Source organism: Tsuneonella flava, from assembly GCF_002870965.1.
Lineage (GTDB): Bacteria > Pseudomonadota > Alphaproteobacteria > Sphingomonadales > Sphingomonadaceae > Tsuneonella > Tsuneonella flava.
On sequence record NZ_PHSO01000004.1, the window covers coordinates 56,012 to 286,697 of the forward strand.

Here is a 230,686-nt window from a genome sequence, read left to right on the forward strand (position 1 = left end):
CTCGGTGCGATTGAGGGCTTTCTTCACGAAGAAGCACGAGAAGGGCGGCGTTGCCTTTTGATCGTCGACGAAGCGCAGAACCTCAGCATAGAAGCGCTGGAGGAGCTGCGAATGCTCTCGAATTTTCAGCTTGGTTCGCATCCATTGCTGCAAACGCTCCTGTTAGGACAGCCGGAATTCCGGGAGGTGTTGGCTGCACACCCTGCTCTGGAGCAATTGCGTCAACGTGTCATTGCCGCCCACCATCTCGATGCGATGAGTGCCGAAGAGGTTCAGCCTTATGTCGAGCATCGTCTCGAATGCGTTGGATGGAATGGTAACCCTGCCTTCGATCAACGCGTCTTTAAGGAGGTGTACCAGGCGACCGCTGGGATTCCGCGCCGAATCAATCAGGTCATGACGCGACTGATGCTGTTGGGCGCTGTTGAACAGCGAACGCGGATCGATTCCGCTATGCTCACCGCCGTATTGACCGAAATGCGGAACGATGCGACCTTTCTCTCGAATGCGTCAAATCCTGCAGGGAAAGAAAAGGCTAAGTCGCCATCTGGCCCAGTTAAGCATGCCACAACGCATGACGATAACGAGGTCGATCATATGTCTGATTTGCGAGACCGACAAATCGAAGAACTCCAGTATGCAGTACTCGAACTCGCTGAAGCGAAGGACAAATATTTGCAGCTTTCCAGCGATCTCGCTGATCGTCTGGCAAATCTCGAATTACGCATAGACGAACAGGATCAAGCCGTTCGTCAGGTGCTGACTTTGTTGATCGAATGGTTCGAAGACGGGGCAGAACGCAAGGCGGCCTGACATGTCGGGATCAACGGCACTTATCAACATGGCGAGCGGGCGCCTTATAAATGGCCTCTCTGTCGATGTGGAGGATTGGTATCAGGTCGGTGCTTTCGAGAAGGTGATTGAACGCGACACGTGGGACAAGCTGCCGGATCGGGTATCGGACAACGTTATTCGCATTCTGGATATGTTTGCCGAAGCCGATGTAAAAGCAACTTTTTTTACCCTTGGTTGGGTTGCTTCAAGGCACGGCCCCCTGATGCGCCGTATCACTGATGCCGGGCATGAAATGGCTAGTCATGGATGGGATCACGCGCGGGTACACGGAATGGATCGGAGAGCGTTTGCTGAAGATTTGCACCGCGCGAGAACGACGCTGGAAGATGCGACAGGTGAAGGGGTTGTAGGTTATCGTGCGCCCAGCTTTTCGATCGATCAGCGCACTCCCTGGGCATATGAGGTTTTAGCCGAACAGGGTTATGCTTACAGCTCGTCCGTCGCTCCTGTAGTTCACGATCACTATGGCTGGCCCGAGGCACCTCGTTTCGCGTTCAGGCCTTTGGCTCAGAGCTCCCTGGTGGAAATCCCGGTAACTACCGCCATTCTTGGCGGTCGCAGGGTGGCGGCCGGAGGGGGAGGGTTCTTCCGTGTGCTGCCTTATGCATTTTCCAGATGGGCAATCAGGCAAGTCAATCAACACGAAAAACGCCCGGCGGTGTTCTACTTTCATCCGTGGGAGATAGACCCGGATCAGCCACGGGTTTCCAATGCTCCGATGCGCTCTCGATTACGGCATTACACCAATCTGCATAGAATGGCGTCCAAATTAGAGGGATTAGTCCGCGATTTTGACTGGTGCCGTATGGATCAGATCGCGCATCGCGAAGCTGGTCGCGCGCAGCAGGTGGCGTCATGAATGCACCGTTTCCAATTGCCCACGAAACAATCGGGTTGGCCGATCTGAGTGACACAGATACGATCAGCCGTATTGATCGCTTTGTCATGGAAACTGGCGGCAGCCCGTTTCATAGGCCGCTGTGGCTGCGAGCGGTGGAACGTGGGACGGGCCAGTGCGCTATGGGGCTGTTGGCCGAGTACTGCGGCAACATAGTGGGTTGGTTGCCGCTGACCGAAGTGCATTCGCCGCTTTTCCCACGTGCGCTGGTGTCGAGTGGCTTTGGTGTTTCGGGTGGGCCGCTGGCTACGCGAACAGATGTCGCACACCGGCTGTGCGAAGCTGCGGCGGAGTTGGCTGTGCGAAGGTCATGTGCGTCGGTCGAATTGCGCGGCGGCGCGATTCCTTCGGGCTGGCATATCCGCATGGATAGCCACGCAAACTTTTGTGCCCCTCTCGCGCATGACGATGATGCTCAGCTACTCGCCATTCCGCGCAAGCAGAGGGCCGAGATTCGCAAGGGTTTGCAACAGAACCTGACGGTCAGTTTTGGCCGTGACGAATGGCATCGCGCAGCGCATTACGCTGTCTATGCGGAGAGTGTCCGCAATCTGGGAACGCCGGTGTTTCCGCGCTCATTGTTCGATGCTGTGCTCGACGCGTTCGGAGACGATGCAGACATACTTGTAGTGAGCCAGGACGGTGTGTCTCAGAGCGCAGTTCTGACCCTCTATCACAATGGCGTGGCAATGCCGTATTGGGGCGGTGGTATCTGGGATGCCCGCCGGACGCGTTCGAACGAGGTGATGTATTATCGGTTGATGTGTCACGCGCGCGAGCGTGGTTGCACACAGTTTGACTTTGGTCGCTCCAAGGTCGGAAGTGGCGCATTTGCCTATAAGAAGAACTGGGGCTTTGAAGCGGAACCTCTCGCGTATGGGTCGTGGACAGCGAATGGGGCAACGGCACGTGATGTCGATCCGACGAGCGCCGCCTATTCATCCAAAATCGCGCTTTGGAAGAAGCTGCCGCTGGCGGTGTCAAACCGGCTTGGTCCGATCATTGCCCGTGGACTGGCGTGATGGGCGAGGTACTTTTTCTGGCTCACCGGATTCCCTTCCCGGCGGACAGGGGCGATAAAATTCGCTCCCACCAGATACTTAAGGCGCTTGCAGAGATCGGGCCGGTTCATGTTGGCACTCTCGGCGAGACGGAGGCGGACTTTGCCGCCGAGCCGCAGCTGGCGCGGTATGCCGCCAGTTATTGCCTGGCCCGCCGTTCGCTCAATCTGCCTCTGGCCGGGATGAAGGCGCTGGTGCGTGGGTTGCCGGTCAGCCTGACGGCGTTTGACAACTCTGAATTGCGGGCGTGGGTGGCGCATGCACTTGCGACCCGACCTATCGATTGTATCTTCGTGTTTTCGGGACAGATGGGACAGTATATTCCGGCGGATTACTCCGGCCGGGTTGTGATCGATTTGTGCGACGTCGATAGCGCGAAGTTCGAAGCATACGCGCACGATGGTCGCGGTCCGCGCGCGTGGATCGATGCACGGGAAAGCAAGCTGCTGGCCGAGGAAGAGCGCAGGCTCGCGCAGCGCGCCGATGCAACTTTGCTGATCACCGATGCAGAAGCGGGCTTGTTTCGCGCACGGATAGGCGATGTCGAAGCGAATGTGATGACGGTGTCGAATGGCATCGATACCGAGCTGTTTGATCCGAAAATCTCGCAGCCTCATCCGGCGCTGACAAACGCCAATGGTCCGCATATCGTCTTCACCGGGCAGATGGACTATCCGCCCAATGTTGCGGCCGCGCTCCGCACGATTGACTGCTTGCTGCCCGGCATCCGTCGGCGGTTTCCGTCTGCGATGTTTCACGTCGTCGGGCGTGCGCCTGTTGCGGCATTAATGCAGCGCGATGGGCAGCCGGGCGTGCGTGTATGGGGCGAAGTGCCCGATGTGCGACCATTTCTGGCGGGTGCAGATCTGGTGATCGCACCATTGAGCATTGCGCGCGGGGTGCAGAATAAAGTGCTGGAAGCAATGGCAATGGCACGGCCTGTTCTGGTTACCCCGGAAGCGGCCATCGGCATCGATGCGATCGATGGCGAACATATCGCTATAGAACCGAACGACGGGCGATTGATCGACCGGGCCTGTATGCTTCTGACCGATGGCCCCGCGGCACTGAAGATGGCCACCGCTGCCCGGAATTTCGTGGTGGAGCACAAGGGGTGGGACGCGGCTATGGCACCGCTCGCAGCCCTCACTGGGCGAAGCGTTATAAGTGAAGCGCGCGATGCAGCGTGATGCATCGCTTCACCGATCGCCAGTAAGCGGGATTGCCGATCGGATTGCACCCGAATGGCGGGCGCCGTTGCTGAATCTGGCGATTGTGTGGGCTGTCCTGTTCGCTCTGACAGTGCGCGATTGGGTTGCGATGGCGCACCAGTGGTGGGATATCTCCACCTATAACCACATCCTGTTTGTGCCGCCGATCATCGCGTGGGTCGTTTGGCAACGGTGGGAGGAACTGGCCAAGATCGCACCGCAGGCGTGGTGGCCGGGGCTGATGGCGCTGTTCGGGGCGCTTACCCTTTGGATGCTTGGCACAGTGGCAGGGATCAACATTGCCAGTCAGCTTGGTGCCGTTGGCGCTTTGGCGGCCAGTGCGATTGTGGTGCTGGGGCCTAAGGTGTCTGCGGGCCTGATTTTTCCGCTGGCTTACATGGTGTTTCTCGTTCCCATCGGTGACGAACTGATCCCAGTGCTCCAGATGGTTACGGCCAAACTGGTGATTGGCCTGATTCATCTGAGCGGGATGGAGGCGCATATCGAAGGCGTGTTCATCGATACACCTGCAGGCCTGTTTGAAGTGGCTGAGGCGTGCTCCGGGGTTATGTTCCTTGCCGCGATGGTCGCGCTGGCGACGCTGGTTGCCAATGTTTGCTTCGTATCGTGGAAACGACGGGCGGTATTTCTGTGTACAGCGATACTTTTGCCGATTGTCGCGAATGGTGTTCGCGCATGGGGTACGATTGTTATCGCGCAATGGCAGGGAATCGAATTTGCCGCCGGGTTCGATCATATTTTTTATGGCTGGATATTCTTTGCCATCGTGGTGGCAGCACTGCTTGGCTGCGCCTGGCGCTGGTTCGACCGTTCGCCCGATGATCCAGGGATCGATGCGGATGCGATAAAGGCATCTTCACTACTTGGTAAGCTCGAACGTTTCAGCTTCCGCCAAGGCTTTGTGTCGCTGTCTGTTGTTGCACTGTCGCTGATGTTTGGGGGCTGGGCATTCGCGGCCGATCATGTGGAGGCAAGCCTGCCTCCGACACTCGCCGCGCCCCATGTTCCGGGCTGGCATATCGTTGCGGGGGAAGTGTCGAACTGGACTCCGCTCGCGACTGAAGCGGACCGCAAACTACTGCTTCATTATCATGATGACAACGGCCATGCAGTAGATGTGAGTATTGCGGTTTACGCAGGGCAAGGCCCGGATCGCGATGCGGCGGCTGCGGGGCAGGGCGCCTTGCCGATGGGCAGTGACTGGCGCTGGCTGGAACCGGGCGTTCCCGGCAACAGCTGGTCAGCTGACTGGCTGTATAATCATGGAATTCGCCGCTTAACCCAGACCAGCTACCAGATTGGCGGGGTAACAACGGGCAGCGCCACCAGGTTCAAACTGGCAGCGATGCGGGACCGGGTATTGATGCGTGGGCGACCTGCCATCGCGATGATCCTTTCGTCGGAAGAACCCGGCGCGGACGCAGCGCTATCGCGGTTCCGCGCGGCCATGGGCGATCCAGCGCTGACGATGGACCGCGCAGCCGGGCTGCGGTAAGCGCGCCGCATGTGCGGAATTGCGGGAATTTTTCATTGTGGCACGCCCAAGCCAGTCGACCCTGCGCGGGTCGAGCGGATGTGCGACGCTCTTGTCCATCGCGGCCCGGATGGCGGCGGTGTCTGGACAGCACCGGGCGTCGGGCTTGGCCACCGTCGGCTGTCGATCATCGATATTGCGGGATCGCCGCAACCGATGCAATCGGCCGACGGACGGGCGATGATCGTCTTCAATGGCGAGATATATAATTTCCGTGAATTGCGGCGGGAACTGGAACTGGGCGGCGCGCAGTTTCGCACCGATGGCGATACCGAAGTCATTCTGGCCGCTTACCGCAAGTGGGGTGTGGATTGCCTTTCCCGTCTGAACGGAATGTTCGCGTTCGCGCTCTACGATCTGGATCGGCACACGCTGTTTCTTGCGCGGGACCGGTTTGGGGTGAAACCGTTGTTCACTGCGATGTTGAGCGACGGAAGTCTGGCGTTCGCGTCGGAACTGAAAGGGTTGCTGGCGCATCCCCTGTTGCGCCGCAAAGTCGATCCGCTGGCGATAGAGGACTATCTGGCGTGGGGCTATGTCCCCGATCACCGCTCCATCCTCGATGGGGTGGAGAAGCTGCCCGCCGGCCACTTCCGTTTGTTGCGCCACGATAGCGTTGCTGCGGCACCGGTACGGTGGTGGGATATCTCGTTTGCGGAACGGGCGCGGGGCAAGCCCGCCGATCTCGAAGCCGAATTGCTGTTCCATTTGCGCGAAGCGGTATCGAGCCGGATGGTGGCCGATGTGCCGCTTGGCGCGTTCCTTTCAGGTGGAGTGGACAGTTCCAGCGTGGTCGCTCTGATGGCAGAGGCCAGCTCCAGCCCGGTGCAGACATGTTCGATCGGGTTCGATGTCGCCGCGCTGGACGAAACATCTTACGCGCGTGAAGTGGCGCGGAAATTCGGCACCGACCATCGAGAACGGATCGTCGATCCAAATGATTTTGCCGAGATCGGCCGCCTTGCCGATATGTTCGACGAACCGTTTGCCGATGCATCCGCCTTGCCAACATGGCGCGTGTGCCAGCTGGCGCGGGAATCCGTGACTGTCGCACTGTCGGGCGATGGCGCGGACGAGGCGTTTGCAGGCTACCGACGGCAGGTATTCCATGCCGCGGAAGAACGTGCCCGCTCGGTAATGCCCGCCAGCTTGCGCGCGCCTTTATTCGGAGCGCTTGGCCGCATGTGGCCAAAAGCCGACTGGGCGCCGCGTCCTTTGCGCGCGAAGACCACTTTTCAGTCTTTGGCAGAAAGCGGAGAAGAGGGGTACGCGCGGGCCCTATCGATCATGGCGCCTGAATTGCGCGGCACACTTTATTCGCCTGAATTCCGCAAAATACTGGGCGATTATCGGGCGGAACAGCCGCTGTTGGCCATGATGCGGGGCGCGCCGGCGCGTAGTGGACTGGATCGGGCGCAATATGCGGATCTCAAGTTCTGGTTGCCGGGCGATATTTTGACCAAAGTCGATCGGACCAGCATGGCCGTCAGCCTGGAAGCGCGCGAGCCGCTGCTAGATCATCGGCTCGTCGAATTTGCGGCCCGGTTGCCGCATCATCTGAGGATCAGGCGCGGGCAGGGCAAATGGCTGCTCAAACACGCGATGGAGCGATATTTGCCCAATGACGTGCTTTATCGACCCAAGCAGGGTTTTGTAACGCCCGTATCGCAATGGCTGCGCGGGCCGCTGGCGACAGAGGCGCGCGCGATAGGCTCTCGCACAACGATTGCTGGCACCGGTTGGTTCGATGGGGAGCGGATTGGCAAGCTGGCGGACGACCATATTGCCGGGCGCAGCGATCACGGGCGGCTGTTATGGCAGCTCCTGATGCTGGATAAAACGCTTGGAAAATTGGGGGTTTGCTGTTGATAACCTGTGGAAAATACTAGCTGTATTTAGCGGCATACGATCCATTGGCAGGCTGACAGTATACATCAGAGCAGAACCTGTTTTCCAGCTAATTAACCATAAAATATAGTTAATTTATCGTTTGCCATATATCTTAATCATCGCCTACACTCTGCCCGATCGCACGAAGGACACTTCAGCGAAAGGGGGCGCTCATGGATCGTTACAATGATGACCTGGGAGAGAGCGAAAACCCGATTTCGGTACATGGCCCTGCTTTGCCATTGCCGGATGACGATGAGGCACTGGTTGCGCGGAGCACTATCCACGCTGCCATTCCGGAAGGGTTGTTCCGTCTCAACGAACTGGAATGCCTTTACGAAGACGATAGCGAAACGTTGTGGACCTTTATGGCGCCGCGCGGACGGCCCAGCTTTACACCGCCGATGCTCGGCGATTTTGAAAACTGGCAGAAATATATCGGTCAGGGCTTCGGGCCGGGACGTGTTCCGCTCAAATTCCTGGTGCTGGGCAGCCGTTCTCCGGGCGTCTTCTGCTTCGGTGGCGATCTCGCGCTGTTCCAACGCTTGATTCAGGATGAAGATCGCGATGGCCTGGTCCGTTACGGACATCGGTGCTGTGCGATCCTTTACCGAAATCTGCACGCGCTGGAGAAACCGACGCTTACCATCGGTCTTGTAGAAGGGGCTGCATTGGGTGGTGGGTTCGAGGCGCTGTTAAGCTTTGACTATCTGATAGCAGACCGCGATGCGACATTCGGCTTGCCAGAGGTGCTGTTCGGGCTGTTCCCTGGAATGGGCGCTCATGCATTGCTTTCACGCAAGCTGGGTACTGCGATGGCCGAACGTATCATCCAGTCGAACGATACATATACGGCTCAACAGATGTATGATCTGGGTATCGTCCACCATCTTGCCGAACCGGGCGAGGGGCTGGCTGTCTGCCGGGAATTCATCAAGCGTGCGACCCGACGCCATGCCGGCCTTGTAGCCGAACGCAAAGCTATGCGGACAGCCGCTCCGCTCACGCTGGATGAGCTAAACCGGATTACGGAGCTGTGGGCCGATGCGGCGCTGCAACTGCGCGATCAGGATTTGAAGGTGATGAATCGTCTCGCCAATGCACAGCGTAAGCTGGCGCGGGCGGCCTGATCAAAATTAGAGAAATGGCCCGGTATCGGTTGCGACCGGTATCGGGCAGTTTCAGTGCGCGCCGTGCCCATTCGCCAGATAGTCGGCGCTTTGCATTTCTTCCAAACGACTGACTGTACGGGCGAATTCAAAGCTGCCATCGCCGGTGGGATATAAAGCGCCGGGCTCGGCGTTGGCGGTGGCAAACAGGATCACGTTGTTTTCATAAAGTGCGTCGACAAGCTTGGTAAAGCGGAGCGCTTCGTTACGGTTTTCCGGTCCCAGAATGGGGATGCCGACAACAATCACCGTATGATATGCCTGAGCAATCGCCAAATAGTCCGCAGCCCCCCGGTTCTCGCCGCACAGCCGCTTGAAGCTGAACACCGCAACGCCCTTAAGGCTCTTGGGGACATGCATTGTCCGCCCGCCGCCAAGATCGAGCTCAGCGCTCGGCACATGTGCAGCATCTTCCGGCTTGTAATCGGTCAACCGATAGAACGCCTCGCGCACTTGCGCGGTGGAGTTTTCGCCAAGGGGCGTGTGCCATGTTTCAATTCCGCCCAGCCGGTCGAGCCGATAATCGACCGGACCGTCGAGGGTGACAACGTCCATTTCAGCTTCGACGAGGTCGATGAAGGGAAGAAACAGCGACCGGTTCAAGCCGTCCTTATACAGATCGCGGGGAGGACGATTGCTAGTGGTAACGACAGTCACCCCTTCATCGCGGATCAGCGCGGTGAAGAGCCGGCTCATGATCGCTGCATCGGCGGTGTTGGTCACCACCATTTCGTCAAATGCCAGACAGCGGATGCCCTGTGCCAGTCTCGCCGCCACAGGAGCGATCGGATCACCGCTTTCTTTCGCGCGTTCTTCGCGGATCAGGCGGTCCACTTCCAGCATAAAGGCATGAAAGTGAACACGCCTTTTGGCCGAAATACCCAGCGTTTCGACGAACAGGTCCATGAGCATGGATTTTCCGCGCCCGACACCGCCCCAGATATAAAGGCCGCGCGGGCGTTCCGCCGTCGATTTTCCGAACAGCTTGCTTAAAAAACCGGAGCTTCTTGCGTTGCTGGCGGCTTCCAGCGAATGCTGGAGGGCATCCAGCGCCAGAGCGGCAGCGCGTTGATCCGGGTCCGGCCGCAGCTCATCGGCGGCCACAAGCGCTTCATAGCGCGCGAGCATACCACTCATCGACTGATCACTTCTCGCTGGCTTTGCGCACAATTCCGGTAAATCCGGCCACAAGATTATCGCCCTGAACCACTTCGCCCCGGGCAAACAACAGCCGCCGCGTTTCACGGAGAATTTCCACCACGGCATCCAGCGGGCGGTCTGGCTGGCCTGCACCAATGAACTGGGTCGACAGTTCCAATGTTACAGAACCACCCGCATCGCCTGAACTGAGAGTGCGAAGTGCAGCGAACATGGAAATATCGATCAGTCCAAGAGTGACGGCGCCATGTATCATTCCAAGCAGATTCTGATGCTTGCGCGCCGGAAACATCCGCAACCGACACTTGCCGCTTTCCGTACGGACGAGCATTTCGCCCATCACTTGCGCGTTGAACAGTGTATCGTCACGCAACCGCCAGCTATGCCACCCGGGGTGTTCCGGGTGTGGTTCATAGATGAAATTCGGGCTTGCGCCGTCCACGATCAGATTTGCCGTTCGGCCTGCATCTTCTTGATTTCTGCGATTGCACGAGCAGGGCTGAGGCCCTTCGGGCAAACGTTCGAACAGTTCATGATCGTGTGGCAGCGATAGAGACGGAAGGGATCCTCCAGCGCGTCAAGCCGCTCGCCGGTCATTTCATCACGGCTATCGGCCAGCCAACGATATGCTTGCAGCAAGATAGCCGGGCCAAGGAACTTGTCGGAATTCCACCAGTAACTGGGGCACGAGGTAGAACAACAGGCGCACAGAATGCACTCGTACAGACCATCCAGCTTGTCGCGCTGTTCCGGGCTTTGCAGGCGCTCTTTGCCGCTCGGCGTTGGGCTGACAGTTTGCAGCCAGGGCCGGATCGATGCGTATTGCGCGTAGAAATGGGTGAAGTCGGGAACGAGATCCTTCACCACTTCCATGCTGGGCAATGGAGTAATGCGAATTTCGCCCTTGAGGTCTTCCATTGCGGTAGTGCACGCGAGGCCGTTGCGACCATTGAGGTTCATCGCGCACGACCCGCAAATCCCTTCGCGGCACGACCGACGGAACGTGAGAGTCGGATCGATCTCGTTCTTGATCTTGATCAGCGCGTCGAGGACCATCGGTCCGCAGTTGTCAAGGTCGACTTCGAATGTGTCGTAGCGCGGATTTTCGCCGCTGTCGGGATCATAGCGATAGATTTTGAACTTCTTGATCCGGCTCACGCCATCGGCAGTGTGGCGCTGTCCCTTGCTGGTGATCTTGGAATTCTTGGGGAGAGTGAAGGTCGCCATCGCTTCCGATCCTGTTTGAGCTTTGCGCCGCCTCTCTAGCGCGTTGAGCGCCGAGAGCAAGCGTAGGCGCAAATTCAGCGGCGCGAATGCCTTCACTCCGATGCGACAGTAACGGCGGTGCTTTTGGGCGGAATGAGGGAGAAAGGAGTTATGCGAGCGGGGCTGCTACATGAAAAGTGCAATATTCCCCGGACGATAACTTGCCCGGGGCACCGACGGTCACGATGGCTGCGCTAAGCCCGGCGGCGCCATTGGCGCATGGCGATGCCCCACAATGTTGATCGGGTGGGGGCAATCAACGGTGTGATGCTACCGAAACGGCAATCAATTTCGGCGCGATCGACCCGAGTCCAAGGCGCGATGGCTTTCCTGCAGCGGCATTGAACGAATAAGCCCCGGTCTTCACGAACGAAAACCGGGGCTTATTTCTTGATATTTCAAGCGGCTGCTATTCTCCGAAGGTACGCTGCCACCATCCCCGGCGCGGTTTGGCATCTGGTTCGTTGGCTTCTGCGGGCGCAGACCCGGCAGGTTCTGACGCAACCGGTTGCTCTGGCACAGATTCCTGTTCCTGCGTTTCCTCAGGAGCGGTCTTCGCAGCGGCAGGCGCTTTCCTTCTTCTGGGAGCGCGAGCAGGTTTTTTGACCGTCGGCGCTTCTTCTTCGGCGGGCGCTGCCTCCGCCGGTTGCGCCTCGCCTATCTCGGTTGCCGCCTTTGGCTCTGCCTTCTTACGGCGGGTGCGTTTGGGCTTCTCTTCAGCAGATGGTGCCACTGTTTCCGCGGCGGCCTCTGCTTCGATATCTGCCTTCTTGCGACGAGTGCGGCGCTTCGGCTTCTCGTGGGGAGCGTCTTCACTCGCGGTCGCTGCTGCTTCTGCTTCTGCAGCTGGTTCGCTGGCATCGGCCTTCTCGGATTCGGGCTCTGCCTTTTTCCGGCGGGTCCGTCGCTTTGGTTTTGGCGCAGGATCGGCCTCGGCTTCACCGACGACAGCGATGTCGTCTGTGAGTTGTTCGCCGATTTGCTCGGCCACGTCGTCCGCACTGGATTCGGGGATGACTTCCTCAGCGGTATCTTCGCTGTCGTTGCCACCCTCTTCGCCAACTTCGTCCCGATTGAGCCCGCGACGACGACGCCCGCCACGGCGACGGCGCTTCTTGGGCTTGTCACCGTCGTCAGAAGCGGTCTCGTCAGCGCGATCTTCATCGTCCGAAGTATCGTTCTCGCCGTCAGAGGCATCTTCATCGTCGCGATTGTTTACGTCGCCATTGTCGCGCTTGCGGCCCCGGCCGCCACGGCGCCGACGACGCTTCTTGCGCGGACGATCATCATCGCTGTCGCGGTCATCGTCATCACTGTCCATCTCGCTATCGTCGAGATCATCTTCGTCGTCGCTGTCGTCGACGATGGGATCGAAGCGAGGTGCGGAAGTCGGACGTGGGCCAGCACTGGCGACACGCATTTTTGCACCTTCGTCCTCACCTTCGGGCAACACCTCAACCGACACGCCATAACGCGCTTCGATCTCAGCGAGGTCTGCGCGCTTCGCGTTGAGCAGGTACACCGCTGCTTCGGTCGACGCATACAGGCTGATAATCGTCCCTTTGCCGCGCGCGGCTTCATCTTCGATCAGGCGGAGAGCGGAAAGGCCTGCGCTCGATGCTGTACGCACCAGGCCCGTGCCATCGCAATGCGGGCATTCGCGCGTTGTGGCTTCCAGTACACCGGTACGCAGACGCTGGCGGCTCATTTCCATCAGGCCAAAGCCTGAAATGCGCCCCACCTGAATACGGGCACGATCGTTCTTGAGCGCATCCTTCATCGCGCGTTCGACCTTGCGGATATTTCCGCTGCGCTCCATGTCGATGAAGTCGATCACGACAAGGCCAGCCATGTCACGCAGGCGTAACTGGCGGGCGATTTCCTTAGCCGCTTCAAGGTTGGTCGATAGCGCAGTCGCTTCGATCCCATGCTCTTTGGTCGAACGACCGGAGTTGATGTCAATCGACACCAAGGCTTCGGTCGGATTGATGACGAGGTAGCCGCCGCTCTTCAATTGTACTTCGGGATCGTACATCGCCCGAAGCTGGTCCTCCGCACCATAACGCTGAAACAGCGGCACCGGGTCTGAATAAGCCTTCACCCGACGCGCGTGGCTGGGCATGAGCAGCTTCATGAATTCCTTGGCTGAGCGGTAGCCTTCTTCACCTTCGACCACGACCTCTTCGATCTCGCGGTTATAGATGTCACGGATGGCACGCTTGATCAGGTCGGAATCCGAATGGATCATCGCCGGAGCCGAAGATCCGAGGGTGCGTTCGCGAATCTCATCCCACAGGCGGGCGAGATAATCGAAATCGCGCTTGATCTCGGTCTTCGTGCGACTGAGCCCCGCAGTACGCACGATCAAGCCCATCGAGCGCGGCAAAGAGAGATCGGAAACGATTGTCTTCAAGCGCTTGCGATCGGCAGCCGAACTAATTTTCCGGCTAATACCGCCGCCGTGACTGGAATTCGGCATCAGTACGCAATAGCGGCCGGCGAGGCTGAGGTAGGTCGTAAGCGCGGCACCTTTGTTGCCACGCTCTTCTTTCACGACCTGAACGAGCAGAACCTGGCGGCGCTGAATGACGTCCTGAATTTTGTAGCGACGACGCAGCGCAAGGCGCTTGGCACGAACCTCGTCGACCTCCTTTGCCCGGCTTCGGTTGCCACCGCGCGACTGTCGGCGGCCACGGCTTCGCCCACGGCGGCCACGCGACCGATCTTCGCTATCGTCGTCATCCTCGTCAGAATCGTCATCCGATTCGCTATCGTCATCGCCTTGAAGCTGGCCTTCTTCGATGGTGGCGACGTCGTCTTTTTCGGACGTGTCGATTTCCTCGACACCATCTTCAGCGATTTCTTCGACTAACGCTTCGCCGGTTTCATCGTCGGCGTCATATTCACCGCCGGGGGTATGGCCATCTTCCTCTTCCTGAGCGCGCAGGGCGGCCTCTTCCTCCGCCGCGGCAGCTTCTTCAGCCAACAACGCCTCCCGATCTTCCTTCGGGATCTGATAATAATCAGGGTGGATTTCGCTGAACGCGAGGAAACCGTGCCGGTTGCCGCCGAAATCGACGAAGGCGGCCTGCAGAGAAGGCTCTACACGGGTAACTTTGGCGAGATAAATATTGCCCTTGATCTGCTTGTGATCTGAGGACTCGAAATCGAACTCCTCAATCCGGTTGCCTTTGAGCACCGCCACCCGGGTTTCTTCCGAGTGGCGCGCATCGATAAGCATGCGCGTTGCCATTATGAATTCTCCGTGCGCGACCGGGCGGGGCCAGGCATTTGAGCCGGGCGCGGCCAAAGGTGCGCGCTATTGCTAGATTGCCGCCGGGGACCGTGCGCCCGGCGGCGGATACGAACCGAACCGAGCTTTGAAAAAAGCCAGATCGGAATGACGTGTCTGCAACACATGACTTGCACACATCGTGCGAGGCCCGGCCGACAAGCGCCGCGATGGCGCCGTGGGGCGTCATCGGCGATTGCAGGGAGGGGGTGGCCATGAGTTGCGTCAACCTGTTTATGAAACCGGGCGGCGCCCGACTGAAAGGCCCGGATCGCCTGTCGCAAGTGCTTGCATCGAAACATACGATGCCGCTTCGCCATGGTCAGGAACCCGATCGCGAATATTGCTAGCATTGAGAGATTAACGGAGCAACCATATTGCGCTTCATCAATCGTTGGCCCTACCTAGCGCGCAATGTCCTTGCGCGCGCAGCTATGGTTGATCTTTCTTGCACCCGTCGTTTTGATGGGCGCTTTGTTTGCACTCGGTTGGACATTGCCCGTGCCTGCGCTGGGGCGCGGCTATGTCATCAGAATCACATTGCCTCCCGCTGGGGAGCCGGCTGATCTGCCGCAGGTTCTTGGCCCAAAAGACAAATCCCGCCCCCTTATCGTAATCGACGCGGGGCATGGCGGGCATGATCCGGGGGCAAGTGGCAACGGGATTGAGGAAAAAAATCTAACTCTCGGACTTGCGAAGGCCTTGCGGGACGAGATTGTAAAGGAGGGGGGCATTCGTGTCGCTTTGACCAGAAGTGACGATCGATACCTGGTGCTTGCCGAGCGGTTTGGCATCGCGCGGGCGCTGGGTGCCGATCTGTTTCTCTCCATTCATGCAGATAGCGCGGGCGATGCCGATGGCGTTTCAGGCGCGAGTATTTACACCTTGTCAAACACGGCGTCGAGCGAAGCGGCATCACGCTTTGCAGATCGTGAAAATAGCGCAGACGTCGTTAACGGTGTTGCGCTGGATGGCCGAAGCGACACGATCAATGCCATCCTGGTGCAATTGTCCCAGCGCAAAACGCAGGAAGACAGCAATGTATTTGCCAGCCTTATCCTCAGAGAAGGAAGGGATAGGTTGAAATTTCATTCGCAACCGCTTCGTTCGGCGGAACTCGCGGTCTTAAGAGCTCCCGATTTGCCGTCAGTGCTGTATGAAGCTGGTTTCGTGACAAACCCGCAAGAGGCACAGGCATTGACTTCTCTACGCGGTCGGGAGGCTTTTGCCAAAGTTATGGCGAGAGCTGTGCGCATCTATTTTGCGCGCCAGTCGGGGGATGGGTGAGCTTTGGTTCTGGCGCAGCCAGAAACGCATGCTAATAAGCCCCGCTCATGGTCGACACATCGCCCCTCGAACACATTCGTTATCGAATCCGGCGCGACGCGCGTGGTGTCGCTGCATGGTTTATGCGAAACTGGCGCGAGCGGTGGTTTTTCCGTTGGCTGATAATCGCAATCGGCGTGGGTGTGCTTTCATTCGTCGCGTTATGGATCGTGTTAACGCGGGATCTGCCTGACGCGGAAACTCTGCTCGAATACGAACCGCCACTACCGACCGTCGTGCGCGGGATCGATGGCCAGATAGTTCATTCTTACGCGCGCGAGCATCGTGTCCAGCTTCAGTATCAGGATTTTCCGCCCAAACTGATTGAGGCATTTCTGGCTGCGGAGGATAAAACTTTCTTCACGCACGGCGGGGTGGATATTACTGGCACGTTGGGTGCGGTGATTGACTATGCCGCGAAATATGGATCGGGCGAGCGTGCGGTGGGTGGCTCGACGATTACCCAGCAGGTCGCGAAAAACATTCTGTTGGGAGACGAGTATTCGGTTACGCGCAAGCTGAAGGAAATGATCCTCGCTCGCCGAATCGAGAGTGCTCTGACCAAGCAGCAAATCCTGTCGCTTTATCTCAATGAAATTCCTTTGGGCCGCCGCAGCTTCGGCGTTCAGGCGGCAGCACGCGCATACTTTAACAAAGACGTCGGTCAACTCGATCTCAATGAAATGGCATTTCTCGCCATTCTGCCAAAGGCGCCCGAACGTTACGGGCGAAAGAAATACGAGGATATGGCAATTGCCCGCCGTAATTTCGTGCTCAAGCAGATGGTGGCAAACGGCTTCATTACACAGCAGCAAGCGAGCGCAGCCGAAGCCAAGCCTCTGGGGCTTCAGGCCTCTCGCACCAGCCTTAACTCAGTCGACGCAGGTTATTTTCTGGAAGAAGTGCGGCGGCAGTTGATCGGGAAGTTCGGGGAAACTGCGGAAGACGGTAAGAATAGCGTCTATGCTGGCGGCCTGTGGGTGCGCACCTCGCTCGATCCTGAATTACAAAAGGCGGCTCGCGATGCGCTTCGAAACGGGATCTTCCGTTATAACTCAGGTCGCGGATGGAAAGAGCCATTTGCCACAATCGATTTGTCGAAGGGTGACTGGCAATCGCAGCTGGCATCTTCGCCGCTTGGCATCTCTTACAAAGATTGGCGGATCGGCGTCGTTACGGAGCGCACTGGATCGCGGGGCGCGATCGGCTTTTCCGACGGCAGTACCGGTCCTCTTTCCGGTATGCCCAACGGGCTGAAGGCGGGCGATGTTATTGCAGTCGCTCCCTCTGGCAACGGCTTTGTGGTTCGTACTGTGCCTGAAGTGTCAGGCGGGTTTGTCGCGGCTCAGCCGCATACCGGACGTGTGCTTGCCATGCAGGGCGGGTTCGATTCCCGAATTTCCAATTTCAATCGTGCCACTCAGGCGCTTCGCCAGCCGGGTTCGACCATCAAGCCGTTTGTCTATGCCACCGGCCTCGATAACGGGATGACGCCGGCCACACAGGTGCCGGACCAGACGTTCTGCTTCTATCAGGGTGCTGCCCTAGGTGAAAAATGCTTCCGCAACTTCGGTGGCGGCGGCGGCGGTATTCATACGATGCGCTGGGGGCTGGAGCAAAGCCGTAACCTGATGACTGTGCATATCGCGATGGATGCAGGGATGCCCAATGTAGTCGGCACTATCAAACGCATGGGTATCGGGGATTATAAACCCTATCCCGCCTTTGCGCTGGGGGCAGGGGATACGACTGTGCTGAAAATGGTCAACGCTTACACGGCGCTAGCCAATTTCGGTCGACAGCATAATCCCACAGTCATCGATTTTGTGCAGGATCGGCGGGGTAAGGTGATCTGGCGCGCTGACCGGCGCGACTGCACCGGATGCAATATGCCGCAATGGGATGGGAAGCCGATGCCGCGCATCGCCGATGGCGGCAAACAAGTGCTTGATCCCCGCACGGCTTATCAGGTTATCCATATGCTGGAAGGGGTTGTGCAGCGCGGCACTGCGGTCCGCTTGCGCGCGCTCGATCTTCCGCTGTTTGGCAAGACGGGGACGACCTCAGGCCCCACCAACGCCTGGTTCGTGGGTGGTAGCCCGGATATCATCGCGGGCATGTATCTCGGCTTCGATAAGCCGCGTAACATGGGGGGCTGGGTTCAGGGCGGCAACACTGCTGCGCCAATGATGATCGATTTCGTCAAGGCGACACGTGAACGATGGACGGACGAACCCTTTATCGCTCCGGCCGGTATCCGCATGGTCCGCATCGACCGTCAGAGTGGTAAGCGCGTGTTCGATGGATGGCCGACGGACGATCCGAAAGCTTCGATCATCTGGGAAGCGTTTAAGCCCAATACCGAACCGCCCCGTGCTACACGACAGGATGAGATTGCGGCCAAGCGTAACCAGATCCTTGAACTGATCCGCAAGGGGCGTCAGGCGCAAAGTAACGCAGCCTCCAATGCGCGGAAAGACGAGAATAAAAATCAGGGCAGTTTCGTGGAGGAGCAGGGCGGCCTGTATTGATGTGTCGATAGTCTGCTGTCGCGAAACGCCGAACGTTCCGAGAAAGGATCGCTGAGAATGAAAAGGTATGTCTGCGCCGCGATCGCGGCGATCGTATTTGGCACTGTCCCGGCGGCGGCTGAACTGCCGGTCGGCGCCAAAGCACCTATGTTTGCCACAAAGGGGGCACTGGCCGGAAAGGAGTTCGGGTTCAACCTGCGCGCCGCCCTCGCCAAAGGGCCAGTGGTGCTCTACTTCTATCCGAAAGCCTTCACACAGGGGTGCACGCTTGAGGCACACGCTTTTGCCGAGGCGACACCTGAATTTGCGAAATTGGGGGCAACTGTCGTTGGTATCTCAAACGATGATATTACGACACTCAAAAAATTCTCCACCGAAGCATGTCGTGACAAGTTTGCCGTTGCGTCAGCCACGCCCGCGATTGTCGATGCTTATGACGTGCGGCTTGTGCGTGATGGCAAAGACACCGGGCTAACCGACCGTACAAGCTACGTTATCGATCAGTCGGGCAAGATCGTGATGGTCCATTCCGATCTGAGTTATAAGGATCATGTGTCGCTGACGCTGGCAGCTGTTAAAAAGCTTGCCCATAAGGGCCACTAGCCATTGCCGACAGGCGGTGTGTGACTTGCACACTGCTCTTTCCTCTGCCGCCCGGAAGGTTTAGTCGGGCGGCAATTCGTGTTTGGAGAACCACAATATGCGTGCCGAGGGGCAGGCCTACATCGATCGTATAGAAGCTGCGCTGGCGCTTGTGCGTCAATCACTCGATTGGGAGCGTGCGTTGCGGCGCCTCGATGAGTTGAACGCACGCGTTCAAGATCCGACACTGTGGGACAATCCCAAAGAGGCTCAGGCAATTGGCCGCGAGCAGAAGCAGCTTGAAACTGCCATTGGAACGGTGAACGAAATTTCACGGGAAATGGCCGATGCGATCGAATTCGTCGAAATGGGCGAAGTGGAAGGCGAAGACGATGTCGTAGCAGAAGGGCTTGCCAGCCTTGAACGGCTCGCCAATCGTGCCGATGCCGATAAAGTTCAGGCGCTCCTGTCAGGCGAGGCCGATGGCAATGATACGTATTTGGAAATCCACGCGGGCGCGGGCGGTACGGAAAGCCAGGATTGGGCAGAGATGCTGTTGCGTATGTATGCTCGCTGGGCAGAGCGCAAAGGTTTCAAGGTCGAAACAGTAGAATATCAGGCGGGCGAAACAGCGGGCATCAAGTCTGCCACGCTCCTGTTGAAAGGCGAAAACGCCTATGGCTATGCCAAAACTGAGAGCGGGGTCCATCGCCTCGTTCGGATTAGTCCTTACGATAGTTCGGCGCGGCGGCATACGTCATTCAGTTCCGTATGGGTTTATCCGGTGATCGACGACGATATCGATATCGATATCAACCCCGCAGACCTGAAGATCGATACCTATCGCGCAAGTGGCGCCGGTGGGCAGCACGTCAACACTACCGATTCCGCCGTCCGTATCACGCACCAGCCCAGTGGCATTGTCGTGGCCAGTCAGGTGGATCGCAGTCAGCACAAAAACCGCGATATCGCGATGAACATGCTGAAGGCGCGTTTGTTCGAAGAAGAAATGCGGAAGCGCGAAGAAGCGGCCAGCGCGGAGCACCAGAGCAAAAGCGATATCGGCTGGGGACACCAAATCCGCAGCTATGTTCTGCAACCATATCAACAGGTAAAAGATTTACGGACCGGAGTAGTGTCAACATCGCCCGACGATGTGCTGGATGGGGCTATTGACCCTTTTATCTCGGCTGCACTGGCTCAACGGGTAACTGGCGAAGTGGTAGAGGTGGCAGACGACGAATGATCGTCACACGTAGAATTGCTGCTTGTTTATTGGCAGTTGTCAGCTTGGTGACTGGCTGTGAACGCGCGGATACCGATGCCGACCGAGCTGTAACTGCGCGCGATTTTCCACGAGCAAATCGCCCTGTGTCTGGAATGGCGGGCAGCCCTTTCACGACCGAAAATCAACGTGACAGCGTTGGTGAAGCGCAGCGTGTCATGGATCTGGCGGAAATAAGGCCAGGTATGACGGTGGCCGATATCGGCGCAGGGGAAGGGTATTATACCGTTCGTTTAGCAGAGAAGGTCGGCGCCAAGGGTCGTGTTCTCGCTGAAGATATCGATAAAGCTGCATTGGAGAGATTGGGACAGCGCATTGAACGGGACAGGCTGGACAATGTTTCGGTCAAACTGGGAACCCCGGATGATCCTCGTCTGCCGGACCGCAGTTTCGACCGCATTTTTATGGTGCACATGTTTCATGAAGTGGAAGAACCATATGCATTTCTCTGGCGGCTCTGGCCTGCATTGAAGCCTGAAGGGCTTGTCGTCGTGGTCGATATTGACCGCCCTAGCGGCCAGCACGGCATTGATCCCCTGTTGCTAAGCTGTGAGTTTGAGCGCGTTGGATTTAAACTGGATTCTTTCAAAGATGCACCAGAGCTTGCGGGGTACTATGCACAGTTCAAGCGAACGGCTAATAGGCCGCAACCACATGAAATAAAGGCTTGTAACATGGACCGCGGTGCGGGCTCGCAAGCTGAAAAAAACGTTAAATGAAAGAAGTCTCGTAATGTCATTCAAGGGGTTGAAGCCTATCCTTTACGGCGGTCGCGAAGTGTGGCCGTTGATCGAAGGGGGTAAGGGGGTTGCAGCGACGAACCATGCCAGTTCTGGCGCGTGGGCCGCTGCAGGTGGGATTGGCACGGTTAGTGCGGTCAACGCCGATAGTTACGACGCTGAAGGTAAGATCGTGCCGCAAGTGTACGATGCGCTGACGCGCAAGGAACGGCACCAGCAGCTGATCCAGTACGCGATCGATGGTGCGGTCGAGCAGGTGAAGCGCGCGCACGAGATCGCCGGGGGCAAAGGCGCGATCAATATCAACGTCCTGTGGGAAATGGGCGGCGCGCAGGAAGTCCTCGAAGGCGTTCTGGAGCGGACCCGGGGCATGGTCACTGGCGTCACTTGCGGTGCAGGTATGCCCTATAAGCTGGCTGAAATCGCAGAGCGCTTCGATGTGCACTATCTGCCGATTATCTCCTCGGCGCGTGCGTTTCGTGCCCTGTGGAAGCGTAGCTATCATAAAGTGGCGGACCTGATGGCCGCTGTGGTTTACGAAGATCCGTGGCTTGCTGGCGGTCACAACGGACTGTCGAACGCCGAAGATCCAACCAAGCCCGAAGATCCTTACCCGCGTGTCGCTGCATTGCGCGAGACGATGCGAAAGGAAGGCGTAAGCGACAATGTGCCTATAGTCATGGCAGGCGGAGTCTGGTTCCTGAGGGAATGGAACGACTGGATTGATAACCCGGAACTTGGCCCGATCGCGTTCCAGTTCGGCACGCGGCCATTGTTGACGGAGGAAAGTCCGATTCCGCAAGGATGGAAAGATCTTCTGCGGGAGATCGAGCCGGGTGACGTGCTGTTGCACAAATTCAGCCCGACAGGCTTTTACTCATCGGCTGTTAAGAACCCGTTCCTGTATGACCTGATGCATCGCTCCGAACGCCAAATTCCCTATTCAAGGGTTGAGGCAGGTGTGCACACGGTTCAGCTCGACGTGGGGGTAAAGGGCAAAAACTTCTGGGTCGCACCGAAAGACCGCGAACGTGCACGGGGCTGGGTTGCGGAAGGATATACCGAAGCGCTGAAGACCCCGGATGACACAGTTGTTTTCGTGACGCCGGAAAGTCGCGCGCAGATCCGTGAAGATCAGGCGGCCTGTATGGGATGCCTGTCTCACTGCGGTTTTTCGTCATGGAAGGACCATGATGACTATACCACTGGACGTCTTGCCGATCCCCGCAGTTTCTGCATCCAAAAAACGTTGCAGGATATCGCACATGGTGGACCAGTGGACGAAAACCTGATGTTCGCCGGTCATGCGGCGTATCGTTTTAAGCAGGATCCGTTCTACTCCAACAACTTCACTCCTACGGTGAAGCAATTGGTGGATCGTATTCTGACAGGGGACTGATCTGGGTCGCCCCGTGCCACATTCAAATGAGTTGTCTTACGATTGATCTGGGAAGAGAGGCAGGGTGGCCTGCTTTGCCATATGTTGCGCCTTACGTCCGGCAGTCGTGCTGTCTGAAATAAGACGTTGGATCTCACTCTGACCTGGCGGAAACTCGACTTGGCCTACGGCAGTCAGGTGAGCTACACTAACCCTTCGAGCACCTGATCGGGGGGGCGGTGGCCATCGGCCCAGAACTGGATATTTGCGATAACCTTCTCGCCGGAGGCCTCTCGGCCTTCTCGGGTTGCGCTGCCGATATGGGGCAGGGTCATCACGTTAGGGTGGTCAATTAGCCGACGATCCACTTGCGGTTCGTCGGGATAGACGTCGAGACCCGCGCCAACCAACGAGCCGGCGTCGAGCGCTGCGATCAGTGCATCCTGATCTACGAGATCGCCTCGCGCCGTGTTGATCAGGCACGCTGTCGACTTCATCAGAGAAATGCGTCTCGCATCGATAAGATGGCGTGAATCTTTGGTGGATGGGCAGTGTAGCGTCAGAATGTCGCTACGCGCAATTAGGTCGTCGAGGTCTTCGACATAAGTCGCGCCGTGCATGTTCTCTACGGCTTGCGGAAGACGATGGCGATTATGGTACAGGATATTGAGACCGAAGGCACGAGCGCGATGCGCCACTGCCTGTCCGATGCGCCCCATACCCACGATGCCCAGCGATTTGCCGCCGATCTGCCATCCCAGCAAAGCCGATGGTGCCCAACCTGTCCATTCGGAACGGCGCACCAGCGCGATGCCTTCGCGGACCCGTCTTGGGACGCCAATGATCAGCATTACGGCGAGATCGGCCGTGTCGTCGGTAAACACACCAGGCGTATTGGTAACAATGATCCGCGCTGCTCGCGCAGCGGCGAGGTCGATATGATCGACTCCGGCGCCGAAGCTGGCAATGAGGCCCAAGTTCGGTCCTGCTTGTCGAATCAGGTTGGCGTCGATCCGGTCGGTAACGGTGGGAACGATAACGTCCGATTCCTGCATCGCGATCGCGAGTTCTTCGCGAGACAATGGCCGGTCGTCATGATTGAATTGTGCATCGAATAGCTCCGACATGCGTGCTTCGATCATCGGCATCAGTTGCCGGGTTACGACGACCTTCGGCTTGCCGGTGCGCGGTATTGGTGTTGACTCGCTCATTGCCTTGCAGCGCTACGTTGTGGAGGGCGGGATGGTCAAGCGAAGGTGAACTGCCTGAGCTTGATAGTTACGACCGGATGGCAGTAATAGGCGATGATGCGTCTGACTTCGATTGTATTCCGGGCGATTGCCGCGCTCGCATGTTCCACCGTGCTCCTGCCCGTTCATGCACAGGCGCAGGACAGGGAGGTCCCATATTGGGCCTCGATCAGAGCCCAGGTTCTGAATCTGCGTGCAGGGCCAGGGCGGGCGTATCCGGTCAGATGGACTTACAAGCGTGCTGGCTTGCCTTTGAAGGTCGTGCGAGTGCACGAAGGCTGGCGATATGTTCGCGATCCTGATGGGGACGAAGGCTGGGTTATCGCGAGTCTCCTGTCCCCTGATCGCGCTGCGATAGTGATCGGGGAAGGGCTGGCCGATATGCGTGAATCGAACGATGGGCGATCACGGCTTATGTGGCGGGCAGAGCCAGGAGTCAGCGGCAAATTAGGGAAGTGTGACGGTGGCTGGTGCCAGTTCGATGTTTCCGGACGAAAAGCCTGGATAAAGAAAAATCGACTGTGGGGAGCAGAGTGACGATCAGTGTTGTCTCGTCATGAAGGACCGGTGCAGCTTTGCCTGACGACATAGCTGCACCGACTCTACATTCAGTCGTTTAGACGATTTCGACTGCAATCGCGGTTGCTTCGCCACCACCGATGCACAGGCTGGCCACACCGCGCTTGAGTCCCTTCTGTTTGAGCGCATTCAACAATGTTACGAGAATGCGGGTTCCGCTTGCGCCGATCGGGTGACCGAGAGCGGTGGCACCGCCATGAACGTTGATTTTTTCATGCGGAATGCCGAGGTCGTGCATCGCGAACATCGCGACACAGGCAAATGCTTCGTTCACTTCGAACAGGTCGACTTCGTCGATAGACCAACCTGCTTTTTCCAGCACTTTGTTGACCGCACCGACAGGTGCGACTGTGAAATCCTTTGGTTCCTGAGCATGCGCCGCCATTGCGACTACCTTGGCGACCGGAGACAGGCCTTTGGATTTCGCAACGCTGTCGCGGGTTAGTACGACAGCAGCGGCGCCATCGCTGATCGAGCTGGATGTGGCCGCGGTGATTGTGCCATCCTTGGCGAATGCAGGACGCAACTGACGAATTTTGTCAGGATTGCCCTTCGGCGGCTGTTCGTCGGTATCGACAGTGACTTCACCCTTACGAGTGCTGAAAGTAACCGGGACGATCTCATCAACGAATGCGCCTGAAGTGATTGCTTCATTTGCACGACGAAGCGATTCAACAGCGTAATCGTCCTGACTGTCGCGGGTTAGCTGATATTCATCCGCAGTTTCCTGCGCGAAGGTGCCCATCGCGCGACCGACATCATACGCATCCTCAAGGCCATCGAGGAACATATGGTCATATGCAACGTCATGGCCGATACGGGCGCCCGAACGGTGTTTTTTGAGAAGGTATGGGGCATTGGTCATGCTTTCCATCCCACCGGCGACCGCCATGTCCATTGTCCCGGCGGCAAGTGCTTCGCTTGCCATAATGACGGTTTGCATTCCGCTGCCACACACTTTGTTGACTGTGGTTGCCTGAACTGACTTGGGCAGACCCGCTTTCAAAGCGGCCTGACGTGCAGGCGCCTGTCCAAGACCTGCCGGAAGAACGCAGCCCATATAGATTCGCTCGATATCGCCGCCTGCAACGCCCGCGCGCTCAACAGCGGCTTTCACGGCAGTTGCACCAAGATCGGTTGCAGCAACATCTGCTAGAGCGCCCTGCATTCCACCCATCGGGGTGCGCGCATAAGAAACGACGACAACGGGGTCGTTTGCGGAGAATGTGGCCATCTGACGAACCTTTCAATCTTCTGAAATGACTTGTGTTCGAGTGCGATCTAGTGCTGCACTGCGGCAAACGCAATCAAGCGAACGGCTATGCTTGCCAAGGGACGCTTTATGCCCGACATCAGTGGCAAAGAAAAATGCATACCTGCTTTAGGAGAGTGACGATGGCCGACGATCGCAAAACCGAACTCGAAGCAATGCTGTTGCAGCAGCGGGCGGCATTTACGTCTGCGCGACCTGAACCACTGTCTGCCCGTAAAGATCGGATACAGCGTGCAATCGCCTTGCTTAAGGAAAATGGTGACGCACTGTGCAGGGCGATGAGTGTCGATTTTGGCAATCGCAGCCCAATGCAATCGATGATTACCGATATCGCGGGGACTGTCGGCTTCGGCAAATATTGTCTTAAAAATCTGACCAGATGGTCTCAACCGGAAAAGCGCAAGGTGCAATTCCCACTAGGGCTGTTGGGGGCGAAGGCGGAGGTTCGCTATGAGCCAAAAGGCGTGATCGGCATTCTTGCGCCTTGGAATTTTCCGGTAAACCTTTCATTCAATCCACTGATGCAGGCGTTCGCTGCTGGCAATCGGGCAATGATCAAGCCGAGCGAGTTCACTGAGCGAACCTCCGCTTTGATGGAGGAATTGGTCGCCAAGTATTTCGACCCTTCGGAATGCATAGTGGTGACTGGCGGGCCAGAAGTGGCCCATGCGTTTTCATCGCTCACCTTCGATCATCTGGTGTTTACCGGTTCAACCGCGACAGGGCGCAAGGTCATGGAGGCAGCGGCGCGTAATCTTGTGCCGGTGACTCTGGAATTGGGCGGTAAATCGCCTGTATTCCTTGGCCGTAACGCGGATATCGCTAAAGCGGGAGAGCGGATCGCGCTTGGGAAAATGATGAATGCGGGGCAGATCTGTCTTGCACCGGATTATATGTATGTGCCGGAAGAAATGGAGGAGGGCGCAGTGGCTGCCGTCCAGCTCGGTGTGCACACTATGTACCCGACGTTGCGCGACAATGAAGACTATGCCTCGGTTGTCAGCGATCGCCATTTCGAACGTCTTCAGGGACTGGTCGCGGATGCGAAGGACAAGGGTGCTGAGGTAATCGAAGTTAACCCCGCTAACGAGGACTTTTCCGCGACGAATACGCGCAAAATGCCACTCACCATTCTGCGTAATGTGACAGATGACATGAAAGCGATGCAGGAGGAAATCTTCGGCCCGGTGCTTCCCGTGAAAACCTACAAGCACGTCGATGAGGCAATCGATTACGTCAATTCACATGATCGCCCGCTGGGGCTGTATTATTTCGGTGACGATGAGGCAGAGCGTGAAAAGGTGCTCACCCGCACGATTTCCGGCGGAGTGACGGTAAACGATGTGATTTTCCATGTTTCGATGGATGATCTGCCGTTTGGCGGGGTGGGGCCCTCGGGAATCGGTTCGTATCATGGTGTCGAAGGTTTCCGCGAGTTCAGCCACGCCCGCAGTATTTATACCCAGCCCAAGCTGGACATTGCAAAGTTGGGCGGATTCAAGCCTCCATATGGGGCTGCGACCGCGAAAGCGGTCAAGGGAATGATGAAATAAGGCCCGAATGCGGGGATTTTTGCATCCCCGGACCCTTGCACCAATCGGGAGCGGGGCCTAGAGGCGGGCACATTCAAAGGCCCCCAAAGGGAATCATCCGTGGTCGATCTCAGCCAGTATCTCCCAATCCTGATTTTCCTCGCCATTGCTCTCGGACTCTCGGCTTTGTTCGTGTTTCTGCCGATGGGCATTGCCCGGTTGACGGGTGCACATAACCCGACTTCCGACAAGTTGAGCGAATATGAATGCGGTTTTCCTGCGTTCGAAGATCCGCGCAGTCAGTTCGACGTGCGCTTTTATCTCGTCGCGATCCTGTTCATCATTTTTGATTTGGAAGCAGCGTTCCTGTTTCCATGGGCTGTCAGTCTCGACATGACGGGATGGCCGGGCTGGATCACGATGATGGTGTTTTTGGGTGAACTGGCCATTGGCCTTGCTTATGCGTGGAAGAAGGGAGCACTGGAATGGGAGTAGATCGGAGCCTTCCTGCCGCCGCGCAGCCGGGTGAATTTCGTACCCCGGATCAGGATTACTTCCACGCTTTGCAAACTGAGGTGAATGACAAGGGCTTCCTCGTCACCAGCACTGAAGAGCTGTTTCAATGGGCGCGCACAGGCAGTTTGTGGTGGATGACTTTCGGCCTCGCTTGTTGCGCTGTTGAAATGATTCATGTGAATATGCCGCGTTACGATATGGAGCGGTTCGGTGCCGCACCGCGTGCAAGCCCGCGTCAGAGCGACGTGATGATTGTTGCTGGAACGCTGTGTAACAAAATGGCGCCCGCGCTTCGCAAGGTTTACGATCAAATGTCGGAACCGAAGTATGTCATCAGCATGGGGAGCTGCGCTAACGGTGGTGGATATTATCACTACAGCTATTCGGTCGTGCGTGGATGCGATCGGATCGTACCGGTCGATATCTACGTGCCCGGGTGCCCGCCGACTGCTGAAGCGCTGCTCTATGGTGTGATGCAGTTGCAGCGGAAAATTCGCCGCTCCGGTACGATCGAACGGTAAGGCTGGCGCTGATTATGACTCAGGTCCTTCATTCCGCTCCCCGGTTTGCTTCGAGCCAAGGTGTCAAAGACACGCTGACCGCTGCGTTGGGCGATATGCTCGTCACTGCGAAAGAGCAGCACGGCGAAGTAGTTCTCACTGTCGTGCGAGATCGTGTGGAAGACGCGTTGCGCCTGCTTCGTGACGAACACGAATACCAGCAACTGATGGAAATGGCCGGGGTCGATTTTCCTGACCGCGTTGAGCGGTTTGAAGTCGTCTACATGTTGCTCTCGGTGACGAAGAACCATCGCGTGATGGTCAAAGTTTCGGCCAGCGAAGCTACGCCCGTTCCCACCGTCACCACGCTCTGGCCGAACGCCGGGTGGCTCGAACGTGAAGTGTTCGATATGTATGGTGTTGTATTTGCGGGCAATCCCGACTTGCGGCGCATTTTGACCGATTATGGCTTCGAAGGGCATCCCTTCCGAAAGGATTTCCCGCTCACCGGCTACGTCGAACTTCGCTATTCTGAAGACGAGAAGCGCGTTGTGTATGAGCCTGTCGAACTCGCACAGGATTTGCGCCAGTTCGATTTTATGAGTCCGTGGGAAGGCGCGAATTACGTGCTTCCGGGTGATGAGAAAGCGGAGGCTGAGGCTCCGGGCGCTCCAACCCCGAAGTCCACGGAAAAACCGTCTGAGACGGGGGCCGGCAAGGCGACGAACAAAAAGGCCGCAGAAAGCGAGTCTGCTCCGGCACCGGCTAAGGACAAAAGTGCAGAAGAAGCTGGCGCGCCGAAGCCTGCAGAAGATCGGCCGGCGCGCAAGCCAAGGGCGGCATCGGCGCAAGACACGAAGCCAGCAACCCAGTCGAAGAAAGCTGCAGCAAAGAAGCCCGTCGCAAAGAAGCCCGTCGCAAAGAAGTCTGGTGCAGGCAAGTCTGCTGCACCTAAACCGGCGGGCGACAAATGAAGCGAGCCGCTATCTGTCTTTGTCTGGCGGCCCTCGCAGCCGGCGGTTGCTCCAAGAGCAACGATGCCTCATCGGGTGAAAGCGCCGATGATTATGCTGCCCGTGCCGGTGTATCCTCGCCCGGTGCAAACGATGTAGGCACGTCATCCGTCGCAGAAGTCAACGCGCAGCCTGTTTTGGCGAGCGAAGGCAGTACCAGACTCATGCCGCTTGCCAGCGATGCCCCAATGGCTTTGGGCAAGGTCGCTGGCGGGTGCAGCTTTATCTATCAGGGGCGTTCCTTGCTGGTAGCGGGCAGCGAAAAAGATGTCGGCGACAAAGGCAAAGGTGTGCTGGTGATCGATGGACGTCAGGTCATGTTGCCCGGTGTCGAAGCTGGCGGTCTGCAAATGATCGAATCCGGCCCGACACTGGCTGGCGATGGGTTTACGGTTTCCGTCCTGCGCGGCGAAGGCGAGCCTTCCCGTGCGAATGGGAAGAACGAATGGGGCGCTGACCTTCTGGTGAAGGGCCCAACGGGCGAGACAACATTCTCGCAGGGAAAATGGAGCTGCACAGCATGAGCGGCCTTCAACTCGAACAGTCACCCACAACAGGTGACGAGGTCATCAGTAACTATACGATCAACTTCGGCCCGCAGCACCCTGCGGCGCACGGGGTTCTCCGTATGGTGATGGAACTCGACGGTGAGATTATTGAGCGGATCGATCCGCATGTTGGTCTGCTGCACCGTGGCACTGAAAAGCTCATCGAGCACAAGACCTATCTGCAGGCATTGCCGTATTTTGATCGGCTCGATTACTGCTCGCCGCTGGGGATGGAGCACAGCTACGTGCTCGCGATTGAGAAGTTGCTCAATCTGGAAGTGCCCCTGCGCGGACAATATCTGCGCGTGTTGTTTGCGGAGCTGACGCGCATCTGCAACCACATGCTCAACATCGGCAGCCACGTGATGGATGTCGGCGCGATGACGCCGAACCTCTGGGTGTTCGAAATTCGCGAGGATTGCCTCAATTTCTTCGAGCGCGCCAGCGGGGCACGTATGCACAGTGCGTGGTTTCGTCCGGGTGGCGTCCATCAGGATGTTCCGCTCAAACTGCTGACCGATATCGGTGACTGGCTCGACAATCGGCTTCCGCGTTTGTTTGAAGACGCGATGAGTCTGGTGATGGACAACCGCATATTCAAACAGCGGAATGTCGATATCGCGGTGGTCAGCAAGGAAGATGCGTTGGCGTGGGGTTTCTCTGGCCCTATGATCCGTGCGGCAGGCATCCCCTGGGATATTCGCAAGAGCCAGCCTTATGATGTTTACGACCGAATGGATTTTGAGATTCCGGTCGGTACCAATTCTGATTGCTACGACCGGTTCATGGTCCGTGTAGAAGAAGTGCGTCAGTCGGCTCGCATTATGCGTCAGTGCCTTGCTGAAATGCCGGAAGGCCCGGTGAGCAGCACCGATCGCAAAGTCGTGCCGCCGAAGCGCGGTGAGATGAAGGCTTCAATGGAAAGCCTGATCCATCATTTCAAGCTGTATACCGAAGGCTTCCACGTACCTGCGGGCGAAGTCTATGTCGCTACCGAAAGTCCCAAAGGCGAATTTGGCGTCTATCTGGTCAGCGATGGCAGCAACAAACCTTATCGTTGCAAGATTCGGCCGACTGCTTTCAGCCATCTTCAGGCGATGGATTTCATGAGCAAGGGCCATATGCTGCCGGACGCGACCGCTATTCTTGGCGCGATCGATGTGGTGTTCGGGGAGTGTGATCGGTGAGCAAGGAAGTGAGCGCATATGTCTCAGGACTGTGTCTTTGCGTTGTCCTCTTAATCATGGATTCCACTGGGGTCCTTGAACTGGGCAGCTTCGTCATTGGTCTGGCGTTGATGGTTGCTGTGTTTGCTATCCTGACATTTTCCTCCAATTTGAAAAACAGGAAGGCCAAAAATGGCTGACCGCGCACTCGCACCCGACACCCCCGAACTGCGCGCCGCATGGGGTGATTTCGCATTCGCACCTGCATGGGAAGAGAAGGCCAAGGCCGCTATTGCCCGTTATCCTGCAGGACGTCAGAAGAGTGCAGTTATGGCGCTGCTCGACTATGCCCAGCGGCAGGTGGGAGAAGCAACCAACACGCAAGGCTGGTTGCCAATCCCGGTGATCGAATATGTGGCGACCTATCTCGACATGCCGGTGATCCGGGTGCTCGAAGTTGCGACGTTCTACACCATGTACAACCTCGCGCCGGTGGGGCGTTTTCATGTGCAGGTGTGCGGCACCACGCCTTGTATGCTACGTGGATCCGACGATATATTCGCCGTCTGCGCTAAGCGTGGAATGAAGCGCGGGCACACTACCGATGACGGTATGTGGACGCTCACCGAGGTCGAGTGCATGGGCAGCTGTGCCACCGCGCCGATGGTTCAGATCAACGATGGTAACTACGAAGATCTCACCCCGGAACGGTTTGAAGCTGTACTCGATAAGCTTTCGGCAGGTGAACTACCCAAGGAAGGTACGCAGGAGCCGGGGCGTCATACCAGCGAGCCAAGCGGCGGTCCGACGACTTTGACCGCTATGGTCGGTGAAAACCACGACTACCGAGGGGAATGGTGATGCCCAAGCCGGTAGCCAAAGGCTTGCCGATCATCGGCATTATATTTCTGACGCTGGCTGTCGTGAAATTTTTGCAGGGCGAGGCATGGGTCGTGTGGGCGATCCTTGGTTTCTTGCTTGGGGGATTCGGAATTTTCGGGGCGAAGGCTTCGGAAAGGCAAGAGCCATGAGCATCGCCACAATCGTTATCGCTCTTATACTTATCGTCATCGCCTGGAAGGTGCTGATGGGGGTAGTCAAGTTTGGCGCCATTGCGGTAATCCTATTGGTTGCCGTCTATTTCCTTGCCAATGGAGGGCTCGGCTGATGCTCGCCGATAAGGATCGCATTTTTACCAATCTTTACGGCTTCCAGTCGTGGCACCTCGATGCTGCGCGAGCACGTGGTGATTGGGACAACACCAAAGATATTCTCGCCAAGGGGCAGGATGCCATTATCGATGAGATTAAGGCATCAGGGCTCCGTGGTCGGGGCGGCGCCGGATTTCCGACCGGTATGAAGTGGTCGTTCATGCCGAAAGAAAGCAAGGATGGACGTCCCAGCTTTCTCGTCATCAACGCCGATGAATCGGAACCTGGCTCTTGCAAGGATCGCGAAATCATTCGCCACGATCCGCACAAGTTGATCGAAGGCGCTCTTGTTGCTGGTTACGCGATGCGTGCACGCGCCGCATATATTTACATTCGCGGTGAGTACATTCGCGAAGCGGAAGTGCTATTTGCTGCCGTTCAAGAGGCATATGATGCCGGCTTGCTGGGCAAGAACGCTGCGGGTTCCGGTTACGATTTTGACGTATTCGTACACCGCGGAGCGGGCGCGTATATCTGCGGCGAAGAAACCGCGATGATTGAAAGCCTTGAAGGCAAGAAAGGGCAGCCTCGCCTAAAGCCTCCATTCCCGGCGGGGGCAGGGCTATATGGTTGTCCGACTACTGTGAACAATGTTGAATCGATTGCGGTTGCGCCGACAATTATGCGCCGTGGTGCATCTTGGTTCTCCGGTTTCGGGCGGGAAAACAACAAGGGCACCAAGCTTTTTCAGATCAGTGGGCACGTGGAAAAGCCATGCGTCGTTGAAGAGGCGATGAGCATTCCGTTCAGCGAGCTGATTGAAAAGCATTGTGGCGGTATTCGTGGGGGCAAGGATAATCTGCTGGCTGTGATCCCTGGCGGCTCATCGGTTCCATTGGTTCCCGCAGATCAAATCTGGGATGCGCCGATGGATTTCGATGGCTTGAAAGAAGTGGGTTCGGGCTTAGGGACCGCGGCGGTTATTGTGATGGACAAGTCCACCGATATCGTTCGTGCGATCAGTCGCTTGAGTCACTTTTACAAGCACGAGAGCTGTGGCCAGTGCACACCGTGCCGCGAAGGTACAGGGTGGATGTGGCGCGTGATGAAACGGCTCGAAACGGGCGACGCGGCGGTTGAAGAAATTGACATGCTACAGCAGGTCACCAAGCAGGTGGAAGGGCATACGATCTGTGCACTTGGCGACGCGGCAGCGTGGCCAATCCAGGGTCTGATACGCCACTTCCGCCCGGAAATTGAGCGCCGCATCGCGGCTGCTGGCAACATGGCAGAGGCAGCTGAATAATGCCAAAAGTCACCGTAGACGGACAGGAAATCGAGGTGCCCGATGGGGCAACCGTACTGCAGGCATGTGAGCTTGCCGGTAAGGAGATTCCGCGTTTCTGCTATCACGAACGTCTCAGCATTGCGGGCAATTGCCGCATGTGTCTGGTCGAAGTGAAGCCTGGCCCTCCCAAGCCGCAGGCATCTTGCGCCTTGCCTGCAACAGAAGGTCAGGAAATTCGCACCGATAGCGAAATGGTCAAAAAGGCGCGCGAAGGTGTGATGGAGTTCCTCCTCATCAACCACCCGCTCGATTGCCCGATTTGCGATCAGGGCGGGGAATGCGATCTTCAGGATCAGTCCGTGGCTTACGGTCGCGGCGGTTCTCGCTATCATGAAAACAAGCGGGCCGTGACTGAGAAGTACATGGGGCCGCTCATCAAGACGGTTATGACCCGGTGCATCCATTGCACACGGTGCGTTCGTTTCAGTGAGGAAATCGCAGGGGTCGATGAGATCGGTGCGCTTTATCGCGGCGAAAGCATGCAGATCACGACTTATCTTGAGCATGCGGCGAAGCACGAGATGAGCGCGAACGTCATCGATCTTTGTCCCGTTGGTGCATTGACTTCACGGCCCTATGCGTTCGAGGCACGCCCCTGGGAGTTGAAAAAGACGTTGAGCATCGATGTGAGCGATGCGATCGGCGCAAATATCCGGCTTGATAGTCGCGGTCGTGAAGTCCTGCGCGCATTACCGCGTATCAACGACGATGTGAACGAAGAGTGGATTTCGGATAAAGCCCGCTATCAGGTCGACGGCCTTACGCGGCGGCGTCTTGATAAGGTGTGGATCCGCAAAAACGGCAAACTGCAAGCCGCAAGTTGGGAAGAAGCGTTTAAGAAGGTCGCCGCTGTCAAGCCTGGCAATAGCATTGCAGCCATCGCAGGCGATTTGCTCGACTGCGAAACGATGTATGCTGCCAAAGCTTTGCTGAAGGCGATGGGGTCCGATCTTCTTGAAGGACGTCAGACGGGAATGGACTACGATGTGTCCAGCCTTGCTGCAGTCAATTTCAATTCAACTCTTGCGGGGATCGAAACGGCTGACGCAATCCTGATTGTCGGCAGTCATGTTCGGTGGGAGGCGCCACTAGTCAATGTGCGACTTAGGAAGGCTGTTAAGCGTGGCGCCAAAGTATTCATCGTCGGGCCGGAATGGGAAACAACCTTCCCCGCGACATTTCTAGGTAACGATCTATCGGTGCTTTCTCAGTTGCCGCCGGAAGTGCTGGACGCATTTGCCGAAGCGCAAAGCCCAGCGGTTATCCTTGGTGGCGCGGCTCTGGCGAAGGGGGCGCTTTCTGCAGGACTTTCGCTTGTCGAAAGACTGGGCCTGGTCAAAGAAAATTGGAACGGTTTCAACGTTCTCCATTTCTCCGCGTCGCGCATGGGCGGGCTGATGCTTGGCTATGCTCAGAAAGGTGGGATGGCCGATATCGTTGGTGCCACTCCCAAAGTCGTGCTGGCGCTTGGTGCAGATGAGGTTGACTACACGCAATTTGCGGATTCGCTTAAGGTGTACATTGGTCACCACGGCGACAAGGGGGCACACGCAGCAGATGTGATCCTTCCGGCCGCCTCGTATGCTGAAAAAGACGGTACGTACGTCAACACCGAAGGTCGCGTTCAATTTGCGGAAAAGGCTGTGTTCGCGCCAGGAGATGCGCGGGAAGACTGGACGATCCTGCGTGCACTCGCCGATGCGTTTGGTGTCTCGGTCGGGTTCGACAGCTTTACTCAGCTGCAATCGGCGATGATTGCGGAAGTGCCTGCTCTAGGGCAGGAAGGTCTGGCTAATTATGGCGTTTTGCCAAAGGCTAAGGCGACCAAGCTTTCGGGCACAATCGATGCCTATCCGATCAGGGATTTCTACCTCACAAACCCGGTCGCCCGGGCAAGCACGGTAATGCAGAAATGCAGCGCTGAGCTGCTTCATGGTAGTGAACTGGCGGAGGCTGCGGAATGACCGAATTCTTTATGAACCTCGGCATGAACTACGAATGGGCGTGGTTCGTCGCTACGATTTGCGGGATATTGCTGATCGCGCTGCCGCTGATGCTGGGCGTGGCAATGATTATCTATGCCGACCGCAAGATCTGGGCGGCGATGGCACTGCGCCGAGGTCCAAACGTGGTTGGGCCGTTCGGTCTGCTGCAATCATTTGCCGATGGGCTGAAGGTGTTTCTGCAGGAAACAATTATTCCCAGCGCCGCCAACAAAGGCTTGTTCCTGATTGCTCCGATTATAACATTTACGGTCGCCTTATTGGCGTGGGCGGTTATTCCTTTCAATTCCGGCGCCATACTCGCTGATATCAATGTAGGGCTGTTGTATGTTCTGGCGATCAGTTCGCTGGGCGTATACGGGGTCGTCATCGCGGGCTGGGCCTCAAACTCAAAATACCCCTTCTTCTCCGCCATGCGGGCTGCAGCACAAATGATTTCGTATGAAGTCTCAATCGGATTTATCCTGATCTGTGTGGTGCTCTGGGCAGGGTCGTTCAACATGAACGAGATCGTGCAGGCGCAAAAAGGGACGGTGCTTGGGTTTATTAATGGATTTGTCGCGAATCCGCTGCTTTTCCCGATGTGGGTACTATTCCTGATTTCAGGTATGGCGGAAACGGCCCGCGCTCCTTTTGATTTGACCGAGGCGGAAAGCGAACTGGTTGCCGGTTATCAGACGGAATACAGCTCGATGGCGTTCGCGCTCTATTGGCTGGGCGAGTATGCCAACGTTTTGCTGATGTGCACGTTGAATGCGGTGCTCTTCTGGGGTGGGTATCTGCCCCCGGTCGACTGGGCACCGCTCTACGTTGTGCCGGGATTTGTCTGGCTGCTCGTCAAAATTCTGTTTTTCTTCTTTATATTCAGTTGGGTAAAGGCAACTGTGCCGCGCTATCGGTATGATCAACTCATGCGCCTTGGCTGGAAGGTATTTCTGCCGATGAGTTTGTTGTGGGTCGTGCTCGTATCTGGCTGGTTGATGCTTACTCGTTATGGAGGCGCTGTATGAGCGTCGCTCACCTCATAAAGTCTTTCACTCTTTGGGAGTTCGTGAAGGCGCATTGGTTGACTTTGAAGTACTTCTTCAAGCCCAAGGTGACGATCAACTATCCCTTTGAAAAGAACCCTTTGTCGCCGCGTTTCCGTGGGGAACACGCGCTGCGCCGTTATCCCAATGGGGAGGAGCGGTGCATCGCCTGCAAACTGTGTGAAGCCACTTGTCCGGCGCAGGCCATTACGATTGAGAGCGAACCGCGGGAAGACGGCAGTCGTCGCGCCACGCGTTACGATATCGATATGACCAAATGCATCTACTGTGGGTTCTGTCAGGAAGCCTGTCCGGTTGATGCGATCGTCGAAGGGCCGAACTTCGAATACGCCACGGAAACGCGTGAAGAACTGCTATACGACAAGGCGAAACTACTGGCTAACGGGGACAAGTGGGAGCGGGCGATCTCCGCGAACCTTGAAGCCGATGCGCCGTATCGATAGAGGGCGCGGCAATCCATGATTCAGGTTTTCTCCTTTTATCTGTTCGCGGCACTGACGATCCTGTCGGCGGTGTTTGTCATTATGTCCCGCAATCCCGTGCATTCGGTTTTGTGGTTGATAATGGCGTTCTTCAATGCTGCTGGTCTGATGGTGCTGGTGGGCGCTGAATTCATCGCGATGCTTCTGGTCATCGTCTATGTCGGAGCAGTCGCAGTACTGTTCCTGTTTGTAGTCATGATGCTCGATATCGATTTTGCGGAATTGCGGGCAGGATTTGTCAAAAACTTCCCTCTTGGCTTGGCTATCGCGCTGGTCCTTTTAGCCGAACTTGTATTTGGCATCGGTGCTTACAGTGCAGGTGCGCTTGAGATGGGGCATGCGGCAGCCGCCGCCTCACCGCAGATTGATGGTGCCAGTAACATCGAGAGTATCGGTGCGGTACTTTACGGTAAGTATCTTTTTCTGTTCGAAAGTGCAGGAATCATTCTTCTCGTAGCGATGGTTGGCGCAATTGTGCTGACCCATCGTGAGCGTAAGGATACGCGGGGCCAAAACATCGGCAGACAAATTCGGCGTCGCCCGCAAGATGCGACCGTCAATGTTCGCCCCGAGGTGGGCAAGGGGGTTCAGCTGTGATCGGCGTCACGCATTATGTCATCGTGGGCACGATCTTGTTCGTGCTTGGCGTTCTGGGGATATTTCTCAATCGGAAAAACGTGATTGTTATTCTGATGGCGATTGAGCTGATCTTGCTCGCGGTGAATATCAACCTCGTTGCCTTCAGTGCATTTCTGAACGACTTGACCGGGCAGATTTTTGCTATGTTCGTGCTGACCGTTGCGGCTGGTGAAGCGGCGATCGGTTTGGCAATTCTCGTCATCTATTTCCGTGGCCGCGGCACGATCGCTGTCGACGATGTCAACCGGATGAAGGGATAGCACCTTGCACCCGATCCTTCTTATCGTATTCCTGCCGTTATTGGCGGCAGTTATCGGCGGGCTTGGTAACAAGGCGCTGGGCAACCTCGCGGTCAAGTCGCTGACCACCGCTCTTCTGTTCGTGTCGTGTGGTTTGAGTTGGCCGATCTTTATTGGCTTTTTGACAGGTGCGGAAACTGCCTCGGTCATTCCGGTGCTGCAGTGGGTTCACTCTGGCAGCATGACGTTCGATTGGGCATTGCGCGTTGACACACTGACTGCGGTCATGTTGGTCGTCGTCACCACTGTGTCGGCGCTCGTGCACCTCTATTCATGGGGGTACATGGCAGACGAGCCGGATCAACCACGGTTCTTCGCTTACCTTAGCCTGTTCACCTTTGCGATGCTCATGCTCGTGACCGCAGACAACCTTGTCCAGATGTTCTTCGGATGGGAAGGGGTAGGCCTTGCCAGCTACCTTTTGATTGGGTTTTGGTTTCGCAAACCAAGCGCGAGCGCGGCGGCAATCAAAGCGTTTGTAGTCAACCGCGTCGGCGACTTCGGCTTCATGCTCGGCATTTTCGGCACCTATCTGGTGTTTCAGACGGTTTCGATTCCCGAGATTCTGGCGGCCGCTCCGGGCATGGCTGGCAGTACCATTGGCTTCCTTGGGTATCGTGTCGATACTATGGATCTATTGTGTATCCTGCTGTTCATCGGAGCGATGGGTAAATCCGCGCAGCTTGGCTTGCACACCTGGTTGCCTGACGCGATGGAAGGGCCGACCCCCGTGTCCGCGCTCATTCACGCGGCGACGATGGTCACGGCAGGTGTATTCATGGTGTGCCGCCTTTCGCCCATGTTCGAGGCGGCACCTGCTGCACTGATGTTCATGACATTCGTCGGCGCGGCGACATGTTTCTTTGCTGCAACGATTGGCACCACGCAGTGGGATATCAAGCGCGTGATCGCCTATTCGACGTGTTCGCAGCTTGGATACATGTTCTTTGCTGCAGGTGTTGGCGCTTACAATGTGGCAATGTTCCACTTGTTCACGCATGCCTTCTTCAAGGCGCTCCTGTTCCTTTGTGCAGGCAGCGTGATTCACGCCATGCATCACGAACAGGATATGCGTTATTACGGCGGTCTGCGGAAACATATCCCAATCACATTCTGGGCAATGCTTGCCGGCACTCTGGCGATCACCGGGGTCGGTGTAGCGGGTGTGTTCGGTTTCGCTGGTTTCTATTCGAAGGACGCCATTCTCGAGGCCGCGTTTGCGCGCGGCACCAACCTTGGCAATCTGGCATTCTGGATGGGAACGATCGCGGCGTTGCTGACGAGTTTCTATTCGTGGCGTCTGGTTTTCCTGACGTTTTATGGAAAACCGCGTTGGATCGAGAGCGAACACATCCAGCATTCGGTTCACAAAACGCCAGAACAAGCTGGAGAGGACACCACTGGCGGATATCATCCGCATGAAAGCCCTCTGCCAATGCTCGTCCCTCTTCTCGCACTAAGTGTGGGGGCAGTATTCGCTGGTTTCGTGTTCGCCCCCGCGTTTGTTGAAAGCGCCGAATTCTGGCAAGGCTCGGTGTTCTTCAATGAAGGTCTGATGCACGCCATGCATGGTATTCCGGCATGGGCCAAATGGTCTGCTACTGTCGCAATGCTGATCGGGCTGGCGATCGCATTCCAGGGCTATATTCGCGATAAGGAGCTGCCTGGCCGCATTGCCGGGCAACTCGGACCGGTCTATCGCTTTGTGTATAACAAGTGGTACTTCGATGAACTGTATCATTTCCTGTTTGTGAAACCGGCATTCTGGCTGGGGAACAAATTCTGGAAGTGGGGAGACATCGGTATAATCGACCGCTTCGGGCCTAATGGTGCGGCCTGGCTGGTTTCTCAGGGGACAGCTGCCGCCAAGAAAGTGCAATCCGGATATCTCTATAGTTATGCGCTCGTCATGCTTATCGGCGTCGTGGTCGCGATCTCTTGGGTAATGGTGCGATGAACGGCTTTCCGATCCTTTCGTTAATGCTTCTTGTGCCCCTTCTGGGCGCGGTGGCGTGCTTTATGCTTGAGGCCAAAGCGGCGCGATCGGTCGCCCTGCTTGCCACTCTCGTGGACCTTGCTCTCGGTGTAGTCCTTTGGACAGGCTTTGAAACGGGTGGTGCCCAGTGGCAGTTTCAGGAAAGCCATGCTGTTTTTGCCGGCTTTTCCTATGCACTCGGCATTGATGGAATTGCGTTGATGCTGATCGCGTTGACGGTATTTCTGATGCCGATCTGCATTCTGGCAAGCTGGGATTCTGTGCAGAAACGCGTTGGCGAATACATGGCGGCGTTCCTGTTCATGGAAACGCTGATGATCGGCGTGTTTGCTGCACAGGATCTCCTGCTGTTCTATATCTTCTTTGAAGCGGGCCTGATCCCGATGTATCTGATCATCGGCATATGGGGCGGTGATAACCGGATATACGCCAGCTATAAGTTCTTCCTTTATACGCTCCTTGGCTCGGTCCTGATGTTGATTGCGATGTTGTGGATGATCCACGACGCGGGAACGACTTATATTCCGACTCTGATGCAATATGATTTTCCGGCGCAGGCGCAAACGTGGCTGTGGCTAGCGTTCTTTGCCAGTTTCGCGGTTAAGATGCCGATGTGGCCGGTTCACACTTGGCTGCCGGACGCACACGTTCAGGCGCCGACTGCGGGCTCAGTTATTCTGGCCGGCGTTTTGCTGAAGATGGGTGGCTACGGCTTTATTCGCTTCAGCTTGCCGATGTTTCCGGATGCGAGTGCACAATTGGCATGGCTCGTTCTTGGATTGAGCATGGTGGCGGTCGTATATACTTCGTTGGTTGCTCTGGTGCAGTCTGACATGAAGAAGCTAATTGCTTATTCTTCGGTTGCTCACATGGCGATCGTCACCATTGGCCTGTTTGCTTTCAACGTGCAGGGGCTTGAAGGTTCGATGATGGTCATGTTGAGCCACGGGCTCGTGTCTGGTGCATTATTCCTTTGCGTCGGTGTTATTTACGATCGTTTACACACGCGTGAGATTGATCGCTACGGTGGCCTCGCAATTAATATGCCGAAATACGCATTGTTCTTCATGTTGTTCACAATGGGCAGTATCGGTCTTCCTGGAACCAGTGGGTTTGTCGGTGAATTTCTTAGTTTAGCTGGAACATATCAGATTTCGACTACAGTGACTCTGGTCTGCACAACCGGCATTATCCTTGGCGCTGCTTACATGTTGTATCTTTATCGACGGGTTGTGTTCGGCGAACAAAAGAATTCCGACGCCGCCGCAATGCCTGATCTTAACGTGCGCGAATGGCTTATGCTTGGTCCGATTGCGGCGGCTGTGCTGTGGATGGGCGTTTATCCCGAGAGCTTTCTGGCTCCGATGAGAGCCGACATTGCAGCTTTGGACGCGCGACTAGCAAGTGCGAAGCCTAAGGGCGACTCACAGCCGACTGCGCCAACCGAAGCCACCCGTCGTACCCATGCCGCAAATGCAATGGAGCACCACGGTGATGCGGAAGAAGGCCCGACAAATGAAGCACTCGAGGGAGGCCACTGATGGACTTTTCGGCATCCCTGTCACTTGTTGCACCTGAAATCGTACTGTCGCTCGGCGGCTTGTTGCTCCTGCTGTGTGCGGCATGGATGGGAGACAGAGCGAGCCGTGCAATATCGATAGCGTCAGTGATCATCATTGGTGCTGCTGCAGCACTGACCATTCCTGTCTTATGTGGCGGAGCAATGGGGGCAGGAACGCTTGCCTTCGGCGGCCAAATGCGCGTCGATGCATTTGCGGCATTTGCAAAATTGCTCATCTACATTTCGGGTGCAACCTGTCTGATGGTGGCACCGCGCTTCTTCGACCGTTGGGGAGCGATGCGCGCGGAATATCCCGTACTGGTGCTGTTTGCGGTGCTTGGCATGGGCATCATGGTATCTGCTGGCGATCTGTTGACGCTGTATATCGGTCTGGAAATGAACAGTCTTGCCGCTTATGTGCTTGCTGCATTTCTGCGGACTGACGGTCGTTCCGCTGAAGCGGGGCTTAAGTACTTTGTGCTTGGCGCATTGGCGAGCGGCATTCTGCTGTATGGAATGAGCCTGACTTACGGCTTTACGGGATCGACTAGTTTCGATGTTATCCGTGTGGCGCTTGCAGGCGATATTTCAACCGGAGCACTGATTGGCCTAGTCTTCGTTCTGGCTGGGCTTGCGTTTAAGATTTCAGCAGTTCCGTTCCATATGTGGACGCCTGATGTATACGAAGGTTCGCCCACTCCGGTAACGATGTTCTTTGCAACGGCCCCTAAAGTGGCTGCAATGGCGCTGACAATGCGCGTGGCGCTCGATGCGTTCGGTCTCCAGGTAGACGCATGGCGGCAAATTGTTGTGTTTGTCTCCCTAGCTTCGATCGTAATCGGTGCCCTGGGTGCAATCGGACAAGATAATATCAAGCGGTTGCTTGCATTCTCGTCAATCAACAACGTCGGCTTTATTCTCGTAGGCCTGGCGGCAGCGACCCCGGAAGGCGCCAGCGCGATGTTGGTTTATCTCGCGATTTATGTTGCCATGTCAGTCGGCAGTTTTGTGGCAGTTCTGATGTTGCGTGACGCGAACGGCGATTACGTGGAATCGATCTCCGACCTTGCGGGGCTTTCTCGTACTAAGCCGCTGATCGCGTGGTGCCTTTTGCTCATCATGCTGAGCCTTGCCGGCATACCGCCTCTGTTCGGTTTCTGGGGCAAATTGGTAGTGTTTCAGGCGGCAGTGAACGCCGGAATGATCGCGATTGCCGCAGTCGCTATCGCCGCATCGGTCATAGGGGCGTTCTACTACCTTAAAGTCGGTAAAGTTATGTTTTTTGATGAACCGGTAGATAAGGTGACAGGAGACAATGACTGGGCACATTGGGCTCTGCTGATCGTGTCGACAGCATTTATTTCTCCGCTCGGTTATCTACTCACGGGATGGCTTAGTGAATTGGCCGACAAGGCCGCTACAGCATTGTTCCTCGTCGCTTGATCCGCACGGTAGCAGAGACCGGATCGACCAATGCCGACCTCGTCTCGCAGTTAAATGCAGGCGATTACGTCGCCGAAGGCGATTGGCTGGTGGCGGATAGGCAAGTCGCTGGCCACGGGCGGCAGGGGCGTGCGTGGTTTGATGGGGCGGGGAACTTCATGGGCTCTACCATAGTGCGGGTCTGCCCATCGGATCCGCCCTCTCCGACCCTTGCGCCACTGGCGGGGCTGGCCTTGTACGAGGTGGTCACGCCATTTCTCGCTGAACCTGCAACGCTTTCGCTCAAGTGGCCCAATGACCTGCTTCTCAAAGGTGCCAAGCTGGCGGGTATACTGCTGGAAGGCACTTCTCACGCGGTCGTCATTGGGATAGGCGTCAACCTTGCTAAGGCTCCGGAAGTGACTGGGCGCGAAACCATCGCTTTGTCGCATATCGGCCCTGCACCTGATCGCGACAGCTTCGCGACTGCATTGGCATCGTCTTTTGCTCGGGAATTGGAACGATGGCGTAGTTTCGGCACGGAACCGATGTTTCGCCGTTGGAAGGCTGTCGCGCACCAGATCGGAACTGTTCTAACCGTGCATGAGCCGGGAGGCGGCGTCATTTCCGGTCGCTACCAAGGGTTGAAGCCCGACGGATCGTTGTGTCTAGCGTTGGACAGCGGAGAAATTCGTGTCATCCATGCGGGCGACGTTACAATCTGATAGGATCGCCTAATGCTGCTTGCTGCTGATGTCGGTAACACCAATGTTGTATTCGCCCTGATTGATGGTCATGAAATCAAGGCGCGTTGGAGGATCGCCACCGATCCCCGGCGAACAGGTGATGAGTATGCGGTTTGGCTTCTTCAACTTCTGAAGATTGAGGGTGTGGCGCGGAAATCGATCGATCAGTTTATAATTGGTTCGGTCGTGCCGAGAGCGATTCATAATCTCACTGTCTTTGCAGAAAAGTATTTTGGTAAGACGCCGCTGATTGCAGGTGAAGGCAATGCACAATGGGGATTGGCGATTGATGTCGACGAACCGCGATCTCTCGGCGCGGATCGAGCACTGAATACAATCGCAGCCCACGCCAAATATGATGGCGATTTAATCGTAGTCGACTTTGGGACTGCCACGACATTTGATGCTGTCGATTTCAACGGCGCATATAAAGGAGGCATCATTGCCCCTGGCATCAATCTTTCGCTCGATGCGCTCGTCGGGAATACGGCAAAACTTCCTCGCATTGCGATCGAAGCGCCAGCGAACGAGAGCGTGATTGGCACCAATACTGAAGATCAGATGCTGATCGGTGTTTTCTGGGGATACGTTGCAATGATGGAGGGGCTGATTGCGCGAATGAAAACGGAGATTGGTCGTCCAGCCAAAGTCGTCGCTACGGGAGGGCTCGCGATACTTTTCGATCAGCATACTGAGATTTTTGATGCCGTCGATCCGGATCTGACACTGGAAGGCCTTGCCATTTTGGCAGAGCGAGCAAGCGCGTGAATAAAAATTTCACTCCTGAAGACGAACTACTGTTTCTCGCTCTTGGTGGATCGGGTGAGATAGGGATGAATGTCAATCTCTATGGTTATCAGGGGCGGTGGCTGATGGTCGACCTTGGGATGACCTTCAGTGGGCAGGAATATCCTGGTGTCGATCTCGTATTCGCTGACCTGTCATTTATTGAAGATCGTGCCGATCGCCTTGACGGTATTGTCCTCACTCATGCACATGAAGATCATATCGGGGCGGTGCCATACTTTGCCGCCGATCTGGGGGTCCCGCTCTATGCAACGCCTTTTACTGGCGAATTGGTACGGAGGAAGCTTCAGGAAGCTGGGCTGGAAGACGATGTCGAGCTGATTATCGTCGAAGGCACCGATAAATTTGAGGTAGGCCCGTTCGCGATATCCTATGTTCCGCTCGCTCATTCGATCGCCGAAGGCAATGGGCTTCTGATCGATACGCCTTTTGGACGCGTGTTCCATACTGGCGACTGGAAGCTCGATGAAGAGCCGATTATCGGCGAACCGACTACCGAAGAAGAACTATGCGAAATTGGCGATGCGGGAGTGCTCGCCCTCGTTTGCGATTCAACCAATGTTTTCAACCCGGTTGAAAGCGGGTCTGAAGGCGCGGTTTACAAGGGTTTGCATGAGGAAGTCGCGCGTTGGCATGGCAGGCGAGTAGTCGTTACCACATTTGCCAGCAACGTGGCCCGTCTCCACACTTTGGGCGAAGTCGCGCGGGCAACCGGACGCCAGCTATGCGTGGCGGGGCGCTCGCTCGACCGAATTATCGAAGTTGCGCAAGATAACGGTTATCTGGAAGAATTGCCGCCGTTGGTCGATTTCGACACAGCAATGGGCTTGCCTCGAGGAGAAGTGCTGGTGGTTGCAACCGGGGGGCAAGGCGAACCGCGCGCGGCACTTGCCCGCATGGCAGATGAAAACCATCCTATCGAGTTGGTGAAGGGCGATGTAGTGCTGTTCTCAAGTCGCCAGATTCCAGGGAATGAAATAGCTATTGGGCGCGTGCAAAACCAACTTGCGCAGCGTGGAATTGTCATGGTGACCGATCGGCAGAGCGACATCCACGTATCTGGCCACCCTGGTCGACCGGAACTGGAAGCGCTCTACACATGGTTGCGACCCGAGATTCTTGTCCCGGTTCACGGCGAGGCACGCCATATGGCAGAGCAAGCCCGCTTGGGTTCCAGCAGAGGTATTCCGCATACAATTTTCCAAATGAATGGCGACATCGTCCGTATTGCGCCAGGCAAACCAGGCAAGCTGGCCGAGGTTGAAAGCGGTCGTCTCGTACTCGATGGTGACATCATTGTTCCGGCAGACGGCGAAGCAATCACCATGCGTCGCCGCCTTGCGCGTGAAGGAGTTGTTGTCGTGGCGCTGGATGCGCAGGGGAGGGCAACCATTGAAGGGATCGGACTTCCTCTCGATGAAGATTACGACGCCTTTGTATCTGAAACGAAAGAGGATATAGCGACCGCGCTAGGCAAGCTGAAAGGTGCGGCACGACGAGATCGCAGCGAAGTTTATGAGGCAGTTCGTTTGGCTACCCGTCGTGCAGCGACCCGTTGGAGCGGCAAACGCCCGCAAGTTCGGGTCTTGTTACCGGAGAATTGAGATATGGCATGGACTTCTGTTCTTGCGATCTACCTGCTGTTCTGGGTGATGGCTGCTTTTCTCCTGCTCCCTTTCGGAGTTCGCACACACGATGAAATGGGTGTTCAGAAAGTTCCGGGCCAGGCCGATAGCGCGCCAGCAAACTTTCGCCCGAAACGTCTAGTGGTGCGAGCGACCGTTTTGGCGGCGGCGCTGACTGCGCTCTATGTTGCGAACTACGTCAATGGCTGGGTCACGCTCGATAGTTTGAGCTTCATCCCAACCCCGGAGGTCAACGAAAACCCGTGATATGGTCTTAGGTGCGGAGGCGTTCGATTGCCTGTGCCAGCGCCACATAGAGCTTGCCCATATCGGAACTGAGTAAGGTGACACCGATAGCGTGACCATCGCGCGTAGAGAGCATCGACCGCAGCATTGCCTCAAAATCGTGGATGTAACGGTTGACGTGTTCGCGGAAATCTTCGTCGGCTTCGTAAATACCCACCAGTTCGCGGGCTTCGGAATTGTCGAGTAGACGAACGGCCCGGCGGGTGAATATGCCGCGATCCCCTTTGAGATAGCTTGCCCAGGCGCTATCCGTGACATCAGCCGACAACGCCTTGGCAATATCGATAGAATGAGAATTGAGGCTTTCAGTGATCAGAGCAACGCGGCGCGAAAAATCATTATCCACCTGCTCCTCTGCGCGCTGCCGGGCGAGGGCGACACGATTTTCCAGATTGCCTGCCAGTTCGTTGATCCGCGCCAGTTGATCGCGCAATTGGATAGCCGCTTCGCGGCTAGCGTTATTAACCCGGTCAGTAGCCGTTTCAACAGAGGCAAGTGCAGCAGTGGTCCGCTGTCGCACTGTTCGCTCGATGTGCTCGGCAGCATCGGCACCCACCTTTTCCGCGATTTCCTGAATACGAACGGTGTTTCCGGCATCGATCGAATCGACGGCTTTCCGCGCTGAATGTTCAAGTACTGCAATCGCATCGCGTAACCGGCCTTGTGCATCGGCAGAGAGGGCGGAACTATCTTCAGAAAGAGTAGACAGACGATCATGCAATGTGTCTAGCTGGGACAGGTGCGCCTGATGGGTTTCCTGAATACGAGAATGGAATTCCTCGATATCCGTCATCGCGCCTGCGCTTTCAGACTGCGCTGCCAAGACGTATTCGGACAATTCACGCCCTTTGTCGCTTGCCCCCGCGAGAATCAAGCCAAGTGTTTCTCCGCGTAAAACGACTTGATTGACATTCTCGCTGGCCGCTTCGATTGCTTCGGGCAATTCGCTGCGGCTGCGTTCAATGCTGGCCTGCAGCAGTTCGAGCAGGCGCACACTCGCTTCGGTCAGTTCGCTAACGGTTCGGTCAGTTTCTGTCAGTGCAACCCGGCTACCCGACAGGCGTTCTTCAAACGTAGCGAGCACCGATGACAGCGTCGTTTCTGCTTCGCGTCCCTGCATAGCCGCGCGTTCCATTTTGCCGACGAGATTATCGATATGACGGGATACATCGGCACTCTGTTCGGCGATCAAACTCACATGTTCGAGGTGTTTCTCAGCTCGTTCAGCAATGCTGGCATCAAATGATGCCAATTGTGCACCGACTTCTTTGATCCGCGATTCTGTGTTCCGGTCTGCAGCGGAGCTAAGGGTATTCAGCTCCTGCATAAACTCGGAATGGGCCGCTCCGAGTTGTTCCATAATTGCGGCAGTGTTGCGACGAACCTCATCAAGACGTTCATTGGCGCCACGGGTAGCAACGCGATCGATTTCTTCAATTTCGGCGGCCGTTTCAACCATCTGATCTTGCAAAACCGCAATCCGGCTTTCCCAGCGGTTGAGCGCCGCTTCTTCGGCATCGGTCAGGCTGCGGCCCACCGAAGATGCGCCGTCGCGAATAGCGGTAATGCGTGCTTGCAATGATTGGAGGAGTTCGGCCTCCCGCTCTTCCAATCCGTCGCTTGCCTGGGCAACTTCGTCGCGTAAACGATCTGCCCGCATCCTCATCGCCGCCAGAACCTGAACCTCGCGCGCATCCAGATCGGTGCGGAAATCCTCGATCCTGTCGCGCAAAGCGACAAAGCGGGCCGACGTTGCTTCCTCGATTTGCAGGGATTGGGTACCCAGAACATTCAGCGTCTCGTCAATCCGGATGCGAAGCGCTTCTACTTGTTGGCTGCTGGCAGTTCCAAACTCATTCAGTCGTTCGAAGCCACTGATTAGCTCCCCAAGCTGATCCTGAGCGGATCGGCCGACCGCACCAATCTGGTTGGTCATGTCACGAGTGGAATTGGCCACGACCGGCAAGTCATCTCGCAGGCGATCCATATTCTCGGTCGCCTTGCGACTGACTGTTTCTATTGCATCGAGTTGAGCGCCGTTATCGCGGATCAATGACTGGAGATGTTCCGCATTTGCGCTGATCCTAGCGGTTGCCACGCGTCCGAGAGTTTCCAGTTCGCGCATTTCGGCGGCAAGAAATTCTCGTGCTAGGCTTAGTTCACGATTGATCGTGCTCAACCGAGTCTCGAGCGTAATTGACTGAGCCGCCAGATCTCGCCCGACATCGACAAAACGTGACATTTCGCGGCGGCTCGTCCGCATAACCAACAGCCATAGAGCAACAACCAGCAGCACCGGCACGCTCCATTGCACGATCATTTGAGATGCAAAAGTTGGATCGATGGAAGGACTTAGTCCTCCGCGATGGGCCCAGAGAAAGAACCCTGTCCATACGAGGATTACACAAATTGCCAGCGATGGAGCCAGCCATGTCGATTTGCGGCGTTGCGCTCCATCCTCGACCCAATCGGCATCGTCAGCACCGAAATCCTCTTCAGCCCAGTCATCCTGAGGTGAAAGGGCGTCTTCTCGTTCGGCATTGGCCTGCGTTTCAACGGGCGCATCAGCGCCGCCATCTTGGCCAACGGCCCGAATGTGCTTTCCCCCGGTCATCTATCAAACCTATCACGAAACGGGTCGCAATAAACCCTCCTTTAACTACGTATCGGGTAGCTTCTATACCCTATGGCCTACGAACACGGTGATTTTGACAGGACCCTTGCTGCCGCAGCAGGGGAGGATCTGGCTCTTTATGCCGAGCTCCGTTTGGCTTTTATCGAGAGTCTGAACGGGCACCTTGATCTACTCAAACGCGCGCGTTGTGACGGTAACTGGGCAATGGCTGCGCTGCGTTTAAAAGGCCTCGCGGCAAGCTTTCATTCGTCTGCACTTATTGAGCTTGCCGAGGATGCCCTGACCAGTGCCCCTGGGGAGCCAACAATTGTGCGAAAAATCGAACGTTACCGCGACGAATTCTCATGATGGATGATGTGCCGCTTGGCACTTCAGTTCGCATTCCCTAGATCGTTTTCTCCTGTATGGAGGAGATTGAGGCGTGCGCGTCGCATTGCTGTCGGCATTGGGCGAAAGATATGGTGAGCCGGGAATAGGGCTACAGCCTTTCGCTGGCCGCAGTGTGCTGGCATTACAAGTTGACGCCGCGCTGGCACTGGGCTGTGAGCGGATTGTTTGCCTTGCTGAGAGCGCAACCCCGGAAATTGCCGAGCTTCAGAGACAGGCCGAAAGTGCGAATGCGCGCTTCAATGCAATCACAGCTCATCGCACGCTTTCTGGTATGGTTAGTGCCAATGACGAAGTGCTTGTTTTGGCACCGGGGTTACTGGTCGACGGTAACTGGTTGGTGGACCGTTTCTCTCAAAGGCCGGGTTTGGCGGTACTGCCGATCGAAATCGGTCTTGAGCATGGTTTTGAACGAATAGATCGTGATCGCGCATGGGGAGGTGCCCTACTTGTACGAGGGGATGCCGTAGAAGCATTAACTGCACTGCCTCCGGATGGGGATGCGGTGGCAGGCTTGTTACGGATTGCCCTTCAGCGCGGTGTGCGTGCCATTCCTGTTCCGGAATCTTCACTGGATGACGGTCGTTGGTCACTGGTGCGAAGTGAGAACCATGCGCGACGATTGGAGGCTCTATGGCTTGGGCGTCATGTTCCGTCGCCCGGTTTTAGCGAGCCCGGCGACGTAGGTGGTTACGTGATTGCCCGGTTTCTTTCGGGCAAATCACGTTCGCAATCATGGCCAGTTATTCTCGGCATGACGGCAATTCTGCTGGCTATTGGCGGCGGTGTGGCTGGCTGGTCAGGCCGAGTAGCGGGTGGCTTAATCGCTCTCATGGCATCTGCTGCGCTGGGAAATATCGCGTATCACTTATATCGCTTCATTAGGGCCGGAAAACCAGACGGGTGGATCCGTGCGCTCCCCGGCATTCGCAATTCGATTCTCGATATCGCGCTCGTCGCGCTGTCATTTGGAAAGCAGGATGAAGGGCAATGGTACGGAGTATATGTGGCGCTAGTGTTGGTTGTGGCCATGCGCTTGTCTGAAGAAGCGACAGCACCGATGTGGTCACGTCCGTTTGCTGATCGGTCTCTCGTAATCTCTCTGGCTCTTATCGCTATCCTTTCCGGATTTCCTGTTATTGGCATAGGAATTATCGCGCTCGTTGTGCTTTTCTTGCGTCTCGTCAAACCCTTCACTCGAAGCTAACGTCGGTTTAACCAACATCGGCTAGGGCTGAGCGATGACCGAATCTGGCACGTCACAGTCGCAGGCGATCCCTGTTGAATCGATCCTCCGCCAAGAGCTTGCGGTGGGAGATGCGTTGCTTGGTTCCATTGAACCCATTCTTGGCTATCTTCTGACAAACCACGATCAGGCATTATTTAGCGATGAGATCGTCAGTCGCGTTCGGGGCATGTCTGTCGATCTGGCACAGCAAATGTTGTCGGTTCTGGCTGAAGCAATGGATTCTTCTGAAATGCACGCTTTCTCTGATGAGGCTATCGACACTTTGTCGGAAGCTCTGATCGAAGACCGCGACATTACATGTCATTGTCATGCCCTTGCAGTCGAAGCGCAACTTACGAGCCGACTTGAAAGACAGCATGGAATAGATCCGGTGTTGAGTCCGTTGCTTCAGGCACTCATCGCATCGGACGATGCCCAGGTGGCGTCCCTGGCAATGTCAGTTTTGACTTCTCACGCACGTTTTATTCAGCGCCAACGGCGCATGGAACTTGTGCTATCCGATCTGCCTGCGGACCTGTTCCATCGGGCCGTTGAAAAGTTCAGTCAGTTTGCCGAAAGTGTTTCAGTGGAGTCGGCAGCCGTGGCGATAGGGCGACTGCGACAAAACTATGATGAACGCGCTTGTCGTCCCGCTCTTCTCGAACGTCTCGTAAATGAGACGGGAAATGGGGTGCGTGCCGCTTTATTTGTGAGCCATGCGGGTGTTGCGATATTCCTGTCAGCACTGGCATCGATGGCGAAGCAGCCGCGAGACACAGTGATCCTCTCAACCAATGAACAACAATCTGCTCGCCTGACATTGGCTCTGTTGGCGGCGGGTCTGAAGCACACTGAGGTCGAGCAGCAATTGATGTACTTTAATCCGGAAGTCACGCTGCCAGAGGATTTTTCAATGCTGAGGGCAGACCGTGCAGCATCTTTGCTTGCCGAATCTGATTGTGCAGTAAGGGGCTGACCGATGCCTGCGTCGAATGGGATAATCGCCAACGCGCGGAGTGACCGGGAGGACTGGTTAATCGAGGCGGACGAGCCCCTCGCAGGGCTGCAAATTCGGTGTGGTGGCGAACTGCCCGGAAAGATTGCAATTCCCGAATTGCTGGAGAACGTCCGTAAAGCGCGCTCCTTGGGGTTACGGTTGGCGCGTACCATTCATGCGTTCGACGGCAACGAGATCGTTCGTGCATGGGTTGAGATCGCACCTGATCCCGCCCCGGATCAAGGTGGTTGCGCGATTAGTGTTGGCACCTGGCATACAGCTGATTTAGCCAGCGAAAGCGATATACAAGCTGCAGCGCGACATATCGAAATCGACCGTGAACTCGCTGAACTGACAGCGCGGCTTGATCGCGAACAGCGTGTTATCACCGTCGATACACGTGCTGCGGATTTACGGCATCTCGCTGAAAAGATGAGGGGCCAACCTGCTGTCCAGTGGAGTGAACTGGTTGCTTTCCCTGGGCTGGAACATCGCTTGCCTTTGCATTGGCGACTGCTCGATGGCGCGACGTGTCGGATCGATGGGTCTGCCCGCGAATGGACGGCAACCATCGTTCCTTTGGGGGAGCCAACGCCAGGAAGCGCTGGTTTCGAACTGTTTCTGGTTGCCCAAACGCCATTCCCGACACAGACGGCACCTTCTCAAAGCAAGGCGCCTGCCCCCCCCATTCCTGCCATCTTCGGTCAGGAACTAACGCCTGCGTTGCGGCAACCGATCACGCGAATCATCGCCAATGCGGAAACGATCCGGGCTAAGCTGGCGGGGCCGCTGGCAGAAGAATACAGTGCTTATGCGGCGGATATTGCGTCAGCCGGACAGCACCTTCTTTCGCTAATCGAAGATCTCTCCGATCTCGAGGTGGTCGAATCGGATCGATTTTCGACCGCTCCCGATAGTATCGATCTCGCAGATGTCGTGAGGCGGGCCAGCGGGATACTCGGTGTGCGGGCGCAGGAACGGGGGATCAGCATCGTTCCTTTGGATCAGGATGCTCATTTGCCTGCGACAGGAGAATTTCGCAGGGTATTGCAAATTCTGCTGAATTTGCTCGGTAATGCGATCAGATATTCACCTGAAGGGTCCCGTATAACACTCAGCCTTTCGCAGGCTGATGGAATGGCACAGGTTGCGGTTATGGATGAGGGTTCAGGTCTGACCGAAGAGCAGATTGCGTCTGTGTTTGGCAAGTTCGAGCGACTTGGCCGCAGCGACGATGGAGGTTCCGGCCTTGGACTTTATATTTCGCGGCGTCTGGCGCGGGCGATGGGGGGCGATCTGACTGCTGAAAGCGCGCCGGGGCAGGGGGCCCGGTTTATTCTGTCGATCCCCGCCCGTGACGAGCCTTAATCGGTATCATGCCGGCGGGGCACTTTTAGTCCAAGTAAGAGTACGAAGACACCCGTTATCCCGATAATTGCGCCTTTACCAATCCAGTCATGATTGGCGAGCATAAAGCTCTCTGCTGGCCACATGATTATCCCTGCGCCTTGAAGCGCGAAGAAGCTGCCAAACACGGCAAGCAGGCCGCCCATCGAGATCAACAGAACTCGAAGAGCGGCCATGACAGTAAATTAGCGCTTGTCGACCGGCACGTAATCGCGCTGGGTCGGGCCGGTATAGAGCTGACGCGGACGGCCGATTACCTGACCGGGATCGGAAATCATTTCGTTCCACTGCGCGACCCAACCCACGGTGCGGGCGAGAGCGAACAGGGCGGTGAACATAGTGGTAGGGAAGCCGATGGCCGACAGGATCACGCCGGAATAGAAATCGACATTGGGAAACAGTTTTTTCTCGATGAAATAGTCATCGTTGAGAGCCATTTCTTCAAGACGCAGTGCGGTTTCGAAGACCGGATCGTTGACCTTGAGCGCATCGAAAACCTCGCGCACGGTCTTTTGCATCACAGTCGCGCGCGGATCGTAATTCTTGTAAACGCGGTGACCAAAGCCCATCAGGCGGAACGGATCGTTCTTGTCCTTTGCACGTTCGATATAGTGCGGGATCTTGTCCGGTGTGCCAATCTCACGCAGCATGTTGAGAGCCGCTTCGTTTGCGCCACCATGAGCGGGGCCCCACAGGCAGGCGATGCCCGCTGCGACACAGGCAAACGGGTTCGCACCTGATGAACCGGCAAGACGCACGGTCGATGTCGAAGCGTTCTGCTCATGATCGGCATGAAGGATGAATATGCGATCCATCGCCTTTTCAATGGCCGGGTGGACCTCATATTCCTCAGCCGGGACGCCGAACGTCATCCGCAGGAAATTGCCAGTATAGCTGAGGGAATTGTCGGGCTGCAGGAACGGCTGCCCGATCGAATACTTGTAAGCCATCGCCGCGATCGTCGGCATTTTGGCGATCAGGCGGTGGCTGGCAATCTTGCGCTGTTCCGGGTCGGAAATATCGGTGCTGTCATGATAGAAGGCCGACAGAGCGCCGACCACGCCGCACATCACTGCCATCGGGTGAGCGTCGCGACGGAAGCCCTGATAGAACTGCCGCAGCTGATCGTGCAGCATCGTGTGGCGAGTGATTGTGTAGTCAAATTCGTCAAGCTCACCCTGCGACGGCAGTTCACCGTTCAACAACAGATAGCTGACTTCCATAAAGCTGGAATGTTCTGCAAGTTGGCCAATAGGATAACCGCGATGGAGCAGGACGCCTTCTTCACCGTCGATAAAGGTCAGCGCGCTTTCGCAGCTGGCGGTGGATTTGTAGCCCGGGTCGTAAGTGAACGCTCCGGTAGATCCGTATAGCTTTCGGATATCGATCACGTCCGGCCCAAGGCTGCCCTCCAGAACCGGAAAATCGTACCCGGTACCACCGAGTTCCAGTTTAGCCTGCTTGTCCGCCATGATCGGTCTCCTTGTTATGTGTTATCCGCCCCGGAAGTCGCGACAGCGGGATCGATCTGATCGTCTATCCGCGCCAGCGCCTCGTCTCTTCCGAGAAGGACCAGTACGTCGAAAATTCCGGGCGACGTGGTCGTCCCCGTTAGTGCTGCGCGCATCGGCTGCGCGAGCTTGCCGAAGCCAACATCGAGCTGCTCGGCGAGTGATTTACTAGTGGCTTCAAGAGCTTCGATTGTCCAGTCGTTTTCCCCGTGCAGCGCTTGCGATACACGGGTGAGATATGCGCGCCCATTGTTGTCAAGCAGCTTGGCTGCCTTCTCATCAATCGACAGAGGGCGGGACTTGAACAGAAACGCGGCGCCATTAGCGAGTTCATCGAGATTCTTTGCGCGAAGCTTCAACTGGGGCATCGCCTTTTCAAGAAGTGCGATATCGACCTTGCCTTGCATTCGCGGTGCGACGAGCGCGGCGAGGCGGGCGTCGTCCGCCGCGCGAATATAATGCCCGTTGAGGTTTTCCAGTTTCTTCAGATCGAAGCGAGACGGGCTCTTGCCAACGCCGTCAAGGTCGAACGCAGCAATCGCTTCTTCTCTGGTGAACTCTTCCCGGTCGCCGTGCCCCCAACCGAGGCGCAGCAGATAGTTGAACAGTGCCTCGGGAAGAATGCCGTATTCATCGCGATAGGTATCCGCGCCAAGGGCCCCGTGGCGCTTTGACATTTTGGCGCCATCGTTACCGTGGATCAGGGGAATGTGGGCGTATACCGGCTCTTCCCAGCCCATTGCGCGATAGATCGGCAACTGGCGGAAAGCATTGTTCAGATGGTCGTCTCCTCGGATCACATGGGTTACCCCCATATCATGATCGTCAACCACCACGGCGAGCATATAGGTCGGTGTGCCGTCTGCCCGGAGGAGGACGTAGTCGTCGATCTCCGCATTTTGGACAGTTACGCGCCCTTGCACCGCGTCATCGATAACCGTTTCGCCATCTTGTGGCGTCTTCAGGCGGATAACGAACGGTGCGCCATCGGGCGCCTCTGAAGGATCGCGATCGCGCCAGCGCCCGTCATAGCGCATCGGTTGCTTGTTTGCGCGCTGTTCGGCCCGCATCGCTTCCAGCTCTTCCGGTGTGGCAAAGCATTTGTATGCGTGCCCCGATTCGAGCAGTTGGTTGGCGACTTCGGCGTGCCGCGCCGCGCGCTGAAACTGATAAGTCGTATCGCCGTCGAAATCGAGGCCAAGCCAGTCCAGCCCATCGAGGATCGCGTCGATCGCCTCGGTCGTGCTGCGCTTGCGATCGGTATCTTCGATCCGCAACAATACTTTGCCGCCATGATGACGGGCGAAAAGCCAATTGAACAACGCTGTCCGCGCGCCACCGATATGGAGGAATCCGGTCGGCGAGGGAGCGAAGCGCGTGACAACTGCTCCGCTACTGCTTGTCATGCGACGGCGTTTCCTTATCCAAACAAATCATGATCGCCCATATGGTGTCCGATGTGCCCCAGGAGAAGGGGCTGGAACCAGGGGATGCTGCATTGCAGCGTCCTTGGCGGAAGGCAGTCCAATTGTCCAGTGTGCTGGCAACAGCGAACGATTTCCTCGCTGACAGGGGGGTTGAGCGTGTGCCGTGGTTGGCCATTGTACTTGGGACAGGGATCGTGGTGTGGTTCGTTCTGGGGCAGCCGTGGCAATGGGTCGCAACCATTGCGTTTGCCCTTTTTTGTGTAGCATCCGCCAGATATTACTGGCGGGAAAGGCAAGGTCGCGAATACCTTTCTGTGGCGATTACGGGGCTGGGTATCGCGCTGGCATTGGGCGTGGCTCTCATCTGGGTTCGCTCCGAACTGGTCGGGGCCACCCCCCTTTCCCGCCCGGCAGTCGTTACCATTGACGGTCGAGTGCTGGCGCGAGAGGACCAGCCAGCACTCGACCGCACCCGGCTGACACTCGCTTATCGCGATGCAGGCAGTGGTGCGCCGCGGAAGGTGCGCGTCAACGTGCCGACGTCGGCAATGCTGGACGACATCGAAGATGGCGCGCGGATATCGCTGCGAGCGCGCCTGATACCGCCGTCGCCGCCGCTTCTGCCCGGAAGCTACAACTTTGCGCGTACAGCGTGGTTCAACGGACTGGCCGCCACCGGATCCCTCATCGGAGAAATCGAACTGGTGGAGAAGCCGCCGCCCAGTCGGTGGGATATTGGCCGAATTCAACGCGCATTGTCGCAGCATGTACGCCATCAGGTCGACGGTTCGCCGGGCGCGATTGCGGCGACTTTCGCCAGCGGGGATCGCAGTGCCATCGGTGCCAGCGACGAAAACGCGATGCGGGATGCCGGGCTTACCCATTTGCTTTCGATCAGCGGATTGCATGTCAGTGCAGTGATGGCGGCGACCTATCTGTTGCTGATCCGCTTGCTCGCTCTGTGGCCATGGCTTGCGCTGCGGGTGCGCTTGCCGCTGGTTGCCACCTGCATCGCAGCCGGGGCAGGGGTGGGATATACCCTGCTCACAGGCGCGCAAGTGCCCACGGTGCGTAGCTGCGCGGCTGCTCTGCTGGTATTGGGCGCGATGGCGTTGGGCCGGGAGCCATTATCGCTGAGGATCGTGGCCGTCGCGGCGGTATGTGTCATGCTTTTGTGGCCCGAGACGGTTGTTGGCCCCAGTTTCCAGATGAGCTTTGCCGCAGTGGTCGCCATCGTAGCGCTGCATCGAAGCGCTCCGGTGCAGCGCTTCATGGCTCCGCGGGAGGAGGGCGTGATAAGGCGTAGTGGTCGCAGGATCACGATGCTGCTAATTACCGGGCTGGTGATCGAGATTGCCCTGATGCCCATCGTGTTGCTCCATTTCCACCGTGCCGGAATATATGGTGCGATCGCCAATGTGTTCGCCATTCCCTTGGTCACATTCATTTCCATGCCCATGATCGCGCTGGCCTTGCTGTTCGATATATTCGGGTTGGGCGCTCCGTTCTGGTGGTTGGCGGGACATTCGCTCGATTTGCTACTAGCCATCGCCCATTTCACGGCGGAGCAGCCGGGGGCGGTCAGGCTAATGCCCCAGATGGGGGCGATCACGTTCACGCTGTTCGTTGCCGGTGGATTATGGCTGGCGCTGTGGCAAGGGCGGGTGCGGTTATACGGTCTTGTTCCGGTAGCGGCAGGGACCATTGCTTTGCTCGCGACCCCGACCCCCGATTTGTTGATAACCGCCGATGGGCGGCAGGTCGGTATCGTCGGGGAAGGGGACCGGCTGCTGCTGCTGCGCGACAGCAAGAGCGCGTTTTTGCGAGACAACCTCCTCGAAATGGCGGGCACGGAAGGCGAACCCTTGCCGCTGGATCGCTGGCCTGGTGCGCGATGCAGTCGTGAGTTCTGCACAGTCACACTCCGTCGTGGAGAGCGCGACTGGCACCTGTTGCTGGCGCGCGGCCGGACGCTGGTGGCGGAACGTGCGCTGGCTGCGGCCTGTGCGCGTTCGGATATCGTGATTGCCGACCGCTGGTTGCCGCGGTCATGCGGGCCGCAATGGATCAAGGCGGATAGGCGATTGCTGAGCCGGACAGGCGGCCTGACGATCAACCTGGAGACTGGCACAGTGACAACTGTCGCTCAGTCTCAGGGCGCGCATGGATGGTGGCCTCAGCGCAGTCGATAGCGGACTGTCCGCTATCAGTGATAGCGCCGCAACAGACCCGATAGACGCCCCTGCACCACGACTTCATCGGGGCGGTAGATCTGCGGTTCGTATGCCCCATTGGCCGGATCGAGCCGGACCATTCCGTTTTCGCGCCGTAAATACTTGAGAGTCGCTTCCTCGTTACGGACGAGCGCAACGACGATTTCCCCGTCGCGGGCGGTATCCGTGCGTTTAATGAGCGCGAAATCGCCATCGAAAATGCCTGCTTCGATCATCGAATCGCCGGATACTTCCAGCGCGTAATGATCCCCCGGCCCAAGCAGTGCGGCGGGCACGGGCAGAGTGCTGTGGCTTTCCAGAGCCTCTATCGGTGCGCCTGCAGCAATCCGGCCATGTAGCGGAATTTCGATCACATCGTTTGCCGGTTCAGGGCGGGCAGGGGCCTTGTTCAACGGTGCGAGATTGTCATTCTTCGGCTTACGTGGAACCGAAACCGAATCTTCGGGCTGCTTGATCACTTCCAGTGCGCGCGCGCGATTGGGCAAACGGCGAATGAACCCGCGTTCTTCCAGCGCCGAGATGAGGCGGTGAACACCCGACTTGCTCTTCAGGTCGAGCGCTTCCTTCATTTCCTCGAAAGAAGGCGAGATGCCGCTTTCTTCCAGTCGGCGTTGGATGAACTGAAGCAATTCATGTTGCTTGGCGGTGAGCATCGCGTTCTTCCCATAGCGTTCCATAAATCGGAACGAACACGGAACAATTAGGCAACCTTTTTGGCTAGGTCAAGCATCTCCGCCATTTTTCAGCGCCAGCACCCGAACGCTGTCACCGTCCAGCGCCGCCGGGGCGCCAATTGGCCGCTCGATCAGCACATCGGCACTTGCCAGCGCGTGTAACGCGCTGCTGTCTCGCTCGCCAATCGTAGCCACCCCTCCGTCGGCCCAAACGCCCCGCATGAATTCCTGCCGTGCGCCGCCGACAGGCAGTGCGCCCGACAGGCGTGCCTCGATAAAGCGGGGCAGGGGATCGCCAGCCCCGGCCATCCGCCGCAAAAGCGGGAGCAGGAAGAGGTGGGCGGTGACGAATGCGGACACGGGATTGCCGGGCAAGCCCAATACAGTGATTCCGCCCTTGCGCGCGACAAGCAGGGGTTTGCCCGGACGAATGGCCACCCGCCAGAAATCGATTGTCGCACCCCAGTCTTCCAGAGCCGCTCGCACGTGATCGTGATCGCCGACCGAAGCCCCGCCGGTTGTGACGATCACATCCGAATCCGCGGCAGCCCCCAGTGCTTCGCGGAGGGCGCTGCGGCTGTCGGAAACAGGTGGCGGCACCACAGTTCTGGCGGTCAGCCCGCTGCACATCGCGGCCAACATCGGCCCATTGCTCGCTGGCAGGGCATCGGGCCGGGTGGGATCGGTACGGGCAGTCAATTCATCGCCCGAATCGATTACAGAGGCAATGGGCCTGCTGCCTACTTTGAGCTGCCACACACCGGCGGCCATTGCGAGCGCCAGACTTGCGGCATCGATCCGGGTTCCGCTGCTCAGGAGCATGTCGCCAGCGGTGAAGTCGAAACCCCTGCGCCGAATGTAACGATCCGTCGGGCGATCCCCTTGGGGGTCTGCAATGGCCACTGTGCCCTCGCCGACATGGGCATTTTCCTGCAACAGGATGGCATTTGCGCCCTCTGGCACATGCGCGCCGGTGGAGATGCGAACTGCCTCTCCACGGCCCAGCGTACCGGCAAACGGATGACCGGCGGCGCTTTCGCCCACCAGTCGCCATGGGCCGCCTGTATCATCGGCCCGCATCGCATAGCCATCCATCGATGACAGGTCGGCTGCTGGCTGAGTGCGCCGGGCGACAAGCGGTTCGGCCAGATATCGCCCGCAAGCCGCAGTCGTTTCGATCGTCTCGCTGCCCAGTGGAGCGACATCCTTGAGCAAGCGCGTCTGCGCCTCGTTCAAAGGGATCGGTGACGTCATGGCTGAGCGCGCCATGGGCCTGACTTGCCGCCATCTTTGGCGATCAGGCGGACCTGTTCGATCACCATTCCCTTATCGAGCGCCTTGGCCATGTCGTATATCGTCAACAAAGCCACGCAAGCCGCTGTCATCGCTTCCATTTCAACCCCGGTCTTGCCGGTCAGAGTTGCTGACGCCGTCACCGACAGCGCGCTCTGCTCGAATGCAAACTCGACTGTGACCGATTCCAGCGGCAACGGATGGCACAAAGGGATCAGGTCCGCCGTCTTCTTCGCTGCCATGATCCCGGCGATGCGCGCCGCGGCCAGAACATCGCCCTTCGGCGCATCCCCATCGCGGATAGCCGCCAGCGCCATCTCCGACATCGTGATCCGACCTGAAGCGATGGCCTTGCGCGCGGTTTCCGGCTTGCTGCCAACGTCCACGATTCGGGCCGCGCCGTCGGCATTCAGGTGAGTCAGACGTGTCATTGCCAACTCCTTGATAATGCTGGATCAGGGCGGAGACATGGACCACATGTTACACTGTCCAGAAGAAGAAAAATCCACCCGCCCAATTCGCCGTCAAAAACAGGTGTCGAAAACGAGGGAGCGAGATGGGCCATAGCCGCTTTCTGCCACAGTCAGGGCAGGTAGGACAGAGGTGCGGCCCGCTGCTGTTATCCTTCCAGCAGAGCGCGGGTCGCGCCCTCGACGTTGGCTTGCCGCATCAGGCTTTCGCCCACCAGAAATGTGCGGACGTTGCACCGTGCGAGCCGTTCGATATCGGCATGGGTATTGATCCCGCTTTCCCCGACCAGCAATGCTCCCTCCGGCGCAAGCGGAGCGAGTTGTTCTGTGGTGGCAAGATCGGTGCGGAACGTCTTGAGATTTCGGTTGTTCACACCGATCAGGCGGGATTGCAGACGCGCGGCCCGCTCCATTTCTCCCTGATCGTGCACTTCGACCAGCACGTCCATTCCGCGCTCAATCGCCGCAGCTTCGATTTCCGCCATCAAGCTATCGTCGAGCGCGGCGACGATAATCAGGATGGCATCGGCCCCGATCGAACGCGCTTCGGCCACCTGCCAGGGATCGACCATGAAGTCCTTGCGTAGCACCGGCAGCGAGCAAGCGCGGCGCGCATCGGCAAGGTAATCCTCGTGTCCCTGAAAATAGGGGGCATCGGTCAAAACCGAGAGGCACGCAGCGCCCCCGGCCTGATAGGCAGCCGCGTGTTCAGCAGGGCGAAAATCGGGGCGGATCAGGCCCTTGGAGGGCGATGCTTTCTTGATTTCCGCAATCAGCGCGTAACCGTTTGCCGCTTTGCGTTCGAGCGCATTGCGAAAACCGCGCGGCGCGGATTGATCGCGGGCGGTGCGGTCGAGGTCGTCGATAGTGGCCAGCGCTTTGCGCGCGGCAACTTCCTCTCGCTTGGTAGCGCAGATTTCGGCGAGTTTATCGGTCATGGCTGGCTGGTCCGTTTGCAGGGGGGCGCTATCGCGCCATTTCGATCCAGCGATCAAGCAAAGCACCCGCTTTGCCGGAATCGAGCGATTCCGCCGCCATCGCAGCGCCTTCGACATAGTCCGCCGATTTGTCCGCAACCACAAAACAGGCTGCCGCGTTCAGCAGCACGGCATCGCGATAGGGGCCGGGCGTTCCCATCAACAGCGCCCGCAGCGCCTTGGCATTATGGGCTGCATCGCCGCCGCGGATCGCTTCGATGGGGGCGTGGGGCAGGTTTGCCTGGGTGGCATCGACCCGCCGCATCTCGAAATCGTTACCTTGCACTACGGCCACTTCGTTGCCGCCTGCCAGGCTCAGTTCGTCCAGCCCTTCGTCGCCCGACACGATCATCGCGCATTTGGTGCCAAGATGGGCCAGTGCCTCGGCATAAATCGGAACATAAGCAGGGCGGGCAATCCCGATGAGCTGTCCCTGCACTCCGGCAGGATTGGATAGCGGCCCCATCAGGTTGAAAATAGTGCGCCGGGCAAGCCGCTGGCGGATCGGTTGGATACGCGCCATCGCCGGATGATGATTTTTCGCGAACAGGAAGCAAATGCCCAGTTCGCTCAATGTCTTTTCAGCGGTTCTTCCCGCTGCGTCCATATCGAGCCCGAGTTGTTCCAGCGTATCGGCGGCCCCGGCTTTGCTACTGGCGGCGCGATTGCCATGCTTGGCCACTGGCACACCTGCTGCGGCGACCACCAGGCTGACAGCAGTCGACACATTGAGCGTGTGGTGCCCGTCGCCGCCCGTGCCGCAGCAGTCGATGGCATCGGCAGGCGCGTTGATCGGGATCAGCCGAGAGCGCAATGCGCGCGCGGCCCCGGCGATTTCGGCAGCGGTTTCGCCCCGGTCAGACAGCGCGCACAGGAAACGGGCGATTTCGTCTTCACTCGTCTCACCGTCGAGCACCCATCCGAAGACCTCTTCGGCTTCGCTTTCGCTCAGGTGCGGTTCGGCCTGCGGCAGCGTTCTCATGCCAGTTTCTCCATCGGAATGCCGCACAGAGTCACGAAATTGGCCAGCATGGCGTGGCCGTGTTCGGTCGCGATGCTTTCCGGGTGGAACTGCACCCCGTGGATCGGCAGGTTTTCGTGGCGGAAACCCATGACATGGGTATCGTCGCTGGTCGCGTTGACCTTCAGCACTGCTGGAATATCTTCCACCACCAGCGAGTGATAGCGCGTGGCCGTGAAGGGGGAGGGTATCCCTGCAAACATGCCGGTGCCATCATGGCTGACAGGCGACGTCTTGCCGTGCATCAACCCCCCGCGCACGACGCGACCGCCAAAATACTGCCCAATCGACTGATGGCCAAGGCATACGCCCAGCAAGGGCTTCGCCGCGTCGGCACAGGCCGCCACCAGATCAAGGCTGATGCCTGCTTCGTTTGGTGTGCATGGGCCGGGCGAAATCAGAAATCCGCTTGCGCCTGTTGCGATTGCTTCTGCCGCAGTCAGCGCATCGTTGCGTTCCACCCGCACCGGGGCGCCCAGTTCCATCAGATAATGGACCAGGTTCCAGGTGAAGCTATCGTAGTTATCGATGACAAGGATCATATCGGACGATCCCTTGGCGCGTTGTTTGGCGGGGGGCAAGCCCTGCCGGGCCTGTCAGCTCTTCCCCGCAAACCGGTCGGTGGCCTGCACCAGCCCATCGGTGATGCCGGGTTCGGAGAACAAGTGGCTTGCGTCGGGCACGATTTGCAAGTCGACCTCCGGCCATGCCTGCTTGAGCGCCCACGCCGCGGCCGGCGGAGTGCAGCAGTCGTGCCGCCCCTGAACGATCACACCGGGAATGCCGCGAAGCTTCGCCGCCCCATCGAGCAATTGCCCCGGTTCGAGCCAGCAATGGTGGCGGAAATAGTGATTCTCGATCCGCGCACAGGCAACCGCGTGTGCTTCGTCGGTAAAGTCGGCCAGCATTTCGGGATCGGGCAGCAGGGTAACGGTAACACCTTCCCACCGGCTCCATGCCTTGGCGGCGGCAACGCGGGTGTCATGATCGTCGGCTGTCAGCAACTCACCGTATGCGGCCAGCAAATCGCCCCGGCGGTCTTCCGCGATATGGTTACGAAAAGCGTCCCACTCTTCCGGGTAGATTTCGCTGGCGCCGTAACGGTACAACCAGTCGTATTCATCCTGTCCGCCAAGGAAGATACCCCGCAGCACCAGTTCGGTGGTCCTGTCGGGATGGTGTTCGGCATAGGCGAGCGACAGCGTTGAGCCCCAGCTTCCGCCGAACACCATCCACTTTTCATGTCCGCACATTTCGCGCAGCCGCTCTATGTCGCTTACCAGATCCCAGGTGGTGTTGTGATCGAGGCTGGCGAACGGAGTCGAACGCCCGCAGCCGCGTTGGTCGAACAACAGAATATCGTACAACGCAGGATCGAACTGCCGACGATGATCGGGGCTGCACCCGCCGCCAGGCCCGCCGTGGAGGAACACCACCGGCTTCGCGCCCGGAGTGCCGCAGCGCTCCCAATAGAGAGAATGACCGTGGCCGACATCGATCATCCCGCTTTCGTAAGGTTCGATCGGTGGATAGAGCGTGCGGCGTTCGGTCATGATAACCTCCTGATCGGTAGTTACTTTTCGCTTACCACCACGATGGGGCCAAGCGGGCCTCGGCTGTCCATGCGCCCGGTTGCGGGATCCCACAAGGCCGAGACTCCGCCATCGAGATAGAGGGCCTCCTGCGCCTTCACCACATCGCGATAATAGCGCGCCAGTTTGCCGAAGCTGATGGCTTCGTCGGAAATCACGAAATGGGCGCGGCCCTGCGGATCGATACCGACCCCGTTTCGCACTGTGCGGCTTGGCCCGTCTTCGGTGATTTCGGGATGGAGTTTGCCGCGGATCAACAGCATCGGGCCACTCTGTGTGCCAAAATCAGGGCGGTCCGCAACGCTGTGATAGAAATCGTTGCTCGTGCGGATATGCCAGTCGCCTTTGCCGCCATAGAAAACGCCGTTGGGCTGCATATGGAAGTTGCCGGGGCCATCGTTGCGGTTGAGCTCCTTCAACCGGTCGCCGCCCTGCACATAATATCCGATGGGCTTGCCTTCACCATCGAACATGCCTGCGTTCATCGCGAACAGAACAGGCGGTGCATCATCCGAACGCTTCGCTGCCAGTTGGGCGAAGCCACGGTAAGGTGCGCCATCCCTGGGGCCTAGCACCAGTGCGATGCGATGCTTTGCCGGATCGGCAATGCAGTCCGTCAGTTTGGCACCATCGAACGTAACCTGCTTACAAGCGGACGCGACACTCTCGGTCGGCGTCGGACTGGGCGCATCGCTGGCCTTGTCCTTGCCCGTGGGGAGGGCCTTGCCTCCACCGTTCGGCCCAATGGCCATCCGTTCGACGGGCTCGCCCGCCTGTTGCGCCCCACATGCAGCCAGTGCGAACAGCAAAGCCAGTGGCAGTGCGCGTTTCACTGGCCGAATCCCGGCTCGCTGGCGATCCGTGCTGCTTCACGTGCGGCGGCAAACAGTGCGCTCGCCTTCGCTTCACATTCCCGCTGTTCATATGCCGGGTTGCTATCGGCCACGATGCCGGCACCCGCCTGTACGTTCATGATCCCGTCTTTGACGACGGCGGTACGCAGCACGATGCAGCTATCGACCGATCCGTCCGGCGCGAAATAGCCGACACCGCCAGCATAGGCACCACGGGTTTCCGGCTCCAGCTCAGCAATGATCTGACAGGCGCGTACCTTCGGTGCCCCGCTGACGGTGCCTGCCGGAAAACCTGCGAACAATGCGTCGAGAGCATCTTTTGACGGATCCAGCGCGCCGATCACATTGCTGACAATGTGCATCACATGGCTGTAACGCTCTATCGTGAAGCTGTCGGTGACCTGCACACTACCGCGTGAGGCCACCCGGCCCACATCGTTGCGCCCCAGATCGAGCAGCATCAGGTGTTCCGCCCGTTCCTTGGCATCGGCCAGCAGGCTTGCTTCGGCCTCCCGATCGGCCTCCGCCGTTTTACCACGTGGACGGGTGCCAGCAATCGGGCGAATAGTCACTTCGCCGTCGCGCACCCGGACAAGGATTTCAGGGCTCGATCCGACGACCGCAAACCCAGGCAGGTCGAGGAAATAAAGGAACGGCGACGGGTTCACGCGCCGCAATGCGCGGTAAAGCGCAATCGGCGGCAGCGGGAAGGGACAAGTGAAACGCTGTGCCAGCACGACCTGAAACACATCGCCCGCCTCGATATAGGCCTTGGCGCGATCGACCATCGCTTCATATGCGCCCGCCGCCATTGTCGGTGTGAGCGCCATATCCGGCAGATCGTGTGCCACCGGAGAAGGCGGGACGGCGCTTTCCAGTTTTCGCAGCGTTTCGTCGATCCGTTCCTGCGCGTCGTCAACGGCCCGATCAGGCGCAGCGGCGCCCGGCCACACGGGGGCGACACAGGTCAGCTCTTCGCCCAACCTGTCGAACACGAGCAAAACGGTAGGGCGCACGAACAGCATATCGGGCAATTGCAGCGCGGAATCGGGGGCGCGCGGCAGCTTTTCCACCAGGCCGATGGTTTCGTACCCGAAATAGCCGACCAGACAGGTGAGGGCGGGGGGTAAACCCTTTGGCACGTCGATCCGGCACGACGCGACCAGCGCGCGCAATTCCTCCAGCGCCCCACCATCGCAATCGCGGAAAGCCTCGCGGTCTGTTCGCCAGTCAGCATTGATCGCGGCCCGGTTGCCCTGCGCGCGGAATACGAGATCGGGATCGAGCCCTACCATGCTGTAACGCCCGCGTACCTCGCCACCTTCGACCGATTCGAGCAGGAAGTCGCCCCGGCCCGGCTCGATAAGCTTCAACGCTGCGCCAATGGGGGTTTCCGTGTCAGCGACGACCTTGCGCCAAACGAGCGCAGGCTTGCCCGCTGCAAGAGCGTCACGCGCCGCGCGGGCGTTATCGGGAGCCAATTCGCTCAGCTCGCCCTCCTGTCAATTTGCGTTGTTGGCGCCGGTAAGTTGTTTCCGTACCGCGTCGATCGCCTTCTGATTGCGCTCGACTTTCATATCGGCCCGGATGGCAGTTCGCAGAGAATCGGAATATTCCCGGCCGAGCATCTGGCCGAGCGTCTGCTGAGCGGCTGCGATCTGCGGATCCTTGGCATCGATCTTGCCCGGCTCGATGTCTTTCAGGGAGACGACGAACCAACCGGCATCGTTGGGCCCTTCCAGTTTCTTGCTCGTGCCTTTCGCCATCGAAAACATCAATGCCAGCGGAGGCGGGACACGCTGTCCCGCTCTCGCGAGTTCTTCGCGAGTCAGGTTGAGATCGTCGACGGCAGGAAGTTTAACCTTCTCGGCAGAGATTGCCGCTTGCAGACTCTGGCCCTTCTTCACGCGATCCAGCACGCGCGTTGCCGCAGCCTTGGCCGCCTTGCTCCCTTCGCTGGCGCGCCATGCGAGAGTGAGGTCGTTGGTGATTTCTTTCATCGGAGCAGCCGCGGATTCGGTAATCTGCGACGTCTCGAAAATGATATAGCCACTATGGTCCGCAGTCGCGGCAATTTGCGGCTGACCTTCGTCCATTTCGAACGCGGTTTGCAAAACGGGGCGGATTACTTCGGGAGCCATATCGCCCGGTGTTCCACCATAGACGCGGCCATCTGCGACAAGTGGCTGGGTCGACTTCACGTCTGCCTTCAGAGTCTTGGCAACGTCAGACAGAGATTCACCGTTGTCGAACCTGTCCTCGATATCGCTCGACATTTCGGACAGCGCCTGCGCCCGCTTTTCATCGCGGAGGGCAGTTGCGATCTCTCCACGCACCTGATCGAGCGTGCGCGAAGGGATGGTTTTCACTTCGTCCACCCGCACAACATACCATCCCAAGCTGCCGCGCGCCGGCGTCGCGACCTTGCCGCGAGGCGCGGAAAAAACAGCCTTGGCCACTGCATCGGATGCCTGCGAAGCGAGATCCTTGCTATCAATGGCATCGACGTGACTGACTTCGAATCCAGCCTGACGGGCCGATTGTTCGAACGAACCACCCGCATCGACCTTCTTGCGAATATCTTCTGCTGCCTGCTGGGTGGGAACGATCAACTGAGTCAGCTTGCGCTGCTCGCCTCCGGCATACATTGATGCCTTATTCTTTTCATACCGCGCTTTAATCTCGGCATCGGTCGGTTCGACATTGCCCAGCGCTTCGTCACCGAAAACCGCGTACCGCAGAATCCGGCGCTCGGGGCGGATGAAATTCTTTTTGTTCGCTTCGTAATAGGCGGTGAGCTGCTTTTCCGTCGGTTTACCCTTCGGTGCGAAAAGGTCGCTTGGCAAAATGGCAACGCTGCCCTTGCGCCGTTCCTTGATGAGCGCCGCATAGCGAGCCGCGATCTTCGAAGGCATTTTGGCGCCGAATGCAGCCGGCACCAGCACTTGTTCTGCCAGCAAACCCTGCGCCAGATCGGTACGGACCTGCTGGTCGGTCAGTTTGCGCTGTGCCAGCATCTGCCGATAGAGAGACTCGTCGAATTCGCCATTTGGCCCCGCAAAGGCCGGGATACGGCGTATTTCACTGTTCACCAGATTATCGCCCGCGCGCAGGCCAATCGAATTGGCGAACTGGGACAGGGCTTTACGGTCGATCAACTGGTTCAGCACGTCGTCCATCGCCCCCTGCTCAATCAGAGAGGCCATCGATTCTGTGGGGTTCTGCTGACGCACATTATCGAGCGCGCCTGTCATCGCCTGACTGAATTCCGCACTGCCGACCTTTTCGCCCCCGACCGATGCGACATTATCGCCCCCGGCTATTCCGCCAAAAGTCGCGTTGCTAGCGACATCGCCGCTGGCAAAAGCAACAGCGATAAGTGCAAGGAAAGCCAGCGTAAAAGCGACGCCGAGCTTCGTTTTGAAGACATTGCGAAAAGATTGGAGCATAGTGGCGGTTAACTTCTTCCACTGATAACGGGTCGGCGCGCCATTGGCGCATGCAAACAGGCGCTTTAGAGGGCCTGCGTATTTGTCGCAACAGGTCCAATCCGTTTTGACCGATTTACAAACTCGGACTAGCCGGATCGGTATTCTGCATCCTATAGGGCCGCTCCCAATCAGGGAGCATCCCTCCTATTGCACTCAACAGACGTGAGGATTTCGTCATGGCCCTCCGGCCGTATATCGTCGGTAACTGGAAAATGAACGGCACGCGCTCGATGCTTTCCGAAGCTCGTTCGATTGATCGTTCGGCACAACGACTCATGAAAGTGGAGGTCGCGCTTGCGCCGCCTTATACCCTGATTCATCCGGTTCACCGCGAGGCAGAGCAGATCGGCGTTGGCGCGCAGGATTGCCATCACGAAGTGGAAGGGGCGCATACTGGCGACATTTCCGCGACAATGCTGGCCGATGCCGGTGCGAAATTCGTTATTCTGGGGCACAGCGAACGGCGCCAGAATCACGGCGAAACCGATGAATTGGTAAATGCAAAGTGTCATGCCGCCATTTCTGCTGGGTTGAAGCTGATCGTTTGCTGCGGCGAAGCGGAGGAGACCCGCAACGCAGGAAATGCAGAGTCTTTCGTGATCGCGCAGCTACGCACCTCGCTGCCCGAGACGCTGGATGACGCTGCAGAGCGACTCGCTGTGGCCTACGAACCGATCTGGGCCATCGGCACCGGTCGCACTGCGACAACCGACGATATCGCTGCGATGCATGGTGCCATTCGGGCCTTGCTGATCGAGCGATTCGGTGAGGAGCAGGGCGGGGTGGTCCGCATCCTTTATGGCGGTTCGGTCAAACCGGAAAATGCCCGCGAAATCCTCGAAACCGCCGATGTCGGTGGTGCGCTGGTGGGTGGTGCCAGCCTGACTGCGGAAAGCTTCCTCGGCATCGTTGCCGCGGGCGCCGACGTTCAGGAAAGCTAGCGGCACGGGCAGAACATAACAGCCCGTACCCTTGCCCCGGCGCACATGCGCGCTTAGATGCGCGACAACCTGTTGTTAGAGTATCCGTTCGATGTCCTCACTTTTTCTGTTCCTCATTGTCGTTCAGGCGATCATCGCCGCAGCCCTCGTCGGGGTTATCCTGATGCAGCGCTCGGAAGGGGGCGGACTGGGTGTCGGCGGCAATCCCACCGGATTGATGAGCGCGCGCGGCGCGGCGGATTTCCTGACGCGTATAACCAAGTGGCTGGCGATAGCTTTCGTGCTCCTGTCGATTGTCCTCGCGGCGATGGCGGCTGAAACCAGCACTGGCGGATCGAACGTCGAATCGACTCTCGATCGTTCGGCGCCTGCTGCTGCCCCGGCTGCACCTGCGCCAGAAGCCCCCGCTCAGAACGATCCGCTGTCCGGCGCTGCCGGCTAACCCTTTTGTTCAATCGCCGCTGTGGATTGCGGCGCGAGCGGAGCGTATTCTGCTTGCGCCGACTCCTGAATGCGGCTTAAGGCCCGACCCCCATGGCGCGGTACATTTTTATCACCGGCGGCGTGGTTTCCTCGCTCGGCAAAGGTCTCATGGCGGCGAGCCTCGCGGCTCTGTTGCAGGCGCGCGGATATCGCGTTCGGATTCGCAAGTTCGATCCGTACCTGAACGTCGATCCTGGAACGATGAGCCCCTATCAGCACGGCGAAGTCTACGTCACTGACGACGGTGCTGAAACCGATCTCGATCTTGGCCACTACGAACGCTTCACCGGGGTTTCTGCCCACCAGGGGGATAACATTACCTCGGGCCGGATCTATCGCGATATCATCGCGAAAGAACGGCGCGGAGACTACCTTGGCGCAACCGTGCAGGTGATCCCGCACGTAACCGATGCGATCAAGCAATTCGCGCAAGCCGACACCGAGGATCTCGATTTCGTGCTGTGCGAAATCGGTGGCACTGTCGGCGATATCGAAGGGCTGCCTTTCATCGAGGCGTTGCGCCAGATGCGTAACGAGCTGGGCCGGGACAATACCTGCTTTGTCCATGTAACCCTTGTGCCCTACATCGCGGCGGCCGGCGAGTTGAAGACCAAACCGACCCAGCATTCTGTGCGCGAATTGACCGGGTTGGGTATTCAGCCTGATATCTTGTTGTGCCGGTGCGAGCACCCGCTGCCGGATAGCGAACGCGCCAAGATCGCGCTGTTCTGCAACGTCCGCAAGGAAGCGGTCATTCCTGCGCTCGATGCCAGCAGCATCTATGCCGTTCCCTTGCAGTATCACCACGAAGGGCTCGACTCAGAAGTGCTGCGCCACTTCCACGTCACCGATGCACCAACTCCCGATCTGGCGCGCTGGGATGACATTATCGATCGCTACGAACATCCCGAAGGCGAAGTGACCATTGGCGTTGTTGGCAAATATGTCGGCCTGCCCGATGCCTATAAGTCGCTGAACGAAGCACTGATCCACGGCGGGATGGCCAACCGGGTGAAAGTCAATATTCGCTGGATCGATGCCGAAATATTCGAAGGCAACGAAGAAGATATCGCAGCCCGTCTGGAACCGATGCACGGTATTCTGGTGCCGGGCGGGTTTGGGGAACGCGGCAGCGAAGGCAAGATCGCTTCGGTTCGGTTTGCGCGCGAACGCAATGTGCCTTTCTTCGGCATCTGTCTCGGTATGCAGATGGCGTGTATCGAAAGTGCGCGGGCTGCGGGCCTAGAGCATGCCAGCTCGACCGAATTCGGTGAAACCGATGAACCGGTTGTCGGCATCATTACCGAATGGATGAGCAAGGAAGGCCTCCAGCAGCGTAGCTCTGAGGGCGACCTTGGCGGCACGATGCGATTGGGCGCATACGAAGCGAGACTTGCCAGCAACAGCCGCGTCAGTTCGATCTATGGCGGTGCCGCATCGATCAGTGAACGCCATCGCCATCGTTACGAGGTCAATTCCGCGTATCGAGATGCACTGGAAGGGGATGGGCTGGTGTTCTCTGGCATGTCTCCCGACGGACTGTTGCCGGAAATCGTCGAGCGTCCCGATCACCCGTGGTTTATCGGTGTGCAATTCCACCCGGAACTGAAGTCCAAACCGTTCGACCCTCATCCGCTGTTCGCCGGTTTTATTGAGGCGGCACTTCGGCAGGCGCGTCTGGTCTGATTTAAATCCGACTGGCGGAGCTGCGATCGAAACTTTGCCCCCCTGTCTCGCAGGGAATTTATGCAAGTATTTCTGTGCATTAGCTGCTAAGATTTGCTTTATGATAAACGACTGGCCACAAAGGCAGTTCGAATCAATCGGCTTAGTTGTTGTGCGGTGGCATATTCACTCGCGTGATCAGGGGGTTAGGGGCTTTTCCATCATCTCCATCCTGACAAAAATATAAGCTCCGACCGGAGATGATCGTCTTCTGCGACCCGGACGATCACTTTCGGAAAGAGGCGGCGTTATCGCCGTTGGGGGCGGGTCTTCGGGCCCGTCCCCTAAATTTTTCAGGAACCGGAGTGATCAGTGGTTGATCCGGTTGGTGAGCGAACTGACATACAAAAGGGCGGCCCATGCAGGCCGCCCTCGAAAAAAGCGATGGATGCGATCGCGATCAGGCCGCGTCGGCTTTCTTGTCATCCTTGACGACCTCGAGCGCTGGCTGTCCGCCAATGGCGATCTTCTTGGGTTTCATCGCTTCGGGCACTTCTCTCACGAGATCGATTACCAACAGGCCATCTGCGAGATCCGCGTTATCGACGCGCACATAATCGGCCAGTTCGAAACGACGTTCGAACCCGCGATTGGCGATGCCGACATGCAGCATTTCGCCGTCGGGTGCATCGTCGCGCTTGCGACCCTGAATCACCAACAAGTTCTGTTGTGCAGTGATTTCGATATCGGCCGGACGGAAACCCGCGACTGCCAGAGTGATGCGATATTCGTCGTCACCACGGCGTTCTATGTTGAACGGCGGGTAGTTATCGCCCGAATTATTGCGGACTTGCCCTTCGAGCAAATCGAATAAACGGTCGAACCCGACGGTGGTGCGACGATAGGGCGTGAAATCGAGACGTGACATGGTACAAATCCTCCTACGAGCAATTTGAATGACGTGCCGGACCCGCATCGGGCGTCCGGCGTTTCTTTCATTGCCGCCCGGTGAAACGGCGCGGCAACGGATATGAGATAGGGTTGGCCCAACCGCTTTCAAGAGCATGGTGCACACCCGGATGAAAGGATGGAAATGGCGGTCCCAACTGTCGAAATTTACACAAAATTCGGATGTGGATATTGTTCACGCGCTAAAAGCCTTCTCAACAGCAAAGGCGTCGAATTCACCGAATATGACATTACGCTGGGCGGCCCCAGGAAGGCCGAAATGCTGGAACGTGCGCCGGATGCTAGAACGGTCCCGCAAATTTTCATTGGTGAAACCCATGTGGGTGGTTCGGACGATCTTGCCGCTCTCGACCATGCCGGAAAACTAGACGCTTTGCTGGCCGGCGAATGACACGCATCGCATTGCTCCAGATGACAGCCGGGATCGATCCGGAAGAAAATGCCGCTGTCGTTGCTGAGGCAGTGACTGAGGCAGCGCTGGGCGGAGCAAAAATTCTGTTTACTCCGGAAATGACTGGTCTTCTGGATCGTGATCGAGCACGGGCAGCGCAGCATATTGTGCCTGAAACAGACAATCCAGTTCTTGCCGCCGCGCGAACCACTGCAGATATCCACGGCATCTGGGTTGCGATCGGCTCCCTCGCATTGAAAGGCGATGGCGAAAAATGGGTGAACCGGTCGCTTCTGATCGATGACTCAGGGCGGATCGTTGCCCGATACGACAAAATACACATGTTCGATGTCGATCTCGCCACAGGTGAGAGTTGGCGGGAATCGAATGCCTATACTCCCGGCAAGAAGGTCGTTGCCGCTGACAGCCCGATTGGCAAACTGGGCCTGAGTATATGTTATGATTTGCGTTTTCCCGCTTTGTTCGAAGCGCTGGGGCGAAAATTATGCGATGCTATTGCCGTCCCCGCTGCGTTCACCGCACCTACTGGCAAGGCCCACTGGCACGTATTGCAGCGCGCGCGCGCAATCGAGGCCAGCGCATACGTGATTGCGGCCGCCCAAGTGGGCAAACACGCAGACGGACGCGAAACATATGGGCACAGCCTTGTGGTCGATCCGTGGGGCGATATTGTGCTTGATATGGGGGGTGGCGAAACCGGTATTGGCTTTGCTGAGATCGACCCAGCTCGCATTGCCGAGGTTCGTTCGCAATTACCTAGTCTTGCCAACCGTCGTGAAATCTCCATTTAGGCGCACGTTATGATTGTTTTCGATTTACATTGCGCCAATGGGCACCGGTTCGAAGGGTGGTTCGGTTCCTCCAGCGATTTTACGGATCAGCAGGAATGTGGCCTGGTCATTTGCCCGGAATGCGATACCAGCGATGTTGCCAAGGCGCCTATGGCACCGGCAGTTCCTGCGAAATCCAACCAGCGCTCTGAAATCCGGCAGTCCTCTGACATGTCGGATAACTCCGATGTGGAGAGGGCGCCGGTCAAAACCGGTCCATTGCCGCCCGAAGTCGAAAAAGCGATGGTGGCCTTGGCGCAAGCTCAGGCAGAAGCGCTCAAGCAAAGCACCTGGGTTGGCGACCGCTTCGCTGAAGAAAGCCGGGCAATGCATTATGGCGAACGGGATCAGGCCCCGATTCACGGGCAAGCCTCACGTGAAGAAGCCGAATCACTTATGGAAGAAGGGATTGCCTTGGCCCCGCTGCCCTTTCCCGTTGCTCCACCGGAAGAATTGAACTGACGCTTCCATCGTTGCGACTAAGGCGAAAGACATAGTCGGAGCTATCTCTCACATTCAGAGCGCGAGAATCTGATCGAAGACTGAATGGTGCGCCCAAAATGATGAAGATGGGAGCTGGGTGATCTTTGTTTGAGGGTCTGATCGCCTGACCGACCAGTCAGCATCTGGCTCATTCAGTTGCAAGCTTGTTCGTCGTCTTGCTTATCATAGCTCCTCCCTCTCAGGAATTAGAGCCTCCGGCAATCCCGGAGCTGCGCTCAAAAGGGGCACCATAATAGACGGCGACCAAAGTGCTTGTATTCGAGTTGTCAGTCTGTGATCTCAGGCGCTGATGCTCCAAATTCCCTCTCCCCATGCCATAGCTGCGATCATTGTTACGATCAGCATGTTCATCGCTTTCGCCCGGGCGAAGCTGTCGACCGAGATCGTTTCCCTGATGACAATCGCGGTGATTGCGGTTGGTCTTTATTTCTTCCCTCTCCCAGACAGTCAGCCGACCGAAGGACTGGCTCTCGCTTTTTCCGGCTTCGGTCATTACGCACTGATTACCATTTGCGCGCTTATGATTATGGGGCGCGGTCTTGTAGTGACCGGTGCGCTGGAACCGGTTGCTCGCGTTCTGGAGCGCGTATTTAAATTCAATCTCCAGCTTGGCCTCTTGCTGTCGCTGGTCATGGCGCTCTGCCTCTCAATGGTTGTCAACGATACGCCGGTTCTGGTGCTGTTGCTGCCAATCTTCGTCAGTCTGGCCGCGCGTGGTGCGATGCCGGCCTCCAAGACGCTCATTCCGCTCAATGCGGCAGTGCTGATTGGTGGGATGGGGACCACGATCGGCACATCAACCAACCTGCTGGTGGTGTCGATTGCGCGCGATCTCGGTATGCCGCATATGAATGTGTTCCATTTTACGCCCATCGTATTGATGGCCGCTCTGGTGGCGCTGCCATATCTATGGCTTGTGATGCCGCGTCTGTTGAGGGATAATCGCGTTGCCGACGTGGCGGAAAAGCGCCGCTTTCATGCGCGCCTTAGGCTCGGTGAAGATAGCATATTGACCGGGCAGGAACTGTCCACTGTCATACGCCGCCTGCCATCCGATCTCGAATTTCACGAAGCGCCGATGGGGCCGCTTCAACCGCAGCAACGACTGGCGATTTCCGGGACTCACGAGGCGCTGGAAGAAGCGATGCGGACTCTGAAAGGGGAGATCGCACCTGCCTGGGTGATCGATCGGATTCGGCAGCAATCCTCTGAGACGGGCTCCGATATCAATGTAGTGGAGGTCAGTGTGACCGCGGATTCGCGGCTTATCGGACGGACATTGCCAAGTTCTGGCGTGGCTGATCTATATGGTGTTGCGGTTTTGGGAATTCACCGCCCGCATACTCTGCTGGGTGAACGCGATCAGTATAGCGAAGGTGGTGACCTGCGGATTTCCGAAGGGGATGTGATGCTGGTGATGGGGCTGCTCCCGGCAATCGAGGAGTTCGCCCGCGCTGATAGCTTGCTCATACTTGCAGGTAAGCTTGAGATGCCTCGCCGGTCGAAAGCGGTTTTGGCGGGGGGCATTATGCTGGGGTCAGTGGGGCTGGCGTCAATTGGCTTGCTGCCCATCGCCATTTCTGCGTTGGCTGGAGCGATCCTGATGTTCGTCACGGGCTGCGTGCGGTTCGACAGGGTGGGGCGGGCGCTGTCGGCCAAAGTGATCGTTCTGGTTGCGGCATCGATCGCGTTGGGGCGACTTGTGCTTGAATCCGGGGCGGCGGACTGGCTGGGGCAAACACTATCGCTTGGCCTGCAGTTTTTGCCGCCAGCCGCGGTGCTCGCGGCAATCATGCTATTCGTTACGGTACTGACGAACTTCGCGTCGAACGCGACTGCAGCCACGGTCGGCACACCGATTGCCTTTAGCATCGCTGAAAAGCTGGGCTTGCCCGCAGAACCATTGATCCTTGCGGTCCTGTTCGGTTGCAACCTTTGTTACGCCACGCCAATCGCGTACCAGACCAATATGCTCATCATGGCTGAAGGCAGTTATGAGTTTCGTGATTACATTCGCACCGGGGTTCCGCTGGTATTGCTGATGGTTACAACACTGTCCGTTTTGCTGGTCAGCACTTACAGCATGTAAGCCGACACAGTGGGTGTATCATTCGCGTTTCAGGCACACTTTTCGACCGAATAAGAGCGATCCACGTTCGACCTGTCGCGCCATACGATTGACGACCGCCGAAGGCTTCCCCTCGACGGCCGTCGCTCCCCCCTCCCGGAAAAGTTAGCAGTATGTGCCCAACCGATGGTGCAAAGCGTTGATCTTGGCCAGCTCCTCCCGATCTTCGATAGTGCGGGCATAAGAAGTGAGCGCAGTCCGCAGCAGTCGGAAATCGGCGGTAGAGAACAACGCGCGCGCGCGTTGCGGTTCGGCGCTGGTGGGACGTTCTTCTGTCATGACGGTCATCCTTTCCTCTCCGGGTTAAGCTGCTGCGAACTGGTTCATAGTGTTGTCTTTGCCGCCAGCCTTGAGGGCTGCTTCACCGGCGAAGTACTCCTTGTGGTCGTCTCCGATATCGGAACCGGCCATATTCTGGTGTTTCACGCAGGCGATACCCTGGCGAATTTCCTCGCGCTGAACCTGTTTGACGTAACCCAGCATGCCATCGTCACCGAAATAGCGTTTGGCGAGGTTGTCGGTGCTCAGCGCTGCCGTGTGATATGTCGGCAGGGTAATGAGGTGATGGAAGATGCCTGCTTCGCGCGCCGCGTCGGCCTGAAACGTGCGGATACGTTCATCGGCTTCAGTGGCGAGATCGCTGCCGTCGTAATCCACGCTCATCAGCTTGGCACGGTCATAGCCCGACACATCTTTGCCTTCGGCTTCCCATGCATCGAACACCTGCTGACGGAAATTGAGCGTCCAGTTAAAGCTGGGCGAGTTATTGTACACCAGCTTGGCGTTCGGGATGACTTCGCGGATGCGGCTGACCATTCCGCCGATCTGGCCGATATGCGGCTTTTCGGTTTCGATCCACAGCAAGTCCGCGCCGTTCTGCAGCGCTGTGATGCAGTCGAGAACGCAGCGGTCTTCGCCTGTTCCCGAACGGAACTGATACAGGTTGCTGGGCAGACGCTTGGGCCGCAGCAGCTTGCCATTGCGCGTGATCAGGACATCGCCATTGCCAATCTGCTCTGCCGCGACTTCGTCGCAGTCGAGGAAGCTGTTGTACTGGTCACCCAGATCGCCTGCTTCGGTGCTGTAGGCAATTTGCTTGGTCAGCCCCGCGCCAAGCGAGTCGGTGCGAGCGACGATGATCCCATCTTCCACGCCCAGTTCGAGGAAGGCGTAGCGAATGGCGCGGATTTTCTGGAGGAAGTCTTCGTGCGGAACAGTGACTTTGCCATCCTGATGGCCGCACTGCTTTTCGTCAGACACCTGATTTTCGATCTGAAGCGCGCAAGCACCGGCTTCGATCATTTTCTTGGCGAGCAGATAAGTCGCTTCTGCATTGCCGAACCCGGCATCGATATCTGCAATGATCGGAACGACATGCGTTTCATGACTTTCGATCGCATGTTCGATCCGCTTGGCTTCGACAGCGTCGCCGCGTTCACGCGCTGCGTCGAGTTCACGGAACAGGCCGCCCAGTTCGCGGGCATCTGCCTGACGAAGAAAGGTGTACAGTTCTTCGATCAGTGCAGGGACCGACGTTTTTTCGTGCATTGACTGGTCGGGCAGGGGGCCGAAATCGCTACGCAGAGCGGCGACCATCCAGCCTGAAAGATACAGGTATCTGCGTTTGGTCGAACCGAAATGCTTTTTGATGGCGACCATCTTCTGTTGACCGATGAACCCGTGCCAGCAGCCAAGCGACTGAGTGTATTGCGCCGGATCGGTATCGTATGCGGCCATATCCTCACGCATGATCTTCGCGGTGTAGCGTGCGATATCCAGCCCGGTGGGGAAGCGGTTCTGCAAGCGCATACGTGCGGCGCTCTCGGCATCGATTGCGTTCCACGGGGCACCTTGGGTGCCAATGGTCTGGCCCAGCTGGTTGATCTCGGTCTGATAGGTCATGGATTTTCTCCAGAGAGGAATTGTGTGATCGGCACCCTGTGTCGCTCTGGTGTGGTCCAATTGATAGAAAGAGTTACAAACTATCTTGTCTTTATGAGCTGATATCGCCAATGATGCATGTAAATATGTAAGGATATTTACAATGGATGGCGCTGCATTGTTCGCTGGCCCGGCTCTGCGTCGCCTGCGTAAGCGGGAGGGTTTAACTCAGGCGGCGATGGCTGCGCGTCTGTCGATATCGCCCAGCTACCTCAATCTGATCGAGCGGAATCAGCGCCCGCTGTCGGGCAGGGTGGTTATCAAGATAGTCGATGAATTCGACTTCGATCCACGCGCTCTGCGAGAGGATGAAGCGATTGGCGGTCTGGATGGGCTGGCCCGGCGAATGTCCGATGAACGGTTTGCGGATCTGGGGATCGATCGCGATGAACTAGCGGAATTTCTCGGTGCCGCACCACAAGCTGCGGCCGCTTTTGCTCGCCTGTATGATTCCGCGATGCCTCAGGACCGCAAGGACGATCCGATTGCTGCGGCCCGTCGTGAGATTGAACGCTGGCGCAATCACTTCGCCGATCTCGATACCGCGGCAGAGGCGCTGGCCGACGATCTACGTCTTTCGCGCGGCGACACTTACGCCGCACTGGCCGAACGTCTGCGTGACCGCCATCAGCTCGCTATCCGAATCCTGCCGCGGGAAGTGATGCCCGACAGCCTTCGGAGGCTCGATCTGCATGCTCGCCAATTACAGATCAACGAGATGCTCGACCCGGCAAGTCGGACATTTCAACTGGCCTATCAGATCGCAACACTAGAGTATCGTGAGGATGTGACCACCCTCGCGGCGGGCGCATCCTTTACGGACGACACGGCACGAACGCTGTATGAACGACATGTCTATGGCTATGTCGCCGCTGCGTTGATCATGCCCTATGGTCGTTTCTTACGTGCCTGTGAGGCGACCGGTTACGACTTCGCGGTGTTGATGAGGCGTTTCGGTGTCGGTTTCGAACAGCTCGCCCATCGGTTGACTACTCTGCAGCGCGTCGGGCAGCGGGGGCTGCCGTTCTTCATGGCAAGGATCGACCGAGCCGGGCAGTTCTCTAAGCGGTTTGCCGGGGCCAGCGGAGCCAGCATTCTGGAGGCAGAAGATAGCTGCCCTCTGTGGGATGTCCATCTGGCGTTCGAGCGGCCGGGAACGTTGTGTGTTCAGCCAGTGATGCTCGACGGGGCCGGGGCGGCCCCTGCTCATTGGCTTACTATGTCGCGTACAGTGGACGGCCGCGGTGCAGCCGGAGCTGCGCGGTTTGCTATTGTCTTGGGCGTTGAGGCCCGTCTGGCAAGCGATCTGACGTTGGCACGGCAGGTTTCTTTACGACCGGACGATGCACAGCCCGTCGGCGCTGGCTGTGCTCGTTGCCACATCGCACAATGCGCTCAGCGATCGCTACCCCCTAACGGCGCGCAACTACGCTTCTCTCCGTTGACGCGCGGTAGCATTCCGTTCGAGTTCGGTGGTTAGATGCATGCATCCGCCGTGCCGGGAACCCCAACGCCGCGCCGCACGTTTTGAGGGCCACTGAAAGGGGATTTTCCATGACAGAAGAACGTATTACGGAAACCGAAGGCCCTGCGGGGGAAACGCATACAACCCATACCATCATCACCGACCGCGAAGAACAGCGGAGGTCCGGTGGAGGCTCGGGGTGGATGATCCTGATGGTTATTGTGATCGTTGCAGTCGCGGGTTTTTTCCTGTTCTCCAACATGAGCAACTCCGAAGTCGCCAAAGACAATGCGGTAGCCGAGGCGGCCAATCAGGTGGGAGATGCGGCGCAGAATGTTGGTGACGCGGTCAAAGATGCGGCCGATCCGGCCAAGTAAACCGTAAGTGCCATCGCAGTGGACTTTTGTTAACCAATCGCTGTAAAATTTACCGACATTTCACCTCTCGGCTTTAGTCGGATGTATGGAATTCCATTCTGACCGGGCCGAGAGATGATCCGATTGTTCAAACATTACATCCCGCATGCGGTCATGCTGTTGGGCTTATTCGATCTGGCGCTGTTGGTGGTGAGCGGCGAATTCGCCTGGTTAATTCGGTCAAGCCAGATCGATACGGACCCCGGCCATATCGTCGATCGTGCCGGAATGCTGACCCTTTTCGCCGGAGTTGTATGGTTGGCGATGATCGCGGTCGGGACATACGGTTCCGATGCGCTGCGTTCGATGCGCTTTGCTTGCGCGCGGTTGCTGGTTGCAGTCAGCCTTGGCATCATCGTTCTGTCGGTCATCGACTTTGCGCTTCCCGGTCACACCTTCTGGCGCTCAACTCTGCTCTACGCGATGTTTATCGCCATCGGCATGTTGGTGTTAAATCGCCTGTTGGTGGGTAGTGTGATCGGTGCCCACGCTTTCCGCCGAAGAGTACTGGTTCTGGGTGCGGGTAAACGTGCCAGGCGTTTGCACGATCTGGCGGAAGATCCGGGCAGTGGATTTGCCATCGCTAGCTTTGTCGCAATGAATGAAGGCACTCAGGTGCTGGACGAGGCGATTCCACGTGCGGCCATTCACGATCTGGGAAAGTTCGTCGAAAATATCGGAGCAAGCGAAGTTGTTCTGGCCCTTGAAGAACGACGCAACTCTTTGCCCTTAAAGGATCTCCTGCGGATAAAAACTATGGGGGTTCACGTCAACGAATTCTCAAGTTTCATCGAGCGTGAGACGGGTCGTGTCGATCTCGATACGCTCAATCCAAGCTGGCTGATTTTCTCTGACGGATTTTCTTCAGGTCGCATGTTGTCGAGCGCCGCGAAGCGGGTGTTCGATGTGTTAGCTAGCGGAATGCTGCTGATACTAACCCTGCCGATCATTGTCCTTTTTGCGTTACTTGTAAAACTTGACAGCAAAGGGCCGGCATTCTTCCGTCAGACCCGTGTGGGCTTGTACGGGCAGCAAATCGAACTCGTCAAATTACGGTCGATGCGGATCGATGCGGAAAAAGATGGCGCCAAATGGGCTGAGAAGGACGATCCCCGGATAACCCGGCTAGGCAAGTTCATCCGTAAAGTTCGCATCGACGAACTGCCTCAGGTGTGGACGGTTTTAAAGGGAGAGATGAGCTTCGTCGGTCCGCGACCTGAAGTGCCGCAATTTGTCGCCGACCTTGATGACAAACTCCCCTATTACGCAGAACGGCACATGGTAAAACCTGGAATAACCGGGTGGGCACAGATCAACTATCCATATGGTGCGTCGGTTGAGGACGCGCGCGCCAAGCTGGAATACGATCTTTACTACGCAAAAAACTATACGCCCTTTCTCGATCTGCTGATCCTGCTGCAGACAGTCCGTGTCGTCCTTTGGCCGGATGGGGCGCGCTGAGATGGTCGGCGATTCAATCTGGGTCTTGATCGGATTTTTTCTAAATCTGCTCGCTGCGGTTGTGTGCGTTGTGGTTTCTGTATGGCTGGCGCGTCGCCGCACCGACACCAGCCGACAGGAAAAGCCTGCAATGATGTTGGCGTTGCTGACGACAAGTGCGTGGTGTGTCACGGCGGCTGCGTTCGGTGGGCAAAGCCATCTCTCTGGCTGGCTTGAGACCGTTCGCAATCTTGCCTGGATATTCCTACTTTATCGGTTGTTCGCCAACGATGGTCGCGATCACAGCCTCACTCCGATCAGGCCCTTGGTGGTTGTGCTGGCGGCGGTTGAATGCATGCAGACTTTGTTGCTGATCGTCGACATTCGTCTTGGCAGCGATTCGCACGCTGGTGCGATTATGTTGTCAGCCTCGTCGCTCCTTCGCCTGTTGGTCGCTGTCGGCGCTCTTGTTCTGACGCATAACTTGTATGCAGGTGCCTCTGCGACCTACCGCCAGACATTGCGGTGGAGCGCCGGCGGGCTGGCAATTCTCTGGGCTTTTCAACTCAACCTGTATGCCGCCGCCTACCTGACCGGCGCTGTCTCTCCAGAACTAACTGCTGTGCAGGGCCTTTTCATTGGGTTGTCTGTGGGGCTGTTTGCCCTTGGAAGCAATGCCCGTGCAGCGCAGTTGCAACTAGCACCTTCGCGTACAGTGGCCTTCCAATCGCTGTCTCTCCTTATCATTGGCGGGTATCTGCTGACGATGCTTGTTGCGGCGCAATCGCTGGAGCTGCTCGGCGAAGGTTTCGCGCGACTGACGCAGGTCGGTTTCGTTTTTTCGGCAATCGCCATGGCCGTTCTCTGGCTTCCTTCAAGACGCTTGAGAGGCTGGTTGCAGGTGAAAGTCCTGAAGCATTTGTTTCAGCATCGGTATGATTATCGCGCGGAGTGGCTGCGTTTCGCTGATACGATCGGCCAGGGAGGTACACGTGCGTTGCCTGAACGCGCATGTCAGGCGCTCGCAGACATTACGGACAGCGACGGGGCTGTGCTGTTCCTTCCTGATGCGAGCGGTGACTATCAATTCGCAGGAAATTGGAATTGGGCGGCCTTCAAGCCGGCCTTATCGGCATTCGATAATGAACTTATTGCAGCCCTGGAGCGGACAGGTTTTATCCTCGAAATCGACGAGATTCGATCAGGCGCAACCAATATGCCTGAAACTTGGCTCGTTCCCCAATGGTTGCTCAGCACAGAACGTGCATGGGTTTTGGTGCCACTGATGCATTTCGAACGACTGGTCGGCCTCGCGCTACTGGCTCGCCCATCAATCGCCCGCAAGCTCGATTGGGAGGATTTCGATCTGCTGAAAGTCGTTGGACGGCAGCTTGCCAGTTACATTGCTGAGCAGGTCGGGCACGAAGCGTTGGCAGAAGTGGAGCGTTTCGATGATTTCAATCGTCGCATAGCTTTCGTGATGCATGACATCAAAAACCTGGCCAGCCAGCTATCATTATTGGCTCGAAATGCAGAAAAACATGCCGACAATCCTGCGTTTCGGGCCGACATGTTAGTGACTCTGACGAGCAGCGCCGGCAAGTTAAACACCCTTCTGGCTCGCCTTGGACGCTATGGCTCCGTGGGAACGACAAAAAAAGAACATGTAGATGTTATGCAGCTAACACGCGCATTAGCGCGGCAGTTCGGCGACCTTCATCCCGTCCAGCTCGCTCAGGAGCAGGGTTGCTGTATTCTGGCCAATCAGGAAGCGCTGGAACAGGCAATGGTACATCTCATCCAGAATGCCGTTGATGCCAGCCCGACGAACGCGCCAGTGATAGTCAGCGTTTTGTCAGACGGATTGAAGGGGCAGGTCGAGATTATCGATTCAGGATCGGGTATGAGCGCGCAATTCATTCGGGATGGCCTCTTCAAGCCATTTGTGTCGTCAAAAGAAGGCGGATTCGGTATCGGGGCATACGAAGCACGTGAGCTGATACGCGCGATGGGCGGTTTGCTGGAAGTTGAATCGCATGAAGGGTTAGGTACGCGCTTCGTGATGACGTTCCCTCTCTCCATAATGCCAGCTTTGACTCCGGCCGGTACTGATGACGGGCGGGAGGTCGCGTGATGGGGCGCCAGAAACCCCCTCTATTGGTAGTCGAAGATGATGAAGGGCTGCAGGCCCAACTCAAATGGGCCTACGAAGATTTCGACGTGATTGTCGCGCAAGACCGAGACAGCGCTTTGGCTGTGCTCCGTTCGGATGAACCAGCAGTCGTGACGCTTGATCTGGGGTTGCCGCCGGATCCGGATGGAACCACCGAAGGTTTGGCTATTTTGGACGCTATTATGGCGTTGAAGCCGGATACAAAAGTGATCGTCGCCAGTGGTCATGGAGCCCGTGAGAGCGCATTGCAGGCTATCGAACGCGGGGCATACGATTTCTATCAGAAACCGGTCGATATCGACTCTCTTGGCCTGATCGTGCGCCGAGCGTTCAACCTTCACACGATTGAGGCAGAAAACCGTCGCCTTGCTGCCCGTGTGAGCGATGGCGCGACTGTGTTGGGCAACCTTATAACAGCCGCGCCTGAGATGGCCAAAGTTGCACGGACAATAGAGCGGGTAGCCAATACCAACGTTTCGGTGATGCTGTTGGGTGCCAGCGGAACGGGAAAGGAGTTGCTGGCTCGCGGATTACACGATGCCAGTGAGCGCAAGGATAAGGCATTTGTGGCAATCAACTGCGCGGCAATTCCCGAAACCTTGTTGGAAGCGGAACTGTTCGGACATGAAAAGGGGGCATTTACCGGCGCGGTCAGGACTACAGAAGGTAAGATCGAACAGGCGCAGGGCGGAACCTTGTTCCTTGATGAAGTGGGGGACATTCCATTGCCTCTCCAGGTCAAATTGCTGCGCTTCCTTCAGGAACGGACAATCGAGCGGATCGGCGGGCGCAAGGCGATTGAAGTCGATACCCGCATTGTTTGCGCGACCCATCAGGATCTCGAGACAATGATTGCAGCGGGGACATTTCGTGAAGATCTGTTTTACCGCCTCGCGGAGATTGTCGTGAAAATTCCGCCACTGGCTGAACGAACCGGTGACGCCGTTTTACTGGCCAAGCATTTCCTGATGCAGTTTGGACGCGAAATGAACCCTGCGATCAAAGGCTTTGCTCCGGATGCGTTGGCGGCGATCGATGCGTGGCATTGGCCCGGTAATGTGCGTGAACTGGAAAATCGCGTGAAACGCGCCGTCATTATGGCTGATGACAAACTCGTCGCAGCGGAGGATCTGGATCTGGATCAGGCAGATGAGGATATGGCAGAAGCCTTAAACCTCAAAATTGCGCGGGAGCGTGCCGATCGAGTTATGATCCGCCATGCGCTGGCCCGCAGCGAAGGGAATATTTCTACCAGCGCTAAGTTACTTGGGATTAGCAGGCCAACTCTGTACGATCTCCTGAAGCAGTATGATCTGCAACCATAAAAGCACGTCGGGTGTTGTCCTGAGTATTGCCCTGATAGTCGCCGGGTGCACCGCGAATCCACCTGAGCCGGATTTGCGGGAGAAAGCGTTGACTGCTCTGAATGACGGCGATGGGGTCGGTGCCGAGCTCGCCTTGCGCGAAGCCCTTGATGAAGGTGCGCCAAAATCATTGCTAGCGCCTTATTTTGGTGAAGCAGAGATTTTGCAGGGCAATCTTCTGGAAGCGCATCAGTGGCTGGATAGCGAGAATTTTGCGCCGGAATCACGGACTCATGGGCTGCACATGCGCGGTCGGCTCGCAATGATGGAAGGAGACCTCGATCTAGCGAACCGCGCCCTTTCTCAAGCAGTGAGGGGCCATCCGCAAGATCCTGAATTGTGGGTCGATCTTGGACGATTGCGCTATCGCGTAGGGAAACAAACAGGTGCCATTGCAGCCTCGAAAGAGGCGCTGCGGATCGGACCAAATAATCCTGCTGCATTGCTTTTCCGTGGGCAACTCGTACGGGACGCGGAGGGGATGGCCGCTGCACTGCCGTTGTTGGAACGAGGGCTGCAGTTTGCGCCTGAGAGCGTTCTTCTATTGTCCGAATATGCGGCAACTCTAGGGGAATTGGGCCGGGCCCAGGAAATGCTCACGGTGCTTCATCGGCTTGCTGTACGTGGTCCGGCCAACCAGCAGATGTTCTTTCTTCAGGCCGTGCTCGCGGCAAGGGCGGGAAACTACGAACTGGCAAGAACTTTGCTTCAACGCAGTGGCGATCTGGATCGTCAGATGCCGGCTGCAATCCTCTTGCTTGGCGCGATCGATCTTGAAAACGGCAACTATGCAAGTGCTGCACAAGGGTTTGACCGGCTATTGCGTATGCAACCTAGCAATCAGCGGGTGCAATTTCTTCTGGCACGATCGCTGAAACTCGGCGGACACAATCGAGAACTGGTTGCTCGATTCGCAGATCACGCGGATGCGCCGTATATGGCGATGATCGTCGGGCGGGCATACGAAGAATTGGGTCAGCGCGAAAAGGCCGCGGAATTTCTTGATCGCGCGAACCGTCCATATGCGATGAGCGTGCGGATATTACCGGCTGATCGCGATGTCTCTGCCGATGATCTGGTCAGTATTACCGACGGCCCGTCAATCGTCTCTCGGATACGGGTATTGTTGGCTGCGGGGCAAGTGGATGGCGCTCGGTCGCAAGCGAATGCGTTTCTCCAGCGGTTTCCGGAATCTTCCGACGCAAAGACGCTCGCGGGCGATGTGGCGCTTGCAGCGGGCGATTATTCTCAGGCGACCAGATTTTACGATAAGGCTGCGGTAGTTCGACGCCCTTGGCCACTAACGATACGTATGGCTTACGCATTGATCGAGCAGGGACGCGAAGCGGATGCTGCAAGGTTGATTGCGGATCATCTTCGGGGGGAGCCAAACAACGCCGAAGCCGCAGCATTGCTGGCGCGATGGAATTACCTGCGTGGGGACATAGTCCATTCGCGGTTATTGCTGAGGTATGCTTTCCAGCAAGGTTTGGCGAACGATCCGCAATTAGGTGATCTGAAAATGAAGCTAGCGCAGCGCCCCTAAACTATCGACAAGTATGTGGTGGCTGGGCACAGGACTTTTCTATGATCCGGCGGGCTTTCTCTCATATCGATCTGATGGTGCGGCTTCTGGTGCTTGCCATTGCGTTGGCGAGCGTTTTGCCTGCGACCGGGCGCGGATATTTGATCGCACAAAGTGTATCGAATGCTGCGATCTTCCTGCTCTTTCTCCTTAACGGTCTGCGTTTGCCACGGACTGAGGTATTGCGAGGCATATCGCATTGGCAATTTCTTTTACCACTGACGGTATGGTGCTTCGGCGCAATGGCTGTCGCCGGAAAAGGATTCGCGAGTGTGGTTGACAGCACTCTTCCACCGACAGTTGCATTAGGGTTGCTCTATCTTGGGGCGCTTCCCTCTACCGTTCAATCCGCCACAGCATATTCGTCGCTCGCTGGGGGGAATGTTGCAAATTCGGTGATTGCTGCAGCGCTGCTCAATATCCTGGGAGTTTTCGTAACTGTTCCGATCATCTCTTTGCTTGGCGGTGGAGCGGGCATCTCGCTCGGCGCGGATGGATTATTGAAAGTGGCCCTAATTCTGGTTCTGCCATTTGCCATTGGCCAGCTCTTGCAGAACCGAGCGAAAGGCTGGATTGTCGCACATCGCGACATCGTCACCTGGATGGATCGCATTTCTATTGCAGTGGCCGTCTATGTCGCGTTTTCGGGCGCTGTGTCGCAAGGCCTGTGGAGCAAAGTTGGGCTAGGCGATTGGGCGGTTTTGCTTGCGGTAGTGACTGGCTTTCTACTTCTGGGTTTTGGCGGATCGTGGCTATGTTCACGATTGTTGGGCCTGAACCGACCGGATCGAATCGCCTTTTTGTTTGCCGGTGCCCACAAAAGCGTGGCTATGGGAGCGCCGCTGGCGGCAGTTCTGTTTCCTCCTGCAGTTGCAGGAATGGTTCTACTGCCGTTGCTGACATATCATCTTCTGCAACTTGTGGTGTCCGCACCGCTGGCTAACGTTCTGGCGCGCGATCCGAATGTCGGTTGAAACGGATCGACCACCACAAGGACAGGCCAATCAGGATCGCTCCGATTAAACCAGTTACTGCTTCCGGGATATGATATCGGGCTGAGGCCAACATAATAACGCCAAGAGCGAGGATGGCCCAGAACGCGCCATGTTCAAGATATCGATACTCGGCCAGAGTTCCTTTCTGAACCAGCATAATTGTCATAGAGCGTACGAACATCGCGCCGATCGACAGACCCAATGCGATGATCACCATATTGTTGGATAGAGCAAACGCACCAATCACTCCATCGAAGCTGAACGAACTGTCGAGCACCTGCAGATAGAGAAACCCCCCAAGACCGGATGCAACGGTCACGCCCCGTAAACGGGCTGCTTCTTCGCGCATTTCCAGCCAGGTGCTGATGCCTTCAACCACAACAAATGCGATAGTCCCGAAAATGCCTGCAATCAGGAAAGTCAGCGCGTCACTATCCGGCAGCAGCAACGAAATGCCAAACATTGTCAGCAGGAGCAGTGCGATCTCGACCGCAGGAATATGAGAGAACCGCGAGAGCCACTCTTCTATCTGGCGAATCCAGTGAATGTCCTTGTCCTTGTCGAAAAAGAACTTTGAGCCAACCAGACACAGGAATGCGCCGCCAAAGCCCGCTATGCCGACATGGGCGCTGGACACGATCCGCTCGTATTCGACCGGCTGACCCAGCGACAGCTTGATTGCATCGACAGGGCCGAGACCTGCCGCAATAGCGACGATTGCCAGCGGAAACGCCACTCGCATACCGAAGACAGCGATCGCCATCCCCCACGTGAGGAAGCGTCTCTGCCAGATTTCATCCATGTCTTCGAGGACGGTCGCATTCACCACTGCGTTATCGAAACTCAGCGAGACCTCGAGGACGGAGAGAACCGCGATGATCCATAGGATCTGAGCGACGCCAGCTACGCTGCCCGTACTTTCCCACCCATACCATGCACCAATTGCCATGCAGACAAAGGTGAAGGCTGCAGAGCCTTTGAAATATCGCATCATTGAGTCAGTTGTCCGAGCGTGATTATGATTTGGGCTGGTAGGTCTGATCTTCGCTGGGGAAAGTCCTGTCACGCACTTCTGCAGCGTATTGAGCGACGGCGGCGGTGATCACCTCGGCCATGTTTTCATAGCGTTTGACGAAGCGTGGTACGCGGTCGAACATGCCGAGCATATCTTCGGTAACCAGTACCTGACCATCGCATTGGTCCGATCCACCGATCCCAATGGTGGGAATCTCAAGGGACTGGCTAAGGGCGATGGCGATTGGTTCGATCACGCCTTCGACCACCACGCCAAAGGCGCCTGCATTCTGCACGGCCTGCCCATCGGCCATGATCTTTGCATGTTCTTCCTGACTGCGGCCACGGGCGCCATAGCCCCCCAGAGCGTTGACCGCTTGAGGAGTCAGGCCGACATGGCCCATAACCGGGATGCCGCGCTGGCACAGGAATGAGATCGTTTCGGCCATTGCTTCGCCGCCTTCCAGCTTGACTGCGGCACAGCCGGTTTCCGCCATGATCTTGCTGGCGTTTTCGAAAGCTTGTTGCGGAGATGCCTCGTACGATCCGAACGGCATATCGACGATCACCACCGAATGATATGATCCGCGTACCACGGCGGCGCCATGGGCGATCATCATGTCGAGGGTTACCTGCAGGGTTGATGGCAGGCCATAGATCACTTGCCCAAGAGAATCCCCGACCAATAAAATGTCGCAGTGTTCATCCAGCAACTGCGCCATGCGCGCTGTGTAAGCGGTCAACATGACAAGCGGTTCTTTGGTTTTGCCGTCAGCCTTACGTGCCTGAATTTTGGGCACAGTCAGGCGCCGCATCGGCTGCGGTGTGGGATTGGCGCGACTGGTCGCGGTGTCGAGCTGGAAAGTAGTGGACATACGAAAGGTTCCTAGCCGGGCAAGATTAGCGGGGGAAGCCTTGAGATTATTTCTTGCCTTGAAGCGGTGCGGCGTTAGCTTTCAGTTCCATGACAGGTGAGGGGCAGGGCGCACCTCCGCTGCTAAGGGGATTCGGATCAATGATCCTAGATCGCATCAAACCGCTGGACGCCATTTTGGCGACGGCGGAAAAGAAATCGCTTAATCGTACTCTTGGTTGGTTCCAGCTGATGCTGTTCGGCATCGGCTGCGTTATCGGCACGGGTATTTTTGTACTTACGTCTGCCGGGGCTCAAAAGGCCGGGCCCGGGCTCATGCTTGCTTTCGCCATTGCGGGCGCGGTGTGTATCGTTGCGGCGCTCTGCTATGCAGAAATTGCCGCAATGGTGCCTGTTGCCGGGTCGGCATATACTTACAGTTACGCGACAATGGGGGAATTCCTCGCGTGGACTGTGGGTTGGGCACTTATCATGGAATATGCCATCGCTGCAGCGGCGGTGTCGGTCGGTTGGTCCGGCTATTTCAGTGGTACCTTCCTGAATGAATTGTTCGGGGTGCAGTTGCCGCCATGGCTGGCAGCAGGTCCGCTTGCGCTTGGGGGCGCGCCAGGTGGTTTGATTAATCTTCCCGCGTTGCTGATTGCATTGCTGGTGACTGGTCTGCTTATTATCGGAACGAGCGAGAGCGCCAAGTTCAACGCCATTCTCGTTGCCATCAAAGTGACTGCGCTGACGGCATTCGTTGCCTTGACGCTGACAAGCCCGCATTTCGATACTGCGCGTTTCAATCCTTTTCTTCCCGCCGGTGTTTTTGGCGGTTGGGGGACTGGCGTAGGTGCGGTTGGGGCCGCTGCGACGATTTTCTTCGCTTATGTCGGCTTCGATGCTGTTTCGACAGCCGCCGAAGAAACCAAAAACCCACAGCGCAACGTGCCGATCGGGCTGGTCGGATCGCTGCTGTTTTGCACGGTGTTCTACATTCTGGTGGCTGCCGGTGCAGTTGGCACGATCGGCGGTCAACCGATTATGGGGCCAGGCGGGGTTCCGTTCCCGGCGGGGTCGGAAGAGCTCGCCCGTCAGTGCGCTATGCCACAACATGCTGGCGCGCTCGTCTGTTCGAACGAGGCGCTGGCTCACGTTCTGAGGGAAATCGGTTTCTCCGGTATCGGCAATATGCTCGGTATCGCAGCTTTCCTCGCGCTACCTTCGGTTATCCTTGTTCTGATTTTCGGCCAGACGCGCATTTTCTTTGTGATGGCGCGTGATGGGTTGCTGCCTGAAAAGCTCAGTTCGGTGCATCCCAAATATAAGACACCGCATGTCGTTACGCTGTTAACTGGCGGTGTAGTCGCTTTGGGAGCTGCGTTTTTCCCGGTAGGTAAGCTGGCCGATATCTCGAATGCCGGAACTCTCTATGCCTTTATGATGGTGGCATTTGCTGTGTTGATCCTGCGTAAGCGTGATCCTCAGCGGCAGCGGGCGTTCCGTGTGCCTGCGGTTTGGGTAGTCGCACCGATCACAATCGTGGGTTGTGTGTTCCTATTCCTCAATCTTCCGATTGATGCGATGTTGTTCCTGCCGGGCTGGGGTGCACTGGGGGTTATTATCTATTTCCTCTACAGCCGTCATAACAGCCATCTGGGCCGCGGTATTGTCGAGGTGGTGGATGATATCGAAGGCGATGAAACATCCATTCCGATCAACCCACCCAAGGGCTAAAATCGGATAGGTCGATAAAGCAAGGGCCGCTCTCCTTACGGGGCGGCCCTTTTCTTTTGGATACTTGGCTGTTGGCTTTAGAGGGTGGTTTCGGTGTGCTTTTCCGCAGCATCTTCTCGGACATCCATGCCCAGAGCCATCTTTGCAGTTGTGAGCAAGCTGAGATCGCCGTTCCAGATTTCCGCATCACCGAGATCCATCCTGAGCATAACCAGATTGGGATCGTCCTTACCTCCGGGAAACCATGCTTCGACGAAGTTCGACCATTGTTTATCGAGCCGGTCACGGCTTGTCTCGACGCTCAGAACTCCGCTGAAGCGGGCGAACAGATCGTGACCTTTCCCAGTGAAGGTACATATTACACGGCCTAACTGAGCGAGATGACTTCCTTTTGAAATGAAGAACCAGATCGCGCTGTCGGCATCTTTATCGAGTTGTGCGGTCATGGGCACTGCTTCGCCCGACATGCTTTCCAGTTCGACAAAGACGAAGGGTGAATCAGCCAGAGCATTCCAGAACTTATGCTTCAATTCTTCGGCGTTTCCAGATTTGTATTTCATGTTGATCTCCTTCCCTCTTTCAACGGACCGGATCAGCAGATCGTTCCTGTGGGGGGGAGGGTGTCGCGAACGTTATCAGATTGAGGCGCAATAAGAACATATGTGTCGTTCTTATGCTCCCCTACCGCTCATGCATTTTCCGAAGCGGAATTATGCCTTCTGGATAGGCAGAAAAAGGGAACCCGCTCGCAACTGTGGTTCTTCGGAAAATATGTTGAAGACGGACCATCTGCTCGCCCGTCAGCCAGAACAAATCACTCATTCTTCAGGCTCCTCACCGCGAGCCTGAATCTCAGCCGACATCGCAAATCAATGGGCTGCTGCCCCTAGGATTCGATGGAATAACCTGCCCCACGCACGGTTCGCACGGGATCTTTGGTGTTTTCCATCTCGATTGCCTTGCGGAGCCGCCGGATGTGCACGTCAACTGTCCGCAACTCGATATCGCTGCCAGTGCCCCAGACCCCGTCGAGCAACTGGTTGCGGCTGAACACCCGGCCGGGATTTTCCATCAGGAATTTGAGCAGACGATATTCGGTCGGGCCAAGCTGTAGCGCGCGACCGCGTCGCTCCACCCGATGGGCCACCGGGTCCAGCATCAGGTCGCCCACGGTGATTGATTCACCCGCCAGAGCAGGGCGGATACGCCGCATTACGGCTGCCACGCGGGCCAAAAGCTCTCGCGGAGAGAATGGCTTAGTCAGGTAATCGTCAGCCCCCGTTTCCAGCCCGCGAATGCGATCGTCTTCCGCTTCGCGCGCGGTCAGCATTATGATGGGAACGTGAGCCGTGGATTTGTCGCGCCTCAGCCGGCGACAGACCTCAATCCCGCTAGTGCCTTCGATCATCCAATCGAGGATGACGAGATCGGGCACCTCTTCTGCTGCCATTTCCAGCGCCTCGTCACCATCGGCGGTGACGCGCACGTCATAGCCTTCGTTGTGGAAGCGGTATTCCAGCAGTTCGGAGAGTGCCTGATCGTCTTCTACAAGCAGTAATTTGGCAGCAGGCATAACAATGTTTCCCTTGTTGCCCCCTTATGGCACTGCCAAAGTTACATTTTCACGACAAGAACGTGTCAATCGCCAGTTTGATGCAAAGGCTCGCCATCGTCGTCCGCCGGATAGGTGCCGGTGGCGGCAAAGTGGACCATTTCGGCCACGTTGGTCGCATGGTCGCCGATACGTTCGATATTGCGGGCTACGAACAGCAGCTGGGCCGATGTGGATATGGTCGCAGGGTTTTCGACCATATGGCTGACGAAATTGCGAAATATCGAATCGTAGAAATTGTCGACTTTGGTATCGGCCACGATTACCTCTCGCGCCAGCCCGGCATCGCGTGCGGCATATGCGGTCAGGACATCGTGGACCATTTCCGCCGCCAGCTCACCCATCGCAGGCAGCAGGGTCAGCGGTTCGAATTTCTTGCGATTGTCGATCTTGCGCGCCGCCTTGGCAATGGCCTTCGAGTAATCGCCGATACGCTCCACCACGCCGGCAATTTTCAGCGCAGCAATCACTTCGCGCAAGTCATCCGCCATCGGCGCGCGCAGAGCGATGATCCGCACGGCGAGCTTGTCTACTTCGGATTCAAGCGCATCGATACGCTTGTCGCCCTTGATAACCTGATCGGCCAGCGCGTCGTCACCTTTGACGAGCGCGTCCATTGCGTTGGTCACGGCGGCTTCGGCCAGACCGCCCATTTCCGCGATCAGCCCGCGCAGACGGGTAATGTCCTCATCAAACGCCTTTACGGTGTGTTCTGCACCCATGTTCATGTTCCTTAGCCGTACCGTCCGGTGATATAATCCTTGGTCCGCTCTTCCAGCGGATTGGTGAATATATCGGTGGTCCGACCGTACTCTACCATTTTGCCGAGGTGGAAAAAGGCTGTTCGCTGGCTGACACGGGCGGCCTGCTGCATCGAGTGCGTCACGATAACAATCGCATAGCGCCCGTGCAGTTCTGCGATCAGTTCTTCGATTTTCGCGGTGGCAATCGGATCGAGTGCCGAACACGGCTCATCCATCAGGATCACTTCGGGATCGACCGCGATGGCGCGGGCGATGCACAGGCGCTGCTGCTGGCCTCCGGAAAGCGCGGTGCCACTGTCGCTCAGCCGATCTTTCACTTCATTCCACAAACCTGCGCGCTGCAACGATTTTTCGACGATGGCATCGAGATCCTGCTTACTTTCGGCAAACCCATGAATGCGAGGGCCGTACGCGACGTTTTCGTAAATCGATTTCGGAAACGGGTTCGGCTTCTGAAACACCATGCCGACACGGGCGCGGAGCTGTACGACATCCATCTTTGATCGATAGATATCTTCCCCGTCGAGCATGATTTCACCTTCCACCCGAGCGGAGGCAATCGTGTCGTTCATCCGATTGAGCGTACGAAGGAAGGTCGATTTTCCGCAACCGGAAGGGCCGATGAACGCAGTGACATATTCCGTGGGAATATCGATCGACACGCCATCGATCGCTTTCTTCTCCCCATAGAACACCGACACATCGCGTGCGCTGATCTTGGCCTTGGTTTCGTCGAGGTTGGGATGGACTACGGTCACCAGGTTTTCTCGAATTTGTTACGAAGATAAATTGCCAGGCCGTTCATCGCCAGCAGGAACAGCAATAGCACGATAATCGCGGCAGATGTCCGTTCCACGAAGCCACGGTCGATTTCGTCGGACCAGAGGAAAATCTGCACCGGCAAAACTGTGGCGGGCGATGTCAGGCCATCGGGCGGCGAGGCGACGAATGCCCGCATGCCGATCATCAGCAGCGGAGCGGTTTCACCCAGTGCGCGGGCCATACCGATGATCGTGCCCGTCAAAATGCCGGGCAGGGCAAGCGGCAGGACATGATGGAACACCACCTGTACCGGCGATGCGCCGACGGCCAGCGCGCCATCGCGAATGCTGGGCGGAACGGCCTTGATCGCGTTGCGCCCGGCGATCACGATCACTGGCATTGTCATCAGAGCCAGCGTCATGCCGCCGATCAACGGGGCTGAGCGCATATCGGGGAAAAGCCACAGGAACACGGCCAGTCCCAGGAGCCCGAAAATGATCGAGGGCACTGCAGCAAGGTTATTGATCGATACTTCGATCAGGTCGGTCCACCAGTTTTTGGGCGCATATTCTTCAAGGTAGAGCGCGGCCAGCACACCGATGGGAAACGCCAGCACCAGCGTTACAATCATCGTCAGTATCGATCCTTTGAGCGCGCCCCAGATACCCACTTCCTGCGGGTCGGTTGCGTCAGAGCGGGTCAGGAACCCACCGTCGAAATGCTGGGCCAGCTTACCTTCGGCGGAAAGCTTAGCGGCGAGCGCCTTTTCCTCTGTCGAACCATCGCCGGAATATGCCTTGGCCAGATCGCCCCCGGCGGGAATCCAGAATGTCTGCTGGCCCTGTGCGCGGGACGGGTCGGCAATAATGGCTTTGCCAACATCCTGCCATGCATTTGGCGAGAGATCGGCTGCTGCGACCGGGCCAAGCGCCTGCTCCGCCGAAAACTCTACCAGTTCCGGCAGGCCTTGCGCGCGCAGCAGTTCCATCGCGCCAGGTTGGTTGAGCATTTCAGGTGTCGCGGAAATGCCAACTGCAGCAAAATCGACCGGCACCTGAACTTCGGCGCGTTTGAACCCGCCAATACCGTTACCAACCATCGTAACCAGCAGGATCAGCAGCATGGCAACGGAGAACAGGATCGCTCCCAGACCCATTGCCTTGAACCGTTTTTCCGCACGGTAACGCCGTTTCAGGCGCGCTTCAAACGCGACCGAACGGGTGGGGCCGAGGGCTGGCTGTGCCGCGGCACTGTCGGTGAGAGATGTATCACTCATAAGCTTCGCGGAACCGTTTTACGACGCGCAGTGCGATGATGTTCAGCGCCAGTGTCACGAGGAACAGAACGAACCCTAGCGCAAACGCACTCAGGGTCGCCGGGTGATCGAAACTGCCTTCGCCAGTGAGCATGGCAACGATCTGATATGTAACCGTAGTCATCGTTTCCAGCGGGTTTACTGTCAGGTTGGCAGTCGCACCCGCTGCCATAACCACGATCATCGTTTCGCCAATCGCGCGGCTGATCGCCAGCATGACCCCGCCAACGATACCGGGCAGCGCAGCGGGAACCAGCACCTTGCGGATCGTTTCGGATTTGGTGGCGCCCATCGCGAGACTGCCGTCGCGCATTGCCTGCGGAACCGCGGCGATGGAATCGTCTGCCATTGAAGACACGAACGGAATAATCATCACGCCCATCACAAGGCCTGCGGCAAGCGCGCTTTCCGAGCTGGCGTTAGTAATGCCGACGGCCTGCGCCACATCGCGGATCCACGGCGCCACCGTCAGCGCAGCAAAATATCCGTAAACGACCGTGGGAACACCGGCGAGAATTTCGAGCAGTGGCTTCAGCCATTTGCGCCATGTCGGATGGGCATACTGCGTAAGGTAGATCGCGCTCATCAGGCCAAGCGGGATGGCAACGATCATAGCAATGATCGCTCCGATGAAAATCGTGCCCCAGAATAGCGGCAGAGCGCCATACCGGGTCGGATCGGGGTTAGCGGCATTCGCCATTGGGTCCGGCCCCCAATGAAGCCCGAACAGGAAATCAATCGGAGAGACCATGCCAAAGAAGCGCACAGTTTCGAACACGAGGCTGGCGACGATGCCAAGCGTAGTTAGAATGGCGACCAGCGATGCCAGCAACAGCATCGCCATGACAATCCGTTCCACCTTGGTGCGGGCAGCAAAGTCAGGCTTCACTTTCAGGAATGCCCACGTTCCGCCGGCAAACCCGATCAGTAATGTCCCGATGGCGCCGATCCAGAGATATTCGGCCAATGCATTGCGGAACGGCTCAATCAGCGGTTGAGCAGCGGGATTGTAGACCGCAGCCGCCGCGCCGGTCGCGACATTCCGCGCCTCTGCCAGCAGGGCGTTACGCTGAAAATCGAAGGCAGGCAGATTGGCCGCGGCCGGATTGGCCAGCACAGATTGCAGAACGAGGCCGGGTTCGATTGCGCTCCAGATCATGATAAAGATCAGCACCGGCACGACGATCCACAACGCGACGTACCAGCCATGATAGCTGGGCAAGGCAGCTAGCCGTTCCGTTCCGGAACGGCGAAAGCTCCATGCGCGGGCGCGTGCAGCCAGCCATCCGGCTAGCCCGAGGCCGATTGCAAGCAATAACAGGACAGCCATAGACATCAGGCAAACGGGTCCGTTTGGAGGAGTATATCGCGGCGCAAATACTCTCCCGCCGCACGGTCGAGCGGGCCAATGCGTAATTTTTGTGACACTTTCATGACGTTTTTGTCTGCCTGTGTTTCAGCGGACCGGTATGTTCCAAGGGTGGCGCTTCCTCCGTCAGAGGAATACGCACAGTCACAGTGGTGCCCTGTCCGACTTTACTGGCAATGTCGAGACGCCCGCGATGCCGCTCAACAATATGTTTGACGATTGCGAGGCCAAGCCCGGTTCCACCCGATGCCCGGCTGCGGCTTGGGTCGGTGCGATAAAACCGGCGAGTGAGATGGGGTAAATGTTCGGCGGCGATCCCTTCGCCGCGATCTGTCACAGTCAGCCGCGCTTCGTGATTGGGGGTGCGGTCAAGAATGACCTGTACGATTTCGTCCACAGCGCCATATTTCAGGGCATTGTCCACCAGATTGCGGACAAGCTGTTCGAGTTGATGCTGCTCGCCTTTGATAGCGATATTGGGCGCGCATTCGAGAGTGAGGCGTTCGGCCCGATCCGGCCCTGCTGCATCGCGCGCGGCGCGTTCGACCAGCGCAGAGAATGCAATCAAAGCGGCAGGCTGATCGTGCTTTTCCGCTTCCACCCGCGAAAGCGACATCAGGTCTTCCACCAGATGCTGCAACCTGCGTGCTTCGCGCAGAATTGTGTCGTAAAATCGCGTAGTCGTAGCTTTGTCCGCGCCGCCATCGGCCAGAGTTTCTACATAGCCGATGATCGATGCCAGCGGAGTGCGGAGCTCGTGGCTGGCATTGGCGACGAAATCGGTGTGCGCCCGGCTGATGTCAGCCTCTGCCGTACGATTGATCAGTTCGATCATCGCGATTTCGCCATCCATCGGGTGGCGGCTGATGCGCCAGATGTCGCGCCGTCGGGCAAGGCCGCGGACTGACGTTGTCCCCCCTTCGTCACGGTCGATCAGGGCAATCGCTTCTGGTTGGCGGAGGGCGACACGAACATCTTGCCCCAGAATATGCGCCCCGAACACATCGCGGGCCGCTTCGTTGGCGATAATGACGCGATTCCGCTCTGTCATCATAAGCGGGGTGCCCGAATGCTCGATCATTTCGCCGAGCTTTTCACGGCTGAAGGTGCCGGAAACCTGCCGCGGTGGAGGTGGCGGTGGCCGATCGCTGGCCAACCACAATGATCCAAGCCACAGCAGGAGTAAGGCACCGCCAAGCCACGGCGTTACACCGCCGATAACGACAAGCAACGTGCCGACTAGTGCCAGAACGAATCCGGGCCAGGGGATGGGGCGTTCCTGCCTCATGCTTCGCGCGCTTAGCTATGCCTCTCTGCAAGCGCCAGTGCCTGCATGATGTTTTTCACTCTGGCAGCTATCGATGTCAGTATTGTTGCGTAGTCGTCAGACTGCGATTGGGTGCGATTCGGTTCGCTCGATACGATCCGGTTACCTACCTCCGACGTGACTTCGCACGGGAAGCGCATCGCGGCTGCGGGATGTGTAGAAATGAAGAGAGAGAGAGAGAGAGAGAGAGAGAGGAAACTATTGCCACCATGGTGGTGACCCCAACGGGAATCGAACCCGTGTTTCAGCCGTGAAAGGGCCGCGTCCTAACCGCTAGACGATGGGGCCGCGCCTGTGTGCAGGGCGCTGCTTCCGGTGGTGACCCCAACGGGAATCGAACCCGTGTTTCAGCCGTGAAAGGGCCGCGTCCTAACCGCTAGACGATGGGGCCACGTCCGGAAGCGTGGCGGCGCACTTACGGGGGCATTGTGATGCGGTCAAGCCTGACGCGACGCTATTTTTCGTGAAAGTGCAATTCACCGATCAATCCGCCCATGCTGCATCCTCCAGATGAAGCTCTGCCGCAGGGTGAGTGCCCCAGTCGTCGATCTTCGCGCGCCCGGCCAGCCATAGTCGTCGTCCACGCGAACCGTGAAGGAGGGCCTGCCCCATAGGCGTTTCCGCTGCACGGAAGGCAATGGCCTTGAAACTGCGCCCGTCCTGACCTGCCGCGATCAAACGAACATGATCGTTGCCGACAACATCGCATTTTATCAGGCGCACGGGGCCGACCGCCAGTTTCGGGCCAGGCCAGCCAACACCGAACGGCCCGGCACTGTCGAGTGTTTCGATCAAGTCGGGGGTCAGGCCGCCGGGAGCCAGCGCAAGATCGAGTTGCAGAACTTCGTTTTCCTTCGCCTGAGCTACCGCACGTGAAAGACGCGCATCGAGCCATTCGGCCAATGCATCGACTTTGTCGGCTTCGATCGTCAGACCAGCGGCCATAGCATGGCCACCGCCCGCCACCAGCAGGCCGCTTTCCCGCGCCGCAATGATCGCGGCCCCCAGATCGACCCCGGTTATCGAACGCCCCGATCCTTTGCCGGTATCACCATCGAGCGCGATCACCAGTGCGGGCTTGCCAGTCTTCTCTTTCACGCGCCCGGCAACGATCCCTATCACGCCCGGATGCCAACCCCGCCCTGCAAGGACGAGTACGGCGCGGTTATGCTGGCTGTCGATTTGTAGTTCGGCCTCCGCCTGCACCTCCGCTTCGATTGCGCGACGCTCTTCATTCAGAACCGATAGCTGAGCGGCAATGGTGTCGGCTTCATCGGGGTCGTCGGTGGTGAGCAGGCGCACCCCCAGTGTTGATTCACCCACGCGTCCGCCTGCGTTGATACGCGGACCTAGTGCAAAGCCCAGATCGCTGCATTGGGGGCTGCGCTTCAGGCGACTGGCGTCGATCAGAGCGGCCATGCCGGTATTCGCCCGGCGCGCCATGACTTTCAGCCCTTGCGCTACGAATGCCCGGTTAAGCCCCCTGATCTGTGCAACATCAGCCACTGTGCCCAGCGCCACCAGATCGAGCAGCCCCATCAGGTCCGGCTCCTTACGGTCGGCAAAGTACCCGCGCTGGCGCAAAGTCCGCACCAACGCTACGGCTAGCAGGAACGCCACCCCGACAGCGGCCAGATGACCATGCGCGGCGCCTTCATCGCTTTCGTCCAGCCGGTTGGGGTTCACCAGTGCCAGCGCGCATGGCAGTTCCGCAGAGCATTTGTGGTGATCGACCACGATGACATCCACACCTGCCTTGCGCGCCTGCTCCAGCGCATCGAACGCCATTGCGCCGCAATCGACTGTGACGATTAGGCTCGAACCTTCCTCTGCAAGACGGACCAATGCCTCGCCGCTCGGCCCGTATCCTTCGAGCAGGCGGTCAGGGATGTAATAGTGCGCCTCGTGCCCCAACATGCGTAGCAAACGCACCAGCAGCGCTGCGCTGGTCGCGCCATCTACATCGTAATCGCCATATATCGTGACGGTTTCGTCAGCGAGAATTGCCTGAGCAATCCGTTCCGCCGCATTGTCCATGTCGCGGAAAGTGGATGGATCGGGCAGGAATTCGCGCAGGGTTGGGTTGCGATGCCTTGTCAGATCGTCGCGAGCGACACCGCGAGAGAGCAGCAACTGAGTGACAATGTCATCCATTGCACCAGATGGGTCACTCAATTCCATATTTCCGCCGCGCCATTGCCATGTGCGCCCGGCAAGCGAATGAGTGACACCGAAAACAGGGGAAAGCGATCTGGAAGCCATGGCGCTGCCATAGCTGTGTAGGGGCATCCTCGCAAAGCTCTCTCGATTGACATTCGGACATTGTCCCGGATGCTAGGTTGCCATGGCTCCACATTTGCTCATCATCTGGCACAGTCGCACGGGATCAGGCGAGGCGCTGGCCCGTGCCGCATACGATAGCGCAGGCCGATCGACACAGCTCATCGCTGCGGAGGCAGTCGATCCGAAGTATCTGCTGGATGCCGCAGGCTATCTGTTCGTCTGTCCCGAAAATCTCGCGTCCATGAGCGGAACGATGAAAGAGATGTTCGATCGGTGCTACTATCCAGTGCTCGGCCGGATTGAAGGGCGCCCTTACGCTACGATTATTTCCGCCGGTTCGGACGGGGAGGGCGCTCAACGTCAGATAGATCGAATCGCTACGGGATGGAGGCTCCGTCGCGTGGCTGAGCCAGTTATTGTTCTGACACACGCTCAGACGTCGAAAGAAATCCTCGCCCGGAAAGTTCTGACCGGTCAGCAACTCCGCCAGGCCGAAGAAATCGGTGCAGCGCTGTCTGAAGGACTGGCGGACGGCATATTCTGAGCATTGAAGAATTAATATGCGGCACGATTGTTTGTTCACGCAAGTATTGCTTGATTTTCGGGCAATTACATGGAGAAAGGGCCCGATCGAAAGGGTTGAACATAGTTAACCGCACACAAAAAGATCGCTGGTCACGGATCGGAGACCTTTTTTTGCTCTTTCCCAGGGGCAGGGAGCCTGATTCAGCTACGATGCGGGCCAAGTGCGATGATGCGGGGCGGATTGCGGTTACTCACGAAATGCCCGCTAATGGTGAACGCGCCGCTGGGTTTGAATTGTTGCGCGATGGCATGGCGTTCGATCTAATCGGGATGGCTCCGGGCCCATCACCAGTGCCGCCACAATCTCGGCATCGCTACGGCGTTCCTGAAGATCTGATCGAAACCCGAAAAGCGGCGCTGATTCTTCGGCCGGGACTGCATCTGGAGGGCGGAGCGTACAGCTTGCCGGTTGTGCGGGTGATGATGGACCTGGCATGCGCTCTGGCACGCGAACTCGATGATCTATGCGCGCTTTCCTGGCGGCCGGCATCCAGCCTGGTGGGGGTCGAATTCTTCTGCAACTCGATCACCCACTGGATTGGGGGCGGACCTTTTCCGGCGTTGGGTTTAACCGGGCTGGCAACCGCGCCTGATGGTGGCCTTCATTCCGAAGGGCTGGTTTACTTCATCGGGCAGGAATTGCGAGTTGAGCCTGAACTGGCCGAAGACAAAATGCGAGCTGCTCAACTGGCGGTTCGACTGATCAATCAGTTGGTATATGAAGGACGAATGGAGGCGCGTCAGCAAATTGTTGCGCCCGATGGAATGCAGCTGCTCATGGAGCCTTCGATCAACAAACGATTTATTCGCGTTCGGCGTGCGTGAACGGCTTTTCGCCGACTGCAAAAATGCTTTTCCCCGTCGGCCCTTCATCTCATTTCGTCGCGTAAATCGCCCGCAATCGCCCGCCTATGATTCGTCATTGCAACGGCATCATCTATTGCCGTTGCAAATAAAATACTTTCCTTTCGCTCATTGGCAGAGATGTTGGAACGTCTTGGGCATGCGCTGATCGGCTTTGATGATTTCCGCCGCAATGGCTTGCTGCTTCCTGCGCGCGATAGCGCGGCACTGCGGCTTGCCTTGCTGCAACGTGCGTTACGACGACGCCTGCTCAACCCGCCCGGCAGGCCTTTCCACCTCAACCGGCGCGATCCGGTCGGCGCCGGATTCGATTTTACCAATTAAGATGCAATGGCGGAAAGCCTGTGGGGCGCAACTCAGAACATGGCTGCTTTCAGAGCGACCTTTGCGTCCTGATATTGCTGTTCGAGCCGATCCACGCGCTGGGCCACTGTTTCTACCGCATCGATAGCGCCGACCCCCTGGCCTGAGCCCCAGATATCTTTCCAGGCCTTCGCCTGGGTGTTGCCGCCTGATCCGAAGTTCATCTTGCTTGGATCGCTGACGGGCAGATCGTCCGGGTTGAGCCCGGCGTTTTCGATGGAGCTACGCAGATAGTTACCGTGCACCCCGGTAAAGAGGTTGGAATAGATGATATCCACCGCTTGCGAATCGACGATCGATTGCTTGTACGCAGCATCGGCATTGGCTTCCTGCGTCGCAATCCACGCCGAGCCGATATAGGCGAAGTCCGCCCCCAGTGCTTGCGCGGCGAGAACGGAGCGCCCGTGCGCGATCGATCCCGACAGTGCCACCGGCCCATCGAACCAGCTGCGGATTTCCTGCATCAGCGCGAATGGGGACTGGGTGCCTGCGTGACCGCCGGCCCCAGCGGCGACCGGGATGAGGCCCGTCGCACCTTTCTCGATCGCTTTATGAGCGAAGCGCTGGTTGATAACATCATGCATAGTGATGCCGCCCCAGTTCTTCACGGCCTTGAACACCTCTTCCTGTGCGCCGAGCGATGTGATGACGAGGGGAACCTGCCACTTTTCGCAGACGCCCATATCTTCCTCCAACCGGTTGTTGGACCGGTGGACAATCTGGTTCACGGCAAACGGCGCGGCCGGACGGTCGGGATTGTCGCGATTGTGTGCGGCCAGCTCTTCGGTGATCTGGTGCAGCCATTCGTCCAATACGCCCGAGGGGCGGGCATTGAGAGCGGGAAACGATCCGACAATACCCGCCTTGCACTGTGCAATAACCAGCTCGGGGCCGGATACGATGAACAGCGGCGATCCGATCACCGGCAGACGCAGGCGGTCGAACGGGGCGGGAAGGGCCATACGAAAACTCCGTTGCAGTTAAAGACTTTAAACTCGCCTAGCGAGTGATGGGGCAGGTGTCGAGAGCGGGTAGTCAGCCCGCGTCGAGCAGGTGTTGGAGGCGATAGATCTTCGCTGCAGTCCCAGCATAAAGCTGTTGCTTTTCCGTATCCGATGCTCCTGCAGTGATCCGTTTGAACGCGTTCCACAAAGCGGGATAACTGGCCCCCCACCGGTCAACCGGGTAATTGCTTTCGAACATGGCCCGTGCAGGGCCAAATGCTTCAATGCAGGTTTCGATATAGGGACGCCACATTTCAGCCAGCTTGTCCGATCCGATTCCGGCAGCAGGGCCTTCCTCCGGCATCATGCAGAATGCCATTGCCAGGCCGCCAAGCTTCACGGAAACATTTGGGCATTCGGCCAATGCCTGAATGTTGTCCCGCCAGCGCCCGAAGTGATCGCCCAAAGTACCTTTCCAGCGCCCGATGTTGAGTGGGGTGCCGCAATGGTCCAGCACGATGGTTTGTTCCGGGAAAGCCCGTGCCAGATCGATCACGTCACCCAGTTGTGGTTCAAGAACCCATGCGTCGAAGATCAGCCCGCGTTTGCCTAATTCGGCAAATCCTTCGCGAAATGCGCTGTCGCGATAGAGCCCTTCAGGATGATGAAACGGCGGACCGAGCGTTTCGGGATCGCTATCCCACGCACCCGCATGGCGAATGCCGACAAAGCGCGGCGAAGCGGCCATCAGGGAATCGAGCACATCGCCCGACTTCGCGCCTAGTCTCAGGTCCGCGTGGCCGACGATGGAGGCGCACGGGCGGTAATCGCCGTAAAGGCCACTGGCCCCTTGCGCGGCAACCCCGTTGACGAATTCCACTTCGCCCACCGGTTTCGTCGCATCGTCACGCGCCGCATCGTAAAAAGCGCCGCATTCCATAAACACCGTGCCGATAACGTTGTGGCCGGTGTGCGTATCGGCGTGAAGCTGATCGAATGTGTAGTAAGCCGCGTCGACCAGCGCATCGATAAATGGATGATAAGGCTGAGGGAATACCGCAAGTAAATGCCGCAAATCCCACAGGTGATGGTGGGGGTCGATAATCGGCAGATCGGGTTCGAGGATCTCTTCTGCAGGCATTGGCTCTCTCTCCGGCTTTGTGGCCGAAAGTGGACCATAAGCAGTGGCAGGCTGCAACTGAAATCAGCGTGATCTTGCGTGGCTCGGTAAAACTCGCGCTCTGCCGAATCTCGGTTACCCTCTCTCCATTTGCAAATCGTACAAATGGAGGGAGGGGGAGAAGTATCTCAACTTTCAGGGATTCAGCTTATCCCGCCTGCGAAACGGCAGTGTTCGCTGCGCTCAACACAGCTCGGACGCTGGCTGTGGCGATGTCTTCATCGATGCCGCAGCCCCAGATCGTGTTACCGGCGCTGTCCTGACATTCAAGATAGGCGGCCGCACGCGCGTTAGTGCCGGTACCCAGAGCGTGCTCGGTGTAATCGGTCACTTCCAGATCGACACCGAACGCCTCTTTCAATGTCGCAAGAACGGACGAGATCAGGCCATTCCCGCGCCCAGAAACTGATTGCGCTTTCCCTTCCACCTCGATCGTCCCGGCGAATACGCGGGTACCATCGGCCGCCTTGCCCTCCTCGTAATCTACCAGTTGGAAGTGCTTGGGTCGGATTTGCACATGATAGGCCTGACGGAAGGTTTCCCAGATATCTGCGGCGTTCAGTTCGCGACTCATTTCGTCGGCCACGCGCTGTACATGGCGACTGAAATCGGCCTGCATTTTCTTAGGCAGTTTCAGGCCCTGATCTTGCTCAAGAACCCATGCGAAGCCACCTTTGCCCGACTGGCTGTTGACGCGGATCACCGCCTCGTAATTGCGGCCCAGGTCGGCAGGATCGATCGGCAGATAGGGTACGCGCCACTGTTCGTCGTTCTGCTTGCCGTGCGCTTCGAAGCCTTTCTTGATGGCGTCCTGATGGCTGCCGGAGAAAGCTGTGAACACCAGTTCGCCGCCATATGGGTGGCGCTGATGCACGGGGATTTGGTTGCAGTATTCCACCGTTTCGATGATCCGGTCGATATCGGAAAAGTCGATGCCAGGATCAACCCCTTGAGTGTACATATTGAGCGCTACTGTCACGAGGCAGCAGTTGCCGGTGCGTTCACCGTTTCCGAACAGGCACCCTTCCACACGGTCCGCCCCAGCCATCATGCCCAGTTCCGCTGCGGCAACCCCGGTGCCGCGATCATTATGTGTGTGCAGGCTTACCACCACACTGTCGCGATTGGGAATGTTGCGGCAGAAATACTCGATCTGATCGGCGTAGATATTGGGCGTTGCCGCCTCAACCGTAGCGGGGAGGTTGAAGATAATTGGATGGTCGGGCGTGGGTTGCAGCACATCCATCACTGCGCTGCACACTTCCAGACTGAAATCGAGTTCAGCAGTGGAGAAGGTTTCCGGGCTGTACTGGAAATGCCAGTCGGTGTCGGGCCGCTTCCCGGCCTCGTCACGCATAGTTTTGGCACCGGCGATCGCGATTTCGCGCACCTCGGCCTGGCTCATCCGGAACACGATGTCACGCCATGCCGGGCTGACTGCGTTGTAAAGGTGGACGATGGCCGCCCGCGCACCGTCGAGACTTTCGAAGCTGGTGCGGATCAGATCTTCCCGGCTCTGGGTCAGTACCTGAATCAGGACATCCTCGGGAATACGGCCCGATTTGACCAGCCCGCTGATGAAATCGAATTCGGTCGCACCTGCGCTGGGGAAGCCGACTTCGATTTCTTTCACACCGATTTCTACCAGCATGTCGAAAAACCGACTTTTTTTGACCGCATCCATCGGATCGATGATCGACTGGTTGCCATCGCGCAGGTCTGTACTGAGCCAGCGGGGCGGGGTTGTGATCGTGCGGCCCGGCCATTGTCGATCGGGCAGATCGACTTGCGGGAAGGGGCGGTACTTGCGGCTCGGATCGGAGAGCATTGTCATGATGGCTGGTGCCTTATCGCCTGATGCGCACAGCACAACCGCTGCACGACTTGGAAATGCCAAATTTTCGCTTGAAGCCCTTAGGCGGGTGCCGCGTCATCGGAGGATGCACGGCGAAGGTCGCGCCTAAGGGCGCGTAAGTCGAATAAGCTGTAGGGCGAGCCAATTCTTCATTGCACAGGTGATATGATCGACCGCACAGGCTTTGTCCACCACTCGTTTCACCTGCCTGGCAGGCAAGCCTGTGCGTTGGGTAAATCAATGCCAATCTGGCGATCGAATAAATCAAGATAAGCATCTGCCGCCGCCGAAAGGCGATGCCCGCCGATTGCCTGTTCGATAGCCTCAACCTGAGGGAAGGGCTGTGCCGCACGCTGCTGCAATGCCTCTGCAAGTTGGTCGGCATCATGAGCGCTAACCAGCATTCCCAGCGTAGGATTGCGCGCGACGAGGCCTTGCAGCCAAGCCGTGCAGGGGGAGGCGACAAAGGGCATCCCCGCCACCAGCGCTTCGCCAATCACTGCGGGCACACCTTCGTAACGCGAAGTCATTAGCAACATGTCGGCTTCACGAAAGAATGATGCCGGATTGGCGATATGGCCGTGCAGGGTGACGTAGTCAGCAAGTCCGAGTCGTGCGACCTCCTTGTGCACCGCTTGCTCCATCGCTCCGCCACCCACAATCGTGAGTGTGAAAGCCGTACCGAGATCCCGTAGTCGTGCTGCAGTGGCCAGTGCCAGCAGCGGGTTTTTCTGCGGTTCGAGTCGGCCGACGAACAATAACGACAGTGGCGAGGATGGTCGCCCGCTGCGAGCCACCACGGGCACGTCGTCATCGAGAAAGGGGTCGCGAATCGCGACGATACGTTGGGACGGAACGAACTGCGAAAGCTCGTCGCGCAGGTCGGGCGACATCGCGACCAGCCTGTCCACTCCGCCCGACCACCAGGCAGCCAGCGTCCGAGCAAGTTGTCCGGTTCCAAGCGCTGCCGGAATAAGCGGATTACTTACTTTGCCGAGGATTGGCACTTCGGGCATTGCCCGCTTCAAAGCGCGAGCAACCGCAAAATGGAAGTTGCCGATGAGAAACACGGCATCGGGGGCGAGCGCCTTGGCTGGACCCGCCATAGCCGCACCCAGTCGCATTCGGGAAAATGTGCTGCGCGGCACGGGTTCAGCCAACACCTCGATTCCAACGCCATGCGGCACCTGCGGTGCCATCGGGCCATCGCTTGCCCCAGCTAGTAATGTAACCCGCCTCCCCCTGCGGACCCATTCGCCCGCCATACGAAAGGCAATCCGCTCAGTCCCACCGAGCGAGAAATCATGGATTGGGATCAGGATGTGCTGTGCGTTTGCCTCGCCCATAGACCTGTCGAACACGAAAAGGCGCACGATGTGAAGGGCATCGCGCGCCTTTTTGCGATTCTTATTGGCTGGTCAGCTTAGTTTTTTTCCTGATCGACCAGTTTGTTCTTGCCGATCCACGGCATCATCGCGCGCAGGCGAGCGCCAGTTTGTTCGATCAGATGCGCTTCGGCAGCTTTGCGACTCGCCTTCAGCTCGGGCTGGCCCGCGCGGTTGTCGAGCACGAAGTCTTTCACGAAGCGACCCGATTGAATATCCGCCAGAACTCGCCTCATTTCCGCCTTAGTTTCATCGGTGATAATCCGCGGACCGGTGGTGATGTCGCCGTATTCTGCAGTGTTGCTGATCGAATAGCGCATATTGGCGATGCCGCCTTCATAGAGCAGATCCACGATCAGCTTGGTTTCGTGCAGACATTCGAAATAGGCCATTTCAGGTGCATACCCGGCTTCGACCAGCGTTTCGAAGCCCGCCTGAATCAAGTGAGTGATCCCGCCGCAAAGCACGGCCTGTTCGCCGAACAGATCGGTTTCACACTCTTCCTTGAAATTGGTTTCGATGATGCCCGAACGTCCGCCACCAACGCCGCTGGCATAGGCGAGGGCAACATCGTGAGCATTGCCAGTGGCATCCTGATGCACGGCGATCAGACAAGGCACGCCCCCGCCACGCTGATATTCGCTCCGCACAGTATGGCCGGGGCCCTTGGGTGCGATCATGATAACGTCGATGTCCGCCGGCGGTTCGATCAGGCCGAAATGGACATTGAGACCGTGTGCGAAGGCGAGCGCGCTGCCTGGCTTCATGTGGCCAGCCAGATCGTCGTTCCAGATTGCGGCCTGATGTTCGTCCGGCGCGAGGATCATCAGAACGTCGGCCCATTCGGCAGCTTCGGTGTTGGTCATCACTTTGAAGCCAGCCTCTTCCGCCTTTTTCCGCGTAGATGAACCGTCGCGCAGCGCGATGGCGACTTCCTTTACGCCGCTGTCGCGCAGGTTCTGGGCATGGGCATGGCCCTGACTGCCATAACCGACGATCGCGATTTTCTTGTCGGTGACCAGATTGAGGTCGGCATCGGCGTCGTAATAAACCTTCATGTTCGTTCCCTCTTCATCCCCGGCCAAAGCACGGAGTAGAAATGTAGTTGTCTCAGAGTGAATATCCGGCCCGTAGGCCCCCCGCCACACAGGGGCGACGGAATTTTTCTAAGGCCGCCTTAAGCTGCTGCGGCCCCACGCATCATACCGACGATGCCGGTGCGGCCAACTTCGACCAGACCAAGCTCGCGCATCAACACGATGAAGCTATCGACTTTGTCCGGCGGGCCGGTGATCTCAAAAACGAAGCTCTCGGTTGTCGTGTCGACCGGGCGCGCGCGAAAGATGTCCGCCAGGCGCACGGCTTCAACCCGTTTTTCGCCGGTGCCAGCAACCTTTACCAGCGCCAGTTCGCGCTCCACATGCGGACCCTCGGCGGTGAGATCGGTTACCTTATGGACAGGGATCAGGCGTTCAAGCTGTGCATGTATCTGATCGATTACCGGCGGAGGACCGTTGGTGACGATTGTGATCCGGCTGACCGCGTGATCTTCGGAAATGTCAGCCACTGTCAGGCTGTCGATATTGTAACCACGTGCCGTGAACAGGCCTGCAATCTTGGCGAGAATTCCCGCTTCGTTGTCGACAGTGATCGCCAGAACGTGCCGCTCGGAATCGGCTTGATGAATTTTCATGTCCATATGCCCTTACACCAATGCCTTGGCTTCATCGTCGAGCGTGCCACTGACCATATCGCCATACAGCAACATGTCTGTATGCGCCGCACCGCTGGGGATCATGGGGAAACAGTTCGCTTCCTTTGCGACACGACAATCCACGATCACCGGCCCATCATGATCTATCATGGCCTGAATACCGGCATCGAGCTGGCTTCCATCTTCGATCCGAATCCCCTTCCAGCCATATGCTTCCGCCAGACGCACAAAATCAGGCAAACTATCGGAATATGAGTTGGAATAGCGGCTCTCATACGTCAATTCCTGCCACTGACGCACCATTCCCATGAATTCATTGTTCAGAATGAATACCTTAACAGGCAGTCTATACTGACTAGCGGTGCCCAGTTCCTGAATATTCATCTGGATGCTCGCTTCGCCTGCGATATCGATGACCAAGCGCCCCGGATTACCCAGTTGGGCGCCAATCGCAGCGGGCAGGCCATAACCCATCGTGCCCAGCCCACCGCTTGTAAGCCAGCGATTAGGGCCGAAAAAGCCGAAGTACTGCGCGGCCCACATCTGGTGCTGGCCCACTTCGGTTGTGATCACCGGATCTGCATTCTTCGTGAGGGCGAACAGCCGTTCTATCGCCTTCTGTGGCATGATTTCAGCGTCGTTTTCAGGATACGTGAGGCTTTCGCGGGCCTTCCAACCCGTGATGCGCGCTTTCCACTCACTCAGATCCTTCGCCTTACGTTCGCCCCATACCGAGATGATCTGATCGAGAACGGCAGTGCAATCGCCAATGATTGGCAAGTCTACCGGCACCGTCTTATTAATACTGGCCCGGTCGATATCGATATGAATCTTTTTCGAATCCGGGCTGAATGCATCAAGCCGACCGGTTACCCGGTCATCGAACCGCGCGCCGATGCAAACCATTACGTCACATCGGTTCATCGCCATGTTGGCTTCGAATGTGCCGTGCATTCCCAGCATGCCCAGCCAATCGGGATGATCCGCCGGAAATGCGCCCAGCCCCATCAAGGTGCTGGTAACTGGAGCCCCCGTGAGGGACTGCAACTGCCTCAATAACTCAGTGGCGCGCGGACCAGAGTTGATGACGCCGCCGCCCGTGTAAAAGATTGGGCATTCAGCCTCGGCCATCATTTCGACTGCATCGAGAATATTGTCGAGCGGTGCGACCGAAGGCGGTGTGTAGCGCGCCGAGGCCGACTTTGCCTCAGCCTGCGCCCCCCACGATGCGAGAGCGACCTGCACATCTTTCGGTATATCGATCAGCACAGGGCCGGGGCGTCCGCTGGTCGCGATACGAAATGCCTCCTCGATGGTCGCACGCAACTTAGAGGGGTCTTTCACGAGATAATTGTGCTTTGTGCAATGGCGCGTGATGCCAATAGTGTCCGCCTCCTGAAAGGCGTCAGTACCGATCAGCGGAGTTGCAACCTGCCCGGTGATGACCACCATCGGGATCGAATCCATGAAGGCATCGGCAATACCGGTCACCGCATTGGTCGCGCCCGGGCCGCTGGTGACGAGCACAACGCCCGGCTTGCCCGTGGAACGCGCGTACCCTTCCGCAGCATGCGCGGCACCTGCTTCATGACGCACAAGAATGTGGCGAATACGCTGCTCCGAAAACAATTCGTCGTAAATCGGCAGCACTGCGCCGCCAGGATAGCCGAACACGAATTCGACTCCCTGCTCCACAAGGCATTCGACCAGTATGTTTGCGCCGCTGCGCTCTTCCACGTCACTCATCCTTCTGAATTCGGCACCTCAAAGGGCACTAAGCGTCTTGCTTCAAAAAATCGACCCGACGCGATCAAGCGCGCCGGGCCTCCTCTCCTGTTACGTTGAGGGGCTCCTATTGATTATGAAATATCATGTCAATAGTAATTTTGGAAATAATATTTCAAAATCCATGAGGGTATCGGAATAATTTGCGTTCGCACGTATCCAATGTTCGGGCAACTGGTGGCGGAACCATGTGAATTGGCGCTTGGCATAGTTCCGCGTGGCCTGCTGCCCGGCGGCGACCGCATCGGCGCGGGCCATGTGTCCGCGCAGGAAAGCGGCAATTTCAGGGACGCCAATGGCACGCATGACCGGCATTGTCGGATCGAGAGATCTGGCCAATAGCGCTGTCACTTCTTCGATCGCGCCATTCTGCATCATACGCTCGAACCGAAGATCGCACCGGTCGTACAGCCATTCGCGCTCTGCCGTCAGAATCAGCGGAGCGAGCGATATATCACCTCCGATCCCCCCTTCTTTGCGCGTCTGCCAGTGAGCGAGGGGCCTCCCGGTCGAACGGATAACTTCGAGTGCGCGTGCTATGCGGGAGGCATCGTTTGGGGCCAGTGATGCCGCGCGGATCGGGTCTTCCGACTGCAACGCCGCGTAACATTCGGCAACCGGGAGAGAGCGAACAGTTTGTCGTATCGTCGGGTCGATAGGAGGGATCGGTGCAATCCCTTCTAGCAGGGTGCGAATATATAATCCCGTGCCACCGACCAATATCGGCAATGCGTCTGATGCATGAGCCTGCTGGATTTCAACCTTTGCCGCCGTGGCCCAATCTGCCGCAGAGCACGCTGTTGCACCATCCCACGCACCAAACAGACGATGGGGAATGCCGGCCATTTCCTCATCTGAGGGACGAGCGCTCAATACGGACAAGTCCGCGTAAACTTGTGCACTGTCCGCGTTGATGACGATTGATCGTAATCCGCGACATTCCCGCGTCTTGGCCAATTGCACCGCCAGATCGCTCTTGCCGCTGGCGGTCGGCCCTGCAATGAGCACGACCGGCTGACCTGAACCAAACATCTGCGGAGAATTTTCGTTGCTCATCGCCCGCCTGATAGCAGACCCTGAAGGGCTGGAAACACGTCTCGATGCAGTAACTGTGGCGCTGGAGCGCGAGGGGATGCCTGTCGCGCTGGCGCAAATGACCGATTTCTGCGGCGATGTTCTTCAGATCGCATTGCCTGCAGGCAATGCGAGCGTTGTGCGACGGCTGATAGATGAACATTTCACACCTGCCGATGTGCTGATTTCTCAAGTCGACTTCCATATCCCACAGCTGTTTGTGTCGGATATGGATTCAACGATGATCGGGCAGGAGTGCATCGATGAACTGGCCGACTTCGCTGGGCTGAAAGGCAAGGTCGCCGCCATCACGGAACGGGCGATGCAGGGGGAACTCGATTTTGCCAGTGCATTGATCGAACGGGTCGAATTGCTCGCCGGAATGCCCGAAGCGACGATAGATACCTGTCTGGCAGACCGTATCCGCCCTATGGCCGGGGCCCAGCAACTGGTAGCGACCTTGCGCGCAAAAGGATGCAGGACCGTTCTGGTTACCGGGGGTTTTCATCACTTTGCCGATCCGATTGCCGCTCAGCTTGGGTTCGATCACGTTGTTGGCAATCGACTTGCGGTTGCAGACTGCAGGCTGACCGGTCAATTGGCGGGCCCGATTGTCGATAGTTCAGTGAAAGAGCGCGTGCTGCGCGAGGAATCTGCTAGGATAGGAGAAGGGGCGATCAGCCTCTCTACCGGGGACGGAGCGAACGATATTCCGATGCTACGCGCGGCGACATGGGGCATCGCGTATCGCGCAAAGCCAAAGGCGCGTGCCGCAGCTGACGGGGCAATCGACCGTGGCGACTTGACGGCCATTCTCGACCTTCTGGGCATTCCACGTGATGAATGGGTTGCGTCAAGCGTCGGTTGATCTTTTCAGTTGTTGATTGCAACGTTATGCTACCCTCTCTGCCTGAGGATGCGTTGCACGATGACACAACACCAGTCGATCACCCCATTGCGCCCGACCCTGGGCCTGGCATCGGATGGCACTTTATTTTGCGATCCGAGGCGTAAAGAGCCTAAGCGAGATATTCCAAAGGCGTTTCACCATTTTCGCGAACTGATTAAAGACAAAGAGGATACCTCCCATGTCTTTGAAATCTACGATGCGTTGCCATCGCGCAATTTCCGTCCGCGTGCCCATAGCTTCACTTTGAGTGCCCGGGGCGACGCATTGCGCGCTGCGGAACCGTACCTTCCGTCGATACTGGATGATCACGACGCCCTGTTGCAGATGCCGAGAGACAGTGTCGCAGAAGCTTATGTATGCTTTATGGAAAGCGAGGGATTGAGCGCAGCAGGACTGGTCGCCGAATCCGAAAAACTGGGCCGCCCCAAATATGGCGATCTGATGGAATGGTATGGTTTCCGTCAACGCGACACGCATGACCTGCTACACGTTCTGACCGGCTATGGCCGAGATGCATTGGGTGAACAATGTGTGTTGCTGTTCACTCATGGTCAAAGCCCGAGCCTTGGGCATCTGCTGCTCGGCTACGCTGGCGCGGCAAATATCAAGAAGCAGGTGAAGAGCAAGGCCCCGGTTTATCGAGCCGTGCGAGAGGCGCAGCGTATTGGGAAAGTGTGTCCGTCGATTGTCGAGATGTCTATTCGCGAATTGCTGGCGATGAACCTGTCGGAAGTTCGCAAGCAGCTCGGGATCGCCGAACATCAGTGGTACCGCGCCTGCCACGAAACATGGCGAGCCGAACGGGTCGATCCCTACGATCTTCTGGCCAATGCGGGGTAGCTAATTGGCGAGAGCAGGGGACTCTCGCCGGTTGGGTTTAGGTAAAAAGGGCTGACCGCTTCGTGCAATCACCCCATCCAGTTACGGAAAAAGCTTTCGTGTGCTTCGCGTAATTCATCGAGTGAGACCTGGGCTATGGTCGTTTGTTCATCAGGCCCAATGCGGATCACGTATCCGCCAGTCCAACCGATGAAGCAACAACCGACTCCAGCCTCTTCAGCCAACTTTTCGATTATGTGCGCGTCGTGCGGTTCGGTTACGAGATAACGTGCCTGATTTTCTGAGAAAACTGACCAGGCGTGGTGGTTCTTCTCGCGGTCTACATAATCTTCGAATGCACCAGTGAGGAGATGGGCTCCAATCCCGCTGGCAAGAGCCATTTCAGCCACGGCGACGAGAATGCCGCCATCGGACACGTCGTGGACAGCAGTGGTAAGCCCATCTTCGATCAACGAACGGACAAACTCGCCGTGCTTACGCTCCTTCTCCAAATCGACACGCGGGGGGAGGCCAGCCTCAATACCGTGACAGACAGACAGCCAAGTTGACTGACCTAGCTCTGGCGCGGCCTGCGGATCGGCACCCAGCAGTATGATCTTCTGCGCACCGTCCTTAAAACCGATCGAGCCAAGCCGTGCATAGTCATCGATCAGCCCGACACCGCCAATTGCCGGCGTAGGCAGAATCGCAGAGCCACCTCCGGTCGCCTTGCTTTCGTTGTACAAGCTGACATTTCCGCTCACGATTGGGAAATCAAGCGCGCGACAGGCGTCTCCCATCCCGTCTAGCGCATGAACGAATTGCGCCATGATTTCCGGGCGTTGCGGATTCGCAAAATTGAGGCAGTTGGTTACGGCAAGCGGCCGCGCACCGACAGCGGAGAGGTTGCGGTATGCCTCTGCAATCGCCTGCTTCCCGCCTTCATATGGGTCGGCATAAACATAGCGGGGGGTGCAATCGGTGGTGATGGCCAGAGCCTTTTTCGTACCATGCACACGCACGACGCCAGCGTCACCGCCTGTCTGGAGCGTGTCTGCCCCGACCTGACTGTCGTACTGCCCTGCGATCCAGACGCGACTGGCAAGGGCAGGGCTGGCGATCATCTTGAGAAGATCGGCACCGATGTCTTCACTTTTGGGAGCTTTATCCAGTGGCTTGATCTGCGCCCATGTCTTGTAATCGTTCCTGGAGAGATAAGGGCGATCATATTCCGGGGCATCTGCGGCGAGCGGACCAAGGGGAATATCGCACACCACCTCACCCCCGAATTCGAGCACCATGTGCTGCGTGTCGGTCACTTCACCGATAACTGCGAAATCCAGTTCCCATTTGCGGAAAATTTCCGCCGCCATTTCTTCCTTGCCGGGCTTCAGCACCATGAGCATCCGCTCTTGGCTTTCACTCAGCATCATTTCGTAAGGCGTCATGCCTTCTTCGCGGCATGGCACATTATCCATGTTCAGGCGGATACCGGCCTTCCCATTGGTCGCCATTTCCACGCTGGATGATGTGAGGCCGGCTGCCCCCATATCCTGAATGGCGACGATTGCGTCGGTTGCCATCAGTTCAAGGCATGCTTCGATCAGCAGCTTTTCCGTAAACGGATCACCCACCTGAACGGTGGGGCGCTTTTCCTCGGCATCTTCGCCGAAATCCGCACTGGCCATGGTCGCGCCGTGGATTCCGTCGCGTCCGGTCTTCGAGCCGACATAGACGATGGGATTGCCAACCCCAGTGGCCGCCGAGTAGAAAATCTTGTCCGCATCGGCGACACCTACAGTCATCGCGTTGACCAGAATATTTCCGTCGTAAGCCGAGTGGAAGTTGGTTTCTCCACACACAGTTGGAACACCCACACAATTACCATAGCCACCGATTCCGGCGACCACGCCTTGCACCAGATGCTTCATCTTAGGATGATCGGGACGACCGAAGCGAAGGGCATTGGCGTTCGCTACGGGGCGTGCACCCATAGTGAACACGTCTCGCAGAATACCACCTACGCCAGTCGCAGCACCTTGGTAGGGCTCGATGTAGCTCGGGTGGTTGTGGCTCTCCATCTTGAAGATCGCGGCCTGGCCATCGCCAATATCGATTACACCTGCGTTTTCACCTGGACCGCAGATGACCCACGGCGCCTCTGTCGGCAACTTTTTAAGATGCAAACGGCTCGACTTGTAGGAGCAGTGTTCGCTCCACATCACTGAGAATATGCCTAGTTCGACAAGATTGGGTTCGCGTCCGAGTGCATTGAGCACGCGTTCGTATTCTTCAGAACTGAGGCCATGAGCCTCCACGATATCTGGTGTGATTTCGGCCATGTCGCCGCCCTTAGCGACGGTGAACGAATGTCGCTAGTCTATCTATCTCCGGTGGCGGCGGGTTGTCCCCACCCACCAAGCGACGATGGTCGTCAGAAGATAGGCGGCAAGTGCCATCAGCGCCATAGGTGCGACCGGCGCACCGGCTGCGGGTGAGGGGTCAAGCCAATTGAACAGTTGCAGAGCAAGCAGCACGATCGCCAGAATTAGCGGCGGCATGGGCGGTCCATCGGTCCGGCGCAGATACCACCACATCGCTCCAAAAGTCAGCGCGAGTTCCAGGGGAATTTCAACCGAAGGAATGTTCCAGAGGCCGATGCCCAGTTTGGGAGGAATTCCGGCAAGAGTCAGGTCGGGTCGATGCACAAGAAAATCGAGCATCCAATGCGAAACCACAACCATTGCCGTGACGAGCGCCGGGAACAGTTCTCGCATACCAAGCCATACCACTGCGCCGAATGCGAAAGCGAAGCCGCATGTACCAAGCAAGCTGTGGGTCCAGGGCATGTCATACAAATCCATCGGATTCATTACCGTGATTCCCGGCACGACCCGCATATGTTCTACGCCGAGCAGGACAAATGCGAAAAACGCCCAGTCGACCAATTGTGCGGCGACGAACAATGTGCCGAGCCTAGGCGATCGTCCAGACATCGCACACGCGACAAATGCGGCGGACCAATGGCCAATGAACATCTGGCAAAACCCCCTTGGTTGCGACTGACAACTTGACCGCGTGGCAGCAGGCGGTCAATGCATGGTTCACCATGGTAGAGGAAATCCCTGACATTTCGCAGATGACATTCGAAGACGCTTTGCGCGCTTTGGAAGACGTTGTTCGTCGGCTCGAAAGCGGGGATGTCCCGCTGGACGAATCAATTGGCCTTTACGAACAAGGAGAGGCTTTGCGTAAGCACTGCCAGGCACGGCTAGACTCAGCTCATATCCGGATTGAAAAGATCGTTAGCGGCACGGATGGCAGGCCAACCGGGACTGCTCCGTTCGACGCAGATGGTTGACCTGACTTTGACTGACAACGGCATTTTACAACAGGCATTCATCCGCATTCAACAGGATGTCGATGCCAGATTCGATGCATTTTTGCCTATTCCGTCGGATTCTCGCACTCGTCTGGTGGAGGCAATGCGATATGCCACGATAGGCGGAGGAAAGCGGGTGCGCCCGCTGCTTACCGTAGCGACAGCGGCCCTATTTGGGGTCAATCGCGATGCAGCAGTGAGAGCCGGCTGTGCCGTAGAGGCGATACACGCCTACTCATTAATTCATGACGATCTGCCATGTATGGATGACGACACATTGCGGCATGGCAAGGCAACCGTCCATCTGGAATTCGACGAGGCAACAGCGGTGCTCGCGGGCGATTCCCTCCATGCGCTGGCGTTTGAAATTCTATCGATGCCTGAGACAAGCGGCGATCCGTTTGTTCGTGCCGAAATGGTCGCGGCATTGGCCGAAGCGAGTGGCTTTAACGGTATGGCTGGAGGTCAGATGATGGACATCGCTGCCGAGGGGGCAAATTTCGATCTCCATACCATCACACGGCTCCAGCAACTAAAAACGGGTGCCCTACTTGGATCGGCGGTGGAGTTAGGCGCGATTCTAGGCCGACTGCCTGTCGAGGCACGAAGCAACCTTCGCAATTATGCGCGAGATATCGGTCTTGCATTCCAGATTACGGATGATTTGCTGGATGTCGAAGGCGATGAAGACGCTGCGGGCAAGGCCTTGCGAAAGGATGAAAAGGCTGGAAAGGCAACATTCGTATCGCTGATGGGGGCCGACGATGCGCGCAGGCAGGTCGGTGCCTTGATAGATCAGGCGATTGGCCATCTGGCAATTTATGGAAGCGAAGCAGACCTGTTGCGGGCGCTCGCCAGATTTATCCAGAATAGGGATCGATAATGACAGAACGCATCGGTATCTACCCCGGCACATTCGACCCGATTACCCTTGGGCATGCCGACATTATCCGGCGGGGTTGCAAGCTGGTTGATCGGCTCATTATTGGGGTGACGACCAATCCCAGTAAGAATCCTATGTTCTCACCGGAAGAGCGGATAGCAATGGTGGAGCGCGAAGTGTCTGCGCTTGGCCTCAATAATGTTGCAGTCGTTGGATTTAATGCTCTGCTTATGCATTGGGCGGAAAAAATGGGAGCTAGTGTGATCGTGCGCGGCCTGCGCGCGGTTGCCGATTTCGAATACGAATATCAAATGGCCGGGATGAATCAGCAGCTTAACGAAAATATCGAAACGATATTTTTGATGGCGGATGTTTCATTGCAGCCAATCGCTTCCAAACTGGTAAAGGAAATCGCACTGTTCGGCGGAGAGATTGCGCCATTCGTCAGCCAGCCTGTGCGGGAGGATGTGATCTCCCGCGTGAGCAAGCTTGGGCGTTTAGGCGATCTTTGACAGGGAACGCAGTAATCTTTGTTACGGCTGTCATTCATTGATCCGACAGTCCGCTCGCGCTAGAGGCCGCGCTACTTTCCTTATTTTGACGGAAACCCGATGTTCAAACGCTTGATTGCTTCTTGTGCGCTCGCAGCACTGGCCCTGACCTCTTCCACTGCTTTCGCTCAGAACGTTGCCGATGAGGCGCCCGCCAAGCCGAAGGTATATTTACCGATTGATTTCAACGTTCAGAACGATCTGGAAAATATACTGCTTCTCGACTTGTCGAATGGCAAACGGGTTGCAATCCGGTTGAAGCCGGATTGGGCTCCACAGGCAGTCGAACGTATCAAAACGCTGACGCGCCAAGGGTTTTACGACGGAATCATTTTTCATCGTGTAATTGAAGGATTCATGGCCCAGACCGGTGATCCGACTGGTACAGGGCGCGGTGGATCGGAACTGCCGGATCTTGTGGCAGAATTCAATCCAATGCCGCATCTGCGCGGCACGGTTTCAATGGCCCGCGCGAGCGATCCGAATAGCGCGAACAGTCAGTTCTTTATCATGTTCCTCCCACGGTTTAGTCTTGATAAGAACTACACTAATTTTGGGCGTGTCATTGCGGGCATGGATGCCGTAGACGCCATTCATCGCGGCGAGCCGCCTGCCGATCCAACCTATATTGTACAGGCGTCTATCGCCTCCGATAAGAAGCCGCAGAAATTTGCAGCTCCAAGGGCGGCAACTGAGGAGTCTCCGGTTACCGCCGATATGCTCAATGCGCCACAAGCAGACAAATCGGAGCGCAACTGATTAGCCGGTAAGCGGCCTTTCCATCTGTCCCCTGGCCGATTACGGCGCATGTCATGCGTGTTGACCTGTTCGATTTCGACTTGCCGCAAAATCTGATTGCGCTTCGCCCGGCGCGTCCGCGCGATTCTGCCCGTCTGCTGGTCGTTGACGGTTCTGAAAGTCCTTTCTCGGATTGCGTAGTCAGCGATTTACCCAGCTTGCTGCGTGAAGGTGACGTACTGGTTTTTAACGATACCCGTGTCATACCAGCTCAACTTACGGGGAAACGTGGCGATGCTACGATCGGGGTAACACTCCACAAGCGCATCGATCTGCGTAGATGGCAGGCATTTGTTCGCAATGGCAAACGTCTGCGCGAAGGAGATCGGATCACTTTCCTGCACAGCGTTACGGCCATTGCGGAAGCGCGGCACCCGGACGGAAGCTGGACGCTTTCATTCGAAGGGGAGGAGGCGGTCGAAGTACTGCTCGAACGCGCGGGCACTATGCCATTGCCCCCCTATATTGCAGGCAAACGCCCCACAGACGAATCTGATCGTGAAGACTATCAGACGATATTTGCGAGAGAAGAAGGCGCTGTAGCGGCCCCGACCGCAGCCTTACACTTTACACCGGAATTGATTTCCGCCCTCGACGCAAACGGCATCGGTAGGGAAACGCTAACTCTGCACGTGGGGGCCGGAACCTTCCTCCCAGTCAAAGCAGAGGATACTCGCGATCACGCCATGCATTCGGAATGGGGGCGGATCGACGCGCAAACAGCACAGCGGCTCAATACAGCACGAGCTGCGGGTGGGCGGTTGATCGCAGTTGGAACTACTTCGTTACGCCTGCTTGAAAGTGCCGTGGATGAAGGTGGAGTTATACAGCCATTCGAAGGCGATACCGCGATCTTTATTACGCCTGGTTACCACTTCCGGGCGGTTGATGGGCTGATGACAAATTTTCATCTCCCTCGGTCGACCCTTGTGATGCTTGTGAGCGCGCTGATGGGGCGAGAGCGAATGATGGACGTCTATGCTCATGCGGTTGCAAACCACTACCGCTTCTACAGCTATGGCGATTCTTCTTTGCTGTTGCCGAAACGCTAGCTGGTTCGGCCTTTCTGCAGGCAAACTGTCTGATTTGCGTTCGTATTCAGGCCAATTTGTCGGCCCTTAGCGCTTAACACTGGCTGGCGAAGTACTGATCGAGACGCTACTCTGCGCGGGTTATGATTCAGACACGTATCTTTCTCGCTCCCGCTATTGGTGCTTTTGCAATTGCGGGGATGGCAGTTCCAGCACATGCTGAGCTTCCCAAACCTGTACGTGACATGATCGAAGCCGCAATTGCCACGGGCAACAAGGACAAAGTCGCGGCAGTTGTCGAGGTGGCAAAGAAGACGCAGCCTGATGATGTCGGTGAAATCGATGCGTTGAACAAAACCTTTCTCGATCAGCAGGCGCGTCTGGCTGAAGAGAAGAAGGCGCGTGATCTGGAGGCTATTCGAACCGCGGGAATATTTAAACGGTGGAAAGGGAAGGGTGAGTTTGGCGCCTTCCGCTCCACCGGCAATGGAGATGATACCGGCCTTACCGGCTCTTTATCGTTAAAGCGCACGGGGATCGATTGGGATCAGAAGATAACTGCAAGGGCGGAATTTCAACGATCCAATGGGAAAACTTCGCGGGAGCGGTTCTTTGCCTCTTACGAGCCCAATTATAAAATCAATAAGCAGGTGTTTGCTTACGGTCTGCTGCAGTACGAGCGTGACCGGATTCAGGGCTACTCCGGGCGATATGCCGTTTCGGGCGGCATCGGGTATAAGGTCATCGACCAGCCCAACCTACACTTGTCGATCAAGGCTGGGCCGGCATATCGGTTGACAGATTATCGGAACGGAACCGAAGAATCGCGTTTGGCTGCTCTATTTGGCGCTGACTTTGACTGGTCGATCACGAAACGTTTGAAGTTCACGCAAGGTGCGAATGCGGTTGCCGAAAGTGGTAGCTCCGCGGTGGCGATCATCGATTCCAGTAACACCTCTATCAGTCTGGTTAGCGGGCTGGAGGCGAAGGTAAGCAATCGTTTATCCACGCGGTTTTCCTATACGATCGATTACAATAGCAATCCTCCGGCGGGCTCAGTGAAAACTGACACGCTTAGCCGATTTACACTTGTCTACGGATTTTAGGATGGCTCGATTCGCGTTTTCCGTCTTTGCCACCGATGGCAAGGCGCGAACTGGCCGCATTGCTATGAACCGCGGTGAAATCCGCACCCCTGCGTTCATGCCTGTTGGCACAGCCGCCACGGTGAAGGCTATGAAGCCGGAGGCTGTTCGTGCAACTGGTGCGGACATCATTTTGGGCAACACCTATCACCTGATGTTGCGACCGGGGGCGGAACGAGTGGCGCGCCTTGGTGGGTTGCACCGCTTTATGAATTGGGATCGCCCGATTCTGACGGATAGTGGTGGCTATCAGGTGATGAGCCTGTCCGAATTACGCAAGCTTACCGAGGAAGGGGTTTCGTTCCGCAGTCATATTGATGGATCGAAACATATGCTGACCCCGGAACGATCGATGGAAATACAGCGACTGCTTGGATCGGATATTGTCATGGCATTCGACGAATGTCCCAGAGCAGACCGTCCATTGGCAGAGATCGCCGCTTCGATGGAACTTTCTATGCGTTGGGCTAAGCGCAGTCGCGATGCATTTGATGGTGGTGGCGAGCATGCTGAACGGGCAGCTTTGTTCGGGATTCAGCAAGGCGCGCTGGATGAACGGCTTCGCGCCCGCTCTGCAGAGTCTCTGAAGGAAATTGGCTTTGATGGCTATGCCATTGGCGGGCTGGCGGTTGGAGAAGGTCAAGAGGCAATGTTCGCTACACTCGACTTTGCACCCGACCAACTGCCTGAAGATGCGCCACGCTATTTGATGGGCGTTGGTAAGCCGGACGATCTGGTGGGGGCAGTCGAACGCGGGATCGATATGTTCGACTGTGTTTTACCCACCCGATCTGGCAGAAATGGCCAAGCTTTTACGTGGAATGGCCCGCTGAACATGCGAAATGCCCGGCATGCCGAAGATACGGGGCCACTGGATACACGGTGTTCCTGTTCCGTGTGCGGCACTTATTCTCGCGCCTACCTTCACCACCTTATCAAGTCAGGGGAAATGCTCGGTGCCATGCTGCTGACGGAGCATAATCTGTCTTTTTATCAGCAGCTCATGTCTGGAATACGAAATGCAATTGCGAAAGGGCACTTTGCCTTGTTCGCATCCGATTTTCGGCGGGACTATTTTCCCCGCAGTTAGAAACTGCCTGAAAATCAGATAAAAAAAGGGCGGCCTTGCGGGGCCGCCCTTTTTCATAACTGGATAACCAATTAGCGCGAATAGAACTCGACGACCAGGTTCGGTTCCATCGTTACCGGGTAGGGCACTTCGTCCAGCGTCGGAACGCGGCTGTAAGTGATCTTATCGGTACCATCGGCGGATACATAGTCGGGGATATCGCGTTCGGGCAGGCTCTGCGCTTCGATGATCAGCGCCATTTCCTTGGCCTTGTCACCCAGCGAAATAACATCGCCGACGTTGATGCGGCGGCTCGCCACGTTACACTTCACGCCGTTCACGCGGATGTGGCCGTGCGAAACGATCTGACGTGCAGCGAAAATCGTCGGAGCGAACTTGGCGCGATAGACCACCATGTCAAGACGACGTTCGAGCAGACCGATCAGGTTCTGACCGGTATCGCCCTTCATACGCGACGCTTCCTGATAGGTGCGCTTGAACTGCTTTTCAGTCACATCGCCATAGTAGCCCTTCAGCTTCTGCTTGGCACGAAGCTGCAGACCGAAGTCGCTCATCTTGCCCTTGCGGCGCTGACCGTGCTGACCGGGGCCATAAGAACGGCGATTTACCGGAGAATTCGGACGACCCCAGATGTTTTCGCCCATCCGGCGGTCGAGTTTGTGCTTGGCGCTCTTGCGCTTCGACATATGTCGTATCCTTCAATTTGCGTGTCGCGTGCCCCAGCGGCCGCGCTTCAACCCGGCATCGCCCGTATGGTCAATCACCAAACGCGGCCTCCGCTTCACCGGGATGCGGGACCAAATGCGAAGCGGCGCGCTTAGCACGTTGTCGTGACAGGTCAAGCTACGCAATAGGTGCTCGACATAAGCCGCGGGGCAGGGCAGGGGCCCCGATCATGGAAGACGCTATTAAACTGCCGGATGTTTGCGAGACTATGGCCGATGTGCGGGCCGGTGTCGATACGACCGATCGCGCCCTGATGGAACTGCTCGATCTACGTTTCGGTTACATGCGCGCTGCTGCTCGGATCAAGGCAGACCGCGAAGCGGTGCGTGATGAAGAGCGTAAGGCAGAAGTGATAAATAACGCACGCACGGACGCGGAAGAGCGCGGGCTTCCTGCATCCGAACTGGCCGATATCTGGGATAAGCTGGTGGAATGCTCGATTGCTTACGAACTTCGCCTGTGGGACAGCACTCGGCAAAACTGAGCGGGCCGCAGTCAGAAACTGGTCAAAGTATCCATTTTAATCACGGGCAGGTCGCTCCAGCGCACTCAAGACTCCGCGCAAAGTGCGGATTTCGAGATGGTTCCAGCCCGGCTTGGTCAGTACATTGCGTAATGTACGGCGGGTCGCTTCTGAACGGGATTCTGGAAAAAAGTAACGCTTTGGCTCCAGCAATGCCTCAAAATGGCCAATCAACCCTTCCAAATCTTCTTGTGGGGCAGGGGGGAGCAGCTCCTCAATGGTCGGCGTTTCGAGCTTTGCTCCCTTGGACCATTCATAAGCGCAGAGAATCACCGCCTGTGCGAGATTGAGAGAGCCAAATTCGGGATTGATCGGCACCGTCAGGATTGAGCGCGCAAGCGCGACATCCCCAGTTTCGAGCCCCGATCGTTCGGGTCCGAACATGATCGCACTGCGGCCAGGCTTCGTATGGATCTCGCGTGCGGCGACATCAGGTGTAACGACGGGTTTGGTCACTCCTCGCTTGCGAACCGTTGTGGCATATACGTTCGCGCAATCGGCCACTGCATTGGTAACGCTCTCGAATATCTGTGCATTTTCCAGAACGACATCAGCGCCCGATGCCGCGGGGCCCGCTGACGGATTGGGCCAGCCATCGCGTGGAGCAACGAGCCGCATCTCGGTTAGCCCGAAATTGAGCATAGCCCGCGCTGCTTTGCCGATGTTCTCGCCCAGTTGAGGGCGGACGAGAACGATGACCGGCGGTTCAGCTTGCACCGACATCGCGCACTGTGCTGGCAAATTCTTCGAAATCTTTTGCTTCGGAAAAATCGCGATAAACGCTCGCAAATCGAATATAGGCTACACTATCCAGATGTCGCAATCCATCCATAACCATCTCTCCGATCCGGGCAGAGGGAATTTCGTTGTCGCCAGCGGTTTCGACTTGCCGCTGAATACCGGAAACGAGTTGATCGATACGCTCCTGCTCGATGCCGCGCTTGCGACATGCCAGAGCGACCGATTGTTCGATTTTGGCGCGTTCGAATGGTTCACGCCGGACTGCTTCGCCGTCTTGTCCGGCCTTGACCACGGTCACATCGCGCAACTGGACCCGTTCGAAGGTTGTAAAGCGCGCTCCACAACCTTCGCATTGGCGACGGCGCCGGATAGCGGTGTTGTCTTCCGTCGGACGACTATCCTTCACTTGGGAGTCGTCGTGGGCACAGAAAGGGCAGCGCATCCGTCTGACTTACTTTTTGATGCGGTTATAGAGAGCGATGCCCGCCCCTGCTGCGAGCCCAAGTGGCCACGAAACCGGCGGCACCAGCAAGCCAGCGACCGCACCGATCGCGGCACCAGTTAAAACTGGTTTAGTCGAAGGATGGTGCATTCCATCTTTAGCCATACCCGATACTTCGGTTTTCAGGTCTTCAACCCAGTCCTGCCGATTTGGATCGGTCATCGCTATCACCTTCCAGGATATACGGGAAACGCGCTGCACAGCTCGGAAACGCGCCGACGGACGCTTTCTTCCGCTTGTGCATCCCCTTCTGCACCATTTTTGGCGAGGCCATCGACAACCTCGGCGATGAGTCCACCGATCATGCGGAATTCATCTGGACCAAAGCCGCGCGTCGTTCCTGCAGGTGCGCCCAAACGAATTCCGCTGGTCACAAAGGGACTACGCTTATCGTATGGGATGCCATTTTTGTTACAGGTCAGCCAGGCGCGATCGAGACCTTTTTCGGCATCTTTGCCTGTCACATCCTTTGCGGTGAGATCTACCAGCATAGAATGGTTGTCCGTCCCGCCTGAAACAACCCGCAGGCCACCAGCCTCAATTCCTTCAGCGAGTGCGCGGGCATTGGCAACGACACGAGCAGCGTAATCTTTGAAATCGGGCCGCAGCGCTTCGGCAAAAGCGACCGCCTTGGCTGCAACGATATGCATCAGCGGTCCGCCTTGCATGCCGGGAAATACCGCCATGTTAATCGGCTTTGTCAGTTCTTCATCGTCCCACAAGATCACACCTGAACGAGGGCCGCGTAAACTTTTATGGGTCGTTGTCGTTACGACATGGGCATGGGGAAACGGAGATGGATGAGCTCCGCCAGCCACCAGACCTGAAATATGGCTCATATCCACCATGAGATACGCACCAACTTCATCCGCAACCTTGCGGAAAGCTTCCCAATCCCAGACCCGTGAATATGCAGTGCCACCAGCGATGATGAGTTTCGGCTTATGCTCTTTCGCTGTGGCCATCACAGCGTCCATATCGATCAGCTCATTATCCTGCCGCACACCATAGCTGACAGGATTGAACCACTTGCCGCTCATGTTAACTGGCGAACCATGCGTCAGGTGACCGCCAGAATTAAGATCAAGCCCCATAAAGGTATCGCCCGGCTGTAACAGCGCGAGGAATACCGCTTGGTTCATCTGACTGCCGGAATTCGGCTGCACATTGGCAAAATTGCAACCGAACAGCTTTTTCGCCCGATCGATCGCCAACGTTTCAACGACGTCGGCATACTCGCAGCCGCCATAATAGCGCTTGCCAGGATAACCTTCCGCATATTTGTTGGTGAAGACGCTGCCTGCTGCTTCGAGCACTGCCTTACTGGCAATATTCTCACTCGCGATCAGTTCGATCTTTGTGCGCTGACGCTCCAGCTCGTTCTGGATAGCGGTATGGATTTCGGGATCGGCGGTTGCCAGATCATCTCCCCAGAAACGGGTCATATCGGGAGCGGTTGAGAGATTGTCAGCGATAGTCGTGGTCATGCCAGTTCTTTCGATCAGGACAGGGCGGGGGAAGAGAGCTTATCAACACGGCGCTGGTGGCGGCCGCCTGCGAAGTCAGTGCCAAGAAAGGCTGTCACGCAGGCTTTAGCCATTTCGATACCAATCAGCCGGGCCCCCATCGCAATGCAATTGGCGTCATTATGTTCACGGGCCAGACATGCAGACAAAGGCTCCGAAACCAGCGCACACCGAACGGCGGGGTTTCGATTAACTGCAATTGATATCCCAATGCCGGACCCACAGAGCGCTATCCCTCTGTCAGCCGTTCCATCTGCGACGACTGACGCCAGTTTATATCCATAGTCGGGGTAATCGACGCCTTCGCCATCGTAGGGTCCAAGGTCGGCAACTTCATGCCCTTGCTCAATGAGCCATTCGCACAATGCGGCTTTCATATCGAGCGCGGCGTGATCGGAGGCGATGGCGATTCTCATGCGTGGCGCATAGGCAACTCTTGTCGGCTACTCCACCCCTTGTGTGGTATTTCGTCCGCCCATGCTGAAACAGACGGCCGCATGTGTTTGTTGTCGCGGAATTTTGGGGAGGGAATCGCCCACTGATTTTGCGGCATTATCTCCAGTAAGAATTGAACGAAAGCGATCAAGTGACCTGTGAAGTCAATTTAAGGTTATGAAAAATAGATGTAGTTTATGGTTATCTTGCGTTCATCATGGACCACCCTATAAACACTGCTGTAAATAAGTGGTGGAACGCACCTGAGATGGAAAAACCAAACGCTCGGGAATGGGACAAGGATGTTCGCAACAATTGCGAGCAAACTGAAGTGTGCCGTCCGCTTGTTTTTCACGCCAATGAAAACTGGCAGGGAGAAGGCAGCGAATGTTGTACTATTCACTCGGTTTCTCAGGCATTCATCATATTGGAAACAGAAGAAAAAATGCTCAGGGTGGGACCATTGGCCTCTGTCTTGTTGACGATGTTGTGCATCGAGCCAAGGTCGTATGGGTTAATGGCTCAATGCATGGCTGTGAGTTCGATCACCCATTGAGCGATACTGAATTTCAGCGTCTCCCTAATTCCTTTAGATTGGGTGGAACAGCATTGAAAAACGAACAGATTGACGTTTCTCAAAAGGAAACTTTCGGGGAGAGACTTCGCCGATTGCGGACCGATCGTGCAATGAGCCAATCGCATCTCGCGCGGCAACTGGGTGTTTCCAAGGTTACAGTCTGGAATTGGGAGAAGGATTCATCAGTGCCCCGTAGTCAATCGTTGGAGCAGCTTGCCGAGATCTTCAGATGTTCGGTTAGGGAGTTGCTGTTTGGAGGTGAGGCCAACACCTTTCCTGATGACAAGGAGCATGGCTCGCTGCGTGAGGCGCTGGACTTTTACAAGACCAAGATTGCAACTGTGGCCGGCGTCAGCACGGAAGACGTTACGATTACGATTTCATTCAGTAACTGATACTTACTCTTTAGAGTCTACGCCACCTTCGCCCTCCAGCCTGGCGGTGACATCAGGGTTCTTTTTCAAGTAGTCGGAAATTTCAGCTTGCATGCGGTCCCGTTCGGCAAGCTGAATCTTCTGGATAGCCGCCAAATAGGCTTCATTAACTTTGGCGACGGCAGGATCTCCGAGCAATTTCATCGAAGTTTGTAAGTAACGGCTTCCGGCAGGTGTTTCGGCGAAAGCGCGAATGTGTCTGAGCTCATCAAGGAAATATTCGTGTGTATATGCCAGCGCAGTTGCGTTGAGAATCTGTGGCAGATATTCCCTAACTGTAGGCATCAATAAACTAGGCATCGCGTCGAGCTGTTCGTTCAATATTTTCCGGATCCCGGCATCCGGTACGCTGTCGACCTTCATCGCGCGCCGGAACTGTCCCACCATATCGTCGATAGTCTTGGCGAAAGTTTGTTCACGGGTTTCTGGCGGGAACATGATCCGAACGATCGCTTGTGACTGGTCCAATGCCATTGCGTCCGAATGGCGCGTGGAGTCAGTGGTGGTTACCGGGACAGGCGCAGGAGGTTCGGCACTGTGAGCGACTGCCGCAAAATATGCGAATGCAAACGCAGCACAGGCCACCAAGACGTGGCGAACCATAAGAATATTCCGGATATAAAGGGCTAGTTGTTTAGCCCCACATCAAACAGGCGGGGCAAAAACCACATTGCCCCGCATATTAGAAGATCACTGATCGAGGAAGCTACGCATTTTTCTGCTGCGGCTCGGATGCTTCAGCTTACGCAGAGCCTTCGCCTCGATTTGCCGGATACGTTCACGTGTCACAGAGAATTGCTGCCCGACTTCTTCCAGCGTGTGATCGGTGTTCATGCCGATGCCGAAGCGCATGCGAAGCACACGTTCCTCACGCGGAGTGAGGCTGGCGAGCACGCGGGTAACTGTTTCCTTGAGGTTGGACTGGATCGCAGCATCCACAGGGATAATCGCGTTCTTATCTTCGATGAAATCGCCAAGGTGGGAATCTTCTTCATCGCCGATGGGCGTTTCCAGACTGATCGGCTCTTTGGCGATCTTCATAACTTTACGAACTTTTTCCAGAGGCATGGAAAGGCGTTCAGCCATTTCCTCCGGTGTCGGTTCGCGGCCCTGTTCGTGGAGGAATTGTCGACTCGTTCGTACAAGTTTATTGATCGTTTCGATCATATGTACCGGAATGCGGATTGTGCGGGCCTGATCGGCAATCGAGCGGGTAATGGCCTGCCGGATCCACCAGGTGGCATAAGTGCTGAATTTGTAGCCGCGGCGGTATTCGAATTTATCGACCGCTTTCATCAGGCCGATGTTTCCTTCCTGAATTAAATCCAGGAATTGCAGGCCGCGATTGGTGTATTTTTTAGCAATCGAAATCACCAGCCGAAGGTTCGCTTCAACCATTTCCTTCTTGGCGATGCGCGCTTCGCGTTCGCCCTTCTGGACCATGTTAACGATCCGACGAAACTCTGGCAGAGCCATACCAGTCTGGCTGGCAATGTCTGCGATTTCAGCACGGATACGCTCGACTGCGTCAGCCTCTTTCTCTGCGAAAGCGGCCCACTTTTTGTCTTTTTTGACGTTATCAGTCAGCCAGTTATCGTCCAGCTCGTTGCCGATATAGGCTTTGAGGAAGTCGACCCGCTTAACTTTATGACGTTCAGCAAGGCGCAGCATCTGGCCGCCCAGGGCGGTCAGGCGGCGGTTGAATGCATAAAGGTTGTCGACCAGGAATTCGATCTTACTCGCGTGAAACTGAACGCTTTCGACCTCTGCGGTCAGCTGTTCGCGAAGTTCCTCGTATTTCTTTTCCTTTGCTGCCGGAAAATCTTCGCCCCGGCCGAGTACGTCGACGCGTTCAGCCTGAAGTTTTTCGAATTTCTTGAACAGGTCGGTAATACGCGCGAAGCGTTCCAGAGCGTCCGGCTTGAGCGCAGCTTCCATTTGCGCGAGCGACAAAGTATTGTCCTCGTCGTCCTCTTCTTCGCGCCGCTTGGATGAGCCTTCCTCGCCATCTTCATCATCGCTGTCGACATCGTCGTCGTCATCGTCATCGTCGTCGCGGATGCTGGGACCGGCGGTTTCTTCGGAGATTTCGCCGTCGTCGTCTTCAGCGCCCTCTTCCATCTTGTCGACGGGGGGCTCTTTCGACAGCATGGCATCGAGATCGAGAATTTCGCGAAGCTGCATTTCCTCGGCATTGAGCGCTTCGGACCATTGGATAATCGCGTGAAATGTAATCGGGCTTTCACATAGTCCGATGATCATCGTGTCGCGCCCGGCCTCGATGCGCTTGGCGATGGCGATTTCGCCTTCGCGGCTGAGCAATTCCACCGCGCCCATTTCGCGCAGGTACATTCGCACCGGGTCATCGGTGCGCTCGACAGTTTCTTTCTTTTTGGCAGCAGCGGGTTTTGCCTTGGTGGCAGTGCCGCCATCTTCGCTGTCATCATTATCGTCAGAAGAATCGAGTGCGTCCACACCTTCGTCGGAGTCACTATCCTCTTCGGCGTCTTCGTCTTTTTCAACGATATTGACGCCCATTTCGCTGATGGCGGACATGACGTCCTCGATCTGCTCTGACGAAAGCTGATCCTGCGGGAGCGCTTCGTTGAGCTCGTCGACTGTCACGTATCCGCGGCGCTTGGCGCGCGTGATGAGCTTCTTGATCGAAGCTTCGTTGAGGTCGATGAGGGGGGCGTCGTCTTTGCCGTTACCGTCGTCGCTTGCCATCTGGTTCCGTATCAATCCGTTGTCTCGTCCGCTTCGCTGTTCCCGCCAGCTTGCGGATCGCCTGAATTATCATGAGCCGCGCCGGCGGCCCGCTTGCTTGCCATTTGCCCGAGTCGCTGCTGATTTTCCAGCATTCGTTCTCTCAGGCGCTTTTGTTCGGCAAACGCGCCCTCGGGATCGATAGCAAATCGCGCTGTTGCCGCGGAAATGGCGGCTTCCAACGCAGGCCTTTCGACCAGCAACGATATGGCTTCAGCCAAGACTTCGCGCGCCTCGTGCGGATCGGTTCCTTCTCTAAGGAAGGCAAAACGGGCTTTATCCAGTGGCGCGGATAGACCAGCGGGTGCTGATATGGGCGTTTTTGCGCCGGGATCAAGCATCTCTGCAGCTTCTATCAACGAATCCAGAGCAGGGCCGATCTTTTTATCAGCAACAGCAAAGCGTGACAGTTCGTCAGCGTGGGCAGTAATCTGGTCAGGAAAACGCAGTAATCCGGCAAGAACAGCCGAAGCGAGTATATCCCGAGATCCACCTTCGATTACTTTGCGGAGCCTGTTGGCTGCCTCTGGCGAAAGGGGGGGCGGAGCTGACTTGGTAAATCCGCTTTTCCAATCGCGTTGCGCACGGGCAGGGCGGGGCGCGCGGGGAGGAAAAGCGAACGCAGAAAATTTCTCCAGCAACTCGCGGCGATAGAGAGCTTTGATGTCAGAATGTTCGATGGCATCGACATGGGCCATCAGCCGTGCCTTCAGCCCTGCCTTGTCTTCCGGTGTATGGAGTGGCTGAGCATCGCGTTCGGCATTCCACAAAGTATCGAGAAGTGTGCTTGGAGAATGAAGCAGGTCATCCATCGCCTGAATGCCGCTAAGCTTTATCAGGTCATCCGGGTCGAGCCCCGCTGGTAAGTGAACGATTCCCAGTGACTTGCCCGGCTGCAACAAAGGTAAAGCCCGCGCAATCGCACGCATCGCCGCCCGCTGGCCCGCACTATCGCCATCGAAGCATAAAATCGGTGTGTCGACCATGCGCCACAACAAGCCAAGCTGGCGTTCGGTCAGGGCCGTGCCCATCGGGGCAACCGCGTCCTCTATCCCGGCTGCGGACAGCGCGATCACATCCATATAACCTTCGACAACGATAACCCGATTGGTCTGGCGACTGGCGGGACCGGCGCGATGCAGGTTATATAGTGTGCGCCCTTTGTCGAATAACGGTGTGTCAGGACTGTTGAGGTATTTCGGGGCTTTCGTGTCGCTGTCGAGAATTCGCCCGCCGAATCCGATCACGCGACCACGTGCGTCCTGAATTGGCAGCATAAGCCTGTCACGAAAACGGTCGTAAGGCTCCTTGTCATCGACAGCGATACGCAGGCCAGCTTCGATCAGCAGCGGCTCTTCGAAATGCGACAGCGCCGCTTTCATGGCTTGCCGATCAACCGGCGCGTAGCCAAAACCGAAGCGCTCCAACGTGCGCGAATTGAAACCGCGCGAAGCCAAATAATCGCGCGCCCTGGTTCCACGTTCACCCGTAAGATTGGCAACGAACCATTGCTGTGCCGCTTCGCAAACATCGTTGAGCGTGGCGCGCTGTTCAGCCTGTTGCGCGGCGCGCGGATCAGGGGCGGGGACTTCCATCCCGGCTTCCGCGGCCAATTCCTTGACCGCATCCATGAATGACAGGCCACGCTGATCGGTCATCCAGCGGATGACATCGCCATGCGCCCCGCATCCGAAGCAGTGATAGAAGCCCTTTTGATCCGAAACGGTAAAGCTGGGCGACTTCTCATTGTGGAATGGGCAGCAGGCTTTCCATTCATGCCCCGCCTTCTGTAGCTTGGTCGTGCGCGAAATAACGCTGGACAGCGTTATCCGCGCACGCAGTTCGTCAAGCCACTGAGGTGAAAGCATACGAGCAGTATTGCGCTACCCACTCCCGGAAGTCGAGCGGTGCCGGCAAATTTCGCTGGGCAGGCCGATGTTCATTCAGCTCAGCGAATCTTTCACCCATCCGCTTGCCTTGCCCATGTCGAGCTGGGTTCCGTGGCGAGCCTTCAGTTCAGCCATCACCCGGCCCATATCCTTCATGCTGTCTGCCCCAAGTTCAGCCTTTATGGCCTCGATCTTCGCCTTCGTTTCCTCTTCCCCCATCTGTGCGGGGAGGAATTCTTCGATCACGGACAGTTCGGCAGCTTCCTTTTCGGCCAGTTCGTCGCGTCCGCCATCGCGATACATCTGAATCGATTCGCGGCGCTGCTTGGCCATTTTTTGAAGGACATCGATAATCACGGCATCGTCATCGCCTGCAGCTTTGCCCGTTCGCAGCTCGATATCGCGATCTTTCACTTTGGCGAGGATCAGGCGTACTGCGGCGAGACGCTCTTTCTCGCCTCCCTTCATCGCTGCAATCTGGGCCTGCTTGAGATCATCGCGAAGCATCGTGTCGGTCTTTCCTGTGGAATGAGTAGTGTTGTTCACGCGCTTAGCCGGAATAAACGCGCTTGGACAGGTTGACGAGGCGCGTAAGCAGGCCTAGCGGCTGGGTCTTAGCGACATCGCCGGAAACCCCTGACTCGGAGCGCCCCATATGGCCGACCCCGCAACTTCTCGTGTGCAACCTGACGGAGCCACGGGAGTTCTCGTTCTAGCTGACGGAACAGTAATATGGGGCAGGGGTTTTGGAGCGATAGGCAGTGCAGTTGGCGAAGTGTGCTTCAACACTGCAATGACCGGATATCAGGAGGTTATGACAGACCCCTCCTATGCCGCACAGATCGTGACTTTTACTTTTCCGCATATCGGCAATGTCGGTGCGAATGGGGAAGACATTGAATCGCATGTCGAGGGTGCTGTCGGTTGTGTGGTGCGCGAAGCGGTGACTCCACACTCGAATTTCCGCGCTGAGCAACAGTTTGACGAATGGATGGAAAAGAACGGGAAGATCGGCTTGTCCGGGATCGATACCCGTGCGCTGACTCGACGCATTCGCCAGTCTGGCGCCCCTAACGCGGTGATTGCACATGCGCCCGATGGAAAGTTCGATCTCCCCGCGCTGATTGGACGGGCGCAGGAATGGCAAGGGCTGGAGGGTATGGACCTCGCCCTTCGCGTAACCCGCGATAAGGATGAAAAATGGGGCGGAGGCCCTTGGGTGCTCGGTACAGGTTATGCCCGCGCTGCCTGGGACAATCGCCCGCATGTCGTCGCTATCGATTATGGCGCGAAAGACAATATTTTCCGCAACCTGGTGAAGGCCGGCGCGCGAGTCACAGTTGTCCCTGCAAAAACTTCGCTGGAGGCTATTCTCGCGCTTGATCCCGATGGAGTGTTTCTCTCCAACGGGCCGGGCGATCCGGCGGCGACGGGTGAATATGCGGTGCCGGTGATTCAGGCTTTGCTGGAGCGGGACATTCCGTTGTTCGGCATCTGCCTCGGTCATCAAATGCTCGCGCTGGCGGCAGGCGCGAAAACGGTGAAGATGCATCAGGGGCACCGGGGGGCTAACCATCCGGTTCAGCGCGTCGGGGAAAGCTGGGGCGAAACCCGCGATCTGGTCGAGATTACCTCGATGAACCACGGCTTTGCAGTCGACGCTGACAGTCTCCCCGCCGGGGTGGAGCAAACCCATGTATCGCTGTTCGACGGATCGAACTGCGGCATCGCTATCAGCGGCAAGAAGGCATTCGGTGTGCAGTATCATCCCGAAGCGAGCCCCGGCCCGCAGGATAGCTTCTATCTATTTGAGAAATTCGTGAGGATGTTGGGGTAACAATGTCCGATTGGATCGTGACTACCCCAGACTACAACCGGCCCGTGCGCTCTATCAGCGCGAAAATCTGAGTACGAAACAAATGCCCAAACGCACTGATATCTCATCCATCCTCGTAATCGGTGCCGGGCCGATCGTAATCGGTCAGGCTTGCGAGTTCGATTATTCGGGCACGCAGGCGATCAAGGCTTTGAAGGAGGAGGGCTATCGCGTCATCCTCGTCAATTCCAATCCGGCGACGATCATGACCGACCCGGAATTTGCCGACGCGACCTATGTCGAGCCGATCACACCCGAAATAGTCGCCAAGATCATCAAGAAAGAGCGGCCCGATGCTGTGCTGCCGACGATGGGCGGGCAGACTGCGTTGAACTGTGCGCTGGCTCTTTTCAACGACGGCACTCTGGAAAAATTCGGCGTGCAGATGATCGGCGCCGATGCCGATGCGATCGACAAAGCGGAAAACCGCCAGCGTTTTCGCGAAGCGATGGATAAGATCGGATTGGAGTCGGCGCGCAGCGGCGTAGCCAATACGCTGGACGAGGCGTTTGCTGTGCTCGAACGCACCGGCCTGCCTTCGATCATCCGGCCCAGCTTCACCCTAGGCGGAACCGGTGGCGGTATCGCCTATAACAAGGCCGAATTCGAGCGGATCGTGCGCGAAGGGCTGGATGCCAGCCCCACCACCGAAGTGCTGATCGAGGAATCGCTGCTTGGCTGGAAAGAATATGAGATGGAGGTCGTGCGCGACCGGCACGACAACGCGATTATCATCTGCTCGATCGAAAATGTCGATCCGATGGGCGTGCACACCGGGGATTCGATTACTGTCGCCCCCGCACTGACGCTGACTGACAAGGAATACCAGATCATGCGCTCCGCCAGCATTGCGGTGCTGCGCGAGATTGGGGTGGAGACTGGTGGATCGAACGTACAGTTCGCGGTCAACCCGAAAGACGGTCGCCTGATCGTGATCGAAATGAATCCGCGGGTTTCGCGTTCGTCCGCTCTGGCGTCGAAAGCCACGGGTTTTCCCATTGCGCGTGTCGCTGCGAAGCTGGCGGTCGGTTATACGCTGGATGAAATTACCAACGAAATCACTGGCGCCACTCCGGCAAGTTTCGAGCCGACCATCGACTATGTCGTGACCAAGATCCCGCGTTTTGCTTTCGAAAAATTCAAGGGCACCGACGCCTCGCTCTCCACGGCCATGAAATCGGTCGGTGAGGTGATGGCGATTGGGCGCAACTTTCAGGAATCGATGCAAAAGGCGCTTCGAGGGCTGGAAACGGGGCTGGACGGGTTCAATCGTCAGATCGATCTGGAAGGCGCGACGAAAGATGCCATCACCGCTGCGCTCGCCAAACGGACTCCCGATCGTCTTTTGAATGTCGGGCAGGCGTTCCGTGAAGGTTTCACGGTCGAAGATATTCAGCAAATCACCGGTTACGATCCCTGGTTCCTGCGCCAGATCGAAGAGATTATCGCTTGCGAAAAAGTCGTGATGGAACGCGGCTTGCCGAGCGACGCCGCGCAATTACGCCGCTTGAAGGCGATGGGTTTCTCCGACAAGCGGCTCGCGACCCTCGCGGTGCGCTCAGTCGGTGTTGCCGGAGGTCTGGGAGAAACACAGGCCCGGCGCTCAGGGTTGTTGCATGACACGCTGAGGGCGATGGCTGGAGCTACCAGCGAAGAAGAGGTGCGCGCTCTGCGCCACAAGCTTGGTGTGTTTCCAGTGTTCAAGAGGATCGATTCCTGCGCGGCGGAATTCGAAGCCATCACCCCCTATATGTATTCGACATACGAAGCCCCCAGCTTTGGGGAGCCTGAAGACGAGGCTGAACCGAGTGATCGGCGCAAGATTGTTATCCTTGGCGGTGGGCCGAACCGTATCGGGCAGGGCATCGAGTTCGATTACTGCTGCGTACACGCATGCTTCGCATTGAGCGAGGCGGGTTTCGAAACGATCATGGTCAATTGCAACCCGGAAACGGTCAGCACCGATTACGATACCTCCGACCGCCTCTATTTCGAGCCGCTGACCGCGGAAGACGTGCTGGAGATTTTGCGGGTCGAACAACAGAACGGCGAGCTGGTCGGCGTGATCGTCCAGTTTGGCGGACAGACTCCGCTTAAGCTCGCGCAGGCGCTGGAAGACGAAGGGATTCCGATCCTTGGGACCAGCCCCGATGCCATCGATCTGGCGGAAGATCGCGAACGTTTCGCCAAGCTGGTTGTTCAACTCGGCCTTAAGCAGCCTTTGAATGGCATTGCCAAAAGTCGGGATGAAGCCGCCGCAGTGGCGGCGCGTATCGGCTATCCGGTGTTGTTACGCCCCAGTTATGTACTGGGTGGTCGGGCGATGGAAATCGTCGATAGTGAAGCCCAGCTTGACGACTATATCGCCACCGCGGTGAATGTTTCGGGCGACAGCCCGGTGCTGGTCGACCAATATTTGCGCGATGCGATAGAGGCCGATGTCGATGCTCTGTGCGATGGAGTGGAAGTTCGTGTCGCCGGCGTCATGCAGCATATCGAGGAAGCCGGTGTACATTCGGGCGATAGCGCCGCGACGTTGCCGCCTTATTCGCTTTCGCCTGAAATCGTTTCTGAAATGGAACGACAGGCGGAAGCACTGGCGCTGGCATTGGGCGTGCGCGGTTTGATGAACGTGCAGTTTGCCGTGAAAGACGGCGAAGTATACCTGATCGAAGTGAACCCGCGTGCAAGCCGCACGGTGCCATTCGTTGCCAAAGCGATAGGGCAGCCAGTTGCCAAAATCGCCAGCCGGGTAATGGCAGGTGAAAAGCTGGCCGATTTCGAACCTTTCCGCCGCGATCTGGATTATATGGCCGTCAAGGAAGCGGTATTTCCGTTCACTCGTTTTGCCGGATCTGATCCTGCTTTGACGCCGGAAATGAAGTCGACAGGGGAAGTGATGGGGATCGACCGCGATTTCCCGACCGCGTTCCTTAAATCGCAACTCGGTTCGGGTGCGACATTGCCCGATAGCGGAGTACTCTTCGTATCGGTGAAGGATAGCGATAAGGCGATCATTCTTCCTGCGGTCAAAGACCTGATCGAACATGGCTTTTCAGTAATCGCAACCGGCGGTACACAGCGTTATCTGGAAGAGCAGGGGCTTGCGGTCGAGCGTGTCAACAAAGTTGCGGAAGGGCAGCCGCATATTGTGGACAGGATCGTCGATCACGAAATCGCTCTGATCTTCAATACGACCGAAGGATGGCAATCGTTGCTCGATTCCAAATCGATCCGTGCGTCGGCTCTCGAATCGAAGACTCCATACTACACCACTGCCGCAGCCAGCCTTGCTGCGGCACGCGCAATTACGCAGGTTAGAGCAAGCCAGCTTGAAGTGCGACCGCTGCAAGACTATTATAGTTGAAACAACCGCACTCCTCCCCAGACATTCAGACTGGTTTGTCGCCGTTTCTCTGAAGCGGCCCAGTACCGAATTGCCGCAGGGGAAGTTGAAGGAAACAGGGAATGGCCACGATGGAAAAAGTTCCGATGCTTGCCGAGGGCTACGAGCGGCTGACTGCCGATCTTAAAACCCTGCGTGCAGAGCGTCCCAAAATTGTCGACGCGATCGAGGAAGCGCGTGCACACGGCGATCTGTCAGAAAACGCCGAATATCACGCCGCTAAAGAGCGGCAGGGTCAGGTAGAAGCGCAGATCGCCGAGTTGGAAGATCGCGTCAGCCGTGCACAGATTATTGATCCGACAGCGATGTCGGGCGACAAGATCGTGTTCGGCGCTACCGTTACTTTGCTCGATGAAAACGACAAACCAGTGAAGTACCAGATTGTTGGGCAGACCGAGGCAGACGCAAAGGTCGGTCGAATCAGCTACAATTCCCCACTCGGTCGCGCGCTGATCAGCAAGCAGGTGGGTGACGAAATCGAAGTCACCGTTCCTTCTGGCGACAAATTTTACCTCGTCGACAAGATCGAATTCATCTGATCGATTGAGTGGGCGGGGCATGTTGCCCCGCCACCCATCTTGTACATGGTTGGCTCAGGCCCCCTCGGCTTCCGGGTCGAGCAGTTTGTGCAGATGCACAATCACATATTTCATTTCTGCATCGTCCACAGTGCGCTGCGCGGCGCCGCGCCATGCGTCCACCGCCGCCGTGTAGCTGGGAAATACGCCGACTACGTCAATTTCTTCGGGATTTTCGAATTCGAGCGTGCGAGGATCGGTGACCCGACCACCCATTACCAGATGGAGTAACTGTTTGGACGTTGTGCCTTGCGTCATCTTGGGACCTGTTAGCTTGGGAGAGGGAGAGGAGCCTCGCCCATAAGCAAAACGGCACGTCAGGAAAAGCCCGACGTGCCGTAAAATGGTCGTATGTCGTAAGGGCAAGTTGTGGGTTAGTGGGTCAGTCGTTCGTGGACCTTGCGTGCGATGCGATTAGCTTTCTTGCTGGCTTCGCGTTTCAATACGCGCGCGGTGTCGCTCGCTTCTCCGGCCAGATAGCCAGCCTCGCGACGTGCAGAGCGCGCATTATCTCCGATCGTATCTCCAATATCTTCGAGACGATCCTGTCCGATGCGGGCAGCCTGAGTGGCATTGTCCAACAACTGAGCGCCGTAAGCGATGCCCAATTCGGCCAACGCGCCGGCAAGCGCTGAACCGCGTTTGGCCGCTTTCTTACGAAGCCGACGACCTGGACCGGGGACGATCGCCGCAATCGTTGCCCCAACGACAAGGGCACCGGCAACAGTCGCCAACGGATGGGCCTTAACGAAATCGGTTGCCGTTTGCTGAGCGACCTTAGCCTGCTCTGCAAGACTGCGCTGTTCGTTGCGGGCTTCAGCCGCTTCGACCTTTTCGCGCAACTCTGCCCGCTTTTCTTCTGGAGTCATGGCAGGTGCAGTTGGATAGGCATCGTCAGACATCGGGATCGTTCCTGATTAAGCGGGTTCAGTAAAAAGTCGAGTGATGCCAATTTAACGAATATGGGAGACAGATTGTTCCTCTTCTGGCAGAAACTCATCGCCTCCTTCATACTCCTCATCCCCAAAAAAAAGGGTGATAATCGGATTACGCGCAAACCATAGCGCAATCGCGCCTAGCAGAGCGGCGAGGGCGCCTTTGTTATTATCGGCGACTTCTATCGCCTCTTCAAAAACGCCCAGTGCGCTATCGCTAATCCGGTCGGCGACGCGGTCCCCTACGCTTCGTGCTGCTAAATCGGTTTTAATATTGGCAATGTCTGCCGTAACCACTGCCTTCGCGGCGTCGCGTATGGCGCGGTCCTGATACATGCGATCGTCAATGAAACCGCTCATTCGCCACTCCTGAAAGCATCGCCCAAGCGCAAAAAGTACCGCCTGGCTGCAACGCCCAGAATGATCGCAACAAATGCCAGAATGCCGACTACCAAGGCGGTCGCGCCCCATGGGGTCAGCGTGGGCGACAATGCAATCACAGCACCGAGCGCAAGCGTCACAACTGCGAGATGCAAAAGCAGAAGCGCCGAGATTGCCAGCGCAGCCCCTTTGCGGCCTTTGTCAGCGACAAAGGCTGCGCGTGACTTCTGAAATTGGAATTCAGCTTCGGCATAGGTTTTGCCATCCTCGATCAGATCGAGGATATCGTCCGCTAAGGATCGTTCTTCAGCAGATTGTTCGCGTTGATCGCCCGCCGACTTATCATCGGCGGGCGAATCTATCTGGGAATCTCGTTCAGCCAACTTCCCGCCCCTCTGCAGGCGGATCAGTCTTTGCGACCGCGGAACATCCGCGCGAGCAGAAATCCGCCCACGGCAGCGATACCAACCGCCAACCCCGGACTTTTGCGGACGAATTGGCGGGCATCTTCTCCCAATTCGTCAACACTCTTGGCGTCGAGCTTGGCCGAGGTTTCCTGTAACGAGCGCGAGGCAGTGCGGGCATAATCGCCATACTTCGCCCCCAGCTTATCGTCGACAGTAGGAGCGGTATCGAACACCGCCTTGCCCAAGGCGGAAAGAGCTTCGGCAACTTTGCCTTTGCCTTCGGTGGCCAGTTCGCCTGCCTTACCTTTGGCCTGCTCGCCATACTGTTTGACTTCGGTAGCCCAGTCGTCGCCGCGTTCGGTAGCCTGCTGACGATAAGCCTTTGCCCGTTCGCCAGCTTCGGTTTTAAGCGCGGCAGCACCGGCCTTCGCTTCTTCGAGCGCAGCGTTGAAGCGGCTTTTCGCTTCTGCAGTGTTGTCCGAACCTGCGGCGACCACTTCAGCTGCAGCCGCAGCTGCGGCAGCTTTCTTGCGCGGAGCCGGTTTCTTGGTTGTCTTGGTCGCTTCGGCCATCAGTCGATTTCCTTTACGGTCGAATAAAGAATCCATCTGCCCCGGATTGTGGGGCAAACGCCTCTATGTTGCAACGCAACTTGCGCGACATTGTTCCGCCGCATACAGAGCGCGTGCATCCCCGATATGGGAGTGTGTTAGGCTTTTACAACACCTCTGCAACGGAGCAGTTTGATATGACCGCCATTATCGATATCCACGGCCGCGAAATCCTCGACAGCCGGGGCAACCCGACGGTGGAGGTCGATGTCCTGCTGGAAGATGGCAGCTTTGGCCGTGCGGCGGTGCCTTCGGGTGCCTCCACCGGCGCTCATGAGGCTGTCGAGCTGCGCGATGGCGACAAAAATCGCTATCTCGGCAAAGGGGTAATCAAAGCTGTCGATGCAGTGAATACTGAAATCGCAGATACTGTGCTGGGGCTCGACGCCGAAGATCAGCGCGACATCGATCTGGCGATGATCGCTCTCGATGGGACAGAGAACAAGGGACGCATTGGTGCCAACGCGATCCTTGGCACGAGCCTCGCCGTTGCCAAGGCTGCTGCGAATGCACGTGGGCTGCCGCTGTATTCCTATATTGGTGGCATTTCGGCCCATGTTCTGCCGGTTCCGATGATGAATATCATCAACGGTGGCGAGCATGCTGACAACCCTATCGATATTCAGGAATTCATGATTATGCCGGTCGGCGCACCGAATCTTGCCGAAGCGGTGCGGTGGGGCGCGGAGGTGTTTCACACCCTGAAAAAAGGTCTTTCGGAAAAGGGACTTTCGACATCGGTGGGGGACGAAGGCGGTTTTGCGCCCGACATTGCAAGTACCCGCGCTGCGCTCGATTTCATCATGGCCTCAATCGAGCGCGCCGGTTTTAAACCGGGTGAGGATATCGCGCTCGCACTCGACGCCGCATCGACCGAATTCTTCGAAAACGGGAAATACGAATTGAAGGGAGAGGGTGCCTCGCTCTCGCCCGACGAGATGGCGCAGTACCTCGCTGATCTATGCAACGATTATCCCATTCGTTCGATTGAAGACGGGATGGCGGAAGACGACTTCGACGGCTGGAAGGCTGTGACCGAATTGCTGGGCAGCAAAGTGCAGCTGGTGGGGGACGATCTGTTCGTAACCAATCCCAAAAGGCTCGCCATGGGTATCGAGCAGGGTATGGCCAATTCGTTGCTGGTCAAGGTGAACCAGATCGGATCGCTGACAGAAACGCTGGAAGCCGTCGATATGGCGCACCGAGCGGGCTATACTTGCGTGATGAGCCATCGTTCGGGCGAAACCGAAGACTCGACTATTGCCGATCTCGCCGTCGCCACGAATTGCGGTCAGATCAAGACTGGCAGCCTTGCCCGTTCGGATCGGCTGGCCAAATACAACCAGTTGATCCGCATCGAAGAAGAACTGGGCGATAGCGCGGCTTATGCGGGCAAGGGCTGTTTCGGGCGACTGATTGCCTGAGACATGCGGCCAGCCGTGACGGTGCGATTGCAGAGCGGTTACGGGAACGATAACACGCAGCTTTAACCGGATATGGGCGCAGGCTGTCTGCGCCCATATCCGCGACAAGGATTCGTGTATGAACAATCGCCTGATCGCGGCTCTCTTGCTTGGCACAGCGACTGCTACATTAGGGCCGGTTGGCTGCAAGATGAGCGCTGAGCAGCCTGCGGAACCGAAAAGCACGACTGGCGAAATTGGTATCCGTACCGACTGGATGGATACCAAGGCCAAACCGGGCGATGATTGGTATCGTTATGTCGATGGCAAGTGGATGGAAACAACAACCATCCCGGCAGATCGCTCCAGCGTTGGCGGTTTCACGATTGCCAGCGAACAAACCGAAAAAAATCTGGCTGAGCTGATCGCGGATATCGAAAAATCGAAGCCCGATGGCGATAGCGATATGGGCCGTGTCAAAACATTCTACGACAGCTTGCTCGATACCAAATCGATCGATGCGGCCGGTATGCGCCCGGCGGAAACCGATGTCGCACGCTTCGACGCGATAACCGATAAACAGGCACTATCGGAGGTTCTCGGCAGTCAGGTGCGGGCAGATGTCGATCCGCTCAATACCACCAATTTCTGGACCGAGAACCTGTTTGGCATATTCGTGACACAGGCGCTCAAAGGTGGCGAGGTTGTGCCATATATCCTGCAAGGCGGCCTGGGCATGCCTGAGCGGGAATACTATCTTTCGTCCGATCCGAAAATGGCCAGCCTGCGTCAGGAATATCGCAAATATATCGCCAATTTGCTCGATGCAGCGCACATCGATGACGCGGAGGCCAAGGCGCAGCGCATCTATAAGCTCGAATTGAAAATTGCAGCTGCCCATGCTTCGCGCGAAGACAGTGAAGACTGGGCCAAGGCGAGCGATATCTGGACCCAGAGCGACTTCAAAACAAACGCGCCGGGGATCGACTGGGACGCCTTTTTCCAGGGCGCAAGGCTCGCGCCATTCGATTCGTTCGATACATACCATCCGACAGCGATCGCCAGACTTTCCGCACTGGTCGCGTCGGAACCGCTGGATGCATGGAAAGACTGGCTGGTATTTCACCAGATCAATTCCAGCACTGAAGCTTTGCCGACGCAGCTCGACCAGCTCCATTTCGAATTCTACGGCCAGAAGCTCTCCGGCGCCGAAAAACAACGCCCCCGCGACAAGCGCGTACTCGAAGCGGTTAACACATACCTCGGAGATGCGCTGGGCAAACTTTACGTCGAGAAATTCTTCCCGGCATCGTCCAAAGCCGAAATCGAAGGGATGGTGAAAAACATCAAACAGGCATTTGCCGAGCGTATTGGCAAGCTTGATTGGATGGCACCTGAAACGAGGCAAGAGGCCGAAAAGAAGGTCAAAGGGATCGTCGTCGGCGTTGGATATCCCGACAAGTGGACCGATTATTCATCGCTGAACCTGAAAGCCGGGGAGCCATACTACAATCTTCAGGCTGCGCGCCGCCTGCGCTACGCTCAGCAGCTTGCCAAAATCGGAAAGCCGCAGGATCGCGGCGAATGGTGGATGAATGCCCAGCTGGTCAACGCGGTCAACCTGCCGGTGCAGAATGCGCTGAACTTCCCGGCGGCAATCCTGCAACCACCGTTTTTCGACCCCAATGCCGATCCGGCGTATAACTATGGTGCGATCGGCGCGGTGATTGGCCACGAAATCAGCCATAGCTTCGATAACAACGGTGCCGCATTCGATTCCACTGGCGCGATGCGGAACTGGTGGACCGACGCGGACAAAGCCAAATTCGCAGAGGCGGGCAGGGCACTGGCGGCGCAATACGATCAGTATTCGCCGTATCCGGGGCTCCATGTGAACGGCAAGCTGACGTTGGGCGAAAATATCGCCGATGTGGCGGGTTTGCAGGCAGCGTATCAGGCGTACCGGAAATCGCTCGGCGGGAAAGAAGCGCCGACGATTGACGGCTTTACCGGCGATCAGCGTTTCTTCATCGCATTTGGCCAGACATGGGCGACCAAAATGCGTGAAGCAGCAATGCGGCAACGCATCGCCACCGATGGCCATGCACCGGGACAATACCGTGCGCTCACCGTCCGCAATCTGGAGGCGTGGTACAAGGCGTTCGACATCAAGCCGGGCGACAAGCTGTACCTGTCGCCTGAAAAGCGGGTTACTGTATGGTAGTCTGGTAAGGCCTTAAGCGATCACGCGAACTTCTGTTGCAGATCGAGCAGGGCGATGGCAGCCTTCGCCGCTTCCCCGCCCTTATCCTTCTGCTGCGGATCGGCGCGAACGAGAGCCTGTTGTTCGTCTTCGACGGTCAGGATTCCGTTGCCGATGGCGATGCCATCCATCGTGAGCGCCATGATCCCGCGCGCACTTTCCCCAGCCACGATTTCGAAATGGTAAGTCTCGCCCCGGATCACGACACCGATCGCGACAAATCCGTCGAACTGGTCGCTTTCCGCGGCCAGAGAGATTGCGCCCGGAATTTCCAGTGCTCCCGGAACCGTGAGCACCTCAACCGCATGACCCGCCGATTCCAGAGCGTTGCGAGCGCCAGCGACAAGCATATCGTTGAGATGTTCGTAGAATCGAGCTTCGACGATCAGGAAGCGGGCCACGGGAATACTCCGGTCAACAAAGGGCAGATGGCGGACAGGGTGGGATTCGAACCCACGGTGGGCTTGCACCCACGCCGGTTTTCAAGACCGGTGCATTCAACCACTCTGCCACCTGTCCGCTCGGGCAACCCCGCTAGCTGCATGAAAGCCACTTGTCACCTATCGGTTTGCGGAACCACGAAGGCAATATGACGATTGGTGTTTGAACAATTGGATCGGCTGTGAAAAGGCAGGGATTATGCGTTTCAAATTTTCAGCTATCCTTCTTGCGATCACCGCCACGTTCTGTTCGGCCATTCCTGCTTCCGCGCAGGATATGCCGTTCGATGCCTATCTCCAATTGCTGATCGCCAGGGCAAGAGCGGAAGGGGTGAGCGAGCAGACGATCCAGCGGATGACATTCGATCTCACCGCCAATCCGCGGGTAATTTCATTGGATCAAAGGCAGCCCGGCACACCCACGCGAAGTGGCTATCCGCCACTTGCGCCCTATATCGATAGCCACGTCGACAGTGCCCGGATTTCCGGGGGGCGGCGTGAATATGCGGCGCTGGGCAATCTACGCTCCCGGATCGAGCAGCGGTATGGCGTTCCGGCATCGATACTTGTCGCGATCTGGGGCCATGAAACCAATTATGGCAGCTATACCGGCGATTTCGACCTTGCGCGCAGCCTCGCGACACTGGCGTGGGAAGGCCGCCGCCGCGAATTGTTCGCAACCGAATTCGTCGATCTGCTCAAAATCGCCGATCTCGGTGTCAATCGCTCCACCCTGAAGGGGAGCTGGGCCGGGGCATTCGGCAATCCGCAATTCCTACCCAGTATTTACCTCCGTCTGGCACAGGATGGCGATGGTGACGGTCACCGGGATATCTGGAACAGCCGGGCTGACACATTGGCCTCTATTGCCAATTACTTTCGCGATGCGGGCTGGCGGGCCGGGCAGCCCTGGGGTGTGCGTGCGACGGTTCCTGCGGGCTTTGACTGGGCATCTGTTGTCAGCAAGCTGAATTCGCCGGTCTGCCCCCGCGTTCACGAACGGCAGAGCCAGTGGAAGACAGTTGCGGAGTGGAAACGGCTTGGCGTGCAACCGCAGGTTTACCTTCCCGATTCAACGATGACAGCTCTCTTTCAGCCAGATGGTGCCGGGACACCGGCATGGCTGTTAACCTCAAATTATCGGGTCATCCTCGAATATAACTGCTCGAATTACTACGCGATGAGTGTGGGGTTGCTTGCAGATGAAATTGCCCGGTGAAGTTCGTTTGGGTGCGCTTGCCGCACTGAGTTTTGCGCTGCTTACCGGCTGCGGAGCTAGTGGCAGTTCGGGCTATCCCAGTGCAGCAGCCATCGCGCCGGTCGGGCAGGCCAGCGAAACCAGGTTTGGTCCGGCAGCGGATTATCCGATGGTGTTGGGCGATCCGTTTACGATCGATGGCGAAACCTACACTCCCAGCGACACGCTCAATTATGACCGGGTTGGATATGCCGCGCTCGATCAGGGGGAGGGCGTTACTGCAGCCAGTAAGACACTGCCTCTCCCCTCTTACGTCGAAGTAACTTCGCTCGTAACAGGCAAGACAATTCTCGTTCGTGTCGAACGGCGCGGTCCGATGACGAATGCCCGGCTGGTGGCTTTGTCGCCCGATGCCGCCAGTCAACTTGCTGCGTCGGACGGAACTCCTGTCCGCGTTCGCCGGGTCAATCCGCCTGAAATCGAACGCGCGGAGCTGCGGTCCGGGCGCCCCGCAGGCGAGCGGCTGGAAACCCCCAAATCACTGGTCGAAGTGCTGAAACGCAAGTTACCTCCAAGCGGAGAGGCGAGTTTGCAGAACGCCGCCGCCGTGCCGGCCGATCCGGTTCCGGCATCTGCTAAAGCATCGAGTGAAACCAATGCGCCGAAGAAGCCAGCGGTTGCCGGGAAGGCCCCCACGGAAGGTTATGCGCTGAAGCCACTTGATAAAAGCACTGCCGTTCCATCGGTTACTTCGCCCTCTGCCACTAAGCCAAAGACGACGGTGGATGAAAAATCGAAGGCTGACGTATCCGATGGCTTTCTGATTCAAGCAGGAGCGTTTTCCGTGAAGAGTAATGCCGATCGCGCTGCTCGCTCGGTTGGCGGCTTCGTTACCCGATCGGGAAATCTCTATCTGGTCCGCAGCGGACCCTATCGCACCCGTGGACAGGCCGAAGCGGCTCTCGTCAAGGTGAGGGCTGCCGGTTATAGCGACGCACGAGTCATTTCTACCAGCTGATCCGCCGGCTCCCGTCCGGTGGCGGGAGTTCGCTTGAAAGCCTGCTTTTCTTTATTGGCCGCCGCCCTCGTCTGGTTGACGGGCACGTCGGCAACGCCTGCCGTTCCCCCGGCAAACCCCGTATTGCACGAAACGGGAATTGCATCGCCACCCTCTCCCACCGATGCGCCGATTGCTCTTCTGGTGGATCTCTCGTCGGGCCAGACCCTGTTTTCGCGCGATCCGGATCGGCGCTTTGTTCCGGCGTCTATCACGAAAGTGATGACGGTATTCGTCGCTTTCGAGATGATCGATTCCGGCAAGATCGATCCTGGCCAGACAGTGATGATGAGCAGCGATGCATACAAACACTGGCATGCGGTGGGGTCGACCATGTTTCTAAAGGAACATCAAAGGGTCACTGTCGATCAGTTATTGCACGGCATCACCACGGTTTCGGCCAACGATGGCTCGGTCGTGCTGGCAGAGGGCCTGGCGGGCAGCACCGAAAAGTGGGTCGCAATGATGAATGCGGCCGCGCGCAGGATCGGAATGAAAGACAGCCATTATGGCCGCCCTAACGGATGGATGGACGATGGCCAGACATTCGTGACAGCACACGATCTGGTGACGCTGGGCGCGGCGCTTATCCAGAGACATCACGATCTCTATCGCCGATACTTTGGCCATAAGCGGCTGCGTTTCAATGGGTTTGAACAGGTCAACCACGATCCGATCACCGGTGTGGTGCCCGGTGCCGATGGGATCAAGACCGGCTTCACCAATCAGGCGGGTTATGGTTTCGTGGGAAGCGCGGAGCGTGACGGTCGGCGGCTGATTATGGTGGTCGCGGGCTCTCCCACCGGCCGGGCCCGTAACGAGGCGGCGCGCAGCCTGATGGAATGGGGGTTTGAAGCATTTAGCAGCCAGCCTCTGTTTCCGAAAGGCAGCGTAGTCGGAGAAGCTGCTGTTCAGGATGGCGATAGCCGCCATGTGGCGCTTATTGCGCCTCAGGCGATCAGTGCGGCAATGCCGCAAGGGACGCATCCCCAAGTAAAACTATCCATTCGGTACGAAGGGCCGTTGCGCGCGCCGATCCGTGCCGGGGAACCGGTCGCTGAACTGGTTATAGAGGCTGCCGGAATGCCCACCTCGCGCGTTCCGTTGACTGCTCGCGATGATGTCGCGCAGGCAAACCTGTTCTATCGCCTGACGAACGGCATTGCGGGAATTTTATGATGGCGCGCGGCTGCTTCATAGCATTGGAAGGCGGGGAGGGGGCAGGCAAGTCCACTCAGGCCCGCCTGCTGGCCGATGCGCTGATATCGCGCGGGATAGATGTCGTGCTGACACGGGAGCCGGGTGGAACACTCGGCGCGGAAGCAATCCGCGAACTGCTATTGCATCCCCCCGGCGAAGGGTGGGAGGCGGAGGCGGAGGCGCTGTTATTTGCCGCCGCCCGTTCCGACCATGTGGCGCGATTGATCCGCCCTTCGCTGGATGCGGGCAAGTGGGTGATATGCGATCGGTTTGTCGATTCGAGTCGCGCCTATCAGGGAGGGGCAGGCGGCATCGGTGACGAGGCCGTCAAAACCTTGCACCGAATTGGCAGTGGTGACCTGAGGCCCGATATCACCATTTTGCTCACCGTCGATCCGGCTGCGGTTACACGTCGGCTCAAGGCCCGCGACGGCGACCGAAGCGACGCTATCGGCGGGCGAAGCACTGCCTATCATGCGACGGTGGCCGAAACGTTTACGCATATCGCAGCGGAGAATACCGATGCGTTCGCGACTATCGATGGTTCGGGCTCCCCGAATGAAGTCCATGCACGTGTCTTCTCCGCAATCGAACCTCTGATCGGGCGAAGGCAATGACGCTGGTCGGCCATGAAGCTGCGTGGCGCGAATGGGACGAGGCGCTGGGCGGCATCCGGATGCACCATGCCTGGCTGTTGGCGGGAAAGAAGGGGCTGGGCAAAATGGCCTTCGCCATGGCCGCCGCGCGCAAGCTGGTGGCAGAGCCGGGCATTCCGCAACCCGACGGGCCGCATCCTGACATAATCGTTCTGACAAACCTGCCGAAAGACGAAAAAGAGGAACGCAAGCGCGTAGAGGGCAAGCCTTACGAGGCGAAGCGCAACATCGCAGTGGATCAAATCCGCCAGATGCAGTCGCGACTGGTAACCCGGCCCACGCTCGGCACCAAGCGGGCTATCATTATCGATCCTGCCGACGATCTGGAGAAAGGTTCCGCCAACGCCTTGCTGAAGAGTCTGGAGGAACCGCCTACGGGCACTTTCTTCCTGCTGATCGCGCATCGGCCTGCGCGATTGCTGCCGACGATCCGTTCGCGGTGCAGGCTGTTACGCTTTCCCGCGCTGGACGATGCCGCGATCGGGCGACTGCTGGCGGAAAAAATGCCCGACAGCGATCCGCAGACCCGCGAAGCCGCCATTGCGGCGGCGGCAGGATCGCCGGGGGCCGCGCTGGAATTTGTCGCGCAGGATCTCGGCAAGCTCAATGCGCTGATGCAGCAGATTGCCCGGAATGGCGATCGCGACTTCTCCTTGCGCGGTCAGTTGGCCGGGGAAATCGGCGCGCGCCCGGATCGCGGCCGGATTGCAGCGGTGCTTGATCTTGCCCGCGCAACGATTGCCGCGCAGGCGAACGACGCACCGCCGCTGGCGTTACCCACCATTGCCGATGCCCATGCGGAGATTGTCCGGCTCGCAGCGCAAGTGCCGACCTATAATTTCGACCCCGGATTGCTGGTGATGCATATCGGCGGCTTGCTCGCCGGGGCTGCCGGGGCTAGCGAGCGGACCAATGTCTGAACCATTCTATATCACCACCGCGATCAGCTACCCCAACGGGCGCCCGCATATTGGCCATGCATACGAGGCGATCGCCGCGGATGTCATCGCGCGCTTCCAACGTCAGCGGGGAAAGGACGTACGGTTTCAGACCGGGACGGACGAACACGGCCTGAAGATGGCCCGCAAAGCGGAAGAGCAGGGCCGCACACCACGCGAACTTGCCGACGAAATGTCAGGCTATTTCCAAGAGATGTGCGACGCGCTTGATGTAAAGTACGATCGTTTTATTCGCACAGTGGAAGAGGATCACCATCGTTCGTGTCAGGCGCTGTGGCGCGCAATGGAAGCGAACGGGGATCTCTATCTCGATCGTTACGAAGGCTGGTACTCGGTCCGCGACGAAGCCTATTACGACGAAAGCGAACTGGTCGACGGGGAAGGGGGCGAACGCCTTTCTCCACAAGGCACCCCGGTTGAATGGACGGTGGAAGAATCGTGGTTCTTCCGCCTGTCGAAATATCAGGAACCGTTGCTGGCGCTTTATCGCGACAATCCTGACTTTGTTCAGCCCGACAGTCGGCGGAACGAAATGATCGCTTTTGTTTCGGGCGGCTTGCGCGACCTTTCTGTGAGCCGGACGAGCTTTGACTGGGGGGTCAAAGTCCCCGGCAGCGACACCCATGTGATGTATGTGTGGGTCGACGCACTGACCAACTATATCACCGGTCTCGGCTATCCCGACGATACCGAGAATTTCCGCAAGTTCTGGCCCGCCAGCCTTCACCTGATCGGCAAGGATATTGTCCGGTTCCACACGGTTTACTGGCCGGCATTTCTGATGAGCGCGGGCCTGCCATTGCCGAAGAAGGTGTTTGGCCACGGCTTTCTGCTTAACCGTGGACAGAAGGAATCGAAGTCGCTCGGCAACGTCACCGATCCACTGGCACTGGCGGACCAATTCGGTGTCGACACCTTGCGCTATTTCTTCATGCGTGAAGTGAACTTCGGGCAAGATGGCAGCTATTCGCCGGAAGCGATTGTTACCAAAACCAATGCCGAACTGGCGAATAGCTTCGGTAATCTGGTCCAGCGCACTTTGTCCATGATTAACAAGAATATGGACGGCGTACTTGAGCGGTTTGAGACAGCCGGTGACGATAAGGCATTGCTGACGATCGTGCAGGATGCCTGCCGTCAGGGCTTGCCACATGCTTTCGAGAGACTGGCGTTTTCGGTTGGGATAGAGGACTGGTTGCGCGCGGTGTACGCCTGTAACCAATATGTCGACGAACAGGCTCCGTGGACTTTGCGGAAGACCGATCCCGAGCGTATGAAAGTCGTCCTGCAAACGCTGTACATCGCCATCCGCGATCTGGCGCTGGCGATCCGCCCGGTTATCCCGACCAAGGCCGATGCCGTGCTTCAGCAGCTTGGTGTTGCCGAAGGGCAGGCGGGATATGCCGATATGCACGACGAAGGCTGGTACAACGCATTGGTTGCATCGGGGCATATTGTGGCCAAACCGACCCCGGTGTTCCCACGCCTCGAACTGCCTGAGGAAGCCTCCGATTGATGTTGGTCGATAGTCATTGCCATCTCGAATACGAAGGGCTGGTGGACGATCAGCAGGCGGCGCTGGAGCGGGCGAGGGCTGCGGGAGTTGGCGGCTTTCTGAATATCTCCACTCGCCAGAGCGAATGGGGCCAGGTCGTCGCCACTGCCGAACGCGAAAGCGACGTGTGGGCCAGCGTCGGCATTCACCCGCACGAGGCCGATGGCCACGCGGATCTGGGTCGAGAGATACTGCTGGCCGCCACCGATAATGCCAGAGTCATCGGCATCGGTGAAACAGGACTGGATTATTACTACGACAAATCCGACCGTCAGGTGCAGCAGGCCCTGTTCCGAATGCATATCGGAGTGGCGCGGGAAACCGGGTTGCCGCTGATTATCCATACCCGCGATGCAGAAGAAGACACCGCGGCGATTTTGAGAGACGAGATGGAGAAGGGGGCTTTTCCCGCTCTGATCCATTGCTTCACCGCTTCGGCGGAATTTGCCCGGATCGTGCTCGATCTGGGGCTGACGATATCGCTGTCAGGTATTGTGACGTTTAAGAACGCGCGCGAACTACAGGAAATCGCAGCAAAACTTCCGGCGGATCGTATGCTGGTCGAAACCGACAGCCCGTTTCTGGCGCCGATCCCGCATCGCGGCAAACCGTGTGAGCCAGCGTTCGTGCGCGACACCGCCGCCTTCGTCGCGACATTGCGCGGCGAATCGCTCGATGCGCTGGCTGCCCGAACCACCGCGAATTTCCACGCATTGTTCGGGAAGTCGCTGTGAAGCTGTTGATGCTCGGTTCCGGCACCTCGACCGGTGTGCCGCGGATCGGGAACGACTGGGGTGCTTGCGATCCCGATGAACCGCGCAATAGCCGCACACGGGTTTCGATCATGGTCGAAAACAATGCAGGCAAACGGCTTCTGGTCGATACCTCGACCGATTTGCGGGCGCAGTTGCTCGCGCATGAGATCGACTCTCTCGACGCGGTATTCTGGACACACGATCACGCCGATCATTGCCACGGTATCGATGACTTGCGGGCGCTGCGCTATGGCCGTGGCGGGCCGCTGGCCGGCTTTGCTGCCGATGAAACCGCGCGACGATTGCGCCAGCGGTTCGGATATGTGTTCGCAGGCCAGCATGGCTATCACACGATTGTCGAGCTGGAGACGCTCGACAGACTGCGGATGTGTGCCGGGTTTGGCGTCGAATGGTGTCAGATGCCGCACGGGCCCGCGCAATCGACGGCATATCTGTTCGATGCTGACGGAAAAACAATTGGTTACGCGACAGACTTCAGCGAAATTGTCGATGGTGTATTGGAAATGTTTCAGGGCGTCGACTTGCTGGTCTGCGATTGCCTGCGCCGTCAGCCGCACCCGACACATGCTCATCTGGCGATGGCGCTGGAACTTGCAGAGCGCTGCGGCGCCGGGCGAACCGTGCTGACTCATCTCGACAAAAGCATGGATTATGCGACGCTGTGTGGCGAAGTGCCAGATAACGTCACCGTTGGTTACGATGGTCTGGAGATTGTGCTGTGACCGAAGGAAACTGGATTCAACTGGTGGCGCTGTTCGGTTGGCTGATCCTGGCTGGCAGCGCATTTGCATCCTATCGGCTCAACTGGCGTGAAGGTGTGCGAATGGCTTTGCTGTGGGCCGGTATTTTCGTGGCAGTGGGACTGGTGTTCTCGCTGGCTATGGGATGAGTGAAAGGGCGCTTTTCGGGGGCCAAGCTCGGTTTGAAGCGATCCTTCATTTAACATAATATATATTATCGTGCTAATGGAATTGGGATAGCGACAGAACCGTGACCGATCAGATCAGCCGCATTCTCACGATTATGGCAACACTGCGCGATCCGGTGCGCGGTTGTGAATGGGACCAAGCGCAAACGTTCGCTACGATTGCGCCGTACACGATCGAAGAAGCTTACGAAGTTTCCGACGCGATCGAGCGCGAGGCGTTCGATGAATTGCGCGGCGAACTGGGCGATTTGCTGTTTCAGGTCGTGTTCCACAGCCGGATGGCCGAAGAAGCCGGCCATTTCGCTTTCGAGGATGTTGCACGCGCCATCAGCGACAAGATGGAAGCGCGCCATCCGCATATCTTCGGCGGTGAAACCGGCACGATGAACGAGCGCCGCTGGGAAGACATCAAGGCGGCGGAGCGGCAATCGGATGGTGCGACCAGCGCGATGGACGGTGTGGCACGCGCCCTTCCCGCGTTGTTGCGCGCGGAAAAGCTACAAAAACGCGCCGCCCGCCATGGGTTCGACTGGCCGGACCACGATGGCCCGCGGGCAAAACTGCACGAGGAAATCGACGAGCTGACTGCAGCGCCCCAGGACGAGCAGGTTGAGGAAGCGGGCGATTTGCTGTTCGCCGCGGTCAATCTGGTCCGGTCCTATGGGATCGGCGCGGAAGAGGCGCTGCGCGCAGCCAATGCCAAGTTCGAACGGAGATATCGGGCGATGGAAGATCTGGCAGAGGGGCAGTTCGACAGCCTCTCTCTCGATCAGCAAGAAGCCTTATGGCAGGAAGTCAAACGCGCAGAACGCGGATGAAGTTTGCGGATTAAAGCGTTTCAAACTGGCCGAATTCTTTGGGGTTGAGCCGCACGGTCAATCGCCGCAACGGACCTTGCGGCCCATTGCCGGCATCAACTTCGCTCAACACTTCGCCGTGAGCATGAAGCCAGGCGATCCGGCGTCCCGCGCTGGCCGGAATAACCAGTTCATGGACCCGCGCACCGGCGGTGAGAACTTCGCCAAGCCGGGTCAGAAGATCGTCAACACCCTCCCCCGTTACTGCGGAGATCGCCTGCACCATCGGATCGCCTTCTGCCACAGCGCGCAATTCTGCCGCGTCGTCCGGTGGCAGCAGATCGACCTTGTTCCACACCTCCATAATGGGGATCGCCCCTTCCCCGCTGTCGTTTTCCGTCACGCCCAGATCGGCCAGCACTTCCAGCACTTGCGTTTTTTGAGCGGCGGAGGACGGGTTGGCGATGTCGCGCACGTGCAGGATCAGATCGGCCCCGGTGACCTCTTCCAGCGTGGCCCGGAATGCAGCGACAAGCTGGGTCGGCAGGTCGGAAATGAACCCGACGGTGTCCGACAGAATCGCCTTTTCCACCCCCGGCAAGCTGATGGCGCGCATCGTGGGATCCAGCGTGGCGAAAAGCAGGTCTTCCGCCATGACGTCAGAACCCGTCAACTTATTGAATAAAGTAGACTTTCCAGCATTGGTATAGCCAACCAGAGCGATCACGGGCCAGGGCGCCCTGCCCCGCCGATCGCGATGCAAGGCACGGGTGCGACGGACCGATTCCAGCTCTTTCCGCAGCCGCGACATGCGTTGGCGGATCATGCGGCGGTCGGCCTCGATCTGGGTCTCGCCCGGCCCGCCGAGAAAGCCGAAGCCCCCGCGCTGCCGTTCAAGGTGGGTCCATGAACGAACGAGGCGGCTTTGCTGGTAATCGAGGTGGGCAAGCTCCACCTGAAGGCGCCCTTCCGCCGTGGCGGCCCGTTCGCCAAAGATTTCGAGGATCAGACCGGTCCGGTCGATCACTTTCCGCTTCAGCTTGTCTTCCAGATTGCGCTGCTGAATCGGGCTGAGCGCGCCGTCGATAACGACCAGCTCCGCTTGTTCCAGCTCGCATTTGGTCAGGATCGAATCGACCTGCCCCGAACCGAACAAAGTGCCCGGCTTCACATCGCGCACAGGCAGCACGAACCCTTCCGCCACGACAATGCCGATGGCGAGAGCAAGCCCGCATGCCTCCTCCAACCGCGCCTCGGCATCGAGATCGTGGTGGCGGCCGCGAATGTCGGGGCACACGACGAGAGCGCGCGCACCGCGCGACACCTCGCCCATCAGATCGTCATCGAAGCTCAGTCTTCGTCGCCTTCCCAATCTTCCGACAGGTCCACCGCGGTTGCGGGCTGGACGGTCGAGACAGCGTGCTTGTACGCCAGTTGCACATAGCCTTCGCGTTCGAGCATGACGCAGAACAGATCGTAAGCGGCAATCACCCCCTGCAACATCACGCCATTGACGAGAAACATCGTCACCTGAACTTCCGCCTCGCGCACGCGGCCCAGGAACACGTCCTGCAGCAGGCGTTGCTTACGGTTGGTATCCTGACTGGCGTACTGGTTGGCGTCGATCGGCGTGCTTGGCATGATGGTCGAAATCGCGTGCTTGTACACAAGCTGAGACTGACCATCGCGGCGCAGCAGGATCGAAAAATTATCGAACCACGTGACAATACCCTGAAGTTTCACACCTTTGACCAGAAACATGGTCACAGGCACTTTGTTCTTCCGCAGGTGATTGAGGAAGGCATCCTGCAAGCTGGTCTGCTTGCCCTGCGGCTCCGGCGCCGGTTCGGGTGCCTTCGGGGGCCGTGGTCGCGCGCTCAGTGTGCGGGAGGTTGTCATTATTTTATCTCCTTCTTTTTGGCGCCTGTCCCGATGGAAAGGCGCGATCTGGCTGGCCCGGATTCCGGGCAAAGCCGATGTATCGCGAACGATTATGACGATCCGGCTGCAAATGCCAACCGTTTTGCTGCCACGGCGTTCCCGCAATCCGTGCAGCCGTTACTCCTCGCCGCGTCGATCCGTCAGGCCGAGCAGCTTGAGTTTGCGGTGCAATGCAGAGCGCTCCATCCCGATAAATGTCGCCGTTTTCGAGATATTGCCTGAAAAGCGGCGGATCTGGATAGTGAGATACTCGCGTTCGAAACTCTCGCGCGCATCGCGCAGCGGCAGGCCCATCAGCGTGCCGAGGCTGCCCCCGCCACCCAGCTTCCCGCCCGAAACCTCGCTCGGCAGCATTTCTGCCTCCACCGTGCGGAAATCTTCGCGCGGGGTGAGGATGATCGTGCGTTCCACCACATTGCGAAGCTGGCGGACATTGCCCGGCCAGTCATATGCCTGCAGCGCGGCAATCGCTTCTTCGCTGATGTCGGGCGGATCGATCCCCTGTTCGGCGGCATAGCGGGTGAAGAAATGTTCGGCCAAGGCAGGGATATCGTCGCGCCGCTCCGCCAGCGAGGGAATCGCGACCGGCACGACATTGAGGCGGTAGAACAGATCTTCGCGGAACCGCTTTTCTTCCATCTCCTGCTGCAAATCGCGCGACGTGGAGGACACAACCCGCACATCGACGCCGATCTGGCGGTTGCCACCGACACGGACAAAGCTCTGTTCGGTCAGAACGCGCAGGATGCGGGCCTGCGTCGACAGCGGCATATCGGCCACTTCATCGAGATAGAGCGTGCCGCCATCGGCCATCTCCAGCAATCCAGGCCGCACCAGCTTGCCATCGCTTTCTTCCCCGAACAGTTCCTGTTCGAACCGTTCCGGCGTGATGCGGGCGGAATTGACGATCACGAACGCCCCGTCCGAACGCGTGCTCCACGAATGCAGCAGGCGCGCGGCGACTTCCTTCCCCGCCCCGGCAGGGCCGCTGATGAGCACACGGCTGCCCGTTCCGGCCACCCGCTTCAGCGTGGCGCGCACGACATTGATGGCAGACGAATTACCGGTGAATTCCTCCCCCCGTGAAAAGCCTTGCCGCAACCGCGTGTTCTCGCGCCGCAAGCGCTCTGTCTCGGTCGCGCGCTGTACCAGCAGCAGCAACTTTTCCGCTTCGAACGGCTTTTCGATGAAATCGACTGCGCCCCGGCTCACCGCGCTGACGGCGGTGTCGATATTGCCGTGGCCGGAGAAAATCAGCACCGGCAGTTCGGGTTCGCGCTTCTTGATTTCGTCAAGCACTTCCAGCCCGTCCATCGGGCTACCGTGGAGCCACACGTCGAGCAGGACGAGGCTGGGGCGTCGCTCGTCCACGGCCTTGAGCGCGCTGGTGCTGTCGCCCGCAGTGCGGCATTCGTAGCCTTCGTCGCTCAATACGCCCGCGACCAGTTCGCGGATATCGCGTTCGTCGTCGACGATCAGAATGTCGAGCGCCATGACGCAGTCTCCTTAAATTTTATCATTCTTCTTCTGTCGGCCCGGAGATGCGCGGATCGCGCGCGAACCGCATGGTGACCGCCGTGCCGCCGCCGGGCACACTGGCGAATGTCATTTCGCCGCCGTGTTCCTCGACAATCTTGTTGACGATGGCGAGGCCCAGACCGGTGCCCTTGTCACGTGTAGTGACGTAAGGTTCGACGATCCGTTCCCGATCCTGCGGCAGACCGACGCCGTTATCTGTAACGACAATTGTGATCCGGTCGTCTGTAGCGGTCACATCCACTGCGATCCGCCCGCGATAATCCGGCTCTGCCGAACGGGCGCGGGCGTCCACCGCCTCCGCCGCGTTCTTGAGTACGTTGGTCATCGCCTGGCCAAGCTGATGCCGGTCGCACGCTGCCTGCATCGGCCCTTCGGGCTGGCTCGACAGCAAATAGCTAATCTCCGGGTGCCCGACTTCCTGCAGGAACAGCGACTGGCGCACCAGATCGAGCGCGTCTTCGGAACGGAACACCGGCTTGGGCAAACGCGCGAAGCTGGAGAATTCGTCCACCATCTTCCGCAAATCGCCCACCTGACGAACGATCGTGCTGGTCAGTTCGTCGAACAGCTCGCCATCGGTTTCGATCTGCTTGCGGTAACGGCGCTTGAGCCGTTCGGTTGCGAGCTGGATCGGAGTAAGCGGGTTCTTGATCTCGTGCGCGATCCGCCGCGCGACATCCGACCATGCGGCCTGCCGCTGATCGAGCAACTGGCGCGTGATATCTTCGAACGTAATCACCCGCCCTTCGGGTGCTTCGGCCACTTTCACCGCCAGCGTCAACAGGTCGCCATTCTTGTTATAGCTGACAATCCCGCTTGCCAGACGCGCTTCGATCAGGGCCGCCATCTGCGGCGCCACTTCATCGAGCGACAGAGGGGCGCCCTCGCCCGTTTCGGCGTTCAGCAGCAGTGCCTTTGCCGAACTGTTCATCAGCAGGATGCGCGCATCATCGTCCACCGTGACGATCCCGGCAGTGATCGATTCCAGCACCGCTTCGATAAATGCCCGGCGTTCGTCGAGCTGGCGATTGGCGGACACCAGCGCATCGGTCTGTTTTTCAAGCTGCGATGTCATCCGGTTGAATGCCCGGTTGAGCATGCCGATTTCATCGGTGCCGGTGCGCCCTTCCACCCGCATGGCGAAATTGCCCGCGCCCACTTTCTCTGCGGCATCGACCAGTTGCGTCAACGGCTTCACCTGACGATCCGCGATCCGCAGGGCAAACCACACCGCCAGCCCGACCAGAAACAGGCTGACGAAAAACAGCGCCAGATTGAACCGCAACTGGATCGTCTGTGCCCGCTTGGTCAACGCGTCATAACCGGTCGCCACCGCCTGCGCGTGGCGCCATTGGCTGAATGCCAGCGCCTGCGTATTGCGCGCGTTGTAGAGGAAAATCCCGGCTTTCAGATCGACCGGAACCATCGCTTCGATCCGGGTCGGATTGCCACGCACCACCACCGGCTCCCCCTTTTCGAGCCGCGGCAGCGCAATCTTCGCCAGTTTCTGCGGTTCGTTATCGGGTTGCAAGCCGGCAATCGCAGCGGTGCGTAGCGAACCGTCGGGCATTCGCTGGAGGATAGCGGATTCGTTCAGTTCGCGCCCCTGCACCTGAAGGATATAGGCATCCGCGAAATCCGGGTCGGTCAGTTTCAGGCTTTCGAGATAATAGCGGATGTCCGATGCCATCGTGACGGTGTTATTCGCCACTTGCAGCTGGTTTTGTTCGTAATACCCCCGCGCCAGTGCATCGGCATTCTGCATCAGCCCGCGCGAATTGTCGGAAAACCAGAAATCCACCCCCGACTGGAACAGCACCGCGGCAAAGCCCGCGACCAGCAATGTCGGCACAGCGGCGATCAGCGAGAAGAAGAACACCAGCCGCACATGCATTTGCGCGGTGCCGCCCGCTGCGCGCCGCAATGCCAGCCGCCTGCCCAGCAGGACCAGCAGCGTCATCGCCGGGATCAGCGTCGCAATCAGCAGCAACGCAACGTTGCCGATAGGCGGTGCCTGATTGGATTCGGGGGCCTGAGAAAACGTCAGCCAGTCGACCCAGACCATTGCGATAGTCGCCAGCGCGGCGATAATTTCCAGAATTCCGAACAGGTTCGCGCGGCCCGCTGCAACAAGCAGCCGACGCCGCCAACGCGGACTTTTCTGGGAAGTGTGAGCTGGCAAATCGGCCATCGTTGCTCGCTTACAATAGCACTGTTGCAATTTTGCAAGAAGTTTTCGCCCGTCGGGGCCGGATTTTCGCCCGGCCGACCGCTACCCAATCCATCTCAATCGCCGCAAGCGTCGGGATCGATGGCTAGATCGGTCAGGCGTTTTCGCAGGGTATTGCGATTGATACCAAGGATTTTCGCGGCCTGCACCTGATTCCCGCCGGTCTGCGACAGGACATGTTCGAACAGTGGCCGTTCGATTTCGGCAACCGCCGCGTGATAGAGCGTGCCAGAGGGCAATTCGTTCGAACGCAGCCAGTCGCTTAGCACAGTGGCGAAGCCCGATTCTGCGCTGACCGGGGTTGTCTCTCGCGGTTCGCCCAGAACCGACAGGACGGTCTCGCCGTCGATCACGTCGTTCCGCGCCATCAGCGCAAGGCGATAGACGGCGTTTTTCAGTTCGCGGACATTTCCCGGCCACCCGAACCGGCTTAACCGAGCGAGCGCGCCATCGTCGATCGTGTGGCGGGCGAGGCCCTCCGATGCCGCTTGCGTCAGGAAGTGATTGACCAGCGCGGGAATATCGTCCCGCCGCTCTCTCAACGGCGGGAGAGTGATGGGAACCACGTTCAGCCGGTAATACAGGTCTTCGCGGAAGCGACCGGCGGCGATCATCGGTTCGAGATCGCGATTGGTCGCGGCGACGATGCGAACATCGATCGCAATTTCCTGACGCCCGCCGACCCGGCGGATCGCGCCCGATTGCAGCGCCCGCAGCAAACGGGTCTGCGCCTCCAGCGGCATGTCGCCGATTTCGTCGAGGAACAGGGTGCCGCCATTGGCTTGCTCGAACTTGCCGATGGCTTGACTGACGGCGCCGGTGAACGCGCCCTTCTCGTGACCGAACAGCTCGCTCTCGATCAGCTCGTGCGGGATCGCGGCGGCGTTGACCGCGATAAACGGTCCCGATTTGCGGTGGCCCAGTTGATGAATGGCCTCCGCCACCAGTTCCTTGCCCGTGCCCGATTCGCCCAGCACCAGCACAGTCAGATCGTTCCGCAGAACGCGGGTAATCATGCGATAGACGCCCTGCATCGCCTGACTGCGACCGACCAGCGGCAGCCCCCCATCGTGCTCACCGGCGTCGGGCGTGCTCAGAACCCCCGATTGCCGGGCCGCCTGCTTCACCGCATGGACCAGTTCGTCGAGGTCGAACGGTTTGGGAAAATATTCGAACGCTGCGATTTCGGTCGCCCGCACGGCGGTGTCGAGCGTGTTTTGCGCCGACAGCACGATGATCGGTAAATCGGGGTTTTCGGCACGCACCGGATCCAGGCTGGCGATCCCATCGCCATCTTCCAGCACCACATCGGTCAGCATCGCGGCATAGCGGTGCTGGGCCAGCAACCGATCCCGGCCCACGATGCTTTCCGCCCGATCGACGGCGAAACCATCTTCCTCCAGCGCAGCGGTAATCACGGTGGCGATCGAAGCGTCGTCTTCGACCAGTAGAATTTTCTGTCCCACGTGCATGCCCCTTATCTGGCGACTGGAAGATGGACGCGGAAATGGGTCAGGCCTTCGCGCTCATCCCGCTCGTGTGTGATGCGGCCTTCCATGTCCCGCACAAGCCGTCGCACCAGCGCCAGACCGAGGCCCTGCCCGCTCTTTTTGGAGGTGACAAACGGTTCGAACACGAATTCGCGCAGCTTTGGATCAATTCCGGGACCATTATCGGTGATTGTCAGTTCAATTGGCAGCCTGACAGACCTTCCGGGGCGAATTGCGTTGAAAATTAAACCACTTATGTAACGTGTACGGACGATAACATGTGGGTGATCCATTTCCGCACATGCGTCGCACGCGTTGCTGACGAGGTTGATAACTACTTGTTCCAGCGCATCTTCATTGCCCATCACGGCCGGCAACGATGGATCGAACTCTTCGCGAATGGGAACAGCGGTGCGATCCGCCGCCCGCACCGTCGAGAGCGCATTACGGATGGCGATATGCAGATTCAGGGGGGCATTGGGCTCTGAAGATGCGCTGCCAAGTCGTTGCATTCTATCAATTAATGATGCGATGCGATCGACTTCGTTCGATATCACATTGGCCAGCGGGCGGTCTTTCGGATCGAGCTTACGGGCCAGCAACTGCCCCGCCCCACGGATCGCCGCCAGCGGGTTTTTGATCTCATGCGCCAGCACCGCGGGCGCACGCAAACCTGCTTCGCGTGGGTCATCCTCCCCCATGTCATCTTGCCCGGAATCTGAAAGGGTTAGCACGCGCCACCCCTTATGAGCGACCAGCGGCGACAGCGTCAGATTGACTCGCCTTTCGCCCGTTGCCGTCGAAATCGCCACGCTTCGCGCAACCAGTCGCCCCTCCGGCTGTCGCGCATGAGAAGCGACCCGCGGGTCGGGAATTGTCAGGACATCGTATATCGGCTTGCCAACCAGCCGCCGCGCACTCTGGCCAAGCATATCTTCCGCCGCAGGATTTGCCTCGGCAATCTGCATATCCGGGTCCAGCAAGAGCATTGCGAACACCAGCCCATTGACCTGCGAACGCAAGCTTGGAGGCGGCGCCATAGGCGAGGTCATGCCGCTCTGCGTTCGAAGAAAGGTTCGTAGAACCGGTCGATCTCGCCACGCACTTGCCTGGGATCGTCGATGAAGTTGACTTTGTTGCGGAATTCTGCCGACCCGTGCAGTCCTTTCGTGTACCATCCCAGATGCTTACGCGCCATCTTGACGCCGACATCGTCGCCGTAGTGTTCAAGCATGGCATCATAATGCTCTCTCAGTACCCCATGCTGCTCGACCAGATCGGGGGCGGCAAGCGCCTCTCCCGTACGAAGCCAATGCATTATCTGCCCCAACAGCCACGGTTTACCATAGGCTCCGCGACCTATCATCACGCCATCGGCACCGGATTCCCGCAGGGCCCTTTCAGCATCTTCGATGGTGCAAATATCGCCGTTCACGATGACCGGGATCGAAACCGCCTGCTTCACCTTTTCCACGAAAGCCCAGTCGGCGCTGCCCTTATACATCTGGTTCCGTGTGCGCCCGTGAACCGTTATCATCTTCACGCCCAGATCTTCGGCAATTCGGGCGAGTTCGGGCGCGTTGAGGCTGTCATGATCCCAGCCCATCCGCATCTTGACCGTCACAGGGACATCGACTGCCTTGACGGTCGCCTCCATCAGGCGGGTGGCAAGCGGCACTTCCCGCATCAATGCTGACCCGGCGAGTTGGCCGACAACTTTTCGAACCGGGCAACCGAAGTTGATATCGATGATCGCCGCACCATTATCTTCCTGAAGCTTCGCGGCTTCGCCCATTGAATAAGGGTCGCAACCGACAAGCTGCATGGAAACGGGGTCTTCTATCGGCGCCCAGGCTGCCTTTTGAATCGACTGGCGTGTTTCGCGGATCGCCGCCTCGCTTGCGATCATTTCGGTCACGTTAAGGCCAGAACCGTACCGACGCACCAGAGCGCGAAAAGGCAAGTCGGTCACACCTGTCATCGGAGCGAGGACGACAGGCGATTCAATCGTCACCGGCCCGACCTGAATCGGCTTAAGCGTCAAAGGAGGGGGAGTATCCGTCATATAGTGTGCCTAAAATTTAGGCAGCGCATAGTGGATTGCCCATTTGCGTGCAAGGCGTTAGCGCGCTGAGTGATGGCCGAAGCTGCCCCCCTCCCCTCATATGCGGCGATCGTGGTTGCCGCTGGAAAAGGCCAGCGCGCCGGCCAGCCAATTCCCAAACAGTTTGTTTTATGGCGAGGCAAGCCCGTCGTACGGCATTCGGTCGAAGCTTTTCTCGCCAACGGGGCTGTGCCGGTTATTGTCGTGATCCCGCCCGATTGCGAGGCTCTGGCGGAAGACGCGTTGCGCGGCCTTGATGGATATCGCCTCGTCCCGGGCGGAGCGACGCGGCAGGAGTCAGTGGCCGCGGGCCTTCAGGCTTTAAAGCCCGACAATCCAGAGCGCGTTCTGATCCATGATGCCGCGCGCCCCGACTTACAGCGCCCCGTCATCGAGTGGCTTTTACAGGAAATAACGGATCATCCCGGTGCGATTCCGGTTCTGCCGGTGGTGGACAGCCTGGTTATCGATGAAGGCCGGACAATGGCGGGTACGGCGGATCGCGACGTGCTCCGTCGGGTGCAGACTCCGCAGGCATTCCGCTACCTCGATATTCTCGATGCCCATGCATCTTGGCAAAAAGAACCCACTGCCGGGGATGACGCGCAGGTTTTGCGTGCCAGTGGCGGAGTAGTCCGCCTTGTCAAAGGGGATGAGAGGTTGGCCAAATTGACCTTTGCCGAAGATTTTTTAAGCGCGCCTCCCCCCGTGCGTACTGGCACGGGATTCGACGTACACCGGCTGGTCGGCGGCGAGGATCTGTGGCTATGCGGCATACAGATACCGCATTCCAGAGGTTTGTCCGGGCACAGCGATGCCGATGTGGCGCTCCATGCTGTTGTCGACGCCTTGCTAGGGGCGGTTGGCGCCGGCGATATTGGTTCCCATTTTCCACCAAGCGATCCGCAATGGCAGGGCGCGCCTTCCTTCCGCTTTGTTGAACACGCTGTCGAGCAGGTTGCTGCCGCCGGATACCGGATCGGCAACATCGATCTTACACTGATTTGCGAAGAACCGAAAATCGGGCCACACCGCCTTGCCATGCGAGACAAGCTTGCGGAAATTGCGGGCGTGGAGGCCAGCCTGATAAGTGTAAAGGCTACGACGACGGAGCGGCTTGGTTTTGCAGGGCGCAGCGAAGGAATCGCCGCGCAAGCAGTGGCGACGGTTTTGGCTTTTTAGAGCCTGCGAAGGGAATTTTTGATGAATGTCCGAACCCAACTGATCGGTGGTGCGGCCGCTTTGATTGCTTTGGCGCAACCGCAAGTCTCGCTGGCGCAGGACTGCATCTCCAAGCGAGAAGTTGGCAGTTTGGTGATGTATATGATGCCTATTGCGATCGACAGTGTGGATCAGGCATGCAGTGCCCGCCTCTCGCCAGACGGCTTTCTGGCGAGAGGCGCAGCCGAGATGCGAGAGCGTTACGCAGCTATGTCAGATAAAGAATGGCCCAACGCACGACGCGCATTGTTCAAGTTTGCACGGAACGGAAGGCCTGCCGAAGCCGATGATCCATTCGACTTCTCGGCCTTTCCAGACGAGGCGGTAAGGCCACTTGCCACTGCCATGTTCGGAACGAAAATTCGCAACGCGATCAAGGTGGATGACTGCGCAAATTATGAAGAAGCCCTGCAGGTTTTTTCACCCATCGAACCGAACGATGTTGCCAACCTGGTGGCCTTCATTGCATCGGTGGCAAAAGTTAAAAACCCGTCGGTTTGTAAGGAGCCGCAGGAATGACCGGATCTGTTTTGCCTGACGAGATTGTCGAACTCGCTCAGAAAGTGGTGGACGAAAATGCTCGTCTCGGGCGCAAAGTAGTCACTGCAGAAAGCTGTACTGGCGGCCTGGTCGCCGCAGCCGTTACGGAAATACCCGGCTCTTCCGCTGTCCTCGATCGCGGCTTTGTGACTTATTCGAATCAAGCAAAACAAGAAACGCTCGGTGTATCGAGCGAACTGATCGAAACGTTTGGCGCCGTATCCATCGCATGTGTATGGGCGATGGCTCAGGGAGCTTTGGAAAAAAGCGGGGCCGATGTGGCGGTGGCGATCAGCGGTGTTGCTGGCCCAGACGGCGGAACCGAGTTGAAACCTGTCGGCACAGTTGTTTTTGCCCGCGCACTTCGCGGCAAAGACGGTGAGCCAGAGGGTGAAATGAAGCTGTTCGACGGACAATCGCGCGGTGAAGTCCGCCGTCAGGCAACGCTCTGCGCGCTCGAACTGTTGTTGCCATAAAGGGCATCGGCGCGGGCTTCGAATGCAGCGACCATTTTGCGAAATGCGCGATCGAAATACTGGCCAGCGAGTGCCTCGAACATCCTGTTGCGAAATGTGAAATCGACTGCAAAATCGACTTCGCACCCGCCATCCGGTAAATCCGTGAAAGTCCAGACGTTATCCAGATCCTTCATCGGACCGTCGATATACTGGACCTCTATCCGATGTGGGCGATTCTTCCTCACGCGCGAAGTGAACTTTTCCCGCAACGCCTTGAACCCAACGAGCATGTCGGCAACCATTTCAGTTTCACTGTCCGACCGGATACGCGTTGCAACCACCCAAGGCAGAAATTCGCTGTAATCACCGACGTCAGCGACCAGATCAAACATCTGGCCAGCACTGTAAGGCAAGCGCCGTACTTCGCGAATGCCCGGCATCAGGCCTGACGCTTAGCCAGTTTTGCTTCGCGGGCTGCTTTCATTTCTGCGAAATCATCGCCTGCGTGATAGCTTGATCGGGTCAGCGGAGTGGCTGCAACCTGCAAAAACCCCTTTGCGCGTGCGATCGATCCATAGGCTGCGAAGGCCTTGGGATCGACGAACTCCTCGACCTTTGCGTGTTTGGGCGTGGGCTGAAGATATTGCCCCATCGTTATGAAATCGATGTCCGCGCTCCGCATATCATCCATCACCTGATGAACTTCCAGGCGCGTCTCACCCAATCCCAGCATGATACCGGACTTCGTGAAAATCAGCGGATTATGCGCCTTGACTTCTTCGAGCAAACGCAACGAAGCATAGTACCGCGCCCCGGGGCGGATGGTGGGATAAAGCCGTGGAATCGTTTCCAGATTGTGGTTGAACACATCTGGCCCGGCTTCGCAGATTTCCTCAATCGACTGCTTCATCCTTCCGCGAAAATCGGGAGTCAGAATTTCAATCGTTGTGTCCGGTGTCTCGCGCCGCAAAGCCTTGATGACTTTCACGAACTGCCCTGCCCCACGATCGGGCAGATCGTCGCGATCAACGCTGGTGATAACGATATGCGCCAACCCCATTTCTGCCGCGGCGATTGCGGTGTTTTCCGGCTCAAACGGATCGACTGGCATCGGCATACCGGTCTTGATGTTGCAAAACCGACATGCACGGGTGCAGGTGTCGCCCAGAATCATGACTGTCGCATGCTTCTTGGTCCAGCATTCGCCAATATTCGGACACGCCGCTTCCTCGCAAACCGTATGCAAGCTGAGATCGCGCATCAGTTTACGCGTTTCGTTGTACCCCTTGCTGGTGGGGGCCTTAACGCGAATCCAGTCTGGCTTGCGCTGACGTTCCGGGCGAAGTGCGGATGAAAGGTCGTTCATGACCGTGCACTTAGTATCGGGGCTTGCCAGAGGCAATGCCATGCGGCAATCCGACACGTGATGAATACGAAGCCGTCCTTAGAACTCGCAAGCCTGATAGAGGGTTACCGTCGTTTTCGTGCCAATGGGTGGAACCCGCGGCGCGAACGATGGGCAGCATTGCGCGAAGGGCAGGAGCCGCGCGTGATGGTTATCGCCTGCTCCGACAGCAGAGTCGATCCAGCACAAATATTCGATGTCGATCCGGGACAGATCTTCGTCGTTCGCAATGTCGCCGCGATGGTTCCTCCGTTCGAAACCAATCCCGGGCATCACGGTGTTTCTGCTGCTTTGGAATTTGCCGTGCAGGTTCTGAGAGTTCGTGAAATTGTGGTGATGGGTCATGGAATGTGCGGCGGGTGCAAGGCGGCATTGACACAGGAACTGGCTGGCACCGAACCCGGCAAAGGTGGCTTTATCGCCGATTGGATCGAACTTCTCGATGGCGCGCGCGAAGAAGTGGTGCACAAGCATGGCATCGAAGGGCGCGAAGCAGAAAAAGCGATGGAGTTGGCCGGGGTGAAGGTCAGCCTTGCCAACCTGCGGACTTTTCCTTGTGTTTCGGAACTGGAAAGCCGGGGTAAGCTCACTTTGCGTGGAGCATTCTTTGCGATTTCCGATGGGCTGTTGCACGTGCTGGATGAAGAAAGTGGAGAGTTCTCGCCGGTCGAATAACGGCGATCCAAGGTTGCGGACCTGCTCCATCCGGCCCATTTAACCGGCTATGACTTCAGAAAGCCTCAAGAATATCGCCCTTCTGATCGACGCGGACAATATCACGCCCGCAGGTATCGATCCGGTGTTGACGGTGATGGCCGAGCTGGGCCAGGTCAACATCCGTCGTGCTTACGGCAATTTCGCCAAGCAGGGTTTGTCCAAATGGGATCGGATCACCAATAAATATGGTATTCGGCCACAGCAGCAATTCGATATATCGAAAGGCAAGAACGCCACCGATATGGCAATGACGATCGACGCGATCGATCTACTTTATCAGGGCAAGGTCGATGGCTTCGGGATCATGAGTTCGGATAGTGATTTTACACCGCTGGTCACACGATTACGTCAGGATGGTATAGTTGTGTACGGCTTTGGCGGTGCAAAAACGCCGGATGCATTCAAGTCGGTCTGCACACGATTCATCGACATCGATCAGCTGATCCGCAACGCGAAGGAAGATGAAAAAACGGCCAATCCTGCGGCGGCGGCTGATGCCGATCTGCTCGATCTGATCGGTGCCGCTTACAAGGAAGCCAAGCGGGACGACGAAGGGTTCGCTCGCCTCCAGCAAGTCGGTCAGATCGCCGGTAACCGTTCAAGTTTCGACGTTCGAAACTACGGGTTCAAGAACCTTTCTGACCTCTTTCGCGCGCTCGACAATTATAAGGTTGAGCGGCGCGACGATGGGCAGTTGTGGGTCAAACGTCTGCGTTGAATGTCAGCGCGTTCATTCGTGCGCTGGCCGATTATCCCGGCGTTGAGCCTTCATAAAAAGAGAACGCGGCGCCAACCCTGATTGGGCAGCGCCGCGTTTCTGATTTTGGCAATGTTTCAGGTGGAATTACTGACTATTGCCCGCAGTAGCACCGCCAGCCTTCTGCTTGGCATAGATCGACCACAGATATGCAATCGGCTGACGCTCACCCTGCACCTTGGCAAAAGTCTCCTCTGCCTCTGCATATTTGCCTTGGTCAGTGAGTGCGATGCCAAGGCGTGTCAACACACGCGGGGTGTCCACACCCGGCTTGTCTAAAGCGCGCTTGTAGTAACCTTCCGCCTTGGCAGCTTCGCCATAGCTAAGGAACGCATCGCCAGCGGCATTGATAGTGGCGAGAGAAGCACCAGCTTTATCGGCATCGCTCGCGAGAGACGGCAAACTCGATTTGTCCGCTGAGAGGCGGGAAGTAGCGATCGACTTCGCTTCCGAAACGGTAACATCGCTTGCCGAGAGTTGGCCTGCGGCGATACCCGCATCAATAACTTTCAGCGTTTCACCTGGCAGGCGACGGGCGTCTGCGGCAGTGAAATATTCAACGTAATCCCGAGAGTTACGCAACGAATTCGTCCGCATGGAGAGACGCATCAGATCAAGAAGCGACTGACCTTCAAAATCGTAGAAATTGCGTTCGATTGCGATCGCGTCTCCCCAGCTGTTCACCGAAGGAAAAAGTTCAGCGTAGAGCCCGGCATATTTGAGAGCAGACTCTTTCAGGTTGCCCTCGTAAGACATTGCCACGGCGCGCTTGATCCATGCCTCAGGCACTGCTTCGCCAGCCTGCTCCTTCTTGGAAATCGCCAATTCCAGGGCGTCGATACCCTTCTGCGGCTGCTTTTGTGCGAACCACGATTCTGCGATCAGAAGTTCAGGATCGCCCTTGTTATTGCCCGCATCAATCGACTGCTGCGCGCGGGAAATCGCTGCATTCCAGTCTTTCGCCTGATACGCGAGTTGCGATGCGGCAAACAAGTTGGTCGCCAGTGATTCAGCGGGCGTTTTGCCACTGTCGAGCATCATATCGAGGCCCTTGCGCTGAGCGGCGAGATCTTTCGCCTTCGTTCCGACCGAATATGTGATCTGGCCGGCAACGAAGTTGTCATCCGGCGTTTTGGCCATAGCGACAACCTGAGGCAGTTCGGCCTGAAGCGTGGCAACGTCCGTGCTATCGTCCTGAAGCTTCTTGGCAAACGGCTGATAGGCGCCAACAAATTCCTTCGAGTAGTTTGCTTTCGGCGCGCTTTCTTTCTCTTTCTTCTTTGCCGCAAAAGCTGGTGTTGCCGTCGCCGTAAGGCCAACGGCAGTGCCTGCGGTCAAAGCGATCGCCAGAGCGAAGCGCGAGGCAGGGCGGCGGATGGAATGCAAGGGCATCAATGTGATCTCCCAGGGGGTTATTAGAGTGAGTGGTGACCCGGCCGACATGGCGCGGGCTTCGGTCTCGCAGTGCTACTGCCGTGTCGAATGGAACATTGCAAACCCGATATCGATCCCCGCGTGAATGCGCTTTGAACGCAGATGAGGGCTTCGAGTAAGGGAACTGGCCCGACCTACCTCAATGATATGTGGAAAACGGCGGATTTCCGGGCCTCTCGCCTACGATCAAACTGGCCACCAGCCCCCCCTTCCCCTAGGCTTTTCTGACCCTGCGCGAATGGCGCGAAACTGTCAGAACGAAAACCTTGAACGACGATACCCCAACCGTAACCCCGCCAGTTCCTTCGGATGAATATGCTCGCGTCGACATCGTCGACGAAATGAAAACGAGCTATCTCGATTATGCGATGAGCGTGATCGTGTCCCGCGCGCTTCCCGATGTGCGCGATGGGCTCAAGCCGGTGCACCGCCGCATCCTGTTCGCCAGTCAGGAAGGCGGCTTCGTTGCCGGGCGCCCTTATCGTAAGAGCGCGAAAATCGTGGGTGACGTGATGGGTAACTATCACCCGCACGGCGACAGCGCGATCTACGACGCATTGGCGCGCATGACACAGCCGTGGTCGATGCGAGTGCCATTGATCGACGGTCAGGGTAACTTCGGTTCGATGGACCCCGATCCGCCGGCTTCGATGCGCTATACCGAAGCCCGTCTGGCAAGGGTGGCGAATTCGCTACTTGACGATCTCGATAAAGATACAGTCGATTTTGCGGAAAACTATGACGGATCGCGGCAGGAGCCTACAGTTCTTCCCGCGCGCTTCCCCAACCTGCTTGTTAACGGTGCGGGCGGCATTGCTGTCGGCATGGCGACCAATATTCCGCCCCATAATCTCGGTGAAGTGATCGATGGGTGCCTCGCCTACATCGAAAACCCGCACATCACGAGCGAGGAACTGTTCGAGATTATTCCGGGTCCGGATTTTCCGACTGCTCCGCTAATCCTTGGTCAGTCTGGCGCCAAGGCGGCTTACACCACAGGGCGCGGCTCGATCCTGATGCGCGCGCGACACACTATCGAAACCGCGCGTGGCGACCGTGAGTCAATCGTATTCACTTCAATCCCCTATCAGGTCGGCAAGGCTGGTCTGGTGGAAAAGATAGCTGACGCGGCCAAGGAAAAACGGATCGAGGGGATCTCGGATATCCGCGACGAGTCTAACCGCGAGGGTGTGCGGGTAGTTATCGATCTCAAGCGTGACGCAACGGCGGAGGTAGTGCTCAATCAGATCTGGCGGCACACCCCTGCACAAGCCAGCTTTCCGGCGAATATGCTGGCGATCCGCGGTGGGCGCCCTGAAACGCTCAGCCTGCGTGATATTATTCAGGCATTTATCCATTTCCGCGAACAGGTCATCACGCGGCGCACCAAGTTCGAACTGAACAAGGCGCGTGAGCGAGCACACGTCTTGCTCGGCTTGGTTGTTGCAGTCTCGAACCTCGATGAAGTGGTGGCGATGATCCGTGGATCGTCTAACCCTGCGGAAGCACGCGGCCGTCTGCTTTCGAAAGAATGGCCAATTGGCGATATCGCTCAGTATATCGCACTCGTTGAGGCGATCGAACCGTCTGCTGATGAAAGTGGTGGCACATATCGCCTGTCCGAACGACAGGTGCGCGCCATCCTTGAACTGCGACTTCACAGGCTCACCGCGCTTGGCCGCGATGAAATTGGTGACGAGCTCAAGGAACTCGCCATCGCTATCGAAGAATACCTTTCGATCCTTGGCGACCGCGTGAAGCTCTATGGCGTAATGCGTGCCGAGCTCGAAGAAATTCGCGATCTCTATGCCACCCCTCGTATCAGCGAAATTGCGCCAGCCTGGGATGGACTGGAAGACGAAGATCTGATCGAACGGGACGATATGGTGGTGACTGTCACCCTCGACGGTTACATCAAGCGCACGCCTCTCTCGACTTTCCGAGCACAGCATCGCGGCGGCAAGGGCCGTGCCGGGATGGCAACGAAGGATGAGGATGCCGTGTCGAACATGTTCGTCACCAGCACCCATAATCCAGTGTTGTTCTTCTCAACTGCAGGCAAAGCCTATCGTCTCAAAGTGTGGAAGCTGCCCGAAGGCGGCCCGACCACGCGCGGACGCCCTATCATCAACCTGCTGCCTGCACTCGACGACGGCGAAACGATCGCTGCAGTCCTGCCTTTACCGGAAGACGAAGATAGCTGGGGCGCACTTTCGGTTGTCTTTGCTACCGCCAAGGGAAGTGTGCGCCGCAACTCGATGGATGCATTCGCGAATATCCCGTCAAACGGCAAACTGGCGATGCGTTTCGAAGATGGGTCCGACGACAAGCTGATTGGTGTCGCTCTGCTCGATGCGACCGACGATGTCTTGCTCGCCAGTCGCAATGGCAAGGCGATCCGTTTCGCTGGCGAAGACGTGCGTGAGTTCACCAGTCGCACCTCTACCGGTGTGCGTGGGATGAACCTGAAGGACGGGGACGAGGTCGTTTCGCTATCCATCCTGCACAAAGTGGGAACCGATTCAGAGGAGCGGGAGCAATATCTGCGCTTCGCCCCCTGGAAGGCAGAGAAAGAAGGCGAACCTGAGTTGGCACCCGAACGATTTGCCGAACTGGCAGAACGTGAACAGTTCATCCTTACCGTCTGCGCCAACGGGTTTGGCAAGCTCTCGTCCGCCTACGAATACCGGCGCATCGGTCGTGGTGGCCAAGGCATTACAAATATCGATAATATCAAGCGCAACGGCCCGGTTGTGGCCAGCTTCACCGCTACACAGGCCGATCAGTTGATGCTTGTGACCGATCAGGCAAAGTTGATCCGCATCGGTCTGGATAGTTTGCGTGTAATCGGTCGCGGTTCGGCAGGGGTCAAGCTGTTCGACGTGGCCAAGGGCGAAACTATCGTCAGCGCGGTACGGATCGACGAAGATGAAGCACCGGAAAACGATGCCGAAGAAGCCGTTGTCGAGGAAATGGTCGGCCGCGGAACGGAACAGACTACGCCTCACACCACTCCGCAAAGCGATAGCGATATAGACGGCGACAAGCCCGACGCATAATCTGTCAGGCAGAAAGCTGAATTCAGCTCGGGCTTTGGGCTTGAGCATTCGCAAATCCCGCATCACCGATTATGGTGATGCGGGATTTGCAGGAATGTGGTTCCTTTAACACATCGGGGGCATTGGCTGCCGCGATGCCGCCCTTATCTCTCCTAATAGTCAGGCGCGATGATCGCGGCGCAGGCCTTGGATAATGCCGGTGCAGATCATGAACTGTCCCGCGTAATACAGCGGCCAGATCAACCACGAGGTCGCGCTCTCGGGCAGCGCCCCGCCCATGCGTGCGAAAATCAGCCAGTCGGACACAATGAACAGCATGGCCCCGGCACCGACGTGATATCGACCGAACCGGCTAAGCCATGCACTCGCCGCCATAGCACCCAATCCAATGGCGTATATGCCAACACCTGCATCGCCCGACAGAAACCATGAAATGGTCGGCACCATAACCAGCATAGTCAACGCCGCCGCGCGCTGTGACCCGGTGACGTTCGTTCTGCGGTTACGCCAATAGAGTCCGATCGCGATCAGATGGCCGATGAAGAAGATCGCTCCACCAACAATCGTGTCGAGCTCCATCCCCACATCGCCCGCCGCACCGAAGGCCATAATGATCGCCAACAGTTTTGCATCCAGCGAATGATGCCGGACAAGTGCATATGGCACCAGAAAACCGACCGAGAGGCCCTTCAGCACCATGGCATAAACGCTGCCGATCCACGGTTCGGGCAAAAAATAGAATGTAATCGAAGCGGTAAGGCTAGCCAACAACCATGGGCGGTCTTCGATTAGAGTGCGTCTTGGCATGGTCAGGTCGTTCTCCCCGCCCCGCTTGCCTCAATGTTGGGTGCTATGCAATCGCACACCCCTTGCCGCATGGGGACAGCGAGACTAGGCGCGCCGTAACATGACACATCAAGTACATATCATCGGCGGCGGATTGGCAGGAAGCGAAGCGGCATGGCAGCTTGCCTGCCGTGGATTTAAGGTCCGCCTTTCGGAAATGCGCGGCAGCGGGGAAATGACCCCAGCACACCAGACCGATGGTTTGGCGGAACTGGTTTGCTCGAACTCATTCCGTTCGGATGACGACACGAAAAATGCTGTCGGCTTGCTGCATCATGAAATGCGGCGGCTCGATTCGATCATTATGCAAGCTGGCGAGGCGGCGCGTGTTCCGGCGGGTTCGGCGATGGCCGTGGATCGCGATGTCTTTTCCGCCGGAGTGCAACGCGCATTGGATGAACATCCGAATGTGACTGTCGTGCGCGAACGGATCGATGCTCTGCCCATTTCCGGCCCTACCCTCGTCGCCACCGGCCCCTTGACCGCTAGTGCGCTGGCACAAAACATCGCGAAGGCAACCGGGGAGGACAGCCTGGCATTCTTCGATGCCATTGCTCCGATCATTCACCGGGATTCCATAGATATGGAAGTGGCATGGTTTCAGAGCCGCTGGAACAAGGGAGATGGTAAGGACTACATCAATTGTCCGATGAACCGGGAACAATATGCCACGTTCGTGCAAGGTCTGATCGATGGCGAGAAAACCGAGTTTCGCGAATGGGAAGCGGACACCCCGTATTTCGAAGGCTGTATGCCGATTGAAGTAATGGCAGAACGCGGACCGGAAACGCTCCGCTTCGGCCCGATGAAGCCTGTCGGACTGGATAATCCGCGCGATACCACGCCGGATTTCCCGCAGGGTCGATGGCCTTACGCCGTGGTCCAGCTACGACAGGACAACAAGCTCGGCACACTATGGAACATGGTGGGCTTCCAGACGAAGCTGAAACACCGGGCACAAATCGAATTGTTCCGCACGATTCCGGGCCTGGAAAATGCCGAATTCGCACGGCTTGGAGGGCTGCACCGCAATACTTTTATCAACTCGCCCATGGTCCTTGACCGCGAATTGCGACTGCGCGGTGCGGAACATATCCGTTTTGGCGGCCAGATCACCGGTTGCGAAGGCTATGTGGAAAGCTCTGCCGTGGGGTTGCTCGCCGGCCTTATCATAGCAAGCGAGCTGGAGAGTAAACCGTGGTCACCCCCGCCGCGCACCACCGCGATGGGCGCTTTGCTGGCGCACATCACCGGCGATGCGGAAGCGGAAAGCTATCAGCCGATGAACGTCAATTTCGGCCTGTTTCCTCCACTTCACGACGTCAAAAAGAAGGTACGCAAAGAAGCCTATACCGATCGTGCAAAGGCGCACTTCGGTGAATGGCTCGCCTCTATGAAAAGCGCCACCACCTGACTCTTCGCTGGCCTAACACTTGCATTTCGACTTTTTATTGTTGCGCTTAGGAGCGGTAGCCGCAAATTCGGCCTGATCCAAAATTCCATCACCATTGCGGTCGGCCTTATCAAACCGATCAGCGGTGGCATGAGCCCATTCTTCGAATGAAAGGAGGTTGTTGCCGTCTTTGTCCAGTTTACGGAACGCATCCGAGCGTGTCGAAAGCATTTCGTTACGTGTGATCCGCAAATCGCGGTTGCGATCATAACGGAAAAAGCGCTGCTGCTCACGAGTCAGTTCGGTAGCTTCCGGCGGTACAGGTCCGCGCATATTCGCGGGAACATCCGTCGGCAAATCACTTGAAGCTGGCAAGGGGGGGGCGGTCGATGGCGGCGGTGCATTGCGTTGAACCTCGGCCTTTCCCCGCCACCAGAACAGACCAACTGCGGATAAGGCCAAAGCCGCAAAAGCGCCGAGCGCGACCCGTTTCATTTTCAATCATTCCATTTCAAGGGCGCGATCACCTCGGCCGATAGCCTATCTGCCGATCAAACCAACCCGCAGCGCGACAAATGCAGCGCTACGTCCGGTGAGCAGAGGAGTTTCGGTTTTGAGAGAATGGCAAGCAAGCCGGTCAAGCACCTGAATACCCCGGAGTGAGCGCGGGAGGATTACAGTGCTTTCAATCTGCCGCGCCAGACCAAGGGCGGTCTCATGTTCGACTGGCTCGCTGGTTTTCCAAGCGAAATCGACCAAAGCCCATCGTTTTCCGGTCCGCATTACCTGATCAACCAGCGTCTCTTTTTCTGTTTGCTGGATGAAAGCGGCCAACGGCTGCGCCCGGCCTGCGGCAAACTGACTGATTGCAGCTGCTGTCAGCGGCGCTTCACCCAATAGTTCTTCCCACCCATCGACCAACGCGAGCAACGCGCTCGCATCGGCGCCCCACATAACCTCAACTGCATCAAGCACTTGGTCGCCCTGTGCACGTTCGGCTGCAGGAAGCTTCAATTGATCGCGCCACCATGCCAGCCGGATTTGTCCGAGCATCGGTTCGCGTGCCTGAGCGACCTGTCGGGCCAACCGAGCATCAAGCGCGAAGTAGAGCTTCAGCGCGCGGCGCATAGTTGGCTCCATATGGGCCAACGCCAGAGTGCGTTCTTCCGGAAAGGTAGTTGTAGCGAGCGGGTCAAGCACCGATGTATTGTCATTTGCCATGATGCATCCCACAACACGCGGAAGGTATCGATCCAACTATTGGACTGATAAACGCTGCGGTGGACTGATAAACGCTGCGGCCGCCGATAAAGCACATCGGCAGCAGCGCTCATCTCAGTTCAATCGCGGTAGCACACTTTCTTAGCCGCAGTGACAATCTTGTCCGCATCGATCAGCGCCATCGCCTCAAGGTTGGCGGCATAGGGCAGTGGCACGTCTTCGTCGGTTACCCGCAAAACGGGGGCGTCGAGATAATCGAACCCTTCCTCCATGCAGATGGAAACGATCTCGGATGAGATCGAGCAGGTCGGCCAGCCTTCCTCGGCAACGATCAGGCGATTGGTTTTCGCCAGACTTGCCAGAACGGTTTCCTTGTCGAGCGGCCGAAGGGTACGCAGATCGATGACTTCCGCATCGATACCTTCTTCTGCCAGCCTTTCCGCTGCTTCAAGCGCGAAACCGACACCGATAGAATAGCTGACAATCGTGACATCGCCGCCTTCGCGCACGATCCGTGCCTTGCCGATTGGCAGGACGAAATCATCCATATCCGGCAGTTCGAAACTGCGTCCGTAAACGAGCTCGTTTTCGAGGAATACGACCGGATCTTCGGACCGGATCGCCGCCTTGAGAAGCCCCTTTGCATCTGCTGCGTCGTAAGGTGCGATCACAATCAAACCCGGAACGCTGGCGTACCACGGTCCGTAATTCTGACTATGTTGCGCCCCGACCCGGCTGGCAGCGCCATTGGGTCCACGGAAGACGATCGGGCAACGCATCTGGCCACCAGACATATAGTTTGTCTTGGCCGCAGAGTTGATGATGTGGTCAATCGCCTGCATCGCGAAGTTAAACGTCATGAATTCAACGATCGGACGCAGACCACCCATTGCCGCACCGGTGCCGATTCCGGCGAAACCATATTCGGTGATCGGGGTATCGATAACGCGCTTCGGACCGAATTCGTCAAGCAAGCCTTGGGTAACTTTATATGCACCCTGATATTGGGCAACTTCTTCACCCATCACGAATACGCGGTCGTCCGCACGCATTTCTTCCGCCATCGCATCGCGCAACGCTTCGCGAACTGTCACCGTTACCATCGCGGTGCCTTCCGGCACCTCGGGATCATGAGCGGGGGTAGGTGCATTTGCTTCATTCGAAGCGACAATTGCCTTCGCGCCACCGGTAGCAAGTTCGCTGCCACGGCCGACGTCTTTGCCCTCTCCCGCCACATTATCCGTATTGGCATTCTGGCTCGCCGCAGGCTTAGACGCAGCATCGTCGCCCTCACCCGTCATAGTGGCGATAACTTCGCCCACTTTCACGTTCTCGGTCCCTTCCGGGACAACGATCTGACCGATCGTACCTTCGTCGACCGCTTCGAACTCCATCGTCGCCTTATCGGTTTCGATTTCGGCAAGGATATCGCCAGCGGAAACGTTATCGCCTTCTTTTACCAGCCATTTGGCCAGCGTACCCTCTTCCATCGTCGGCGAAAGGGCCGGCATCTTCAGCTCAATTGCCATCTCAGTATTTTCCCACCAGCACGTCGGTATAGAGTTCGGCCGCTTCGGGCTCGGGCGAGTTTTCGGCGAAGTCTGCCGCTTCGGAAACCGTCGCACGGATGCGCTTGTCGATTTCCTTCAATTCGTCCTCCGTTTTCCCGCGTTCGATCAACTCCTTTTTGGCACGTTCGATCGGGTCATTGTGTTCGCGCTGATCCTGCACTTCTTCGCGTGTACGGTACTTCGCCGGGTCGGACATAGAATGCCCGCGATAGCGATACGTATTGAGTTCGAGCAGGACCGGGCCGTTTCCTTCACGGGCATGCTTGAACGCGACCTCGGCCGCCTGGCGCACCTCCAGAACATCCATCCCGTTCACATCCATGCCGGGAATTCGGAAGGCGGTACCGCGACGGTAAAACTCGGTTTCTGCACTCGAACGTTTAACCGCAGTGCCCATCGCATATTGATTGTTTTCAATCGCGAACACGATCGGCAGTTTCCAGAGCGAAGCCATGTTGAAAGTTTCGTAAACTTGCCCCTGGTTGGCCGCACCATCCCCGAAATAGGCGAGGCAAAGGCCGCCATCGTCCCGATATTGATGCCCGAGGGCGAGTCCCCCGCCGAGCGAAACCTGCGCGCCAACAATGCCGTGACCGCCGTAGAAGTTATGCTCTGTGCTGAACATGTGCATCGAGCCGCCCTTCCCCTTGGAAATGCCAGCTTCCCGCCCAGTCAGTTCGGCCATGATAATCCGGGGATCGATGCCATAAGCGAGCATATGCCCGTGATCGCGATAACCGGTAATCACGCTGTCGCGATCATTGTCGAGCGCACTCTGCAAGCCGATCGCAACTGCTTCCTGGCCGATGTACAGATGGCAAAAGCCACCAATCAGGCCGAGGCCGTAAAGCTGCCCTGCCCGCTCTTCAAACCGGCGAATCAACAGCATCTGCTCATAAAACCGCAACAGCTCCTCGTCGCTGGCTTCATAGCGTGGCTGCTTTTGATGCTCTTCCTGCAGGCTCCGCAAGGCAAAATCGTTGTCCGGTTCCGCCTCATTCTTGGCGGCACGGGAACGATTGGATGCAGCGGATTTTACTGCTGCCTTCGGGGCAGGCTGCACTGTGGAAGCAGCCGGGGTCTTTCGCTTGCTGGCGGGCTTGGCCAATTCGCTATCCTCGCATGGTTTTCTCTGCCGGACAGGCCTCTGTCCGATACCGGCCCGCTATGGCCTAAGGCGCCGTGTGGCGCAACGCTCTGCATACGAAATCGCTGTTCCGACGCTACGGAACCGTATGCTCTGCCCAGGGGGTCAGTTTCCGGTGTCGGTCCCGTGCCCGTCTTTATTATCCAGGCTAATAACCACTTCATCGGGACGAACCGCATTGAGATCGCGGCGGATAAGTTCGCCCACGAGATCGGGATCTGCATGATTCGGATTCAGTGCATCCACAACGATCTTGAGTTCATCGCGTTCATGCTTCAACTTCGCGATCTGGGCGTGCCGCTGATCGAGCTGACGCAGGTTTTCACTCCACGCCAGAAGCCCGCTGGGCCCAACAATAGCCAATCCGCCAAGCACGAGCAGACACCCAAGCGCAATTGCTTGTACTGCACGCTCCTTTGGAGATGTAATGCGGTGGCCTTCGCGCGTCATAAGACTGACAGAATCACAAATGACTCAGCTATTCAAGGAGTTTCTTTGCAATGTGCGACAGATCGGGCCCTGGCAGGTACAAGATGCTTTTGTCCAATGGTCATGATTGCTGCTAGCTGACTGAGAAGATGACTTCCTCCAGTTTTCGTCACGCCCTGCGTCCGCTGCCGCTTCTGATGTTAATCATCCTTGGCGTTGCCCTTTGGTCGAACTGGCGCACCGACCCGGTCGTAACCGAACACGAAGGTCTCAGTTTTGCGTCTGGCGAGTTACTGGATGCGCTATCATCTTCTAAAAGCAATCTGAATACCCGCATTGTGGAACGGTTCCGGGATCGGGATGGCGTTAAATGCGCTGGTTTTGTGCGCGACGATCTGTCGGGAATCGCCTGTGACGAACGCGGCGGCTGGCATTTGCGGCTGCAAAGGGATGGCGCTTCGATTGCGACTACCGACGGCGAGCGAGCAAAAGAAAGTGATCGCGCCTTAGCCCGCGCAATTTCAGAAATGAAACGGACACCTTAACCGATTATCGGAACCCTCGAGGTCTTGCGGGCGTTGGCTTACTAACTGCACGTCAATCTCATGACTCTAAATAGTATTATAATTATGCAATTAGAATTATAGTCATCGGTAATTTATATTAATAAAATTCATCGGAAATGATTAAAAAGTGAATTATTTAGAAATAATACAAAAACAAGTTACTGCAATGGCAGCGGATTTTGTGGCCACATTGCCGCAAATATTAATAGCCATGATCGTTCTTGTTCTCACATGGGGAATTGCGCGATTCATTTCGCGTTTGGCTCGCAAAGCAGTCGAACGCGCCCGATTGCGAGAAAGCCTCAAGCAACTGGTCCAAACGATGGTCAGGCTTGGAGTGTGGCTGGTTGGTCTTTTGATCGCGGCAGCAATCGTTCTGCCCGGATTTACTCCTGGCAGTGCAATCGCCGGACTGGGGATCGGCGCGCTTGCCATTGGGTTTGCATTTCAGGATATTTTTGAAAACTTCCTCGCGGGCATTCTTATTATGCTGCGCGACAAAATGCGGATCGGCGATCTGATCGAAGTGGAAGGTGTGCTTGGCAAGGTCGAAAAAATCACTTTGCGCGAAACGCATGTACGCCAGTTATCAAACGAGCTGACGATCATGCCCAACTCGTTTTTGTTCAAAAATCCGGTCAAAATTCTCACCGATGACACAATACGTCGAAACGATCTGATCGTTGGCGTGGCATATGACACCGATCTTGAAATGGCCGAACGGGTGATTTTGGACGCGATGGGTACGGTCGATGCCATCGTATCGGATCGGCCGGTTGTGGTGTATGCACAGGAGTTCGGCGCGAGTTCGATTGATTTTCTGGTCCAATGGTATGCTCAGTCTGCATCGCGCGACCTACGCAAGACAAAGGCGGAAGCGATCAAAGCCATCAAGAAAGCGCTGGATGAAGCCGGGATTGAAATACCGTTTCCTTATATCACCCACACCTTCAAAGAGCCGGTGTCTCTCGCACCAATGGTCTCTGCTAATTGACCCGTGCAGTGCCATCAGCAATTGCCAGCGCCGGGCCGCGTGACTATGGATCGCGCCCGGCGCGCCCGTAGCTCAGCAGGATAGAGCACCAGATTCCTAATCTGGGGGCCACAGGTTCGAATCCTGTCGGGCGCACCATTCTCGAACAAAAGAGAGAACTGCGGGCGTGGTTTTGGCTGCGCCTCCTGCGGCACTCCGTGTCAGCGCTGCTTTGGATCTGCTGATGCGGATTTCCCGTTCATCCACACTAACCTCGCTGAGCAGCAGCCGGGGGCATAGGCTCACCACAGATAGAGCAAGGCGTGATGCAGCTTAGCGCGCAGGAGCAGCGCCAGCTTCTCGATCTTTGCTGCGGGGGTCCGATGCGGCCATTGCGGCGCTGCGTTGGTTCAGGACACCAGCAGGGGAAGACAGTATCGCTATGCTTTTCCAGCAATCTTTCGCTCGACTTCAAGGCGACCGACGACCTGACCCTGTCGTTCATGGGTATCTACAACCGGTCCTACAACCTGTCGGAACAGCGCGCCTATGTGTTCACCAGCGGAGCTCGCAGCGCCGGGCTGATCGGCGACCTAGCCTTCGACTATACCACGCAAGTGGCGGACGGCACCAGGACGGTGCAGGCCTCCGCCAACACGATCGCCAAGATCGGCACCGGCGTGACACTGACGCCCAGCTTCGAATATCGCGGCAATTACCTGACGGTGGATGGCAATGCCTTCTTCACCAATTCGCACAGCCACTACGATCCGATGGGCCAGGAGCACGCGGTGTACACCGTCGCTTCGCCGGGAGCTTCCGGAAACTACTCCGCGCACCGCAGCGAAGACTATTTGGCGACCGATTGGACCATTCGCCAGTTGAGCGGGGCGGACTGGAGCGATCCCGCCAGCTATTCGCTGTCGTCGATCATCATCAACACCGAGGACGGCCGTTCATCCAAGGTAGACCGCACCGGCGGTGCTATCAATGTTGGCTACGAACTGCCGGGCAGCGCCTTCCCCATCACTATCAGGACGGGCGGTAAGATACAGCTGGCATCCTACCAATATGAAAAACAGCGCGAGGCCAGCCGCTATGTCTATACCGAACCGCTCAGCACGGCGGAATTTCTTACAGCGACCCAGAGCGGCATCCGGAGCAACCTCAATGAAGCCGGGCTGACGTACCAGACGATATCAGGCTCCTCATACCTGTATATGCCCAGCAACTACCTCATCGGGCAATATTTCTTCGACCATCCCGACGAGTTCAGCCCACTGATGACGGCGACGAACTACTACAACGCCTATATCGGCGACAGCCGTCACTTCGACGAAGATACCTATGCCACTTATTCGATGGGGACAGCAAAGCCAACCGACTGGCTGGCGCTGCGCACGGGGCTACGCTGGGAACAGACGCGCACTGCCGCACTGGAACCGGACCCGCTTTCGGCCGAGGAAGTGATCGTCGCAGGCTATGACGTTTCGGCATCGACGGGCCGCGCGACGACAGTCGAAGGCATTAAGTACCAATATGAAACGCGCCCCCGGGTCGCCCGCAAGGGACGGTACGACTATTTCTTCCCCAGCGCCTCGGCCAAGGCCTCCTTCACCAACAGCCTCGACCTGCAGCTTGGTTACAGCCGGACGATCCGCCGCCCCGAAGTGATCGTCCTGGCAGGCGTGTGGTCGGTGAACAAGACTATCCAGACCGTCACCGCGCCCAATCCGGGCCTGACGCCCGAGCTGTCCAGCAACTACTCCGCCCGGATGGTCAAGTATTTCGAACCGGTGGGGCTTGTCGCCATCAACTATTTCCGCAACGATTTGAGGGGGGCATTTCAGACGCAGGAATTCACGGCGCAGGAATTCGGCTACACCGGCACGAAATACGCCGACTACACCTTCCGGACGACAACGATGGTGGGCGAAGGCACGATCAGCATCCAGGGCGTGGAACTGGAGTCCAACAATTCGCTGGAACGCCTGCTGCCAAACCCGTTCAAAGGCCTGACCCTGCGCGGATCCTATACCTACACGCATCCGGCCCCCCGATTTCGCTGACTCCCGAAAACATGTTTACCCTGGCGCTGGCCTACAAGAGCGGGCCGGTGCGGCTGGCGCAGGCCCCGCGCATCGGTGGGCTGACCATGTACCGGCGGCTGCACTTCGGACGGCTGGTGAGGATGCATGTCCTCGACACGCGCAGCTATCGCAGCCAGCAATTGTGCGAAACGCCGGCCGGACGCGCCTGCCGCAAGCGGGACGATACCACATCGACCGTTCTCGGCAGCGCGCAGGAGGCATGGCTGGGCGCGGGGCTGCGCAATCGGGCCTGCTGGAACCTGATCGCGCAACAGGTGCGGATGATGCCGATCATCCGCCGGGATGCGGACGGCATCCGCCTGCCCGCCCCTCCCGACAGCTGGAGTGGCTACCCGACCGCCCGCGCGCGGCTGCTCCAGGCCATCCGCGACAATGGATTGACCAACGTTGTCGTGGCCAGCGGAGATTCCCACGTCCACAATATCGGGCACCTCCCTCTACGCGACGATGAACTGGACGGTCCTGCCGCCGCCGTCGAATTTCTCGGTACTTCGATCAGTTCGGGGGCGACGGTCGGGCGGACAGTGAAAAGCGGCGCTTTCTGCTGCGCGACAACCCACACTTCATCCTCTACAACGAGCAGCGCGGTTATCAGCTCTTTGACATCGCCCCGCATGAATGGCGCACAGACGTCAAGGTGCTTGACAAGGCGGAGACGGCTGGAGGCATGCTCAGCACGCTGGCGAGTTTTCGGGTGCACCCGAATAAGGCGCAGCTCCGTTAGCATTGGATATCCGAAGAATTTCAATGGCCGAGCGAGGTGTATTGCTGTCGCGCTGATCAGAGGATCTGGAATGGCGGGCCTTGGCAACGGCCGCCGATCGACGGTCCGGATACATTTCCTGAAAGCTGCCCTCCGTTCACAGAGCGGTGGGCTGAAAACAGCAGCGGCTTTGTGTCGGAGTAAAGTGTCGGCTTTTCGGTCAAAGACGCAGCAATTATGCCGTTCAGCACGTGACTCACGCAGGCATTTGAAAGCCGTATCGGATATTAGAATTCGACTTATTCGGCCGAAAACCAAGACGACCGGTCTTTTTTCGCCGCACGGGCGAGTTCGCGTGCGAGGTCGACGAAAACCTTGAATGCCGCAGGCGGGTTGCGGCGGCTGGGATAGTAAAGGCACAGAGGCGAGAGCGGCGGCGTCCACTCTTCCAGAAGTTGCACGAGCCGCCCTGCCTCGATGTCCTCGCGTACGTCGGATTCCATGAAATAGCCAATGCCCATCGATTCAAGCACGGCTATGCGCGCCAGGCTGCCTTCGTCGAGCGTGATCGGACCCTCGACATCGACTTGCACCGGTTGGCCTTCCGCCTCGAATTGCCAGCGAAACAAGACTCCGTTGGGTAAGCGAGTGCGAACGCATGGGTGCGCAAGCAGGTCGGAGGGCACGCGGGGTTTGTCGTGATTATCGAGATAGGATGGTGACGCGACTACGACATTTCGCCTTGCGGGCCCCACCGGGATCGCGATCATGTCTGTGGGAACGAGGTTCTTTGTGCGAACTCCGAAATCGAACCCGTCCGCGACGATATCGACGAGATTCCCGTCGGTCACGACATCAATGTGAACTTCGGGAAAGCGCCGCAGGTATTCGAGGATGAGTGGCGAGAGTATTTCACGCCCTGCGGTCGCGAATGTGTTGATTCTCAATGTGCCGGACGGTGTTTCCTGCTGCGAGCGCACCGTATCGAGCGCCTGATGAATATCCTTGAGAGCAGGCGTCATCTGGTCGACGAACCGGCGCCCTGCATCGGTTAGGGCGACACTGCGCGTGGTGCGATTGAACAGGCGCACCCCAAGCTGCCCTTCCAGCTTGGCGATCGCATTGCTGAGCGCGCTCGTTGACATTCCCAGATCGAGCGCAGCCGCACGAAAGGAACCTCTGCGGCCAATGGCGAGGACCGCATCGAAATCGCTCAGATTATAGCTTGGCATTATCCTGAAATCCGAAATTACTCATCCAGATTTATCCGAGTTATCTGGATAGAATCAAAGCGCTAAATTGCTCCTCGTAACCGAAGAGGAGAAACAGCATGACCATCGAACTTCCAGGCGCGATCGCCGACTATTTCGCGGCCGACAAAAAGGGCAATGCGGAGGCGATTTCAAAATGCTTCACGCAGGATTCTGTCGTCGTTGATGAAGGCAATACCTATACGGGCCGCGATGCGATCCGGCAGTGGATGGCGCATGCATCCACGCAATATAGCTATACCGTCGAGCCCTTCGCGCTCGGCAAAGAAGGCGAGCGAACCGTCGTCACCAGCCATCTCGTCGGCAACTTCCCCGGAAGCCCGGTGGATCTGCGCTACTTCTTCGTCCTTGAGGGCGACAAGATCGCCGAACTGGAGATCGTCCCATGACCCCGTTTCTGACGCTGGAGGGCAAGCGGGCTCTCATCACCTCCGGCACACATAGTGTCGGAGGTGCCACCGTCGGGCTATCCACTCGCAGGTTAATGTCCTTTCTAGTCCCACCGACAGGAGCGATGGAGGCATATCCGCCCAAATGATAAGTGCGCCAACTCGTTGGACTGCCGCCATTGCAGCTGCGTCATGCCCGTCCATTCCTTGAAAGCGCGGTAAAAGGGGTTTGTATCCTGATAACCCAGAAAGCAGGCTATTTCCTCAACCCTGCTCGGAAGGTCCGCCAGCAACTGCCTGTACTTGATCGGCGAAGCTGCTTCCCACTTCCAGATACTGCTTCGCTTCCGAAAGCGCTGGCGTTAGCATCTGTAACAGCTCGGGGTTGTAGTCGGTGAACGCACGGTCGAGGTCGGCTGATGCCAGAGTAATTCGATTGCGGAGCGCCCCGAAACGGATCGGACAGCCAAAGAAGGTATCGTGCAGATCGGTAGACGGGCCGGACCGCTCGAATTCGATTCCGATGGGGCGGACAGGCTGCCCGGTGCCCCGCCTTCCCAGCTCGACCACAGCACAATGGATGCTGCCCGACCGAGGTTATGATGCCAACTGGTTCAGCGACGCCTTGCAGGGAAAGGGGATCCCACCTGTATCCCGGGCCGGAAAATACGGAACAAGGCCGTCAAAAATGACAAACGCAGCAACTGCATCGAGATCATGTTCGGCAGCCTGAAGGAACTGGCGACGCGTCGCAACCCGCTACGATCACTGCCCAAGGGCCTCTTCTCCGCCGTGGCACTCGCCGCTACCGTCATCTTCTGGCTCTGATCAATCAGTCCTGAACCTACAATACTCGCAGGCGCCATTCATATCTGGGCGGCATCAGCCCGCTCGCATTCGAAGCCAACGTAGCTCAATGAGATAGCTGACCCGCCCAAAACCGTTACAAGTCCCAAATGCCGTTGCAGAACTCACCTTACGGATTGAGATCCTGGAGAGCCAACTCGCAAGAGGCTCGCGAAAGGATTACCTCGGAGGTGCTCGAAAAATTCTCGACGCAGTTACGCGAGAAGCTTTGTGGCGGGAATCCCACGCTACGAAAAGCCTATCGTGGATCGCATCGAAGTGTCTGACGAGAAAATTCTCATTCGCAGGACGAAAGCAGTTCTCGAAAAGGGCATCGCGCGAGGCGCTCCGTGTATCGAAGGCGCTGGCCCATATTTGACCGGAAATGGTGCCCCCGGCCGGACTCGAACCGGCACTTCCGTAGAAAAACGATTTTGAGTCGTTCGCGTCTACCAATTCCGCCACGGAGGCTCCGGGCGCGCGCGACCTAGCGTGGTCGCGACGCGCCTGCAAGCAATGTCGTTAAGTCTTCAACGCCCCACTCAAAACTTTATGCAGTTTGGAGTGTAGCCCATCATTGCCAGCCAGCACCTGCTTATCGCAAATGGGCAAGCTACGTCCCCGGAAATCTGTCACAAATCCACCGGCCTCACGCACGAGAAGGCACCCTGCAGCGGTATCCCACGGACTCAGCCCGCTTTCCCAAAAACCATCGTAGCGACCAGCAGCCAGCCATGCGAGATCGAGCGAAGCCGCGCCATAGCGGCGAATACCGGCGATCTGCGGGCCGATTGCCGCGAATATCTTGACCCACTCCGCGAAATCGCCGTGCCCTTGAAACGGAGTGCCCGTGGCAACCAGCGCCTCGTGCAGACGGGAGCGCGACGACACCCGCAAGCGTCCGTCGTGAAGCCATGCACCACGCGTCTTTTCCGCCCAGAAAGTCTCATCGGTAATCGGCTGATAGACGACAGCAGCAGTCACTTCGCCCCAACCGGAACCATCCAGCTTGGGCTCCTGCACAGCAATCGAGATTGCAAAGTGCGGAATGCCGTGGAGGAAGTTGCTTGTTCCATCCAGCGGATCGATAATCCAGCGCGGCTTGTCTGGGGCGCCTTCGATGATCCCGGCTTCTTCCAGCACGAAACCCCAATCGGGCCGTGCGTGAAGCAGTTCATCATAGATCGTGCGCTCAGCAATCTGGTCGGCCTTAGAAACGAAGTCGCTCGGCCCCTTGCGGCTGACCTGCAAGTGCTCGACTTCACCGAAGTCGCGACGCAAGCGGCCTCCCGCCTTGCGGGCGGCCTTTTCCATCACACGGATTATGCCTGGTACGGCTGCCATTGCTGCCTCAGTTCGCTTTGCCGATGTAGGCTTGCTCGTAAACGTCAACGACGATTCGCGTGCCACTTTCGATGTGGGGCGGGACCATAATCCGCACACCATTGTCGAGCACGGCGGGTTTGTAACTGGAAGAGGCAGTTTGCCCCTTCACCACAGCATCCGCTTCCACGATCATCGCTTCGACCTGCTGCGGCAGTTCGACGCTGATGGGCTTTTCTTCCCACAGTTCTAGCTTAACCTGCATACCGTCCTGCAGAAACGGGCGCGCATCGCCCAGCAGATCGCTCGGCAGGTTGATCTGTTCGTAACTTTCCTGATCCATGAACACGAGCATATCGCCATCTTCATAGAGGAACTGATAGTCCTTCGTATCGAGACGGACCTTCTCAACCGTGTCGGCGCTGCGGAAGCGGACGTTGGTTTTGCGGCCGTCCTGCAGGTTCTTCATTTCGACCTGCATATAGGCGCCACCCTTCCCCGGCTGGGTGTGCTGGATCTTGGCAACTTTCCAGATGCCGCCTTCATACTCGAGAATATTACCGGGACGGATGTCCACACCGCTGATTTTCATGGGAGTGTTGCGCCTTCTGTAATGGAGGGACGGGCGGCATATACGCCAGCGTCTGCGCCGCGCGCCTTAGCGGCAAGGACGCGTATGAGCAAGGAGGGTGACAGAGGGAAGTTTGCGATGCTAGAGCCGAGGAGCGATGAAACGTCTTCCGATACTGCCCACTCTGGCCGCGCTGCTAGTCGCTGCGGCGCCTGCCCCCGATGAATCAGTGGCCTTAAATGGCAAGCTTGGCACTCTGCCGCATGGTCGCTGGATTTGCGAAGTGCCGGGTGATGCGAGTGGTCCGGCAGTATTGCCGATACCTGGCGGGTGGTTCGAGACGGAAAATAACTCCAGCTACGTAAACCCTAATGGACACGGCACCTACCTCCTCACCGGCAAACAGGTGCACTTTACACGAGGCTCAATGCTTGGTGCACGGTTCGAGCGAACAGGTGCCAATACCCTCAGCCTGTTAAATGCATTGGGAGAATTGAGTAGTGTACGATGCGTGCGAGGGCCCATTCCAATTACTTTGAAATCTTCCCGGTCAAAATCGGATACGGATTAACCGCAGCGGCGGCTTCCCACCATTTCGCGTCCGGTGTCGTTCGCATAATGGCAAAGTGGAGATGCGGCGCCTCCGCACTGGCATGCCCTGTATGCCCCACCGCACCCAGCCTTTGACCGCGACGTATTTTTTGCCCTTCTTTCAAGCCCGGCGCGTATTCGGCCAGATGGGCGTAGTAATAGATTGTCCGCCCATCTGCGGAGCGGACATAGATAGTATTCCCGCCGACCTGAGACTTGAACATTTTCTCGATCTTGCCTGGGGCTGCGGCGGCGACGGTTGTTCCTTCTGGAGCCATGATGTCTAGCGCATGATGGATTTGTTTTCCCCCTCCACGTTCGTCAACAAAGGTGTCGCTTAAATCACTGGGCCGAACATTGAGGACCGGCACGATAATCTGCTGCGCCTCGGTGTCATTTGGGGCCGTCAGATCCTCTGTCTCCAGAGGGGGAGCGCTCACTTTCTCGCCAGAGGCATTCTCAACAGCGGGGACGTCGCTCGATTTCGGGCTGGGTTGAGCATCCGCAGGGCGGGTACGCGCAATCTGACTGGACGAGCCTGCCAGATCAAGCACACTGCCCCCGGCAACGATCCACGCCGCCGAAGTGACAGTTGCCGTGATGAGAATGGTTGCAATGCGATCAAGGACAGTCATCGTCGCCTCTTTATGCGATAACTGCCACATTTGTCGATTGCGACACTGCAGGCGCGTGGACTGCCCATCCCTCATGGTTACAGCCAATGGAGGCAGGCGGAAGGGCTTAGCGCCTTCTTTCACCGGGCGTTTTCCCAGCAGTTCATCAATGACGATAGAGCCAGCGATAATTGCACCACCTGACCCAACCAGAATCCCATCGCGGCGCTCCGCCAAGATAGCCTTGGGCCAGACTGGAAATGAACGAAGCTTGCGGCGCAGGCAAAGCATCCGGCTCTGCACCGGGCGCCCCGCCCCCACCATCGTTGCGCTTAACAGATTCGGCACCGGCGGGATAACCTGTCTCCCCGTAGCCTCGCGCAGCACAAGCATTTCCCACGGGCCGATGCATGCCTGTGCTTACGCTTAATCGTCAGGTTGAAAAGCATACTCCTGCATCGCGCGGTGGAAGGCACGCACGGCCTCTGCCTCATTACCGCTCCATACCGCCTGTGACACCGCAAGAAAGTCGGCTCCGGCCTGTATGATCGGGCCACAATTCTGCGGCGTAATTCCGCCAATTGCGACGCAGGGAATTTCGACCATTGTCTGCCACCAGGTTAGCAGTTCCAGTTCCGGGCGATGTTCGCTGATCTTCGTGGTCGACGGGAAAAAGCTGCCGAACGCAACATAATCCGCACCCGCATCCCCGGCTTCGAGAGCGAGATGGCGGCTCGCATGACACGTCATACCGATCTGCGCCTCGCGCCCCAATTCCTCCCGCGCTTCGCGGGGATCGCCATCGCTCTGCCCCAAATGAACGCCATCGGCCCCCAATCGCTTTGCCAAAGCGATGGAATCGTTGACGATGAAGGCGCAATCCTTCGCCGCGCAAATCTCTTGCAGCGGGCCTGCAAGGATTGCAGCAGTATGCTGATCAACGTCCTTCACGCGAAACTGAAACGCTGCCACCTCACCCGCGGACAGAGCGGATTCCAGTCGTCCAGGAAACGAGCCGCCAACATCGGGCGGCGAGATCAGATAGAGTTGGCAATCGGTCATGCTGCGGGTGTTAGTCGCTTGCGCCGCATTCGTCACCATTCAGAGATGCGAAAGCGGCAAGCTGCTCATCTGATTACATGAAGACGTTCGCAATTCTCGTTTTCGCAAGCGCCACACTGGGCGCCTGCGCGGTCATCCCCAACGCACCCAATGTAGATCGCCCACCTCAACCGGCAGGCTACGCAGTGCCGTTCGATCAGCCTGTTCAAGTCGGCGATCTGGTCCTGACACCCAAATCCGTGGTCGAAGACAGCCGCTGCCCGGCCAATGCGCGATGCATGTGGGCAGGGCGCGTGGTTGTAAGAACAAGAATCGATGGCGCGGGCTGGCGCGAAACCAAAGATCTGACCCTTAGCGAAACCTATGGCACTCACGATCGCAGGTTCGCTCTGGTGCAGGTGTTGCCGGAGAAGATAACGGGAGATGAAATTGCGAGCGACACCTATCGTTTCCGATACGAAAGTCGCTGATTAATTATCCCGTGGACTCTGGGATAGTCGAATCGGCAAAAGCCAATCCGACTATCCCAAGATATTCTGACAGTGGAAAATTATGCCACTGAAGCAGCGTGAATTTGGTCGATTGCGCTGCCTAGCGTGCCATCGAATTCCACATCCGACTGCCCGTGACGCAAATCCTGCAACAGACCACGGCTGAAGCTCGCTATCATTCCGGTATTCTGCGCCAGCTTTTCACATGCCTCATTGGTCGAATATCCGCCCGACAGAGCCACAACCCGCAACACTTTGGGATGCGCGATCAAAGGCGCGTAAAGATTGGCTTCAACCGGGATCGACAGCTTGAGCATCACTTTCTGCCCGTCGGGCAAATCATCGAGATGCGACAGGATTTCATCGCGCAGAATGGCTTCCCCTTCTGCGCGATCCTTCGCAGTGATATCGTATTCCGGCTCAAGCATAGGCACGAGACCGGTCGAAAGAATTCGTGCGCCCTCGGCGAACTGCTGATCGACGATTTGGCGAATACCGACAGGGTTGGCCGTCTTGATAACCGAACGCATCTTGGTGCCGAACACGCCCAGCGCTCTGGCCCGGTTGCAAAGGTCTTCAAGCCCCGGATTCGGCTTCATCAGCTGAACGCCGTTTGCTTCGTCTTCGAGGCCCTTGTCGACCTTGATGAACGGCACAACGCCGCGTTCAGCCAAACGGGTCGGCACCGGTTTGCCGCCGCTCACCCCATCCATCGTTTTCTCGAACAGTATTGCGCCGATCACCTTACCATTCCCAAAGCACGGGCTTTCAATAATCCGGCTCCGCATTTCGTGAATGGCTGCGAACATTTCATCATCACCATTCCACGATTCGTCAGCAATGCCGTAACCCCGCAATGCCTTTGGCGTGGACCCGCCGGACTGGTCGAGTGCGGCAATAAAGCCCTGCCCATTGGCAATGCGGTCGGTCATTTCCTGGTGATTCATCTGACTGCTCCGGGTGTTATGCATACGAATGCAGAAGGTGTCGCGAGGCCTTTAGCCAGCGCAACCGCACAGGGCAACAACAGTGTCAGCTGCGTGTGCCAACCTTGCGTATGATACCGTTGAAAGTGAGCGCCGGTGTACCGTCCGCCGTTATCATTCCGCGCACGAAAACGGTTTTACCGCCTCCACGCGTCACTTCGCCACGAGCTTCTACGAGCTGTCCGACTGCCACTGGCGAAAGGAAGTCTCCCGCCAGTTGCAGCGTAACTCCACGAGCCCCCGCCATTTCGTCAGTGGCGATGGTGAACAACGCGGAATCCGCAAATGTCATCAGACAACCGCCATGCATGAATCCAGCACCATTCATGTGCCGCTTTTCAGCACGGAAGGCGCTGACCATTCCGCCATTTTCCTCACGGCGTTCATAGAATGGACCGGCTCGTTGTTCGAAAGCGTCACCCGACCAAGTTTGCCACCCGACCCATTCGCCCTCGTCGACATCGGACAGACTGCTACCCGCGCCGATAACTGTCGGTTCTTCGCTCATGCTTCCAGCGCCGCCACACCTGGGAGAACCTTACCTTCCATCCATTCGAGGAAAGCGCCGCCAGCAGTTGAAATATAGGTGAAATCATGCGCGACGCCGGCATGGTTAAGCGCCGCCACAGTATCACCGCCACCAGCAACAGATACCAGCGAACCATCTTGGGTCAAAGCTGCCGCAGTCCGCGCCAAAGCCACAGTTGCCGCATCGAACGGTTCGGTTTCAAATGCCCCCATCGGGCCGTTCCACACCAAAGTGCGACAGGTTTTCAGCACATCGCCCAATGCCTCCACCGCGAGCGGGCCTACGTCGAGTATCATCTCCTCAGCCGCCACCTCGTGCACGTTGCATGTACGCAAGCTCGCCGGATGAGCGGCAAATTCTTTCGCGACGACCACATCGTAAGGCAAATGAACGGTGCATCCGGCATGACTGGCGGTATCCAGAATTTTGTTTGCCGTACCGGTCAGGTCGTGCTCACACAGACTCTTGCCTACATCGACGCCGCGCGCAGCGAGAAATGTGTTGGCCATTCCCCCGCCGATTATCAGATGCTGCACTTTGCCGACGAGGTGTTCGAGCACAGCAAGCTTGGAACTGACCTTCGCACCGCCAACCACAGCTGCAGCCGGCATTTCAGGGTTGCCAAGCGCTTTATCCAGCGCGGTCAGTTCCGCTTCCATCGCGCGCCCGGCATAGGCGGGCAAAAGGTGAGCGAGACCTTCCGTGCTGGCATGCGCGCGGTGGGCCGCGGAAAATGCGTCATTGACGTAAAAATCGCCGTGGCCGGCAATCGCCCTGGCGAATTCGGGATCGTTGGCTTCCTCGCCCGGCCAGAAGCGGACATTATCCAGCAAGCCGATATCACCATCGCGCAGAATGCCGATCGCCTGTTCCACCACTGGCCCGGCGACCTCAGGAATGAACATGATTTCGCGATCGAGGACACGCTCCACATCGCCCTGCACCATACTGGTGCTCATCGTCGAATTTCGCTGCCCCTTAGGACGTCCAAAGTGCGCCAGCAGCAGTACTTTGGCACCCTTGTCGGCCAGTTCAAGAATGGTCGGAGCACTTGCCTCCACCCGAGTCACATCGGTTGCGCGACCATCTTTCATTGGCAGGTTGAGATCGACCCGCACCAGCGCGACCTTGCCACGCACATCACCAATATCGTCGAGCGTCTTGAATTTGGGCATATTCGACTCCCATCCTCCCCGACAAGAGAGAGGAACCGCGCAGGGCGCGGGATGAAGGGGCACCCGCAGATAACTCCGACCGTGGCGGGCGCCCCCGCCGCCACGGCCCGTCAATCGTTTCCCTCCCCGCTTTCGGAGGAAGGAATAGGTTCAGATCAGCTTCGCCATCACGCCAGCGGTATCGATCATGCGGTTGGAGAAGCCCCATTCGTTGTCATACCAGCTCACAACCCGTGCCAGCTTGCCTTCGAGAACCGCGGTTTCCAGCGAATCAACCGTGGAACTGGCGGGGTAGTGATTGAAGTCGCTCGAAACCAGCGGCTGATCGGTGAAAGCGAGAACGCCCTTCATTGCACCTTCAGAAGCTGCCTTCAGCGCGGCGTTCAGTTCTTCGGCTGTCACATCGCGCTTGGGTGTGAACACCAGATCGATCAGCGACACATTCGGCGTCGGCACGCGTACCGACGACCCATCGAGCTTGCCCTTAAGCTGCGGCAGCACCAGGCCAACCGCACGGGCCGCGCCGGTCGTGGTCGGGATCATATTCTGTGCACCACCACGGGCACGGCGCATGTCGCTATGCATCTGATCGAGCATACGCTGATCGTTGGTGTAGGAGTGGATCGTGGTCATGAAGCCACGTTCGATGCCCACCGCATCGTCGAGTACCTTAGCCACCGGTGCGAGGCAGTTGGTCGTGCAGCTTGCATTCGACACGATCACATCGTCAGCTGTCAGGGTATCCTGATTCACGCCATAAACGATCGTGGCCGACACACCGGTTGCCGGGGCCGAGATCAGCACGCGCTTGGCACCTGCGGCGAGGTGTGGGCGGCTCTTCTCATCCGACTGGAAAAAGCCGGTGCATTCGAGCGCAATGTCGATGCCATTGGCCTTGTGGGGCAAATTGCCCGGATCGCGTTCACTGGTTACGTGAATGCGCTTTCCATTGACGATCAGATCATTGCCGTCGACCTCAACCGTGCCAGGGAAACGGCCATGCGTGCTGTCGTACTGGAACAGCAGGGCATTGGATTTGGTGTCTGCAAGATCGTTGATCGAAACGAGTTCCAGATCGTGATCGTCCCGCTCCAGCAGTGCACGCGCGACAAGCCGCCCGATACGTCCGAAACCGTTGATCGCAACTTTGGTCGCCATGAGAAGAGCTCCTGCTTATCCGTTGAGTTTGTTTGTGATTTGCGGGACGATTGCGTCCACGGTGAAACCGAATTTGGCGAACAGTTCCTCTGCCGGGGCAGAGGCGCCAAAGCGATTGAGACCAATCTGCAAGCCGTCGCAACCGGTATAACGTTCCCAACCCATCGTTACACCTGCTTCGATCGAAATCTTGAGCGTATCGGCAGGAAGGAGATCCGCCTTGTATGCAGCTTCCTGCTGCTCGAACAGTTCCATACTCGGCATAGAAACCACGTCGGCCCCAATACCCTGTGCTTCGAGCGCATCAGCCACGTTACAAGCCAGCTCCACTTCGGAACCGGTGCCGATCAGCACGGCTTTGCGCTCTGCTTTGGCCATCCGAAGGCGATAAGCTCCTCGTGCGCTCAACATATCGCCTTCGTGGCGCAGTTGCGGCAAATTCTGACGGCTAAGCGCGAGAACCGAAGGTGTTTCTTTATTCTGCAAAGCAAGACGCCAGCATTCGGCGGTTTCAACGATATCGCACGGACGGAACACATTGAGGTTCGGTATCATCCGCAGGCTCATCACCTGTTCCACCGGCTGATGGGTAGGCCCGTCCTCGCCCAGACCGATACTGTCGTGCGTAAAGACATAGATCGCGCGAATCTGCTGCAAGGCGGAAAGGCGAACCGCGTTTCGACAATAATCACTGAAGATCAGAAAAGTACCGCCATACGGAATTACTCCGCCGTGCAGCGCCATACCGTTCATCGCCGCCGCCATGCCGAATTCGCGAATGCCGTAATAAACATACCGTCCGGCATAATCATCAGCAGTCAGAGGCGTTGTCGCCTTGGTTTTTGTGTTGTTCGATCCGGTGAGATCCGCCGATCCGCCGACCATCTCCGGCAAAAGCGGAGTCAGAATATCGAGTGCAAGCTCCGATGCTTTGCGCGTAGCGACCTTTTTATCATCCGACAGCCAGGCAGAGAATGCTGCGGCCACTTCATCGCCTCTGGTCAGATCGCCTGCCATGCGGCGCTCGAACTCAGCCTTGTCGGACGAAGCATCAAGGCGTGCATTCCATTCCTGACGCAAAACGGCGCCGCGTTCGCCCGTCTTGCGCCAGTCCGCAACGATTGCAGTAGGAATCTCGAACGGCGCAGCCGTCCAGCCCAGTTCGGCACGGGCCGCCGCGATTTCCTCTGCTCCGAGCGGCGCACCATGGGTGGCACTCGTGCCCTGCTTGTTAGGAGCCCCCTTCCCGATAACGGTACGACACACAACCAGAGTGGGCTTGGCGGTTTCCGCTTTCGCTGCACCAAGAGCGCGGTCGATATCGGCAAAATCATGCCCATCGCATTCGACCACATTCCAGCCAGTTGCGCGGTAACGCGCAGGAATATCCTCGCATGTCGACAGGTCGGTCGATCCGTCGATTGTGATCGCGTTGGAATCCCACAGCACCTTAAGGTGACCGAGGCGAAGATTGCCCGCCAGCCCGATCGCCTCGTGATTGATGCCTTCCATCAGGCAACCGTCGCCCGCGACAACCCAGGTATCGTGATCGACGAGATCGTCTCCGAACACGCCGTTCAGATGGCGTTCGGCAATCGCCATACCGACTGCCATCGCCAACCCCTGACCAAGAGGGCCAGTAGTGCATTCGACGCCGGGCAGGAGAAAGTTTTCCGGGTGCCCGGCACACGGGCTGCCGAGCTGACGGAAGTTGCGAATATCGTCCATCGTCGGCGCATCGTATCCGCTCAGGTGCAGCAGACTGTAGATCAGCATCGATCCATGCCCGGCACTCAGCACGAAGCGATCACGATCGGCCCAATCAGGAGCCTTCGGGTCGAATTTCAGATACTTGGACCACAGAACCGTAGCGACATCGGCCATGCCCATGGGCATCCCCGGATGCCCGGAATTGGCGGCCTGAACCGCATCCATCGACAGGGCGCGAATGGCATTCGCCATCGGCGCGAGACGGGACGGGTCGATGGTCATGGGCAGTGCTCCGGCAGAGAGAAAACAAGGCGATTCGTCGCGCGCGCATCCCTCTTGCGGACAGGCGGAGGAAGGTCAAGCAACCCCTCCCCCGCTTCCACCGTCAACCCGACCGAAACCGCGCCCGCGTCGCCTCATGCGAGTTATCAACAGCCCACCCCAACCCTTTGCGTAGAAGCGCTAATTTGTCTATCTAAAGCGCATGAGCGGAGATCGTATAGAAGCAGCAACCCGGCGGATCGAATCCGCTCTGACGCGGATCGCGGCAGCGTCGGAGGAAGTGCACACTCAACCGCTTTCGGTGTCCAGACTCGTGGATGAACACGAAACCTTGCGCGAAACCGTGATTGCAGCGCTGAAAGAACTCGACATACTCATCGCAGATATCGAACAATGAGCGAGGTATCCGTCACAGTTGGCGGACGCGTCTATCGCGTCGCTTGCGCTCGGGGAGAAGAGGACCGCGTTCGCAATCTTGCTACGCTGGTCAATGCCAAGCTTGAAACGATGGGGCGCCTCGCTCCTCAGGATGCACAGAATCTGCTCTTCGCATCGCTGATGCTTGCCGACGAAACGCATGAAGCAAAAGAAAATGCCAGCAAGGCGATTGCGGCCAAAGATGAATCCGAACGCAACGCGCAATCTGCCGAAGTTGAACAAGCCGCACTTCGCAGCACTATAGCAGACCTCGAATCCGAGATCGTTCGCCTGAAGAACAGTGCCCCCCAACCCGCCGGTGAAATGGAGGGTGCGCGCAATCAGATCGAAGCGTTGACACAGCAGATTGCCGAGCACGAAACGCAGCGTGCTGCATTGAGCGCGCAAATCGCCACCCTCATTGAAGAGAAGAGAGCGCATACGAGCGCAACCGCATCGGGCAAATCATCCTTGCCCGATGCAAATGATCCAAACCTGGCCCTGGCCCTGGCACTGGAAAGATTTGCCGAACAGCTCGAATTCTATGCCGACCGGCTTGAGAGCAAGCCAACTGCATCCTAAATAGGCGGCGGCGGGACTGCCCGGCACGAACCTGCAGAAAATCCCTGGGGCTATAAGCAATCCAAGGGAGCCGTCCCTGTCCGGGGTGCGGGGCCTGAAATAGGGTCCGGCTCCGAGGCACATGGCGCCCACCTGACCCTTAGGCGTCAGAGGATTTCCCGGTAAACGACCATGGTGGTTCCGCCACTTACCCCATAAGGGGGGCAAATGCTCACGAGATGAAAGCCTGCGTGACCGACAAACAAACTCTTCGCAAACAGTTACGTGCTGATCGCAAGCGGCATGTTGCCGCTCTCCCTGCGGTAACCCGTGCCCTGCTGCTACGCATACCGCCTGCGCCATTGGCAGCACTTGTGCCAGAGAACGCGGTGATCGGCCTCTATCGCGCCACTCCGCATGAGGCACCGGCAGGCACTTATGCGAAATACTACATCGAGCGCGGCCATCGAATCGCGCTCCCCCGATTTGCCGCGGACAATGCGCCGATGGAATTTGCCACACATTGCGATCCGTTCGGGGAAACCGATCTGGAGAGCGGCCCCTTCGGGTTAAATCAACCGGGATCAGAGGCTCTGGTTCTGGTGCCCGACGTAGTGTTCGTCCCATTGGTGGGTTTCACCGACAGCGGCCAGCGGCTTGGTCAGGGTGGCGGGCATTATGATCGCTGGCTGGCCGAACATCCCGGCACCACCGCGATAGGGCTGGCATGGGACTGCCAACTTGTCGACACCCTGCCGACGGAGGAACACGACATACCTTTGTCAGCCATCGTCACCCCTACACGACTTTACGGACCATTTACATGAGAACCGAACCGACCCTGCGTATCCCGCTTGGCATACTTGGCATGTTGCTGGGTGTGGCCGCCTATGCGCTGGTTATCGCGCGCTATGTGCCCGATCTGATCGGGGGCTGGCATACGCTGTTGCAGACGATGGTCTATATCGCGCTGGGGATCGTGTGGATCCTGCCGCTCAGGCGCTTTCTGGCGTGGATGGAAACAGGGCGCTGGCGCTAAGCGCCAACGCCCCGATTTTCACCGTTTCCGAAGAAAGAGTCCCAAGTGGCGCGAGTGACGGGACTTGAACCCGCGACCCTCGGCGTGACAGGCCGATACTCTAACCAACTGAGCTACACCCGCGCATTTAAGCGGCAGCGCCTCTTGGGAGACGCGCCACTACGGCTTGAAGCACGGGCTGTCAACCGGTCGTTACAGCCATTTTTGCAGGTTTTTTGCACCTCCCTCAATCTACGGGATATTAACCATATTCCGACAGTCAGGCGCAGCCCCTTATCGGGGATTATGCGGAGCAAATGATATGCGTGGACTTATCGGACTGGGGGGCACCCTCGCCTGCGCCCTATCGACAGCGGCGGCAGCGCAAGCCCCGGTAACGATAGATCGCGCGGTCTATGTCGAACGCGCCATAAACGGCTCTCGCTCGATCGAGCCCGCCACCACTCTGCAACGTGGCGATAAAGTGGTTCTCATCCTCACGTGGCAGGCCCACAGCGCGACTCGCGGGTTTACCGTATCGAGCAGAATCCCGCCCACTCTGCTGTTCCAGCGAGCAGGAAGCAATTCGATTGAGGTTTCAGTTGATGGCGGACGCAGTTGGGGTGCGCTCGATAATATGCGCGTAGGGAACCGGGTGGCGGCCCCCGAAGACGTGACCAATCTGCGATGGAAAGCCAACGCATCGACGGGGCGAATGACGTTCAGCGCAATCGTTCGATAGAAACAGAGCCCCTCCACCGATATATCGGCGGCAGAGGGGGCGTTCTAATCCACCAGAAGCAGAGCGGGAGTTTCGATCAGCTTCTTCAACTGCTGGATAAAGCTTGCCGCATCCCAGCCATCGACGACCCGATGATCGCAACTGATCGAAATATTCATCAGCTTGCGCTTTTCGATCCGTTCGCCGCCATTGCCATCGGGCACGAACATCGGCCGTTCGACAATCCGATTGGGGCCGATGATCGCCACCTCAGGACGATTGATGACGGGGGTTGTTGCCACACCCCCTAGAGGTCCAAGTGAGGTGACTGTGAGTGTGGAGCCGGAAAGCTCGTTTGATTTGGCCGAGCCATCCCGCGCGGCGTTTGCCAGTCGCACGATCTCCGCAGCAAGCTGCCATAAATTCTGCCGCTGGGCATCACGGATCACCGGCACCATCAGCCCACCATCGGTCTGCGTCGCCATCCCCAGATGTACAGCGCCGTGGCGTGTTACCACGCCTGCTTCATCGTCATAGCGCGCATTGATCATCGGGAAATCGGGCAGTGTCTTGCAGATTGCGGTAATAAGCAGCGGCAGCATCGTGAGTTTGGGACGCTCCCCACGTGCATCGTTCAGCTGAGCGCGCAAGCGCTCCAGCTCGGTCACGTCGCATTCTTCGACATAAGTGAAGTGAGGAATGGTGCGCTTTGCCGCGGCCATATTTTCGGCAATCCGACGGCGCAGGCCGATCACCTTCACAGTCTCATCCGGTCGGGTCGCAGCAGCCGGGGCGTGCCCGGATTTGGCTCCATACGATATGAACGCATCGAGGTCGGCATGGCGAATCCGCCCTTCCTCGCTCGGCCGCACTTCGCTCAGATCGATACCAAGATCGGCGGCGCGCTTGCGAACCGCAGGGGTCGCGAGAACCTTGGATGTCGTACCGGTGCTGGCCTGGCTTAGCGCTGCATCGGGTTGAACCTTAGGCGCTGGGCGCGGCTTCGGGGTTTCTGCGGGCACCGCTTCGGGCGGCGGAGCATTCTGCGGGCCATTAGCAATCGCATCGTCGGCATCGGATGCATCCGACACTTCGGTTTCGATCCGCTCCTCAACCTCGTCCGATTTGGGGGCTGGCGCGCCATCGCTGTCCGCCAGAACATCTTCGGGCACCTCGCCTTCGACTTCGATCACCACCAGCATAGAACCGATAGAGATGACATCTCCGACCTCGCCAGCGACTTCGATCACTTTGCCCGAAACCGGGCTTTCCATTTCGACCGTCGCTTTATCGGTCATCATATCGGCCAGACGGCCATCTTCTTCGACTGTGTCACCCACTTTGACATGCCAGTCGACGATTTCAGCTTCGGCGATGCCTTCCCCGATATCGGGCAGGTTGAATGTAAAACGTGCCATAATCCCTCAGGCCTCCAAAATCTTGTCCATCGCCTCGCCGATGCGGATCGGCCCGGGGAAGAATGCCCACTCAAGGCTGTGCGGATATGGCGTGTCGAAACCCGTCACTCGCTCCACCGGCGCTTCGAGATGGTAGAAGCATCGCTCAGTCACCAAAGCGGAAAGCTCCGCACCAAACCCGCTGGTGCGGGTGGCTTCGTGGACAATCAGACAGCGGCCGGTTTTCTCCACCGATTCTTCGATCGCTTCGATATCGAGCGGGACGAGAGTCCGCAGATCGAGAATATCGGCATCGATACCCTTCTCCCTCGCCACTGCCTCCACCACATGCACCATCGTGCCGTAGGCAAGGATAGTCATCGCCTCGCCATCGCGCACTTTGCGCGCTTTGCCGAGCGGGATCGAATAATAACCTTCGGGCACCTTGCTTTGCGGGAATTTCTTCCACGGTTGCACGGGCTTGTCGTAGTACCCGTCGAACGGGCCGTTATATATCCGCTTCGGTTCGAAAAAGATCACCGGATCGTCGTCTTCTATCGCGGCGATCAACAGCCCCTTGGCATCGTGCGGCGTGCTGGGGATCACAGTCTTGAGGCCAGACACATGCGTGAACAGCGCTTCGGGGCTCTGGCTGTGAGTCTGCCCGCCGAAAATTCCGCCACCAAATGGAGAGCGAACGGTCAGTGGCGCGATAAACTCACCCGCTGAGCGATAGCGTAGCCGCGCTGCCTCGGAAATAAGCTGATCCAGACCGGGATAGATATAGTCTGCGAACTGGATTTCCGGCACCGGACGCAAGCCATATGCCCCCATCCCGACAGCCGCACCGATGATGCCACACTCGTTGATCGGTGTGTCGAACACCCGCGTCTTGCCATATTTTTCCTGCAAGCCCGCAGTGCAACGGAACACACCGCCGAAAAAACCGACATCCTCGCCCATGATGATGACTGACGGATCGCGGCTCATCATAATGTCGAGCGCATCGTTGATCGCTTCAATCATATTGAGGCTGCGCGTCGGCGCATCTTCTAACCCAAAGGGGGTGTCGTCCTCGATCACGCTTGAGGCCATTTGATCTTCCTTTCGCGGATCGCCTGCGCCGCCTGTTCTTCCAGATGCCAGGGCAGATCTTCGTAAACGTCTTCGAACATGGTGTGAAACGGATGGTGCAGCCCGTGGCCGAGAATACCGTTCTTTTCGGCTTCCTTGGTGGCAGCCTTCACTTTCTCGGCACATTCGAGGTCCAGCGCGGACTGACGATCTTCATCCCATTCGCCAATGGCGATCAGATGATCTTTCAAACGCATAATCGGATCGCCCAGCGGCCATTCGGTGTGTTCCTGCGCCGAACGATAGGCAGTGGGATCATCGGACGTAGAGTGACCTTCAGCACGGTATGTGAAGTGTTCGATCAGAGTCGGCCCGCCGTTTGCACGGGCGCGGTTTGCCGCCCACTGGGTTGCTGCATAAACGGCCAGCGGATCATTGCCATCCACCCGCAGCCCGGCAATGCCATACCCAACGGCCCGCGCGGCAAAGGTCGTCCGCTCACCACCAGCGAAACCCGAGAAGCTGGAAATCGCCCACTGATTGTTCACTACGTTGAGGATCACCGGCGCATTATAAACAGCGGCGAAAATACAGGCCGAATGGAAATCTCCTTCGGCCGTACTGCCTTCACCCAGCCAGGTCGCCGCGATCCGGCTGTCCCCACGAATAGCACTGGCCATCGCCCAGCCAACCGCCTGCGGAGTTTGCGTCGCCAGATTACCGCTGATGGTGAAGAACGAATGCGCGCGGCTGGAATACATGATCGGGAGCTGGCGCCCTTTCAGCTTGTCCCCCCGGTTGGAGTATATCTGATTGATCATCTCGACCAACGGATAGCCGCGAGTGATCAGAATGCCTTGCTGGCGATAGCTGGGGAACACCATGTCGTCGCTCGCCAGTGCCATCGCCGGGGCAACACTCGTGGCCTCTTCCCCCGTACACTTCATATAGAAGCTGGTCTTGCCCTGCCGCTGGCCGCGATACATCCGTTCGTCGAACGCACGCGTCAGCGCCATTTTCTCCAGCATGGCGCGCAGGGTATCCGGGTCGAGGCGCGGATCCCAAGGGCCATACGCCTGATTATCATCCCCCAATACGCGCACCAGATCGGTCGCCAACGGGTTGGTCTCGGACGCTTCACAGCTCTCATCTGGCCGGGGCTGTGCGCCCGGCTTGGTTACAGCGAGATGTGAGAAATCAACCTCATCCCCCGGACGAAACTTCGGTTCGGGTACGTGAAGTCTGAGAGAGGGGCGATTATGCCCCACCTGCCCGTTTCCAGTCGGCCCATTGGCCATATCCTTCTCTCCCGTTCGGTCAGACGCCATCAGCAATGCCAGTAGCAATCTTCTACGATTGCGACATAATATTTCAAACGACGGAAACGGTCAAGAAGTCCCAACTACACCGCAACGGGAGCCTTTATCGCGCCATGCGGGGTGTAATCTGACACCTGGAAATCCTCGATCCGATAATCGAAGATCGTTTCTGGACGCCGCAGTAATTCAAGTCGTGGATGTCCGCGTGGTTCCCGCTCAAGCTGTTCTTCGATCAGATGCGCGTGGTTGAGGTACAGATGGGTGTCCCCTCCCATCCACACCAGTTCGCCGGGCTCCAGATCGACTTGCTGAGCCAGCATCCGTGCCAGCAACGCCGCCGACCACAAGTTGAACGGCAGGCCCAGCGCCACATCGCAACTGCGCTGATAGAGCAAAGCGTTCAGCTTTCCGTTCGCGACGTGGAACTGATACGTCTTATGGCACGGGGGCAATGCCATCCGGTCCAGCTCTGCCACATTCCAGCCTTCGATGATGTGGCGCCTGCTGCCGGGATTGGTCCGTAGTGATTCGACCACTTCAGCGACCTGATTGATCCCCGGCCCCGGTTCATATGCGCCATCCTTGCGATAGCGGTAAGTCGGCCAGTCGACCCACTGCTTGCCATAAACCGGCCCCAGATCGCCCCAGCGCGCCGCGAATTCCTCATTGTCGGCAATTCGCTGGACGAAATCATCGAGAGTAATCTCGTCTCCTGTGTCGCGAACATATTTCGCATGGGGCCACTCGTTCCAGATACCGACGCCCTGCAGTACCAGCGCCCGAATGTTGGTATCGCCTGTCAGGAACCACAGCAGTTCGCGAGTCGCTGTTTTCCAATAGACCCGCTTGGTGGTCAGCAACGGCATCGCCCCACCCGACAGATCAAATCGCAGAGTCGCCCCAAAGACCGAACGCGTGCCAATTCCCGTCCGATCAACCCTTTCCGAACCGCGCTCCCAAATATCCCGCATCAGATCGAGATATTGCTGCTCCGGATGAGGAGCGGCGAGAGAATCGGTCGTATGCGATGCAGTGGCCATATGAATTACCTAGCGGTGCAAATGCCTGCTTGCCACCCCGGCGCATGGTGCCTATAGGGCGCGCCTTGCCTCGGCCCGCGTGGGCATTCGTCCATGCGGGAACGACACGGTCGGGGAGTAGCTCAGCCTGGTAGAGCACTGTCTTCGGGAGGCAGGGGCCGGAGGTTCGAATCCTCTCTCCCCGACCAACATTTTCAAGCACATATCTAATATTCAAATTACGTCGGACTGGGCGGAGTAGTCGCGCGCCGCGCGCGCGAGTTCATGCAGCGCCGGTCTGTATCGCAACCATCGCCGGTGTTTATCGACGCATCGAGTCGGGTGCTGAGCCGACTTTTCTCCACCACAGATTGTTGCGGCGCGGAACTGCGAACAGTCCCGCGCCGCTAATATTGCTGGCCGGGCGATGTACCCTGCCTATGTTGTCGGCCAGATATCAGCGCGCGGCCAGTTCCTTCACCAGTGCGGGTGCCGGATAGATATTTTCCAACGCTTCCTGCACAGCAGCGGTCGAGACCACCACCGTCCGATTAAGTGTCGGATCGTACCCGTAATTGCCGCCCAACGAATGGATATTACCGTCGAAGGCGGCGCCGATTACCGTGCCATTTCTGTCAATTACCGGCGAGCCGGAGTTGCCACCGATGATGTCGTTCGTGGTTACGAAATCGTAAGCCGCACTCATATCGATTTTGGCTTTGTTCGCGGCGAACGCAGGAGCCACATCAAATGGTGGGCTACCCGTCGCACGGTCGAACGTGCCACCCAGCGTGGTGGCAATCGGCACCTGATTGCCACGCTCGACCCAGCCCTTCACCTGGCCATAACTGATGCGAAGCGTGAACGTCGCATCGGGATAGAGCGAGTCACCATAAGCGGCGAACCGCGCGTCGGCCAGTTTGCCACCCGCGACAGCCAGCGGACCGACATAGGCCTCGTCCACCTGCTTCTTCAGTTCGCGTTGGCGCGGGTTCAGCTTGAGCGCGTACTGGATCATCGGATCGTCCGACGCCTTCACCGCATCCAAGCCACCATCCCACAGCTTCTGGCGATAGGCGGGATCGGCAAGCTTGCTGCCTTCGACCAGACGCTTAGCCAGTTCTTCCGGGCTTTCCTTGCCCAGCAGAAGCTTCGAATCCTGATCGTCGACACCGAGGTATTCGCGCGCTTTCGACAGGCTCCATTCCAGAGTCAGCTCGTCCAGCCAGTTGTACACCGGCTTTTCATCGAGGATGCGCTTCTTGGTCAGCGGCAGAGCGCTGTCGGTATAACCCGGCAGGCGTTCTGCATTGGGCTTGGCACGTTCCTGTGCGGCGAACACCAGAGCCTCGGCATAACCATAAAGATCGCTCGATGGCGAGACGAAGCGATACGGGAGATAGAGCGAGCGATAGGCCGTCACTGCGCTGTCAACCGCCGACCACGGGTCACCGATGGCGGCATTGCCTGCGCTCTTTTCCTTCAGGTCGGCCTCTTTAGCGGCCAGCGTTGCGGTGAAGGCCGGATCGTTGAGTGCTTTCTGACGGCCGATATAAACCTTGAGGCTGTTTTCCACTCCATTGAGCATGTCCAGCCCTTCCCGCGCATGGTCGGGATTTTCCTCCATTCCCCGGATCAGGCGACCGCGCAGTTCGGACATTGTCGTGACGGTGATCGGCAGACGGACCTCACGCTCGAAGGCGAGCTGGCTGGAGGTATAAAGGCGGCTGGTCGAACCGGGATTGCCGACGACGAAAGTGATTTCCCCTTCCTTCGGCGCACGAGGGTTCCATTCCAGGTGATTGGGCGTCGCCACCGGCTTGCCATTTTCGTATGCGCGCAGGAAACTGGCATCGAGCGAATAGCGCGGAAAATTGAAGTTATCCGGATCGCCGCCAAAGGTCGCGGCGCGATCTTCCGGTGCCCAGACAAGGCGCACATCGGAATATTTGCGATAAGTGTACAGCTTATACTGCCCGCCTCCGAAAAGAGTTACCACCTGGCAGCGGTTTGTATCCGTATCGGGGCAACCATCCTTTTCGATCTGCGCGATTTTCGCATCGCGCGCCTTGGTCAGCGCCTCACCCGAAAGCGAGCCCATCGCGGCCTTCACAGCACCGGTGACATCGGTGATCTTGGTGACAACTTCAGCTTGCTGGCCGGGGCACTTGAGTTCGGCATCGCGCCGATCGGCCACATATCCATCGTTGAGATAGTCGCTGCCCTGCTTCGAGTTATCGAACAGGCACGAGGCGACGCAGTGATGGTTTGTCAGGATCAGGCCCGATCCCGATACGAAACTGGCAGAACAGCCGCCGGTCAAACGAACCGCGGCAGCCTGTACTTTTCCTAACCACGCCCGATCCGGCGACCAGCCATACGCCTCCTTTACTTGCGCGGTCGGGAAATTATCGAAGGTCCACATTCCCTCATCAGCGGCGGCGGGCCGCGATGCCAGAGCGCAGATAGCGACTGCTGCAAAAAGGCTGGCGCGATTGATTTGCATACGAACTTGTCTCTCATAAGTGGTTGAGACCGCAATGGCCCCCGAATTGCGCGATCGGAATATGTCGTCGCTTCATTGCGGCAACACGCCAGACCACACTCTTGAACCGACGGAGGAAGAACGCAAGCACACACCTCCCGTCAGCGACAGGGCAGTGATATGTTATATCTCAGAATATGCAACTCTGTGAGCATTCGCGCCGCAAAAGTAGGCAGCGCGGTTCGCAAGCACCTGAGATGCAGTTGCAGACGGCCAATCCGGCCATTTGCGCCACGCAAACTGCCGGGTCATCCGTCAACCACAGCTACGGACTAACCGGACTATCGTCGGATTTATCTGTGAGAAGGACGATCCCGACCGCTGCCGCGATAAAACCCACCATGATCAGCAAGCGATCCCGTTTGCTCACACCCTTTTCCTGAACAGCGGCGCTTTGCTTCGCCCGAGCCTGCGCCGCCACCGGAGCGGCAACGAGAGACGACAATGCAAGACTTAACATCACATTGCGAACCAACTTCATGAGTTACCCTTCACAAAAATCCGCAATTCAACAAAAGTACTTGCAGATAAAAATAGATAGAAGGGCCGTCTAATTTCTATAAATACCACAATCAAATCAATATTTCATATAAACATTTATCTCTTATTAAAATAATATGCCCTTAAATAGTAAAAGGTCTATGCAACGCCCCCTCTGACCTAACACCGAAATGCCGACAATCTGCCGAAAGTGCCGCGAACATCACGCTCCGCCAAGCCCCTGACCGACCATGTCGCCGGGACGTATCAGTCGGTCGTATTCATTTTCGCTTACTTTACCCGAGCGGATCGCTTCGGCGCGCAAACTGGTTCCGTTGGCAGCGGCCGCCTCTGCGATATGCGCGGCCGCCTGATATCCGATATGCGGTGCCAGCGCGGTCACCAGCATGAGCGAATTTTCGACGTATCCGGCGATTGCTTCGCGATCCAGTTCAGTGCCTTCCACCGAATGCAATCGGAACATTTCGCAGCCATCGCTCAGAATTGCGATCGAATGAAGCAGGTTATTCACCACGATCGGGCGCATCGCGTTAAGCTCAAAATTGCCCTGACTGCCGGCAAAGGCCGTCGCAGTATCTTCGCCGATCACCTGAATCGCGATCATCACCATCGCTTCGCACTGCGTCGGATTGACCTTGCCCGGCATGATCGAGGAGCCCGGCTCGTTATCCGGCAACTTCAGCTCCCCGATCCCACAGCGCGGCCCGCTGGCGAGCCAGCGCATATCGTTGGCGATCTTCATCACCGCCACCGCCACGCCACGCAAAGCCGCCGATACGCGCACGAGTGGATCGAGCGAACCCTGCGCCGCGAACTTGTTGGGTGCGGTGACGAAGGGGCGCGCCGTCAATTGCGCGATCACCTCAGCGGAACGCTGCGAAAAGCCCTTCGGCGCATTGATCCCTGTGCCAGTGGCAGTTCCGCCTAAGGCCAGTTCGTAAAGCCCCTCCCGCTCGCGTTCGACAGCGGCAATCGCATCCCGCAACTGGCCGACCCATCCCATCCATTCCTGCCCCACAGTAACCGGGACGGCATCCTGCAAATGGGTGCGGCCGATTTTGACCACGTCCATCCATCCAGTTGCCTTCACCGCCATAACATCGGCCAGAGCAATAAGCTCGGGGATCAGCCTGACGGTCAACGCATGTTCGACTGCGATATGCATCGCGGTGGGGAACGTGTCGTTTGACGACTGGCTCATATTCACGTCATCGTTCGGACCCACCGGAGTCTGGCTGCCCAGTTCGCCGCCAAGCAACTGGATCGCCCGGTTGGAGACGACTTCGTTGATATTCATGTTCGACTGGGTGCCAGATCCGGTCTGCCACACGAACAGGGGGAATTGCGGATCCAGATCGCCCGCGATCACTTCGTCGCAAGCACGGACGATGGCGTCGGCTTTCCATTGCGGCAGACGCCCCATCTCTGCGTTGACCAGCGCGCAAGCCTTCTTGACCACGCCATAGGCGCGATAGACCGCAATCGGCATTCGATCCCCGCCAATGGAGAAATGCGCCAGCGAACGCTCTGTCTGTGCCCCCCAGTACTTGTCTGCAGGCACCTGCACCTGCCCCATCGAATCGAACTCGGTCCGAGTGCCAGTCGCATCGATTCCAATGGGAATATCGCGCATCGTCGGGTGATCGGAATTGGACTCAGTCATCATCTGCCTCGCAGTGGTATCGGAACACAGAGGTAGGCTCTGCGCCCTCGTTCTTGCAACTGACCGCGGGAGCAAAGGTGCCCTTCCCATTTACTCCCTTACCCGGCAAGGGAGCGTCATGGCACGTTCCAACCCATCGATACTGTTCGTGTGTCTCGGCAATATCTGCCGGTCCCCGATGGCGGAGGGCGCCTTGCGGCAGGCTGCCGATGCCACCGGGCTGGCGCTGACGATCGATAGTGCAGGCACTTCGGCATATCACATCGGTTCCCCGCCCGATGGCCGCGCTATCCGCACTGCGGCATTGCACGGCGCGAACATCGCGGGCCTGCGTGGGCGGCAAGTGGCGGATGAGGATTTCGAACGGTTCGACCTGATCTTCGCGCTCGACGAAGTGAACCTTGCGGACCTGAGAGATCGCGCGCCGGCCGATTGCCGTGCGGAAATCGCGCTGCTGATGGACTGCGTGCCGGGCCGCGCGGGCGAAGCGGTTGCCGATCCGTATTACGGCGGCGAAGAGGGTTTCGAAGAGACATGGACCGATGTCGCTGCCGCCGCTCAGGCATTGGTGAAACGGTTCGGCGGGTAGCGTAGGGGCGACTTTCTCCGGCCTCCTCGCGGCGAGACATGGACCACATGTTACACTGTCCAGAACACGAAAAACGGACTGGGCCCGAAGCCTGTTATCCAAGCGATTTTCGTTCAGGTTGAGTATGTTGGCCATCGCCGCACAATGGCGCCTGGGTTGCATGTAGGACAGCGCGAAATGTTTGCGGGCTAAGTAGGACGTCGGAGCTTCGGAGAGGTGAGAAGGCGGAGACCCTTTACGTCAGCATCGCCCCTGCCCCCGTCGCCCCGGACGTGATCCGGGGCCCGGCTTCTTCTGGGGCAACGCTGAAGGATAAGCGGGACGCCGGATCGGGTCCGGCGTGACGGGTTCGCAAAGGCAGTTCCCGTCTCCTTCCCTGAAAGAGACAGGCCAGTCGTCCATTCACGTCTTCGCTCGGCGCGCTGTATCATCCATGCCATAACCTGCTCTGGCAGCTTAGGAGATCCGTACCCAAAACCCCGTCGCCCCGGACCCGATCCGGGGCTCGGCTTTCTTCCGGGGCAACGCTGAAGGACAAGCAGGATGCCAGATTAAATCCGGCGCAATATCGCCGCCACAGCAGTTCCGCGCCTCTCGCACCGAAGGCGAAAGCGCCCTCAGCCTGCTTTCTTCTTCGCCTTGCGCGCTACACCGCTGAGGCCTTTGGTCAGTTGGAACAAGCCGTTCAGGCGGCTTTGCGGATCGCCCCATGCGCGGCTGAGCACCAGTTTCATATCGGGGCGAAGCTTGGCGGTTTCGCCCACCCGTTCGACCCAACCGATCAGCCCTGCCGGAGCAGGGAAGTCGTCGTTATGGAACGTCACCAGCGTACCCCGCGCGCCGACATCGATCTTGGCGATATTGGCATCGATAGCCTGCTGCTTGATTTCTATCAGACGCACAAGGTTGGCGGTCGGCTGCGGCAGCGGACCGAAGCGGTCGATCATTTCTGCCGCCAGCGCCTCGACCTCGCCCTTGTCCTTCGCATCGTTGAGGCGACGATAGAGCGCCATACGCACCGCGAGATCGGGCACGTATTCTTCCGGGATCATGATCGGCGCATCGACGGTGATCTGCGGGGAGAACGCATCCTTCGCCGGTTCCAGCCCCATCGCGCCTGCCTTGGCCGCCACAATCGCGTCTTCCAGCATCGACTGGTACAGTTCGAAACCGACTTCGCGGATGTGGCCCGATTGTTCGTCGCCCAGAAGGTTGCCCGCCCCGCGAATGTCGAGATCGTGGCTGGCAAGCTGGAACCCCGCCCCCAGACTGTCGAGATCGCCCAGCACTTTCAGCCGCTTCTCCGCCACTTCGCTCAATGCTGTGTCGGCAGGCGTAGTGAGATAGGCATAGGCACGCAGCTTGCTGCGCCCCACCCGCCCGCGCAGCTGGTATAGCTGGGCCAGCCCGAAACGGTCGGCGCGGTGGATCACGATGGTGTTGGCGCTGGGAATATCGAGCCCGCTTTCGACGATAGTGGTCGACAGCAGAACTTCGTATTTCCCTTCGTAGAACGCGCTCATCCGCTCTTCTACTTCGGTGGGGGACATCTGGCCGTGCGCGGCGATCGGCTTCACTTCGGGCACATGTTCGCGCAGCCAGTCTTCGACTTCGGCCATATCGGAAATCCGCGGCACGACGATGAAGCTCTGCCCCCCGCGATGGTGTTCGCGCAGCAGAGCTTCGCGCATCACCATATCGTCCCACTCCATCACATAGGTCCGCACGGCGAGGCGGTCGACCGGCGGGGTCTGAATGGTGGAAAGTTCGCGCAGGCCGCTCATCGCCATCTGCAATGTGCGCGGGATCGGAGTTGCGGTGAGCGTCAGCACATGCACATCGGCGCGCAACTGCTTCAGCTTTTCCTTATGCGTAACCCCGAAGCGCTGTTCTTCGTCGACGATCACTAGACCAAGATCGCGAAACTCGGTCGATTTGGAGAGGATCGCGTGCGTGCCTACGACGACATCGACGTCCCCCTTCCGCAAACCGTCGCGGGTATCGCCCATCTCCTTCGCCCCGACCAGTCGGCTGAGCCGCCCGACTTTGAGCGGAAAGCCGGAGAAACGGGCAGCGAAGTTCTCGTAATGCTGGCGGGCGAGCAGCGTAGTCGGAGCGACCACCGCCACTTGCTTGCCCGCCATCGCCGCCACGAATGCGGCGCGCAGCGCGACTTCGGTCTTGCCGAAACCGACATCGCCGCACACCAGCCGGTCCATCGGCTTGCCCGATGCCAGATCGCCCAGCACATCGCCGATGGCGCGATCCTGATCGTCGGTTTCTTCCCACGGGAAGCGTTCGACGAACTGATTGAAGCTGTCGCCATCCGCCTCCAGCGCCGGGGCCGTGCGGAGCGCGCGCTCGGCCGCGGTAATCATCAGCTCACCCGCGATCTCGCGGATGCGCTCTTTCAGGCGGGCGCGGCGTTTCTGCCATGCTTCGCCGCCCAGCCGGTCGAGCGGAACCGTCTGCTCCGCCGCGCCATACCGGCTGAGCACTTCGAGGTTTTCGACCGGGACATAGAGCTTGTCGCCCCCGGCATATTCGAGCATCGCACAATCGTGGTGGCTCTTCCCCACCGGAATCGCTTCCAGCCCGCGATAGCGCCCGATCCCGTGCTCGACATGGACCACCAGATCGCCTGCGTTGAGCGCGGCGAGTTCGGCCAGGAAGGCATCGGCATCCTTGCGCCGTTTCTTGCGCCGTACCATCCGATCGCCCAGCATGTCCTGCTCGGTAATCAGATCGATCTGATCGTTGGTGAACCCGGTATCGAGCGGCAGGACAAGCGCGACCGGCTTGCCCTTGGCCGCCAGCCCCAGCGCTTCCTGCCATGAATCGGCCAGTTGCGTCGGTGCGCCCGCTTCGGTCAGGATCGAGGACAGCCGCGCCCGGCTGCCTTTCGAATAGGCGGCCAGCATGGGTCGCTTGCCCGCCTTGCCGACTGCCTTCAGATGATCGGCGGCGGCGGCATAGATATTATCTCCCCGCGCCCTTTCCGGGGCGAAGTCGCGGCCCGAATGGAACCCGAAATCGATCACGTGGTCGCTCTCCGGCTCTGCAAATATCGACGCGCGATGGATCGGACGGTCTTTCAGCGCTTCCCCGAATTCGTCACCCGTCAGATAAAGCGAGTCGACCGCCAGCGGACGATAGCTGCCTTCGGAATGTTCGACACGCTGGCGGTGATAATCGGCCACGTCGGCCAGCCGTTCTTCGCCCGCCTGCAACGCACCTGCATCGATGACCAGCAGATCATCCTGCCCCAGATGATCGAACAGCGTCGCCATCCGCTCTTCGAACAGCGGCAGCCAATGCTCCATCCCTGCCAGCCTGCGCCCGTCGCTGATCGCCTGATAGAGCGGATCCTGCGTGGCGTTCGCGCCGAACATTTCGCGATAGCGGCTGCGGAAGCGCTTGATCGAATTCTCGTCGAGCAACGCCTCGCTCGCGGGGAGCAGCAGGTGACTGTCGAGCACACCGGTGCTCATCTGCGTCGATGGATCGAACGTCCGCAGCGATTCCAGATCGTCTCCGAAGAAATCGAGCCGCAGGCCCTGATCCAGCCCCGAAGGGAATACGTCGAAAATCGACCCGCGCACCGCGAATTCACCGTGATCGATCACGGTATCGGTGCGCGAATAGCCCTGACGCATCAGCATAGCGGTCAGCTTGTCATGCGGGATCACCGCACCGGGGCGAAATTCCTGCACCGCCTCGCGAATGCGGAAAGGCGTAAGTACCCGTTGCAGTAATGCGTTGACCGTTGTGACGAGCAACTGGCTGCCTGCCTTGCCCACTTGCAGGCGATGCAGCGCAGCCAGCCGCTGGGCGCTGATCGACAGAGCGGGGCTGGCCCGATCATAGGGCAGACAGTCCCATGCCGGGAATTCGATCACGTCCAGTTCCGGCGCAAAGTACTGCGCCGCTTCGGCCACGGCATGCATCGCGGCATCGTCGGGCGCGATGAACACCGCACGCCCTTTCGCCACACGCGCCAGATCGCCCAGCACCAGAGGCTGGCTGCCACGCGGCAGCGAAGCCAGAGTTAGCGGTGTACGGGCATCGAGTAAGCGGTGAAGATCGGGCATGAGGGCACTACAGGCTTAAGGAATCGGGAGTTATTCGTCGGCAAGACGCGCTCCCTGCCGCATCAGTCGCCTGCGCGCCACCCCCCGAGCACGCGATTGACCAGCGCACCGGCGATAAGCCCAACCAGAGCAGCGGCGACATCGATCTTGAAATCGACCATCTGCATATCGCGGCCGGCGTGCATCGTTCCCTGTAACACTTCGATTGCGCCACCGAACAGCGCCAGCAACGCCAGCAGTACGATCATATACCATCGCGGGAACGCCAGCCGCGACAGGAAACCGAGCGTCACGAAAGCGAATGCATGGTCGATATTGCCACCGCGTCCGCCGAGGTTGACGGGGGCCAAAGCGAGGTAAGCTATCGCGACAGCGGCAATCAACAGAGCGAGGCGGACGAGCCAGGCGAGCGCGCGCGGCGGATGCATAGTACTGGAACTCATGAACAATTCGGTAGCCTTGAATGGATACTGTTGGCTTGTCGGTAACCCTAGCGGATCAAATCTGAACGTAATCCAGCCGCTTCATCGCGGCCATCTGATCCCCGACAAACTCCTCAGGCACAATTTGCGTTCCCAACGCCCATGCCATGATGTCCACATCCTCTTCTTCCAGCAGCGCTTCGAACCATGCCATTTCGGTTTCGCCCCATTCGGGATGGAAACGATCGAAGAAACCGCCGATCATGTAATCCGCCTCGCGCGTGCCGCGATGCCATGCACGAAACTTCGCGCGAGCAAGGCGAGTGGCAAAGGCGGGCATATCTTCTGGCGTCGTCCTGGACATAGCTGGCCCGGTAGAACCCCACCCGACCAATGGCAAGCAATGGGATTGTGTAGCCGACCAGACAGAGAGCGCAGAACCCATCGTTCAATATCTCCGATAACCACCGATGGAGCCATCGGGATAATGTTCTTTCCACACGCTATCGTGGATCCGCAGATTGACCGACTGCGGCCTCAGGCCGGCGGTATCCAGCGGACAGCCAGTTGCGTTCACTCTTTCAACCACCTGCGGCAATGTCGGCCCGCTTCCCGCCTGATATCCGCGCAGGAGGTAGAGGTGGAATTCATTCCATTGGTCGAATACCCACAGATCGTGCCATTCGAATTGCTTCGGTCGCCAGATCGAGTTGTGGCATCCAAAGAATCCCGGCCCGGCAAACATCGGCATCGCATCAGGCGTGAGAAGCAGAATGTAAGCCGCCCGATAGACAAGGAATTGCAGCAGATCCAATCCATCGGATGCCCGCATATGTTCGATCACGTCCCCCATAATTACGAGGTCGGTAACGAAAAACGGATCGTCGAACAGCGATTCCGGCAAATCCGCGCGCGCCGTCAACCCGGCGTACTTACCCGATCCGGCACCGATATCGATAACGCTTCGCGGTGCAATCGCGCGGAGAAGTTCGACCACCGCATCATCGAATGTGTTTCGCGATGTATGCTGATATTCCAAAAACTCGGCGGCATCCATCGCAAACTCCAATGATAAATGAGTCATTTATAAATTAGCAAGTCATTGTTATTAATTATTTTATATCTGTATTTACAGCACACTCAAGAGGCGTGACGAAGCGAGCGGACGCCAGCACAGACCGGCTTCGCATTCGCGCCCAAACACGATAGGGCTGGTGCGATGCGCCCCGATATTCTCAACCCCCTGTTTGCTGAGCTCGACACACTCGATGGTGTCGGGCCGAAGCTGAAGAAGCCGCTCGATAAACTGGGCCTGACGCGGGTACGCGATGTGGCCTATCACCTGCCCGATCGCTTCGTGACCCGCCGCCCGGTCGCGAACCTCGACGAAGCGAGTGTTGGGGAGCAAATCGTCATCCCCCTTACCCCGACAGAGCATCGTGCTAACAGCAGCGGGCGCGGCCCCTATCGGGTGCTCGCCGCCGATGCGCTGGGGAATACCTGTGCGCTGACTTATTTCGGGCGCGCCAGCTATTCCGCGAAAAAACTGCTGCCGGTTGGCGAACAGCGCTGGATTGCCGGCCGTCTGGATGAATACGGGCAAATGCTGCAGATCGTGCACCCCGATCATGTAGCCGAAAGCAGCGAGGGGTTGCTCGCTACCTTAAACGAGCCGGTCTATCCGCTCGCCGCCGGGCTTACGCAGCCCAAAGTTGCCGGACTGGTCGATCAGGCGCTGGCCCGGCTGCCCGATTTGCCAGAGTGGATCGAACCGGGGCAGTTTTCCAGGGCGGAATGGCCAACGTGGGTGGAGGCGCTGAAACTGGCGCACAAAGGGCACCATCCGGCTGCGCGCGACCGGTTGGCTTATGACGAACTGCTGGCCAACAGTCTGGCGCTGATGCTGGTGCGAGCCGACAACCGGCGGCGCAAGGGGCAGGCGCTGCGCGGCGATGGGCGGTTGCGGGACAGGCTCGCCCTGCCCTTCCCGCTCACCGGCGCGCAGCAGCGCTCCATTGGCGAAATCGAAGGCGATCTGGCGCAGGACACGCCTATGCTGCGGCTGTTGCAGGGCGATGTCGGCGCGGGCAAGACCGTGGTCGCGCTGGAGGCGATGCTGGTGGCTATCGAGGCAGGCGCGCAGGCCGCTCTGCTCGCCCCGACCGAAATCCTTGCGCGGCAACATTACGAAACGCTCCGCAAGCTGGCCGCGCCAACTGGCATCGAAATCGCGCTGCTCACCGGGCGCGACAAGGGGCGCGCACGCGAAGCGATCCTGATGGGATTGCACGATGGCTCTATCGATATGATCGTCGGCACCCACGCCATTTTTCAGGACGCCGTCACTTATCGCAACCTGGGGCTGGTGGTGATCGACGAACAGCATCGCTTTGGCGTGTCGCAGCGCCTGATGCTGGCGCAGAAGGGGCGCGTCACCCCGCATACGCTGGCAATGACTGCTACCCCAATCCCGCGCACGCTGACACTGGCGCAATATGGCGAGATGGATGTCAGCCGGCTCGACGAATTGCCACCGGGGCGGCAGGCGATCGATACCGTGGTGGTTTCCGTCGAACGCATGGGTGAAGTGGTCGATCGTCTGGCGGCGGCGATTGCGGGCGGCGCGCAGGCCTATTGGGTATGCCCGATGGTCCGCGAGCTGGAGAGCGAAGACATCGCCGCTGCCGAGGCGCGCTTCGCCGCGCTCCGTGAGCGCTTCGGAGACGATGTCGTACTGGTCCACGGCCAGCTCAAGCCTGAACTGAAAGATGCGGCGATGGAACGCTTTGCTTCGGGGCAGGCCAAATTGCTGGTCGCAACGACAGTGATCGAAGTCGGCGTCGATGTCCCCAACGCCACGCTGATGGTGATCGAACAGGCCGAACGGTTCGGGCTGGCGCAGCTTCACCAGCTACGCGGGCGGGTCGGGCGCGGCAGTGCGAAATCGGTCTGTGTGCTGATGCGCGGCGGCGAACTGAGCGAGACCGGCAAAGCGCGCCTCGCGCTGATGCGTGAGACGCAGGACGGGTTCCGGCTGGCGGAGGAAGATCTGCGGCTGCGGGGCGGCGGCGAACTGCTGGGCACCCGGCAATCGGGAGACACACCGTTCCGCATTGCCGAACTGGAACAGATCGAACGCCTGCTTCCTCTCGCTCACGACGATGCGCGATTGCTGATGGAGCGGGATGGCGGCCTCGCCAGCGAACGCGGCCAGGCGGCGCGCACTATGCTTTATCTGTTTGAACGCGACTGGGGCGTACAGTTACTGCGCGGGGGATAGAGAGAGCCCCCGTCGACGTTGGCCTTCAGCTCGCCTTGGCGTCTGGCGCGTACTTTTCCATCAGCTTGTAAGCCTTGGCATACCACTCGCTGCCCGGATAGTTCGCCCCCAGCACAGCAGCGTATTTCTTCGCCTCTTCGGGAATGCCGAGCGCCAGATTGGTTTCGGTCAGGCGGAACAAGGCCTCTGGCGCGTGGCTGGTGGTCTGGAAGTTATCGACCACGTTGCGGAACCGTAGCGATGCCGCCAGCCATTTGCCGCTCTTTTCATAATAGCGACCGATTTCCATTTCCTTGCCCGCGAGGTGATCTTCCACCAGATCGAGCTTCAGCCGCGCATCGGTGGCATATTCGGTCGCCGGATAGCGGCGGACCACTTCGCGCAGGGCGGCGCGCGCCTGTTCGGTTGTTTTCTGATCACGCGTAATGTCGCTGATCTGTTCGTAATAGCTGAGCGCGATCAGGTAATACGCATAAGGCGCATCCTTGTTGCCCGGATGGATCGAGAGGAACCGCTGCGCGCTGCTGATCGCCTTGTTGTAATCGCTGGCGACGTAGTAGCTGAACGCACTCATCAACTGCGCCTGACGCGCCCACGGCGAGTAAGGGTGCTGGCGTTCCACCTCGTCGAACAGCGCGGCGGCCAGCTTGGGCTGCCCACGGTCGAGCCGATCCTTGGCCGAATTATACAACGTCTCCACATCGCGGGCGACGTAGGCGGTATCCTTGGGCTTGCCCCCGCTCCCGGCACACCCGGTCACGACCAGCGAAGAACCGACGACTGCGGCGACGAGAGCGAGCTTGAGCGGGCTGCGTGAAACGATCTGCATAGGGCCACGCCTATAGCCAGCGCGCACGTGAACGCAAAGTGAAGTTATCGCCCTCACCCACCGTTCATTTTCCTACACGCCGCAAAATGTGCATCAGGCCGCCCCGCCATCCCCGCCCTGTCGCAATAAAGGAGCCTGCCATCATGACCCGCCGCGCTGACAATCGCACCATCCGCGTCCCCGGCAATCACGACGATCTGCCCGCCTTCGATCCCGTCCCCCGCAAATCGAACCGGCACGACGGGTGGACGCCCGAGCGACAGCGCGCATTCATCGGCGCGCTGGCCGACACCGGCAGCGTGAAACGCGCCGCGATGCACGTAAACATGAGCACAGTGGGCGCCTACTATCTCCGCCGCCAGGCCGGTGCGGAGGGATTTCGCCGCGCGTGGGAATGCGCGCTCGATTTCGGGGTACAGCGGTTGAAGGACGAGGCCTTCGAACGCGCGCTCAACGGCCAGCTTTCCCCGGTGTTCGTCGGCGGCAAGCTGAAAGGGTTTCGCCGCGTGAAGAACGATCGGCTGCTGATGTTCTGCCTGCGGATGAACATGCGCGGGGAAGACGGCCGCCGCCTGTCCGCCAGCTATTTCGATCCCGGCGCCTTCCGCCTGTCGGGAAGCGACGATTCGCAAGCCACCACCCGCCTCGGCGCCAGCATGACCGCCCCCGCCCTCACCCGCGCGGAGAAAGACGATATGAACGCCGCGATGATCGAACACTTCGATCCGGTGCAGATGTCCTTGCCGGATATCGAGGCAATGCAAGCCAAACTGGCCGAACTCGCCGCCTGGCACCGCGCCGAGGAAAACGGCCCGCCCGACGGCCAGATGGAACCCCATTTCGTGATGCTGGGCAAAAACAAGGACTGGGCCGACGTCGGCGAACTGGAAGGAATCGTCGAGACCGAAGATGAACTGGAACCGTTCAACCCGGACGAGGATGACTGGCGTTGGCTGGATGAAAATGACGGCAAAACCGAACAGACATAACAGCAAAGGTGCCGCACAGGCCCCTTCAACGGCCGAACATCTTCGTGCCCTCGTGCCTTCGTGTGAGTGAACAGCCCGAACCTATCCCGCCGCTGGACAATGCAGGAGATAAATTCCGAATGGCCCATGTCCACTATCGTCGGAACATGGGCCACTCAGCTATCGCTGGCCGTCAATGAAAGGCACTCATCCCCCCAATTCGCGAAGCTGGGATTCGAATTTGGCGCGCAGCCCCTCGTCAGCGTTTTCAAGCTGAGTGCGAATGTCTGACATCAGCCGCCTCGACAAACCTTTCATCCGGCTTTTCGCTTTTCCGCTGAGCAGCAGCAGCCCGACACTGACAATTGTCATCAGCACCAGAGTTATCGTCCACCGGCCAATCGACTCCTGCGCTTCAGTCGAATACCGCAATACCATTTCGGACGTTTGCGCCATTTTGTAGATAAGCAGCAGCCACCCCAACCCTGTGACAATGCTAACGATTTTCGCCCACTTCTTCAGCTTGGCATGGCTGTCCCGCGCCTTCTGCCATTCGGAGAAATCCCGCGCGATGGTGTCTTTATCCGACATACTAACCTCCATTGATACGATTCATATCTTTGTCTGGTCCCGGTCGTTTGGAAATCACCGGGACGGATCGATCCGCAGAGTCAGCATCCCCTGCTTCAACTTGTTGCCCGCAAAGGACACGGGAACGCCGCTGGCAGTGGTCATCAATGGTTCGTAGTCGATAGAATAGAGGTTACCGGCAAACCGCAGCTTCGACGGCATCTCCATGCGAAGCTGCGCCTCCTCACCGGCAGTCATTCCGGCCAGTTTCCCCACCAGGCTCCATACAGGGTCAAATGCGCCACTGGCTCCATTCGGGCCCATCGTGATGAAAACCGTGCCCGCCTTCGCGACGGTTCCATTTTCGCGCAACATCGCGAGCCCGTAGTTCTCCGTCGGGGATGAGCGCCCTGAACAGAGCAGGAGCGGAGAACCGGCCAGATCATCCCCTTCGCTCGGCCCACCCTCTTCCTTGTAGAAGAGGCAGTTGTTCGGCGCAGCTTCATGAAATTCTGCAATCAGTGCAGCGCGTTCATCGACACCGGGTGCAGCGGGCTGGCTGGCAGCCTGTTCCTGCGCCGCGCTGTCTGCGCCCCCTTCTGTCTGGCCGGAATCAGAACCGCACCCGGCCACCAGCGCAGACATGCCAATCGCCAGCAACAGGCGGCTTGGCAGAGCGACTTTCGACATCAAACTGATTGATGCTGTCATTTCATTAACCCTCACAATCTCAAGATTTATCCGAAGCGACCCGAGATTATTCTGGCGACATCTTATGGTCGCCTTTCATCAGCTCAAACGAACACCAATCATTATCGTAACAATTTGCGGGTCTTCGATTTGAGGAGAGTTACGTTTTTCATATGCACCGGCCCGTTATCCTTCGGGCCGTTTCGTCATCCAATAGAGAAATCGGTTAATCGATCTCTGTCCCCACGATATAGGTGTATAACCAATCTATCATCCGGGAACGGCCAATGAATGCGTTTTAAAATATCGCGATAATAGAAATAAGATACTGATCAAGCGACTGAAATTAATCATCGACATCACCCCCCTATCGATCACTTGATCGAATATTTACAAATGGGTCATGTGACGTCAAGTTTGAACAAACTGCACATGAATTTGAATTACCACTCAATATGCGGAATAAATGTGGAAAAAGTTCCAGCATTGACAGCAACTTACGATTATTTCGATGCTGAGCTTCGAAACACGCGCTGGTCCTGGTCTGCCATCAGCCGAGACGGACGGACGGACGGTTGTAGTCTCATTGTGAGACGACGAGATCAAGCAGGACGGATCGGTTGATTTCTTTCATCATCCCCGCCTCGATTGGTGGCGAGATCGGCTAGGAAACCATTTTCGTATCAAAGATCTGGCTTACGCAAGGGATAACTGTGGCGGAAAATTCCGCGTTGTCCGTCTTAAAGCAGCCGATACCAATGCGCTTAACCGCAAGACTATCTGGCGTGCCGCAGACCCGCATACCGTGATGGAACTGGTCCGATTGGACACGTCGACCGGAGAGTTCTCTGCAAAGCCGGTTCGCTAGCTATTCCTCGCCCATCCGCAGCGCAGCAATAAACGCCTCCTGCGGGATGCTCACATTGCCGTATTCGCGCATCCGGGCTTTGCCCTTCTTCTGCTTTTCCAGCAGCTTCTTCTTGCGGGTGATGTCGCCGCCGTAACACTTCGCCGTCACGTCTTTCCGCAAGGCGGCGATGGTTTCGCGGGCGATGACTTTGCCGCCGATGGCCGCCTGAATCGGGATTTTGAACAGGTGGCGCGGGATCAGGTCTTTCAGGCGTTCGCACATGCCGCGACCGCGCGCCTCGGCCACGCTGCGGTGGACGATCAGGCTCAGCGCGTCGACCGGTTCGTTGTTCACCAGAATGTTCATCTTCACCAGATCGCCTTCGCGCAGGCCGATCTGTTCGTAATCGAAGCTGGCATAGCCGCGGCTGATGCTCTTCAACCGGTCGTAAAAATCGAACACCACTTCGTTGAGCGGCAGTTCATATGTCACTTGCGCGCGGCCGCCTACATAAGTCAGCTCGGTCTGGATGCCGCGGCGATCCTGACACAGTTTGAGAATCGCGCCGAGGTATTCGTCGGGGGTGTAGATCGTGGCCTTGATCCACGGTTCCTCGATCGTTTCGATCCGGCTGGGATCGGGATAATCGGCCGGGTTATGGAGGTAGATTTCGCCCGCCGCCTCCGTCTTGCTGGCGCGCAGTTCGATGCGATAGACCACGCTGGGCGCGGTGGTAATCAGATCGAGATCGTATTCCCGGCTCAGCCGTTCCTGAATGATTTCAAGGTGCAGAAGACCGAGGAAGCCACAACGGAAACCGAAGCCGAGCGCCGCGCTGCTTTCCATTTCAAAGCTGAAGCTGGCATCGTTGAGCCGCAGGCGGGCGATCGATTCGCGCAGCTTTTCGAAATCGGCGGCATCGACCGGGAACAGGCCGCAGAACACCACCGGCTGCACTTCCTTATAGCCCGGCAGCGCAGTGGTCGCCCCGCCCTTCACCGTGGTGATCGTGTCACCCACGCGGGCTTGTTCGACTTCTTTGATCTGCGCGGTGACGAAGCCGATTTCGCCCGGGCCGATTTCGGGCAGGTCCACCCGCTTGGGCGTGAACGCGCCGACGCGGTCGATCAGGTGTTCGGTGCCGCCCTGCATGAACTTGACCTGCAACCCCTTGCGGATCGCGCCGTCCATCACGCGCACGAGGATGACCACGCCGAGGTATGGGTCGTACCACGAATCGACCAGCATCGCCTTGAGCGGGGCATCGCGGTCGCCCGTGGGGGCGGGAATTTTGGCGACGACCGCTTCCAGCACGTCTTCGATGCCGATGCCCGATTTGGCGCTGGTGAGCACCGCTTCGCTAGCATCGAGGCCGATGATGTCCTCGATCTCCGCCTTGACCTTCTCCGGCTCCGCAGCGGGCAAGTCGATCTTGTTGATGACCGGCACGATTTCGTGATCGTGTTCGATAGACTGATAGACATTCGCCAGCGTCTGCGCCTCAACCCCCTGCGCCGCATCGACCACCAGCAACGCCCCCTCGCACGCCGCGAGGCTCCGGCTGACTTCATATGCGAAGTCAACGTGGCCGGGGGTGTCCATCAGATTGAGCTCATACGTCTCGCCATCGTGCGCGGTGTAGTTCAGGCGAACGGTCTGCGCCTTGATCGTGATCCCCCGCTCGCGCTCAATGTCCATGTTATCAAGGACTTGCTCACTCATCTCACGGTCGGTAAGCCCCCCGCAAAACTGGATAAGCCGATCAGCCAGGGTCGACTTTCCGTGGTCGATGTGGGCGATTATTGAAAAATTGCGGATGCGGGAAAGCTCAGTCATTCGCCGCCCTTAGCCGCGCCGATGCGCCCTGTCAGCAGGGGAAGATCAGGCGAATGTCATTCGCTACTGTAGATCGGTCTGCGAAACGACCGTTCGCTCTCACCTTGCCAGACATGTCACATCGCATCGCCGAACGTCACCGTCGCTGCTTGCAAACGTATTGGCAGAAGCGCACTGTTCAGCGCTGAAACATCCGCCGGAAACAAACTTGACGGCGCCCTTTCACAACGTGCAAATCAGCATCCCGACAACGGGCAGCCGGTAGAAGGAAACGTTTTTGTCCGATCCCATGCAATTCGCCGATGTCTCCATCATGCGAGCGGGCGGGCGCGATTTGCGGGTGGCTCATTGGCGATTGAACCAACCATCCGATCGCTTTCCGGTACTGTTCTTCAACGGCATTGGCGCAAGCCTGGAAATCGTCGCCCCCTTGGCGGAGGCGCTCTCCAACCGCGCATTCATAACCTTCGATATGCCCGGCATAGGTGAATCACCCGAACCGATTGTACCATATACTCCTCAGACCATGGCATGGACCGCAGCAAGATTGCTCCACCGGCTTGGCATCTCTCAGGTCGATATCATGGGCTTCAGTTGGGGCGGTGTGATCGCGCAGCAACTTGCATTGCAGTATGGTGCACGCGTGCGCCGGGTCATTTTGGCAGGCACCACTGCAGGGTTGCTGGCTGTTCCCGGCTGCCCGCTGGCTCTCGCCCGGTTAGGGGATGCACCACGCCTCGCCGGCCGCGACGAAGGCGGACGTATCGCGGCGCGGATCGTGCCCCCAACAATACGCGGATATGCCTATCAACTGATGGCAATGGCTGGTTGGACCAGCGCGGCCGCTCTGCCCTTTTTGAAGAAGCCGGTATTGATAATGGCGGGCGAACGCGACGATGTGGTTCCGCTGGCCAACGCCCATATTCTGAAAGGCCTGATTCCCGAAGCGAAGATGGAAATTTTCGCAGACGGGGGTCACCTGTTCCTCGCTACGCACCGTGAACAAGCGCAGACGGCAATCCGCACGTTTCTCGATGCGCCGGATATGGAGGGGGATGTCTGATGCGACATATCGCAATCGTCGGCTCCGGGCCCGCCGGATACTACACTGCGGAGGCCGCTCAGAAACAGTGGGGTGACGATGTTCGGGTCGATGTTATCGACATGTTGCCCGTGCCGTATGGCCTTATTCGCACAGGGGTCGCCCCGGATCATCAGTCGATCAAAGGTGTCAGCCGACGGTATGAAAAAACGGCTCTGACCGAAAATGTGCGTTTTGTCGGCAACGTTATGATCGGGCGCGATATTTCCGCGAAGGAGCTAAAGGCACTGTACGACGCGGTTATATTCGCCACCGGAGCGCCCAATGACCGCGCGTTGGACTTGCCCGGTGAAGACCTCGGCAATGTCTTTGGCAGTGCGGCCTTCGTTGGATGGTATAATGGCCACCCGCAATTTGCCGGTCTCGATCCCGACTTGTCAGGCAGGAACGCCGTGGTGATCGGAATGGGAAATGTCGCACTCGACGTCGCGCGCATCCTGTCAAAGACCGACAGCGAGCTCGAAGGGAGCGATATCGTCGCACACGCACTCGATCTGCTGCGGAATTCCCGGACTTCGACGATCACAATTGTCGGCCGACGCGGGCCCCATCAGATTATGATGACGCCCAAAGAACTGAGTGAGCTGATGAACCTCACTCGTGCCAGTCCACGAGTTAATCCGGCGGACTTACCGGAGCCAGAGGAAGACGCATTTCTGGAACCGGGAGTGCGAAAATCGGTCGGTCTGCTACGCAGTTTCGCGGCCATTCCGGAAAGTGAACGTGCCGACAAGACAATAGAAATCGACTTCGACATGTTTGCCAGCCCGGTGCGGTTCATCGGTGAGGGTAAGGTTTCTGCGCTGGAGATAGAGCGGACACGGGTGGAATCTGGCCGCGCCGTGGGCACGGGCGAGATCTATACGATCCCCGCCGATTTGGTTGTCTCCTGCATCGGCTATCGCAGCTCACCCATCCCCGACGTGCCATTCGATGAACGCGCCGGACGGTTTGCAAACGATGGCGGGCGGATTGAATCCGGTTTGTATTGTGTGGGCTGGGCCCGACGGGGACCGACCGGTACAATTGGCACAAACCGGCCCGACGGCTTCTCGGTCGTCGAAAAGATTGCCGAAGATTTCGACACTGGTGCGATCGCCAATGTCCCGCGCGAAGGGCGCGTTGGCCTCGACAAGCTGATTGCCGAGCGCGGCATCGAAGTCGTCACCTTCCGCGACTGGAAGAAAATTGAAGAAGCAGAGGAACAGGCCGCTCGCGAAGGTGCGCCGCGCGAGAAATTCGTAGATGTGGAGGCGATGATCCGCGCGCGCCAGTGATCTGGAACTGAGGCATCGTTCCAACTCGGATGCGTAACATCGCCCTATAGACACATCAGTTGCGATGTGAGACTTTCCTCTCCAATAATACAAGAGAGGATTTGCGGCATGGCAACTTATGATCTGATTGTCCGCGAGGGCACCATTGTCGATGGCACTGGCAAAGAGCGATTCATCGGTGACATCGCAGTGAAAGATGGCCTGATCGCGCAAGTAGGCGCGATCACCGGCGATGCCACTCAGGAAATCAATGCCAGCGGAATGATTGTAACTCCTGGCTTTGTCGATGTGCACACTCATTACGATGGGCAAGCGACCTGGGACCCGGAAATGGCCCCAAGTAGCTGGCACGGAGTGACAACTGTTATCATGGGCAACTGCGGTGTTGGCTTTGCCCCTGCCGCCCCCGACCGCCACGAATGGCTGATTGGCCTGATGGAAGGAGTTGAGGACATTCCCGGTACAGCTCTGGCCGAAGGAATGAAGTGGGATTGGGAAACCTTTCCCGAATACCTTGATGCTTTGGAAAAACTGCCACGCACAGTCGATGTCGGCACCCACGTGCCCCACGGTGCAGTTCGTGCTTACGTTCTGGGTGATCGGGAAAAACCCGGGGCCGTTCCCACTGATGACGACATCGCGAAGATGGGCAACATCGTGGAAGAAGGTGTACGTGCAGGGGCGCTGGGTTTTTCAACCAGTCGCACGGTGATCCATAAATCGGTCGATGGCGAGCTAGTCCCCGGTACAACTGCCACCGCAGAAGAGCTGATCTCGATCGGCAAGGCGATGGCGCGTGCAGGGCACGGCGTGTTCGAGATGGCCAGCGACCTGAAACGCGAATGGAATGAATTTGACTGGATGGGAACGCTGAGCCGCGACACCGGCTTGCCCGTTACATTTGCGGCGCTGCAATCGATTGCCAAGGAAATGCCGCTGGACGAACAGATTGCTGCGATGCGCGCGGAGAATGACAACGGCGCGAACATCGTCGCTCAGATTGCCCTGCGGGGTAACGGGATCGTAATGGCGTGGCAGGGCACGGTTCACCCATTCCGTTTTCGCCCAAGCTGGATGGCGATTTCCGATCTTGGATGGGCGGAGCAGAAGGCGAAGCTGCTCGATCCTGTATTCAAGGATCAATTGCTGGCGGAAGAAAACGACTTCACAGGAGCCCCTCAAGATCTCATCCATCTGTTCATGGTGATCGTGAACGGCTGGTCCGCTCAGTTCGAAATGGACCCGGATTTCGATTACGAACCGCCTGCTGAATCCTCCATTCAAGCACGAGCCGAGAAGGCTGGCGTGGGCCCACAGGAATATGCCTACGACCTGCTATGTCGTGACGATGGCAAAGGGTTTATCTATCTGCCTATCCTCAATTATCAGGATGGTAATCTCGACTTTCTCGAAGCGTTGCAGGCGAGCGACGACACCGTCAATTCCTTAAGTGACGGCGGCGCCCATTGTGGCACAATCTGCGATGCCGCCAGCCCTACTTTCATGCTCCAACATTGGGTCCGCGATCGGAAGCGCGCCGCTGCGCGTAACAGTGGCAAAGTCAGCCTGGAACATGCCATCAAGCGACAATGTCGTGATACCGCCCTACTTTATGGGCTGGAGGACCGCGGACTGATCGCGCCCGGATATCTCGCAGATCTCAACATCATCGACTTTGACCGCCTGAAGCTCGGCAAACCTTGGCTGGCATTCGACTTACCTGCGGGCGGTAAGCGATTGTTGCAAAAAGCAGATGGCTATGTCGCCACAATCAAAGGCGGCGTTGTGACGTTCCGCGAAGGAGAATGGACGGGAGCAACACCGGGCAACCTTATCCGTGGTCCACAGCAAGTCGCAATGCTCGAGGCTGCGGAATAAAGAAGGGTAATCACAGTCCCTACCGTCGTTTCACACACCGAAACGACGGTAGGATCAAATAGCTATTCAGGATGATCGTTTATTCAGAGCAGTAGCAAGGCTGAGGGCGACAAGTATAACAGTGCAGAGGGTCTCGCCCCCCCCTTTTGACTAAAGCACCACCACCGGAAGGGGGCAGGCACCGAAAGGCCGCCTTGCATTCGAACCCGATCAAACCCGCATCGGCATCAATACGTAAAGCGCCGGGCTTTTTTCATCCTCACGGATCAGTGTAGGGGCACCCGCGTCGGCAAGATGCAATTCCACTGTATCACTGTCGATCTGATGAAGGATATCCTTCAGGTAATTGGCGTTAAAGCCAATCTCCATCCCTTCGGCACGATAATCGGCAGGCACTTCTTCCGCTGCCGTTCCGTTATCCGGGCTGGTCACAGACAAAGTGACGCGATCGTTCTCCAGCCCCATCTTCACAGCACGTGTTTTTTCAGTGGCGATGGTCGCCACACGATCTACGCCAGCATAAAGGCTCTTGGGATCGAGCTTGAGGAGTTTATCGTTCCCGGTGGGGATCACCCGGCTGTAGTCTGGGAAAGTGCCGTCGATCAGCTTGCTGGTGAGCACGACTCCACCCTCACCACCTAAAGTGAAGCGAATCTTGCTCGCGGAAAGGTCGATCTGGACGTTGCCGTCCATTGATTCATCCAGCAACTTACGCAATTCGGCCACCGCTTTGCGCGGCACGATCACGTCAGGCATCCCTTCGGCACCTTCAGGGCGAGCGATCGTGAACCTTGCCAGTCGATGGCCATCGGTCGCGGCAGCTTTCAGAACCGGCTGTTCATCATCCGAAACATGGAAGAAAATGCCATTCAGGTAATAGCGGGTTTCTTCAGTGCTGATCGCAAAGCGCGTGCGATCAATCAGTTCAGCCAATGTCTTGGCGGGAAGTTCGAAGCGGGTCGGCAAATCGCCTTCAACGATCACAGGGAAATCGTCGCGCGGCAAAGTCGGAAGCTGGAACCGGCTACGTCCCGCTTTCACGATCATGCGATTATCGGTAGTTTCCAGGCTGACCTGACTACCATCGGGCAGCTTACGGGCGATGTCGAACAGCAAGTGTGCCGAAACGGTGATCGCGCCGCTATCTTCCACCGAAGCCGCAGCAATATTTTCCACCACCTGCAAATCGAGGTCGGTCGCCATCACTTTCAGCGAACCACCGTCCGACGCGTCAAGCAGGACGTTTGACAGGATCGGGATCGTATTGCGTCGCTCAACAACCGATTGGACATGGGAGAGACACCGCAGCAGTGTCGCGCGTTCGATAGTGGCCTTCATCGGTCCTACTTTCAGCCTTCTGTGCGCGCTAGCGACCGGAATCGCCCGCCAGCGCCGAAATATGTCGAAACAACCTTAGCGATGGCAGGAGATGGGACAAGGGTGCGATGCACTACTGCGCCCTGTCATAACCGATTCCTTGGGGATAATTGCCCCCAATCTTCCGCCAAACTCCGCAGAGCGACAAAATCGCCCTACCGCCAGGTCAACCCAACATCGCCATCCCGCCATTGACGTGCAGCGTCTGGCCCGTGACATATCCTGCCTCTTTCGAAGCGAGGTAAGCCACAGCAGCTCCGATATCGCTGCCTTCCCCCATACGGGCCATCGGTATTTTCGCGTTGATCGCTTCCTTTTGCGCGTCATTCAATGCGTCGGTCATCGCAGTGCGGATGAAGCCGGGCGCCACACAATTCACCGTGATTCCGCGACTGGCCAGTTCCTGAGCGAGGCTCTTGCTCATCGCTGTCAGCCCGCCTTTTGCAGCCGTGTAGTTCATTTGACCCGGATTACCGGTCGTTCCCACTACGCTGGTAATCGAAATCATGCGACCAAAGCGTGCCTTCATCATTGGCCGGGCAGCGGCCCGCATCAGGCGGAACGATGCCTCCAGATTGACGCGGATCACATCATCCCATTCGTCATCCTTCATTCGCATCGCGAGATTGTCGCGCGTAATACCGGCATTGTTCACGAGGATATCAAGCTGCCCCAGCGTATCCACGGCGGCGGGGATCAGTTTCTCCACGCTTTCCGCGTTGGAGAGATCGCACGTAATTTCAACGTGGTCACCGCCAAGCTCGTCGTTCAACTGCTCCCGAAACACGCGCAGCTTATCGGCGTTCGAACCTGACAGGGCCAGGCGTGCGCCCTGACTAGCAAGCGCACGTGCAATTTCCGATCCGATACCCCCACTGGCACCGGTCACGAGCGCAGTCATTCCTTTGAGCGAAAACATCATCCGATCTCCTTTGCCAGCGCTTCCAGGTCTTCCATCGAAACCACGCTGATAGCGACAGCTTCCTTATCTGTGCGTCCAATCATCGGGCCCAGGACTTTTCCGCCAAGCTCAACAAACTGTTCGACGCCCGCTGCGCGCATGGCCAACACACTTTCCCGCCAGCGAACCCGCCCGCAAACCTGCTGCACCAGCAAGCCCAGTTCTTCCATCGGGTCAGTGACGGGAGCAGCAGTCACATTGGCATACAACGGCAGCGCAAGCGGGCCCGGCGGAGTCGCTTTCAGAGCCTCTGCCATCGCGTCGGCGGCAGGTTGCATCAGGCCGCAATGAAACGGGGCAGACACCGGCAACAACACGCCACGCTTGATGCCAAAATCCTTTACCTGAGCCACAGCCCGTTCGATCGCGCCCTTGTTGCCCGACAGGACGACCTGCCCCGGATCGTTATCGTTCGCGAC

213 protein-coding genes, 7 tRNA genes, 1 other RNA gene and 1 pseudogene (2 of these 222 cut by a window edge) are annotated in these 230,686 nt (G+C 57.7%); 113 read left to right on the forward strand and 109 right to left on the reverse strand.

What is annotated here, in order from left to right:
- The 7 genes from CV013_RS03850 to CV013_RS03880 form a co-directional block, all read left to right on the forward strand.
- A protein-coding gene (locus CV013_RS03850) for an XrtA/PEP-CTERM system-associated ATPase (RefSeq protein WP_102153963.1) crosses the window boundary here: on the forward strand, positions 1-813 show its 3' portion. It extends 321 nt beyond the left edge of the window; 813 of the gene's 1,134 nt are visible here — the last part of the coding sequence; its start codon lies off the left edge, out of view; the stop codon is at positions 811-813.
- 28 nt (positions 814-841) lie between these two features.
- The gene (locus tag CV013_RS03855; protein ID WP_102154520.1) at positions 842-1,714 is read left to right on the forward strand and encodes an XrtA system polysaccharide deacetylase; all 873 of its coding nucleotides are present in this window, start codon (positions 842-844) and stop codon (positions 1,712-1,714) included.
- On the forward strand, positions 1,711-2,775 hold the full coding sequence (locus CV013_RS03860) for a FemAB family XrtA/PEP-CTERM system-associated protein (RefSeq protein WP_102153964.1): 1,065 nt from the start codon (positions 1,711-1,713) through the stop codon (positions 2,773-2,775). Before CV013_RS03855 ends, CV013_RS03860 begins: the two co-directional genes overlap by 4 nt.
- Positions 2,775-4,004, forward strand: a complete 1,230-nt coding sequence (locus CV013_RS03865) for a TIGR03087 family PEP-CTERM/XrtA system glycosyltransferase (protein ID WP_102153965.1) — start codon at positions 2,775-2,777, stop codon at positions 4,002-4,004. The genes CV013_RS03860 and CV013_RS03865 overlap by 1 nt, the downstream gene beginning before the upstream one ends.
- Positions 3,994-5,541 carry an exosortase A gene (gene xrtA / locus CV013_RS03870; protein WP_102154521.1) on the forward strand — a complete coding sequence of 516 codons (1,548 nt, stop codon included), beginning with the start codon at positions 3,994-3,996 and terminating at the stop codon, positions 5,539-5,541. The genes CV013_RS03865 and xrtA overlap by 11 nt, the downstream gene beginning before the upstream one ends.
- Positions 5,542-5,550: 9 nt before the next feature.
- A complete protein-coding gene (locus CV013_RS03875; RefSeq protein ID WP_102153966.1) occupies positions 5,551-7,449 on the forward strand; it encodes an XrtA/PEP-CTERM system amidotransferase in 1,899 nt (632 codons plus the stop codon).
- A gap of 194 nt (positions 7,450-7,643) precedes the next feature.
- On the forward strand, positions 7,644-8,600 hold the full coding sequence (locus tag CV013_RS03880) for a crotonase/enoyl-CoA hydratase family protein (protein ID WP_102153967.1): 957 nt from the start codon (positions 7,644-7,646) through the stop codon (positions 8,598-8,600).
- Positions 8,601-8,651: 51 nt separating this feature from the next.
- On the opposite strand, the gene zapE is transcribed toward CV013_RS03880, so the two are convergent.
- From zapE to CV013_RS03900, 4 genes are all read right to left on the reverse strand, one after another.
- On the reverse strand, positions 8,652-9,776 hold the full coding sequence (zapE, locus tag CV013_RS03885; RefSeq protein WP_102153968.1) for a cell division protein ZapE: 1,125 nt from the start codon (positions 9,774-9,776) through the stop codon (positions 8,652-8,654).
- A gap of 7 nt (positions 9,777-9,783) precedes the next feature.
- Positions 9,784-10,239, reverse strand: a complete 456-nt coding sequence (locus tag CV013_RS03890; RefSeq protein WP_223805296.1) for a PaaI family thioesterase — start codon at positions 10,237-10,239, stop codon at positions 9,784-9,786.
- A gap of 2 nt (positions 10,240-10,241) precedes the next feature.
- Positions 10,242-11,024 (reverse strand): succinate dehydrogenase iron-sulfur subunit, encoded by a 783-nt coding sequence (locus CV013_RS03895; protein ID WP_102153969.1) that lies wholly within the window; start codon positions 11,022-11,024, stop codon positions 10,242-10,244.
- A gap of 448 nt (positions 11,025-11,472) precedes the next feature.
- Positions 11,473-14,316, reverse strand: coding sequence for an Rne/Rng family ribonuclease (locus tag CV013_RS03900; RefSeq protein WP_102153970.1), 2,844 nt, complete (start codon positions 14,314-14,316; stop codon positions 11,473-11,475).
- A 453-nt stretch (positions 14,317-14,769) separates the two neighbouring features.
- Here CV013_RS03900 and CV013_RS03905 point away from each other — a divergent pair, with 453 nt between their 5' ends.
- From CV013_RS03905 to CV013_RS03930, 6 genes are all read left to right on the forward strand, one after another.
- A complete protein-coding gene (locus CV013_RS03905; RefSeq protein WP_102153971.1) occupies positions 14,770-15,642 on the forward strand; it encodes an N-acetylmuramoyl-L-alanine amidase family protein in 873 nt (290 codons plus the stop codon).
- A 47-nt stretch (positions 15,643-15,689) separates the two neighbouring features.
- Positions 15,690-18,212, forward strand: a complete 2,523-nt coding sequence (locus tag CV013_RS03910) for a penicillin-binding protein 1A (RefSeq protein ID WP_102153972.1) — start codon at positions 15,690-15,692, stop codon at positions 18,210-18,212.
- 57 nt (positions 18,213-18,269) lie between these two features.
- Positions 18,270-18,815, forward strand: coding sequence for a peroxiredoxin (locus CV013_RS03915; RefSeq protein ID WP_102153973.1), 546 nt, complete (start codon positions 18,270-18,272; stop codon positions 18,813-18,815).
- Positions 18,816-18,912: 97 nt separating this feature from the next.
- Complete coding sequence (gene prfB / locus CV013_RS03920) at positions 18,913-20,040, forward strand: peptide chain release factor 2 (protein ID WP_102153974.1); 1,128 nt, start codon at positions 18,913-18,915, stop codon at positions 20,038-20,040.
- The gene (locus CV013_RS03925) at positions 20,037-20,798 is read left to right on the forward strand and encodes a class I SAM-dependent methyltransferase (protein WP_102153975.1); all 762 of its coding nucleotides are present in this window, start codon (positions 20,037-20,039) and stop codon (positions 20,796-20,798) included. The genes prfB and CV013_RS03925 overlap by 4 nt, the downstream gene beginning before the upstream one ends.
- Positions 20,799-20,811: 13 nt before the next feature.
- Positions 20,812-22,218, forward strand: a complete 1,407-nt coding sequence (locus CV013_RS03930; RefSeq protein ID WP_102153976.1) for an NAD(P)H-dependent flavin oxidoreductase — start codon at positions 20,812-20,814, stop codon at positions 22,216-22,218.
- 182 nt (positions 22,219-22,400) lie between these two features.
- Here CV013_RS03930 and CV013_RS03935 read toward each other — a convergent pair whose 3' ends face one another.
- The gene (locus CV013_RS03935; RefSeq protein WP_102153977.1) at positions 22,401-23,408 is read right to left on the reverse strand and encodes a 2-hydroxyacid dehydrogenase; all 1,008 of its coding nucleotides are present in this window, start codon (positions 23,406-23,408) and stop codon (positions 22,401-22,403) included.
- A gap of 96 nt (positions 23,409-23,504) precedes the next feature.
- On the opposite strand from CV013_RS03935, the gene CV013_RS03940 reads away from it, so the two are divergent.
- Complete coding sequence (locus CV013_RS03940; protein ID WP_102154523.1) at positions 23,505-23,984, forward strand: SH3 domain-containing protein; 480 nt, start codon at positions 23,505-23,507, stop codon at positions 23,982-23,984.
- 79 nt (positions 23,985-24,063) lie between these two features.
- Here the strand turns inward: CV013_RS03940 and CV013_RS03945 are convergent, their stop codons facing one another.
- A complete protein-coding gene (locus CV013_RS03945) occupies positions 24,064-25,260 on the reverse strand; it encodes an acetyl-CoA C-acyltransferase (RefSeq protein WP_102153978.1) in 1,197 nt (398 codons plus the stop codon).
- A gap of 161 nt (positions 25,261-25,421) precedes the next feature.
- On the opposite strand from CV013_RS03945, the gene CV013_RS03950 reads away from it, so the two are divergent.
- The 22 genes from CV013_RS03950 (at position 25,422) to CV013_RS04045 (ending at position 45,969) form a co-directional block, all read left to right on the forward strand.
- Positions 25,422-26,852: a coniferyl aldehyde dehydrogenase gene (locus tag CV013_RS03950; protein ID WP_102153979.1), complete on the forward strand. Its 1,431-nt coding sequence runs from the start codon at positions 25,422-25,424 to the stop codon at positions 26,850-26,852.
- Positions 26,853-26,951: 99 nt separating this feature from the next.
- Complete coding sequence (locus CV013_RS03955; RefSeq protein WP_102153980.1) at positions 26,952-27,326, forward strand: NADH-quinone oxidoreductase subunit A; 375 nt, start codon at positions 26,952-26,954, stop codon at positions 27,324-27,326.
- Positions 27,317-27,868, forward strand: coding sequence for a NuoB/complex I 20 kDa subunit family protein (locus CV013_RS03960; protein ID WP_102153981.1), 552 nt, complete (start codon positions 27,317-27,319; stop codon positions 27,866-27,868). The genes CV013_RS03955 and CV013_RS03960 overlap by 10 nt, the downstream gene beginning before the upstream one ends.
- A gap of 14 nt (positions 27,869-27,882) precedes the next feature.
- Positions 27,883-28,821 carry an NADH-quinone oxidoreductase subunit C gene (locus CV013_RS03965; protein ID WP_102153982.1) on the forward strand — a complete coding sequence of 313 codons (939 nt, stop codon included), beginning with the start codon at positions 27,883-27,885 and terminating at the stop codon, positions 28,819-28,821.
- Positions 28,818-29,384, forward strand: coding sequence for a hypothetical protein (locus tag CV013_RS03970; protein WP_102153983.1), 567 nt, complete (start codon positions 28,818-28,820; stop codon positions 29,382-29,384). The genes CV013_RS03965 and CV013_RS03970 overlap by 4 nt, the downstream gene beginning before the upstream one ends.
- Positions 29,381-30,595, forward strand: a complete 1,215-nt coding sequence (locus CV013_RS03975) for an NADH-quinone oxidoreductase subunit D (protein ID WP_102153984.1) — start codon at positions 29,381-29,383, stop codon at positions 30,593-30,595. The genes CV013_RS03970 and CV013_RS03975 overlap by 4 nt, the downstream gene beginning before the upstream one ends.
- Positions 30,592-30,774, forward strand: a complete 183-nt coding sequence (locus CV013_RS15505) for a hypothetical protein (RefSeq protein WP_123639948.1) — start codon at positions 30,592-30,594, stop codon at positions 30,772-30,774. Before CV013_RS03975 ends, CV013_RS15505 begins: the two co-directional genes overlap by 4 nt.
- On the forward strand, positions 30,767-31,435 hold the full coding sequence (nuoE, locus tag CV013_RS03980; protein WP_102153985.1) for an NADH-quinone oxidoreductase subunit NuoE: 669 nt from the start codon (positions 30,767-30,769) through the stop codon (positions 31,433-31,435). Before CV013_RS15505 ends, nuoE begins: the two co-directional genes overlap by 8 nt.
- Complete coding sequence (locus tag CV013_RS15630; RefSeq protein ID WP_198591835.1) at positions 31,404-31,742, forward strand: hypothetical protein; 339 nt, start codon at positions 31,404-31,406, stop codon at positions 31,740-31,742. The genes nuoE and CV013_RS15630 overlap by 32 nt, the downstream gene beginning before the upstream one ends.
- Positions 31,742-33,031 (forward strand): NADH-quinone oxidoreductase subunit NuoF, encoded by a 1,290-nt coding sequence (gene nuoF / locus CV013_RS03985; RefSeq protein WP_102153986.1) that lies wholly within the window; start codon positions 31,742-31,744, stop codon positions 33,029-33,031. The genes CV013_RS15630 and nuoF overlap by 1 nt, the downstream gene beginning before the upstream one ends.
- Positions 33,031-35,037 (forward strand): NADH-quinone oxidoreductase subunit NuoG, encoded by a 2,007-nt coding sequence (nuoG, locus tag CV013_RS03990; RefSeq protein ID WP_102153987.1) that lies wholly within the window; start codon positions 33,031-33,033, stop codon positions 35,035-35,037. The genes nuoF and nuoG overlap by 1 nt, the downstream gene beginning before the upstream one ends.
- Complete coding sequence (gene nuoH, locus CV013_RS03995) at positions 35,034-36,086, forward strand: NADH-quinone oxidoreductase subunit NuoH (protein ID WP_102153988.1); 1,053 nt, start codon at positions 35,034-35,036, stop codon at positions 36,084-36,086. The genes nuoG and nuoH overlap by 4 nt, the downstream gene beginning before the upstream one ends.
- Complete coding sequence (gene nuoI, locus CV013_RS04000) at positions 36,083-36,568, forward strand: NADH-quinone oxidoreductase subunit NuoI (RefSeq protein ID WP_102153989.1); 486 nt, start codon at positions 36,083-36,085, stop codon at positions 36,566-36,568. The genes nuoH and nuoI overlap by 4 nt, the downstream gene beginning before the upstream one ends.
- A gap of 15 nt (positions 36,569-36,583) precedes the next feature.
- On the forward strand, positions 36,584-37,204 hold the full coding sequence (locus CV013_RS04005) for an NADH-quinone oxidoreductase subunit J (RefSeq protein ID WP_102153990.1): 621 nt from the start codon (positions 36,584-36,586) through the stop codon (positions 37,202-37,204).
- Entirely contained in the window at positions 37,201-37,506 is a 306-nt protein-coding gene (nuoK, locus tag CV013_RS04010; RefSeq protein WP_102153991.1) for an NADH-quinone oxidoreductase subunit NuoK, read from the forward strand. Before CV013_RS04005 ends, nuoK begins: the two co-directional genes overlap by 4 nt.
- 4 nt (positions 37,507-37,510) lie before the next feature.
- The gene (gene nuoL / locus CV013_RS04015; RefSeq protein WP_102153992.1) at positions 37,511-39,502 is read left to right on the forward strand and encodes an NADH-quinone oxidoreductase subunit L; all 1,992 of its coding nucleotides are present in this window, start codon (positions 37,511-37,513) and stop codon (positions 39,500-39,502) included.
- Complete coding sequence (locus CV013_RS04020) at positions 39,499-41,082, forward strand: NADH-quinone oxidoreductase subunit M (protein WP_102153993.1); 1,584 nt, start codon at positions 39,499-39,501, stop codon at positions 41,080-41,082. Before nuoL ends, CV013_RS04020 begins: the two co-directional genes overlap by 4 nt.
- On the forward strand, positions 41,082-42,545 hold the full coding sequence (gene nuoN / locus CV013_RS04025) for an NADH-quinone oxidoreductase subunit NuoN (protein WP_102153994.1): 1,464 nt from the start codon (positions 41,082-41,084) through the stop codon (positions 42,543-42,545). The genes CV013_RS04020 and nuoN overlap by 1 nt, the downstream gene beginning before the upstream one ends.
- Positions 42,542-43,249 carry a biotin--[acetyl-CoA-carboxylase] ligase gene (locus tag CV013_RS04030; protein WP_102153995.1) on the forward strand — a complete coding sequence of 236 codons (708 nt, stop codon included), beginning with the start codon at positions 42,542-42,544 and terminating at the stop codon, positions 43,247-43,249. Before nuoN ends, CV013_RS04030 begins: the two co-directional genes overlap by 4 nt.
- A gap of 12 nt (positions 43,250-43,261) precedes the next feature.
- A complete protein-coding gene (locus tag CV013_RS04035) occupies positions 43,262-44,038 on the forward strand; it encodes a type III pantothenate kinase (protein WP_102153996.1) in 777 nt (258 codons plus the stop codon).
- Positions 44,035-45,681: a ribonuclease J gene (locus CV013_RS04040; protein WP_223805295.1), complete on the forward strand. Its 1,647-nt coding sequence runs from the start codon at positions 44,035-44,037 to the stop codon at positions 45,679-45,681. Before CV013_RS04035 ends, CV013_RS04040 begins: the two co-directional genes overlap by 4 nt.
- A 3-nt stretch (positions 45,682-45,684) precedes the next feature.
- Positions 45,685-45,969 (forward strand): DUF1467 family protein, encoded by a 285-nt coding sequence (locus CV013_RS04045; RefSeq protein WP_102153998.1) that lies wholly within the window; start codon positions 45,685-45,687, stop codon positions 45,967-45,969.
- Between the two features lie 7 nt (positions 45,970-45,976).
- Here the strand turns inward: CV013_RS04045 and CV013_RS04050 are convergent, their stop codons facing one another.
- Positions 45,977-48,622: an ATPase gene (locus tag CV013_RS04050; RefSeq protein WP_102153999.1), complete on the reverse strand. Its 2,646-nt coding sequence runs from the start codon at positions 48,620-48,622 to the stop codon at positions 45,977-45,979.
- Between the two features lie 72 nt (positions 48,623-48,694).
- On the opposite strand from CV013_RS04050, the gene CV013_RS04055 reads away from it, so the two are divergent.
- The 4 genes from CV013_RS04055 to CV013_RS04070 all read left to right on the forward strand — a co-directional run bounded on the left by CV013_RS04055 (position 48,695) and on the right by CV013_RS04070 (position 52,623).
- The gene (locus tag CV013_RS04055; protein WP_102154000.1) at positions 48,695-48,991 is read left to right on the forward strand and encodes an Hpt domain-containing protein; all 297 of its coding nucleotides are present in this window, start codon (positions 48,695-48,697) and stop codon (positions 48,989-48,991) included.
- A 73-nt stretch (positions 48,992-49,064) separates the two neighbouring features.
- Complete coding sequence (locus tag CV013_RS15510) at positions 49,065-50,237, forward strand: hypothetical protein (protein WP_123639947.1); 1,173 nt, start codon at positions 49,065-49,067, stop codon at positions 50,235-50,237.
- A gap of 34 nt (positions 50,238-50,271) precedes the next feature.
- Positions 50,272-51,234, forward strand: coding sequence for a hypothetical protein (locus tag CV013_RS04065; RefSeq protein WP_102154002.1), 963 nt, complete (start codon positions 50,272-50,274; stop codon positions 51,232-51,234).
- A 3-nt stretch (positions 51,235-51,237) separates the two neighbouring features.
- Positions 51,238-52,623 carry a sensor histidine kinase gene (locus CV013_RS04070; RefSeq protein ID WP_102154003.1) on the forward strand — a complete coding sequence of 462 codons (1,386 nt, stop codon included), beginning with the start codon at positions 51,238-51,240 and terminating at the stop codon, positions 52,621-52,623.
- Here the strand turns inward: CV013_RS04070 and CV013_RS04075 are convergent.
- From CV013_RS04075 to gltX, 3 genes are read right to left on the reverse strand one after another with little or no spacing between them, the layout of a single operon-like run.
- Positions 52,620-52,808, reverse strand: coding sequence for a hypothetical protein (locus CV013_RS04075; protein ID WP_198591822.1), 189 nt, complete (start codon positions 52,806-52,808; stop codon positions 52,620-52,622). The genes CV013_RS04070 and CV013_RS04075 overlap by 4 nt on opposite strands.
- A gap of 39 nt (positions 52,809-52,847) precedes the next feature.
- Entirely contained in the window at positions 52,848-54,134 is a 1,287-nt protein-coding gene (locus tag CV013_RS04080) for a citrate synthase (RefSeq protein WP_102154005.1), read from the reverse strand.
- Positions 54,135-54,148: 14 nt separating this feature from the next.
- Entirely contained in the window at positions 54,149-55,579 is a 1,431-nt protein-coding gene (gene gltX / locus CV013_RS04085; RefSeq protein WP_102154006.1) for a glutamate--tRNA ligase, read from the reverse strand.
- Between the two features lie 29 nt (positions 55,580-55,608).
- On the opposite strand from gltX, the gene CV013_RS04090 reads away from it, so the two are divergent.
- Positions 55,609-57,792 carry a ComEC/Rec2 family competence protein gene (locus tag CV013_RS04090; protein WP_102154007.1) on the forward strand — a complete coding sequence of 728 codons (2,184 nt, stop codon included), beginning with the start codon at positions 55,609-55,611 and terminating at the stop codon, positions 57,790-57,792.
- A gap of 14 nt (positions 57,793-57,806) precedes the next feature.
- Here the strand turns inward: CV013_RS04090 and lexA are convergent, their stop codons facing one another.
- The 10 genes from lexA to CV013_RS04140 all read right to left on the reverse strand — a co-directional run bounded on the left by lexA (position 57,807) and on the right by CV013_RS04140 (position 68,164).
- Complete coding sequence (gene lexA / locus CV013_RS04095; RefSeq protein WP_102154524.1) at positions 57,807-58,487, reverse strand: transcriptional repressor LexA; 681 nt, start codon at positions 58,485-58,487, stop codon at positions 57,807-57,809.
- A gap of 69 nt (positions 58,488-58,556) precedes the next feature.
- Positions 58,557-59,762: a molybdopterin molybdotransferase MoeA gene (locus CV013_RS04100; protein ID WP_102154008.1), complete on the reverse strand. Its 1,206-nt coding sequence runs from the start codon at positions 59,760-59,762 to the stop codon at positions 58,557-58,559.
- Positions 59,759-60,232, reverse strand: coding sequence for a cyclic pyranopterin monophosphate synthase MoaC (moaC, locus tag CV013_RS04105; RefSeq protein ID WP_102154009.1), 474 nt, complete (start codon positions 60,230-60,232; stop codon positions 59,759-59,761). The genes CV013_RS04100 and moaC overlap by 4 nt, the downstream gene beginning before the upstream one ends.
- A gap of 188 nt (positions 60,233-60,420) precedes the next feature.
- Positions 60,421-61,209, reverse strand: a complete 789-nt coding sequence (gene trpC / locus CV013_RS04110; RefSeq protein WP_102154010.1) for an indole-3-glycerol phosphate synthase TrpC — start codon at positions 61,207-61,209, stop codon at positions 60,421-60,423.
- 28 nt (positions 61,210-61,237) lie between these two features.
- The gene (gene trpD, locus CV013_RS04115; protein WP_102154011.1) at positions 61,238-62,230 is read right to left on the reverse strand and encodes an anthranilate phosphoribosyltransferase; all 993 of its coding nucleotides are present in this window, start codon (positions 62,228-62,230) and stop codon (positions 61,238-61,240) included.
- Positions 62,227-62,811, reverse strand: coding sequence for an anthranilate synthase component II (locus tag CV013_RS04120; RefSeq protein ID WP_102154525.1), 585 nt, complete (start codon positions 62,809-62,811; stop codon positions 62,227-62,229). Before CV013_RS04120 ends, trpD begins: the two co-directional genes overlap by 4 nt.
- Before the next feature lie 54 nt (positions 62,812-62,865).
- Positions 62,866-63,822, reverse strand: coding sequence for a prolyl aminopeptidase (gene pip, locus CV013_RS04125; protein ID WP_102154012.1), 957 nt, complete (start codon positions 63,820-63,822; stop codon positions 62,866-62,868).
- A gap of 20 nt (positions 63,823-63,842) precedes the next feature.
- Entirely contained in the window at positions 63,843-64,694 is an 852-nt protein-coding gene (locus CV013_RS04130) for a phosphodiester glycosidase family protein (RefSeq protein ID WP_223805294.1), read from the reverse strand.
- A complete protein-coding gene (gene trpE, locus CV013_RS04135; protein WP_223805293.1) occupies positions 64,691-66,196 on the reverse strand; it encodes an anthranilate synthase component I in 1,506 nt (501 codons plus the stop codon). Before trpE ends, CV013_RS04130 begins: the two co-directional genes overlap by 4 nt.
- A gap of 21 nt (positions 66,197-66,217) precedes the next feature.
- Positions 66,218-68,164 (reverse strand): peptidylprolyl isomerase, encoded by a 1,947-nt coding sequence (locus tag CV013_RS04140; protein ID WP_102154014.1) that lies wholly within the window; start codon positions 68,162-68,164, stop codon positions 66,218-66,220.
- Between the two features lie 218 nt (positions 68,165-68,382).
- Here CV013_RS04140 and tpiA point away from each other — a divergent pair, with 218 nt between their 5' ends.
- The 3 genes from tpiA (at position 68,383) to CV013_RS04155 (ending at position 71,316) form a co-directional block, all read left to right on the forward strand.
- The gene (gene tpiA / locus CV013_RS04145) at positions 68,383-69,147 is read left to right on the forward strand and encodes a triose-phosphate isomerase (protein WP_102154015.1); all 765 of its coding nucleotides are present in this window, start codon (positions 68,383-68,385) and stop codon (positions 69,145-69,147) included.
- A gap of 91 nt (positions 69,148-69,238) precedes the next feature.
- Complete coding sequence (gene secG, locus CV013_RS04150) at positions 69,239-69,589, forward strand: preprotein translocase subunit SecG (RefSeq protein WP_102154016.1); 351 nt, start codon at positions 69,239-69,241, stop codon at positions 69,587-69,589.
- A 92-nt stretch (positions 69,590-69,681) separates the two neighbouring features.
- Complete coding sequence (locus tag CV013_RS04155) at positions 69,682-71,316, forward strand: CTP synthase (protein WP_102154017.1); 1,635 nt, start codon at positions 69,682-69,684, stop codon at positions 71,314-71,316.
- Positions 71,317-71,755: 439 nt separating this feature from the next.
- Here CV013_RS04155 and CV013_RS04160 read toward each other — a convergent pair whose 3' ends face one another.
- Positions 71,756-72,223 (reverse strand): Hsp20 family protein, encoded by a 468-nt coding sequence (locus CV013_RS04160; protein ID WP_102154018.1) that lies wholly within the window; start codon positions 72,221-72,223, stop codon positions 71,756-71,758.
- Positions 72,224-72,388: 165 nt separating this feature from the next.
- Here CV013_RS04160 and grxC point away from each other — a divergent pair, with 165 nt between their 5' ends.
- The 4 genes from grxC (at position 72,389) to CV013_RS04180 (ending at position 76,099) form a co-directional block, all read left to right on the forward strand.
- Positions 72,389-72,655, forward strand: coding sequence for a glutaredoxin 3 (gene grxC, locus CV013_RS04165; RefSeq protein ID WP_102154527.1), 267 nt, complete (start codon positions 72,389-72,391; stop codon positions 72,653-72,655).
- Positions 72,652-73,467 (forward strand): carbon-nitrogen hydrolase family protein, encoded by an 816-nt coding sequence (locus CV013_RS04170; protein ID WP_102154019.1) that lies wholly within the window; start codon positions 72,652-72,654, stop codon positions 73,465-73,467. Before grxC ends, CV013_RS04170 begins: the two co-directional genes overlap by 4 nt.
- A gap of 9 nt (positions 73,468-73,476) precedes the next feature.
- On the forward strand, positions 73,477-73,968 hold the full coding sequence (locus tag CV013_RS04175; protein ID WP_102154020.1) for a DUF1178 family protein: 492 nt from the start codon (positions 73,477-73,479) through the stop codon (positions 73,966-73,968).
- Between the two features lie 331 nt (positions 73,969-74,299).
- The gene (locus CV013_RS04180) at positions 74,300-76,099 is read left to right on the forward strand and encodes an SLC13 family permease (protein WP_102154021.1); all 1,800 of its coding nucleotides are present in this window, start codon (positions 74,300-74,302) and stop codon (positions 76,097-76,099) included.
- A gap of 144 nt (positions 76,100-76,243) precedes the next feature.
- Here the strand turns inward: CV013_RS04180 and CV013_RS15635 are convergent, their stop codons facing one another.
- Together CV013_RS15635 and CV013_RS04190 are read right to left on the reverse strand one after the other, a co-directional pair.
- Positions 76,244-76,417, reverse strand: a complete 174-nt coding sequence (locus tag CV013_RS15635) for a hypothetical protein (protein WP_165859689.1) — start codon at positions 76,415-76,417, stop codon at positions 76,244-76,246.
- A 24-nt stretch (positions 76,418-76,441) separates the two neighbouring features.
- Complete coding sequence (locus CV013_RS04190; protein WP_102154023.1) at positions 76,442-78,040, reverse strand: isocitrate lyase; 1,599 nt, start codon at positions 78,038-78,040, stop codon at positions 76,442-76,444.
- A gap of 142 nt (positions 78,041-78,182) precedes the next feature.
- Between CV013_RS04190 and CV013_RS04195 the strand changes: the two genes are divergently transcribed.
- The 7 genes from CV013_RS04195 (at position 78,183) to CV013_RS04225 (ending at position 87,496) form a co-directional block, all read left to right on the forward strand.
- Entirely contained in the window at positions 78,183-79,559 is a 1,377-nt protein-coding gene (locus CV013_RS04195; protein WP_102154024.1) for a helix-turn-helix domain-containing protein, read from the forward strand.
- A gap of 74 nt (positions 79,560-79,633) precedes the next feature.
- Positions 79,634-79,921 carry a hypothetical protein gene (locus CV013_RS04200; protein WP_190276527.1) on the forward strand — a complete coding sequence of 96 codons (288 nt, stop codon included), beginning with the start codon at positions 79,634-79,636 and terminating at the stop codon, positions 79,919-79,921.
- A gap of 114 nt (positions 79,922-80,035) precedes the next feature.
- Positions 80,036-81,421 (forward strand): TIGR03013 family XrtA/PEP-CTERM system glycosyltransferase, encoded by a 1,386-nt coding sequence (locus CV013_RS04205; RefSeq protein WP_102154025.1) that lies wholly within the window; start codon positions 80,036-80,038, stop codon positions 81,419-81,421.
- A gap of 1 nt (position 81,422) precedes the next feature.
- Positions 81,423-83,534: an XrtA/PEP-CTERM system histidine kinase PrsK gene (prsK, locus tag CV013_RS04210; protein WP_102154529.1), complete on the forward strand. Its 2,112-nt coding sequence runs from the start codon at positions 81,423-81,425 to the stop codon at positions 83,532-83,534.
- The gene (prsR, locus tag CV013_RS04215; protein WP_102154026.1) at positions 83,534-84,898 is read left to right on the forward strand and encodes a PEP-CTERM-box response regulator transcription factor; all 1,365 of its coding nucleotides are present in this window, start codon (positions 83,534-83,536) and stop codon (positions 84,896-84,898) included. Before prsK ends, prsR begins: the two co-directional genes overlap by 1 nt.
- A gap of 88 nt (positions 84,899-84,986) precedes the next feature.
- On the forward strand, positions 84,987-86,483 hold the full coding sequence (locus CV013_RS04220; protein ID WP_190276526.1) for a tetratricopeptide repeat protein: 1,497 nt from the start codon (positions 84,987-84,989) through the stop codon (positions 86,481-86,483).
- A gap of 74 nt (positions 86,484-86,557) precedes the next feature.
- A complete protein-coding gene (locus tag CV013_RS04225; protein WP_232806560.1) occupies positions 86,558-87,496 on the forward strand; it encodes a bile acid:sodium symporter family protein in 939 nt (312 codons plus the stop codon).
- Here CV013_RS04225 and CV013_RS04230 read toward each other — a convergent pair.
- Positions 87,462-88,511, reverse strand: a complete 1,050-nt coding sequence (locus CV013_RS04230; protein WP_102154029.1) for a DUF475 domain-containing protein — start codon at positions 88,509-88,511, stop codon at positions 87,462-87,464. The genes CV013_RS04225 and CV013_RS04230 overlap by 35 nt on opposite strands.
- Before the next feature lie 22 nt (positions 88,512-88,533).
- A complete protein-coding gene (panB, locus tag CV013_RS04235; RefSeq protein WP_102154030.1) occupies positions 88,534-89,406 on the reverse strand; it encodes a 3-methyl-2-oxobutanoate hydroxymethyltransferase in 873 nt (290 codons plus the stop codon).
- A gap of 140 nt (positions 89,407-89,546) precedes the next feature.
- Between panB and CV013_RS04240 the strand changes: the two genes are divergently transcribed.
- A complete protein-coding gene (locus CV013_RS04240) occupies positions 89,547-91,124 on the forward strand; it encodes an amino acid permease (RefSeq protein WP_102154031.1) in 1,578 nt (525 codons plus the stop codon).
- A gap of 77 nt (positions 91,125-91,201) precedes the next feature.
- On the opposite strand, the gene CV013_RS04245 is transcribed toward CV013_RS04240, so the two are convergent.
- The 10 genes from CV013_RS04245 to recJ all read right to left on the reverse strand — a co-directional run bounded on the left by CV013_RS04245 (position 91,202) and on the right by recJ (position 100,535).
- The gene (locus CV013_RS04245) at positions 91,202-91,684 is read right to left on the reverse strand and encodes a pyridoxamine 5'-phosphate oxidase family protein (RefSeq protein WP_102154032.1); all 483 of its coding nucleotides are present in this window, start codon (positions 91,682-91,684) and stop codon (positions 91,202-91,204) included.
- A 326-nt stretch (positions 91,685-92,010) separates the two neighbouring features.
- Complete coding sequence (gene phoB, locus CV013_RS04250; RefSeq protein ID WP_102154033.1) at positions 92,011-92,697, reverse strand: phosphate regulon transcriptional regulator PhoB; 687 nt, start codon at positions 92,695-92,697, stop codon at positions 92,011-92,013.
- 65 nt (positions 92,698-92,762) lie between these two features.
- The gene (gene phoU, locus CV013_RS04255; protein WP_102154034.1) at positions 92,763-93,458 is read right to left on the reverse strand and encodes a phosphate signaling complex protein PhoU; all 696 of its coding nucleotides are present in this window, start codon (positions 93,456-93,458) and stop codon (positions 92,763-92,765) included.
- Between the two features lie 11 nt (positions 93,459-93,469).
- Positions 93,470-94,258 (reverse strand): phosphate ABC transporter ATP-binding protein PstB, encoded by a 789-nt coding sequence (gene pstB / locus CV013_RS04260; protein WP_102154035.1) that lies wholly within the window; start codon positions 94,256-94,258, stop codon positions 93,470-93,472.
- Positions 94,255-95,538: a phosphate ABC transporter permease PstA gene (gene pstA / locus CV013_RS04265; RefSeq protein ID WP_102154036.1), complete on the reverse strand. Its 1,284-nt coding sequence runs from the start codon at positions 95,536-95,538 to the stop codon at positions 94,255-94,257. The genes pstB and pstA overlap by 4 nt, the downstream gene beginning before the upstream one ends.
- Positions 95,531-96,913 carry a phosphate ABC transporter permease subunit PstC gene (gene pstC / locus CV013_RS04270; RefSeq protein ID WP_102154037.1) on the reverse strand — a complete coding sequence of 461 codons (1,383 nt, stop codon included), beginning with the start codon at positions 96,911-96,913 and terminating at the stop codon, positions 95,531-95,533. The genes pstA and pstC overlap by 8 nt, the downstream gene beginning before the upstream one ends.
- Positions 96,914-97,007: 94 nt before the next feature.
- Positions 97,008-98,234, reverse strand: coding sequence for an ATP-binding protein (locus CV013_RS04275; RefSeq protein ID WP_102154038.1), 1,227 nt, complete (start codon positions 98,232-98,234; stop codon positions 97,008-97,010).
- A 252-nt stretch (positions 98,235-98,486) separates the two neighbouring features.
- A tRNA-Glu gene (locus CV013_RS04280) sits at positions 98,487-98,561 on the reverse strand.
- A 28-nt stretch (positions 98,562-98,589) separates the two neighbouring features.
- Positions 98,590-98,664 (reverse strand) — tRNA-Glu (locus tag CV013_RS04285).
- Positions 98,665-98,756: 92 nt separating this feature from the next.
- The gene (recJ, locus tag CV013_RS04290) at positions 98,757-100,535 is read right to left on the reverse strand and encodes a single-stranded-DNA-specific exonuclease RecJ (protein ID WP_102154039.1); all 1,779 of its coding nucleotides are present in this window, start codon (positions 100,533-100,535) and stop codon (positions 98,757-98,759) included.
- Positions 100,536-100,617: 82 nt separating this feature from the next.
- On the opposite strand from recJ, the gene CV013_RS04295 reads away from it, so the two are divergent.
- From CV013_RS04295 to CV013_RS15640, 3 genes are all read left to right on the forward strand, one after another.
- On the forward strand, positions 100,618-101,100 hold the full coding sequence (locus CV013_RS04295) for a flavodoxin family protein (protein ID WP_102154040.1): 483 nt from the start codon (positions 100,618-100,620) through the stop codon (positions 101,098-101,100).
- 95 nt (positions 101,101-101,195) lie between these two features.
- Entirely contained in the window at positions 101,196-101,966 is a 771-nt protein-coding gene (locus CV013_RS04300) for a hypothetical protein (RefSeq protein ID WP_148070620.1), read from the forward strand.
- 150 nt (positions 101,967-102,116) lie between these two features.
- On the forward strand, positions 102,117-102,329 hold the full coding sequence (locus CV013_RS15640; protein WP_232806561.1) for a hypothetical protein: 213 nt from the start codon (positions 102,117-102,119) through the stop codon (positions 102,327-102,329).
- A 32-nt stretch (positions 102,330-102,361) separates the two neighbouring features.
- Here the strand turns inward: CV013_RS15640 and CV013_RS04310 are convergent, their stop codons facing one another.
- The 8 genes from CV013_RS04310 to miaA all read right to left on the reverse strand — a co-directional run bounded on the left by CV013_RS04310 (position 102,362) and on the right by miaA (position 112,287).
- Positions 102,362-103,330: an NAD(P)H-dependent flavin oxidoreductase gene (locus CV013_RS04310; RefSeq protein ID WP_102154043.1), complete on the reverse strand. Its 969-nt coding sequence runs from the start codon at positions 103,328-103,330 to the stop codon at positions 102,362-102,364.
- Positions 103,331-103,403: 73 nt separating this feature from the next.
- Positions 103,404-104,453, reverse strand: coding sequence for an amidohydrolase family protein (locus CV013_RS04315; protein ID WP_102154044.1), 1,050 nt, complete (start codon positions 104,451-104,453; stop codon positions 103,404-103,406).
- A 187-nt stretch (positions 104,454-104,640) separates the two neighbouring features.
- Positions 104,641-106,326 carry a 2-isopropylmalate synthase gene (leuA, locus tag CV013_RS04320; protein WP_102154045.1) on the reverse strand — a complete coding sequence of 562 codons (1,686 nt, stop codon included), beginning with the start codon at positions 106,324-106,326 and terminating at the stop codon, positions 104,641-104,643.
- A 221-nt stretch (positions 106,327-106,547) separates the two neighbouring features.
- Positions 106,548-107,693, reverse strand: coding sequence for a glycosyltransferase (locus CV013_RS04325; protein ID WP_102154046.1), 1,146 nt, complete (start codon positions 107,691-107,693; stop codon positions 106,548-106,550).
- A gap of 77 nt (positions 107,694-107,770) precedes the next feature.
- A complete protein-coding gene (gene ilvC, locus CV013_RS04330) occupies positions 107,771-108,790 on the reverse strand; it encodes a ketol-acid reductoisomerase (protein WP_102154047.1) in 1,020 nt (339 codons plus the stop codon).
- Positions 108,791-108,909: 119 nt separating this feature from the next.
- Positions 108,910-109,425, reverse strand: a complete 516-nt coding sequence (gene ilvN, locus CV013_RS04335) for an acetolactate synthase small subunit (RefSeq protein WP_102154048.1) — start codon at positions 109,423-109,425, stop codon at positions 108,910-108,912.
- Between the two features lie 12 nt (positions 109,426-109,437).
- Positions 109,438-111,192, reverse strand: a complete 1,755-nt coding sequence (ilvB, locus tag CV013_RS04340) for a biosynthetic-type acetolactate synthase large subunit (protein ID WP_102154049.1) — start codon at positions 111,190-111,192, stop codon at positions 109,438-109,440.
- Positions 111,193-111,315: 123 nt separating this feature from the next.
- The gene (gene miaA, locus CV013_RS04345) at positions 111,316-112,287 is read right to left on the reverse strand and encodes a tRNA (adenosine(37)-N6)-dimethylallyltransferase MiaA (protein ID WP_102154050.1); all 972 of its coding nucleotides are present in this window, start codon (positions 112,285-112,287) and stop codon (positions 111,316-111,318) included.
- On the opposite strand from miaA, the gene serB reads away from it, so the two are divergent.
- Together serB and CV013_RS04355 are read left to right on the forward strand one after the other, a co-directional pair.
- A complete protein-coding gene (serB, locus tag CV013_RS04350; protein ID WP_102154051.1) occupies positions 112,280-113,173 on the forward strand; it encodes a phosphoserine phosphatase SerB in 894 nt (297 codons plus the stop codon). The genes miaA and serB overlap by 8 nt on opposite strands.
- 60 nt (positions 113,174-113,233) lie before the next feature.
- Complete coding sequence (locus CV013_RS04355; protein WP_102154052.1) at positions 113,234-114,055, forward strand: Coq4 family protein; 822 nt, start codon at positions 113,234-113,236, stop codon at positions 114,053-114,055.
- 68 nt (positions 114,056-114,123) lie between these two features.
- On the opposite strand, the gene purL is transcribed toward CV013_RS04355, so the two are convergent.
- Positions 114,124-116,376: a phosphoribosylformylglycinamidine synthase subunit PurL gene (gene purL, locus CV013_RS04360; RefSeq protein ID WP_102154053.1), complete on the reverse strand. Its 2,253-nt coding sequence runs from the start codon at positions 116,374-116,376 to the stop codon at positions 114,124-114,126.
- 42 nt (positions 116,377-116,418) lie between these two features.
- Positions 116,419-117,000, reverse strand: a complete 582-nt coding sequence (locus tag CV013_RS04365) for a hypothetical protein (RefSeq protein ID WP_321196977.1) — start codon at positions 116,998-117,000, stop codon at positions 116,419-116,421.
- Between the two features lie 143 nt (positions 117,001-117,143).
- Between CV013_RS04365 and CV013_RS04370 the strand changes: the two genes are divergently transcribed.
- From CV013_RS04370 to tgt, 7 genes are all read left to right on the forward strand, one after another.
- Positions 117,144-117,395 carry an exodeoxyribonuclease VII small subunit gene (locus CV013_RS04370; protein WP_102154530.1) on the forward strand — a complete coding sequence of 84 codons (252 nt, stop codon included), beginning with the start codon at positions 117,144-117,146 and terminating at the stop codon, positions 117,393-117,395.
- Positions 117,388-118,299 (forward strand): polyprenyl synthetase family protein, encoded by a 912-nt coding sequence (locus tag CV013_RS04375; RefSeq protein WP_102154055.1) that lies wholly within the window; start codon positions 117,388-117,390, stop codon positions 118,297-118,299. Before CV013_RS04370 ends, CV013_RS04375 begins: the two co-directional genes overlap by 8 nt.
- Entirely contained in the window at positions 118,299-118,811 is a 513-nt protein-coding gene (gene coaD, locus CV013_RS04380; protein WP_102154056.1) for a pantetheine-phosphate adenylyltransferase, read from the forward strand. Before CV013_RS04375 ends, coaD begins: the two co-directional genes overlap by 1 nt.
- Positions 118,812-118,910: 99 nt before the next feature.
- Complete coding sequence (locus CV013_RS04385; RefSeq protein ID WP_102154057.1) at positions 118,911-119,609, forward strand: peptidylprolyl isomerase; 699 nt, start codon at positions 118,911-118,913, stop codon at positions 119,607-119,609.
- A gap of 53 nt (positions 119,610-119,662) precedes the next feature.
- Positions 119,663-120,700 carry a tRNA preQ1(34) S-adenosylmethionine ribosyltransferase-isomerase QueA gene (gene queA / locus CV013_RS04390; RefSeq protein WP_102154058.1) on the forward strand — a complete coding sequence of 346 codons (1,038 nt, stop codon included), beginning with the start codon at positions 119,663-119,665 and terminating at the stop codon, positions 120,698-120,700.
- 122 nt (positions 120,701-120,822) lie between these two features.
- Positions 120,823-121,785 carry a DUF481 domain-containing protein gene (locus tag CV013_RS04395; RefSeq protein WP_102154059.1) on the forward strand — a complete coding sequence of 321 codons (963 nt, stop codon included), beginning with the start codon at positions 120,823-120,825 and terminating at the stop codon, positions 121,783-121,785.
- Position 121,786: 1 nt separating this feature from the next.
- Entirely contained in the window at positions 121,787-122,914 is a 1,128-nt protein-coding gene (tgt, locus tag CV013_RS04400) for a tRNA guanosine(34) transglycosylase Tgt (RefSeq protein WP_102154060.1), read from the forward strand.
- 71 nt (positions 122,915-122,985) lie between these two features.
- Here the strand turns inward: tgt and rpsD are convergent, their stop codons facing one another.
- On the reverse strand, positions 122,986-123,600 hold the full coding sequence (gene rpsD, locus CV013_RS04405; protein ID WP_102154061.1) for a 30S ribosomal protein S4: 615 nt from the start codon (positions 123,598-123,600) through the stop codon (positions 122,986-122,988).
- Between the two features lie 209 nt (positions 123,601-123,809).
- Between rpsD and CV013_RS04410 the strand changes: the two genes are divergently transcribed.
- Complete coding sequence (locus CV013_RS04410) at positions 123,810-124,124, forward strand: chorismate mutase (RefSeq protein ID WP_102154062.1); 315 nt, start codon at positions 123,810-123,812, stop codon at positions 124,122-124,124.
- 36 nt (positions 124,125-124,160) lie between these two features.
- On the opposite strand, the gene CV013_RS04415 is transcribed toward CV013_RS04410, so the two are convergent.
- From CV013_RS04415 to rpiB, 5 genes are read right to left on the reverse strand one after another with little or no spacing between them, the layout of a single operon-like run.
- Positions 124,161-124,886, reverse strand: coding sequence for an RNA methyltransferase (locus tag CV013_RS04415; protein WP_102154063.1), 726 nt, complete (start codon positions 124,884-124,886; stop codon positions 124,161-124,163).
- Complete coding sequence (nrdR, locus tag CV013_RS04420) at positions 124,870-125,346, reverse strand: transcriptional regulator NrdR (protein WP_102154064.1); 477 nt, start codon at positions 125,344-125,346, stop codon at positions 124,870-124,872. The genes CV013_RS04415 and nrdR overlap by 17 nt, the downstream gene beginning before the upstream one ends.
- Before the next feature lie 9 nt (positions 125,347-125,355).
- Positions 125,356-125,568 (reverse strand): hypothetical protein, encoded by a 213-nt coding sequence (locus CV013_RS04425; protein WP_102154065.1) that lies wholly within the window; start codon positions 125,566-125,568, stop codon positions 125,356-125,358.
- A gap of 5 nt (positions 125,569-125,573) precedes the next feature.
- Positions 125,574-126,893 carry a serine hydroxymethyltransferase gene (gene glyA / locus CV013_RS04430; RefSeq protein WP_102154066.1) on the reverse strand — a complete coding sequence of 440 codons (1,320 nt, stop codon included), beginning with the start codon at positions 126,891-126,893 and terminating at the stop codon, positions 125,574-125,576.
- 14 nt (positions 126,894-126,907) lie between these two features.
- On the reverse strand, positions 126,908-127,348 hold the full coding sequence (gene rpiB, locus CV013_RS04435) for a ribose 5-phosphate isomerase B (protein ID WP_102154067.1): 441 nt from the start codon (positions 127,346-127,348) through the stop codon (positions 126,908-126,910).
- A gap of 406 nt (positions 127,349-127,754) precedes the next feature.
- On the opposite strand from rpiB, the gene CV013_RS04440 reads away from it, so the two are divergent.
- Positions 127,755-128,339: a helix-turn-helix domain-containing protein gene (locus tag CV013_RS04440; RefSeq protein ID WP_102154068.1), complete on the forward strand. Its 585-nt coding sequence runs from the start codon at positions 127,755-127,757 to the stop codon at positions 128,337-128,339.
- A 3-nt stretch (positions 128,340-128,342) separates the two neighbouring features.
- On the opposite strand, the gene CV013_RS04445 is transcribed toward CV013_RS04440, so the two are convergent.
- The 4 genes from CV013_RS04445 to CV013_RS04460 form a co-directional block, all read right to left on the reverse strand.
- Entirely contained in the window at positions 128,343-128,816 is a 474-nt protein-coding gene (locus CV013_RS04445; protein WP_123639944.1) for a DUF2059 domain-containing protein, read from the reverse strand.
- A 252-nt stretch (positions 128,817-129,068) separates the two neighbouring features.
- Positions 129,069-131,105, reverse strand: a complete 2,037-nt coding sequence (gene rpoD, locus CV013_RS04450) for an RNA polymerase sigma factor RpoD (RefSeq protein WP_102154070.1) — start codon at positions 131,103-131,105, stop codon at positions 129,069-129,071.
- A gap of 11 nt (positions 131,106-131,116) precedes the next feature.
- Positions 131,117-133,012, reverse strand: a complete 1,896-nt coding sequence (gene dnaG, locus CV013_RS04455) for a DNA primase (RefSeq protein ID WP_102154071.1) — start codon at positions 133,010-133,012, stop codon at positions 131,117-131,119.
- Positions 133,013-133,087: 75 nt separating this feature from the next.
- A complete protein-coding gene (locus tag CV013_RS04460; RefSeq protein WP_102154072.1) occupies positions 133,088-133,540 on the reverse strand; it encodes a GatB/YqeY domain-containing protein in 453 nt (150 codons plus the stop codon).
- Between the two features lie 148 nt (positions 133,541-133,688).
- Here CV013_RS04460 and carA point away from each other — a divergent pair, with 148 nt between their 5' ends.
- From carA to greA, 3 genes are all read left to right on the forward strand, one after another.
- Positions 133,689-134,870 carry a glutamine-hydrolyzing carbamoyl-phosphate synthase small subunit gene (gene carA / locus CV013_RS04465; protein ID WP_102154073.1) on the forward strand — a complete coding sequence of 394 codons (1,182 nt, stop codon included), beginning with the start codon at positions 133,689-133,691 and terminating at the stop codon, positions 134,868-134,870.
- Between the two features lie 82 nt (positions 134,871-134,952).
- Positions 134,953-138,276 carry a carbamoyl-phosphate synthase large subunit gene (gene carB / locus CV013_RS04470; RefSeq protein WP_102154074.1) on the forward strand — a complete coding sequence of 1,108 codons (3,324 nt, stop codon included), beginning with the start codon at positions 134,953-134,955 and terminating at the stop codon, positions 138,274-138,276.
- Between the two features lie 101 nt (positions 138,277-138,377).
- Positions 138,378-138,854: a transcription elongation factor GreA gene (gene greA / locus CV013_RS04475; RefSeq protein WP_102154075.1), complete on the forward strand. Its 477-nt coding sequence runs from the start codon at positions 138,378-138,380 to the stop codon at positions 138,852-138,854.
- A gap of 54 nt (positions 138,855-138,908) precedes the next feature.
- Here the strand turns inward: greA and CV013_RS04480 are convergent, their stop codons facing one another.
- The 5 genes from CV013_RS04480 to CV013_RS04500 all read right to left on the reverse strand — a co-directional run bounded on the left by CV013_RS04480 (position 138,909) and on the right by CV013_RS04500 (position 141,188).
- Complete coding sequence (locus CV013_RS04480) at positions 138,909-139,151, reverse strand: DUF4170 domain-containing protein (protein ID WP_102154076.1); 243 nt, start codon at positions 139,149-139,151, stop codon at positions 138,909-138,911.
- Positions 139,152-139,267: 116 nt separating this feature from the next.
- The gene (locus CV013_RS04485) at positions 139,268-139,795 is read right to left on the reverse strand and encodes a hypothetical protein (RefSeq protein ID WP_102154077.1); all 528 of its coding nucleotides are present in this window, start codon (positions 139,793-139,795) and stop codon (positions 139,268-139,270) included.
- A 51-nt stretch (positions 139,796-139,846) separates the two neighbouring features.
- The gene (locus CV013_RS04490) at positions 139,847-140,188 is read right to left on the reverse strand and encodes a hypothetical protein (protein ID WP_102154078.1); all 342 of its coding nucleotides are present in this window, start codon (positions 140,186-140,188) and stop codon (positions 139,847-139,849) included.
- Positions 140,185-140,592 carry a hypothetical protein gene (locus tag CV013_RS04495; RefSeq protein WP_102154079.1) on the reverse strand — a complete coding sequence of 136 codons (408 nt, stop codon included), beginning with the start codon at positions 140,590-140,592 and terminating at the stop codon, positions 140,185-140,187. Before CV013_RS04495 ends, CV013_RS04490 begins: the two co-directional genes overlap by 4 nt.
- Before the next feature lie 23 nt (positions 140,593-140,615).
- Complete coding sequence (locus tag CV013_RS04500; protein ID WP_223805292.1) at positions 140,616-141,188, reverse strand: hypothetical protein; 573 nt, start codon at positions 141,186-141,188, stop codon at positions 140,616-140,618.
- A 176-nt stretch (positions 141,189-141,364) separates the two neighbouring features.
- Here CV013_RS04500 and eno point away from each other — a divergent pair, with 176 nt between their 5' ends.
- Complete coding sequence (gene eno / locus CV013_RS04505; RefSeq protein ID WP_102154532.1) at positions 141,365-142,651, forward strand: phosphopyruvate hydratase; 1,287 nt, start codon at positions 141,365-141,367, stop codon at positions 142,649-142,651.
- A 118-nt stretch (positions 142,652-142,769) separates the two neighbouring features.
- Positions 142,770-144,854: a M13 family metallopeptidase gene (locus tag CV013_RS04510; RefSeq protein ID WP_102154080.1), complete on the forward strand. Its 2,085-nt coding sequence runs from the start codon at positions 142,770-142,772 to the stop codon at positions 144,852-144,854.
- A 20-nt stretch (positions 144,855-144,874) separates the two neighbouring features.
- On the opposite strand, the gene ribH is transcribed toward CV013_RS04510, so the two are convergent.
- A complete protein-coding gene (gene ribH, locus CV013_RS04515; protein ID WP_102154081.1) occupies positions 144,875-145,294 on the reverse strand; it encodes a 6,7-dimethyl-8-ribityllumazine synthase in 420 nt (139 codons plus the stop codon).
- A gap of 28 nt (positions 145,295-145,322) precedes the next feature.
- Positions 145,323-145,412: transfer RNA gene (locus tag CV013_RS04520), tRNA-Ser, on the reverse strand.
- Positions 145,413-145,532: 120 nt separating this feature from the next.
- Between CV013_RS04520 and CV013_RS04525 the strand changes: the two genes are divergently transcribed.
- The 10 genes from CV013_RS04525 to mazG all read left to right on the forward strand — a co-directional run bounded on the left by CV013_RS04525 (position 145,533) and on the right by mazG (position 154,480).
- Complete coding sequence (locus CV013_RS04525) at positions 145,533-146,552, forward strand: lytic murein transglycosylase (protein WP_102154533.1); 1,020 nt, start codon at positions 145,533-145,535, stop codon at positions 146,550-146,552.
- Positions 146,536-147,549, forward strand: a complete 1,014-nt coding sequence (locus CV013_RS04530) for an SPOR domain-containing protein (RefSeq protein ID WP_102154082.1) — start codon at positions 146,536-146,538, stop codon at positions 147,547-147,549. The genes CV013_RS04525 and CV013_RS04530 overlap by 17 nt, the downstream gene beginning before the upstream one ends.
- 54 nt (positions 147,550-147,603) lie before the next feature.
- Positions 147,604-148,767 (forward strand): D-alanyl-D-alanine carboxypeptidase family protein, encoded by a 1,164-nt coding sequence (locus CV013_RS04535; protein ID WP_102154083.1) that lies wholly within the window; start codon positions 147,604-147,606, stop codon positions 148,765-148,767.
- Positions 148,767-149,405 (forward strand): dTMP kinase, encoded by a 639-nt coding sequence (gene tmk / locus CV013_RS04540; RefSeq protein ID WP_102154084.1) that lies wholly within the window; start codon positions 148,767-148,769, stop codon positions 149,403-149,405. Before CV013_RS04535 ends, tmk begins: the two co-directional genes overlap by 1 nt.
- Positions 149,402-150,364 (forward strand): DNA polymerase III subunit delta', encoded by a 963-nt coding sequence (locus CV013_RS04545; protein WP_102154085.1) that lies wholly within the window; start codon positions 149,402-149,404, stop codon positions 150,362-150,364. Before tmk ends, CV013_RS04545 begins: the two co-directional genes overlap by 4 nt.
- Positions 150,357-151,919: a methionine--tRNA ligase gene (metG, locus tag CV013_RS04550; RefSeq protein ID WP_102154086.1), complete on the forward strand. Its 1,563-nt coding sequence runs from the start codon at positions 150,357-150,359 to the stop codon at positions 151,917-151,919. The genes CV013_RS04545 and metG overlap by 8 nt, the downstream gene beginning before the upstream one ends.
- Positions 151,919-152,692, forward strand: a complete 774-nt coding sequence (locus tag CV013_RS04555; protein WP_102154087.1) for a TatD family hydrolase — start codon at positions 151,919-151,921, stop codon at positions 152,690-152,692. Before metG ends, CV013_RS04555 begins: the two co-directional genes overlap by 1 nt.
- The gene (locus tag CV013_RS04560) at positions 152,689-153,456 is read left to right on the forward strand and encodes an MBL fold metallo-hydrolase (protein WP_102154088.1); all 768 of its coding nucleotides are present in this window, start codon (positions 152,689-152,691) and stop codon (positions 153,454-153,456) included. The genes CV013_RS04555 and CV013_RS04560 overlap by 4 nt, the downstream gene beginning before the upstream one ends.
- The gene (locus CV013_RS15645) at positions 153,453-153,623 is read left to right on the forward strand and encodes a hypothetical protein (protein ID WP_190276525.1); all 171 of its coding nucleotides are present in this window, start codon (positions 153,453-153,455) and stop codon (positions 153,621-153,623) included. The genes CV013_RS04560 and CV013_RS15645 overlap by 4 nt, the downstream gene beginning before the upstream one ends.
- A gap of 101 nt (positions 153,624-153,724) precedes the next feature.
- A complete protein-coding gene (gene mazG, locus CV013_RS04565) occupies positions 153,725-154,480 on the forward strand; it encodes a nucleoside triphosphate pyrophosphohydrolase (protein WP_102154089.1) in 756 nt (251 codons plus the stop codon).
- A gap of 10 nt (positions 154,481-154,490) precedes the next feature.
- Here the strand turns inward: mazG and hflX are convergent, their stop codons facing one another.
- The 7 genes from hflX to dusB all read right to left on the reverse strand — a co-directional run bounded on the left by hflX (position 154,491) and on the right by dusB (position 163,724).
- Positions 154,491-155,792 (reverse strand): GTPase HflX, encoded by a 1,302-nt coding sequence (hflX, locus tag CV013_RS04570; protein WP_102154090.1) that lies wholly within the window; start codon positions 155,790-155,792, stop codon positions 154,491-154,493.
- Between the two features lie 17 nt (positions 155,793-155,809).
- Positions 155,810-156,358 carry an RNA chaperone Hfq gene (hfq, locus tag CV013_RS04575; RefSeq protein WP_102154534.1) on the reverse strand — a complete coding sequence of 183 codons (549 nt, stop codon included), beginning with the start codon at positions 156,356-156,358 and terminating at the stop codon, positions 155,810-155,812.
- A 159-nt stretch (positions 156,359-156,517) separates the two neighbouring features.
- Positions 156,518-157,894, reverse strand: coding sequence for a nitrogen assimilation response regulator NtrX (ntrX, locus tag CV013_RS04580; RefSeq protein WP_102154091.1), 1,377 nt, complete (start codon positions 157,892-157,894; stop codon positions 156,518-156,520).
- Between the two features lie 22 nt (positions 157,895-157,916).
- The gene (locus CV013_RS04585) at positions 157,917-160,130 is read right to left on the reverse strand and encodes a sensor histidine kinase (RefSeq protein ID WP_102154092.1); all 2,214 of its coding nucleotides are present in this window, start codon (positions 160,128-160,130) and stop codon (positions 157,917-157,919) included.
- Between the two features lie 95 nt (positions 160,131-160,225).
- Positions 160,226-161,641, reverse strand: a complete 1,416-nt coding sequence (locus tag CV013_RS04590) for a sigma-54-dependent transcriptional regulator (RefSeq protein ID WP_408057008.1) — start codon at positions 161,639-161,641, stop codon at positions 160,226-160,228.
- Between the two features lie 5 nt (positions 161,642-161,646).
- Entirely contained in the window at positions 161,647-162,711 is a 1,065-nt protein-coding gene (locus tag CV013_RS04595) for a two-component system sensor histidine kinase NtrB (RefSeq protein ID WP_223805290.1), read from the reverse strand.
- The gene (gene dusB / locus CV013_RS04600) at positions 162,708-163,724 is read right to left on the reverse strand and encodes a tRNA dihydrouridine synthase DusB (protein ID WP_102154094.1); all 1,017 of its coding nucleotides are present in this window, start codon (positions 163,722-163,724) and stop codon (positions 162,708-162,710) included. The genes CV013_RS04595 and dusB overlap by 4 nt, the downstream gene beginning before the upstream one ends.
- Before the next feature lie 72 nt (positions 163,725-163,796).
- Between dusB and CV013_RS04605 the strand changes: the two genes are divergently transcribed.
- From CV013_RS04605 to CV013_RS04615, 3 genes are read left to right on the forward strand one after another with little or no spacing between them, the layout of a single operon-like run.
- Positions 163,797-164,945: a bifunctional 2-C-methyl-D-erythritol 4-phosphate cytidylyltransferase/2-C-methyl-D-erythritol 2,4-cyclodiphosphate synthase gene (locus tag CV013_RS04605; protein ID WP_102154095.1), complete on the forward strand. Its 1,149-nt coding sequence runs from the start codon at positions 163,797-163,799 to the stop codon at positions 164,943-164,945.
- A gap of 21 nt (positions 164,946-164,966) precedes the next feature.
- The gene (locus CV013_RS04610) at positions 164,967-165,503 is read left to right on the forward strand and encodes a hypothetical protein (protein WP_102154096.1); all 537 of its coding nucleotides are present in this window, start codon (positions 164,967-164,969) and stop codon (positions 165,501-165,503) included.
- A complete protein-coding gene (locus CV013_RS04615) occupies positions 165,500-166,000 on the forward strand; it encodes a CinA family protein (protein ID WP_102154097.1) in 501 nt (166 codons plus the stop codon). Before CV013_RS04610 ends, CV013_RS04615 begins: the two co-directional genes overlap by 4 nt.
- On the opposite strand, the gene CV013_RS04620 is transcribed toward CV013_RS04615, so the two are convergent.
- Together CV013_RS04620 and lipA are read right to left on the reverse strand one after the other, a co-directional pair.
- Positions 165,961-166,422 carry a type II toxin-antitoxin system RatA family toxin gene (locus CV013_RS04620; RefSeq protein ID WP_102154098.1) on the reverse strand — a complete coding sequence of 154 codons (462 nt, stop codon included), beginning with the start codon at positions 166,420-166,422 and terminating at the stop codon, positions 165,961-165,963. The two genes, CV013_RS04615 and CV013_RS04620, sit on opposite strands and share 40 nt — an antisense overlap.
- Positions 166,422-167,348, reverse strand: coding sequence for a lipoyl synthase (lipA, locus tag CV013_RS04625; RefSeq protein WP_102154099.1), 927 nt, complete (start codon positions 167,346-167,348; stop codon positions 166,422-166,424). Before lipA ends, CV013_RS04620 begins: the two co-directional genes overlap by 1 nt.
- A gap of 60 nt (positions 167,349-167,408) precedes the next feature.
- Between lipA and CV013_RS04630 the strand changes: the two genes are divergently transcribed.
- Both CV013_RS04630 and CV013_RS04635 read left to right on the forward strand, forming a co-directional pair.
- Complete coding sequence (locus CV013_RS04630; RefSeq protein ID WP_102154100.1) at positions 167,409-168,062, forward strand: carbonic anhydrase; 654 nt, start codon at positions 167,409-167,411, stop codon at positions 168,060-168,062.
- 49 nt (positions 168,063-168,111) lie between these two features.
- Positions 168,112-168,822 (forward strand): NYN domain-containing protein, encoded by a 711-nt coding sequence (locus tag CV013_RS04635; RefSeq protein WP_102154101.1) that lies wholly within the window; start codon positions 168,112-168,114, stop codon positions 168,820-168,822.
- Positions 168,823-168,948: 126 nt separating this feature from the next.
- Here the strand turns inward: CV013_RS04635 and CV013_RS04640 are convergent, their stop codons facing one another.
- On the reverse strand, positions 168,949-170,253 hold the full coding sequence (locus CV013_RS04640; RefSeq protein ID WP_102154102.1) for a hypothetical protein: 1,305 nt from the start codon (positions 170,251-170,253) through the stop codon (positions 168,949-168,951).
- A gap of 308 nt (positions 170,254-170,561) precedes the next feature.
- On the opposite strand from CV013_RS04640, the gene gyrA reads away from it, so the two are divergent.
- A complete protein-coding gene (gyrA, locus tag CV013_RS04645; protein WP_102154103.1) occupies positions 170,562-173,354 on the forward strand; it encodes a DNA gyrase subunit A in 2,793 nt (930 codons plus the stop codon).
- 159 nt (positions 173,355-173,513) lie between these two features.
- Here gyrA and CV013_RS04650 read toward each other — a convergent pair whose 3' ends face one another.
- Complete coding sequence (locus tag CV013_RS04650) at positions 173,514-174,161, reverse strand: lysoplasmalogenase family protein (protein ID WP_102154104.1); 648 nt, start codon at positions 174,159-174,161, stop codon at positions 173,514-173,516.
- Between the two features lie 100 nt (positions 174,162-174,261).
- Between CV013_RS04650 and trmFO the strand changes: the two genes are divergently transcribed.
- On the forward strand, positions 174,262-175,614 hold the full coding sequence (trmFO, locus tag CV013_RS04655; RefSeq protein ID WP_102154105.1) for a methylenetetrahydrofolate--tRNA-(uracil(54)-C(5))-methyltransferase (FADH(2)-oxidizing) TrmFO: 1,353 nt from the start codon (positions 174,262-174,264) through the stop codon (positions 175,612-175,614).
- Between the two features lie 12 nt (positions 175,615-175,626).
- Here the strand turns inward: trmFO and CV013_RS04660 are convergent, their stop codons facing one another.
- The 5 genes from CV013_RS04660 to CV013_RS04680 form a co-directional block, all read right to left on the reverse strand.
- The gene (locus CV013_RS04660; protein ID WP_102154106.1) at positions 175,627-176,088 is read right to left on the reverse strand and encodes an EF-hand domain-containing protein; all 462 of its coding nucleotides are present in this window, start codon (positions 176,086-176,088) and stop codon (positions 175,627-175,629) included.
- Positions 176,089-176,133: 45 nt separating this feature from the next.
- On the reverse strand, positions 176,134-176,814 hold the full coding sequence (locus CV013_RS04665; RefSeq protein ID WP_123639943.1) for a hypothetical protein: 681 nt from the start codon (positions 176,812-176,814) through the stop codon (positions 176,134-176,136).
- 119 nt (positions 176,815-176,933) lie between these two features.
- Positions 176,934-178,343, reverse strand: coding sequence for a pyruvate dehydrogenase complex E1 component subunit beta (locus CV013_RS04670; protein ID WP_102154108.1), 1,410 nt, complete (start codon positions 178,341-178,343; stop codon positions 176,934-176,936).
- 1 nt (position 178,344) lies between these two features.
- Positions 178,345-179,355: a pyruvate dehydrogenase (acetyl-transferring) E1 component subunit alpha gene (pdhA, locus tag CV013_RS04675; RefSeq protein ID WP_223805326.1), complete on the reverse strand. Its 1,011-nt coding sequence runs from the start codon at positions 179,353-179,355 to the stop codon at positions 178,345-178,347.
- Positions 179,356-179,637: 282 nt separating this feature from the next.
- On the reverse strand, positions 179,638-179,982 hold the full coding sequence (locus tag CV013_RS04680) for an FtsB family cell division protein (protein ID WP_102154109.1): 345 nt from the start codon (positions 179,980-179,982) through the stop codon (positions 179,638-179,640).
- 128 nt (positions 179,983-180,110) lie between these two features.
- Here CV013_RS04680 and CV013_RS04685 point away from each other — a divergent pair, with 128 nt between their 5' ends.
- From CV013_RS04685 to CV013_RS16000, 5 genes are all read left to right on the forward strand, one after another.
- Entirely contained in the window at positions 180,111-180,506 is a 396-nt protein-coding gene (locus CV013_RS04685; RefSeq protein WP_102154110.1) for a hypothetical protein, read from the forward strand.
- Between the two features lie 148 nt (positions 180,507-180,654).
- Positions 180,655-181,521 carry a mechanosensitive ion channel family protein gene (locus CV013_RS04690; RefSeq protein ID WP_102154111.1) on the forward strand — a complete coding sequence of 289 codons (867 nt, stop codon included), beginning with the start codon at positions 180,655-180,657 and terminating at the stop codon, positions 181,519-181,521.
- Positions 181,522-181,582: 61 nt separating this feature from the next.
- Positions 181,583-181,659 (forward strand) — tRNA-Arg (locus tag CV013_RS04695).
- A 167-nt stretch (positions 181,660-181,826) separates the two neighbouring features.
- Entirely contained in the window at positions 181,827-183,569 is a 1,743-nt protein-coding gene (locus CV013_RS04700; protein ID WP_102154112.1) for a TonB-dependent receptor domain-containing protein, read from the forward strand.
- An 86-nt stretch (positions 183,570-183,655) separates the two neighbouring features.
- Positions 183,656-184,693 (forward strand): alkaline phosphatase D family protein, encoded by a 1,038-nt coding sequence (locus CV013_RS16000; protein WP_408057019.1) that lies wholly within the window; start codon positions 183,656-183,658, stop codon positions 184,691-184,693.
- Here CV013_RS16000 and CV013_RS04710 read toward each other — a convergent pair.
- Positions 184,614-185,546 (reverse strand): LysR family transcriptional regulator, encoded by a 933-nt coding sequence (locus tag CV013_RS04710; RefSeq protein WP_102154114.1) that lies wholly within the window; start codon positions 185,544-185,546, stop codon positions 184,614-184,616. The genes CV013_RS16000 and CV013_RS04710 overlap by 80 nt on opposite strands.
- 98 nt (positions 185,547-185,644) lie before the next feature.
- Here CV013_RS04710 and CV013_RS04715 point away from each other — a divergent pair, with 98 nt between their 5' ends.
- Positions 185,645-185,974, forward strand: coding sequence for a nuclear transport factor 2 family protein (locus CV013_RS04715; protein WP_102154115.1), 330 nt, complete (start codon positions 185,645-185,647; stop codon positions 185,972-185,974).
- Positions 185,975-186,238: 264 nt separating this feature from the next.
- Here CV013_RS04715 and CV013_RS04725 read toward each other — a convergent pair whose 3' ends face one another.
- Positions 186,239-186,544 carry an AraC family transcriptional regulator ligand-binding domain-containing protein gene (locus CV013_RS04725; RefSeq protein WP_157935731.1) on the reverse strand — a complete coding sequence of 102 codons (306 nt, stop codon included), beginning with the start codon at positions 186,542-186,544 and terminating at the stop codon, positions 186,239-186,241.
- On the opposite strand from CV013_RS04725, the pseudogene CV013_RS04730 reads away from it, so the two are divergent.
- Positions 186,528-186,802 (forward strand): annotated as a pseudogene (locus tag CV013_RS04730) (transposase); the annotation flags it as partial. The gene CV013_RS04725 and the pseudogene CV013_RS04730 sit on opposite strands and share 17 nt — an antisense overlap.
- A 404-nt stretch (positions 186,803-187,206) precedes the next feature.
- Here the strand turns inward: CV013_RS04730 and CV013_RS04735 are convergent.
- The 5 genes from CV013_RS04735 to thiE form a co-directional block, all read right to left on the reverse strand.
- Positions 187,207-187,291, reverse strand: a tRNA-Leu gene (locus CV013_RS04735).
- Positions 187,292-187,342: 51 nt separating this feature from the next.
- Positions 187,343-188,164 (reverse strand): inositol monophosphatase family protein, encoded by an 822-nt coding sequence (locus CV013_RS04740; protein WP_102154117.1) that lies wholly within the window; start codon positions 188,162-188,164, stop codon positions 187,343-187,345.
- Between the two features lie 7 nt (positions 188,165-188,171).
- A complete protein-coding gene (gene efp / locus CV013_RS04745; RefSeq protein WP_102154118.1) occupies positions 188,172-188,735 on the reverse strand; it encodes an elongation factor P in 564 nt (187 codons plus the stop codon).
- A gap of 509 nt (positions 188,736-189,244) precedes the next feature.
- Positions 189,245-190,312: a M23 family metallopeptidase gene (locus tag CV013_RS04750; protein ID WP_223805289.1), complete on the reverse strand. Its 1,068-nt coding sequence runs from the start codon at positions 190,310-190,312 to the stop codon at positions 189,245-189,247.
- A 33-nt stretch (positions 190,313-190,345) separates the two neighbouring features.
- A complete protein-coding gene (gene thiE / locus CV013_RS04755) occupies positions 190,346-191,020 on the reverse strand; it encodes a thiamine phosphate synthase (RefSeq protein ID WP_102154119.1) in 675 nt (224 codons plus the stop codon).
- A gap of 38 nt (positions 191,021-191,058) precedes the next feature.
- Between thiE and CV013_RS04760 the strand changes: the two genes are divergently transcribed.
- Positions 191,059-191,451, forward strand: a complete 393-nt coding sequence (locus CV013_RS04760; RefSeq protein ID WP_102154120.1) for a putative periplasmic lipoprotein — start codon at positions 191,059-191,061, stop codon at positions 191,449-191,451.
- Positions 191,452-191,531: 80 nt separating this feature from the next.
- Here the strand turns inward: CV013_RS04760 and CV013_RS04765 are convergent, their stop codons facing one another.
- From CV013_RS04765 to tkt, 5 genes are all read right to left on the reverse strand, one after another.
- Positions 191,532-192,419: a fructose bisphosphate aldolase gene (locus CV013_RS04765; protein ID WP_102154121.1), complete on the reverse strand. Its 888-nt coding sequence runs from the start codon at positions 192,417-192,419 to the stop codon at positions 191,532-191,534.
- Between the two features lie 85 nt (positions 192,420-192,504).
- Positions 192,505-192,966, reverse strand: coding sequence for a PaaI family thioesterase (locus CV013_RS04770; RefSeq protein WP_102154122.1), 462 nt, complete (start codon positions 192,964-192,966; stop codon positions 192,505-192,507).
- A complete protein-coding gene (locus CV013_RS04775) occupies positions 192,963-194,162 on the reverse strand; it encodes a phosphoglycerate kinase (RefSeq protein ID WP_102154123.1) in 1,200 nt (399 codons plus the stop codon). Before CV013_RS04775 ends, CV013_RS04770 begins: the two co-directional genes overlap by 4 nt.
- A gap of 150 nt (positions 194,163-194,312) precedes the next feature.
- Positions 194,313-195,320: a type I glyceraldehyde-3-phosphate dehydrogenase gene (gene gap / locus CV013_RS04780; RefSeq protein ID WP_102154124.1), complete on the reverse strand. Its 1,008-nt coding sequence runs from the start codon at positions 195,318-195,320 to the stop codon at positions 194,313-194,315.
- Between the two features lie 15 nt (positions 195,321-195,335).
- Positions 195,336-197,312 carry a transketolase gene (gene tkt / locus CV013_RS04785; RefSeq protein ID WP_102154125.1) on the reverse strand — a complete coding sequence of 659 codons (1,977 nt, stop codon included), beginning with the start codon at positions 197,310-197,312 and terminating at the stop codon, positions 195,336-195,338.
- A 202-nt stretch (positions 197,313-197,514) separates the two neighbouring features.
- Between tkt and CV013_RS04790 the strand changes: the two genes are divergently transcribed.
- From CV013_RS04790 to CV013_RS04805, 5 genes are all read left to right on the forward strand, one after another.
- Positions 197,515-197,709, forward strand: a complete 195-nt coding sequence (locus tag CV013_RS04790; protein ID WP_102154126.1) for a hypothetical protein — start codon at positions 197,515-197,517, stop codon at positions 197,707-197,709.
- Positions 197,706-198,311, forward strand: coding sequence for a cell division protein ZapA (gene zapA, locus CV013_RS04795; RefSeq protein WP_102154127.1), 606 nt, complete (start codon positions 197,706-197,708; stop codon positions 198,309-198,311). The genes CV013_RS04790 and zapA overlap by 4 nt, the downstream gene beginning before the upstream one ends.
- Positions 198,312-198,321: 10 nt before the next feature.
- Positions 198,322-198,496: non-coding RNA, 6S RNA (gene ssrS, locus CV013_RS16090), on the forward strand.
- A 45-nt stretch (positions 198,497-198,541) separates the two neighbouring features.
- Positions 198,542-199,117: a 5-formyltetrahydrofolate cyclo-ligase gene (locus tag CV013_RS04800; RefSeq protein ID WP_223805288.1), complete on the forward strand. Its 576-nt coding sequence runs from the start codon at positions 198,542-198,544 to the stop codon at positions 199,115-199,117.
- Entirely contained in the window at positions 199,114-199,329 is a 216-nt protein-coding gene (locus tag CV013_RS04805) for a DUF2842 domain-containing protein (RefSeq protein ID WP_102154129.1), read from the forward strand. Before CV013_RS04800 ends, CV013_RS04805 begins: the two co-directional genes overlap by 4 nt.
- Positions 199,330-199,375: 46 nt before the next feature.
- Here CV013_RS04805 and CV013_RS04810 read toward each other — a convergent pair.
- Positions 199,376-199,452 (reverse strand) — tRNA-Asp (locus CV013_RS04810).
- A 178-nt stretch (positions 199,453-199,630) separates the two neighbouring features.
- On the opposite strand from CV013_RS04810, the gene CV013_RS04815 reads away from it, so the two are divergent.
- Positions 199,631-200,050 (forward strand): hypothetical protein, encoded by a 420-nt coding sequence (locus tag CV013_RS04815; protein ID WP_102154130.1) that lies wholly within the window; start codon positions 199,631-199,633, stop codon positions 200,048-200,050.
- 44 nt (positions 200,051-200,094) lie between these two features.
- Here CV013_RS04815 and CV013_RS04820 read toward each other — a convergent pair whose 3' ends face one another.
- The 4 genes from CV013_RS04820 to thyA all read right to left on the reverse strand — a co-directional run bounded on the left by CV013_RS04820 (position 200,095) and on the right by thyA (position 204,859).
- Complete coding sequence (locus CV013_RS04820; RefSeq protein ID WP_102154131.1) at positions 200,095-201,447, reverse strand: dihydrolipoamide acetyltransferase family protein; 1,353 nt, start codon at positions 201,445-201,447, stop codon at positions 200,095-200,097.
- Positions 201,448-201,453: 6 nt separating this feature from the next.
- On the reverse strand, positions 201,454-202,521 hold the full coding sequence (locus tag CV013_RS04825) for an alpha-ketoacid dehydrogenase subunit beta (protein ID WP_190276523.1): 1,068 nt from the start codon (positions 202,519-202,521) through the stop codon (positions 201,454-201,456).
- Positions 202,506-203,798, reverse strand: a complete 1,293-nt coding sequence (locus CV013_RS04830; protein WP_102154132.1) for a 3-methyl-2-oxobutanoate dehydrogenase (2-methylpropanoyl-transferring) subunit alpha — start codon at positions 203,796-203,798, stop codon at positions 202,506-202,508. Before CV013_RS04830 ends, CV013_RS04825 begins: the two co-directional genes overlap by 16 nt.
- Before the next feature lie 104 nt (positions 203,799-203,902).
- Positions 203,903-204,859: a thymidylate synthase gene (thyA, locus tag CV013_RS04835; RefSeq protein WP_102154133.1), complete on the reverse strand. Its 957-nt coding sequence runs from the start codon at positions 204,857-204,859 to the stop codon at positions 203,903-203,905.
- A gap of 111 nt (positions 204,860-204,970) precedes the next feature.
- On the opposite strand from thyA, the gene CV013_RS04840 reads away from it, so the two are divergent.
- Positions 204,971-205,047 (forward strand) — tRNA-Pro (locus tag CV013_RS04840).
- A gap of 248 nt (positions 205,048-205,295) precedes the next feature.
- Here the strand turns inward: CV013_RS04840 and CV013_RS04845 are convergent.
- From CV013_RS04845 to fumC, 3 genes are all read right to left on the reverse strand, one after another.
- Complete coding sequence (locus CV013_RS04845; protein WP_102154134.1) at positions 205,296-207,344, reverse strand: S46 family peptidase; 2,049 nt, start codon at positions 207,342-207,344, stop codon at positions 205,296-205,298.
- A 304-nt stretch (positions 207,345-207,648) separates the two neighbouring features.
- Positions 207,649-207,864, reverse strand: a complete 216-nt coding sequence (locus tag CV013_RS04850; RefSeq protein WP_102154135.1) for a hypothetical protein — start codon at positions 207,862-207,864, stop codon at positions 207,649-207,651.
- A 222-nt stretch (positions 207,865-208,086) separates the two neighbouring features.
- On the reverse strand, positions 208,087-209,547 hold the full coding sequence (gene fumC, locus CV013_RS04855; RefSeq protein ID WP_102154539.1) for a class II fumarate hydratase: 1,461 nt from the start codon (positions 209,545-209,547) through the stop codon (positions 208,087-208,089).
- 118 nt (positions 209,548-209,665) lie between these two features.
- On the opposite strand from fumC, the gene CV013_RS04860 reads away from it, so the two are divergent.
- Positions 209,666-210,136, forward strand: a complete 471-nt coding sequence (locus tag CV013_RS04860; protein WP_102154136.1) for a low molecular weight protein-tyrosine-phosphatase — start codon at positions 209,666-209,668, stop codon at positions 210,134-210,136.
- A 617-nt stretch (positions 210,137-210,753) separates the two neighbouring features.
- Here the strand turns inward: CV013_RS04860 and mfd are convergent.
- The 4 genes from mfd to CV013_RS04880 all read right to left on the reverse strand — a co-directional run bounded on the left by mfd (position 210,754) and on the right by CV013_RS04880 (position 215,733).
- Positions 210,754-214,227 carry a transcription-repair coupling factor gene (gene mfd, locus CV013_RS04865; protein WP_102154137.1) on the reverse strand — a complete coding sequence of 1,158 codons (3,474 nt, stop codon included), beginning with the start codon at positions 214,225-214,227 and terminating at the stop codon, positions 210,754-210,756.
- Positions 214,228-214,289: 62 nt separating this feature from the next.
- Complete coding sequence (locus tag CV013_RS04870; RefSeq protein WP_123639941.1) at positions 214,290-214,670, reverse strand: VanZ family protein; 381 nt, start codon at positions 214,668-214,670, stop codon at positions 214,290-214,292.
- A gap of 55 nt (positions 214,671-214,725) precedes the next feature.
- Positions 214,726-215,013, reverse strand: a complete 288-nt coding sequence (locus CV013_RS04875; protein ID WP_102154139.1) for an FAD assembly factor SdhE — start codon at positions 215,011-215,013, stop codon at positions 214,726-214,728.
- Positions 215,014-215,097: 84 nt separating this feature from the next.
- Complete coding sequence (locus CV013_RS04880) at positions 215,098-215,733, reverse strand: hypothetical protein (protein WP_123639940.1); 636 nt, start codon at positions 215,731-215,733, stop codon at positions 215,098-215,100.
- Positions 215,734-215,868: 135 nt separating this feature from the next.
- Here CV013_RS04880 and recG point away from each other — a divergent pair, with 135 nt between their 5' ends.
- A complete protein-coding gene (gene recG, locus CV013_RS04885) occupies positions 215,869-217,929 on the forward strand; it encodes an ATP-dependent DNA helicase RecG (RefSeq protein WP_102154141.1) in 2,061 nt (686 codons plus the stop codon).
- Positions 217,930-217,954: 25 nt separating this feature from the next.
- Here the strand turns inward: recG and CV013_RS04890 are convergent, their stop codons facing one another.
- Positions 217,955-218,752, reverse strand: a complete 798-nt coding sequence (locus tag CV013_RS04890; RefSeq protein WP_102154540.1) for an outer membrane protein assembly factor BamD — start codon at positions 218,750-218,752, stop codon at positions 217,955-217,957.
- A 149-nt stretch (positions 218,753-218,901) separates the two neighbouring features.
- Between CV013_RS04890 and CV013_RS04895 the strand changes: the two genes are divergently transcribed.
- Complete coding sequence (locus CV013_RS04895) at positions 218,902-219,747, forward strand: hypothetical protein (RefSeq protein ID WP_102154142.1); 846 nt, start codon at positions 218,902-218,904, stop codon at positions 219,745-219,747.
- Positions 219,748-219,933: 186 nt separating this feature from the next.
- Here the strand turns inward: CV013_RS04895 and CV013_RS04900 are convergent, their stop codons facing one another.
- The 3 genes from CV013_RS04900 to lepA form a co-directional block, all read right to left on the reverse strand.
- The gene (locus CV013_RS04900; RefSeq protein ID WP_102154143.1) at positions 219,934-220,317 is read right to left on the reverse strand and encodes a hypothetical protein; all 384 of its coding nucleotides are present in this window, start codon (positions 220,315-220,317) and stop codon (positions 219,934-219,936) included.
- 54 nt (positions 220,318-220,371) lie between these two features.
- Complete coding sequence (locus CV013_RS04905) at positions 220,372-221,007, reverse strand: hypothetical protein (protein ID WP_123639939.1); 636 nt, start codon at positions 221,005-221,007, stop codon at positions 220,372-220,374.
- Positions 221,008-221,854: 847 nt separating this feature from the next.
- Positions 221,855-223,672 carry a translation elongation factor 4 gene (gene lepA, locus CV013_RS04910; RefSeq protein ID WP_102154145.1) on the reverse strand — a complete coding sequence of 606 codons (1,818 nt, stop codon included), beginning with the start codon at positions 223,670-223,672 and terminating at the stop codon, positions 221,855-221,857.
- Between the two features lie 277 nt (positions 223,673-223,949).
- Here lepA and CV013_RS04915 point away from each other — a divergent pair, with 277 nt between their 5' ends.
- The 3 genes from CV013_RS04915 to CV013_RS04925 all read left to right on the forward strand — a co-directional run bounded on the left by CV013_RS04915 (position 223,950) and on the right by CV013_RS04925 (position 227,929).
- Positions 223,950-224,735 (forward strand): alpha/beta fold hydrolase, encoded by a 786-nt coding sequence (locus tag CV013_RS04915; RefSeq protein ID WP_223805287.1) that lies wholly within the window; start codon positions 223,950-223,952, stop codon positions 224,733-224,735.
- On the forward strand, positions 224,735-226,051 hold the full coding sequence (locus CV013_RS04920; protein WP_102154147.1) for an FAD-dependent oxidoreductase: 1,317 nt from the start codon (positions 224,735-224,737) through the stop codon (positions 226,049-226,051). The genes CV013_RS04915 and CV013_RS04920 overlap by 1 nt, the downstream gene beginning before the upstream one ends.
- Before the next feature lie 108 nt (positions 226,052-226,159).
- The gene (locus CV013_RS04925) at positions 226,160-227,929 is read left to right on the forward strand and encodes an N-acyl-D-amino-acid deacylase family protein (RefSeq protein ID WP_102154148.1); all 1,770 of its coding nucleotides are present in this window, start codon (positions 226,160-226,162) and stop codon (positions 227,927-227,929) included.
- 210 nt (positions 227,930-228,139) lie between these two features.
- Here CV013_RS04925 and dnaN read toward each other — a convergent pair whose 3' ends face one another.
- The 3 genes from dnaN to fabD all read right to left on the reverse strand — a co-directional run.
- Entirely contained in the window at positions 228,140-229,267 is a 1,128-nt protein-coding gene (gene dnaN, locus CV013_RS04930; RefSeq protein WP_102154149.1) for a DNA polymerase III subunit beta, read from the reverse strand.
- Positions 229,268-229,472: 205 nt separating this feature from the next.
- Positions 229,473-230,225 (reverse strand): 3-oxoacyl-[acyl-carrier-protein] reductase, encoded by a 753-nt coding sequence (gene fabG, locus CV013_RS04935; protein WP_102154541.1) that lies wholly within the window; start codon positions 230,223-230,225, stop codon positions 229,473-229,475.
- Positions 230,225-230,686, reverse strand: the end of a protein-coding gene (fabD, locus tag CV013_RS04940; protein WP_102154150.1) for an ACP S-malonyltransferase. It continues 477 nt past the right edge of the window; 462 of the gene's 939 nt are visible here — the last part of the coding sequence; the start codon falls outside the window, past its right edge; its stop codon occupies positions 230,225-230,227. Before fabD ends, fabG begins: the two co-directional genes overlap by 1 nt.

Bases quoted from the DNA above. Each gene is read 5' to 3' on its own strand.
- CV013_RS03855 (WP_102154520.1), top strand. From the start codon at position 842: ATGGCGAGCGGGCGCCTTATAAATGGCCTCTCTGTCGATGTGGAGGAT.
- CV013_RS03860 (WP_102153964.1), top strand. From the start codon at position 1,711: ATGAATGCACCGTTTCCAATTGCCCACGAAACAATCGGGTTGGCCGAT.
- CV013_RS03865 (WP_102153965.1), top strand. From the start codon at position 2,775: ATGGGCGAGGTACTTTTTCTGGCTCACCGGATTCCCTTCCCGGCGGAC.
- xrtA (WP_102154521.1), top strand. From the start codon at position 3,994: ATGCAGCGTGATGCATCGCTTCACCGATCGCCAGTAAGCGGGATTGCC.
- CV013_RS03875 (WP_102153966.1), top strand. From the start codon at position 5,551: ATGTGCGGAATTGCGGGAATTTTTCATTGTGGCACGCCCAAGCCAGTC.
- CV013_RS03880 (WP_102153967.1), top strand. From the start codon at position 7,644: ATGGATCGTTACAATGATGACCTGGGAGAGAGCGAAAACCCGATTTCG.
- zapE (WP_102153968.1), bottom strand. From the start codon at position 9,776: ATGAGTGGTATGCTCGCGCGCTATGAAGCGCTTGTGGCCGCCGATGAG.
- CV013_RS03895 (WP_102153969.1), bottom strand. From the start codon at position 11,024: ATGGCGACCTTCACTCTCCCCAAGAATTCCAAGATCACCAGCAAGGGA.
- CV013_RS03900 (WP_102153970.1), bottom strand. From the start codon at position 14,316: ATGGCAACGCGCATGCTTATCGATGCGCGCCACTCGGAAGAAACCCGG.
- CV013_RS03905 (WP_102153971.1), top strand. From the start codon at position 14,770: ATGTCCTTGCGCGCGCAGCTATGGTTGATCTTTCTTGCACCCGTCGTT.
- CV013_RS03910 (WP_102153972.1), top strand. From the start codon at position 15,690: ATGGTCGACACATCGCCCCTCGAACACATTCGTTATCGAATCCGGCGC.
- CV013_RS03915 (WP_102153973.1), top strand. From the start codon at position 18,270: ATGAAAAGGTATGTCTGCGCCGCGATCGCGGCGATCGTATTTGGCACT.
- prfB (WP_102153974.1), top strand. From the start codon at position 18,913: ATGCGTGCCGAGGGGCAGGCCTACATCGATCGTATAGAAGCTGCGCTG.
- CV013_RS03925 (WP_102153975.1), top strand. From the start codon at position 20,037: ATGATCGTCACACGTAGAATTGCTGCTTGTTTATTGGCAGTTGTCAGC.
- CV013_RS03930 (WP_102153976.1), top strand. From the start codon at position 20,812: ATGTCATTCAAGGGGTTGAAGCCTATCCTTTACGGCGGTCGCGAAGTG.
- CV013_RS03935 (WP_102153977.1), bottom strand. From the start codon at position 23,408: ATGAGCGAGTCAACACCAATACCGCGCACCGGCAAGCCGAAGGTCGTC.
- CV013_RS03940 (WP_102154523.1), top strand. From the start codon at position 23,505: ATGCGTCTGACTTCGATTGTATTCCGGGCGATTGCCGCGCTCGCATGT.
- CV013_RS03945 (WP_102153978.1), bottom strand. From the start codon at position 25,260: ATGGCCACATTCTCCGCAAACGACCCCGTTGTCGTCGTTTCTTATGCG.
- CV013_RS03950 (WP_102153979.1), top strand. From the start codon at position 25,422: ATGGCCGACGATCGCAAAACCGAACTCGAAGCAATGCTGTTGCAGCAG.
- CV013_RS03960 (WP_102153981.1), top strand. From the start codon at position 27,317: ATGGGAGTAGATCGGAGCCTTCCTGCCGCCGCGCAGCCGGGTGAATTT.
- CV013_RS03965 (WP_102153982.1), top strand. From the start codon at position 27,883: ATGACTCAGGTCCTTCATTCCGCTCCCCGGTTTGCTTCGAGCCAAGGT.
- CV013_RS03970 (WP_102153983.1), top strand. From the start codon at position 28,818: ATGAAGCGAGCCGCTATCTGTCTTTGTCTGGCGGCCCTCGCAGCCGGC.
- CV013_RS03975 (WP_102153984.1), top strand. From the start codon at position 29,381: ATGAGCGGCCTTCAACTCGAACAGTCACCCACAACAGGTGACGAGGTC.
- nuoE (WP_102153985.1), top strand. From the start codon at position 30,767: ATGGCTGACCGCGCACTCGCACCCGACACCCCCGAACTGCGCGCCGCA.
- nuoF (WP_102153986.1), top strand. From the start codon at position 31,742: ATGCTCGCCGATAAGGATCGCATTTTTACCAATCTTTACGGCTTCCAG.
- nuoG (WP_102153987.1), top strand. From the start codon at position 33,031: ATGCCAAAAGTCACCGTAGACGGACAGGAAATCGAGGTGCCCGATGGG.
- nuoH (WP_102153988.1), top strand. From the start codon at position 35,034: ATGACCGAATTCTTTATGAACCTCGGCATGAACTACGAATGGGCGTGG.
- nuoI (WP_102153989.1), top strand. From the start codon at position 36,083: ATGAGCGTCGCTCACCTCATAAAGTCTTTCACTCTTTGGGAGTTCGTG.
- CV013_RS04005 (WP_102153990.1), top strand. From the start codon at position 36,584: ATGATTCAGGTTTTCTCCTTTTATCTGTTCGCGGCACTGACGATCCTG.
- CV013_RS04020 (WP_102153993.1), top strand. From the start codon at position 39,499: ATGAACGGCTTTCCGATCCTTTCGTTAATGCTTCTTGTGCCCCTTCTG.
- nuoN (WP_102153994.1), top strand. From the start codon at position 41,082: ATGGACTTTTCGGCATCCCTGTCACTTGTTGCACCTGAAATCGTACTG.
- CV013_RS04035 (WP_102153996.1), top strand. From the start codon at position 43,262: ATGCTGCTTGCTGCTGATGTCGGTAACACCAATGTTGTATTCGCCCTG.
- CV013_RS04045 (WP_102153998.1), top strand. From the start codon at position 45,685: ATGGCATGGACTTCTGTTCTTGCGATCTACCTGCTGTTCTGGGTGATG.
- CV013_RS04050 (WP_102153999.1), bottom strand. From the start codon at position 48,622: ATGACCGGGGGAAAGCACATTCGGGCCGTTGGCCAAGATGGCGGCGCT.
- CV013_RS04055 (WP_102154000.1), top strand. From the start codon at position 48,695: ATGGCCTACGAACACGGTGATTTTGACAGGACCCTTGCTGCCGCAGCA.
- CV013_RS04065 (WP_102154002.1), top strand. From the start codon at position 50,272: ATGACCGAATCTGGCACGTCACAGTCGCAGGCGATCCCTGTTGAATCG.
- CV013_RS04070 (WP_102154003.1), top strand. From the start codon at position 51,238: ATGCCTGCGTCGAATGGGATAATCGCCAACGCGCGGAGTGACCGGGAG.
- CV013_RS04075 (WP_198591822.1), bottom strand. From the start codon at position 52,808: ATGGGCGGCCTGCTTGCCGTGTTTGGCAGCTTCTTCGCGCTTCAAGGC.
- CV013_RS04080 (WP_102154005.1), bottom strand. From the start codon at position 54,134: ATGGCGGACAAGCAGGCTAAACTGGAACTCGGTGGTACCGGGTACGAT.
- gltX (WP_102154006.1), bottom strand. From the start codon at position 55,579: ATGACAAGCAGTAGCGGAGCAGTTGTCACGCGCTTCGCTCCCTCGCCG.
- CV013_RS04090 (WP_102154007.1), top strand. From the start codon at position 55,609: ATGATCGCCCATATGGTGTCCGATGTGCCCCAGGAGAAGGGGCTGGAA.
- lexA (WP_102154524.1), bottom strand. From the start codon at position 58,487: ATGCTCACCGCCAAGCAACATGAATTGCTTCAGTTCATCCAACGCCGA.
- CV013_RS04100 (WP_102154008.1), bottom strand. From the start codon at position 59,762: ATGACGTCACCGATCCCTTTGAACGAGGCGCAGACGCGCTTGCTCAAG.
- moaC (WP_102154009.1), bottom strand. From the start codon at position 60,232: ATGACACGTCTGACTCACCTGAATGCCGACGGCGCGGCCCGAATCGTG.
- trpC (WP_102154010.1), bottom strand. From the start codon at position 61,209: ATGACCGATAAACTCGCCGAAATCTGCGCTACCAAGCGAGAGGAAGTT.
- trpD (WP_102154011.1), bottom strand. From the start codon at position 62,230: ATGAGAACGCTGCCGCAGGCCGAACCGCACCTGAGCGAAAGCGAAGCC.
- CV013_RS04120 (WP_102154525.1), bottom strand. From the start codon at position 62,811: ATGATCCTTGTCATCGATAACTACGATAGCTTCACCTGGAACCTGGTC.
- pip (WP_102154012.1), bottom strand. From the start codon at position 63,822: ATGACCGAACGCCGCACGCTCTATCCACCGATCGAACCTTACGAAAGC.
- CV013_RS04140 (WP_102154014.1), bottom strand. From the start codon at position 68,164: ATGCTCCAATCTTTTCGCAATGTCTTCAAAACGAAGCTCGGCGTCGCT.
- tpiA (WP_102154015.1), top strand. From the start codon at position 68,383: ATGGCCCTCCGGCCGTATATCGTCGGTAACTGGAAAATGAACGGCACG.
- secG (WP_102154016.1), top strand. From the start codon at position 69,239: ATGTCCTCACTTTTTCTGTTCCTCATTGTCGTTCAGGCGATCATCGCC.
- CV013_RS04155 (WP_102154017.1), top strand. From the start codon at position 69,682: ATGGCGCGGTACATTTTTATCACCGGCGGCGTGGTTTCCTCGCTCGGC.
- CV013_RS04160 (WP_102154018.1), bottom strand. From the start codon at position 72,223: ATGTCACGTCTCGATTTCACGCCCTATCGTCGCACCACCGTCGGGTTC.
- grxC (WP_102154527.1), top strand. From the start codon at position 72,389: ATGGCGGTCCCAACTGTCGAAATTTACACAAAATTCGGATGTGGATAT.
- CV013_RS04170 (WP_102154019.1), top strand. From the start codon at position 72,652: ATGACACGCATCGCATTGCTCCAGATGACAGCCGGGATCGATCCGGAA.
- CV013_RS04175 (WP_102154020.1), top strand. From the start codon at position 73,477: ATGATTGTTTTCGATTTACATTGCGCCAATGGGCACCGGTTCGAAGGG.
- CV013_RS04180 (WP_102154021.1), top strand. From the start codon at position 74,300: ATGCTCCAAATTCCCTCTCCCCATGCCATAGCTGCGATCATTGTTACG.
- CV013_RS15635 (WP_165859689.1), bottom strand. From the start codon at position 76,417: ATGACAGAAGAACGTCCCACCAGCGCCGAACCGCAACGCGCGCGCGCG.
- CV013_RS04190 (WP_102154023.1), bottom strand. From the start codon at position 78,040: ATGACCTATCAGACCGAGATCAACCAGCTGGGCCAGACCATTGGCACC.
- CV013_RS04195 (WP_102154024.1), top strand. From the start codon at position 78,183: ATGGATGGCGCTGCATTGTTCGCTGGCCCGGCTCTGCGTCGCCTGCGT.
- CV013_RS04200 (WP_190276527.1), top strand. From the start codon at position 79,634: ATGACAGAAGAACGTATTACGGAAACCGAAGGCCCTGCGGGGGAAACG.
- CV013_RS04205 (WP_102154025.1), top strand. From the start codon at position 80,036: ATGATCCGATTGTTCAAACATTACATCCCGCATGCGGTCATGCTGTTG.
- prsK (WP_102154529.1), top strand. From the start codon at position 81,423: ATGGTCGGCGATTCAATCTGGGTCTTGATCGGATTTTTTCTAAATCTG.
- prsR (WP_102154026.1), top strand. From the start codon at position 83,534: ATGGGGCGCCAGAAACCCCCTCTATTGGTAGTCGAAGATGATGAAGGG.
- CV013_RS04225 (WP_232806560.1), top strand. From the start codon at position 86,558: ATGGTGCGGCTTCTGGTGCTTGCCATTGCGTTGGCGAGCGTTTTGCCT.
- CV013_RS04230 (WP_102154029.1), bottom strand. From the start codon at position 88,511: ATGATGCGATATTTCAAAGGCTCTGCAGCCTTCACCTTTGTCTGCATG.
- panB (WP_102154030.1), bottom strand. From the start codon at position 89,406: ATGTCCACTACTTTCCAGCTCGACACCGCGACCAGTCGCGCCAATCCC.
- CV013_RS04240 (WP_102154031.1), top strand. From the start codon at position 89,547: ATGATCCTAGATCGCATCAAACCGCTGGACGCCATTTTGGCGACGGCG.
- CV013_RS04245 (WP_102154032.1), bottom strand. From the start codon at position 91,684: ATGAAATACAAATCTGGAAACGCCGAAGAATTGAAGCATAAGTTCTGG.
- phoB (WP_102154033.1), bottom strand. From the start codon at position 92,697: ATGCCTGCTGCCAAATTACTGCTTGTAGAAGACGATCAGGCACTCTCC.
- phoU (WP_102154034.1), bottom strand. From the start codon at position 93,458: ATGGGTGCAGAACACACCGTAAAGGCGTTTGATGAGGACATTACCCGT.
- pstA (WP_102154036.1), bottom strand. From the start codon at position 95,538: ATGAGTGATACATCTCTCACCGACAGTGCCGCGGCACAGCCAGCCCTC.
- pstC (WP_102154037.1), bottom strand. From the start codon at position 96,913: ATGTCTATGGCTGTCCTGTTATTGCTTGCAATCGGCCTCGGGCTAGCC.
- CV013_RS04275 (WP_102154038.1), bottom strand. From the start codon at position 98,234: ATGAGGCAGGAACGCCCCATCCCCTGGCCCGGATTCGTTCTGGCACTA.
- recJ (WP_102154039.1), bottom strand. From the start codon at position 100,535: ATGGCTTCCAGATCGCTTTCCCCTGTTTTCGGTGTCACTCATTCGCTT.
- CV013_RS04295 (WP_102154040.1), top strand. From the start codon at position 100,618: ATGGCTCCACATTTGCTCATCATCTGGCACAGTCGCACGGGATCAGGC.
- CV013_RS04310 (WP_102154043.1), bottom strand. From the start codon at position 103,330: ATGGCCCTTCCCGCCCCGTTCGACCGCCTGCGTCTGCCGGTGATCGGA.
- CV013_RS04315 (WP_102154044.1), bottom strand. From the start codon at position 104,453: ATGCCTGCAGAAGAGATCCTCGAACCCGATCTGCCGATTATCGACCCC.
- leuA (WP_102154045.1), bottom strand. From the start codon at position 106,326: ATGACAATGCTCTCCGATCCGAGCCGCAAGTACCGCCCCTTCCCGCAA.
- CV013_RS04325 (WP_102154046.1), bottom strand. From the start codon at position 107,693: ATGGGCGAGGCAAACGCACAGCACATCCTGATCCCAATCCATGATTTC.
- ilvC (WP_102154047.1), bottom strand. From the start codon at position 108,790: ATGAAGGTTTATTACGACGCCGATGCCGACCTCAATCTGGTCACCGAC.
- ilvN (WP_102154048.1), bottom strand. From the start codon at position 109,425: ATGAAAATTCATCAAGCCGATTCCGAGCGGCACGTTCTGGCGATCACT.
- ilvB (WP_102154049.1), bottom strand. From the start codon at position 111,192: ATGAGTGACGTGGAAGAGCGCAGCGGCGCAAACATACTGGTCGAATGC.
- miaA (WP_102154050.1), bottom strand. From the start codon at position 112,287: ATGAGCAACGAAAATTCTCCGCAGATGTTTGGTTCAGGTCAGCCGGTC.
- CV013_RS04355 (WP_102154052.1), top strand. From the start codon at position 113,234: ATGACACAACACCAGTCGATCACCCCATTGCGCCCGACCCTGGGCCTG.
- purL (WP_102154053.1), bottom strand. From the start codon at position 116,376: ATGGCCGAAATCACACCAGATATCGTGGAGGCTCATGGCCTCAGTTCT.
- CV013_RS04370 (WP_102154530.1), top strand. From the start codon at position 117,144: ATGGTAGAGGAAATCCCTGACATTTCGCAGATGACATTCGAAGACGCT.
- CV013_RS04375 (WP_102154055.1), top strand. From the start codon at position 117,388: ATGGTTGACCTGACTTTGACTGACAACGGCATTTTACAACAGGCATTC.
- coaD (WP_102154056.1), top strand. From the start codon at position 118,299: ATGACAGAACGCATCGGTATCTACCCCGGCACATTCGACCCGATTACC.
- CV013_RS04385 (WP_102154057.1), top strand. From the start codon at position 118,911: ATGTTCAAACGCTTGATTGCTTCTTGTGCGCTCGCAGCACTGGCCCTG.
- queA (WP_102154058.1), top strand. From the start codon at position 119,663: ATGCGTGTTGACCTGTTCGATTTCGACTTGCCGCAAAATCTGATTGCG.
- CV013_RS04395 (WP_102154059.1), top strand. From the start codon at position 120,823: ATGATTCAGACACGTATCTTTCTCGCTCCCGCTATTGGTGCTTTTGCA.
- tgt (WP_102154060.1), top strand. From the start codon at position 121,787: ATGGCTCGATTCGCGTTTTCCGTCTTTGCCACCGATGGCAAGGCGCGA.
- rpsD (WP_102154061.1), bottom strand. From the start codon at position 123,600: ATGTCGAAGCGCAAGAGCGCCAAGCACAAACTCGACCGCCGGATGGGC.
- CV013_RS04410 (WP_102154062.1), top strand. From the start codon at position 123,810: ATGGAAGACGCTATTAAACTGCCGGATGTTTGCGAGACTATGGCCGAT.
- CV013_RS04415 (WP_102154063.1), bottom strand. From the start codon at position 124,886: ATGTCGGTGCAAGCTGAACCGCCGGTCATCGTTCTCGTCCGCCCTCAA.
- nrdR (WP_102154064.1), bottom strand. From the start codon at position 125,346: ATGCGCTGCCCTTTCTGTGCCCACGACGACTCCCAAGTGAAGGATAGT.
- CV013_RS04425 (WP_102154065.1), bottom strand. From the start codon at position 125,568: ATGACCGATCCAAATCGGCAGGACTGGGTTGAAGACCTGAAAACCGAA.
- glyA (WP_102154066.1), bottom strand. From the start codon at position 126,893: ATGACCACGACTATCGCTGACAATCTCTCAACCGCTCCCGATATGACC.
- rpiB (WP_102154067.1), bottom strand. From the start codon at position 127,348: ATGAGAATCGCCATCGCCTCCGATCACGCCGCGCTCGATATGAAAGCC.
- CV013_RS04440 (WP_102154068.1), top strand. From the start codon at position 127,755: ATGTTGTACTATTCACTCGGTTTCTCAGGCATTCATCATATTGGAAAC.
- CV013_RS04445 (WP_123639944.1), bottom strand. From the start codon at position 128,816: ATGTTCCCGCCAGAAACCCGTGAACAAACTTTCGCCAAGACTATCGAC.
- rpoD (WP_102154070.1), bottom strand. From the start codon at position 131,105: ATGGCAAGCGACGACGGTAACGGCAAAGACGACGCCCCCCTCATCGAC.
- dnaG (WP_102154071.1), bottom strand. From the start codon at position 133,012: ATGCTTTCACCTCAGTGGCTTGACGAACTGCGTGCGCGGATAACGCTG.
- CV013_RS04460 (WP_102154072.1), bottom strand. From the start codon at position 133,540: ATGCTTCGCGATGATCTCAAGCAGGCCCAGATTGCAGCGATGAAGGGA.
- carA (WP_102154073.1), top strand. From the start codon at position 133,689: ATGGCCGACCCCGCAACTTCTCGTGTGCAACCTGACGGAGCCACGGGA.
- carB (WP_102154074.1), top strand. From the start codon at position 134,953: ATGCCCAAACGCACTGATATCTCATCCATCCTCGTAATCGGTGCCGGG.
- greA (WP_102154075.1), top strand. From the start codon at position 138,378: ATGGCCACGATGGAAAAAGTTCCGATGCTTGCCGAGGGCTACGAGCGG.
- CV013_RS04480 (WP_102154076.1), bottom strand. From the start codon at position 139,151: ATGACGCAAGGCACAACGTCCAAACAGTTACTCCATCTGGTAATGGGT.
- CV013_RS04485 (WP_102154077.1), bottom strand. From the start codon at position 139,795: ATGTCTGACGATGCCTATCCAACTGCACCTGCCATGACTCCAGAAGAA.
- CV013_RS04490 (WP_102154078.1), bottom strand. From the start codon at position 140,188: ATGAGCGGTTTCATTGACGATCGCATGTATCAGGACCGCGCCATACGC.
- CV013_RS04500 (WP_223805292.1), bottom strand. From the start codon at position 141,188: ATGGCCGAAGCGACCAAGACAACCAAGAAACCGGCTCCGCGCAAGAAA.
- eno (WP_102154532.1), top strand. From the start codon at position 141,365: ATGACCGCCATTATCGATATCCACGGCCGCGAAATCCTCGACAGCCGG.
- CV013_RS04510 (WP_102154080.1), top strand. From the start codon at position 142,770: ATGAACAATCGCCTGATCGCGGCTCTCTTGCTTGGCACAGCGACTGCT.
- CV013_RS04525 (WP_102154533.1), top strand. From the start codon at position 145,533: ATGCGTTTCAAATTTTCAGCTATCCTTCTTGCGATCACCGCCACGTTC.
- CV013_RS04530 (WP_102154082.1), top strand. From the start codon at position 146,536: ATGAAATTGCCCGGTGAAGTTCGTTTGGGTGCGCTTGCCGCACTGAGT.
- tmk (WP_102154084.1), top strand. From the start codon at position 148,767: ATGGCGCGCGGCTGCTTCATAGCATTGGAAGGCGGGGAGGGGGCAGGC.
- CV013_RS04545 (WP_102154085.1), top strand. From the start codon at position 149,402: ATGACGCTGGTCGGCCATGAAGCTGCGTGGCGCGAATGGGACGAGGCG.
- metG (WP_102154086.1), top strand. From the start codon at position 150,357: ATGTCTGAACCATTCTATATCACCACCGCGATCAGCTACCCCAACGGG.
- CV013_RS04555 (WP_102154087.1), top strand. From the start codon at position 151,919: ATGTTGGTCGATAGTCATTGCCATCTCGAATACGAAGGGCTGGTGGAC.
- hflX (WP_102154090.1), bottom strand. From the start codon at position 155,792: ATGGGCGAGGTGTCGCGCGGTGCGCGCGCTCTCGTCGTGTGCCCCGAC.
- hfq (WP_102154534.1), bottom strand. From the start codon at position 156,358: ATGACAACCTCCCGCACACTGAGCGCGCGACCACGGCCCCCGAAGGCA.
- ntrX (WP_102154091.1), bottom strand. From the start codon at position 157,894: ATGGCGCTCGACATTCTGATCGTCGACGACGAACGCGATATCCGCGAA.
- CV013_RS04585 (WP_102154092.1), bottom strand. From the start codon at position 160,130: ATGGCCGATTTGCCAGCTCACACTTCCCAGAAAAGTCCGCGTTGGCGG.
- CV013_RS04590 (WP_408057008.1), bottom strand. From the start codon at position 161,641: ATGCACGTGGGACAGAAAATTCTACTGGTCGAAGACGACGCTTCGATC.
- CV013_RS04595 (WP_223805290.1), bottom strand. From the start codon at position 162,711: ATGACCTCGCCTATGGCGCCGCCTCCAAGCTTGCGTTCGCAGGTCAAT.
- dusB (WP_102154094.1), bottom strand. From the start codon at position 163,724: ATGACGGATACTCCCCCTCCTTTGACGCTTAAGCCGATTCAGGTCGGG.
- CV013_RS04605 (WP_102154095.1), top strand. From the start codon at position 163,797: ATGGCCGAAGCTGCCCCCCTCCCCTCATATGCGGCGATCGTGGTTGCC.
- CV013_RS04610 (WP_102154096.1), top strand. From the start codon at position 164,967: ATGAATGTCCGAACCCAACTGATCGGTGGTGCGGCCGCTTTGATTGCT.
- CV013_RS04615 (WP_102154097.1), top strand. From the start codon at position 165,500: ATGACCGGATCTGTTTTGCCTGACGAGATTGTCGAACTCGCTCAGAAA.
- CV013_RS04620 (WP_102154098.1), bottom strand. From the start codon at position 166,422: ATGCCGGGCATTCGCGAAGTACGGCGCTTGCCTTACAGTGCTGGCCAG.
- lipA (WP_102154099.1), bottom strand. From the start codon at position 167,348: ATGAACGACCTTTCATCCGCACTTCGCCCGGAACGTCAGCGCAAGCCA.
- CV013_RS04630 (WP_102154100.1), top strand. From the start codon at position 167,409: ATGAATACGAAGCCGTCCTTAGAACTCGCAAGCCTGATAGAGGGTTAC.
- CV013_RS04635 (WP_102154101.1), top strand. From the start codon at position 168,112: ATGACTTCAGAAAGCCTCAAGAATATCGCCCTTCTGATCGACGCGGAC.
- CV013_RS04640 (WP_102154102.1), bottom strand. From the start codon at position 170,253: ATGCCCTTGCATTCCATCCGCCGCCCTGCCTCGCGCTTCGCTCTGGCG.
- CV013_RS04650 (WP_102154104.1), bottom strand. From the start codon at position 174,161: ATGCCAAGACGCACTCTAATCGAAGACCGCCCATGGTTGTTGGCTAGC.
- trmFO (WP_102154105.1), top strand. From the start codon at position 174,262: ATGACACATCAAGTACATATCATCGGCGGCGGATTGGCAGGAAGCGAA.
- CV013_RS04660 (WP_102154106.1), bottom strand. From the start codon at position 176,088: ATGAAACGGGTCGCGCTCGGCGCTTTTGCGGCTTTGGCCTTATCCGCA.
- CV013_RS04665 (WP_123639943.1), bottom strand. From the start codon at position 176,814: ATGGCAAATGACAATACATCGGTGCTTGACCCGCTCGCTACAACTACC.
- CV013_RS04670 (WP_102154108.1), bottom strand. From the start codon at position 178,343: ATGGCAATTGAGCTGAAGATGCCGGCCCTTTCGCCGACGATGGAAGAG.
- CV013_RS04680 (WP_102154109.1), bottom strand. From the start codon at position 179,982: ATGACGCGCGAAGGCCACCGCATTACATCTCCAAAGGAGCGTGCAGTA.
- CV013_RS04685 (WP_102154110.1), top strand. From the start codon at position 180,111: ATGACTTCCTCCAGTTTTCGTCACGCCCTGCGTCCGCTGCCGCTTCTG.
- CV013_RS04700 (WP_102154112.1), top strand. From the start codon at position 181,827: ATGCAGCTTAGCGCGCAGGAGCAGCGCCAGCTTCTCGATCTTTGCTGC.
- CV013_RS16000 (WP_408057019.1), top strand. From the start codon at position 183,656: ATGTACCGGCGGCTGCACTTCGGACGGCTGGTGAGGATGCATGTCCTC.
- CV013_RS04710 (WP_102154114.1), bottom strand. From the start codon at position 185,546: ATGCCAAGCTATAATCTGAGCGATTTCGATGCGGTCCTCGCCATTGGC.
- CV013_RS04715 (WP_102154115.1), top strand. From the start codon at position 185,645: ATGACCATCGAACTTCCAGGCGCGATCGCCGACTATTTCGCGGCCGAC.
- CV013_RS04740 (WP_102154117.1), bottom strand. From the start codon at position 188,164: ATGGCAGCCGTACCAGGCATAATCCGTGTGATGGAAAAGGCCGCCCGC.
- efp (WP_102154118.1), bottom strand. From the start codon at position 188,735: ATGAAAATCAGCGGTGTGGACATCCGTCCCGGTAATATTCTCGAGTAT.
- CV013_RS04750 (WP_223805289.1), bottom strand. From the start codon at position 190,312: ATGCTTGTGCTGCGCGAGGCTACGGGGAGACAGGTTATCCCGCCGGTG.
- thiE (WP_102154119.1), bottom strand. From the start codon at position 191,020: ATGGTGACGAATGCGGCGCAAGCGACTAACACCCGCAGCATGACCGAT.
- CV013_RS04760 (WP_102154120.1), top strand. From the start codon at position 191,059: ATGAAGACGTTCGCAATTCTCGTTTTCGCAAGCGCCACACTGGGCGCC.
- CV013_RS04765 (WP_102154121.1), bottom strand. From the start codon at position 192,419: ATGAATCACCAGGAAATGACCGACCGCATTGCCAATGGGCAGGGCTTT.
- CV013_RS04770 (WP_102154122.1), bottom strand. From the start codon at position 192,966: ATGAGCGAAGAACCGACAGTTATCGGCGCGGGTAGCAGTCTGTCCGAT.
- CV013_RS04775 (WP_102154123.1), bottom strand. From the start codon at position 194,162: ATGCCCAAATTCAAGACGCTCGACGATATTGGTGATGTGCGTGGCAAG.
- gap (WP_102154124.1), bottom strand. From the start codon at position 195,320: ATGGCGACCAAAGTTGCGATCAACGGTTTCGGACGTATCGGGCGGCTT.
- tkt (WP_102154125.1), bottom strand. From the start codon at position 197,312: ATGACCATCGACCCGTCCCGTCTCGCGCCGATGGCGAATGCCATTCGC.
- CV013_RS04790 (WP_102154126.1), top strand. From the start codon at position 197,515: ATGAGCGGAGATCGTATAGAAGCAGCAACCCGGCGGATCGAATCCGCT.
- zapA (WP_102154127.1), top strand. From the start codon at position 197,706: ATGAGCGAGGTATCCGTCACAGTTGGCGGACGCGTCTATCGCGTCGCT.
- CV013_RS04805 (WP_102154129.1), top strand. From the start codon at position 199,114: ATGAGAACCGAACCGACCCTGCGTATCCCGCTTGGCATACTTGGCATG.
- CV013_RS04815 (WP_102154130.1), top strand. From the start codon at position 199,631: ATGCGTGGACTTATCGGACTGGGGGGCACCCTCGCCTGCGCCCTATCG.
- CV013_RS04820 (WP_102154131.1), bottom strand. From the start codon at position 201,447: ATGGCACGTTTTACATTCAACCTGCCCGATATCGGGGAAGGCATCGCC.
- CV013_RS04825 (WP_190276523.1), bottom strand. From the start codon at position 202,521: ATGGCCTCAAGCGTGATCGAGGACGACACCCCCTTTGGGTTAGAAGAT.
- CV013_RS04830 (WP_102154132.1), bottom strand. From the start codon at position 203,798: ATGGCCAATGGGCCGACTGGAAACGGGCAGGTGGGGCATAATCGCCCC.
- thyA (WP_102154133.1), bottom strand. From the start codon at position 204,859: ATGGCCACTGCATCGCATACGACCGATTCTCTCGCCGCTCCTCATCCG.
- CV013_RS04845 (WP_102154134.1), bottom strand. From the start codon at position 207,344: ATGCAAATCAATCGCGCCAGCCTTTTTGCAGCAGTCGCTATCTGCGCT.
- CV013_RS04850 (WP_102154135.1), bottom strand. From the start codon at position 207,864: ATGAAGTTGGTTCGCAATGTGATGTTAAGTCTTGCATTGTCGTCTCTC.
- fumC (WP_102154539.1), bottom strand. From the start codon at position 209,547: ATGACTGAGTCCAATTCCGATCACCCGACGATGCGCGATATTCCCATT.
- CV013_RS04860 (WP_102154136.1), top strand. From the start codon at position 209,666: ATGGCACGTTCCAACCCATCGATACTGTTCGTGTGTCTCGGCAATATC.
- mfd (WP_102154137.1), bottom strand. From the start codon at position 214,227: ATGCCCGATCTTCACCGCTTACTCGATGCCCGTACACCGCTAACTCTG.
- CV013_RS04870 (WP_123639941.1), bottom strand. From the start codon at position 214,670: ATGAGTTCCAGTACTATGCATCCGCCGCGCGCGCTCGCCTGGCTCGTC.
- CV013_RS04875 (WP_102154139.1), bottom strand. From the start codon at position 215,013: ATGTCCAGGACGACGCCAGAAGATATGCCCGCCTTTGCCACTCGCCTT.
- CV013_RS04880 (WP_123639940.1), bottom strand. From the start codon at position 215,733: ATGACTCATTTATCATTGGAGTTTGCGATGGATGCCGCCGAGTTTTTG.
- recG (WP_102154141.1), top strand. From the start codon at position 215,869: ATGCGCCCCGATATTCTCAACCCCCTGTTTGCTGAGCTCGACACACTC.
- CV013_RS04895 (WP_102154142.1), top strand. From the start codon at position 218,902: ATGACCCGCCGCGCTGACAATCGCACCATCCGCGTCCCCGGCAATCAC.
- CV013_RS04900 (WP_102154143.1), bottom strand. From the start codon at position 220,317: ATGTCGGATAAAGACACCATCGCGCGGGATTTCTCCGAATGGCAGAAG.
- CV013_RS04905 (WP_123639939.1), bottom strand. From the start codon at position 221,007: ATGACAGCATCAATCAGTTTGATGTCGAAAGTCGCTCTGCCAAGCCGC.
- lepA (WP_102154145.1), bottom strand. From the start codon at position 223,672: ATGACTGAGCTTTCCCGCATCCGCAATTTTTCAATAATCGCCCACATC.
- CV013_RS04920 (WP_102154147.1), top strand. From the start codon at position 224,735: ATGCGACATATCGCAATCGTCGGCTCCGGGCCCGCCGGATACTACACT.
- CV013_RS04925 (WP_102154148.1), top strand. From the start codon at position 226,160: ATGGCAACTTATGATCTGATTGTCCGCGAGGGCACCATTGTCGATGGC.
- dnaN (WP_102154149.1), bottom strand. From the start codon at position 229,267: ATGAAGGCCACTATCGAACGCGCGACACTGCTGCGGTGTCTCTCCCAT.
- fabG (WP_102154541.1), bottom strand. From the start codon at position 230,225: ATGTTTTCGCTCAAAGGAATGACTGCGCTCGTGACCGGTGCCAGTGGG.